The organism is Janthinobacterium sp. 67 (assembly GCF_002797895.1).
Taxonomy (GTDB): domain Bacteria; phylum Pseudomonadota; class Gammaproteobacteria; order Burkholderiales; family Burkholderiaceae_D; genus Janthinobacterium.
Genome location: NZ_PGES01000001.1, coordinates 679,688 through 909,348 on the forward strand (window position 1 = coordinate 679,688; position 229,661 = coordinate 909,348).

A 229,661-nucleotide genomic window follows, 5' to 3' on the forward strand; every position below is an offset into this window, starting at 1 on the left:
ATACGGACCAGCAAAGGCAGGTCACGGCCGATATCGGCATCGCCATCGTCGATCACGCATTCGGTCAGCACTTTTGTGAGCTGGCGCTTGCGCATCCACGACAAGGGCCATGCACTGCGTTCTGCTTCCACCCAGCCACGTTGTAGTTGGTGCACGTTCAGTGCGTCCACTTGTTCGCCATACTGCACGGACAGGTTGCTTACACTCGCGGCCAGGATGTCGAGCAGTTGCAATCCTTTCTCGAACTCGGCCTGAATATCGTCAGACCAGGGTTGGCCCAGCAGCGACATCACGCGGTCACGCTCTTCGAGCAGCGCCAGTGCTTTTTTGCATCGGGCGACGACGGACTCGGTCCATGCAGGATGGATGTGCGCACTCAGATCACGATGCTGGAGCAGTAGTTGGTATCCATCACGCAGATGAGTTAGTAGCTCGCGCGCGTCAGACCGGAACACGAAGCCCCATTGACGGCCAAAGGCATTGGGCAGTGCTTGCGTTAGATCGGCCACTGCCAGGCGCGCGCGCCGGCCAGTCGGCAAGCCCGCAAGATTGGTTGCGTTCTCAAAACTGGTGATGGCCAATTGTAGCTCTTCAACTGCCGGTACCACTGTCCTCGTAGCACTGATGAATGCTTGCTGCCAAGAAGGAGTCCACTCCGCTTGTCCGACTACCATCAGCGGACCCTTGAGTAATTCCTGGGCACCAACTGCCCCGGCGTTGACTTCCAGACGGGTAGTCAAGTCGCGCATGGCGTCAAGCTGCGTATGGTCGTGTACATCGGCCGAGTTCCAAGAAAGATCGAGTTTAGGCACATCTTCGCCATCGACCACGATACCGATCGCTTTGTAAATTGTCAGACCATTACGATGCCGATGGTGCAGTCGAGCGACATACTGGTTCAATTCGTCGCGCAGCCGCTTCAATTTGGCTGCCTGCGCTTGCCATTCCTCTGGATCAACAGCGCCCTGGGCTTCCCAAGCTCTTTGCAGCTGGTTGATCACATCGAGCTTGCGTGCCTTGCTCGAGTGCAGTTCGAGACAGAATTCGCCCAGGCCCACCTCGCGCAAGCGCCGATACACCACATCGAGCGCTGCGATCTTCTCCGACACAAACAACACCCGCTTTCCTTCGGCCAGGCACTGTGCGATCAGGTTGGCAATGGTCTGGCTCTTGCCCGTTCCTGGTGGCCCGATCAGTACAAAATTTTTACCCTTGGCACCGGCCATGACCGCTGACAGTTGCGATGAATCGGCAGGAAGTGGACAGAAAGTCTTGTCAGGAGAAAATTGCGCATCGAGTTCTTTCGCCAGCGGAAACGCTACCGTGGATGGATAGGGGTCGCGCGGACTGTCGATCAGGTGGCGCACGACCGGACTCTGACGCAACTGATCCGTGCGTTGCGTCAGATCGACCCACATCAGGTATTTGGCGAACGAGAACGAAGCTAGCACCACTTCGTCTGATACTTCCCAGCCCTTGATGTCCCGCACGGCATGCGAGACGGTACGCCATATCAGCGCGACGTCAAGTCCTGCGGCATCCTGCGGTAACTTGCCATCCATGACGCCCAGGTTGAGATTGAAGTCTTGCCGCAGCATCTCAATCAGCGTGGGATTGAAGCGTGGTTCGTCTTCATGCAGGCACAAGGTAAAGCCGGAGCGCGCACTCTTGCGCTGAAGCGAAACTGGAATCAGGATCAACGGCGCTTTACACTTCTGTCCCACTTTGTCGTCGCGCGTCCAGTTCAAAAAGCCTAGTGCCAGAAATAGCGTGTTGGCTCCGCCTTCCTGTAATACCGTGCGGGCACTACGGTAAAGATCGACTAGCCGGGTTTCCAGCTCCTGCTCGTTGACGCTGACGAATACCTCGCGCCGTTTCAGTGCATCGAGGGCATGCTCGCGACGTACGTCTTCACGTGCGCGCTGTTCGTGTATTGCCTGGTTGCGTGGGTCGTGCCCATCCATCAGATCTGGTCTTGGCAACAGTCGTATCGGTGCACCGTCGGACAGCACATCTTCCAGTATGCCAGGTTCCGGTGCATCGATTCTGAGAGACTTCTTGCCGCTCTTGAAATTGAGGAGATTGTTACGCAGCGATAGGTCAAGCAGCTTGCGTTGCCATCGGGCCAGTCTGTCCATCGGATCGAACCCGGGCGCCTCGCTCGTCGTTCCGTAGTCTGGCAAATCAGGTGCGCCGTCGTCAAATGTGGCGGCGGTTGCTTTCATCGCGCTGTCGGCGGGGGCGAGGATATCCTGGCTTGCACCACTGGCAAGCGGTTTGATCCGTTGCATGCGGGCACGCCGGATATCAACCACCAACTCGAATTGCTCTTCGACCTGTTCGGCGACCTGACTGGCGGCCAGATCGGTGGCATACGTAAAGGATGGCGCCGGCCGCGAGGTAATCAGTGTCGTTTCGAACAGGGTTAATTCCTTTAACCTGATGCGTTTGCGGATGGCTGTCACGTCATCGATAACCACTGTGGAAAATTCTTCCTGGTGTAGCCATACGCCAGCGAACGCGTGACCCTTCGTGAATACCACAATGGGATTCAAGCCCGCCTGTTCCAGCGCCGAGCAAAACATCAGCGTCAGGTCAAGGCAGGTGGCGATGCGGGCGTCCATCACCTGTGCCGCACTGCGTACCTTCTGGCCCCGGTGCTCGAAACTGGCTGGTGGAAGAGCGTAGTCCAACCCTAGTCCTGCCACGGCTGTCCACAAAGCCGAGGTAAGCTCCCATGCACGTTTTGCACCACCCTGATAACCGTCCAGCGCGGGGCTTTTCCCCGCCTGTCGCAATACGTCGGCGACTTGTTTGAGCAACCGGTCGATTGCCGGCTCATTTGGCTGCACGAATGCAGCAACGAGATCGGGCAGGTGGGAAAGTCCTCCCCACTGGTTGCGCGGCAACAGCTCTACCTTGCGCTCCTCTGTCGCAAGCACGCGTTCTGTGGACGCGTCTGTCTTGCCAAGCAATGTCAATGTAATTGTCGAGGTCTCGGCCTCGGTCAGTTTGCCGAGTACTATGCCGTCCAGTTGCACATCGCAATCCTTGATGTCGTAGTTGGACTTTCCCTGGCATGCATCGATCAGCCAGGTTTTCGATTTTAAAAACGGAGGAAACGATTCTAGGCGTAGCCGCAAATCGGTGATCTCGCCATTACCGTCATTGACAATGGTCAGTTCACGCAGCAGAGGAATGGAGTTCTGAAAGTCTGCCAGGTTCAGCTTGCTGGCATTGGAGATTCGAATTGCGTACTCAGGTGTTGCTTTGACGGGTTGTTCCGCCTGGTCTTCTACTTGTTCCACGTACTTCCCCGTTAATGAATTCGATGAATTTCGTGTCTATTTTGAAACTAATTTGCTATAGAAACATTCATTGAACCACATTAACACATTGGAAAGAGGCAATTACTCACCAAATCTCACATCAATGATATTCAGTGACGTTCTTGCTGCGAAGCGGTTGCGTTGCTTGGCCGGGCTAATATGACGGGGCATGGACGAGCCGCAATGAAAAAAGCGGATGCCGGTGAGGGCATCCGCTTTTCAGGCACAGGCGAAGCGCTTACGCCAGCTCGGTGATGAATTGCTCGCGCGCGGGGCGCACTTTTTTCAGGTCCACCAGCCAGTCGCCTTCGTCGGCGCGGTAGCCGAGCGGCAGCATGACGACGGAGCGCAGGCCTTTTTCGCGCAAGCCCAGGATCTCGTCGACCTTGGCCGGATCAAAACCTTCCATCGGCGTCGAATCGACTTTTTCCTGCGCCGCGGCGATCAGGGCCGTGCCCACGCCGATGTAGGCCTGGCGTGCCGCGTGCTGGTAGTTGGTTTCCGCATCGCGCTGCGGATACGTGGCCAGGATTTGCTGGCGGTACGCTTCCCAGCCTTCGTTCTTGAAACCGCGCACTTCGTTGACCAGGTCAAAACGTGCGTTGATGCGCTCTACCGTGTAATTGTCCCAGGCGGCAAACACCAGCAAATGCGAGGCGTCCGTCACTTGCGACTGGTTCCATGCGTGCGGCTTGATCTGCTCGCGCAGGGCCGGATTCGTCACCACGAACACTTCGTACGGGTGCAGACCGCTGGAGCTGGCCGTCAGGCGCACGGCTTCCAGGATGCGCTCGACCTTGTCTTGCGGCACCGTTTTCGTCGGGTCCATCTTCTTGGTGGCGTAGCGCCATTGCAGTGTTTCGAGCAGTGCGGACATGTAAATCCCTTTCATAATGAATAGTTCAGATTGGAAATGATAGCGGATTCGGGCATTTCAAGTGCGCTGGACAAAAAAGTACCGGTATAGCGCACGCATGCACGGTTGTCTACAGGCCAAGCATGGCAAGTTCCACCGCCGGGTAGCGCGCGCCCTGCACGGCAGCGGGCGCGATGGCGGCACCGATGGCGGCCAGCTCGGTCTCGTTGAGGAGGACCTGCGTGGCGGAGACGTTCTCTTCCAGGTGCGCCAGGCTGCGGGCGCCGGGAATCGGCACGATGTCGTCGCCTTGCGCCAGCAGCCAGGCCAGGGCCAGCTGGGCCGCCGTGGCGCCGCGCGCGGCCGACAGGCGCTGCAATTGGGCAACGAGGTGGGCGTTGGCCGCCATCGCGGGCGGCTGGAAGCGGGGCAGGCTGTGGCGGTAGTCGTCTGGCGCCAGGTTGGCGCTGGATGCGAGCTGGCCCGTCAGAAATCCCCGGCCCAGCGGGCTGTAGGGCACGAAACCGACGCCGAGCGCGCGGCAGGCGGGCAGCACTTCCGCTTCCACGTCGCGGCTCCACAGCGAGTATTCGGACTGCACGGCCGCGATCGGATGCACGGCGTGGGCGCGGCGCAGGGTGGCGGCCGACACTTCCGACAGCCCCAGATGGCGCACCTTGCCCGCCTGCACCAGACCGGCCATGGCGCCGACCACGTCTTCGATGGGCACGGCGGGATCCACGCGGTGCTGGTACAGCAAGTCGATGCACTCGATTCCCAGCCGGGACAGCGACGCTTCCACCGCCTGGCGAATGTGTTCGGGATGGCTGTCCACGCCCGCCATGCGTTCCACGCCCTGGCCGTGGGGCAATATCTTGAAGCCGAACTTGGTGGCGATCTGGACCTTGCCGCGCAGCTGCTTCAGGGCGCGGCCTACTAATTCCTCGTTGGCGTAGGGGCCGTAGACTTCCGCCGTATCGATCAGGGTCACGCCCAGTTCCACGGCGCGGTGCAGCACGCGCAGCGAGGTGGCCTCGTCCGCGCCGCCGTAGGCAAAGCTCATGCCCATGCAGCCCAGGCCGATGGGAGCGACGCGCAAGCCGGAGTTACCCAGTGTTCTGTGTTCCATTGTCATTCCTTTTCAAAAAAAGATGCCAGGAGTATGGACGAAGGAACTGCATGCGATAAGATGCCTTATCCTGCATGTATTACTGAATGAAACTCATGAATAATGGCTGATCTCAATGAATTGACGGCCTTTGCGGCCGTCGCCCGCCTGCGCAGCTTTCGCAAGGCGGCCCTCGAACGGGGCGTGTCCGCCTCCGCCCTCAGCCATGCGCTGCGCGCGCTGGAAGAGCGCCTGGGCGTGCGCCTGCTGAACCGCACCACGCGCAGCGTCACGCCGACGGAGGCGGGACAGCTGCTGCTGGCGCGGCTGGCGCCGGCCATGCGCGAAATCGATGATGCCTTGCTGGACCTGAGCGCCTTGCAGGATGTACCCACAGGCAAGCTGCGCCTGAACGTGCCCCGTCCGGCCGCGCGCCTGCTGCTGGCGCCCATGCTGGCCAGTTTTGTCGCGCGCTATCCGCGCGTGCAGGTCGAAGTGGTCACCGACGACGGCATGATCGACATCGTGCGCGACGGTTTTGACGCGGGCATCCGCTTCGGCGAGCAGGTGGCGGCCGACATGATCGCCGTGCCCGTGGGCTTGCCGCAGCCGTTCGTGGTGGTGGGTTCGCCCGCCTACCTGGCCGCGCATGGCGCGCCGACCACGCCGCGCGCGCTGCTGAACCACGCCTGCATCGGCCGGCGTTTTCCCAGCGGACGCCAGTACGCGTGGGAGTTTGAACAGGCGGGGGAAGCCGTCAGCATCGCCGTCGGCGGGCCGCTCGTGTTCGACGACGATGAACTGATGCTGCGCGCGGCGCGCGATGGCGCGGGGCTGGCATACGTGTACGAGGCCGATGCGCGCGCCGATATCGCGGCCGGGCGCCTCGTGTGCGTGCTGGAGAACTGCCTGCCGCCGCCGTCGCGCTATTTCCTGTACTACCCGGGCCGGCGGCAGATGCCGGCCGTCCTGCGCGCCCTTGTCGACATGCTGCGCGTGCCGGGGGCCTAGTCATTCAGCCGGCGGGCGGCGGCGCCACATGTTCGACCGGCCACTTGATGGTAAACAGGCTGCCGCCCGCCTTGCCACGCGTGCAGACGGCGCTGCCGCCGTGGGCACGGGCGATGGCTTCGACCACGGCCAGGCCCAGGCCGCTGCCCGCGTTCAGGTCGCCGCCGTCGCTGTCGCCGCGACGGAACGCTTCGAACACGTGCGGCGCCAGGTCTTCCGCGATGCCGGGGCCCGCATCCTCGACGCTCAGGTAGTACTGGCCCGCCAGCACGCGGGTGCGCACACGCAGCAGGCCCGGATGCGCATAGCGGCGCGCATTGTCGAGCAGGGCCAGCACGATTTGACGGATGCGCGCCGCGTCGCAGCAGACGGGATGGTCGGACAGGTGCAGCTGCAGGGTAAAGCCTGCCGCCGCCATGTCCGGCGCCAGCAGGCGGCGCACTTCCTCGATTTCCAGGGTCAGGTCCGTCCACGCCATGCGCAGCTGCATGTGGCCGCTGTCGGCCAGGCTCAGGGTGCGCAAGTCCTCGATCAGGCGGCCTAGGTCTTCCACTTGCGCCAGCAGGCTGGAAAACGGCACTTCCTCGGGCTTGAAGACGCCGTCGACGACGCCTTGCAAGGTGCCGCGCAGGACGGTCACGGGCGTGCGCAGTTCGTGCGCGATGGCCGCGTTCCACGTTTCGCTTTCCTTGGCCGCCCGCTGCAGGCGTTCGGCCATGCTGTTGAAATCGTCGACCAGCATGGCCGTCTCGCCCAGGCTGCGGTCGCCGGCGAAGGCGCGCGCAGACAGGTCGCCATGGGCCACGCGGCGCACGCTGTCCATCACGGAATTGATCGGCTTGAGGATGCGCGAAGCGAGCTTGAGGGCGAAAAACGCGGCCAGGCCCAGGCCGAAGATGGTGATGGCGAAGATCCACAGCCACTCGACGGTGCTGGGCGACCAGTCGTCCGGCTCGGACAGCATGCCGGGATCGATCTTGAAGGCGATGGCAAAGAAGGTCCAGGAACCGATCCAGATGATCAGGATGCTGCTGACCATCAGCACGGACATCGACAGGATGATTTGCCGGTTCAGGCCCGTGAAGCGCATCAGAGTTCGCTTTCCAGGCGGTAGCCCACGCCGCGCAGGCTGGCCGGCATGTTCATCACGCCCGCTTCTTCCAGCTTCTTGCGCAGCTTGCTGACGTGGCTGTCCACCGTGCGTTCCATCGAATTGCTCTCGGGCATGCACGACTCGAGCAATTCGAGGCGGCTGCAGACGCGGCGCGGCGTGCGCGCCAGGTGGGCCAGCAGGCGGAACTCCGTCAACGTCAGGCTGAGCGCCACGGCCATGCCATCGTGCAGCACGCTGGCCACATACGTTTCCTGGTCGATCTCGATGGGGCCGCAGCGCAGGCGCTGGCCGCCCACCGGGTGGTGGCGCACGCGCGAGCGGCGCAGCACGGCCGCCACGCGGGCCACCACTTCGGCCGGATTGAAGGGCTTGATGATGTAGTCGTCGGCACCCACGCGCAGGGCGGCCAGCTTGTCCGCATCCTGGTCGCGCGCCGTCAGCATGATGACGGGCGTCTCGCCGCGCCGCCGCACCTCGGCCAGCACGCCCCAGCCATCGACCCTGGGCATCTGCACGTCGAGCAGCAGCAGGTCCGGTGCCAGCGCCAGGTGCTGGTTCAGCGCTTCCTGGCCATCGTGCGCGAAGGCCGTGCGGTAGCCGTCGCGCTCGAGGTAGCCGGCGAGGATGCGGGCGATTTGCGGTTCATCTTCGGCGATCAGGACGAGGGCGGAAGGCGGCGTGGTGGCAAGGAAGGAGGGCTGGCTGGCGCTGTGATGATAGTTCATGCAAATAGTCTAGCATTCTTCGCTGTCTCCATCGAATCTCCACATTTCTTTGACGGAACATCCACGCAAGACTTTTATGCTGCGGCCTATCTGTCGACCGGACCGCCGGTTGGGATCAGCCATAGAGAAAAGTCATGCCAGTACAGTACCTCACCAGGAAAAACATGTTGATCGCCGCGGCACTGCTCAGCCTTGCCGCCTGTTCCAAACCCGCGCCGGAAGAAGGCGCCGCGCCGCCCGCCGCCGTCACCGTGCTCAAGCTGCAAGCGGCGCCCGTTGTCCTCAGCGATGAATTGCCGGGCAGGGTGGCCGCCTTCCGCACGGCCGATATCCGCCCGCAGGTGGGCGGCATCGTGCTGCGCCGCCAGTTCGAGCAGGGCGCCGAAGTGAAAGCGGGACAGAAGCTGTTCCAGCTGAACCCGGCGCCATTCCAGGCGGACGTCGATTCGGCCGCCGCCGCCCTGCAGCATGCGGTGGCCACGGCGAAGCGCGCCAGCAGCCAGGCAGACCGCTTGAAACCGCTGGTGGAGGCGGACGCCATCAGCCGCCAGGCGTATGACGACGCCGTGGCCCAGCGCGAGCAGGCCGTGGCCACCGTGGCGCAGGCACGCGCGGCCCTGGCGCGGCGCCGCCTGGACCTCGCTTTTGCCAGCATCGAGGCGCCGATTGCCGGGCGCATCGGCTCCGAACTGGTGACGGAAGGCGCGCTCGTGGGCCTGGCCGATGCGACGCCGATGGCGCGCATCCAGCAGATCGACAAGGTGTACGTCGACGTGCGCCAGCCGGCCGCCGCGCTGGCCGCCTTGCAAGCCTCGGGCAACGGGGGCGCGGACAAGCTGCCCGTGACCATTTTGGGCGCGGATGGCCAGCCGCATCCCGTCACGGGACGCATCCTGTTCTCCGGCATCAGCGTCGATGCGGGCACGGGCGACGCCGTCATCCGCGTGCTGGTCGACAATCCGCAGCGCCAGCTGTTGCCGGGGATGTTCGTGCGCGCCCGCATCGCCCGCGCCGTGCAGGAAAATGGCGTGCTGCTGCCGCAGCAGGCCGTCTTGCGCAGCAGCGGCGGCCAGGCGCAGGCCTGGGTGCTCGATGGCACGAACAAAGCCAGCCTGAAAACGATCGCCGTGGGCGATGTGATCGACCATCAGTACGTGGTCAACGGCGGCCTGAAGGCGGGCGAAACCGTCGTCATCGAAGGCCAGGAACGCCTGCAGCCGGGCGTCACCGCCGCGCCGCAACCGTGGAAGCGCGCCGCCGCCGTGGCCACCGCACCTGTCGTCAGTGCCGTGCGCTGACTCGTACATATTGAAAGTTTAACGACATGCCTCAATTTTTCATCAACCGCCCCGTCTTTGCGTGGGTGGTGGCGGTCTTTATCGTCCTGTTCGGACTGATCGCCATACCGCAATTGCCGATTGCGCGATTCCCCTCGGTGGCGCCGCCCAGCGTCAGCATCAGCGCCAACTACCCTGGCGCCACGCCGCAAACCATGAACGATTCCGTGGTCGGCCTGATCGAACGCGAACTGTCGGGCGTCAAGCACCTGCTGTATTTCGAGTCGTCCACCGATACGTCGGGTTCGGCCTCGATCACCGTCACCTTCCAGCCCGGCACCGATCCGGAAATGGCCCAGGTGGACGTGCAGAACCGCCTGAAAGCCATCGAACCGCGCCTGCCGCAAGCCGTGCGGCAAAACGGCTTGACGGTGGAATCGGCGTCGTCGGGCTTCCTGATGATCGTCAGCCTGATTTCCGACAATGGCCAGCACGATGAAGTGGCGCTGGGCGACTACCTGGCGCGCAACGTGACGGAAGAACTGCGCCGCATTCCCGGCGTGGGCAAGGTGCAGCTGTTCGGCTCCGAGCGCGCCATGCGCATCTGGGTCGATCCGGCCAAGCTCGTGTCGTACAACATCGCCATGGGCGAGCTGACGGCCGCCATCGCGCAGCAAAATGCGCAGATCGCCCCGGGCCGCCTCGGTGATTCGCCCGCCGTGCACGGCCAGCGCGTGACCATTCCGCTGACGGTGCAGGGCCAGCTGCAAACGCCGGCCGAATTTGCCGCCATCGTCCTGCGCGCGAATGCGGACGGCTCGAAAGTGACCATCGGCGACGTGGCGAAAGTGTCGCTGGGCGCGCAAAGCTTCAACTTCAGCATCCGCGAAAACGGGCAAGCCGCGTCGGGCGCCGCCGTCATGCTGTCGCCGGGCGCCAACGCCGTGCAGACGGCCAGCGCCGTGCGTGCGCGCATGGCCGAACTGGCGCACACCATGCCGGCCGGGATCAAGTATTCGGTGCCGTTCGACACGGCGCCGTTCGTGAAGATCTCGATCGAGAAGGTCGTCGTCACCCTGCTCGAAGCGATGGTGCTGGTCTTCCTCGTCATGTATCTGTTCCTGCAAAAGATACGCTATACCCTGATTCCCGCCATCGTCGCGCCGATCGCGCTGATGGGCACTTTTACGGTCATGCTGATGGCCGGCTATTCCGTCAACGTGCTGACCATGTTCGGCATGGTGCTGGCCATCGGCATTATCGTCGATGACGCCATCGTCGTGGTGGAAGCCGTCGAGCGCCTGATGGCCACCGAAGGCTTGTCGCCGAAGGAGGCGACGTCGAAGGCCATGCGCGAAATCACGGGGGCGGTGGTGGGCATCACCCTGGTGCTGACGGCCGTGTTCATCCCGATGGCGCTGGCCAGCGGTTCCGTCGGCGCGATCTACCGCCAGTTCACCCTGGCCATGGCCGTGTCGATCCTGTTCTCGGCGTTTCTGGCTTTGAGCCTGACGCCGGCCCTGTGCGCCACCATGTTGAAACCGATCGGCCCGCACGACCACGACAAGAAGGGTTTCTTCCTGTGGTTCGACCGCCATTTTGAACGCATGACGGCGCGTTATGAAAAGGGCGTGGTGGCGATGGTGAAGCGCGCGGGCCGCTCGATGGTGCTGTATGGCGCCATCGTCGCGGCGCTGGGCGTGGCTTTCATGCAGCTGCCGTCGGCCTTCTTGCCGGAAGAAGACCAGGGATATTTCATCACCTCGATCCAGCTGCCGTCCGACGCGACGATGGAGCGCACGCTCGACGTCGTCAAGCTGTACGAGCAGCACGTGGCCACGCGGCCCGGCATCGAAGTGAACCAGTCTATTCTCGGCTTCAGTTTTTCCGGCGCGGGGCCGAATGCGGGCCTGGCGTTCACCATGCTGAAGGACTGGAAACAGCGCAACGGCGCCACGGCGCAGGAAGAAGTGGCGCTGGCGCAGGCGGCCATGTCGCAGGCGAAGGAGGGCGTCATCATGAGTTTGATGCCGCCCGCCATCGATGAACTGGGCAACTCGTCCGGCTTTTCCCTGCGCCTGCAAGACCGCGCCAACCAGGGCATCGCTGCCCTGCAGGCGGCGCAGAACCAGTTGCTGGGACTGGCCGCGCAAAGCGGCAAGGTGGCCGGCGTGTATCCGGACGGCTTGCCACCCGGCGCCAGCGTGCGCCTCGATATCGACCGCACCAAGGCCGAAGCGCTGGGCGTGTCGTTTACGGCCATTGCCGACATGCTGACGGCGGCCATGGGCTCGACCTATGTCAACGATTTCCCGAATGCCGGCCGCATGCAGCAGGTGATCATCCAGGCCGATGCGCCGTCGCGCATGCAGCTGAACGACGTGCTGGCCCTGCGCATCCGCAATAACGCGGGCGGCATGGTGGCGCTGGGCGAACTGGTGCGCCCCGTATGGAGCGAGTCGCCGCTGCAGCTGGTGCGCTACCAGGGTTATCCTGCGGCGCGCATTTCGGGCAGCGCGGCACCGGGTGTGTCGAGCGGCGACGCCATGCTGGAAATGGAGCGGCTCGTGAAGCAGCTGCCACCCGGTTTCGCGCTCGCGTGGACGGGCCAGTCGCTGCAAGAGAAGGAATCGGCCTCGCAGGCGCCCATGCTGATGGCGCTGTCGATGCTGGTGGTCTTCCTCGTGCTGGCTGCCCTGTATGAAAGCTGGTCGATTCCCGTCTCCGTGATGCTGGTCGTGCCTTTGGGATTGCTGGGCGCTGTGCTGGCCGTGATGTTGCGCGGCATGCCGAACGACGTGTTCTTCAAGGTGGGCATGATCACGATCATCGGCCTGTCGGCGAAGAACGCGATCCTGATCGTCGAATATGCGCGCCAGCTGCAGGCGCAAGGACGTGGACTGGTCGAAGCGACGGTGGAGGCGGCTAGATTGCGCTTGCGCCCGATCTTGATGACGTCGCTGGCGTTCGCGCTGGGCGTCGTGCCGCTGATGCTGGCCACGGGCGCCAGCGCCGAGACGCAGCACGCGATCGGCACGGGCGTGTTCGGCGGCATGATCACCGCCACCGTGCTGGCCGTGTTTTTCGTGCCCGTGTTCTTTGTCGTGGTGCTGGGCGCCGTCGACAAGATGAGCAAGTACTTCAACAAACGCAGTCATCGCATCGCCGTCAAGGCGGTGGAAGGAGAATTGTAATGCGTTTATTCTTTATGACGCCCCTGGCCGCGCTGGCTTTGTCGGCGTGTTCCTTGACGCCGCCGCTGGTCAAGCCGGCGGCGCCGATACCGGCCAGCTATGGGGAAGTCTCCGCGTCAGATAGCGCCGCGGACCTGGGCTGGCGCCAGATGCTGCTCGATGCGCGCCTGCAGCGCCTGGTCGACATCGCGCTGGAAAACAACCGCGACTTGCGCGTGGCGTCCCTCAACGTGGAAGCCGTGCGGGCCCAGTACCAGATCCAGGATGCGGGCCGCACTCCGGCCATCGGCGCGAATGCGGGCGGCGTGCGCCAACGCGGCGCCGATGCGGTGACACAGAATCAGTTCACTGCCGGCATCGCCATGAGCGCGTTCGAGATCGACCTGTTCGGCCGCCTGCGTTCCCTGTCGGACGCCGCGTTTGCCCGCTACCTGGCCACGCAGCAGGGCCAGCGCGCCGCGCACATGGCCCTGATCGGCGCCGTGGCCGACGCCTACCTGGAACAGCGGCTGGCCGAGGAACAGCTGGCGCTGGCCCGCCAAACCCTGCTTGACTGGCGCCAGGCGCTGGTCCTGACGCAGCGCCTGCACGGCGCGCAGCAGGGAAGTGGCCTGGACGTGGCGCAGGCGCAAGGGCAGGTCGCCACGGCGGAAGCGGACGTGCAGGCGCGCGAACGGGCCAGTGCCCTGGCGCGCAACAACCTGGAATTGCTGCTGGGCGCGCCGCTGCCAACGGACCTGCCGCCCGGCCGCGCACTTGATGGCCAGCCCGTGCTGACGCAGCTGCCGCCCGGCCTGCCGTCGGACTTGCTGGCGCGCCGCCCGGACATCCTGCAGGCGGAATACGCGCTGGTGGCGGCGAACGCGGAAATCGGCGCCGCGCGCGCCGCCTTCTTCCCGCGTTTGTCGCTGACGGCGTCGCTGGGTTTTGCCAGCCCGGAGCTCGGTGACCTGTTCCGCGGCAGCGCGCGCAGCTGGTCGTTCGCGCCGCAAGTGACGCAGCCGCTGTTCCAGGGCGGCCAGCTGCGCGCGGAACTGCAACTGTCGCGCTTGCGCAAGGACGTCGCCGTGCTGCAGTACGAGCAGGCCATCCAGATGGCGTTTCGTGAAGTGCGCGACGGTCTGGCCGGCAGCGCCACGTACGCGCAGCAGATCGATGCCCAGCAGCGCGTGGTCGCGGCGGCGCAGCAGCGCCTGCGCCTGTCGCAGCTGCGCTACGACGCGGGCCAGGACAGCCGCCTGGAATTGCTCGACGCGCAGCGCCAGTCGTATGCGGCCCAGCAAGCCTTGCTCGACGTCCGGCGCGACCAGTTCAAGTCGGCCGTGGCCTTGTACAAGGCGCTGGGGGGAGGGCTGGAAGAGTAGGGGCCTTGCTTAGCCTGTGAAGGCGCCGATCGGCCGGTTGCGCGCCAGGCTCCAGCCTGTCGTGTGCTGGGAGGCAGGCTTGCCGTCGGCCTGCTGCACGCTGTGGCTCCAGAGGATTTCCGTGAAATTCAGCTTGAACTGCTCGGTCGGCATGTCATCGGGATGGGTTTGCAGCTGGATTTCGCTGATGATGGCGTCGCGCAGCCAAATGGTCATGATGTTGGCCGTCCTGTCGCCCGAGTTGCGTGCGATGTACAGCTTGGTCGGCTGGGCCGCACCCCTGCCCAGTGGTTCGGCGCGCAGGCACAGGTCGTACAAGTTGACCGAGGTCCGGTCGACATATTTGACGCAGGTAAATTCCGTGATCACGGGCCGCCCCGACGTGCGTGCCGAATTGCTGACGTCCGTCGTGATTTGCTGCTTCATGCCCTGGTGCAACGAGACCAGCTCGATGCAGCGGCCGAGGTCCCGCAGGGCGGGGTTGTCGCGCCAGCCGGCGTCCACAAGGCTGCCGCCAATGCTGCCGCTGCCATCGTCCGGCGTCTTGCCAAACACGAGTTCCCCGTTGCCGGGTTCCAGCAAAATCAAATCCATGGTGATCACTCCTGTCATCGGGAAAACAGCATTGCATTCTTATAGCCGGCCATGCAAAGGATGTGGTTTTGTCCAGCCTGCTTCACCACGGTTGTCGACAAAACACACTCTCAGCTCTGCCATGCCTTGCGACGTGAAGTACACGTGGACATTCGCGTTCTGGGGCTCGCGCGTGATGAACCACAGGGCGTCGCCCTGCGCCAGACCCCGGCTGCCCACGCGGTGGACGAGCAGGTCGGCGCCGTCTCGGTCCACCAGGGCGATGCGCACGCGCGCCTCGCCCATCGTTGATGTCTGATATACGGTTGTCACCGGCGCCTCTTTTCACGGATCGTGTTGTCGTTGGACTATACACTGAATTAGTTGCCTAAAGATAATGATGAGGCTGGAAGGCTGGAGTATTTTTGCACCAGCGTACAGGCCAGGAGATTTTGCATTAATTCAATAATTCCACTATCATTGAAGTATTGAATGTCCAAGGCTGCGGCGCATGGTGCCCGCGATGCCGCATCGAACGGAACCACGCCCCATGCTGACCGCTTTCCTCATCTTTCTCGCCACCCTGGTCCTTGTCATCTGGCAACCGCGCGGCCTGGGCATCGGCTGGAGCGCCGTTATCGGCGCCTGTGTCGCCTTGCTGGCCGGCGTGATCCATTGGGGCGACATTCCCGTCGTCTGGCATATCGTGTGGAACGCCACGGGCACCTTCGTTGCCGTGATCATCATCAGCCTGCTGCTGGACGCGGCCGGCTTCTTCGAGTGGGCCGCGCTGCACGTGGCGCGCTGGGGCGGGGGCAGCGGCAGAAAACTGTTCGTGCTGCTGGTCCTGCTGGGCGCGCTCGTCTCCGCCGTGTTCGCCAATGACGGCGCCGCGCTGATCCTGACGCCCATCGTCATCGCCATGCTGCGGGCGCTGAAGTTTTCCGCGAAAGCCACCCTGGCCTACGTGATGGCGGCCGGCTTCATCGCCGACACGGCCAGCCTGCCGCTCGTGGTGTCGAACCTGGTCAATATCGTTTCGGCCGATTTCTTCAAGATCGGCTTTGCCGAGTACGCTGCCGTGATGGTGCCCGTCAACGTCGTCGCCGTGCTGGCGACCCTGGCCGCCTTGCTGCTCTTTTTCCGCCAGGATATTCCCCGCGACTATGAAATCGACCAGCTGAAACGCCCTGACGCCGCCATCCGCGACCTTGCTACCTTCCGCGCCGGCTGGCTGGTGCTGGCGCTGCTGCTGGTGGGCTTTTTCTCGCAGGAGCACCTGGGCGTGCCCATCAGCCTGATCGCCGCCGTGGGCGCCGCGCTGCTGCTGGTGGTGGCCGGCAGGGGCCACGTGATTTCCACGCGCCACGTGCTGCGCCATGCGCCGTGGCAGATCGTCGTCTTTTCGCTGGGCATGTATCTGGTCGTGTACGGCTTGCGCAATGCGGGCCTGACGGCTTACCTGACGGGCATGCTGAACCACTTCGCGCAGTACGGCGTGTGGGGCGCGGCCATGGGGACGGGCGTGCTGACGGCCTTGCTGTCGTCCGTGATGAACAACCTGCCGACGGTGCTGGTGGGCGCGCTGGCCATCGACCCGACGACGGTGCAGGGGGCCGTGCGCGAAGCGATGATCTACGCGAACGTCATCGGCAGCGACCTGGGACCGAAGATCACGCCAATTGGCAGCCTGGCCACCTTGCTGTGGCTGCATGTGCTCGACAGCAAGAACATCCACATTTCCTGGGGCTACTATTTCCGCGTCGGCATCGTGCTGACCGTGCCCGTGCTGCTCGTGACCCTGGCGGCGCTGGCCCTGCGCCTGGGGTGATGGCGGAGCAGGCAATGGCTTACTAGACGACCGGTCAGATTTTTTGCTATACTGGCCGCATGAGCAAAAAATCTTCCGCCGACATGCGTCAGCACCTGATCGACATCGCCAAGGCCCTGATGGCTGAGAAGGGCTATACGGCCGTGGGCCTGGCCGAACTGGTGGCGGCGGCCGGCGTGCCGAAAGGCTCGTTCTACTATTACTTCAAGTCGAAGGAAGAGTTTGGCCAGGCCTTGCTCGACGATTACTTCACCACCTATCTGCAGACGGTCGACGCCTTGCTGGCGGGGCCTGGCATTGCCCGCGAGCGCCTGCTGGCCTATTTTGACTACTGGAGCACGACCCAGGCCGACAGCGCCCCGGAAGGCAAATGTCTGGTGGTCAAGCTGGGTGCCGAAGTGTGCGACCTGTCCGTGGACATGGGCGCCGTGCTGCAGCAGGGCACGGGCGCCATCCTGGACCGCCTGACGCAGTGCATCGAATCGGGCCGCCTCGACGGTTCCGTGGCGGCGGCGACGCCGGCGCGCGTGCTGGCCGAATCGCTGTACCAGCTGTGGCTGGGCGCTTCGCTGATGGTCAAGGTGGCCCGGAACGGCGGACCGTTCGACGCCGCCATGTCGACCACGCAACGGCTGCTGTCCTAGCCGTTTTTTTTAATCATATACTAGACGACCGGTCAGTTATTGCCGGTTTTTCTCACAGAATACGAAAGCAATACGATGAGCGAACAACATGAAAGCGATTTATTTTCTCCAGTCGATCTGGGCGCGCTGGCCCTGGCCAACCGCATCGTCATGGCGCCGCTCACGCGCAGCCGCATGGGCGACGATGGCGTGCCGAACGCCATGCACGCCGAGTACTACGCCCAGCGGGCCAGCGCCGGCCTGATCATCAGCGAGGCGACGAACATCTCGCCCCAGGCACGCGGCTATGCCCTGACGCCGGGGATCTGGTCCGACGCGCAGGTGGCGGGCTGGAAGCTGGTCACCGATGCCGTGCATGCGGCCGGCGGCAAGATCGTCTGCCAGCTGTGGCATGTGGGACGCTTTTCGCACACGAGCCTGCAGCCAGATGGCGCCGCGCCCGTCGCGCCTTCCGCCATCCGGGCCGAGGGCAGCACTTACACGGCCAGCGGCATGCAAGCTGTCTCCATGCCGCGCGCGCTGGAAACTGGGGAAATCGCCGGCATCGTCGCCCAGTATGCGCATGCGGCCGCATGCGCGCTGCGCGCCGGTTTCGACGGCGTCGAGGTGCATTCGGCCAATAGCTACCTGCTCGACCAGTTCCTGCGCGATTCCACCAACCGGCGCACGGACGCTTATGGCGGCAGCATCGACAACCGCGCGCGCCTGACCCTGGAAGTGACGCAGGCCGTGGTGAACATCTGGGGCGCGGCGAAGGTAGGCATCCGTTTGTCGCCCGTCACGCCCGACGCGGGCAACACGCCCGTCGACAGCGACGTGATGGCCACCTATGGCTATTTGATCGGACAGTTGAACCGGCACGGACTGGCCTATCTGCACTTCGTCGAGGGCGCGACGGCCACCTCGCGCGACGTGCCCGATGGCGTCGACCTCGACGCGCTGCGGGCGCTGTTCCACGGCCCCTACATCGGCAACAACCATTACGACCTGCCGCTGGCGCTGGCGCGCCGCGCCGAAGGCAAGGTCGATGCCGTGGCGTTTGGCCGTCCCTTCATCGCCAACCCGGACCTCGTGGCCCGCCTGCGCCATGGGGTGGCGCTGGCCGTGGCGCCGCGCGCGGCGTATTACGGCGGCGGCGCCAGCGGCTACACCGACTGGCCCGCAAGCCAGTACTGATTTTTCTTTTCACCCAACCAAGGAGCGCAACATGAACACCACCACTTATGTGCAGGAATACCAGGCCATCGTCGCCGTGCTGAATCAATACAATGCGGGCGGCGCGCAGGCCGACAGCAGCATCATGCGCCCGGCCTTCAGCAGCGAGGCCACCATTTTCGGCGTCGACGGCGACGATCAACTGACGGGCGGTCCCATCGAAGGCCTGTTTGAAATCATCGACAGCGCGTTCCGGCCGTCGCCGCAGGCCAGGGCGGCCATCGCGCGGATCGATATCGTGGGCACGGCGGCCAGCGCGCGCGTCGATACGGACGACATCTCGGGCTTCCGCTTCACCGATTTTTTCAATCTGCTCAAGGTACAGGGCGAATGGACCATCGTGAACAAGATCTATCACACGCACGCGGGCGCCTGATACTGTATCGTGTGGCGTCCAGTGCTTGCGGGGGGAAGGAATGAAACTGATACTGATGGGCGCCACGGGCCTGGTGGGCCGCGAAGTGCTGCGCCTGGCGTTGATGGATGCGCGCGTCACGGCCATCGTCGCGCCCGTGCGCAAATCGTTGCCCGGCCATCCCAAGCTCGAGGCGCCGCGCGTTGACTTTGACCGCTTGCCGTTGGACGCCCCTTGGTGGCAGGCGGATGCCGTCATCTGCACCCTGGGCACGACGATGAAGGTGGCCGGTACGCGGCAGGCGTTCTGGCGGGTCGACCATGACTATCCGCTTGCCGCGGCGCGGCTGGCGCTGGCGGCCGGCACGCGCACGTATGCGCTCAATTCCGCCGCCGGCGCCAACGCGGCTTCGCGCTTTTTCTACAACCGCGTCAAGGGCGAGCTGGAACGCGACCTCGAAGCGCTGGGTTTTAGATCGCTTACCCACGTGCGGCCGGGCCTGATCGGCGGCGAGCGCGACGAGGCGCGGGCGGGCGAGGGCGCTGCCTTGCGCCTGCTGCGCGTGCTGGGCCCCGTGCTGCCGCGCCGCTGGCGCATCAATCCCGCGCCACGTATCGCCAGCGCCTTGCTGGAAGCGGCGCTGGCTGGCGCGCCGGGCGTGCACGTCGTCGGGCCGGAACAACTGGCTTGACCGCGCGCCCCTTATAATTGCCATTCATGTTTTTTTAAGTACAACAAATGCAAACAGTGCGTCCTTACCAGGCCGGCGACCGCGATGCCTGCCTCGCCCTTTTCGACGGCAATACGCCGCGCTTTTTCGACCCGTCCGAGCGCGCGGACTTTGCCGCCTGGCTGGAAAATTCGACCCATCCCTACCTGGTCATCGAACGCGACGGGAACATCGTCGCCTGCGGCGGCCATGCGCTGGAGGCGGGCGGCACCGTCGCCAGCCTGTGCTGGGGCATGGTGGCGCAGGACTTGCATGGGCAAGGACTGGGCCGGGCGCTGACGCAGGCGCGCCTGGACGCCATCCGCGCCGTGCCGGGTGTCGTCAAGGTGAGCATGAACACCAGCCAGCATACGCAGGCCTTTTATGCGCGCTTCGGCTTTGAACCGGTCAAGGTGACGCCGGACGGTTTCGGACCCGGCATGGACCAGTGGGACATGCTGCTGCCGCTGAATGAACGGGACGATGCGCACGGCCACGTCGCCGCCGTGCCGCTGGAAAAAGCCTATCGTTTGCTCAATCACGGCCCCTCCATCCTCGTCTCGGCCCGCCATGGCGGTATCGACAACGTGATGGCCGCCGCCTGGGCCTGCGCCCTCGATTTCGCGCCGCCGAAACTGACCGTGGTGCTGGACAAGGCGACGCGCACGCGCGCGCTCGTCGAAGGCAGCGGCACGTTCGTCATCCAGGTGCCGACGGCGGCGCAGCTGCAGCTGACCCACGCCGTCGGCACGCACGGCCTCGATGCGCAGCCCGACAAACTGGCGCGCGCCGGCGTGCGGCTTTTGCACATGGACGGATACGATTTGCCGTTCGTGGCCGGCTGTTCCGCCTGGCTGGCTTGCCGTCTGATCCCCGAGCCCCACAACCAGGCCGCGTATGACCTGTTCATCGGCGAAGTGGTGGGCGCCTGGGCCGACACGCGCGTGTTCCGTGACGGGCACTGGCATTTCGAGGACGCCGATCCATCGTGGCGCAGCCTGCATTACATCGCCGACGGGCGATTCTATGCGATCGGCGAGGCGCTCGATGCTGTCCCGGGCTGACGCATCGGCGGGCCAGGCGGCCACCGCGCCGCTCGTCATTGTCGCCAGCAGCGGCACGGGCGGCGACATGCAGCCGTTTATCGCGCTGGCGCAGGGCTTGCAACAGCGGGGCCGGCGCGTGTTGCTGCTCGTGCCGGGCTGGCAGGAAGCGGCCGCGCAGGCGTCCAGGCTGCCATATCACACCTTTGGCAGCGCGGCAGAGGGCCAGGCCATGCTCGGGGACTCCGGCCTGTGGGATGAGCGCAAGGGCTGGGGCGTGATATGGAAAGGCCTCGTGCCGCATCTGGGCGCCGTGCGCGGCGTCGTGCAAGGCTTGCCGGACGGTGAAGATTGCGTGGTGCTGTGCCACCCCATCCTCGTGCCGATGGCGGCCCTGGCCAGGTCGGCGCGGCCAGACCTGCGCATCGTCGCGGCGTATCTGGCGCCATCGAATGTGTGCAGCAGCCATGACTTGCTGACGACGGGTTCCCTGCGCATTCCCGCCTGGGTGCCGCTGGCCTGGCGCCAGGCCCTGTGGCGGATGATCCACCGCACGATGATCGACCCGCTGATGCTGCCTGGCCTGAACGCCGCGCGCGCGCAGCACGGCTTGCCGCCGGAATCGCATTTTTTTGCGCACATGCTGGCCGCGCCGGATGCTTCGCTGGGGCTGTTTCCCGCCTGGTTCGCCGCCCCGCAGGCGGACTGGCCGCCGCATTTCGTGCAAACTGGTTTCGCCGGCGCCGCCACGCATGGCGCCGCGGCCCTGCCACCGGAGCTCGAACGCTTTCTGGGCGAGGGCGCGCCGCCCATCGTCTTTACGCCCGGTACCGGCCACCAGCACGCGCAGCGCTATTTCAGCATCGCGCTGGACGTCTTGCGGCGGCTGGGGCGGCGCGGCCTGTTCATGACGCCGCATGCGGCGCAAGTGCCGCAGGATTTGCCCCCTGGCGTGATGTGGCAGGCGCACGCGCCGTTCGCGGCCCTGTTGCCGCGCGTGGCGGCCGTCGTGCACCACGGCGGCATCGGCACGAGCGCGGACGCGTTCCGCGCGGGCATCCCGCAACTGGTCGTGCCGTTCGCGTACGACCAGTTCGACAATGGCTGGAGGGTCAAACGGCTCGGCGTGGGGGATGTCCTGCTGGCCAAACGCCTGTCGGCGGGGCGCATGCGGCGGCAGCTGGCGCGCCTGCTGGCCGCGCCCGAGGTCCAGCTGGCGTGCGTCGAGGTGGCCCGCCGGATGGGGCAGGGGTTGCAGCCGGCGCGCCTGTTCGAGCAAGTCGAAGCGGCGCTGGCCGCTGCTTAGGGACTGTCGTCAGGGAGTGCTGTGCGGCGTATCGTCGAGGGCGATGACCCGGTCGTTCGCGCCGGGCACGCAGCCGTCGGCGATCGCATCCCAGCCCCGGTGCACCACCACTTGCTTGCCGTCGTGGCAGATTTCCACGCGCTCGCTGGCGGGCAGGCGCTGGCGCGCGAACGCTTCCAGGCTGGCCGGCAAGCTCACTTCCAGCTGCATCGTGCCGATGGCTTCCTGCGGGTGGTCGTCCATGTGCACGAGGGGCACGAAGATCGATCCCAGCATCAGCCAGCGCGCACCCACGTCGACGGGGGCGGGCGCATAGGGCGCGGCGCGCAGCCAGTCCTGGGCGCGCGCGCGCAAGTCGCCACCCGTGGCCAGTTCGCCCCAGGCGGCGGCCAGCATTTCCGCCACCCACTGATTGCAATTCTGGTATTTAAGGCTGTAGGCATAGGCATTGGCGCTGTAGCGGCCCGCCAGCAATTGCTGCACGCGCACGGGGTCGAGCAGGGCGCGGCGCAGAGGCGGTACGGTTTCGGCGGGCAGTTTGACGAGCGAGATGTAGCCGAGCGCGGGGTTTTCCGTGCCCATGGCGAAACCGGCCGTGCCCTGGTCGAAGATGCGCGGGCGGCCTTCGTCGCAGGCGTAGTACAGCTGGCGCGCGGACCAGCCGCTGTCATTGTCGTGGCGCCAGGCCAGCGCCGCATGCGAATAGCGGATGCCGAAGCGGGCCAGGTCCAGGCCGGAGCGGCTGATCAGGGCCACGCTGCCTTCACTGGCGGCCAGTTCCTCGCGCACGACGGCGGCAAAACGCAAGAGCCGGTCCTGTTCCGTGGCCGTGAGTTCCTGCGCGCGGTCGCAAAAGCGCGAGGAGGCGAGCGAAGCGCCCGCCTGCGCGGCGCCGGCGCCGAAGATGGCGCAAACGCCCAGCAGCAGTGCCGGGCGGCGCGGGAAAAAACGAATCAAAGGCTGACGGGACGCGTGGCCAGTTCGCCGTACCAGTCGTCGGCCAGCACGAGGAAGACGGCGGCGCGCGTGTCGTTGCGCGAAAATTCGATGCCGTAGGCGCGGTTTTGCGCATACACCATGTCGCCTTGCGCCAGTTGCTGCTTGTCGAGCGCCGCTTGCGGCAAGTCGAGCACCAGCGGCGTTGCCGTGGCGTCGGCCTGCATGGTCAGACGCGTCATGCCGTCACGCCCTGGCGTGCCTGCCACGTCGATGATGCGGTAGGGACCATTGGCCACCTTGTTGTCGCGCGAGGAGCTGTTGCTCGAACCGTTGAGCGAATCGGAAATGCTGCCGCTCGACTGGGAGCCGGCGCTGGAGGCCGACGAAACGAAGCTGTCGGCGTTGGCGTTGCACGCCATGGTCAGGGCTGCGGCCAGGCCGAGCATGCGTAAGGAGGTAGTCAAGGCAGTTTTCCAGTCAACATCAATGAAAGCGGACCGGGTCCATCCCGGCCTGCGCCATCATAGCAGATCGGCCATCAGCTGAGCAGTACCTCGATCAGGCCTTTCGCTTCGGCCGATGGCTGCGTGCGCAGCGCCTGCAGCACGGGATCGTGTTCCAGGTACTCTTGCAGCGGCGTGCTGACGGTGATGCCGGCCTGCGGCAGCGGCGAAGGCACGGGCGCCAGCGCCTTGGCCAGCAGCAGGGTGTCGCGCAAGCCTTCGGGCGGCAGCATGATGGTCGAGCCGGGCAAGGCATTGACGGCATCGGCCACCGGCTGCGGCACGCCCAGCTGGCGCATCAGTGCGCGGCCGATCACTTCCAGAGTGGAGGCCATCTGCGTTTCCAGGTGGTCGTACAGCCCCGGGGTCTTGTCCGCCTGGGCCAGCAGATAAAAGCCGGCCACTTCATGCACGATGCCGGCGAACAGCGCCGTATCGGCGTCCGTCCGCGTGACCGTGCCTGCCAGACCATGCGCCAGCACCGCCACGTGCACGGTGTGCGCCCACAGCTGGGTGGCGCGGGCGCGCAAGGCTTCGTCGCGGATGCCCGCGTTCAGCTGGCGGATGACGGCCGCCGTCGCCAGCGCATACAGGTTGCGGTGGCCCAGCCGCTCGACGGCGGCGCGCACGCTGGTGATGGCGGGCGTGTGGCCGGACGCGAACATGGCCGAATTGGCCAGCGCCACGGCGCGCGCCGACAAGGTCGGTTCGCACAGCAGCAGCCGGCTGATGTCGGTCGAGTGGCAATCGGGGTTGGCCAGTTCCTTTTGCAGGAGCAGGGCCGTATTGATGCTGGTGGGAAAGGCCAGGGTTTCCGTTTCGGCGCTGGCCAAAAGTTGCGCCAGGCTGCTGAGGGTGTTGACGTGCATGGGTGGGAGAGCGAAAAGTAGCAATGCCTCATAGTATCAGGCAATACAGTCCGCATGGCGTCCGCCAGCCTTTGCCTGGAACACGGACGCAACACCTTGATCTCTGATGCGCCGTCAGCGTGCCTCGCCGTGCGCCAGGATGTCGAGGAAAGCCGACACCAGGCGGCTTTTTTCATCGGCCCGCGTGACGGCCACCACGGTGGTGCTGGTAGCGATGTCGTCCACGGGCAGGAAGACGACGTCGGTGCGGTTGTTTTCCGCGATCGAGCGGGCTACCAAGGTGGCGCCCAGGCCGGCGGCCACCAGTGACAGGGCCGTGTAGATTTCCACAGCGGAATACGCGACGGCCGGCTCGGCGCCCGCCGCCTTCAGCGCGGCGACGATCTGCTGGCCAAACGGGCTGATCGGGTCTTTCGGATACAGGATGAAAGGGATGTCCGCCAGCTCGGCCGCGCGCAGCGACGTGCGTCCCGCCAATGGATGGCGCAGGGGCAGGGCGGCCACCAGCGGGTCGTCCAGCGTGACCGCGTGGCGCAGGTCGGGCGGCGCTTCGCAGGGGCCGATGAAACGCGACAGGCCGATATCGATGCGGCCCTGGCGCAGCTGCGCCGGCTGGTATTCGGACAGGGCCTCGACCAGGTCCAGCTGCACCTGCGGATAGGCGGCGCGAAACTGGCGGATGGCCCGCGGCAGCACGGAAAACGTGGCCGAGCGGGTAAACGCGATGCCCAGCCAGCCGTGGCTGCCCGTCGCCAGGCCCTTGGCCTCGTCGTCCAGCCGCGCCGCCTGCAGCAGCAGCTCCTTGGCGCGCGGATAGAAAAACCGGCCCAGCGGCGTCGGCTCCATGGGGCGGCGCGAACGGTCGAACAGCTCGCCGCCCAGGTGGGCTTCCAGCTGCCCCAGCTGCATGCTGATGGCCGTCGGTGCCACGTGCAGGCGCTCGGCCGCGTGCGTGGCGCTGCCCGCTTCTACTACTTCACAAAAATACCGCAACTGTCTTAGGTTCATTTTTATTGATCCAAGAGTCAATAATCGATGTTTGATATTGAAAACACTTTATATGAAACTGGGCTCCACGACAACAAGATCAGGAGACGTTTCATGGAAGACAGTGTATTCACGCAGGCGCAGGGCCTGAGCAGCGCGGAAGTGTCGGACGCGCTCGACTATTTCGGCTTGCCCGGCAGCGTGCCCGGCCTCGTCCCCGTGGCCGGGCCGCGGCGCCTGTTCGGCCCCGCCTTCACCGTGCGCTTCGCCCCCGTCGACAGCCAGTCGCCCGGTACGGTGGGCGATTACCTCGACGATATTCCGACGGGTGCCATTGCCGTGCTCGACAACGCCGGCCGCAGCGATTGCACGGTATGGGGCGGCATCATGAGCCAGCTGGCGGCCCACCGGGGCGTGGCCGGCACCGTCATCGGCGGCGTGTGCCGCGACACGGCCGAAGCGGACGCCGCCGGCTACCCGCTGTTTGCGCTGGGGCGCTTCATGCGCACCGGCAAGGACCGGGTGCAGGTGGACGCCGTCGGCGCACCTGTCACCTTGGCCGGCGTGCGCGTGGCGCCAGGCGACATCGTCGTGGCCGACCAGGATGGCGTCGTCATCGTGCCGGCGGGTCGGGCGCATGCCGTGTTCGAGCGCGCCCTGGCCATGCAGGCCGTGGAATTGCGCATCGTTGCCGCCGCGCTGGATGGCATGTCCCTGCGCGACGCGCGGCGCCAGTTCGGCTACCACACCTTGCAGCGCAAGCCTGCGGCCGCCTGAGCTCCCTCTTTATTTACTTCTCAGAAAGCACACCATGGACCAGCATGTTTCCATTGCCACCTTGCACGCCCTGCGCCAGCTGGGTGCGGCCACCATCTATGAAGCACAGGGCGCGAAAGGCGCGCTCGACAGCGGCATCAAGCCGATTGCGCCCGGCATGCGCCTGGCCGGCCCCGCCCTGACCGTCGATACGCGCCCGGCCGACAACCTGATGCTGCACTACGCCATGCTCAAGGCCCGGCCCGGCGACGTGCTGGTGGTCGACGCCAAGGGTTTCCTCGAAGCGGGCGTGTGGGGCGACGTGTTTACCGAGCAGGCGCAGCGGATCGGCCTTGCCGGCCTGGTGATCCACGGCGCCGTGCGCGACGCGGCCGCCATGACCGAGGCCGGCTTTCCCGTCTTCAGCCGGGGCTTGTCGATCAAGGGCACGGGCAAGCACCAGCCGGGGCGCCTGAACGTGACCGTCACCATCGGCGACGTCGCCATCGATCCCGGCGACGTCATCGTCGGCGACCAGGACGGCGTGGTGGTGGTGAAGCGCCACGAGGTGGACGCGGTGCTGCGGAAAAGCCGCCAGCGCGAAGAAAAGGAAGCGCAATTTCGCCAGCAGATCCGAGACGGCGCCACGACCGTCGACCTGCTGGGCCTGGAAGAGACCTTGCGCCGGCTGGAACTGCGCTGACATCCGCCATCACTAGAAAAAAATCAGGAGACATCTCATGCATACCATTACCACCGCCCCGGCTGCGGCGCCGGCCGCACCGCTGGCCGCCCGCCGTCCCACGCGCTACCGCTGGGTCGTCGCGGCCCTGTTTTTCATCGTCTACACGATTGCCGCCGCCGACCGCGCCAACCTGGGCGTGGTCTTGCCATTCCTGCGCAAGGAGTTCGAAATGAGCAATACCGACGCGGGCGGGCTCGTCAGCCTGTTCCTCGTCGCCTATGCGCTGGCCCAACTGCCTTCCGCCTGGCTGCTGTCGAAGTTCGGCGTGCGCAGGGTGTTTACCATTTCCATGATCCTCACCTCGATTGCCACCGGGCTGACGGGGCTCGTGGGTTCATTGCTGTCATTAAAGCTGTGCCGCATCGGCCTGGGCCTGGCGGAAGGACCGTTGCCGATCGGCGTGACGACGACCATCAATCACTGGTTTCCCTCGCGCGAGAAGGGCACGGCTTCGGGCCTGTTCTTGTCCGCCGTCAAGTTCGGTCCCGTCATCACGCCCATCCTGGGCGCGGCCATCATCGCCGCCTGGGGCTGGCGCGAAGTGTTCATCTGGTTTTCCGTGCCCGGCGTGATCCTGGCCATCTTCTGGTATTTCCTCGTCACCAACAAGCCGGGCGAAAGCCGCTTCGTCAACGCCGAAGAACTGGCCGTCATCGAGGAAAAGGCGCCGGATGGCAGCAGCACCGGCACGGCGGCCACGTCGCGGCCCATGCCCTGGCTCGACAAGCTGATCCGCGTGCGCGAGGTGCCAGCTGTTACCACCAGCCGTGGCGTGTTTGCCTCGTGGAATATCCTTGGCTGCGCGCTCGGCTATTGCTGCCAGCTGGGCATTTCCAGCGTGCTGCTGGCCTGGATCCCCACGTATTTGCTGACCGTCAAACAATTTTCCATCATGAACATGGGCATGGTGGCGGCCGCGCCGTGGGTGGGCGCCGTCTTCGGCAATATCCTCGGTGGCTTGCTGGCCGACCGCGTGCTCGACAAGCGCAGGAAGCCCGGCATGCTCATTTCCGCCCTGTCGACGGCCGTCATGATGTATTTGCTGATCCATGCGCCGGCCGACCCGCTGCAATACGGTGCGCTGTTATTCCTCACGGGCGTGCTGCTGAGCATAGGTTTTTCCGCCTACATGGTGTATCCGATGCAATTCGTCTCGAAGGAAAAATTCCCCGTGGCGAACGCCGTCGTCAACATGGGCGGCCAATTGGGCGGCGCGGCCACGCCGTGGATCGTCGGCATGCTGTTGGATCATTACGGCTGGGATTATGTGTTCGGCTTCATGGCAGCCATTTCCTGCCTGACTTTCCTCGTGGTGTTGACGATCGCCGAACCGCTGAAGCTGCGGCCGTCAGGGCAGCAGCAATGAATGCTGGCTGGCCGTATGAAAGTCGCGCCAGACGCGGTTGATGGTGCTGTCTTCGCGGGCCGCGTACAGGCCGCAGTACGGGTACAGGCCATCGACTGCCGTGCGGCAGGCGGCGACCAGGTCCAGTGAACTCGTCTGTACGGCCTGCATGCCGTCCGCGTCGAGCGCCGCGCCGCCCGCTACCTGGGCCCAGCTGTCGTCCAGCACGGCATAGAAGCGGGCGCGGGCGGCCGTGCAGGCATCTTTTTTCCCTTGCAGCATGGCGGCTACTTCCGGCACGTCCAGCAACGGCAAGCCGGCGCGCGCGTGGCGGCGGTGGCGCATGCACTCCTCGGCCAATTGCATGAAATGCGCGGCCATGCCGGCCACGTTGGCGGCCAGGGTCACGTAGGCGAGCGAGTAGAACGGGTAGCGGTACAGGGGGCCATCGGCCGTCGCGGTGTCGGCGCTGATCGTGAAGCCATGTTCTTTGCCGAGCCACTGGCCATCGATGCGGTAACTGTGCGAGGCGCTGGCGCGCATGCCGATGCTGTTCCACGAGGGTACCAGCTGCACCAGCGCGGCGGGGACGAGAAAGGCGCGGATGCGCGGCTTGCCGTCCGCATCGAGCAGGGGCTGGCCATCGCGCCGCAGCAGGGCGTTCAGGGTAAAGTGCGTGGCCATCGGCGCGCCGCTGGCGTAGTCCCAGCTGCCCGTGATGCGGTAGCCGTCGCCTTCTTCGTCCGCGTAACCAGTCGCCGCGCCGCTGCCGCCCAGGCAGACGCGGGGCGTGCCGATGATGGCCCGCGCCATGTCCGGCGCCAGAAAGCCCGCGAACCAGCCCGCGCCCGCGCACAGGGTCAGCACCCAGCCCATGCTGCCATCGACGGCGGCCACCGCTTCTTCCAGACGCACCACTTGCGGCAGGGGCAGCTCGGCGCCACCCGCGCCGCGCGGCGCCAGCATCGTCAGCCAGCCGCGCCGGTGCAGCAAGGCTTGCTGCACCGGATGCAAAAAGCGGGCCGCATCGGCCGCCTGGGCGTGGCGGGCGATGCGGCGCGCGTCGCGTTCGGTAAGGGTAGCAAGGGTAGCAATGGCAGCGTGCGGCATGGGCAAAGTCCGGCTATGGCAAAGGCGGGCATTTTCGCACAGCGCGGCGGCGCCGTTGCCGTCAGCCGTGCGGCAAGGCGATTTTTTCCATCACGGCGCGCAGCAGCATGGCGTCCGGTACTGCCGCCGGGGCCGAGCGCCAGGCGATGATGCCGTCCGGCCGGACGATCACGGCGCCGTCATCGCCTGTGCCGAAAGTGTCGCCGAACGCCTGGTCGGCGGGGAAAATCACGTCGGCGCCGGCCAGCAAGGTCTTCAACGACAGGTGCGCGGCGGCGGCGGACCAGCGGGGATCGGCTGTCAGCAGCACGAAATCCTCGGTCAACAGGTCGATGCTGGAGACGCTGTTGCCGCGATGCCGTACCCATACGTGGCGCGCGCGCGTGCCTGGCTGGCCGTTCCAGTCGCGCGGGTGGGCGGCCGGCGGCAGTACCGCGTCCGCGCCGAGGATGGCGCTGGAGCGTGTCAGCTGGCCCAGTTCCATCGCAAGGTTGCCATACAGTGGCGCGTCCTGGTAGCCGTCGCCGACCCATTTCGCGTAGTCCGGCCGGGCGAAGGTTTGCTGGTGCCGCAGCCAGGCGATGGGCCGGCGCTCATCCGTATAGGTGTCGAGCAGGGCAGGGCGCGATTGTTGCCGCACCACCCTTTGCAGCTTCCATGCCAGGTTGTAGACGTCGTCGATGCCCGTGTTGGCGCCGTAGCCGCCGCGCGTGGGCGGCAATTGATGGGCAGAATCGCCGGCCAGGAAAATGCGCCCCTCGCTGAACCTGTCCGCGATCAGGCCGGCCAGCTCCCAGCGCCCCGTCGTGATCAGCTCGAACGCCATGTCCTTGCCCAGGGCCTGGCGGACCAGCGCCCGCAATTGCGCGTCGGTGCTCTCGCTTTGTTCTTCAAACATGAGGAACCAGCGTCCATCGGAATACGTGCCCAGGAAACCCTTGAAGCCTGGCTGGTCAATGTCGAACTGGCGGATGCCCCGTTCCAGAAAGGCGTCCGCCTCCGCGCAGCGGAACAGCACGCTGCGCAGCACGCGCAGGGGACCGGCGCCCTGGCGCGCGATGCCCAGCTGTTCGCGGATGGGGCTGGCCGCGCCATCGGCGGCGATCAGGTAATCGGCCGTGACGGCATAGCATGCGCCCGTGTCGCGCTGGCGCAGCTGGGCCGTGACGCGCTGCGCATCCTGCTGCACGGACAGCAGTTCCACGCCTGTGCGCAGGTCCGCGCCCCGTGCGCGGGCGGCCTCGCGCAGTATCGGTTCCAGCAAATCCTGCGCGATGGCGGCGCCGGCCATGGGCGAGGCCTTGCCGTCGCGCTCTTCCGGCTGGCCTGGCGTCCATGGCAATTCCTCGTAGTGCTGGCCCGCCAGGCTTTCCACGCGGGCGCGGCGCACGGTGGCGCCGGGCGGTACCTGGGGAATGCGCTCGGCGATGCCGGCGGCGCGGAAAAATTCCAGCGTGTGTTCCGTAAAGCCCGTGGCGCGGGGATGGGCGGCGCTGCCGTGGTGTTTTTCAACGAGGATATGCGGCACGCCCCGCCATGCAAGGAAGAGCGAGGCTGAAAGCCCGACGAGACTGCCGCCGATGATGAGTACAGGGGTGTGGATTGAAGCTGGTTTCATGATGTCGTCCTGGAGGTTGTGCAGAGCACACTCGGTCAAGGACGTGGTGATTTTTCGCGGCAGGCGGAACGCCGTTCAGGCAGCAGGGTGACGGAACGCACGCCGACGAAAAAACGGCGCACGTCCGCTTTTCGTCGTGGTCCGCGGCCCCCAGGGCTGGAATATGACCGTCCGCAGGCGGACGGCTGACCGGGGCTCACCACGCCGGTCCACCTTTTTCGACGCCACGATCTTAGCACGGGACTGTCGCGCGCCGCCAGCCCGGGGAAACCCCATGCAGCGGCGTTCAGGCGGCCTGGGCAAGTCCTTCCGCTTCCAGCGCCGCCTTGACGCTGTCGCGCTCGGTCATGCGGCCCAGGAATGCCTGCACATTGGCCAGCTGCGACAGGTCCACGCCCAGCTGCGGCGCCCAGCCAGTCACGGCGAACAGGTAGGGATCGGCCACGGTCATCGTGTCGCCGGTCAGGTAGGCCCGGCCTTCCAGGCGGCTGTCGATCCACGCATATTTCTTGCCCAGTTGCTCGATGAAGATGGCCTTGGTGGCGGCGTCGATGCGGGAATCGAACAGGGGACTGAACGACTTGTGCAGCTCGGACGTGATGTAATTCTGCCATTCCAGCACCTTGTAGCGGGCCAGGCTGCCCACGGGCGGCAATAAATCCTGCCTGCCCGCCAGTTCCGCGATGTACTGGGCGATGACCGGGCCTTCGCTCAAGGTCGTGCCATCGTCGAGCGCCAGCAGCGGGACCTGGCCTTTGGGGTTGAGTTCATAGTAACTGCCGCCTTCCGGCGTCCGGTGCTGGCCCAGGTCGACCTTGACGAGGGTGAACGGCGTGCCCGTTTCGCGCAGGATGATGTGCGGCGCCAGCGAGCAGGCGCCCGGCGAGTAAAAGAGTTTCATGGCGATCCTATCCTTGAACAGGTGGGGAAGATGCCACTATAGACCTGTGCCGCCGCGCGATCAACGCGCGCACGCGCAATCGGCTATTGGCGTGCGGTGGGCGATTGCGCTGGCTCAAGCGAGGCAACGGCGTCCGCGCCGAGACCCGGGGGCAGGGGAGGCTATAATCCGGGCATGTTGACAAGTCTTGCTCAACGTCATTACGAGGCCGCCCATGCACAAACTGATTTCCGAACTCACCCGTTTGTATCTGTTCGATGAACAGCAGCAATACGTCGATGCGGACGGCGGCGCGCAGCTGCTGACGCCGGCCGTGCTGGCGCGCCATCTGTCGGGCGAACAGACGGTGGCGGTGCAACTGGTGACCGGGAGCGGCCTGACGCGCGCGCTGGTACTGGAGTTCGGTGGCAAGGGCGGCGGCGAAGCGCACTGGAGCGCGCTGTGCACGATCGCCAATGCCGTACAGCACGAGCTGGACTTGCCGGCGCCCGCCGTCAGCATTTCGGGCACGGCGTTCCAGTTGTGGCTGTCCCTGGCCACGCCCGTGCCCGTCACCCAGGCGCGCCAGTTCGTGCAACTGCTGCGCTCCACCTTTTTACCCGTTTCGACGGACATCCTCGCCGCCGCGCCGCCAGACTACGTGGAACAGGCGGCGCTGCCGCCCGCGTTGCAGCCGTCGGGCAAATGGGCCGCCTTCATCCACCCCAGCATGGGCGCCGCTTTCGTCGACGAGCCTGGCCTGGACATGCCGCCGCCGCCGACGGCACAGCTGGGCTTCCTGGAAGGCTTGCGCAGCATCAATCCGGGACAATTCGCGCAGGCGCTGGCCAAGTTGCAGGGACATGCGGGGCTGGCAAATGCCGTGCCGGCTCCCGTCGCCGCTCCATTGCCAACGGTGGTGACCCAGTCACCGACGCAGCCGGGCTTGCTGCTGCAGGACGCCAGCCTGGAAGACATCGTGCGCTGGCTGCATGCGCGTAATATCGAGCCGACGTTCCGGCACCGGTTGCCGTAGCGGGGCGCTTGCAGCTGTCGGCCAGTAGCGGACGACAGATACGCTCCACAAACAATACAGCCCTTTATTCTTTAATACACTCCGTATAGTCGATATGAAGCCAGAAGTTCAGCCCAACAAGATCGTTGTTCTCTCAGGTTCGGGCATCAGCGCGGAAAGCGGTTTGCCAACCTTCCGCGATTCAAATGGCCTTTGGAAAACGTATTCGTGGGAAGAGGTAGCTAGTCCTGATGGCTGGAATTGTCGCCCTGAAGCTGTCTTGGAGTTTTATAACGAACGTAGACTTAAAGCATCGCAAGCATCTCCGAATGTGGGCCATCAAGCAATCGCTTCTCTTGAGGCGGCCTACGATGTGGTCGTAATTACCCAGAATGTGGACGAGTTGCATGAGCGCGCAGGGTCACGAAGAGTGATTCATCTGCATGGAGAACTTGTTTATGCACGTGGAACTTCGGAAGCACGCAACCGCTACCGAATTGACGCTGCACCCATTTTAATGGGGCAGGTTTGTGAAGATGGAACACAACTTCGGCCAGACATTGTTTGGTTCGGTGAAACTGTACAGTTTCTCGAAGAGGCACGCTACCATATCGCCACCGCGTCCCGAGTCCTTGTGGTCGGCACATCGTTATCTGTTTTCCCAGCTGCTTCTTTAGTCAAGGCTGCACGCGGCAGGGCCATGAAAGTGCTGGTTTCTCTCGCTATTGAAAAGCTACCGTATGGTTTCACATTCTTGCGAGGCAAGGCCTCTGAGATTCTTCCTACTTTGGCAGAAAAGTGGCTCAATGAGGCGCGTAAAAATACTGTGTGGTAACGACGCAGTATAAACGTCAGTTGAGCTCTGGTTTGGAAAGATCGCTTTGGCCACGGAATCTGTGCATGATGGCAACTGGCCAAAAGGGAACGTCCTTGAAATTTGCCAATTGACGAGAGCACATGATAGTCACTACCCATCTACACATGACCCATATTATTTCCTACGAAAGCATCAATAAAATAGCGTTCGGAGTCCAGGAGTCCTGCGTCATCGCCGTATTCGGCACTCCCGAAAGGCGAACCCATAATCGGGCAGGAGACCAGGAGTTACACTATCCGGGCATCATCTTGCGGCATGAAGCCCCGTCCGGCGCCCTTCGTGAAGTTACGTTACTGCCCGGATGCAATGGAACGATCAATGGCATTGCAATTCTATGGACGACTGAATTTCTTGACTGGTTAGCGGTAGAAGATACCGAACTTCAAGAATGCGTCGGTTTTGTTGTGTCGCTCAAGCTTGGGATCATGGTCTCCGGTTTCCATGATGACGATGAGTCCCAAAAAGCAATCCACGTTTTTCGCAAGGGTGACATGGATGTACTCGCCGATAAGATGCGCTCCTTTTTTTGGAAAGGTACGAAACTTTAACTCTACTTTACGCTCGTTAAGCGAGCGGCTCTTCGGGGCGGAAGTTGCCAATGGCAGCAAGCGGCCACAGGAAGACACCTAGAACCTCACTTCAACCGCATCAGATTTGTAATGACCTCAACGTTCGTATTCTCACCGGATTCATTTTGGTTACGTATTCCGGCACAAGTAGAAACTATTTCGATAAAGCCGTTTGTCACGCCCTTCGGAGAGACTGACGAATTGCTTTGCTATGTGGGCGAGACTTTGCTTGGCAAAATTATGGAGTGTGGCGACGCTGAGGGAAAAGTGATTGCTCTACTGCCTACACTTGACCGTAAGCGTGCATATCTCTGGCCAAGCGCGGATATGTTTTTGCAAGCGTTGTTGCACGTTCTGCGCTACGAATCCAACGCGGTCTTGTCTTGTGAGCGTGATACCGATCAAGACAAGGTTTTGCCGCTGACCGAGTATCATGACGTCACCACTGTGCTGACTCAGGTGGTTAAATTTAGCAAAGATGGGACGGGAACGTGTCCAACATTTCTGTATCAGAAACTGTGATGCCGGTTCCGGCCAGAAGCAGTCATTCACCATGCGAAAAAATTGAAGCGATTAGACGAGTTAGTCAGCTGAGCGTGGATGACGGTTGAGGTTTCTTTCTTGAAGACGCCTCCCGCGCAGATTAAATGTAAGCGTCTTCCCAGCGCCGTCTGGACTGCGTGACCAACGTCATCCATGATCGAATTTCGGCACAATTTTGTGCCCACAATTTTCGATTATGGACACAAATTTTCAACCGATCATTTCCACGAATTCACGCGGCCATTACCGCCAGCACCCTTTGGAGTTCAAGCGAGCCCTGGTGGCGCTGTCGCTGGAGCCTGGCGCTTCGGTCGCGCGCATCGCGCGTGAGCACGGCGTCAATGCCAACCAAGTCTTCAGCTGGCGCCGGCTGTATCAACAAGGACGCCTTGGCGTACCTGCATTGTTGCGAGAAGATGGCCTTTTGCCGGTGGTGCTGGCGCCAACGGCGCCTGCGCCGAGCAACACCAGCTCCCATGCCAACGGCACTATCGTGCTTGAAATGGGCGAGGTCCGCGTGCGGATTGAAGGCGAGCCCAATGCGGCCACGCTGGCGCAAGTGTTGGATCGGGTGCTACGATGATCGGTCTGCCTGCTGGCACCAAGGTATGGCTGGCTGCCGGCACTACGGACATGCGCTCCGGCTTTAATGGCCTTGCTGCAAAAGTGCAGTCGGCGCTGGAGGAAGATCCGTTCAGTGGTCATGTGTTTGTGTTCCGTGGCCGGCGCGGCGACCTCATCAAATTACTTTGGTGGACTGGTGATGGCCTGTGCCTGTTGGCCAAGCGCCTTGAGCGTGGTCGCTTCATCTGGCCGCAGGCGACTAGTGGCTCGGTAGCGCTGTCGCAGGCGCAGTTGTCGATGCTACTGGAGGGTATCGATTGGCGGCGGCCAGAACGCACTTGGAAGCCAACGTCGGCCTTGTAAACGTAAGGCACCTCGCGTAAACTTGGCGCATGCTCAGCCCAGCCGACCTCCCCAACGATATCGATGCCTTGAAGGCGTTGCTGTTGGCCAGTGAGCGCATGCTGCAAGAGCGCGATGCGCAGTTGGCGGGACTGGCGGAACAACTCAACACACGCGCCGTCGAGATCGAACACCTCAAGCTGCAGATTGCCAAATTGCGGCGCATGCAGTTCGGCCGCAAGTCGGAAAAGCTGGACCACCAGATCGAGCAGCTGGAGCTACAACTGGAAGACCTGCAGGCCGACGAGGCCGAGGCTGCGCGTGAGATGCCGGCCGCCGATCAGGCGCCGCGCAAGAAGTCAGTGCGTCAGCCTTTGCCCGAACACTTGCCACGTGACGAGAAAGTGTATGCGCCCACAGCCGCAGACTGCCCGGCCTGTGGTGGCGGCCTGCGGCCGCTGGGCGAGGACGTCGCTGAGCAACTGGAATTCGTACCGGCCAGCTTCCGTGTGATCCGCCATGTGCGTCCCAAGCTGGCATGCGCCTGCTGCGATGCCATCGTCCAGTCGCCAGCACCAAGCCGGCCCATTGAGCGCGGTATCGCCGGTCCTGGCTTGCTCGCGCACATTCTGGTGGCGAAGTTCGCCGATCATCTGCCGCTGTACCGGCAGTCCGTGATCTATGCTCGCGAAGGCGTTGATCTTGATCGCGCCTTGCTGGCCAGCTGGGTCGGTGCAGCCAGCGCGTTGCTGCGTCCGTTGGTTGACGCCATTCGACGCCATGTGCTGGCGGCATCGAAACTGCATGCTGATGACACCCCGATTCCGGTGCTGGCACCGGGTAATGGCAAGACCAAAACCGCGCGCCTGTGGACCTATGTGCGTGATGACCGGCCAGCTGGCGACACGACGCCAGCAGCCGTCTGGTTTGCCTACACGCCCGACCGTAAAGGCATCCATCCACAAACGCACCTGGCCAAGTTTGAAGGCGTACTGCAAGCCGATGCCTATGCCGGCTTCAACGCCTTGTTCGACGACGGCACGGTCCGCGAAGCGGCCTGCTGGGCGCACGCCCGTCGTAAGTTCTACGATCTGCATGCGGCGCGACCGACCGCGCTGACTACCGAAGCGCTACGCCGCATTGCCGAACTGTACGTGATCGAAGCGGAGATCCGAGGCCAGCCACCAGAGGAACGAAGGCAGGTTCGGCAAGCACGTGCGCGATCTTTGCTCGATGAGCTGGAACGCTGGCTGCGCACCACACTCGACACGTTGTCACGCAAATCCGACACTGCCGCTGCAATCCTGTACGCGCTCAAGCTGTGGCCGGCGCTGCTGCGTTACTGCGACGATGGCGCCATCGAGATTGATAACTCGGCGGCCGAACGCGCCTTGCGTGGCGTCGCCATTGGGCGTCGCAACTACCTGTTTGCTGGTGCCGACAGCGGCGGCGAACGCGCTGCCGCAATCTACTCGCTGATCGGCACGGCCAAGCTGAACGGTGTCGACCCCGAAGCCTGGTTGCGTCACGTGCTGACGCATATCGCCGATCATCCCGTCAACCGGGTTGATGATTTCTTGCCTTGGAACTGCAACCTACCGGCAGCCCTTTGAGATGACGCCGCTTCCCAGCGGTGTGATGCCATCATCGATTAAATTGCTGCGCCATTCAATACGTCGCTGACCAGACGCTTACGATTAAATTCGTCAAGGCGTCAATTTGACGTCCAGTTTACGTTAGACAGCCAGGAGGCAACATGACAGTCAAGCGCATGGACAACGTCGGCATCGTGGTAGCAGACATCGATGCCGCCATTGCGTTCTTTACCGAACTTGGTCTCGTACTCGAAGGGCGCGCCCCCATTGAAGGAGACTGGGCAGATGGCGTCACCGGCCTGCACGGCATGCGCGTCGAGATTGCCATGATGCGTACGCCGGACGGTCACAGCCGTCTCGAATTATCGCGCTTCCTGGCGCCGCCCGTGGTCGCCGATCACCGCAACGCCCCGGTGAACGCTCTCGGTTACCTGCGTGTCATGTTTACCGTCGAGGATATCGACGATACGCTCGTCCGGCTCGTCAAGCGCGGCGCGCAACTGGTCGGCGAAGTAGTCCAGTACGAAAACATGTATCGGCTCTGCTATATCCGTGGCCCCGAGGGAATCCTCATCGGGCTAGCCGAACAGCTCGTGCAGAAGACGTCCTGAGGGAATCCCACGGGATCGGCGTCCAGCCCGTTAGCGAAGCAGGCCTGCGCGAAAGCCGCGCAGGTACGATGAATTCATGCGTTGTAGGCGTCTGTTTTCCGGCGCAATCTGGTAACGCTGGCAAGCGGCCAGAAGCGGACATTCACGTTGACGTGACAATAGGTGACTTTTCTCGCGTGGCTTTTCGTTATGCTCTCGGGGCGCTGGCGACTACTTTCAGTCAGTCGAGCGGAGGCCAAATTCACTGACGCCGTGGCAATCTCCAGGGGAACCGTATTATGCAATCGAGTCTATGAGTATTAACTACACATCCGATCAGCCATGCGCCGAGGCGTTTAAGGCACTGTACGACACGACTGGCTGGGGGCCAATTTCACGTAAGACCGCGTTCTATCAAGATTCACTTGACGGCTCTTGGCGTTCGCGATCAGCCTATTTTGGCGGCCAACTTGTTGGTTTTGTGCGTGTCATTTCGGATGGTTGCTTGCACGCGTTTGTGACCGAGATGATTGTTCACCCCGAATTTCAGCATCGAGGAATCGGAGCAGCTTTGCTCAGTTCAATTCTTGACGATTGCCGCGACGCCGGCATTTCAGATGTTCAGCTTTTCAGCGCCAAAGGCAAGTCGATATTCTACGAAAAACTTGGATTTTCCTCACGACCTGAAGATTCGCCCGGCATGCAATTCAATGCCTTCGCCTGACTAGTCATTCAAGCGAACGCAGAACGTCGGTTGCGGAGCAAATCGTATGTCTCTTGTGGGCGGAACCTGCCAGCGACGGCAACCGGCCAGAAACTCCCGTTCACCAATGTAAGAATTGAAGCATCGCTTCTTTGAATTTCTGGAGCAACGATTGTGGACAAGATAATTGTTTTGCAAATTTTTGATAATGACGGCGTGGACTTGAATGGCGTAAAACTACGTTCAACAAGTGATGTTGCGGGAGCTCTTGACAAAATGTGTCCCGAAAAATCGGGTGTGATCGTTTCTATCGAGGCCAGCGATTCCATATATTATGAGTCTATCGGCACGGCTATTTACGGAAGTCACCTGGCTGGATTTTCAGGTGAACGATTACGCATACTGATCGAGGGCAAGCCTTTGGAAATCTGACCTCAATCGCCGTTGCACCAGTGCCTGCTGCAAGCGGCCAGAAGCGGGTGCTGCGTTAAAGCTACACCCGGCCATGATGGACTCGACAGATATGTGCAACAAGCAAGTAACGATAGATATTACCTACGCGAAGAATGCATTGTTCGTTCGTCAATCCGTTGCGGTCGCTTTTGGCGTGCCAATCGATAGGGAAATAACTTGGGTCTTCCTTCAAGATCTGCTCTGTAATTCCAGCGAGTTTGCATTAGCTGCGCGGGTGTTAGTGAGTGGCCTGCCAAGTGCCAGCGGCGCGATTGGAGATGAAGATGAGATTCGAATGCTCCGCACCTTTCTCCGCGCGCTTGCGACAACGCGAAGCATCGAAGTTCAGATTGTTTTGCACGATTAAACATGTAGCGCTCTTTCCTACTCTGGGGGCGACAGTTGCCGTACACTGTATGGCTGAGATTGGCCAGAAGCCGGCCTTCCTGGCGACAGTTTAAACTGTTGACTCATTCACTGACCTCCCTGATCGGCCCACACTACCATGTTCTTCCGTCTCGCCTTCCTTGCCGCCACCCTGACGCTCGGCTTCGCCGATACTGCCGTCGCCGATACCGCCGTCCTTGAAAAACTCACAGCCAGCCGGCTCGCTATCACCGTTGACAAAGGCACGTTATCGGGACCCGGTGCGGCACTGCTGCTGCAGGCTTCGCGCCAGGCGCAGTACGTCCTCCTCGGCGAGGATCATGGTGTCGCCGAGATCGCCCAGTTCTCATCCGCCTACTTCAATGCCTTGCCCGCTGCCGGCTTCACGACCTTGGTCACCGAAAATGGTCCAGCCGTGACGAGTGCGCTCGAAGGGATACTCAAGGGCGACGACGCGGTTGCTGCTATCGCCAGATTCGACGCCATCTACCCGGACTCCGTTGCTTTCTACACCATGCGCCAGGAAGCGGAGATGCTCGCCGGCTTTGCCCTGGCCGCAGGACCGCGCTTCCAGCACTGGGGCATCGATCAGGAATTCGTGGGTGCGGCCAAATACCTGATCACCCTGATGCTGGCCCAGCCGGTTAATCCGGCCGCCCGCGCGAAGCTGGAAGCCTTGCGTCAAATGGAAGCTGTCGCGTCTCGAAAGGCGGCAGCCACCGGCAATCCCTTAGAGTACTTTATGCTGTCGGCCTCAAGCGAGGAACTGAGCTCGTTGCGCCCGCTACTTGCCGGCCCCAAAGAGCAAACCGCGCTAGGCCTGCTCGATGCATTGCTGGCCACACGCGCCATCTATCAGAAAAGCGCCTCTCAAGTGCCCGGCGATCGCGACCTGTCCAACCGCTTACGTTTGACGCTGTTAAAGCGCACCCTGGAAACCCGACTCGGCATGCAAGAGCAAAAGCTGGTGGTCAAGGTCGGCGCAAATCACGCATACAAGGGCATTAATCCACTCAACAATCGTGACATTGGCAACTTTCTGGCTGAACGCGCCGAAGGCCAGGGCCATACCACGCTGCACCTGATCGTGATGGCGGCGAAGGGTACGCAACTGAGATTTGCGGGAGCGGGCAAGCCATATCAGCCGACGCCAATCAAACTTGACAGCTCGGCCTTCAAACTGCTGGCCAGTGCAGGCGCCACCGACGGCAGTTGGTCTCTATTTGATCTGCGGTCACTGCGGCCAGGCTCGCGCAAACTGGCGGGGGGCGACATTGAAATGTTCAACCTGATCAACGGCTACGATTTTGCCCTGATTATCCCCGAAGGCAGCGCTTCTGCGCAGCTCGTGACACCGTAGCAGGGGTGGCGGGCATTTCAATAATTGCAATTTTCAATGGTACTGATTCCCCGCTGCGAAACGGCCACGCATGCACGGAAATGCCGCCCTTTCGCTTCAGGGCGGCGCCAGCCTGGAAATCGAGGACCTAACCACAAAGAGCGCAGGCATGATTAAGTTTGAGGTTGAAAAAAAGCCCCCGATTCTGCAGCCCGGTGAAAAAAAAGATCAGAGATACGATTGCGCGCCTCCGGAGCTTCGGTCCAAGCTCATTTGCCGTATTGAGCGATGACAAAGGAAACTATGTGCAGGTCGCTGGCGGCGGAATCACGTGCATGCTGGAACGCCGAGAGGCGACCGGACGCCACTATAGAGGCTACAAGGAAAGCCCAAGCCTCAATTATCCAGATGGCACACGGCTCGCATTCGGAGCTGGTGAAGTCGTAATGCAATCAGACGAGTGGTTTCTCCAAACCGAGGTTGCAGAGGTATTTTGTGTGTTAAGTTGCACTGAAAATTGACCCACTTTCCCCACGAATTTGCAACGGAATCTGACCCACGTTAGTAGCACAATTCCACCTGTCTTATCGGCAGGAGATCGGAGTGATCAACGTGGCTCTACTCGGTATCATTCGACGCTGGCACCTTCGTGACCAGATCCCAATACCTGATGATCCGCAATAGTGGCCAGCGTCCGCATTGGGGCGGGATCGGCCCTCTGTGACAGTTCGTGAATTTTTCCGCCGAGCAACCTACTATACTGTGCCGGCCGGTCGAGTTCGGCCAATACCTGACCTTGGACCAATCGAAAAAACCGAGCATAGTCCATTTGTAGATGCAAGATGAGGAGTTTTCTGTGTTGAAACCAAATATGGTCACGCTGGCACGGTTCGGGATGGCGACCGCGTTGGCGAGTGCCGTGGCAGGAGCAACGGCCCAAAACCTCAAACGGTTCGAGTTTTCGACTAGCGACATGGCATCGGCGACGTGCGCGTTCACGTCGCCACTCCCGGCCGACTTTGCTGTTTTCGCTGCTGGCGAATACGGCGGTCGGCCTACCGATTTCCAGATCGATCAGTCCGGGCACGAAGCCACACGAATTGATGCCTTGGTCAACTCGAGCAACAAGCCCGTCATCCTGATGCTGGGGGCATACGAGCCTACCGTATGGAACATCGGGTGGACCCGCGGGACCGAAATTGTCGGCGTTCTCGTGAGCGGCTACCACCGGCAAGCGGTGGCTGGTCTGCCCAAGGACACGCCAATCATCAACAGCACCTACGACAACCGGGGTCCATGCGGTCATTTTTATATAAAAGCCGATCAATTGGACGGACTCAATCCACTGGCCCGACGCGTGTTCGGGCGGGCTGTCGACAAGGTATATTTGTCGAGAAAGGGCAAAGTCGTGATCGGCGAGCCCTTTGATCATCAAACTGCGCTCCTTACATCGGCCGATGTGACACCGGATTCGTTTCGCGATCAAAAGGCAGTTTTGGCCGGACCTGCCGGACTGGCGGATGCAGTACGCAAAAGCATCCTGCGGGTGGCGACAGCAGCCGATGTCCGTGCCTGGGACGCGGCCACCAGGAAGGCGGCGTCTGCCGACACTCCGCCAGTCGCGGGCGGAAACCCGCTCCCGACGCGCGAAATTCATAACGGTTACGTTGTGTTGAAAGGGTTTGAGCTGCCAGTCGGCTTATACGGTGCACACTCGGCGACTTTTATTGTGCCGAAGGGAGTGCCAGTTCCGGCGGGTAAACTGGGTCATTCCACGGTGCTTGACTACAATTCCATGCAGTGCACCGGCGCTCTCTGTCGTGCCGGCCGATAACTTCCGAGTTCAGCAGCGCGAATACGGTCAGTGAACCAGCATTCGGAGACCTTCACGATATTTCGGCCGTAGGCAAAGTGACGGCGGTCGACAGAATCGCCGATCACCTGATCCTCGCATGTCCGCTTCGGGGCCAAAAGCGGACACTGCATTGCGATCGCAGCGTCGAGTCAAGATCGCATGCGGCCAGGGGTTGCGTTGTCCTGGCCGCACGCATGTCAGCGGCATCCTGACATCAGCGCGCCATTTCCCTGGCCAGGGTCAACACCAGTTCCGCCGCCCCCATCTCCCGCGCCAGCGTCGCCCCCTGGCCGGCCCACTGTGCGGCAAATTCGCTGTTGCCGTGCTGGCTGGCCAGCGCGTTCAATTGTTTGGCGGCGTCGTAGGCGACCGGGTAGTCGGCTGGCGGCGGGCTGCCTGGCGCTTCGCCGTGTTCGATCAGACGGTTCACCATGCCGCGCGCCAGGCGGCCCGAGAGCACGCTGGTCAGGCGCGTGGCCGCCGCCCGTTCGCTTTTCAGGTTGGCGCGGTAGCCGGCGTTGGCCGACGATTCCGGGCACAGCAGGAACGCCGTGCCCAGCTGGGCGGCTGCGGCGCCCAGGTCCAGCGCGGCGCGGATGCCTTGTCCATCCATGATGCCGCCGGCGGCGATCAGGGGCAGGGCGGTGCGGCCCGCCAGCAGGCGCAGCAGCACGCTGGCGCTGTGGCGCTCGTCCGGCGCTTGCGGATCGAAAACCCCGCGATGGCCGCCCGCTTCCACGCCCTGCGCCACGATGGCGTCGACTCCCGCCTGTTCGATCAGCACCGCCTCGCGCAGATTCGTGGCCGTGGCCAGCGTGTAGATGCCGGCCTGGCGCAGGGCGGCAATCTGCGGTGGCGTCGGCAAGCCGAAATGGAAGCTGACGACGGCGGGACGCTGTTCCAGCAGCAGCTCGAATGCCGCCTCATTGCCGATGAACGTTTCGTAGATTTCGCCGAGCGCCGCGGGCGCGGTCGCGCCCAGCTCGGCAAACAGGGGCGCCAGGTGGGCCAGCCAGGCCGCTTCGCGCCGCGCATCCCGCACCGCCGGCGCATGGCAGAACACGTTCACATTGAAGGGACGGTCCGTCAGCGCGTACGTGTCGACGATCATCTGGCGCGCCTGCGCCACCGTGCCGGAGCCGATGGCCAGCGAACCGAGGCCGCCCGCGTTCGACACGGCGGCTGCCATGCGCGGCGTGGAGATACCGGCCATCGGCGCCTGGATGATGGGTAACTGCAAGCCGAGACGGTCGAGGAAGGGCTGGATTGAAGTCATGATGCTTCCTTCACAAGTTGAGGATATTGTGCAATGTTCGTATTTGAAGAATATAATAGCATAATCATTTTCAAATAGAGAACGCGATGGACATGGAATCCCTGACGATCTTTTGTGCCGTGGCCAGTGAACTGAGCGTCACCCAGGCCGCAGCCAGGCTGGGGCGCGCGCCGTCCAGCGTCACCACGCGCATCCAGCAGCTGGAAGCCGATATCGGCGCCGAGCTGTTCGTGCGCACGAATAAACGCATGGCGCTGACGGCGGCCGGCGAGCGCTTTCTCGAGTATGCGCAGCGTTTGCTGGCGCTGGCGGAAGAAGCGCGGCACGTCGTCACGGGCGGGCGCGAGGGTGGCACCTTGCGCGTGGGCAGCATGGAAAGCACGGCGGCCAGCCGACTGCCGGCCCTGCTGGCCGCGTATCACGCCCGCCATCCGGCGACGCGCCTGGCGCTGAGCACGGGGCCGTCGCGCCCCCTGATCGAGCAAGTGCGCACGGGCTTGCTCGACTGCGCTTTTGTCGCCTTGCCGCCAGCGTTCGGCGGCGCCGCCGCATTGGCGGAGCTGGGCCTGGCATCGACGCCCGTGTGGCGCGAGGAACTGTGCTTGCTGCTGCCAGCCAGCGAAGGGCAGGCGCGCAGCGCCATGGACGTGCGCACGCGTTCGCTGGCGGCCTTCCCGCAGGGCTGCACCTACCGCGGCATCGCCGAAGAGCTGCTGGGCGTGGCCGGCAGCACGCAGTGGCAGGTGCAGGAAATGAGTTCGTATCACACGATGATCGCCTGCGTGGCGGCCGGCGCCTGCGTGACCTTGCTGCCGGCCAGCGTGCTGGCGCTGTCGGACGCGCCGGCCACCTTGACAACCCTGCCCGCAGGGGAGATCGACACGGTGCTCGTGTGGCGCGCCGGGTTCGACGTGCCCGCCTTCCAGCATCTGCTGGCGCAGGTTGGCGAGGCGGCGCCATGAGCGCGGCGGCCAGGCTGCGCGCCGCCATCGCCGCGGCCGTCATCCTCGCCATCGGCATGGGTTTCGGCCGTTTCGCCTTTACGGCCATCTACCCGCACATGGTCGAGGAAGGCGTCTTGAGCTTGCACGACGGCAGCCTGGCGGCATCGGCCAATTACGCCGGCTATTTGCTGGGTGCCATCCTGTCCATGCGCGTGCGCGCCCACGGCGCGCACCGGCTGTGTCTGTGGTCGGTGGCCGGCACGGCGCTGTGCCTGGGCGTGCTGGCCTTGACTATGCCCGTCTGGCTCATCGTGACGGTGCGTGGCGTGGCGGGCGTCTTCAGTGCCCTGGCCATGGTGGCCGCGTCATTATGGCTGCTGGTGCAGCGCGGACATGGCCGCGGTGCGCCGCTGTTGTATGCGGGCGTGGGCGCCGGCATCGCCGTGTCGGCCGAATTGCTGGTGCTGGCCTCGCGCCTGGGCTGGCACAGCGCCGGTATGTGGCTGCTGCTGGCCGGCGTCACCGCGCTGGCGGGGCTGGCGGCCGCACCCGCCATTGCCGCCAGTGGCCAGGCAACCCTGGCCGCACCGGCGCAAGCCGCCGCATCATCGATCCTGGCGCCCGTCGCGCCGTGGCCGCTCGTGCTGATCTACGGGCTGGCGGGATTTGGTTATATCGTCACGGCCACGTACTTGCCCGTGCTGGTCGGCGCTGCCTTGCCCGGGCTGAACTCCGCCCACGTGTGGGCCGTGTTCGGCCTCGGGGCGGCGCCGTCGTGCTTCCTGTGGCACCGGCTGCACGAGCGACTTGGCACGCGCCAGGCGCTGAGGCTCAATTTGCTGCTGCAGGCGCAGGGCGTGGCCTTGCCCGTGCTGGCGCCCACGGCCGTCGGCTATCTGCTCAGCGCCATCCTCGTCGGCGGCACGTTTGTCGGCACGGTGACCATCGCCATGCCGGCCGCGCAGCGTGCCGCCGTCAAGGCAGCTAAGTTTGGCTCGAACATGATGGCCATCATGACGGTGGTGTATGGCATCGGACAGATCATCGGCCCCGTGCTGGCCGGCAGCCTGTATGCGCAGTCGCACAGCTTCAACAGCGCATTATTGGCGGCGGCTGGCGCGCTGCTGCTGGCGATGATCGTCAGCCTGCGGCTGTGAAAATCAGAGATCGAATGCGCAACGCATGAAGTCGCGGCGGATGTCGTTGATCCTGTCGAATTCGCGCGTGTAATACAGCTTGTTCGTCAGCAGCACGGCATAGCGGCCGCGCCGGGGGCTGAGCCACATGGCCGTGCCCGTGAAGCCCAGGTGGCACCAGATGTCGTCCTGCGGCCCGGTGGCCGCCGCCGGGTGCCAGAACAGGCCGCGCGAGGGCTGCAGCTCGCCCGTCTGTACCCTCAGCGATTCCCTCACCCAATCGGCATCGAACACCGCGGCATGCGGAATCAGCATCGCCCGCAGGAAACGCTGCAAGTCCGGCACATTGGAAAACAGGCCGGAAATGCCGCACACGCCGCCCAGCAGCCGGGTCGAAAAGTCATGCACCGTGCCGGCAAGGTGGGCGCCTGCCTCGTCGCAGTATTCGGTCGGCGCGACCCGCTGGCCGTGCCGTGGCGCCACCGGACCATATCCCGTGGCGGCCATGCCCAGCGGCTGCAGCACGTGCTCGGCAAGTGCCACGTCCAGCGGCATGCCCAGCAGCCGCTCGATGACCAGGCCGAGGATCAGGGCCGCGCGGTCCGTGTATTCGACGGCTCGACCTGGTATGCCTTCCAGCGGCTCGCGCAGCACGCCGTGCACGATATCGTCGTACACGTCGCCATAGCTGGCGCGCAGGCGGGCGCGCAGCGGCAAGCCGGCCGTGTGCGTGAGCAGCTGGAAAATCGTGATCGGCGCCAGCGCGTAGCCTGCCGTGCCGGGCAAGACGTCGGCCAGCCGGGTATCCAGGCCCAGGCGTTTCTGGCTTAGCAGCCTGCCGATGAGCGACCACACGCTGATGATCTTGGTCAGCGACGCGATGTCGAACAGGGTGTCGACCTGCATCGCGGCGCTGGACGGTTCGGGCGTGAGCCGCCCGGCCGCGCCCATTGCGTGGCCGTCCAGGGTGCCCACGACCCAGGCCGCGCCTGGAAAAATCTGTGCGCGGACGCCGGCTTCCACCAGCGCTGTCAGTTGCTCTGTATGGTTGCTTATCTGCATATTGATTGTGCCGTGTTTATCTTGTTATCGTCTGCCGTTGCCACGCCCAGCCACCTCGCCACCGATTGCGCCACCCATTGCCCCTCGTCGAGCGGCAGGTCGTGGCCGGCGTCGCCGTGGATCAGACAATCGGCCTGCCAGGCGCGCGCCAGGCGTTGCGAGCAGCGGTGGTCGACCAGTTGGTCTTGCGCGCCGGCCATCACCAGCACGGGCATGGCGGGGCGGCTGGCGGGCGCGCGGTAGCGGGCGGCCGACAGCAGCTGGCGCAGGGCGTTGCGGCGGCTGACCGGGTATTGCTGCTGGTAACTGAGCCAGTCGGCCAGCAGGGCGGGGTTGCCATGGGCATGCCTGCGGCTGGTCAGGCGCAGGATCAGGCTTTCCTGGCTGCGCCCGTCGCCCAGCAGCAGCTGGCGCAGCAGGGCGCCATAGTTCTGCCAGCGCAGGCGCCGGTAAAACGGATTGAACGGCCGCATGCTGGTGTTGATCAGCACGCAGCGGGCGATTTCCTGCGGGTAGCGGCTTGCCCATTCGACGGCCACCATGCCACCCAGGGACAGGGCCAGCAAGTGGTAGGGTGCGGGGATGCCCCGTGTCTGCAGCTCCTGGCGGCAGGCTTCCACCATGTCGGCCACGCGGGTGGCGCTGTCCTGCGCGTGGCGCATGCCGTTGCCGGGCAGGTCGGGCGTGACGATGCTGGCGCCGGGCAGGGCGCGCGCGAGGGTGGCGGGGAAGCTGCCCCAGTGGCGCTGTTCGCGCATCAGGCCGCGCAGCAGGACCCAGGTGGGCGATCCGCTCATGATTCATACCATTGCGCCAGGGCGCGCCGGCGCTGCGCCTTGCGCAGCAAGCCTTCCGGCATCCAGCGGCCATGACTGCTGGCGGCGCGCATGAGGAAATCGAACCACACCAGATGCCGGCGCAGCACGCGCTGCAGGCGGTGCGCGGCCGTGGGGTTGAAGAGGCTGACCCGGTTGAACAGCTGGCGCGGGTTTTTCTTGACCCAGCGCCACGAGCCCATTTCCAGGGTCAAGGGCAGGAACACACGCCCGCTGTAGCTGGTGCCGTTCAGGTAGAGATAGTCCCACAGGTCGCCATGCGTGCGGTATTGGCGGCTTTGCGGCTCGAACACATAGTTGTGGTTGGGGTAGCTCTGGCTGAACAGTTCTTCCAGCGCGCCGATCTCGGCCAGGTGGGCTATGGGCACCTTGGTATGCGCGTGGGGAAACCAGATGCGGTCGCGCAAGCCGAAACCGGAATGGCAATCGAGGGCGATGCTGAACTGGCGCGACAGCAGTTCGCGCTCGACGAGGTCGCACACGGCCTGGCTTTCCAGCTCCATCGGGGCGTCAAATGCGCCGCGGTACCAGGGCAGGCGGGCGCTGTAGCGCTGTCCGCCCAGCATGAACGGCACTTTTTCGCGCGCGCTCAAGGGCGCATTGCGCATCAGGTCCACGCCGCGCGGATTGCTGCGCGTGGCTTGCCACATGCCGCCGGGATTGACCAGCGGCATGAACACGAGGCGCATGGTTTCCAGCTGCTGGTGCAAGGTGGCATCCCAGCGCAGGCGCGCGATCAGGCTTTCCAGGAAAGACAGCAACACTTGCGTGCCGATGCGCTCCAAGCCGTGGATGCCGCCAAAGAAGCCCAGCACGGGCACGTCGGGGCTGGGATTGCCCAGCGCAATCGTGTAGACGGGAAATTCGCGCCCATCCATGGCGATGCTGCAGGGCGCGGCCACTTCCAGGTGGCTGCCGCCGTCGTCGATGAGGCGCTTGAGCATGACCAGTTCGGGCAGATTCTTTTCGATCATCAGGCATCTGAATGGGAGAGTAGCAGCCAGTGTAGCCGAAATCACAGCCGCGCCCGACGTCCCGCATGGCGAAATTTACTGATGGCAAGCATGTCACGAAGCCGTCATGTTTGCCATGTATTTTATTGCCGCCATACATCGCTGTTCGTGTCGACAGGGGGCTGAACGTTCGTTCGCGTACAGACTCTCAGGAATCCGGCTGCCAGACTGGTGCTTCGGGCCTGCATGCGCCCACCCAGCCAGTCCACAGCCAGGAGGAAGCGCGAGATGACGCAATCGAATCACATCAATGCCGGCAGGCGCGGCTTGCTGATCGCCGGCGTGCTGTCGGCCACGGCGGCGGCCGTGCCTGGCTTGCCGGGCGCGGCGCAGGCCGTCAGCACGAGCGGCCAGGCGCCACCCGTCCTGATGAAAGTCAGCCTCGACGTCAACGGCCGGCGCCACAGCCTGGAACTCGACACGCGCACCACCTTGCTCGACGCCTTGCGCGAACACCTGCAGCTGACGGGCACCAAGAAGGGCTGCGACCACGGCCAGTGCGGCGCCTGCACCGTCATGCTCGACGGCCAGCGCATCAATGCCTGCCTGACCCTGGCCGTGATGCATGACGGCGCCAGGGTCACCACCATCGAGGGCCTGGGCACGCCCGAGAAGCTGCATCCGATGCAGGCCGCCTTCATCGCGCACGACGGCTACCAGTGCGGCTACTGCACGCCGGGGCAGATATGCTCGGCCGTCGCCGCGCTGGGAGAGATACGCCAGGGCATCCCCAGCCACGTCAGCGCGGACTTGACCGCGATCCCGCAGGCGACGCCGGAAGAATTGCGCGAACGCATGAGCGGCAACATCTGCCGCTGCGGCGCCTATTCCAACATCATCGAGGCGATCACCGATGTGGCGGGGAGGCCGGCATGAAGGTATTCAGCTACCAGAAGGCCGCCTCGCCGGCCGAAGCGGCGGCGGCCGCCGTGAACACGCCGGGCGCCCGCTTCATCGCGGGCGGCACGAATCTGCTCGACCTGATGAAGCTGGAGATCGAAACGCCCGCGCACTTGATCGACGTCAATGGCCTTGCCTTGGATAAAGTGGAGGCAACAAAGGATGGCGGCTTGCGCATCGGCGCCCTCGTGCGCAACACGGCGCTGGCCGCGCATGCCACGGTGCGGCGCGACTATGGCGTGCTGTCGCGCGCCTTGCTGGCGGGCGCCTCGGCGCAATTGCGCAACAAGGCGACGACGGCCGGCAACCTGCTGCAGCGCACGCGCTGCCCTTACTTTTACGACACGAACCAGGCCTGCAACAAGCGCGTGCCGGGCAGCGGCTGCTCGGCCATAGTCGGTTTCAGCCGGCCGCTGGCCATCCTGGGCGGCAGCGATGCCTGCATCGCCACGCACCCGAGCGACATGGCCGTGGCCATGCGCGTGCTCGACGCCGCCATCGACACGGTGCGGGCCGACGGCAGCACGCGCAGCATCCCCATCGCCGACTTTTACTGCTTGCCGGGCAACACGCCGCACGTGGAAACCGTGCTGCAGCCGGGCGAACTGATCACCAGCGTCACCTTGCCCCCGCCCGCTGGCGGCACGCACGTCTACCGCAAGGTGCGCGACCGCGCCTCGTACGCGTTCGCGCTCGTATCCGTGGCGGCCATCATCTTGCCCAACGGCACGGGCAGGCTGGCCCTGGGCGGCGTCGCGCCGCAGCCTTGGCGAGTGCTTGCCGCCGAACAGGCGCTGCCCGAGGGCGCCGCCGCCGTCAGCGAACGCCTGCTGGCCGGCGCCAGGCCGACTGACGACAACGCCTTCAAGGCGACCCTGGCGCAGCGCACGATTGCCTCGGTGCTGGCGCAAGCACAAGCGAAGAAAGGCTAGGGCCATGAAATTTACGACACCGGCGACCACCAATCCCATCGACCAGCTGAAAATCGTGGGCCGGCCCACGGACCGCATCGACGGCCCCCTGAAAACCACGGGCACGGCGCCGTACGCATACGAGCGGAACAAGGCCGCGCCGCATGCGGCTTATGGCCATGTCGTCGGCGCGGCCATTGCCAAGGGGCGCATCGCCTCAATCGACACGAGCGCCGCGCGGCGCGCACCGGGTGTGCTGGCCGTCGTGACGGCGGAGTCGGCGGGGAAATTGGGCAAAGGCAAGATGAATACGGCCACCTTGCTGGGCGGGCCCGAGATCGAGCACTACCACCAGGCCATCGCCTTGGTGGTGGCGGAAACCTTCGAACAAGCCCGCTCGGCCGCGCAGCTGCTCGACGTGAAATATGTCGAGCAGCAGGGCGTGTTCGACCTGGCCAGGGCCAAGGGCGGCGCGATCAAACCGAAGGAGGGCAAGCCCGACAGCCGCGCGGGCAATTTCGCCGGCGCCTATGCCCATGCTCCCGTGCGCCTGGATGCCACCTACACGACACCTGACCAGTCGCACGCCATGATGGAGCCGCACGCCTCGATTGCCGCCTGGGAAGGCGACAAGGTGACGGTGTGGACGGCGAACCAGATGGTGGACTGGGGCCGTGGCGACCTGGCCCGCACCTTGGGAATACCGAAGGACAAGGTGCGCATCGTTTCGCCCTACATCGGCGGCGGTTTCGGCGGCAAGCTGTTCGTGCGCGCGGAAGCCTTGCTGGCGGCCCTCGGTGCGCGCGCGGCGCAGCGTCCCGTCAAGGTCGCCTTGACGCGTCCCTTGATGATCAACAACACGACGCACCGGCCCGCCACCATCCAGCGCCTGCGCATCGGCGCCACGCGCGACGGCAAGATCACGGCCATCGGCCATGAATCGTGGTCCGGCGACTTGAAAGGGGGCCAGCCGGAAACGGCCGTGATGCAGACGCGGCTGCTGTACGCGGGGGCGAACCGCATGACGGCCATGCGCCTGGCCGTGCTCGATTTGCCGGAAGGCAACGCGATGCGCGCGCCGGGCGAGGCGCCGGGGATGATGGCGCTGGAAATCGCCATGGACGAGATGGCGGAAAAACTGAAAATGGACCCCATCGTCTTTCGCATCCTGAACGACACGAAAGTGGACCCGGAAAAACCAAGCAGGCCGTTTTCCCAGCGCCGCCTGATCGATTGCCTGCGCACGGGCGCCGTGGAATTCGGCTGGAAAGAAAGGCAAAGCCAGCCCGGCATGCGGCGCGACGGCCGCTGGCTGGTGGGTATGGGCGTGGCGGCCGCCTTCCGCAACAACCTCGTCATGCGGTCCGCCGCCCGTGTGCGCCTGGACGGCAACGGCATCGTGACCGTGGAAACGGACATGACGGACATCGGCACGGGCAGCTACACCATCATCGCCCAGACGGCTGCGGAAATGCTGGGCGTGACCTTGAACAAGGTGCTCGTGCGCCTGGGCGATTCGGATTTCCCCGTCTCGGCCGGTTCGGGCGGACAGTGGGGCGGCAACAGCTCGACGGCCGGCGTGTACGCGGCCTGCGTGCGCCTGCGCCAGGCCATCGCCGGCAAGCTGGGCTTCGACGAGAAAGAGGCGCGCTTTTCCGATGGCCAGGTGAGCCAGGGCGAGCGCAGCGTGCCGCTCGCTGCCGCCGCCTACCATGGCGACGTCGTCGCGGAAGACCACATGGAATACGGCGACCTCGATAAAAAATTCCAGCAATCGACGTTCGGCGCCCATTTCGTCGAAGTGGGCGTGGACAGCGACACGGGCGAAGTGCGCGTGCGCCGCATGCTGGCCGTGTGTGCGGCCGGCCGCATCCTGAACCCGAAAGCGGCGCGCAGCCAGGTCATCGGCGCCATGACCATGGGCGTGGGCGCGGCCCTGATGGAAGAACTGGTGGTCGACCAGCGCCGCGGCTTTTTCGTCAACCACGACCTGGCCGGCTATGAAGTGCCCGTGCACGCCGACATCCCGCACCAGGAGGTCATCTTTCTCGATGAAACGGACCCCACGTCCTCGCCCATGAAAGCCAAGGGCGTGGGCGAACTGGGGATCTGCGGCGCGGCGGCCGCCGTCGCCAATGCCGTTTATAACGCGACGGGGGTGAGGGTGCGCGACTATCCGCTGACCCTGGACAAGCTGCTGCGGGGGCTGCCGCTCATGTGATGAGCTCGCACTCACGCCGCCGCGCGTGACAATGCGTGTATTTTTGGTAATTTTCAAGTGCTATGCTCGGAACGCATGTTGCGCGGCAAGTTTCCTGTCCGCAATGCCATGCCGCCAGGAGAATGCATGAACAGCTCACCAATGCCGCCGCGGATACTGATCGTCGATGACGAGCTGGCGCATGTGCGCGCGCTGTGCGACACCTTGCGCGGCCAGGCCTACGACACGACGGGGCTCGCTTCGGGCGAGGCGGCGCTGTCGCTGCTGGCCGTCGAGTCGTTCGACCTGCTGCTGGTGGACCTGATGATGCCGGGCATGAACGGCATCGCCGTCGTGGAAGCGGCGCGCAAGATCGACCCCGACCTGGCCTGCATCATCATGACGGGCGAAGGCACGATTGCTTCGGCCGTGCAGGCCATGCAGGCGGGCGCGCTCGATTACGTCGTCAAGCCGTTCAAGGTGTCGGGTATCCTGCTGATACTGGCGCGGGCGCTGGAAACGCGCCAGCTGCGCATCGCCAATGCGCGCCTGGAACTGCTGCTGCGCCAGCACACGGCCGAACTCGACGCCATGAACAAGGACTTGCGGCTGGCCCGCGAAGTGGCCGAGCGGGCGAACGAGGAAAAGACCAATTTTTTGTCCAGCATGAGCCACGAGCTGCGCACGCCGCTCAACGCCATCCTGGGCTTTTCGCAGATGCTGATGTCCGACTCCATCCCCTCGACGGCGCAGGAAAAGAAAACCTTTGCCTCGCACATCTTCGGCGCCGGCCGGCATTTGCTGACCCTGATCAACGATATCCTCGACATCGCCAGGATCGAGTCGGGCAATATGTCGCTGTCGATGGAATCCGTGGGCCTGGCCGATATCTACCACGAATGCTGGCAAATGATGGAACCGCTGGCCAGGAAGCGCGGCATCACCCTGACGTTCGTCGAGGCGGGCGGCGTGCACGTACTGGCCGACCGTACGCGCCTCAAGCAGGTGCTGATCAACCTGCTGTCGAACGCCGTCAAGTACAACCGCGAACAGGGCGAGATCCACGTCGATTGCCATCCCGTCGATGCGCGCCAGCTGCGCCTGTCCGTGCGCGACACGGGCGCCGGCATGAGCGCGGCGCAGCTCGAGGCGCTGTTCCAGCCCTTCAACCGCCTGGGACGCGATGCGCGCGACGAGGAGGGCACGGGCCTGGGACTGGTGGTCAGCAAGCGCCTGGCCGAAGCCATGCAGGCCAGGCTGGGCGTGGCCAGCACGCCCGGGCGCGGCAGCACCTTCTGGCTCGATATCGCCAGTTGCCCGGCGCGCCAGCCGCTGCTGGAAAGTCCGCGCCTGCCCGCCATCGTCCGGCCGGCCGAAGCGGTACGGCTGCCGGAGCGCAAGACGCTGCTGTACGTGGAAGACAATCCCCTGAACGTGACCCTGGTGGCGGGCCTGATCCATTTTCGCCCCGATCTCGACCTGCTGTCGGCCGGCGACGGGCAGGCGGGCCTGGACATGGCGCGCCGCCACCTGCCGCAGCTGATATTGATGGATTGCGACCTGCCCGACATCAGCGGCACGCAAGTCATGCAGCTGCTGCGCGCCGATGCCCGCACCGCGCATATCCCCGTCATCGCCCTGACGGCCGTGGCCGGGCCTGGCGACGTCCGCCAGGGGCTGGCGGCGGGCTTTTACCGCTATCTGACCAAGCCGGTCGACGTGGCCGCGTTTTCCGAGGCCATCAACAGCGCGCTGGAGTCGGTCACGGCGCAGTGCAGCGCATGAATGGCCGCACGCTCAGGCTGGCGGCCGCAGTGCTGCTGCCCATGCTGCTGGCACTGGCCGCCGTGGCCCTCTGGCGGCTTCATGGCCGTGCGGCGTCGCCGGCCGGCCCCGTGGAACCGTTGCGCCTGGCCGTGAATGCGGAATACGTGGGCAGCTGCCCCGTCCTGGCCGCGCACGGGCAGGGCTATTTCGCCCGCGAAGGCATCGAGGCGCTGCTGCAGCCGTATTCCTCGGGCAAGGCGTCGCTGGAAGCCGTGCAGCAAGGCAGGGCCGACCTGGGCACCGCGTCCGATATTCCCGTGGTGCTGGCCAGCCTGCGGAAGCAGTCCGTCGTCATCATCGCCAGCATCTTCGAGGCCGAACGCGACCACGGCATCGTGGGACGCCTGGACCGCGGCGTGTCCACGCCCGCCAGCCTGAACGGCAAGCGCATCGGCGTGACCGTGGGCACGTCCGGCCAGTTCACGCTGGACGCCTTTTTGAACCGCCAGAAGCTGCTGCCCGCCGAAGTCACCGTGCGCAACTACGCCCCCGAGCAGCTGGCCGGGGCGCTGGCGCGGGGCGAGGTCGACGCGGCGGCCGGCTGGGAGCCGTTTTTGACGGCCATGACGCATGCCATCGGGGGCAAGGCGGCCATCTTCTATGGCGAGGATGTGTATGCGGGCCTGTTCAACGTGGCCGGCACGGGCGAGTACGTGCGCGCCCACCCGGCCACGATGCGCAAGGTGCTGCGCGCGCTGATCGCGGGCGCGCGCTTTTGCAGCGACGAGCCCGACGCCGCACGCGCCCTGTTTGCCAGGGCGTCGGCCAGCGAAGCGGCGCGCCTGCGGGCGGCCTGGCACGATTACCGCTTCCGCGTCGTGCTCGACCAGGGCTTGCTGCTGGCGCTGGAAGACGAGGCGCGCTGGGCCATCAGGAAACAGCTGGCCGAAGGCGGCGACATGCCCAATTTCCTCGACACCGTCTACCTGGACGGCCTGGAAGCCGTGGCCCCATCGGCCGTGACGGTCATACACTGAGAAGACCACCGTGAAAATCGTAACGCGCTTCAAGCTGGCCGAACTGTTTTGCGTGGCGCTCGTGGCCATCATCGTCGCCGTGCTGTTTTCCACCACCATGGCGATGCAGCGCGAACTGGCGAAGAACAGGGCGGCGGCCGATATCCTGCAAGCCGTCACGTCGCTGCGCTATCTGTCGATCGAATATGCGCTGCACCATGGCGCTCGCACGCGTGCCCAGTGGCAGCTGCGCAGCGAGTCGCTGTCGACCGGCTTGCTGTCCACATCGGTCTTCAGCGCCGGCGAGGAAGGCGCGCTGCTGCGCGAATTGCGGGGCGACCTGGCTGGCGTGGGCGCCTTGTTCGAGCTGTTCGTCGCGAATCACCGCGAGCTGGGGCAGGACCCGCAGCGGCGCGAGGTGCTGGGCGAGCTCGAGTCGCGCCTGTCCGGCCAGATCATGGGCAAGGTGCAGGGCATGATCTCGGATGCGATGCGGCTGTCCGAATTGAGCCGGCAAGGCGTGCTGGAGGCGCAGCAGCGGGCCAACGTGGCCGTGATGCTGTTTGGCGGCACGATCATCGCGCTGGTGGCCGGCTTGATCTATTTCACCATGACCAGCGTCACGGGACCGCTGGAAAAGCTGCGCCAGGGGACCATGATCGTCGGCGCCGGCAAGCTCGATTTTGCGCTCGGCGTGCACACCAGGAATGAAATCGGCGACCTGGCGCGCGCCTTCGACGGCATGACGGAAAAGCTGCGCCGCACCACCGTCTCGCGCGACGAGCTGGCGCACACGAATGCCGCCCTGGAGACGCAGATCGCCGAGCGCCAGCTGGCCGAGCGCAAGGTGCATGAGCAGGTCGAGCGCCTGAACCTGCTGCAGCAGATCACGCGCTCGATCGGCGAGCGGCAGGACTTGCGCAGCATCTTCCAGGTGGTCGTGCGCAGCCTGGAAGACCAGCTGCCCATCGATTTCAGCTGCATCTGCCTGTACCATCGAGCCGAGCACGCGCTGCAGGTGACGTGCGTGGGCGTGCGCAGCGAGGCGCTGGCGCAGTCGTTCATGATGGGCGAGCAGGCGCACATTCCCATCGATGAAAATGGCTTGTCGAGCTGCGTGCGCGGCCAGCTCGTGTATGAAGCCGACATCGCGCAGGTGGCGTTTCCGTTTCCGCAGCGGCTGGCGCAAGGGGGGCTGCGCGCGCTCGTCATGGCGCCGCTGCTGGCCGAAAACACGGTCTTCGGCATCCTGATCGTGGCGCGCCGCGCCGCAAACAGTTTTACCAGCGGCGAGTGCGAATTCCTCAGCCAGCTGAGCGAACACGTGGCGCTGGCCGCCAACCAGGTGCAGCTCTACGGCGCGCTGCAGCGCGCGTATGACGATTTGCGCCAGACGCAGCAGTCGGTGATGCAGCAGGAACGCCTGCGCGCGCTGGGGCAGATGGCCAGCGGCATCGCGCACGACATCAACAACGCCATTTCCCCCGTGGCCCTGTACACCGAGTCCTTGCTGGAGACGGAAACCAGTCTCAGTCCCCAGGGCCGGCATTGCCTGGAAGTGATCGAACGGGCCATCGACGACGTGGCCGCCACCGTGGCGCGCATGCGCGAATTCTACCGCCAGCGCGAACCGCAGCTGTCGCTGTCGCCCATCGATGCCAACCTGGTGGTGCAGCAGGTGCTGGACCTGACGCGCGCGCGCTGGAGCGACATGCCGCAGCAGCGCGGCATTGTCATCGCCCTGCGCACGGAGCTGGCGGACGCGTTGCCCATGTTGCCCGGCAGCGCGGGCGAACTGCGCGAAGCACTGACGAACCTCGTCTTCAACGCCGTCGACGCCATGCCCGATGGCGGCACCCTGACCGTGCGCACGGCCGGCGTGGGCGCGCCCGGCCAGCTGACGCGGCAGGTGCTGATCGAAGTGGCCGATACGGGCGTCGGCATGGACGAGAACACGCGCCGCCGCTGCCTGGAACCGTTTTTCACCACCAAGGGCGAGCGCGGCACGGGCCTGGGCCTGGCCATGGTGTACGGCATGATGGAGCGCCATGGCGCCAGCATCGACATCGTCACGGCGCCGGGGCAGGGCACGGCGGTGCGCCTGGCGTTTCCCGCCTGCGCGGCGGACGCGGGGGAACCGGCGCCCGACGCGGCCTTCGCCGTGCCGCCGCGCCTGCGCATCCTCGTGGTGGACGACGACCCGATGGTGCTCAAGTCCCTGCGCGACATCCTGGAAATCGATGGCCACGACGTGGTGTCCGCCGATGGGGGGCAGGCCGGCATCGACTGCTTCCTCGCCGCGCGCGACCGGCACGAGGATTTTGCCGTGGTCATCACGGACCTGGGCATGCCGCACGTGGACGGACGCAAGGTGGCCAGCGCCGTGCGCCAGTGTTCGCCGGCCACGCCCATCATCATGCTCACGGGCTGGGGCCAGCGCCTGGAAGCCGACAGCGACTATCCCGAACACGTCAACTGCGTCCTGGGCAAGCCGCCCCGGCTGAAGGAATTGCGGCGCGCCTTGAACCAGGTGATTTCGACGGGCTAGCCGTGACAGCACCGGCAGCGGCATCAGGTATTCTCAAAGGCCAGCCAGGACCAGCCGACCCCAGCCTGGCGGTTCTGCCGCTGAACGGACGGCGCGTGTGCGCGCTCAAAACGACCTTGAGGTGGTGTGATGCCGCAAGGGCGATCGTTTCATGGGCAGAGACATCAAAGATGCGCCGGTTTGCCGGGGCGGGACCATGCCTGAGCGACATGACAAGCAACGCGCCCGGCTTGAGCAACTTGCTGATATTTCCCATCGCCTCGCTTCTTGTCAGCGGCTATGACGCTGTCATACCGGGCAATGAGCTGTTCGGCATTGTCGGCATAGCCTTCGGTACCGGGGATACTGGATGCATGCATGTGATCGTCAATTGTCAATGGTGCGGCGGCACCGTCTTGCCTGGCCCGCCTGGTGGCACTGTGAACAAGGCCTTTCCGCTATACTGGCCCCCGATATTGCCACCCTTAGCCGAAAACCACCATGGACTTGAGTACCCACGCCGCCGTCGTCAATTGCGAAGCGTATCGCGACGGCAGGAAGATCGCCCATTTCGACATCGACAAGGTGGGCGACTTTCTCGGCGATCCCGATTGTTTCGTGTGGATCGGCATGGCCAGCCCCGACGCCACGGCCATGCAGGCGCTGCAATCGGCGTTCGGCCTGCACGAACTGGCCGTCGAGGATGCGCAGGGCGCCCACGAGCGGCCCAAGCTGGAAGAATATGGCGACACCCTGTTCATGGTGATGCACACGGCCACCCTCGATGGCGAGGCCATCGTCTATGGCGAAACCCACGTCTTTCTCGGCCCCCGCTTCATCATCACGGTGCGCCACGGTCCCTCGGCCGGCTATGCGAAGCTGCGCGAGCGCAAGGAAAGCGTGCCCGGGAAACTGGCCAGCGGCCCCGGCTATGTGCTGTATTCCATCATCGATTTCATCGTCGACCAGTACCAGCCCTGCATCGACCATTTGCAGGCCCGCTTCCAGCACTACGAACTGCAGCTGTTCAAGCCCAGCCTCTCCGAAGACAAGCTGCAGGATTTCTACCAGCTCAAGACGGAGCTGCTCAAGCTCGACGCGGCCGTCAACCCCCTGCACGACATCTGCACCCAGCTGATCCGCTTCCATGGCGACATCGTGCCCAAGGAAAACCGCATCTATTACCGCGACATTCTCGACCACGTCAAACGGGTCACGCACACGGCGGGGCAGATGCGCGAGCTGGTCAATTCGGCCATGCAGGTGGCGCTGGGGCAAATCTCGATCCGCCAGAACGAGGTCGTCAAGCGCCTGGCCGCCTGGGCCGCCATCCTGGCCGTGCCCACCATGGTCTTCAGCCTGTACGGCATGAACTTCGAATTCATGCCGGAACTGAAGTGGCGCGGCAGCTATCCGGCCGTGATCGTCGTCATCATCGCCGGCTGCCTCTGGCTGCACCGGCGCCTGAAGCGCGAGGGCTGGCTGTAGCGGAGCACGCTTAGCCGCCTGCCACCGCGTTTGCCGCCTCGAGTATCAGCGCCGCCACTTCGACGGGGCGCGACGCCAGCGAGGCGTGGCTGGCATTCAAGGTGATGACTTTCCGCGCATTGAGCCGCGCCGCCATGCGGTCCTGGTTGACGGGGGAAATCATGCGGTCGGCGCTGGAAATCTGGTACCAGCTGGGCTTATGCTTCCAGGCCGGGTCGCTGACGGTGTCGCCAAAGGTGCTGGCCAGCGGCGCTTTCTGCACCACGCCCAGCACGGCGCCTTCTTCCGCGTCGAGGTCCTGGCAAAAGCTATCATGGTATTGCTCGGGTTTCACCCACAGATAGCCGTCGCTGTCGCCTTCCAGGCTGGCCGCGCCGATGGGCGGGTGTTCCTGCGTGATGCTGCCCGGGCTTTCGCCCGCGTCGGGCGCGAAGGCGGCGATGTAGACGAGGCCAGCGACATTGGGCGCATTGCCGGCCACGCTGATGACGGCGCCGCCGTAGGAGTGTCCTACCAGCAACACCGGACCGCTGACTTGCGCCACCATCTTGCGCGTGCGCTCGGCGTCGTCGGCCAGCGACGTCAACGGCAGTTCGACGGCGCGGATGGCCGTGTGGCCCTGGCGCCGCAATTCGACAATGACGCGGCTCCAGTGGGCGGCGCCGCCCCAGAAACCGTGGACGAGGACGATGGTGGCTTGCTTGCTCATGCGAGTACTCCTTGGGCGAGGGAAACGGCGAAGACCGCGCGGGGATAGACTGCTCACTGCGCGGCGGGCAGCTGCATGCCTATTGTAGACCTTCCCAGCGCATGGCCTCGATGGCATCGACCACGGTGCTTTCATGCTCGATGAAGAAATCGCCGTGGAAGCCGTTGTGGATGAGCAGATGCTTGCTGCCGGGCAGGGCGGCGGCCAGGCGCTCGCCGTCGGCCAGACGCAGCGGACGGAAAAAGTCCAGCTGTTCCTGCGCAGCGGCCAAGGTAGCGGGATCGGCTTGCAACAGCCAAGGAAACAGATTGCGCAAGCTACCGGGATCGACGGTGATGACCAGCGCTGGCGCGCGCACGCGGCGGTAGTCAGGCGAAAGATTGTGCGCGGCCATGTGCATGGCCGTGGCGATGGCGGGCGGGGCATTCGGCCGCACGGCGCCGCCGGGCAGCACGTCCAGGCTGTCGCGCCAGTTCGCTTCCAGCGCCGGCCACCATTGCTTGTTGAGGCGTTTGGCAAAGTTGATCGAGGCGGCCATCGACGCCAGGTCGGCGGGGCCGGGCTGCGGTTCGTCCAGGGAGGAAGGCGTGGGTTCTTCATGGCCGCCAAGGGCCAGGTAATCCCAGGTCGTGTCCAGGTAGGCAAGTCCCCGTACGCGCTGCGGGTGGCTGCCGGCGAACAGGGTCAGTTCGTTGCCGGCGATCGAGTGGCCGGCCAGGATGATGCGTTTGATGTGCAAGGCGTCGAGCACGGCCAGCAGGTCGGCCACCAGGGTGGTGGGGGCATAGGTGTCAGCGCCGGTGGGAAGCGGCTTGCCGGAACCCTTTGCCGATGGCCAGTCGCGCACATGCAGGCTGACGTCGGGGGCGGCGGCGACCTGCCGGTCCGTGACGCTGGCGGCGCCCGATCGCCCGCCACAGGCGGACAGCGCGGCCAGGGCCGTGATACCCAGCAGCACCTGCCTGCGGGTGTGGAAATGCGGTGTCCTGTCGTCGGGCTGGCGCATGGCGTGCTCCTCGTGGGAGCAGATCATGCGGCCAGCCGAATGGAAAGGCTTTATCGCGCAGTTTGCTCGATCTGACAGGCCTGGCCCTGCAAGACCTGACCGTTGCGCGCCTGGTCCATGGCCGGGCGGCGGCCGCCGGCATCGACATCGACATTTCCTGGCCGTGGTAGGGCCATTGCCCGCTTTTTGAAAGGTACACAGCATGCAGAACCCGACTCTTCCCACCTACGCCGACGTGGTGGCGGCCGCCGGCCGCATCGCGGGCCATGCCCACAGGACGCCCGTCATCACTTCGCGCACGGTCGACGCGGAGTTTGGCGCCGAAGTCTTTTTCAAGTGCGAGAACCTGCAGCGCATGGGCGCCTTCAAGTTTCGCGGCGCCTATAACGCGCTGTCGCAGTTCGACGCGCAGCAGCGCCGCGCCGGCGTCGTGGCTTTTTCTTCGGGCAACCACGCCCAGGCGATCGCCCTGTCGGCCCGGCTGCTCGATATTCCCGCCACCATCATCATGCCGCAGGATGCGCCGGCCGCGAAAATCGCCGCCACGCGCGGCTATGGCGGCAACGTGGTGCTGTACGACCGCTACACGCAGGACCGCGAGCAGATCGGCCGCGAACTGGCCGAGCAGCGGGGCATGACCCTGATTCCGCCGTACGACCATGCGCACGTGATCGCCGGCCAGGGCACGGCCGCCAGGGAACTGTTCGAGGAAACGGGACCGCTGGATGCCTTCTTCGTCTGCCTGGGCGGCGGCGGCTTGCTGGCCGGATCGGCCCTGGCCACGCGCGCGCTGGCGCCCGCCTGCAAGCTGTATGGGGTGGAACCGGAGGCGGGCAACGACGGCCAGCAATCGTTCCGCTCGGGGCGGATCGTGCACATCGACACGCCCAAGACCATCGCCGACGGCGCGCAGACGCAGCACCTGGGCAACATCACCTTCCCCATCATCCGGCGCGACGTCGACGACGTGCTGACGGTCAGCGATGCGCAGCTGGTCGAGCGCATGGGCTTTGCCGCCTCGCGCATGAAGCTGGTGATCGAGCCGACGGGCTGCCTCGGTTTCGCCGCCGCCCTGCAAATGAAAGAGCAGCTGCGCGGCAAGCGCGTGGGCATCTTGATCAGCGGCGGCAACGTCGACATGCAGCGTTTTTGCGAGCTGCTGGGCGGCGCGTGATGCGCAGGCCCGTGGCCGTGGCCGTTAGTGCGACACCAGTACCGGCACCGTCATGTCCTGCAGCACCGTGCGCGTGACGCCACCCAGCAGCGCTTCGCGCAGGCGCATGTGGCCGTAGCAGCCCATCACGACCAGGTCGCAGTGGCGCTGGGCCGCCATGGCCAGCAGGGCCGTGCCCACGTCCTGGCCCGGCGGCGTGTCGTGCTGCAGCACCTCGACGTTGACGCCATGGCGCGCCAGGTACAGTGCCAGGTCGGCCCCCGGCTGCTCGCCATGCGCGGCCGGCTGGGCGTGCGAATTGACGACGGCCAGCGTGACTTGCCGTGCCTGCTGCAGCAGCGGCAGCGCATCGGTGATGGCGCGCAGCGCTTCGGCGCTGCCGTTCCAGGCCAGCAGCGGATGCCGGGCGGCGCCCGCCGGCGTGGCGGAAGGCGCGTGCGGCACCATCAGCACGGGCCGTCCGCAATGGAGCATCAGGTATTCGGCCGTGCCGGCGATGACGCGCGACGGCGTATCCTGCGCGTCCGTCTGGCCCAGGATCAGCAAGTCGCAATAGCGTGCCTGCAGCAGCAGCGCGCCTTGCGCGTCGTCGTCGACGAAGCGCGTTTCGTAGGTGCCCAGTCCTTCCTCGCGGACGATGCGCTCGAAGTCGTGCAAGGCCTCACTGGCCTGGGTGCGCAGCGCCTGCATCTGCGCCGGCGCGAATTGCAGCGCGTTGACGCCGCCGCCATACGCGTAGCGCGAAATGCCGCTCATGGCCGAGCCGATCAGGTGCGCGCCTTCGGCGACGGCCAGGCGCACGGCCAGGCGGATACGCTGGGCGCAGTGGCGGGAATTGTCGACGTGGACCAGCAGGGTGGTGTAGGGCATGGCGTTTTCCTCGGTTGTCGGTGATCAGGTTTGCAGCACGTAGCGGCCCGGTGCGTCGCCCAGGTCGGGCACCATGGCCGGCGGCGCCGCTTGCGCGCCGGAGCGCTGCGCCAGCCAGGCTTGCCAGGCGGGCCACCACGAGCCGTCGCGGTGCGGCACGTCGCGCTGCCAGCTGTCCGCGTCGACGTAGGGCGCATCGTGGCCGTGCGTGGCCAGCTGGTAGCTGCGGCGCGGCTGGCCCGGCGGCGAGACCACGCCCGCGTTGTGGCCGCCCGAGGTGAGCAGGAAGGTGACGTCCGTATCGGTCAGCAGATGCAGCTTGTACACGGAACGCCACGGCGCCACGTGATCCGTCAAGGTGCCGACGGCGAAGATGGGCGCGGCTATGTCGGGCAGGGCGATGTGGCGGCCCGCCGTGCGGTAGCGGCCTTCGGCCAGGTCGTTGTGCAGGAACAATCGGCGCAGGTATTCCGAGTGCATGCGGCAGGGCATGCGCGTGGCGTCCGCATTCCACGCCATCAGGTCGCTGTCCTGCTCATCTTCGCCCAGCAGGTAATGGCGCAGCTGGCGTGACCAGATCAGGTCGTTCGAGCGCAGCAGCTGGAAGGCGCCCGCCATCTGCTTCGTATCGAGATAACCCTGCTTCCACATGGCCGCTTCCAGGAAGCTCACCTGGCTCTCGTCGATGAACAGCGACAATTCGCCCGGTTCCTTGAAGTCTACCTGCGAAGCCAGCATGGTGATACTGGCCAGGCGCGCATCGCCATCGCGCGCCATGGTCGCGGCGGCGATCGCCAGCAGGGTGCCGCCCAGGCAGTAGCCGGCAGCGTGCGCCTGCGGCGCGCCCGTGATGCGGCCAACGGCGTCGAGCGCGTCCATCACGCCCAGCTGGCGGTAGTCTTCCAGCGACAGTTCGCGGTCTTCTTCCGTGGGGTTTTTCCAGGAAATCATGAACACCGTATGACCCTGTCCCACGAGGTAGCGCACCAGCGAATTGTGCGGCGACAGGTCGAGGATATAGAACTTCATGATCCACGCGGGCACGAACAGCAGCGGCGTGGCATGCACCGTGGCGGTCGTGGGCGCGTACTGTATCAATTCGATCAAGTCATTGCGATAGACCACCTTGCCTGGCGTGACGGCCACGTTCTCGCCCACTTTGTAGCGGCGCGTGTTGGGCGCATACGGCCCCATGGCGGCGCGGCGCCAGTCCTCGCCCGCGTGGACGAGGCCGCGCGCCAGGTTGGCGCCGCCGCTTTCCATGGTGGCTTGCTGCACCACGGGATTGGTCAGCATGAAGTTCGACGGCGCCAGCATGTCGAGCCACTGGCGCACGGTGAACGTGACGACGTCCTCGTGGTGCGGCGCGACGCCGCGCACGCCCGTGGTGGCGCGGTGCCACCATTGCTGCTGCAGCAAAAATCCCTGGTAGACGAGGTTGTACGGCCAGCGCCGCCAGGCCGGGTCGTCGAAGCGCCGGTCCTGCGGCAGCGGCGCGATGCACGGCGTTTCCGAAGCCGCACCGGGCAGCGCCGATTGCAGGGCATATTGCTGCCAGCGGCCGATCTTCTTCCACGCTTCCTGCAGCAGCGCCTGCTGCTTCGACGGCGCCAGCGCCAGGTGGCTGAGCCAGTCGGCATAGGCGTTGCCCAGCGCGGCAGGCGAAATGCCGCCCGTAAACTTGCCCAGCCAGGCGTTCAGCAGCAAGTCCAGGGTGGCGCCTTCGGGCGCGCTTTCCGGATAGCCGGGCGCGGGCACCCCTTGCCAGGCGCTGCCCAGGCGCTCATGCTCCACTGTCTGCTGCGCATCGCTCGGCTGCGTCTTGCTCATCCGGTGCTCCCTGTCATTTTTTTACAGGATAGCAAGAGCTTGTTCAAAAAATTATGATCTACATCAAGTTTGGCCGGATGCGTGCAGCATGTCGCTGGCGGCCCGGATGGCCGCGTCCGTTTCCTGCACAAAGCCCCCCAACTGCTCTTCCAGCGCGGCGAGCCGCGCCAGCAGCGCATTCTGCGGCGCCTTTGCCGCTTCGCGCTCGATGGCGGCGGCGATGGCGACGGCCGGCGTCGCGCGGAAGTTGGCCAGCAAGCCGGCCAGGGTGTGGGCTTGCCGGCTGACGCTGGCCCGGTCGCCCGCCAGCAGGGCCGCGCGCAGGGCGTCCAGCTGCGCCGGCAAGCTGGCCAGGAACGATGCGCCGATGATGCCGACCACGTCGGCGTCGGCCAGTTCCAGCGCGGCGCCGTAGCCGAAGGGTGGCCGTGTCTGCCCGCTGATTTGCCGCGCGTGCCGCTCGATCAGGCTCTGGAAGGCGGCGGTGCTGAAAGGCTTGGACAGGTAGTCGTCCATGCCGCTGGCGAGGCAGCGTTCGCGGTCGCCTTCGAAGGCGCTGGCCGTCATGGCGACGATGACGCTCCTGGGCATGCCCTGCGCTTCGCGCGCGCGTATGTGCGCGGTGGCGTCGAAACCGCCCATTTCCGGCATCTGCAAGTCCATCAGTATCAGGTCGAAATGGCCGGTGGCATGGCGATCGAGGGCGATGCGGCCGTTTTCCGCATGCGTGACGCGGTGGCCCGCATTCGACAGCAGCACGGTGGCCAGTTCGCGGTTCATGGCGTTGTCCTCGACGAGCAGGATCTCCAGGCCGGGCATGCCTTCCTGCTCGCGGTGGCGGGCCGCCGCAGGCGCGGCGCCGGGCATGTCGCGGCAGGTGCCCAGCACGCTCATGGTGGTGGCCAGCAGTTCCTCGGGACTGGCGGGCTTGAGCAGGTAGCCGCCGATGCCCAGTTCGCGGCAGCGCGCCGCGTCGCCCAGGCTGCCGCAGGACGACAGCATGACGATGGGCACCTGGCTCCAGTGGGGCAGGGCGGCCAGCGCCGCTGCCGTGTCGAAGCCGTTCATGCCGGGCATGGCGAAGTCCATGATGATGCAGTCCGCCGGCAAGCCGCTCGCGCAGCTGTCCAGCGCCGCCTCGCCCGATTCGCAGGCGGTGACGGTGGCGCCGCTGTGCTCGAAGATGCGGCGCAGGATGGTCAGGCTGCCGGGGTTGTCGTCGACCAGCAGGATGCCGCGTCCCGCCAGCGAGGCGTCAAACGGCGCCAGCGGCGCTTGCTGCTCGCATGCCGGCAGGGCCAGGTCGACCGTGAAGCAGCTGCCTTTGCCCAGTTCGCTCGTCAGGCCGATGCTGCCTTGCATCATCGTCACCAGGCGGCGCGTGATCGACAGGCCCAGTCCCGTGCCGCCGAAGCGCCGCGTGGTCGACCCGTCTTCCTGCTGGAACGCGTCGAAGACGGCTTCCTGCATGTCGGCCGCGATGCCGATGCCCGTGTCGCGCACGCACAGGCGCAGCTGGGTCACGTCATCGCCGCTGGCACGCAGCCGGGCGCTGACGACGACTTCGCCATGCGGCGTGAACTTGATGGCGTTGCCGACCAGATTGGTCAGCACCTGGCGCAGCCGGCCCGGATCGCCGAGCAGGGTGTGCGGCAGCGCCGGGTCGCCGTCGAGCACCAGTTCCAGGCCGCCGGCCTGTGCCCGCATGGCGTGCGCGCGCATGCTTTCCTGCAGCAGCCGGCGCAGGTCGAAGGGGATGCTTTCCAGGGTCAGCATGCCCGCCTCGATCTTCGAGAAGTCGAGGATGTCGTTGATGATGCACAGCAGGGCGTCGGCCGAGGCCTTGACGATTTCCAGGTATTTGCGCTGGTGGGCGTCGAGCTCGGAATCGAGCACCAGGTCCGTCATGCCCAGGATGCCGTTCATCGGCGTGCGGATCTCGTGGCTCATGTTGGCCAGGAATTCGCTCTTCGAGCGGCTGGCCGATTCGGCCACTTCCTTGGCCAGCAGCAGGGCGCGCTCGGCCGCCTTTTGGCTGGAAATGTCGACGATGGTGCCCACCAGGCCGTGCAGGCTGCCGTCCGATTTCAGCAGGGCCGCCTTGCTGAACAGGACATCGACCTGGCGCGCGCCGATGCTCAGCCGGTCTTCATACGTCTGCTTGCCCCGGTCCTGCAGCAGGTCCAGGTCGTGCTGCCGCACATCCTGCGCTTCCTGCCGCGGCAGGATGTCGGCCACCGTCAGGCCCAGGATACGCGCCTGGTCGAGGTTGAATAAGGCGCAGAAGGCGCGGTTGGCGCGCAGGTAGCGGCCCTGCACATCCTTCAGGTACAAGGGAATCGGGATGGTTTCGATCAGCGCGTCGACGAAGTTGAGGTTGTGCCGCAGCTCGCGCGCCGCCTGGCGCCGCTCCGTGATGTCCGTCAGGCTGCCGGTGGTGCCGGCCAGCCGCCCCTGGCCATCGCGTTCGGCGCGCGCGCACACGTCGATCCAGCGCACCTGGCCGTCGCAGGTGACGTAGCGCGCCTCATGGCGCATGCTGTCCACCTGGCCGCCCAGCAGCTGGGACAGGCCGGCGTCGGCGCGGTCGCGGTCGCGCGGCTCGACGAATTGCAGGATGTTCTTGCCCAGGCTGTCGGCGATGGCAAAACCGGTGATGGTGTGCCAGGCGGGGTTGAGAAAGGTCCAGGCGCCGTGCAGGTCCGTGCGGAAGACCACTTCATTGAGGCTGTTGACGACGTTGCGGTATTCGCGCTCGCTTTTCGCGATGGTCTCGGCCATGCGCTTGCTGTCACTGATTTCCGTGCGGATGGCGATGTACTGATAGGGCTTGCCGGCCGCGTCGAGGAAGGGCACGATGGTGGCGTCGACCCAGTATTGCTGGCCATTCTTGGCGTGGTTGCAGATTTCGCCGTGCCAGACCTGGCCGGCCGTGATGGTTTGCCACATCTGCGCAAAGAAGGCGTCCGGATGCGCGCGCGAATTGATCAGGCGGTGCGTCTGGCCCACCAGTTCCTCGCGCGCGAAGCCGCTGATGGCGCAGAACTTGTCGTTGACGTAGATGATGACGCCGGCCGTGTTCGTGATGCTGACAATGGCGTGCTGGTCCATGGCAAAGCGCTGGTTCAGCAATTCGATGCGGCGCAGTTCCTGCTGCGCCACCAGCTCGGCCAGCAGCGCCGACAGGCCCTCGATATCGTCTTCCTGCGGCAGGCGCAGGCCGGAATCGTTGTTGTCGAGCAGGCGCACGGCCGCCACGCGCAGCGACTGGATCACGCGGTTGCGGCTGGCCAGCTCCGCGCGCAGCAGGTCATTCGTCATGCTCAGTTCAGTCGAACTCAGTTCCAGGCTGCGCGAGCGCAGCTCCAGGTCGCGTTCGGACTGTTCGTAGGCGCCGTCGATGCGCTGCAGCAGGGCGGGCAGGCCGGCCAGGAAACCGGCCAGTTCGGGCGGCGTGTCCGCGCGCCCGCACAGTGCTTGCGCCTGTTCCAGCAGGGCGGCGCAGGCGGCGTCCGAGTCGATGGCGCAGACGCGGTTCAATTGGCGTGCCAGCGTGCGATTCATGCTTCGCTCAATACAGTCACGGTCATCGTCTGGTTGTGCAGCTGGCATGCGCCATGCGGTTGCGTGATGCCGATTTCTCCGTTCGAGTAAAAACCGGCGATGCAGGGCGCGCCGGCCAGCAGGTCGGCCACGGCTTCGACCTCTTCCTCGACCCGGTCGCCCATTACCAGCTTGCGGCCCACGCAGCTGACCAGCAATGCCAGCTGGTCGCCCGCCGCATCGGCGTGGGGTTCGACGCCGCGCGCGGCCGTCTCGGCCCCGTCGATCAGCCGGTTGGTACTGGAGTGCATGAGTTTCAGGTAGCCGTCGGCGAGGATGTCGCCGGCCAGGGTCAGCGAACCCTGTTCCTCATCGACGGCGAGGATGGTGCGGAAGACATTGCTTTTTTCATGTGCGGCCGTGAGCATTTCAAACGGGAACAGCAGGCCCGAGCCGGGCAGGTCGCGCGCATGGTCGCCCAGGTACAGCTTGTAGATGTCGAGCGCCCGCGCGCCGTCGAGGCCATACAGCACGTTGCCGACGCTGCGCGTCACCTTGCGCGCGGGGCCGAACGCTTCCCAGCCCGCATGGCTGCCGTAGCCGAGGCGGATATGTTCGCCGTACAGGCCGATGGCGACGATGGTGTTGTCGGTCGCGCCGCGCGCACCGAGGGTCCACGTCTGGCGAAAGGCGCCGCCGTCCGCCGCCAGGCCGCCGGAGACCGTCACGCCCGGCGGCAGGTTCGCCTGCAGGCCGGCGATCAGGGCGCTGCCGTTGATGGCCACGCCCGTGCCCAGCATGAAGACAGCCGCCAGGCCGTCCTGCGGCAGGGCCTGCGCCAGGCGCTCGCCCGCGTCGCGCGAGTCGGCCATGTCGCAGATGATGGCGTCGGCAATGGCCACCGTGGTGTGCTCGAAGGCGATGGCCGTGACGACGCAGCTGTCGTCGTAGACGCGCTTGCCGGCGATCTCGCCCGCCGTGGAGCAGCCGGCGATGACGGCGCCGGGCAGCTGGCGGCGCAGCGCCGCGCTCAGTTCAGGCGCGGCAAAATAGGCGCAGGCGCCGAAGACCAGCACCAGCTCGGGCGCCATGGCGGCCAGCGGCGCCAGTGCCGCGTCGAAGTCGGCATAGCCGTTCAGGATCAGTTGTCGTACGCGCATGGCAGGCTCCTCGCCGAGAGTGGGTGGGCGTCGTGCTGGACGGGATCGGGCAGGCTGTCGCGGATGGCGAGCACCTCGTCCCAGGCGCCCAGGAAGGCATCGATGCACCGCGGGCAGAAATGGCTGCCCCGGTTCTGTTCCAGGTACTGGCGCGCCTGCGCCAGGGGCCAGGCCGGCTTGTACGGGCGCTCCGAACTGAGGGCGTCGAAGACGTCGGCCACGGCGACGATGCGCGCCGACAGCGGTATCTGTTCGCCCGCCAGCCCGTCCGGATAGCCGCTGCCGTCATATTTTTCGTGGTGGCCGCAGGCGATTTCCTCGGCCAGCCGGATCAGCGGCGAGTCGCTGCCGGCCAGGATGTGGCCGCCGATCTTCGCATGCTGGCGCATGATGGCCATTTCATCGGGGTCCAGCCGCCCCGGCTTGAGCAGGATATGGTCGGGCGTGGCCAGCTTGCCCACGTCGTGCATGGGGGCCGCCTTGAGCAGCAGGTCCTGCCATGGCGCATCCATGCCCAGGTTCCTGGCGATCAGGGCCGAGTAGCGGGCCATGCGCATGATGTGGGAGCCCGTTTCGGGATCGCGGAATTCGGCCGCCCGCGCCAGGCGCGTGACCAGCTCCATCTCCCGGGCCGTGACGTTGGCGATGGCCTGGGCCACTTCGTGTTCGAGCAGCTTGGCGCGGTCGGCCAGCATGGTTTGCGCCGCGCGCAGGGCCAGCAGGTTGCGTACGCGCAGGCTGAACTCGATGGTGTCGACGGGCTTGGTGAGAAACTCGGTGACGCCCAGCGAAAAGGCCTGTTTGCGCACGGCGCGGTCGTTCTCGGTCGTCACCATGATGATGGGGATGTCGGCCATGCCGCCCATCTTGCGGAAAATGCCGAGGAACTCGTTGCCCGACAGGCTGGGCATCCGGTAGTCGAGCAAGACGAGGTCCGGCACGTGCGATGCGCACCAGTACAGCGCATCGACGGGATCGCTCATGCAGACCGTCTCGATGCTGCTGGCCTTGCTCACCAGGGTCGCCAGCAGGCTCAGGTTGGTGTCGTTGTCATCGACGATCAAGATGCTCATGGTGCCTCCGGCGGGTGGCGGTCAGGTGTGGAACGGGATGGCAAGGGCGGGCTCAGGCGGCCAGCTTGCCCGTGGCGTGCATGCCCAGGCCCGTCAGCAGGCTGTCCATGTCGAGCACGATCAGCATGCGCTCGTCGAGGGCGCCGATGGCCGTCACGTGACCAGACATGGCCGAGCCGTGCAGCTGCTGCGGCGGCTTGATCTGTGCCGGCGCCAGCGGCACCACGTCGGCCACGCGGTCGACCACGATGCCGGTGGCGCCGTGCGCGAAGACGAGGATGATCACCACCGTCGAGGCGTCGTATGCGGGTGCGGCCTGGCCCAGCGCGATGCGCAGGTCGACCAGCGGCACGATGCTGCCGCGCAGGTGGATGAAACCCTTGAGGAAGGCGGGCGCATTGGCGATGCGGGTGACGGCGCCGTAGCCGCGGATTTCCTGCACCAGGCCGATGTCGACCGCGTATTCTTCCCTGCTGAGTCCAAAGACGAGCAATTCCCGCGCGCCCGCTTGCGCCGGTTGGCCCGCTGCCGCGGCATGTGTCGTGGTGGTTTCCATGTGCTTGCTCCTGTCAGGTGCTGCGTGTTGGATGAAACTGCGAGGGTGGCCGGGCGGCGTTCAAGCCTGCTCGACGCGGTTGCGGCCATTCTTTTTGGCCTGGTACAGGGCGGCGTCGGCTTGCGTGAAGCCGGTTTTCCAGTCGCCGTCCGCAGGCAGCGGCGCCAGGCCGATGCTGATCGTCGCCGCGATGGAGGCGTGCTCGACGTCGACCTGCGCCGCGGCCACGGCAAGGCGGATGCGCTCGGCCACCTGGCGCGCCTTGGCCAGGTCCGTATGGGGGAACAGCAAGCCGAATTCCTCGCCGCCCACGCGGCCGACGACATCGGCCGCCCGTGCCTGGGCGAGGATGATGGCGGCGATGGCTTGCAGTACGGCGTCGCCGGCCGCGTGGCCATGCTGGTCATTGACCCGCTTGAAGAAATCGATGTCGGCGATGCCGATGGTCATCGGGTGGCCCGAGCGCTTCGCGCGCGCCGCCGTGCGCACGGCGTCGATTTCGAAGGCGCGGCGGTTCGGCAACTGGGTCAGGGGATCGCTCAGGGCGATGCGCTGCAGCTGCTGCCAGCGGGCCGCGTTCTGCTGTTCCAGGGCCAGCTCGTGGCGCTGGTCGATGAAAAAGGCACCCATGAAGTTTTCGTCGTCCAGGGTACCCAGATCCATGGCCTTGAGCACGATGGGCAGTATCGTGCCATCGCGGTGGCGTATGGCGAAATGGCGCTTGTGGCCCAGCACCCGGGACTTTTTTTGGCCGGCCAGGTAGGCGCCGATCTGTGCGCCATGCTGCTCGCGCACGGCGTCGGGCAGCAGCGCTTCGATCTGCTGGCCCGACAGACTGCCCGCGGCATAGCCGCTCAGCGCATACATGGCGTCGTTCGCATAGCGGATGCGCGAGCCCGCATCGATGATGACGGCCGCGTCGTCGGCCGCGTCGAGCAGGCGCAAGGCCAGGATTTTGTTCATGTGCTTGTCCCCTATAACGAAGGCGGAGATACCGGGCTGCCGAGGGCATTGCCTTGCGTTCTCCTTTGGACTCATCATACACCAAATAAAAATGATTTCAACGATTATTGTGATTATCATGATTTTATTTTGATTTTTGAGATGGCGTGCTCAGGACGCGCAAAGCGGGAAGCCTGTTGTTTTCCCCTGTTCTCCTTTGGACGCCGCGTTTTTTTTCTCCATTTCGCGTGTCGCAAAAAAAGAAAAATGATTTTTCCGTGAATTTATTTATTGTATTTGGTAAATTTATGTAGCAAAATGCACTGAGGCAATACCCATAACGGTCGATAGAGGAGATGGCCATGCATACGAAGATGTCGGCAAGGAACAGCGTAGAGGCGGGCAAGGGAGATCCATGCTGGCCGGGCGCGGACATCGGCCATACGTCCGCGCGGCGCCTGAAAACGGTCGGCTACCTGACCCTGCTGCTGGCCGTGGTGCCGGCGGCAAGCTGCGTCGCCACGGGACGCGCCGGCGTGCCGGTGCCGTTTACCGCCATGTGCGGCGTCGTGTCGTGCGTGGCGCCGCCGGACAGCGGCCTCGGCAGGTAGGCGTTCTTACCAGGCCTGGCTGACGGCGTAAATGAGCAGACCGGCCAGGCCGCCCACGACGGTGCCGTTGATGCGGATGAATTGCAGGTCGCGTCCGATGGCCAGTTCGATGCGTTCGCTCATTTCCTCCTTGCTCCACAGGTCCAGGCGGGCGGCGATGAAGGCGCCCACTTCGCCCCGGTAGCGGCGCACCAGCGATCCGCTGCCGGCGACGATGGCGCCGTTCAGCCATGCACGTGCATGGTCGTCCTTGCCCAGAACCTGGCCCGTGTTGCGCGCCACGCTGGCGATGGCTTGCGCCAGCACGGGCCGGTCCGCGTGCAGGTCGGCCAGCACGCGCGCGCTGATATGCTTCCACAGGTCGCCCAGCATCGCTTGCACCGTATCGCTGGCGATCAGCTGCAACTGGTAGCGGCGCACCGTGTCCTGCCACTGCGGGTCGGCCTTCAGGTGCAGCGCGCTGTCGGCGATCCAGCCGGCGATGCGCTGGCGCAGCGGGTGCCCGGGATCGAGGCGCACGGCGAGGGCGAATTTTTGCAGCGAGGCGATCATGCGCGGCTCGTACGCTTTCACGGCTTTTTTGACCAGCGCGTTCTCGATCTGGAAGGCGCCCAGGACGAAGTCGCCGATGGCCGCGTGGTGCGCCTCGTCATCGAGGTAGGCGGCGCCGCGGTCGAGCAGAAAATCCAGCAACTGCTGCGGCTTGTCGTCGGCGATCAGCGCGTCGATGCAGTCGGCCGCCACGTCCGACAGGTTCAATTGTCCAAGATAGCTGCTGGCCTGCCGGCGCAGCAGGTCTCCCAGTTTGTCGTGGTCGGCCATGGCCAGCAGCTGTTTCGCCACGCCGGCGCTGGCCATGCCCAGCTGCCGCGCGTGCGCCTCGTCGGCCAGCCAGGCGCCCAGGCGCGCGGCGGGATCGGCTTGCGCGATGCGCTCGGCGATGCCTTGCTCGGTAATGAAATGGTTTTCCACGAAGGCGCCCAGGCTGCGGCCGATGTCGGCCTTGCTGTTCGGGATGATGGCCGTATGCCACAAGGGGATGCCGAGCGGGTGGCGGAACAGGGCGACGACGGCGAACCAGTCGGCGATCGCCCCCACCATGGACGCTTCGGCGAACGCTTCCACATAGCCCCAGGCCGGGTGGCCGCCGCGCTGCGAGCGGGCCACGGCAAACACCAGCGCGGCGAGCAGCAGCAAGCCGGCGGCCAGCCACTGCATGCTGCGCAGGCGCGCGCGCTTGAGCTGGTCCGTGCTGTGGTCCAGCTGTTTGATGAGGTCGGGGGAGCGTTGCATCGATGGCGGCCTGCAGGGTTGCGAGACCGCCATCTTACTGCGATGGCGCAGCGGGAGGATTACTGTTGCGGATGCAGCAGCGAACGGCGGCGCGCGTAGCCGAAGTAGATGACCAGGCCGATCACGAGCCAGATGGAAAAGGCCATCCAGGTCACCCAGCTGAGGAAGCTCATCAGGCCCACGCACAGGATCACGGCCAGCGCCGGCACGTACGGCACGCCGGGGCAGCGGAAGGCGCGCGGCAGATCGGGACGGCGCTTGCGCAGCACCACGACGGCGACGGAGACCATGGTGAAGGCGGCCAAGGTGCCGATGTTGATCAGCTCAGCGAGGATGTTGAGCGGGATCGTGGCGGCGATCAGGCCGAACACGATGCCGACCAGCCAGGTGGCGAAGAACGGCGTGTGGAAGCGCGGGTGCACGGTCGACAGGCGCTTGGGCAGCAGGCCGTCGCGCGACATGGCGAAGATGATGCGCGTCTGGCCGAAGGCCATCACGAGGATCACGGTGGTCATGCCGAGGATGGCGCCCAGGTCGACGAAGCCGGCGATCCAGTTTTCGCCCGCATATTGCAGGGCCAGCGAGACGGGATGGTCGACGCCGAGGAATTTTTGATACGGCACGATGCCCGTCATGATGGCCGACACGACGACGTACAGCACGGCGCACACGGCCAGCGAACCGATGATGCCGATCGGCAGGTCGCGCGACGGCTTCTTGACTTCCTCGGCGGCCGAGGTGACGGCGTCGAAGCCGATGAAGGCGAAGAAGACGAGGGCGGCGGCGCTCAGCATGCCGTGGTAGCCGAACGGCATGTAGGGCTGCCAGTTGGCGGGCTGCACGTGGCGCGCGCCGAAGATGATGAACAGCAGCACCACGCCCACCTTGATGGCGACCATGATGTTGTTCAGGCGCGCCGATTCGCGCACGCCCCAGCCCAGCATGGCCGTCAGCAGCAGCATGATGACGAGGGCGGGCAGGTTGATGAAGGTCGTCACGCCGGGCAGCGCGCCCGGCGCGGCCGTCAGGGCCACGGGCAGGGTGATGCCGAAGCCCGACAGCAGCGACTGGAAGTAGCCGGACCAGCCGACGGAGACGGCGGCCGCGGCCAGGCCGTACTCGAGCAGCAAGTCCCAGCCTATCATCCAGGCGGCCAGCTCGCCCAGGGTGGCATAGCTGTAGGTGTAGATGGAGCCGGCGACCGGCACGGTGGAAGCGAATTCCGCATAGCACAGGGCGGCGAAGCAGCAGGCGACGGCCGCCACGACGAACGACAGCGACAGGGCGGGGCCGGCCGTCAGCGCACCGGTGCCGGTCAGCACGAAAATGCCCGTGCCGACGATGGCGCCTATTCCCATGAGGACAAGGTCGAAGGGTCCCAGCACTTTCGCCAGACCTCCCGGTTTCTTGCTGTGGGCAATCATGTCATCCAAATTCTTGGTTCTAAATAAGCTCACTGTGTCTCCTGTTGGTTTTTGTCATGGCGCCATTGCCGCCTCGTGAGTAGCACGACGCAGCCAGATTCTAGCCCACGCACCCTTGATTCCAGAAGGAAAACCGTACAGTGCCGTGCGCGGCAGCCCTGTAAACTTGTCCGGCAGGCAAAAAAAAGCCCCGGGATGATGGACCGGGGCCGTAAAGGAGACTGCTACAGTTGGTTACTCTGGCTTACTTTGCAAAGTGCGCTTCGATCTCTTCCAGCGTCTTGCCCTTGGTTTCGGGCAGCAAAAACGCGGCCGCCAGGAAATACAGCACCGTGCAGCCGGCGCCGAAGAAGAACAGGGTCGAATAGCCGTGCAAGCCCACGGTGGGCAGGAAGATGGCGGCGATCACCGTCGAGACGAACTGGTTCACCAGCAGCGCGATGCTCATGCCGTTCGAGCGTATGCGCGTCGGCATCAGTTCGGACAGGGCCAGCCACACGCACACGCCCGGTCCCACGGCAAAGCTGGAGACGAACACGCAGATGGCAATGGCCACCAGCCAGCCGTGCGTGGACGATGGCACGGGACCCAGGCTGGCCTTCTCGATGCGCAAGGGCGCCTCGCGACCGGCGGCCGGGTCGGCGAACGGATTGAGGTGCAGCTTGCGGAAGAACACGCCGATCACGCTGTCAGGCTGCACGGCGTCGTCGCGGGCGATCGTCACCTGGCGCAGCACGGGGTCGTCGCTGCGCAGGCTTTTCACATTCGTGAACGGACCGTAGGCATAGGCGATGGTCAGCTGCTGCGGCGTGCCATCGGCCGCCGCGCCCAGGGCCGTCAAGGTGGCCGCATCGAGCTGCAAGGCCAGGCCGTCCGCCTGCACTTGCGCCGAGATGGCGGGGCGCACGTCGACCAGGTGGGCTTCGGCGCCGCGGAACAGCAGGCCGGCCGCCAGCAGCGAGACGACGATGCCGCCCGTGCCCAGCATCAGCAGGAACTTGCGGCCCTTGCGGTCCACCAGCAGCACGGCCACCACCGTCATCAAGGCGTTCAGCACTTTCAGCAGGACGTCCGCCATGTTGGCCGAGGCGCCCGACAGGCCCGCCTGGTTCAGGATATTGACGACATAGGCGAGGATGGAATTGATGCCCGTCGCCTGCGTGCAGGCGAGGATCAAACAGGCCAGCAGGAAGGGCAGCACGTAGCGGCGGCTCAGCAGCGGGTCTTTCGCCTTGCCGCCGGCCTTGGCGGCGTTTTCGGGGGTATCCTGCATCTCGCGCAGTTCGACGTCGGCGGCGGCGGGCAGGCGCGTGCGCAGCAGCGACTGGCGCGCCTGCTCGATGCGGCCGCGGCGGACCAGCCAGCGCGGCGACTCGGCCAGCAGCAGCGCGCCGACGGTAAATACGAGGCCCGGCGTCAAACAGACCCAGAAGATGCTGCGCCAGGCCTGGTCCTTGGCCGTGAAGATGGCGGCGGCGCGGCCCGCTTCGGGCAACGCTTGCGCGGCCTGCGTGGCCGTTTCCACCGTCTGCGCCTGCATCAGGCCGATCAGGGCCGCGGCCACGAGGCCGATGGTCAGCAGCAGCTGGAACAGGGCGGCGCCGCGTCCGCGCTGCTGCGCGGGCAGGCATTCGGCCAGGTACAGGGGCACGACGACGCCGATCAAGCCGCCGCTGATGCCTTGCAGCAGGCGGCCCAGCAGCAGCGGCGTGTAGCCGTCGGCCAGCGCGATCAGCGGGATGCTGGCGCTGAACAGAGCGCCGGCCAGGAACATCACCCAGCGCCGGCCCAGGATATCAGCCAGGGCGCCGGCGAACAGTGACGACAGGACGGAACCGAGCAGCACGGCGGCGACGATAAAGCTCAACTGCTGGGCCGTCAGTTTCCAGGCCACGGAGGCCGTCGATTCCAGGTAGGGCAGGGCGCCGGCGATGATGCCGATATCTATGCCGTACAGCAATCCCCCCATGCCGGCAATAAATAGCAGGTAGCGCATGGCCCACACGGGGGCCTTGTGTGACGTGTCGTGCATGGTAACTCCGGGACGGGGTTGAGGTTGTGGATGGTCTAGCGGGTGGAAAGATCGATGGCCGCGCCTTCGACGAAGACGGACACGGGCTGCAAGTTGGCATCGAGGACGACGATGTCGGCCCAGGCGCCCGCCGCCAATCGGCCCCGTTCGGACTCGCCCAGGTAATCGGCCGGGTACAGCGAGAGGCGGTTCGAGGCGTCGGCCAGGTCCAGGCCCAGGTCGACGAAATTGCGCAGGGCCTGGTCCATGGTCAGCACGCTGCCGGCCAGCGAGCCCGTGGCCAGGCGCACGCAGCCCAGGCATTTGTAGACGCGCTGCGTGCCCAGGCCGTACTCGCCATCGGGCATGCCGGTGGCCGAAGTGGCGTCCGTCACGCCGTACAGGCGCGGGATGGCGCGCAGGGCCGCGCGCAGGGCGCCCTTGGCCACGTGCTGCAGGTCGGGGATGATTTCCGCATATTCGGCGTGCGCGAGCGCCGCGCCCACCATGCCCGGGTCGTAATGCGTCATGCCCGTCATGCCGTTGTACAGGTGGGTAAAGCCGGAGACGCCGGCCTGCAGCGCCGCCACGCCTTCGTCATACGTGCCGGCGCTGTGGCCGATCTGCACGCGGATGCCCATGGCCGCCAGTTGCGGGATCAGTTCCAGATGGCCGGGGATTTCCGGCGCCATGGTCAGGACCTTGATGGGGGCGATGGCGTGAAAGCGCTGCACCAGCGCCAGGCTGGCCTGCACCACGTCGGGCGGCTGCGCGCCCAGGCGGTGCAGGTTCAAGAACGGTCCTTCCAGGTGCACGCCCAGCATGCGCGCGCCGTTGGCGGGACGCTCGGCGATGACGCCGGCCAGGCCTTGCAGGGCGCGCAAAATCGAGGGTTCCTTGGCCGTCAGGGTGGTGCCCAGCAGGGCCGTGGTGCCGTGGCGCGCGTGCACTTGCGCCACGGTGGCGCCCGCGTCCCCGCCTTCCATGATGTCGACGCCGGCCGCGCCATGCACGTGCAGGTCGATAAAGCCGGGCAGGATGGTCAGCGCGCTGTCGGCGGCAGGGTCTTCTTGTATCTGGACGATGCGCTGGTCAAAGGTGATGGTGCCCGTGATCCAGCCAGATGGGGTAAGGATTCTGCCGCTCAGCATGTGTTATTCCGCTATAAAAAGTTCGATGCCCAGCTTTTGCAGCCCTTCGCGGTACTCCTGGCTGATGCTGGCATCGGTGATGACGGTATCGACCCGGTCCAGCTGCACGATGCGGTGCAGGCTGACGCGGCCGAACTTCGAGGCGTCCGTGAGGACGATGATTTTCTTGGCCCGTTCCACCATCTTGTGGTTCAGGCTTGCTTCCGCTTCGTGGTGGGTGGTCACGCCAAACTGCAGGTCGAAGCCGTCCACGCCCAGGAACAGCTTGTCGAAGCTGTAGGCCTGCAAGCAGGTTTCCGCCTGGCTGCCCTGGATCGACAGCGACTGCTTGCGCAGCAGGCCGCCCGTGAGGATCAGGTCCACGCCGGGCGCGTCGGCCAGTTCCCATGCGATGTTCAGGCCATTCGTGGCCACCGTCACGCCGGTGGCGTCGCGCAGATGGCGCGCCAGCGAGATGGTCGTGGTGCCCGAATCGATGATGATGTTGTCGCCCGGTTCCACCAGCCGCGCCGCATAGGCGCCGATGCGCTCCTTCTGCTCGTGGTTGATGGCGTCCTTCTGGCGTATCGTGTGTTCAAGCGGGGGCGTGCGCGTGAGGGTCGCGCCGCCGTGGCTGCGCGTGGCCATGCCTTGCGCTTCCAGCGCATTCAGGTCGCTGCGGATGGTGACCGCGGACACGCCGAGCTTTTCCACCAAGTCGGTCACTTGCACCGAGCCCTGCTGGGCAAGCATTTGGAGGATGGATTCACGGCGTTGGCTGGTATTTCGCATGGTGGCGGGCTCGGTAAAAAGTGAAAATACCGAGCTTAACAGATTGCCGCTTCGGCAATGACGGGGACTGCCGCATTGCGGTTGCAGGCGCGCGCATATTGCGCCAGCAAGCTGCCGATCTTGTGCTCGATCAGGGCCGGCGCCTGCGCCGGCAGGCTGCCCTGCACCACGGCCAGGTACTGCTCCGGCAAATGCTGGCTCAGGAGCGGCAGCGGAATGGCGACCGTATCGAGGTTGGCCAGCAGCTTGGCGACGGCGGCCGCCACTTCCGGCTCGCCCCAGTAATAGCGGCAACGGTCGCTCAAGCCGTAGCGGCGCATCAAGCGCTGTTCTTCCGGCGTGCCCAGGTAATGCTTGATCCAGTTCTTCGGCTTGGCCACCATCACGTCGTCGAGCACCTGCATCAGCTGCGACGTGGCGTGCGCCGGCAGCAGTTCTTCCTCGATCTGGCACAGCGCGAACAGCGCCTCGCGCAAGGCGAAGGTGGCGGCCGGGCCCACTTTCAGGATGGCGAAATGGTCGCGCACCATGGCGTGCAGCGCCGTTTCGCGCTGGTAGTCGGTGGAATGGGCTTCGAACACGAGGCCGGGCTGTTCGGCGACGAAGGCCGACAGTTCGGCGGCGGCATCGGCGTCGTAATGCTGGATGCTGCTCTGGTCGAAATCGACACCCGGCTGCACCACCATGGCGATGACGCGGCGCCAGGCGCCATGCAATTCCTTGTCGAGGAAGGCGCGGCGGTGCACGTCGAGCGTGCGGCGCGCCGCCTGCGGGCTGGTGACGGCGCCTGCCTGTGCCAGCGATGCTTCGCCGCCGGGAACCGGTACTTCCGTGCCGATCACGTAGACGGGCGGCGCGAAGCCGGCGGCGGCCGCCGCTTCCTCGGCCACGATGCACAGGCGCGCCGAACGGGCGGCCACGGTTTCATCGTCGAGCTGCAAGGGATCGTCGGCACAGCGCATGCTGCAATCGAGGTGGATTTTATGGAAGCCGGCCGACGCATACGCGGCGATCAGGGTCTCGGCGTGGTCCATGGCGGTGGCCGCATCGAGGTGCTGCCAGGCGTTCGGACCCAGATGGTCGCCGCCCAGCACCAGGCGGCTGGCGGGGAAACCCTGTTCGCGGGCCAGGGCCAGCATGGTGTCGCGGAAAACGGCCGGCGTCATGCCCGTGTAGCCGCCGAACTGGTCGACCTGGTTCGACGTCGCCTCGACCAGCAGCACCGTGTCGTACTCGCTGGCCACGCGCATGGCGGCGCGCAGCACGCTCGGGTGGCTGCAGCAGACGGCGTACAGTCCCACGCGCTCGCCGCGGCGGTGCGCCTTGATCACTTGCTGGATCGGAGACAGGGTAAAAGTCGGGTTTTCCGCTTGTTTCATGATGGTTACGCCTTTATATGTTGTCGTATCAAGAGGGCCGCGCCGCGCGCGCCGCCGGCGTCGCCAAAGCGGGGCGGCAGGATCGGCGGCACGTGCACGCCTGGGAACAGATGGCGCTTCACGGCGGCCGGCAGCTTGTCGTACAGGTGCGGCAGTTTGGACAGGCCGCCGCCAAGCACGATGACGTGCGGGTCGTAGGCCAGCACGAGGCCGGCCAGCGCGTGGCCCAGCACGTCGAGGTGAACGGCCACCGTGCGCTGGGCCACGGCGTCGCCCATGTTGGCGCGGGCGACGATGGCCAGCGGCTCGGCGCCGTCGCCGCCGAAATGCGCGTGGAGCTTGCGCATGGCGGGGCCGGAGACATAGCGCTCCAGGCAGCCCGCCTTGCCGCACGGGCAGGCGTAATCGGCCAGGCCGTGCTGCGCCATCAGGGCGGCGGGCAGGCTCCAGTGACCCCATTCGCCGGCCACGCCGTTAAAGCCGCGCAGCAGCTGGCCGCCCACGCAATAGCCGCCGCCGGCGCCCGTGCCGAGGATGGCGCCGAACATGCTGGCGGCATTGTCTGCCGCGCCGCCCTGCGCTTCCGACAGGGCGAAGCACTGGCAATCGTTGCCGATGGCGACGGGGCGCCGCAAGGCTTGCTGCAGGGTTTGCGCCACGAGACGGCCGTTCAGGGCCGGCACGTTGGAGCTGAGCTGGCGTCCGCTGGCGCTGTCGATCACGCCGGGCAAGCCGATGCCGACGGGCGCCGTCGTGCTCAGGGCCGCGTCGCCGCGCGCCACCAGGTCGACGATGGCTTGCACGAAGGCGGCAAAATCGTCGCCGGGCGTGGCCACCCGTTCGCGGAACACTTCCGTCAGCGCGCCGTCGCGGTCGGCAAAGGCCACCAGCTCCATCTTGCTGCCGCCGATGTCGATGCCGTGGTAGCCGGCGGTGGGATTAGAATTGGTCATGGCCATAGATGGTGACGCCTTGCACGACACGATTGACGATGCCGCCGGCGAATGGATTGTCGGGGCGCAGTTGCAGCAGCGCGGACTGGTGCAGCGCATATTGCTGCGCCATCAGCAGCCACAATGGGGCCAACCAGGCGTCGGGCCAGGCCGGCGCGTCGGCAGACAGGTCGCCGCCGATGCCCACGGTCAGGCAGGTCTGCGCCACGCTGTCGCGCTGCAGTTCTTTCAATAGGTCGTCTTCGTACTGGCGTGCCAATGGCTTGCCGCTGCGCAGCAGGATCACCAGCGACTCCGTGGTGACGGCCGATTTCGGGCCATGGCGGAAACCCAGCGGCGTATTCGCCATCGCCATCACTCTGCCGCCCGTCAATTCCAGGATCTTCAATGCGGCCTCCTTGGCCAGCGCTTCCAGCGGTCCGCTGCCCAGGTAGACGACGCGCCGCACCGGTGTCGAACCGAGGTCCGCCACGGGCGCCGACCAGTCGCGCAAGGCTTGCTCGCCCAGCTGCGCCAGGGTGTCCAGGCGGGTCAGATCCGTGTCCTTGCCCAGCACCGACAGGGCCGCCAGCAGCATGCTGCTGAAACTGCTGGTCATGGCGAAGCCGCGGTCGCAGCTGCCTTCCGGCATCAGCAGGTTATAGGTATTGCTGTCGTTCGCGCCCTGGCGCGCCAGCTTGCCATCGGCGTTGCAGGTGATGTTCAGGAAACGCGCGCCGGGCACGACCTGGCGCAGCAGTTCCACGGCGGCCAGGCTTTCCGGGCTGTCGCCGCTGCGGGCAAACGAGACGAGCAGGGTGGGCGCGTCCGCTTCCAGGTACAGCTCATGGTGCGTCAGCAAAGTCGTGGTGGCGATGGCGCGGATCTGCGCGGGCCAGGCCGCATTCAAGGTATCGGCGACGATTTCGCCCACGTAGGCCGAGCTGCCGGCGCCCGTCAGGATGACGCGCTGCTGCGGATGGGACAGGGCGTTGCCCAGGAAGGCGGCCAGTGCTGCCTGCTCCTTGCGCAAGATGGTGGCCAGCGCGCGCCAGATGGCCGGCTGCTGCGCGATCTCCTCGGCCGTGTGCAAGCCGCCGATGTCGCGCCAGGTTTGAATGTCACGCTGAAGAAGGGTAGTCATGAGAGGTCAGTAAAGTGTTTGTTGTGAGAAAGCATAAATACTAAATTTCGAAAAGTCAAATACGAAAGTAAAACGAAAGTAAATAGTTTGCCGGCTTGCGAAATAATGTCGTTTTCACGGCGGTGAAGCATGCTGCGGTGCAGCGCAAAAGCCCGTGGCGGCGCGGCCTGTCGCTGAAATGCCACGATAACGAAAGTATGTTTTGTGACATTTTGGTGAAACGTAAGAAAATTGCGCCAATTCTGGGCATTTTATTAATGAATTGCCGCTTTAACTTTCTTTTGATTGACGATATTTATTTTTCTTCTTAAAGTATTTCCATCACTTTGATTTCCTGAAAGCCAGCAGATGAAACCTCTCCCGCTTCCCCGTCGCACCCTTGCCGCCTGTGTCCTGGCCGCCCTGGCCACCCTGGCTGCCCCTGGCTTGCAGGCCGCGCCCATCGGTAACCTGAGCAGCTTGAGTGCCGTGCACGCGGCCGACGTGGCCAAGGGCGAGGCGCTGGGCTGGGACGTGCGCAGCGACACGGGCATGCAGCTGCGTATCAGCCTGCCGCAGGCGGACGTGCTGCGTATCCAGGCGGGCGGCAAGGCCGGCTTGACGGGTCCCGGCGACAAGGCCGCGCCCATCGTCGTGGGCCAGCCGTCCGCGCAGGTGGCGTACCAGATCAAGGAACAGCCCGACCATATCCTGATCAGTACGTCCGCCCTGAGCCTGCGCATCGACCGCAAACCGCTGCGCTTTACCTTGCTGCGGGCAGGCGACACGGTGCCGTTGTGGCGCGAAGTGCAGCCGCTGTCGCTCGACGACAAGCAGGGTGTGCAGGTGCTATCGAGCTTGCCGGGCGAGCGTTATTTTGGCGGCGGCCAGCAAAACGGCCGCTTCGAATTCAAGGGCAAGCAGCTACCCGTGTCGTATTCGGGCGGCTGGGAAGAGGGCGACCGGCCGAATCCCGCGCCATTCCTCATGAGTTCACGCGGCTGGGGCATGTTGCGCAATACCTGGTCCGACGGCAATTACGACTTGCGCGACAAGGAGCAGATCTCGCTGCAGCACGCGGAAGGGCGCTTCGATGCGTATTTCTTTGTCGGCAAGGACTTGCGCGACGTCGTCGCGCGCTACACGGACTTGACGGGCCGCGCCCGCATGCTGCCCCGCTGGGCGCTGGAATACGGCGACGCCGATTGCTACAACGATGGCGACAACGTGAAAAAGCCCGGTTCCGTGCCGAAGGGCTGGAGCGATGGTCCCACGGGCAAGACGCCGGACGTGGTGGAAACCGTGGCGCGCCAGTACCGCGAACACGACATGCCGGGCGGCTGGATACTGCCCAACGACGGCTACGGCTGCGGCTACACGAATCTGCCGGAAACGGTGAAGGGCCTGGCCGGCTATGGCTTCCGCACGGGCCTGTGGACGGAAAACGGCGTCGACAAGATCGCCTGGGAAGTGGGCCAGGCGGGCAGCCGCGTGCAAAAGCTGGACGTGGCGTGGACGGGCAAGGGCTACCAGTTCGCCATGGACGCGAACAAGTCCGCCTACGACGGCATCCTGAACAACTCCGACAGCCGGCCGTTTTTATGGACGGTGATGGGCTGGGCCGGCATCCAGCGCTACGCCGTGGCGTGGACGGGTGACCAGAGCGCCAGCTGGGATTACATCCGCTGGCACATCCCGACCCTGATCGGCTCGGGCCTGTCCGGCCAGGCCTATGCATCGGGCGACGTGGACGCCATCTTCGGCGGCAGCCCGGAAACTTATCTGCGCGACCTGCAGTGGAAGAGTTTTACGCCCGTCCTGATGGGCATGTCCGGCTGGGCTGCGGCCGAGCGCAAGCATCCGTGGTGGTTCGATGAACCGTACCGCGACATCAACCGCCGCTACCTGAAACTGAAGATGCGCCTCACGCCGTATATGTATACCCTGGTGCGCGAAGCGGAGCAATCGGGCGCGCCGCTGGTGCGCGGCCTGATGTGGGATTACCCGCAAGACCCGGCCGCCTACACGGAAGCGTATAAATACCAGTTCCTCCTGGGCCGCGACGTGCTGGTGGCGCCCGTCTACCGCAGCCAGGCCGTCAGCGGCGGCTGGCGCAAGGGCATCCACCTGCCGCAAGGCACGTGGTACGACTACTGGGATGGCCGGCAGGCCACGGCCGACGCCAAGGGACGCGACCTCGATATGCGGGTGACGCTCGATAAGCTGCCCGTGTTCGTGCGCGCCGGGGCCATCCTGCCCATGTATCCGGAAATGCTGTACGACGGCCAGAAGCCGAAGGACCAGCTCACCCTCGACATTTACCCGCACGGCGATTCCCACTACACCCTGTATGAAGACGATGGCAGCACGCGCCAGTACCAAGGCGGCGCCTACAGCCAGCAAGTCATCCGCATGCGCCAGACGGGCGCCGACGTGCAGGTCGACATCGGCGCCGTCGATGGCCAGTATCAGGGCCAGGAAGCGCGCCGCGGCTATGCGCTGCGCATGCTGGCGGGCCAGGCGCCGGCCGCCGTGCGCGCCGGTGAACGCCTGATCGCGGCTGCCGCCGACCGTGCCGCCTACGACAAGGCGTTTGATGCCTGGTATTTCGACGCGGCGGACAGGCAAGGCACCCTGCACGTGAAAGTGGCGGCGCAGGATATCCGCCAGCCTTTAGCTTTGCAGGTCGCCGGCGCGCTGGCCGTGGCCAGAGTCGATGCCGACTTCCCGGCCGCTCCCGTGCCGGGCCGTGCCTTGCCGGCCGACGCCATGCAGGTGGTGGCGCGTCCTGCCGAGGAAAGCGGTTATCCGCTGGAAAACGCTTTCGACGGCAAGCCGGAGACATGGTTCCGCACCGTGCGCAGCCCGTCCGTGAAAAGCGGGCCGCATGAATGGGTGATCGGCTTCACGGAACGGCGCCTGGTGGACGGCATCGAACTGGCGCCGCGCAACGATCAGCACTGGAAGCATGGCCAGGTGCGCGACTATGAAATCTACATCGGCGACAACAATGGCGAGTGGGGCGCGCCGCTGCAGCGGGGCACCTTGAAGCTGCAGGAAGGCACGCAGACGATCAACTTCCCCGCGACGGCCGGGCGCTTGCTGCGCTTCCGGGTCATGAGCACGCAAAATCCGGAAGGCGATGGCGCGGCGTCCCTGGACCCGATGGTGACGGCGGCGCAAGCGGGTCCGGTGGCGCGCGCGTTCGACGCGGCGCTGGCGACCGACGTGGCACCCGTCACCTTGTCCGCATTCCGCGTGCTCGAGCACAGAGTGGCCGAAGGCGAGGAAGTGCAGCGCTACCTGTCGGACCTGGCGTTGCCGAAGACTATCGCGAAAGACCGGCCGGCCGGCAAGGCGGCCGAGATGCGCATGAACGGGCTGTGGTTCCGCAAGGGCCTCGGCGTGGGACCTGCCAGCCGCATCGACTTGCAACTGGCGGGCAACTGGAATCTGCTGCGCGCCGATCTGGGCGTGGACGATAGCTGCCGCAGCGCGGGCGGCTTGCAATTCCAGGTATGGAGCGGTGAGCGGCTGCTGTATGACAGCGGCCTGGTCACGGCTCCCGGGGTGGTCAAACCCGAAATCGACGTGCGCGGCCTGAGCCAGCTCAGTTTGCGCACCCTGGGCGCGCGCGGCGCCCACCCGGCCCAGGTCTGCGGCAACTGGGCCAACGCCGTACTCACCGGCACGGAAGGCGCGACAGTCAAGCCGCGCTAACTGCTTCAATCATTTCACTAAAAAAGAGCCCCTCTGCGGACCGGGGAGGGGCTCTTGCAACCTGACGAAAACAAATCACTTATAAAAAGGGAGTTGAGTATGCACTTGAAAAAACTGATGGCCGCGATGGTGGCGGTGGGGCTGGCGTCGACAGCGCTGGCGGCGGAGGAGGAGAAACTGGCGCGTGTCGAAGTGACGGGATCGAGCCTGAAGCGCATCAACGCGGAAACGGCGTCGCCCGTCCAGGTGATCAACGCCAAGCAGATCGAGAACATGGGCGCGCTCACCTTGCTGCAAGTGCTCGACAACCTGCCCGCAGCCCGCCCGGCGCAGCAGGACTTCCGCTCGATGTTCACGGGTTCCGATGGCGGCTCGCAGGCGAACTTGCGCGGCATGGGTGCGCAGGGCACCCTGGTGCTTTTGAATGGCCGCCGCCTGTCGTTCTACGGCGCGCCGGCCGGCTTCCAGACCATGTTCGTCAATATCGACGCCATCCCCGCCGCCGCCATCGAGCGCATGGAAATTTTGACGGACGGCGCGTCGGCCGTGTATGGCTCCGACGCCGTGGCCGGCGTCATCAACGTGATCACCAAGAAATCGTACCAGGGCCTGGAAGCGCGCGCCAACGGCGAGTTTTCGCCGAGCGTGAAAGCGTATGGCGAGCGCCAGGCCAGCGTACTGTATGGCCTGGGCGACCTGGCCAGCGACGGCTACAACATCTACGGTTCCGTGAACGTCTACCAGCGCGACCGCATCGCGCTGGCCGATACGTACCAGAAGCGTCCCTCGTATTTTTATGTGAACAATCCCAATTTCATCCCGAACATGCGCGTGGGCGTCGGCAGCGAGCCGGGCGTGATGAATCCCGGGACCTTCTTTGTCTTCGACAAGGCGAAGAACAATGCGCGCACCCAGCGTGCCGTCAATGGCTGCAACACCAGCATCACCGAAGCGTCGGGCACGCGCTGCGTGTGGAATGCGCTGCCGAACCAGCTCGACACGGGCCCGACTTCGGAGCGCGCCACGGCCTACGTGAGCGGCCGGCTGAAGCTCGGTGGCGACATGGAAGCGTTCGCGGAAGGCGCTTTCACCCACATCAAGATGCGCGGCGAGAACGGCCCGTCCACCTTCAACAGCGGCAGCACGAACAACTGGTTTGCGCGCAATACGGGCAATACCCTGAATACCTTCGCCACGCCTTTCCTGAGTCCCAACAACGTCTACCTGAAAGGCAAGCTCGATGCCGACATGGTGGCCAAGATGGGCGGCGCGGCCGGCTTGAACTATTTGCTGCAAGATGCGACGGGCCACTTCGGCCAGAAGAACGTCGATGAAAACTACCGCGCGCTCGTCGGCCTGCGCGGCAGCATCGGCGGCGGCTGGGATTTTGAAACGGCGCTCAGCGTGGCGGGCAGCCATTCGACCCTGTTCCAGACGGCGAACATCAACATCAAGGGCTTCGAGCAGGCATTCGGCCCGTTCACGAAGGACCCCGTCAGCGGCCGCACATATATCTCCGACAATCCCGCCTACCAGTTCGGCGAAATCAGCGAAGCGAATGCGGCGCTCCTGCGTGCCGCCTATCCGACGTTTGCCATCGAATCGTGGACCAAGCTGATGACGTGGGATGCGAAGCTGGAAGGTACCCTGTTCAAGCTGGGCGAGCGCGAAGTGCGCGCCGCCGTGGGTACCAACATCATGCGCGAGAGTTTTCTCACGCCCGGCAACGCGGATGCGGCCAATGGCCTGATCACGCAGCAGGGCGGTTCCTGGTTCGACGGCCGGCGCACCATCGCCGCCGTGTTTGGCGAAGTGGTGGTGCCGCTCAGCGACACCCTGGAAGTCAATGCGGCCGCGCGGCTGGACAAGTATCCGCATTTCTCGGCCAACTTGGCGCCCAAGCTGGGCGTGATCTGGCGCGCGCGGCCCGACCTGATGCTGCGCGGGACGTATTCGGAAGGCTTCCGCGCGCCCAACCTGGCCGAATCGGGCACGGGCGGCGTCTTTGCGCAGGTGGGCGGCATCCGCGACACGGTGCGCTGCGATGAAACGAACGCCATGGCGCGCGCGCTGATGAAGTCGAAGGTGGCGACGGATGCGGACCTGGGCAAGAGTTTGCTGAACTCGAACTGCTCGACGACGGTGGGCGGCCTGACGCCGCCGAACCAGAACCTGCGCCCGGAAAAGGCCAAGATTTCCACCGTGGGCCTGGTGCTGCAGCCGGCCAAGGACGTGAGCATCTCCATCGATTACTGGTTCATCAACCGCCGCGATGAAATCGTGCGGCAGGACTTCAACGAGCTGTTTACGGAAGTGGTGGACAAGTACGGCCCGACCCTGGCCGGCACGCCCAGCGCCATCCGCAATGGCTTGACCGATGCGGACCGGGGCAACGTGGCGGCGGTGGCGGCCATGTGCGCCAATCCCGCCAACGCGGGCGTGTGCGCGGGCGGCGTGCCCGGCTACTCGGTGGGCAACCTGGGCGGCTTGATCAACTCGTATTCGAACCGGGGCCGCACGCTGATGGACGGCGTGGACATCGACGCGCGCACGCGCTTCGGGCTCGGTGACTGGGGCAAGCTGAGCACGGGCATCGCGGCCACCATCCGCAAGCGCGACACCCACGACAGCGAAGACGGCAGCGACATCAAGGGCAACACCGTCGGCTACTACGATTCGCCGCGCTACCGCGCGACGGTCAACGCCGACTGGAGCTACCGCAACTTCGTCAGCAGCGTCTTCATCAACTATTCGGGCAAGACGCGCTGGGCCTATGGTCCCTGGGACAAGGACAACACGCCGGAAAACTGCACCGCCGCCTCGGTGGCGTTGCCGGCCGGCCAGTGCAAGGGCGCGCCGTCGTACACGACGGTGAATCTGGCCTTCAGCTGGAAGCCGATGAAGAACCTCGACGTGGGCCTGAACGTGAAAAATGCGTTCAACAAGCAGCCTTACTATGACCCGAACGGCTGGGAAGGCTACAACCATAGCCAGGACCTGTTCGGCCGCCAGTTCGCCCTGTCGGCCAGCTACAAGTTCTTTTAATCCGTGACGATGCCCCGGCCCGCCAGCTGGCCGGGGTATTGTCGTGGAAAAGAAAAGACAATATTCCGAAATGCGCAATACGAAAGATAAACGTAAGTGAAAGCAGATAGTCAGGCCTGCTTTCGCGTTTTTCTCCCCAATTTTTTGCACTGATTCGCCGTTTCTTTGCACGTCAATACAGCCGCGTGTATCTGTTACGCCACGATAACGAAAGTTATTTTCCGCGAACTGGATCGAAGCGAAAGATAAAAAGCCTGAATTCGCTGAATATAGCGATAAATTGCCGTTGTAACTTTCTTTTTGTTGACGATACTTATTTTTCTTTTTAAAGTAATCCCAAGAAAAGAAAATCAGCCGATACGGACTGGTTCCCGGAAGGTGCAACTGCCTGGCGCTACCTTCCGACGACCACCATAAAAATTGCATCCCCCCGACTTCGCCCTGGAGCGGGGAGGGCGCGCATAACCCTCGATATAGACGGAGAGACACCATGCATACCACCCGACTCAAATTGCGCGACATCAGCCGCGCCGCCGCGATCGTGATCGCCCTGGCGGCCGGCGTGCCAGGCCAGGCCTGGGCACAGTCGAACGCCACCAGCACCATTTTCGGCGAAGTGAGCGCGCCGGCCGGCGCCACCGTGGTGCTGGAAAACCTGGCGACGGGCGTGCAGCGCACCTTGACGCCGGATACGTCGGGCCGCTATGTGGCCAACTCCATGCCGCCAGGCCGCTATGCGGTGCGCGTGCTGCGTGCCGGTTCGGTGGAAGCGTCGCAGGAAGTCGAAGCCCTGATCGGCGCGGGCGCGGAAGCGAACTTCGGCCCGGCCAGCGCGGCTGGCGCCGTGGGCCAGGAGCAGACCGTCGTGGTGAAGGCGTCACGCAATCCGATCGACGTGTCGAACACGAACAATGGCGTGATCTTCACGGCCAAGGAATTGAAGGCGCTGCCGGTCGGCAATGACGTGGCGTCCATCGTGCAGCTGACGCCGGGCGTTTCGCGCGGCACCAACAGCGTGTATGGCAATGCGCCATCGATCGGCGGCTCGGGCCAGTCGGAAAACGCGTTCTACGTCAACGGCTTCCCCATCACGAACATCCTGACCCAGGTGGGCGCGTCGGAGCTGCCGTTTGGCGCGATCTCGAACCTGCAGGTGCTGTCGGGCGGCTACGGTTCGGAATTTGGCCGTTCCACGGGCGGCGTGATCAACATCACCACCAAGAGCGGCGGCAACAAGGTCGAATTCGGCGGCAAGGTCTCCATCATCCCCCGTTCGCTGAAGGGCGAGCCGGAAAACACCTATTACCCGAACACGGGCGCCAATCCCAAGACGGACGGCAATCTGCTGTACTGGAACCGCGACAATGGCAGCACCAGCAAGGTGGTGGGCCTGTACGGCAGCGGTCCGCTGATCAAGAACAAGCTGTTCGCCTTCGTGGCGCTGGAACAGACGCGCACGGACAGCCAGTCCGTTGCCGCCGCCGCCGATTCCGGCACGGCCCTGGCGCGCGGCTGGAGCACGAGCCAGAGCAAGGTGGACCGCATGATGGCCAAGCTGGACTACAACCTGACGGACGACCATCACTTCGAATACACCAAGCTGTATGACCGCACGAAAACGGACAGCCAGGCGTATGGCTACAGCTACGCCACGCATGCGAGCAACGGCGTACAGGCAGGCAAGGGCGAGACGACGGTCAACTGCTGCGGTTCCTCGGCCGCGCCGGGCGCCAACATCGACATCTTCAAATACACGGGCTACCTGACGGACAACCTGACCGTAACGGCCATGATGGGCGAATCGCGCACCTCGCACACCCGCACGCCGAACGGCTACAACCCGCTGCTGGCGCAAACGTCGTCGAATACGTCGACGCAGGTGCCCGGCCTGACGTACGCCAATCCGCAAACGGTGACGGGCACCCTGGTCGACCCATCGTCGGAAGACCGCCAGAAAGCCAAGCGCCTGGATCTCGAATACAAGCTGGGCAAGCACTCGCTGCGCGGCGGCATCGACCGCATCGACGTGGAATCGAAAGTGGGCCTGAGCCTGGCCGGCGGCTACCGCTGGAGCTACCAGCGCGCGACCGATCCTAACCGGGCCATCAACGGCGCCTTTGAAACGCCGGCCCAGGGCGGCGGCTACGGCGCGCAGGGCTATTACGTCAGCAAGGACTTGAACGCCAACCTGGCGCGTCCGACCAGCGTGCAATCGGCGCAATACATCCAGGACCATTACCAGGTCACGGAACGGGTGCTGCTGGACCTGGGCCTGCGCCGCGAACAGTTCACCAACTACAGCACCGATGGCGTGGCCTTCATTTCCCAGCGCAACATGATCGCCCCGCGCGTGGGCGCCACCTGGGATTACCTGGGCGACGGCACCCTGAAGTTCTTCGCCAACGGCGGCCGCTACCACCTGCCGGTGCCATCGAATTTGTCGAGCAATATGGCCAGCCCCTTCCTGGCCACCAGCGAGATGTACACGTACACGGGCGTCGATCCCGTCACGGGCGCGCCGACGGGCCTGCATGCGATCAGCAAGCCATATTCGGCCAACAATGCGTATGGCCAGAGCCGCGACGCGCGCGAAGTGACGGCCATCGGCCTGAAACCGCTGTCGCAGGACGAATTCTCGCTCGGTTTCGAGCGCGCCCTGAGCAAGAAGCTGGTGGTGGGCGCCAGTGTCCTGTACCGCAAGCTGAACGACACCAACGACGACGTTTGCGACGCGCGTCCGCTGCAAGCCTGGGCCACGCGCAACGGCGTCGACACGAGCAACTGGGGCGGCTTCCAGTGCGCCATCATCAACCCGGGCCGCGACAACAGCCTGATGGTGGACTTCGACGACGGCAAGGGCTTGCGCCGCGTGGATATTTCGGCGGCGGAGTGGGGCAACCCGCTGCCATCGCGCACCTACCGCGCCCTGAACATGTTCGTCGAGCACCCGTACACGAATGGCTGGTACGGCAAGCTGACCTACACCCTGTCTGCGCTGAAGGGCAATATGGAAGGCCAGACGGACAGCATCGGCGGCGGCGACGTGGGCCTGACGGTCAGCGACGACCACAAGGAACTGATGTACAACGCGTATGGCTACCTTCCGGGCGACCACCGCCACGCCTTCAAGGCCTACGGCTTCATGCAGCTCATCCCGGACGTGATGGTCGGCGCCAACCTGTCGCTGACCTCGGGCGCGCCGCGCAACTGCATCGGCGCGCTGCCCGACAACCTGAAGTTCGAGAACGACTACGGCGATTCCTACTTCTATTGCGATGGCAAGCCGGCGCCGCGCGGCAGCCAGGGCCGCCTGCCATGGCAAGCCCAGCTGGACATGAATGTGGCCTATACTCCCAGCGCCATCAAGGGCCTGAGCCTGAAAGTGGACGTCTTCAACGTGTTCAACAGCCAGACCGTGACCCGCTACAACGAGACGCGCGAAGACCATGGCGCCATCGCCCGCAGCTATCTGCAGGTGGCCGGCCGCACGGCGCCGCGTTCCGTGCGCTTCACGGCGGAATACACCTATTAAACTGCAGCCGGCCTGCCGCGCGGCGGGCCGGCGACGATCATTACCAATGGAAGCGAGAAGAGACCAATGACGACACAATTCAATCGACGCAATTTCCTGTCCGCCAGCGCCGCGCTGGCCGGTGGCGCCATGGCCGGCAGCACTTTGCTGCCTGGCGAGGCCAACGCCGCACCCGCCGCCGGCCGCGACAAGGTCCGCCTGGGCCTGATCGGCACGGGCATGCGGGGACAGGTACTGCTGGCCGAACTGGTGCGCCGCGACGACGTGGAAGTGGTGGCCCTGTGCGACATCGAACCGATCATGCTGAAGCACGCGCTGGGCCAGGTGGCCAAGGCCGGCAAGCCGCGTCCGCGCACGTACGGCGAAGACCGCGACCAGAAAGCGTACAAGCGCATGCTGGACGCGGGCGGCCTCGATGGCGTGATCATCGCCACGCCGTGGGAATTCCATGCGCCGATGGCGATCGCCGCCATGCAGGCGAAGATCGCCGTCGGCTGCGAAGTGGTGGCCGGCATCACCCTGCAAGACCACTGGGACGTCCTGAACACCCAGCTGAAGACGGGCACGCCGTACATGTTGCTGGAAAACGTGTGCTACCGCCGCGATGTGATGGCCGCGCTGCAGATGGTGCGCGCGGGCCTGTTTGGCGAACTGCTGCACCTGCAGGGCGGCTACCAGCATGATTTGCGCGCCGTGAAATTCAACAGCGGCAATCCGGCCAAGCCGTATGGCGGCGGCGTGGAATTCGGCGAGAAGGGCTGGTCGGAAGCCCATTGGCGCACGCAGCACTCGGTCGAGCGCAATGGCGAGCTGTATCCTAGCCACGGCATCGGCCCGTGCGCCATGTACACCAACATCAACCGCGGCAACCGTTTTACGCGCATCAACGCCTTCGCCACCAAGGCGCGCGGCTTGCACGACTACATCGTCAAGCAGCCGGGCGGCGCGCAGCATGCGAACGCCAAGGTGAAATTCAAGCTGGGCGACGTGGTCACCACCACCCTGGCGTGCGAGAACGGCGAAACCATCATCCTGCAGCACGATACGAGCCTGCCGCGCCCGTACTCGCTGGGCTTCCGCGTGCAGGGCACGGACGGCCTGTGGATGGACTTGAACAATTCGATCCACATCGAAGGCGTCAGCAAACCGCACCAGTGGGATGACTTCAAGACCTACCAGGACAAATATGACCACCCGGTGTGGCGCAAATACGCGGCGCAGGCGGAAGGCGCGGGCCACGGCGGCATGGACTTTTTCGTCATCCACGCCTTTGTCGAAGCGCTCAAGGCGAATGCGCCTATGCCGATCGATATCTACGATGCCGTGACGTGGAGCGCCATCACGCCGCTGTCCGAACAGTCGATCGCGGCCAACTTCCAGACCCTGGACTTCCCGGACTTCACGGGCGGGCAGTGGAAATCGCGCAAGCCGATCTTCGCGCTCGACGGCAAGTACTAAGCCTGCACAACCCGCTACCGCAGCAGTTGCCGTAGCGGGTTTTTTCTATCCACCCAGTTTTTCAACCGCGGCGCAGGCGCGCAGGCCCGTGTTCGCCCGCCGCAAAGCTGTACCACCAGGAGACGTCGATGAAACACAGAAGTTCATTACTCTATGCCATCCTTCCCGCCATGCCCTTGCTGCTGGCAGCCTGCGGCGGCGCCACCGCCACGGGCAACGGCAATACGGCCTTGCTGGCGGCCAGCGTGGCGGCGCCCGCCACGACGGCGACCGTGGAACTGGCCGGCAACGCCTTCATCACCAGCGGGGATGCAGGCGCCGTCATCAACGAGCGCGGCCTGGCCGGCTGGAGCAGCCCCGATGCCGTCGCCAGCACGTATTTCCGCGTGGCCGAGGCGGGACCCGTGCAGGTGGCGCTCGACGCCAGCCTGGCCGATGGCGGCAACAGCACCATCCGCGTGAAGATCAACGGCACGCCGTTCGACGTCAAGCTGGCCGGCAAGGAGCGCAAGACCTATGCCGTCGGCACGGTCAATGTGCCGGCCGCCGGCTATGTGAAGGTCGACATGCAGGGCTTGACACGCGTGAAGGGCACGTTCGGCGACGTGGCGGCGCTGAAGGTGACGTCGAACGCCGCGCTCACCTACGCGAATGATCCCGCCAATTACTACTGGTCGCGGCGCGGCCCGTCCGTGCACATGGGCTATACGGTGCCGGCCAATACCGAGTATTTCTATAACGAGATGACGATTCCCAAGGGCCAGGACGCCATCGGCTCCTACTTCATGGCCAATGGCTTCAGCCAGGGCTACATGGGCATCCAGGTGAAGTCGCCGAGCGAGCGCTGGATCTTGTTTTCCGTGTGGGACGCCGACAATGGCGCCAAGACCACCCTGGTCAGCAAGGGCGCCGGCGTGGTCGACAACGCCTTTGGCGGCGAGGGCACGGGCGGGCAGACCTATCTGTCGTATAACTGGGCGGCCGGCACGACGTACCGCTTCATCACGCGCGCGCGGCCCGACGGCAATGGCGGCAGCGATTACTCGGCCTGGTTCTTCGCGCCCGAGACGGGCAAGTGGCGCTACATCGCCACGTGGAAGCGGCCCGCGATCTCCACGTACCTGACGGGCGTGCATTCCTTCCTCGAGAACTTCATCGATACCCTGGGCTACACGGAGCGCCGCGTCCAGTTCGGCAACCAGTGGGCGAGGAAAGTTTCCGGTACCTGGTCGGAAGTGACGGCCGGGAGGTTCACGGGCGACGCCACGGCCACGAATGCACAGCGCATGGATTATGCGGGCGGGCTGGAAAACGGCAAGTTCTACCTGCGTAACGGCGGCTTCTTCGCCGACTACGTGAAGACCAGCCAGAACTTCACGCGCCCAGCCACGGGCCAGGCGCCTGCCGTCGACGTGAGCGCCTTGCCGATGCAGTAAGTCTTACCCTGGCCGCTTGCCCGCCATCGCATCGATGCCGCGATAGTAGGCGAGCGGCCGGCCTATCGTCACGCCCATCAATGCCGCCGCCTGGATGATGTCGTTTGTATCGCGCCGGTACACGACCAGCGCATCCATTTCGTCGGAGCCGTTGCCGTCGATCTGGATCAGGTCATAGCCGCCTTCGTCCACGGCGCGCTGCGCCAGTTCCGTGTCCAGCCACTCGAAATAGGGCAGCACGCTGCCGCCGCTTTCCTTGAGCAGTGCGTAAGGGAAGTCGGGGAATTCGTCGAACATGTCCTGTATCTGTTCGTGCAGTTCGTCGATCTTGTCGCTCGACGCCATGTAGCCACCCAGCTGCGAGAGGAGTTCCAGCGCGTAGGCTTGCACATCGCTGTCGACCCATGCCTCGCGCGGCGCGGAGGGCGCCTCGGTGATGGCGGCGACGGCGTCGTCGAGTTCCTCGCCTTCCAGGTCGCCGCAGGTCAGCTTGGTCAGCAATTCGGATAGCTGCATGTTTGCCTTTCAGGTATGGCTGCGGGGCCAGGGTGGCCCGCTTGTCGATGAAGTTGTAAATATTATCATTGCCCTTCACTTGGGCGGGCCGCAATCGCTCAGAGCGGCCAGGCCTGCTTGGTGACGGCCACGCCGACGATGTAGGCGAAGACCAGCACGGCGAGCGCGAAGGCGGTGCCGCGCACGGCTGGCGTCTTGCCCCGTTTCAGGGCGATGGTGCCCAGCACGATGTAGGCCACCAGCGCGCACAGCTTGGCGGCCAGCCAGGGCTGGCTGCCGGGCGACTGGCCGCTCCATACGGCCAGGGTGATGGCGCTGGCCAGCAAGGCCGTGTCGACCAGGTGCGGCAGCACTTTGACCCAGCGCTGCTGCAGGGCGGGCGAGGCGCGCAGCATCCACGCGCCGCGCAAGAGGAAAAGGCAACCGCTGGCGGCGGCGCAGCCCATGTGGAAATGCTTGAGGCTCAGATAGTCCATATGTCCCTGCGGTCGTTAGTCAAAGTGGCGCCAGCATAGCCGCCTTTGGCGCGCCGCGCCATACGCCGTCGGAAGGACGCGCAATCAGCGGCACCATTTCATGTACACGAGCTCCGGGTCTCCCTCGTCGAGATGGTCGATCTGGCCGCTGCGCATGAAACCCGCGCTGGCGAACAGCCGTTGCGCGGCGCCGTTGGACTGGTTCGTCGAGGTGAATATTTTGTCTGTCTGGCACACGGCTGCGGCGGCGGCCAGCAGGCGCACGCCCACGCCGCAGCGCTGATGCGCGGGCGAGACCACCACCAGCGAGACAAAGCCGTAATCGAAAAAATCGTCGCGCGTGAGGACATAGCCTGCCACCTGGCCGGCCCGGATGGCCACCTGGCAGTGCCCCTGGCCGACGGCGGCGCGCACGGCCTCGCCCCGGCTGGGGTGCGCCTGCGCATACGCATCGCAGGCCAGCATGGCGTCCACGTCGCCCGGCAGCGCCGCGCGCGTGATGATCCCGTCTGCTTCGTGAATGTCTTGCATGCCGCTCCTTTTCTCCAGGCGCCGAGTGTGCCAAAAATACATGCGTTTGTAAAACACCCGCCATCCAGGCTAGGCATATGCCACGTCATCTAGTCACTTTTGCCGATGCGGCTATCCAGATTGCCTTTCCAGAATCACCCTGTGGCCGATAGTGCCTTTCGACTCCGCCACGTAAGCTGGTCGGGACGGCTGGCCAGACGGCCAGTGCATTCATGGAGAAACATCGTGGCTACCCTAGATGGCACTAAGAACAACAGTAGTAACAAGGCAGTCGAACCCGGCATGCGGCGCAAGCAGGCGTCCGTGCTGATCAGCAGCACCTTCGCATTTACCATCTGCTTCGCCGTATGGATGATGTTTGCCGTACTGGGCATCCCCATCAAGAGCAGCCTGGGCTTGACTGAAACACAATTCGGCCTGCTGGCCGCCATGCCCGTGCTGACGGGTTCCCTCGTGCGCGTGCCCTTGGGCATCTGGACGGACAAATACGGCGGACGCCGCGTCTTCTTCTGGCTGATGCTGGCCAGCGTGCTGCCGATCTACCTGATCTCCTACGCCACCGCCTACTGGCACTTCCTCGTGCTGGGCATGTTCGTGGGCCTGGCGGGCGGCTCGTTTTCCGTCGGCACGCCCTACGTGGCGCGCTGGTATGAAAAGGAGCGCCGCGGCCTGGCCATGGGCATCTTCGGCGCCGGCAACTCCGGTTCCGCGCTGACCAAGTTCGTCGCCCCCGGCATCGTCGCCGCCTTCGGCTGGCAGATGCTGCCCAAGGTGTATGCGGTAGCCATGCTGGCCACGGCCATCATCTTCTGGCTGTTTTCGTACACGGACAAATCGCACCTGGCGCCATCGGGCGAAAGCTTCAGCGCGCAGATGAAGGTGCTGAAGGACCCGCGCGTATGGCGCTACTGCCAGTACTACTCGGTGGTGTTCGGCGGCTACGTGGCGCTGGCGCTGTGGATGACGAAGTATTACGTGGCCGAATACGGTTTTGATTTGAAACACGCGGCGCTGCTGGCCGCCTGCTTCTCGCTGCCGGGCGGCGTGCTGCGCGCCATGGGCGGCTGGATCTCCGACAAATACGGCGCGGCGAAAGTCACCTGGGCCGTGATGTGGGTGTGCTGGGTGTGCTTCTTCCTGCTGTCGTATCCGCAAACACAGATGGTCGTGGAAACCGTCACCGGTCCGCTGGCCTTCCATATCGGCCTGTCGCCGCTGTGGTTCACCGTGCTGCTGTTCATCGTCGGCATCGCCATGGCCGTGGGCAAGGCGTCCGTCTTCAAGTTCATCGGTGATGATTTTTCCGACAACATCGGCGCCGTCTCGGGCGTGGTCGGCCTGGCCGGCGGCTTGGGCGGCTTCATCCTGCCCGTGATGTTCGGCGCCCTGGTGGACTTCACGGGCGTGCGATCGAGCTCCTTCATGCTCCTGTACGGCACCGTCTGCGTCTCCCTCGTCTGGATGTATTTCTCGTTCAAGCCGCTGCGCGCGGCACCTACCAACCAACTCGCAGGAGCTAAAGCATGAGCCGCTACATGATCAATACGTGGGAGCCGGAAACCCCGAGCTTCTGGCAAAACACGGGCAAGGCCACGGCCGCGCGCAATCTGTGGATCTCGATCCCCGCGCTGCTGCTGGCATTCGCCGTGTGGATGGTGTGGAGCGTGGTGGTGGTCAACCTGCCCAACATCGGCTTCACCTACAGTAACAACCAGCTGTTCTGGCTGACGGCCTTGCCGGGCCTGTCCGGCGCCACCTTGCGCATCTTTTATTCATTCATGGTGCCGATCTTCGGCGGGCGCCGCTGGACGGCCATTTCCACGGGTTCGCTCCTGATTCCCGCCATCGGCATCGGCCTGGCCGTGCAGGATGTGAACACGGGCTACCCGACCATGCTGATCCTGGCCCTGCTGTGCGGCTTCGGCGGCGGCAATTTCGCTTCGTCGATGGCCAACATCAGCTTTTTCTATCCGAAGGCAAGCAAGGGTTTCGCGCTGGGCATGAATGCGGGCCTGGGCAACTTGGGCGTGTCGGTGGTGCAGTTCGTCGTGCCGCTGGTGATCACGTTTGCCGTCTTCGGCGCCTGGGGTGGCGATTCGCTCACCTGGGTCAAGAATGGCGTGAGCAAGGAGATGTGGCTGCAAAACGCGGGCTTCATCTGGGTGCCGTTCATCGCGCTGTCGACCTTGCTGGCCTGGTTCGGCATGAATGACCTGGCATCGGCCAAGGCGTCGTTTTCCGAGCAGGCCGTGATCTTCAAGCGCAAGCACAACTGGCTCATGTGCTGGCTGTACACGGGCACCTTCGGCTCCTTCATCGGTTATTCGGCCGCGTTTCCGCTGCTGATCAAGATCCAGTTCCCCGACGTGAACCCGCTCGATTACGCCTTCCTCGGCCCCCTCGTCGGTGCCCTGGCGCGCGTCGCCGGCGGCGTGATTTCCGACAAACTGGGCGGCGCCAGAGTCACCCTGTGGTCCTTCCTGCTGATGATAGCCGCCGTGCTGGGCGTGCTGTACTTCATGCCGCAAGGCGGAGTGGGTGGCAGTTTCAATGGCTTCTTCTGGATGTTCATGCTGCTGTTCGCCGGCACGGGCATCGGCAACGCGTCGACCTTCCGCATGATCCCCGTGATCTTTTTGACCGAACACCAGCGCGCTGCGGCCGGCAAGGGCAAGGCGGCGCAGGAGCAAGCCATCGTCGACGCCAACAAGGAAGGCGCCGCCGTCCTGGGCTTCACGTCGGCCGTGGCGGCCTACGGCGCCTTCTTCATCCCGAAAAGCTATGGCACCTCGATTGCGCTGACGGGCAGCCCCGACGCGGCCCTGTGGTGCTTCATCGGCTTTTATGTCAGCTGCATCGCGATCACCTGGTGGTGCTATGCGCGCAAGAACGCGCCTATGCCTTGCTAGTCAGCGTCAGAACGCCGGGCGAGTCCTGCTTGCCCGGCGTTGAACACAGTAAGAGGTAGTCATGGAAGAACTGGAAAAATTCGTCAACGGCTTCAGCCTGTTTCAACAGCAGTATTTCAGCGAGCCGCAAACCTTGTACGACAGCCTGCGCGACGGGCAGCGGCCCTCGACCCTGCTCATCGGCTGCTGCGATTCAAGGGTCGACCCCATGCTGCTGACGGGCAGCGACCCGGGCGACATGTTCGTCGTGCGCAATATCGCCAACCTCGTGCCGCCGTGCACGCCCGAGGCGCCACCCGGCGTCAGTTCGGCCATCGAGTTCGCCGTCTGCAAGCTCGAAGTGGCGAGGGTCATCGTGCTCGGACATGCGCGCTGCGGCGGCATCCGCGCGCTGCTGGAACCGCAGCCGCGCGCGGAGGGGCAGGAAACGGACTTCGTGGGACAGTGGATGCGCATCGCCGAACCGGTGGCGCAAAGAGTGCGGCGCGAGCTGGCGCACCGCTCGTCGGCGGAACAGCACCACGCGTGCGAACTGGCCAGCATATTGCAGTCGCTGGACAATCTGCTCACCTACCCGTGGCTCAAGCGCCGGGTGGAGCAGGGTGTGTTGAAATTGCATGGATGGTATTTCGACATCGACAGCGGGGCGCTGATGGCGTATTCGGCGCGCCAGCAGCAGTTCTTGCCCCTCGTGTGTCCAATAGAAAGGGCGCGTCATTTGCACGAGCGCCCTTGGCCCGATGCGGGCAGGTAATCCGAAACGTGCCGCCAACAAGGTGTCGGATTACGCTACGCTAATCCGACCTACCTTGCTCTACATCAATCACGTAGGTCGGATTAGGCCGCAGGCCGTCATCCGACAAGTTCCGTCAGCTAAAACGTAACAAATCCCCGCTGCGGTCAAACGCCAGCAGGCTGTCGATGCGGCCTTGCTCGATGGCCGTCACCATGGCGCGCAGCGGTGCTTCGCATTCCTGCGCGGCGGGCGGCTGGCCCTCGCGCCCCGCCAGTCCCGCCACGAAGACCACGTCCCAGTGCGTCTGCATCTGTTTCGACTCTTCCTTCAACGTCTCGAAGCTGTCCAGTTCCTCGGGCAGTTTGTCGGCGCACATCACGGGCGTGAGGGACTTGCCCTGGCCGCCAGGCTGGGCCTGCGCCTGGGTAAAGGTGAACAGCAGGCGTTGCGGCTGCTCCTGGTTGCGGGCGCTGCGCAGCAGGCTGGCGTAATCGGTAATGCTCATGGTTTTCTCCTGATTGAACGATGGCGACAGGTATACCGTAGCTCCGCCTTGCCGCCCATAGGCAATAGTGACTATCCGGGTGACTACGCGCCTATGCATTCCTGGTGCCGGAAACCGACTTCTTGCCAATACCGCCGGGCGCGGCGCATCGATAGACTGTTTGTATCGACGCTTGAGCCAATCTGCTTGCAGCGTTTTTTAAGACCTGGCGCCGCTGTCGGCGGCGCACTGTGGAGGTAGCATGAGTCACTTTCTGGACCGCCTGAAATTTTTTAGCAAGCCCGCCGAGCCGTTTTCAAACGGCCATGGCACCGTGGTCGATGAAGACCGTACCTGGGAAAACGCCTATCGCCAGCGCTGGCAGCACGACAAGATCGTGCGTTCCACGCATGGCGTGAACTGTACCGGCTCGTGCAGCTGGAAGGTGTATGTCAAGAACGGCCTGATCACCTGGGAAACCCAGCAAACCGATTACCCGCGCACGCGGCCCGACCTGCCCAATCACGAACCGCGCGGCTGCCCGCGCGGCGCCAGCTATTCCTGGTACGTGTATTCGGCCCAGCGCGTGAAATACCCGATGGTGCGCGGCCGCCTGATGGAAATGTGGCGCGAAGCGCGCAAGACCATGGACCCCGTCACGGCCTGGGACTGGATCAGCCAGGACCCCGTGCGCTCGCAGCAGTACAAATCCATCCGCGGCCTGGGCGGCTTCGTGCGCGCCACGTGGGAAGAATCGAATGAAATCATCGCCGCCGCAAATGCGCTGACGATCAAGAAATACGGCCCGGACCGCATCGTCGGCTTCTCGCCGATTCCCGCCATGTCCATGGTCAGCTATGCTTCCGGCACGCGCTACCTGTCGCTGATCGGCGGCGTGGCCCTGAGCTTCTACGACTGGTACTGCGACTTGCCGCCAGCCAGCCCGCAAGTGTGGGGCGAGCAGACGGACGTGCCGGAATCGGCCGACTGGTACAACTCGACCTATCTGATGGTGTGGGGCTCGAACGTGCCCATGACGCGCACGCCGGACGCCCACTTCTACACGGAAGTGCGCTACAAGGGCACGAAAACCGTCGCCATCTCGCCCGATTACGGCGAAATGGTGAAGTTCGGCGACATCTGGCTGGCGCCGAAGCAGGGCACGGACGCCGCGCTGGCGCTGGCCATGGGCCACGTCATCCTCAAGGAATTCCACTCGGAGGGGCAGAGCGCCTACTTCCGCGACTATGCGCGCCAGTACACGGACTTCCCCATGCTGGTGCTGCTCAAGGAGCATAACGGTACCCTCGTGCCCGACTACTTCCTGCGCGCTTCGCACCTGGACAACAACCTCGACGAAACCAACAACCCGGAATGGAAGACCCTCGTCATCGACGAGACCACGGGTGCGATTACCGCGCCGGCCGGCTCCATCGGCTTCCGCTGGGGCGAGTCGGGCAAGTGGAACCTGGAGCAAAAGGCGGGCGGCAGCGGCGAACCCATCGTGCCGATGCTCTCCATGATCAACGACAGCGACGCCGTCACGGAAGTGGGCTTTGCCTACTTCGGCGGCAAGGACGCGTCCGACATGCTGCTGCGCAAGGTGCCGGTGAAAACCATCCGCCTGGCCGACGGCACGACGGGCCTCGTGACCACCGTGTTCGACCTGACCCTGGCCAACTACGGCATCGACCGCGGCCTGGGCGGCGAGAACGTGGCGGAAAGCTATGACGACGACGTGCCGTACACTCCCGCATGGCAGGAAAAGCACACGGGCGTCAAGCGCGCCGACGTCATCACCGTGGCGCGCCAGTTCGCGGAAAACGCGGACCAGACGCGCGGCAAGAGCATGGTCATCGTGGGCGCCGGCCTGAATCACTGGTACCACATGGACATGACCTACCGCGGCATCATCAACATGCTGATGATGTGCGGCTGTATCGGCCAGTCCGGCGGCGGCTGGGCCCATTACGTGGGCCAGGAAAAACTGCGTCCGCAAACGGGCTGGACGCCATTGGCCTTCGCCCAGGACTGGGTACGTCCGATGCGCCAGATGAACGGCACCTCGTTCTTCTATGCCCACACGAGCCAGTGGCGCCACGAAAAGCTGGAAACGGGCGACATCGCTTCGCCATCGGCGGCCGGCGGCACGGGCGACCTGACCCTGCTCGACTACAACGCCAAGGCCGAGCGCATGGGCTGGCTGCCATCGGCGCCGCAGCTGCAAACGAATCCGCTGGAAGTGGCCAAGGCCGCCGCCGCCGCAGGCCAGAAGCCGGCCGCGTATGCACTCGACCAGATCAAGGCGGGCCAGCTGCAGTTCTCGTGCGACGATCCGGACAATCCGGCCAACTTCCCGCGCAATATGTTCGTCTGGCGCTCGAATATCCTGGGTAGCTCGGGCAAGGGCCACGAGTACTTCCTGAAATACCTGCTGGGCACGCAAAACGGCTTGCTCAGCGACGAAGAAGACTGCCTCACGCCGAAACAGGTGAAAGTGCGCCCGGCCGTCGAAGGCAAGCTCGATTTGCTCGTGGTGCTGGACTTCCGCATGTCGACCACCTGCCTGTACGGCGACGTGGTGCTGCCGACGGCCACCTGGTATGAAAAAGACGATCTGAATACGTCGGACATGCATCCGTTCATCCACCCGCTGTCCGAAGCCGTGCAGCCGCTGTGGCAATCGAAGTCGGACTGGGAAATCTACAAGGGCCTGGCCGAGAAATTCTCGGAAATCGGCGGCGAGCTGCTGGGCACCCAGCAAGACATCATCCTCACGCCGCTGATGCACGACACGCCGGGCGAACTGGGCCAGCCTTTCGATCCCAAGGATTGGCGCGCCGGCGAATGCGAAGCCATTCCCGGCAAGACCATGCCGAACATGACGGTGGTCGAGCGCAATTACCGCGACGTCTACAAGAAGTTCACCTCGATCGGCCCGCTGCTGGAAACCATCGGCAATGGCGGCAAGGGCATTTCCTGGAAAACGGGCCATGAAGTCGACGTCCTGCGCGGCATCAACCGCACGGTACTGGACGAAGGCGTGTCGCAGGGCCAGCCGCGCCTCGACACGGCCATCGATGCGGCCGAGATGATTTTGTCGCTGGCGCCGGAAACGAATGGCCACGTGGCCGTGAAAGCCTGGGCCGCGCTGTCCTCCATCACGGGACGCGACCATACGCACCTGGCGCTGCCGCGCGAGCATGACAGCATCCGCTTCCGCGACGTGCAGGCGCAGCCACGCAAGATCATTTCCTCGCCCACCTGGTCTGGCCTGGAAAGCGAAGAAGTCAGCTACACGGCCGGCTATACCAACGTGCATGAACTGATCCCCTGGCGCACCCTGACGGGCCGCCAGCAGTTCTACCAGGATCACCTGTGGATGCGCGATTTCGGCGAGGGACTGTGCGTCTACAAGCCGGCGATTAACACGAAGACGACGGAAGCGCTGCTGGGCACCAAGCCGAACGGCAACAAGGAACTGGCGCTGAACTTTTTGACGCCGCACCAGAAGTGGGGCATCCACTCCACGTATTCGGACAACCTGCGCATGCTGACATTGTCGCGCGGCGGACCGCACGTGTGGCTGTCGGAGACGGACGCGCAAGCTGCCGGCATCGTCGACAACGACTGGATCGAAGTCTTCAACGTGAACGGCAGCCTGACGGCGCGCGCCATCGTCAGCCAGCGCATCCCGGCCGGCATGACGATGATGTACCACGCCCAGGAAAAGATCATCAACGTGCCCGGCGCGGAGATGACGGGCAAGCGGGGCGGCATCCATAACTCGGTGACGCGGGCCGTGCCCAAGCCGACGCACATGATCGGCGGCTACGCCCAGCTGGCGTACGGCTTCAATTACTACGGCACGGTGGGCTCCAACCGCGATGAATTCGTATTGGTGCGCAAGATGAACAAGGTCGACTGGCTCGAAGGGCCGTTGCAGGAACAAGGAGCATAGTATGAAAATCAGAGCGCAAATCGGCATGGTGCTGAACCTGGACAAGTGCATCGGCTGCCACACCTGTTCCGTCACCTGCAAGAACGTATGGACCAGCCGCGACGGCGTCGAGTACGCATGGTTCAACAACGTGGAAACCAAGCCCGGCATCGGCTATCCGAAACAGTGGGAAAACCAGGACAAGTGGAATGGCGGCTGGCGCCGCACGGATGCGGGCAAGATCGAGCCGCGCCAGGGCAGCCGTTTGAAGATCCTGGCGAATATCTTCGCCAACCCGAACCTGCCCGCCATCGACGAGTACTACGAGCCGTTCACCTACGACTACGAGCACCTGCAAAGCGCGCCGCTGTCGCAGACGCCGCCGACGGCCCGTCCGATCTCCGTGCTGACGGGGAAAAAGATGGAAAAAATCGAGTGGGGTCCGAACTGGGAAGATGACCTGGGCGGCGAGTTTGCACAGCGCAGCAAGGATAAACTGTTCGACAACATGCAGAAGGAGATGTACGGCACCTTTGAAAATACCTTCATGATGTACTTGCCGCGCCTGTGCGAGCATTGCCTCAACCCGACGTGCGTGGCGTCTTGCCCATCGGGCTCCGTGTACAAGCGCGAAGACGACGGCATCGTGCTGATCGACCAGGACAAGTGCCGCGGCTGGCGCATGTGCATCTCCGGCTGCCCGTACAAGAAGATTTACTACAATTGGTCGTCCGGCAAGGCGGAGAAGTGCACGTTCTGCTTCCCCCGCATCGAAGCTGGCCAGCCTACCGTGTGCTCGGAAACGTGCGTGGGACGTATCCGCTACCTGGGCGTGCTGCTGTACGACGCCGACAAGATCGAAGCCGCCGCCTCCGTGCCGCAAGAGCAGGACCTGTACCAGGCGCAGCTCGACCTGTTCCTCGATCCGCACGACCCGGCCATCATCGCCGAGGCGCGCCGTCAGGGCATCCCCGACCTTTGGCTGGAAGCGGCCGTCAAGTCGCCCGTCTACAAGATGGCCGTCGAGTGGAAAGTGGCGTTCCCGCTGCATCCCGAATACCGCACCTTGCCGATGGTGTGGTACGTGCCGCCGCTGTCGCCGATCCAGGCGGCTGCCGAATCGGGCAAGCTGGGCGTGAACGGCATGCTGCCGGACACCCAAAGCCTGCGCATTCCCGTGCAGTACCTGGCCAATCTGCTGACGGCCGGCGACCAGCCGCCCATCGTCACGGCGCTGGACCGCATGCTGGCCATGCGTGCCTACATGCGCAGCAAGACCGTCGAGAAGGTGGAAAACCTCACGGTCCTGAAACAGGTGGGCTTGAGCAAGGCGCAGGTGGAGGACATGTACCACATCATGGCCATCGCCAATTACGAAGACCGCTTCGTCATCCCCAGCAGTCACAAGGAAATGGCCGAGGACAGCTTCAACGAGAAGGGTTCATGCGGCTTCAGCTTCGGCAACGGCTGCTCGGACGGCACCAGCGAACCGACCTTGTTCGGCAAGAAAAAACACGGTTCGGCCATCTTCATGCAGATGCCGAAGTCGCGCAAAACGGCGCCTGGCGCTTAAGGAGCTGATATGGAATACGCTATGCATCACTACCAAGTCCTTTCGCGCCTGCTGCTGTATCCGGAGCCCGAGCTGATCGCGCATCTGCCGCAGCTCGATGCCGCGCTGGCGGCCGTGCCGGAGCAGCACGCGCTGCTGCGGCCCTTGCTGGCGCACCTGGAAAGCAGCAGCCTGATCGACCTGCAGCAGCAGTACGTGGCCACGTTCGACCGCAATCCGTCGCACTCGCTGCATCTGTTCGAGCATATCCACGGCGAATCGCGCGACCGGGGCCAGGCCATGGTTGACCTGATGGAGGAATACAAGCGCCATGGCCTGCAAATGGTGGGCGACGACTTGCCCGACTTCGTGCCGCTGTTCCTGGAATTTCTCGCACAGCTCGACGAGGAAGCTTCGGCACCGCTGCTGGGCGACGCCGTCCACGTGCTGGCGCACATCGGCCGCAAGCTGACGGCCAACGGCAGCCCGTACGCGCCCGTCTTCACCTTGCTCGAACGCCTGAGCCCCGTGGCGGCGGAAATGCTGGCCGAACCGCCGGTGCGCGACATGGATGAAGCGCTGGAAACCTTCGGTCCCGGTGCGGACGGCGTCGAACCGCTGCTGCGCCAAGGTCCGGCCCAGGTTCCGGGCGGCGTCCATCCCGTGCATTTTCACCCGCAGCCGCGGCGCGCCGCTTGAAGCGCGTCCGCATGAGGAGAGTACATCATGAGTAATTACTTGCATCAATTTGTGTATGGCATTTATCCATACATCGCGTTGGCCATCTTTTTCCTCGGTAGCCTGATCCGTTTCGACCGCGAGCAATACACGTGGAAGTCCGATTCCAGCCAGCTGCTGCACCGCGGCAGCCTGCGCCTGGGCAATATCCTGTTCCACATCGGCATCATCGGCCTGCTGTTCGGCCATGCGGCCGGCTTGCTCACCCCCGTCTGGGTGTGGGATACCCTGGGCGTGTCGCACAGCCTGAAGCAGGGCGTGGCCATGGCGGCCGGCGGCGTGATGGGCGGCCTGTGCCTGGTTGGCCTGCTGATCCTGCTGGTGCGCCGCTTCAGTAACGACCGGCTGCGCGCCGTCACCACGGCCGGCGACAAGCTGGTGATGCTGTGGATCCTGCTGACCTTGCTGCTGGGCCTGTCCTCGATCTTCGTCTCGGCTTCGCACATGGATGGCCACATGATGGTCTTGCTGATGAACTGGGCGCAGCACATCGTGACCTTCCGCGGCGACGCCGCCAGCTTCATCGTCGATGCGCCGCTGGTGTTCAAGCTGCACCTGTTCATGGGCATGTCGCTGTTCGTCATCTTCCCGTTCACCCGCCTGGTGCACGTGTGGAGCGGTTTCGGCGCCATCGGCTATCTGGGCCGCGCCTATCAACTGGTGCGCCGCCGCTAAGAAAGGAGTCACATCATGGGAATCTCCGTCAATGGCATCGATATCGACGATGCCGACATCGCGCAGGAACTGCCGCATCACGACGGCGCCGGCAATCCTTTGAAGCAGGCCGTGCATGAACTGGTGCTGCGCCGGCTGCTGCTGGACGAAGCGGAACGCCTCGGCGTGCAGGGCGACAGTATTGATGACCGCATCGAAGCGCTGTTTGCGCAGGAAGTGCGCGTGCCGCCCGCCGACGATGCGGCCTGCCGCACCTTTTATGCGCAGCGCCCGCAGCTGTTTTGCAGCGGGGCGCTGGTCGAGGCGCGCCACATCCTGTTCCAGGTGACGCCGGAAGCGCCTTTGGCGCTGCTGCGCACGACGGCGCAAGCCGTGCTCGACGCTTTGAAGCTGGCGCCCGAGCGCTTCGGCGAACTGGCGGCGCAGTATTCAAACTGTCCGTCGGGCGCTCTGGGGGGGAATCTGGGCCAGCTGTCGCCGGGCCAGAGCGTGCCGGAGTTCGACGCGCTGCTGTTCCGCCTGGAAGCGGGCGCGCTGGCCGGGCATTTGCTGGAAACGCGCTTCGGCTACCACATCGTGCAAGTGCTGCGCCGGGTCGAAGGCCAGCCCATCGCCTACGAGGCCGTGCAGGCGCAGATCGCCGACCGCCTGTCGCGGGCCGCGTGGCAGCGGGCCGTGCACCAGTATCTGCACTTGCTGGTGGGGCGCGCCGAGATCGCGGGCATCAAACTGGAAGGTGCAAGCGTCGAAGGCACGGCCAGCCCGCTGGTTCAGTAAGTAGGAATGCGTAGGCCGAAAGGCGTAGGCCGCTAGGCCTTCTGGGGCACAGCCAGATCGTGCCCCAGCCTTTACAATCAAGGAAGAAACAGGAGTAGCGTCATGGGTAGCGTCAAGTTGCAGGACCGTTTTGGCCGTTCGATCGATTATGTGCGGCTGTCCGTCACCGACCGCTGCGACTTGCGCTGCAGTTATTGCATGCCCAAGGGCTTTCGCGGTTTCGAAGAGCCGAAGGACTGGCTGACGTTCGACGAGATCGAGCGCCTGATGGGCATCTTCGTTCGGCTCGGCACGCGCCGCGTGCGCCTGACGGGCGGCGAACCGCTGTTGCGCCGTAATCTGCCGGAACTGGCGCAGCGGCTGACGGCATTGCCCGGCCTGCAGGATTTGTCGCTGTCGACCAACGCCACCCAGCTGGGCAAGCATGCCGTGGTCTTGCGCGCGGCGGGCGTGGACCGCATCAACGTCAGCCTCGATTCGCTCGACCGCGCCTGCATGCAGCAGATCACGGGGCGCGACAGCCTGCAGCCTATTTTGGACGGCCTGATGGCGGGCAAGGCGGCCGGTTTCGACCCGATCAAGATCAATATGGTGGCCATGCGCGGCGTCAATGACGGCCAGATCGAGGCCATGGCGGCGTTTTGCATCGAGCAGCAGTTCATCCTGCGCCTGATCGAAGCCATGCCCATGGGCAGTACGGGCCGCAATGCCAGCTACATGCCGCTCGGTCCCGTGCGCGAGCGCCTGGCGGCCCGCTTTGGCCTGGTGCCGCAGGCGCAGGAACTCGGTGGCGGGCCGGCACGCTACATGGCGACAGCCGATGGCCGCTCGAGCATCGGCTTCATTACGCCCATGTCGCAGCATTTTTGCGCCACCTGCAACCGCGTGCGCCTGTCCGTCGATGGTACCCTGTATTTGTGCCTGGGCCAGGAAGAGAAATTCGCCCTCGGCCCCCTGCTGCGCGGCGGGGCCACGGATGCGGAGATCGAGGCGGCGATCCGCGCCGCCATCGAACTGAAGCCGCAGCAGCATGATTTCAATACGCAGCCCGATAAAATTATCAGGTTCATGGCGCAGACGGGCGGCTGAGGCAGTTTGCATTTACATTCAAGGGCGGTATGAAATTCAAGGCGATGTTTTCCTCCTGGCAGAAGCTGTCGACCAAGATCGTCGGCGCGCTGCTGCTCATGCTGGTGCTGGCCTTGAGTGCCATCGGCTGCACCCTGTTTTTGTCGTGGCAGCTTGAAGGCAGTTCGGCCGCCATCAACGAGACGGGCCGGCTGCGCATGCAGACCTACCGCCTGACCCTGCTGCTTGCCAGCGACGCGCGCGAACAGGCGCGCCAGCAAGTGCTGCTGATCGACGAGACCCTGGCCAAGATCGGCCATGGCGACCCGCAGCGCCCCCTGTTCCTGCCGCCCAGCACGGCCATCAAATCCGAATTCGAACGCATCGGCACGGCCTGGCGCGGCGCCTTGCGCCCGTCCGCCCTGGCCGCCGATACCACCGCGCGCGCGCGCCAGTTCGAGCGCGACGCCGACTCCTTCGTGGGGCAGGTCGATCAACTGGTGCGCCTGATCGAGCACGATAGCGAACAGCGCACCTTCTGGCTGCGCGCCTCGCAGCTGATCCTCGTCGGCATGGCCGTCATCGGCACGGTCAGCATGATTTACCTGATGTTCATGCTCATCATCGAACCCGTCACGCGGCTGCGCCTGGGCATGCAGCGCATGAAGGAGCGCGATTTCAGCGTGCGCCTGGCTGTCGAGAGCAATGACGAATTCGGCCAGCTGGCCAGCGGCTTCAACCAGATGGCCGACCGCCTGCAGGCGCTGTACGGCAACCTGGAAGAGGGCGTGCGCAGCAAGACGGCCACGCTCGAGTACCGCAACCGCGAACTGGCGCTGCTGTACGAAAGCGCCGCTTTCCTGCAGCGCCCGCAGCCCCTGGAAGACATTTGCGGCGGCTTCATGCAGCGCATCGTCGATTATTTCGAGGCCGACGGCTCCACCGTGCGCGTGCTCGATGCCGAGCGGGGCAACCTGCACATGGTCGTGCATACGGGCCTGTCCGAGGAACTGGTGGCGTCGGAACACTGCCTGAAGGTGGGCGACTGCCTGTGCGGCACGGCCGTCGAGATGAAGGTGGCGAAGGTGCACGACATGCGCCGCATCGACAAGGCGCACGAACTGCGCTGCCACCGCGAGGGCTTTGCCACCGTCTCCGTCTTCCATATCCATGCGCACGAACAGCACCTGGGCTTCTTCAACCTGCATTTCCGCCATGCGCGCGTGTTTTCCGCGCGCGAGCTGGCCTTGCTGGAAACCCTGGGCCAGCTGCTGGGCATCGCGCTGGAAAACCTGCGCCTGGCCGCGCGCGAGCGCGAAATGGCCATTTCCGAAGAGCGCAACCTGGTGGCGCAGGGACTGCACGACAGCATCGCGCAAAGCCTCAATTTCCTCAACCTGCAAGTGCAGATGCTCGACGACTCCGTGCGCAACGCCCGTTTCGACGAGGTGGCGGGCATCGTGCCGGCTCTGCATGCGGGCGTGAAGGAAAGCTACGAAGACGTGCGCGAACTGCTGGCCAACTTCCGCAGCCGCCTGATGGAGGACGATTTGATCGGTTCCCTGCGCGCGGCCGTGGACAAATTCCGCCGCCAGACGGGCATCGACGCCGAACTGCTGGCCGACGTCGATGGCGCGCCATTCCCCCGCGAGCAGCAATTGCAGCTATTATTCATCGTGCAGGAAGCGCTGTCGAACATCCGCAAGCACGCCCAGGCCAGCCACGTCGAAGTGCGCCTCGCCGATCACCAGGATTTTACGCTGACGATCAGCGATAATGGCGTCGGCTTCGACGCTTGCGCCGTGCTGGAAAAAGGCGACAGCCATGTCGGCATCCACATCATGCGCGAGCGCGCGCAGCGCATCGACGCCACGTTCGACGTGCATGCCTGCCAGGGCGGCGGCACGACGGTCGAACTGCATTTGTCGCGCGAGCAGCGCCGCGCCGCCTGAGTAACTACCTGAAAGTAAAAAATGGAGACACCCGATAAACCGATTACCGTCATGCTGGTGGACGACCACGCGCTGTTCCGCAGCGGCATACGCTCGCTGCTGCAGCGGCATACGGAGTTTTCCGTCGTGGGCGAGGCGGCCGATGGCGTGGAAGGCATCAAGCGTGCCATCCAGCTGCAGCCCGACGTGGTGCTGCTGGACCTGAACATGGCCGGCATGTCCGGCGTGGAAGCGCTGCAGCTGATGCAGCACGACTGCCCCGATACGGCCATCGTCATGCTGACCGTCTCCGAAGACGCGGAAGACCTGGCGACGGCACTGCGCGCGGGCGCCTGCGGCTACCTGATCAAGAATATCGACGCCGACTACCTGGTGCGCGCCATCCGCCGCGCCGCCGCCGGCGAAGTCGTCATCGCCGAAGCGATGACGGGCAAGCTGGTGGCCCAGCTGCAGGCGGGCACGCGGCGCGAGGAACCCGTGTCGGAACTCGACAAGCTCACGCCCCGTGAAAAGGAAATCATCGATTGCCTGTCGCGCGGCGAGAGCAACAAGGGCATCGCCCGCACCCTGGACCTGGCCGAAAGCACGGTCAAGATCCACGTGCAGAACGTGCTGAAAAAACTCAACCTCACGAGCCGCGTGCAGGCGGCCGTGTACGCGGTCGAACACCGGCAGGGCAAGTAGCCGAGTAGTCGGGGTCTGACCCGCCGGGTCAGACCCCATGGCGAATATCTCCCTCTAGTCCTTTTTGCCGATGGCTGTCCTTGCGCTTTTAAAGTAGTATATTGAATATATCTTTAAAAGCGAGCCCATCATGGCCATTACCCCGATCAGCGAACCTTCCCCACCTTCCACGACGGCAGGCGCGGCGCCCTGGCAGGCCGGCCACGCCGTCTGGCAACTGGGCTTTCGCCCGTTCTACCTGCTGGCGGCCGTGTTTGCGGCCATCGGCATTCCCCTGTGGCTGGCCAGCTATGCGGGCCTGCTGGCGGGCGGCTTGCAGGTGGGGCTGGGCTGGCACATGCACGAGATGGTGTTCGGCTTCGCCGTGGCCGTCGTCGTGGGTTTTTTGTACACGGCCGGGCGCAACTGGACGGGCTTGCCCACGCCGCACGGCGTCCAGCTGATGGCGCTGGTGGCGTTGTGGCTGGCGGGGCGCGTGGCCATGCTGTGCTTTCCTGGCGTGGCGGCGGCCCTGGTGGACTGGGTCTTCCTGCCGCTGGCCGCCTGGCCTTTGTACCTGGTGCTGCGCCGCTCGGGCAATACGCGCAACCTGTTCCTCGTCGGCTTGCTGGCCCTGCTGGCGCTGGCCAATGGCCTGTTCCACGCGTCCGTGCTGGGCGCTCTGCCGCTGTCGCTGTTTGTGCCGGTGCAGGCGGCCATCTTCATCATCGTGCTGATCGAATCGGTGATCGGCGCGCGCGTGATCCCCATGTTTACGCGCAACGGGGCGCCGGGCAGCACGCCCGTGGCCAGCCCCAAGCGGGCCCTGGTGGCGGTGGCCTGCATGGCGGCCGCCGCGATCGCGTGGCTGGCCGACGCGCCGGCCTGGCTGACGGCGCCGCTGGCCTTGGGGGCCGCCGGCGTGTCGCTGGCCAATCTGCTGGCCTGGCAGCCGCAGCGCACGGTGCGCGTGCCGCTGCTGTGGATTTTGCACCTGTCGTATGCGTGGATAGGCATCGGCTTCGCGCTGCTGGCGGGCGCCAGCATGGGTCTGCTGCCGGCCAGCGCCGCGTTTCACGCGCTGACGGTGGGCTCGATGGCGGGATTAATCATCGGCATGATGACGCGCACCACCCTGGGCCATACGGGGCGTGCGCTCAAGGGCGGCAGGGCGGAAGCGGCCATGTACTGGCTGATCCAGCTGGGTGCGCTGGCACGCCTGCTGGCCGCCATCGGTCCCGTCTCGCTGGCCATGCCGTTGCTGCTGGCGGCCGGCGCTTGCTGGTCGCTGGCCTTTGGCCTGTATGCGTGCGTGTATGCGCCCTATCTGTGGCGCGCCAGGGTCGATGGCCGCGAAGGGTAGACTGGGGTCAGGAAGGGCGCCAGGCCAGCAGTTTTTTGATTTCCGGCGCCCAGTAGGACAGCGATTCGCCCACGACGAATAGCAGCATGCCCAGCATGAAAGCTCTCAGCAGCAAATCCCTGCACCAGATCATGGCGTCTCCTTAATTTTCATCTTGGCAAGTTTATCATTGGCATGCACGGCCATGTTGAGTTTCTGGCATGACCGCCTGGCCGGACGGTGTCGTCTGTGCCGTGAATGCGGCGGCGGCAGCGATGGCGTGCGCCAGCGCCTGTTCCAGCGCATCGAGCGCGGCCGACGCATCGTCGCCCGCGTGCAGCCGCTGTTCCGCTTGCTGGGCCGCATGCAGGGTGGCGGGCAGGGCCAGGCTGCCGGCCACGCCGGCCAGCTTGTGCGCCAGCGCCGCGGCGTCGCCGCGTGCATCGGCCGCCAGCAGCGCGCGCATGGCGCTCACCGTGTCGCGGTAGGTGTTGCCGAAGTGCGACAGGTGCTGGCGGTAGGGCGCTTCATCGCGCCACTGCGCCATGCCTTGCACCAGGTCGATCACGGGCGCCGCGCCGCTCTCCCGTACCGGCATTGCCGCTTCGGCCACGACCGGCGGCAGGGCCGGCAACCCTTGCGCATGGCGCCGGTGCGCGCGCGCGATCAGGGCGATGGTCTGCGGCACGTCGAACGGTTTGCTGATGAAATGGTTCACGCCCGCGTCCAGCGCCGCCGTGCGCTGCGTCTGGAAGGCCCCGGCCGTCAGCGCCACCACGGGCAGGTCCTGGAATTGCGGCAGCTGGCGCAGCGCGCGCGTGGCCTGCAAGCCATCCATGACGGGCATCTGCACATCCATCAGCACGATGTCGACGTCGGCCGGGTGGGCCAGCAGCCAGTCCAGCGCCTGCCGGCCGTCGCAGGCAAACGAGGGCAGGGCGCCCTGGTCGCACAGGATGTGGTTGACCACGTCGCGGTTGATGTCGCTGTCGTCGACCACCAGCACGCGCACGCCGGCCAGCACGCGTGCGCCCAGCGCTGCATGGCCGGCGTCCAGGCCGGCATCCAGGCCGGCCGCTTCGGCGCGCCGCTGGCGCGCTTCCATCGCCGCGTTGTACAGGCTGGAAGCCGTCACCGGTTCGTTGAGGATGGCGTCGGCAGGATTGGCCGGGTCCGTATGGCGGCGCGCGGGCGCTGTCGCCGGCGCGCCAGTGGCCGCCAGGATGACGATGGGGCAGTCCTGCGGCGGCAGATGCTCGCGCAGCGCGCGCGCCGTCGCGTCCCCGTCCATGTCCGGCATGCGCGCGGCCAGCAGGACGACGCCGGGGCGCGCATCCTCGGCGCAGGCCAGCGCGTGCTCGAGCGCCGCCTGGCCGCCGGACACGGCATGTACGCTCCAGCCCAGCCCCTGCGCCACGGCGGCCACGGCGGCGCGCGTGTCGGCCTTGCCATCGGCCAGCAAGACGCGCAGGCCCTGCATGTCGGGCGAGGGCAGGGCGCTGGCGGGCAACAGTTGCAGCGGCACCGTGAAACTGAAGGCGCTGCCCTGGCCCGGCTCGCTTTGCAGGCGCAGCGAGCCGCCCATCAGGCGCACCAGCTGGCGGCAGATGGTCAGCCCCAGGCCCGTGCCGCCGAAGCGGCGGGTGGTGGACGTGTCGGCCTGGGCGAAGGCGGAAAAGATCGCTTCCTGCACTTCGGCGGCGATGCCGATGCCCGTGTCGCGTACGCAAAAGCACAGCACGGCGGCGTCGCCGTCGCGGCTTTCCAGCGCGGCCGACAGTTCGACCGTGCCTTGCGCGGTAAACTTGATGGCATTGCTGGTCAGGTTGACCAGCACCTGTTCCAGCCGCAGCGCGTCGCCCACCACCAGGTCGACGCCGTCGGGCAGCGGCCCGATCCGCACCTCGATCGGCTTGTCGTGCGCGGCCACGCCCATGCTGGCGGCGATCTTCTCGATCACCTCGGCCAGGCGGAACGGCGCCTGTTCGATCGTCATGTGGCCCGCCTCGATTTTCGACACGTCGAGCACGTCGTTGATGATGCCCAGCAGCGACTGGCCGGCGGCGCGGATCTTGTGCGCCATCTGCAGCGCTTCGCCATCGAGGCCGCCCCGTTCCAGCAGCCAGGCCATGCCGAGGATGGCGTTGAGCGGCGAGCGGATTTCATGGCTCATGTTGGCGAGGAATTCCGCCTTGCTGCGGTTGGCCGCTTCGGCCGCGTCGCGCGCCAGCAGCATGGCTTCGTCGGCCTGCTTTTGCGCGGAAATATCCTGCGCAAAGATCAAAGTGGCCGGCCCGTCCTTGAGCATCACGCGCGTGGTGGTCTTGAACATGGGGACGAAAAGCCCCTGCTTGCCCAGGCCGACGGTCTCGAACACTTGCTCGCTGGGCGAATCGGCCTCGATCAGCGCTTCGTTGGCGGCCAGCGCCGCCTGCGATGGCGCGGCTATCATGGCGGACCAGGGCAGGCCGTTCAAGTCGTCTTCCGCCGTGTAGCCGTGCAGCCTGCGGTAGCGGGGATTCGAATAGATGAAGCGGCCGTGGCGCAGGATGGCGATGGCCACGGGCGCATCTTCGATCAGGGTGCGAAAGCGCGTTTCGCTGTCGGATACGGCTTGCATGGCCTGGCGCTCCCTTTCCTGTTCCGCATGCCAGGCGGCCTGCTGCCGGCGCCGACGCTGGCTCCAGAACAGCAGGCAGGAGGCGGCCAGCGCCAGCATGGCAAAGGAGAGCAGGTAGCTTAGCGCCTGGCGCCGCAGCGGGGCGGCGACGGCCGCTTCTTCGCGGCTCAGGCCGATGATCAGAGCGCGGTCCATGTGCAGGGCTGCGGGGACGATGGTGGCCATCGCCATGATGCGGGGCGCGGCGACGCCGTCGCCGGCAATCTCGACGCCGCTCAGCACGCCCGCCTGGTAGCCGCTGTCGCGAAAGCGCCGCAGGAAGCCGCCGGGGACGTCCATATCGCCGCCGTTGGCATTCCTGGGCGGATAGTTGAGAAATTGCCGGCCGTCGCCATGCAGCACCACGGCCCAGACGTCGGGCGCGTACATGGCGGTGCGGAACTTGGCCGTGAAGTATTCGGGATCGAAGGTGGCGACCACGACGCCGGCAAAGCGGCCCTGCTTGTCCTGCACCATGCGCGAGGCCGTGATGACCAGGTCTCCCTTGAAGGAATGAAAGGGGGGCGAGATGTACAGCATGCGGGCATCGGGAGCGTCGCGCGCCGTCTGGAAGTAGGCGCGGCGGGAAAAATCCTGGTCCGCCAGTTCCGGGATGTTGGTGGCGACGAGCTTGCCGCCGGCGTCGATGACCAGCATGGTGCGCACGCCCGGCATGGCGTCGACCAGCGCGGACAGGCGCCGAGGCAGCGCTTGCCCCGCGTCGGGCGCGGCGCCGGCCGCAAGGTAGTCGCGGATCACGCCGCCGAGCACGAGGTTGGTCGCTGCCAGGTCGACTTCGATATTTTTCGCCAGCAGCGCCGTCAGCACGCTGAGGCGCTCGCGTTCGGCCGCGTCATGGCGCGCCGCTTCCGCCAGATGTGCGTAGGCGAGGGCGGCAGCGACGATGAGCAGCCCGAGGAGCAAAAACAGCCATTCGATCCAGGGTCTGCGCACTGCCGCCGCATCTGTGTGATAGGTCATGCGACGATGCTATACCCGATATGGCTGGAGAACAACTTTTGCGCGCGACTATGCATGCGATAGTGTGGTCAATTTGCCGCCCAGCGGCAGGTGCAGGCGGAAGACGGCGCCTTCGCCCGGCGCGGACGTCACGCCGATGCGCCCGCCCATCAGGGTGACGAGCTGGCGCGCGATGGCCAGGCCCATGCCGGCGCCGTCATGGGCGCGGCTGGGCGAATCGTCCGCCTGCGAGAATTTGTCGAAGATGCCGCCCTGCTGCGCCTGCGCGATGCCGATGCCCGTATCGCGCACCTCGATCTGCAGGTCGGCGCCGCTGTGCATGACGTGCACGTCGACCCGTCCCGCGGCCGTGTAGCGCACGGCGTTATCGAGCAGGATATCGAGTACGCGCACGAGACGCACGCGGTCGCAATCGATGCTGGGCGGCGTGGCCGGCGCCACCTGCGCGGCCAGCAGCAGGCCCTTGTGCTCCGCGCGCGCGCGGTGCGGCGCCAGCGCCAGTTCCAGCAGCTGGTCCAGTGGCGCGGCGCTTGACTCCAGCCGTACCTGCTTGTGTTCGAGCGCGCTCAATTCCATCGCCGCCTCGACCATGGACAGCAGCTGGCGGCCGCTGTCCTGTATCGTTTGCGCATAGGCGGCCTGTTCCGGTTCGCGCAGCTGCTCGAGCAGCAGCTCGGAGAAGCCGAGGATGCCATTGAGCGGCGTGCGCAATTCATGCGACATGTTCGACAGGAAGCGCGACTTGGCTACGCTGGCGGCGATGGCCCTGGCGCGGCTGTCGACCAGGCGCCCGATCAGCAGCACCAGCGCGGCCCACGACAGCACGATCAGCGCGCTCGTGATGGCCGCCATCAGCAGGGCCTGGTCGCGGCGCGAGACGTAGTCGGCCAATACGGTGTCGCGGTCCAGCCCGACCAGCATGTAAAGCGGGTAGCCGGCCAGTTTTTCGAATGCGTACAAGCGCAGGATGCCGTCGACGGGACTGCGTTCCGTGAAGCTGCCCCGCGTTTTACCTTGCATCAAGGAAAACACTTGGCTGCCGCCGATATCCTGGCCGATGGTGTCGACGTCGCCGACGCGGCGCGCGCGCACTACGCCATCACTGCCGACCAGTTCGATGGAGCTGTTCTCGCCCAGGTCGACTTCGTCGTACAGGCGCGTAAAGTAATACGGGTCCATCGACACCACCACCACGCCCTTGTAGCTGCCATCGGCATGGTTGATGCGGCGCGTCATCTGGATCGACCATTTTTTCGACACGCGGCCCAGCACCGGCTTGCTGATGAACAGTTCGCCGCTGTCGCGCTGCACGTGTACCCGGATGTGCTCGCGGTCGGCCAGATTGGTCGGCTGGAAGGGGCGGCTCGACAGTACCATGTCGCCCTGTTCGTCGACGATGGTAAACAGGTTGTACAGGGGGCCGGGATTGAGGCCTTGCCGCAGGTCCGACCCGATGTCGAGGCGGCTGCCCAGCGCCTGGTAGCGGCTGCGCAGGTAGGTGACGGCCTGGTCCGCTCCCTCGATCGTGCGGATCGCGTGCTCGTCGAAGATGCGCGCCATGCTGCGCGCATCGCGCACGGCGTCGGCGATGGCGGCGTTATGGGCGTGCCGCAGTTGCAGCACCGTGATGCTCCACAGCCCCGCCAGCAGCACGGCCATGAAGAGCGACAGCAGGGTACGCGCATCCCAGCGCTCCCAGGCCTTGGCCTTCCCGTATCTGTGCTGTTGCATGCCGCCTCCGCAAGGTAGATCATTCTGTGCGTGATGTATCAATTATAGCGAATATAATTGAATTTATCGAATAAAATGATTTTTATGCGGGGAGTGTTGTATTGAGCGCCGACCCCTGCGGCTAGGGCGTCGCGGTCTGGCGCGCCAGCCAGCGCTCGACCGTCTCGCGCAGCTGGGCGGCCGTGAAGGGTTTGGACAGGTAGTCGTCCATGCCGGCCGTCACGCAGCGCTGCCGGTCGTCTTCGGTGACGCCGGCCGTGAGGGCGATGACGGGCAGGCGCGCGGTGCCGCTGGCCGCTTCGCGGGCGCGCAGGGCCTGGCACGCCTGGTAGCCGTCCATGACGGGCATCATGCAATCCATCAGCACCAGGTCGTATCGCTGTTCGGCCAGCGCCTGCAGGCCCAGCGCGCCGTTTTCCGCCGTGTCGATGGTATAGCCGCGGCCGCCCAGTTGCAGGCACACGAGCTGGCGGTTCAGCGCCGTGTCCTCGACCAGCAGGATGCGCGCGCCCGCTTCCGATGCGGGCGCAGGTGCGGCAGGCGCGGATGCGGGCAGCGGCGCGATCTCCGGCTCCGGCGGCCCGGCTGCGGGCGCCGTTTCCGCGTGTGCCTGCTGAGCCAGCACCATGGCCGCGTCGCGCTCCTGGCGCCGCAGCAGGGACATGATCAGCGCGATGGCCCCGGCCAGCACGAGCAGGCCGACGACGGCCGCGCCGCCCATGGTGCGCAGCATGCGCCGCCAGCCTGCCAGGTAGACCTCGTCCGTGACGGTGACGTTGATGGCCAGCGGATAGTCGCGCACCAGCCGTACGCCGGCCATGCGGTCGACCGCGCGCCCCTGCTCGGCCGTGCGCGGCGAGTCCACCTGCAGCACGCCGTCCGTCTTGCCCTGTTCCAGCAGGCGGTAGGTGCTGCCCGTCAGGTTACGCTTGCCCATCATGTCGGGCACGGCCGGCCAGCGGGCCAGCAGCGTGTAGTCGCTGCGGTACAGGGAAAAGGCCGTGTGCTCGCCGATGCTGGTGCTCTGGAAGAATTTGCTGAAGAAGTCGCACGACAGGCCGACCAGCACCACGCCCAGGAAGCGGCCGTCCGGCGCGCTGATGCGCCGGCTGATATAGAAGGTCCAGGCGCCATTGCCCTTGTTTTGCACGGGCGCGCTCACGTGCATGCCGCCGTCCGGGTGGCGCCGGTGATAGTCAAAGTAGTCGCGCTCGCCGAGGTGGATGGGCGGCGCGGGAAAGGCGCGGCTGAAGACCAGCACGCCGCCGTCGCCGCCGACGATGGATACGACGTCCACTTGCGGCACGCCGCCGATCTTGTGCCGCAGCATCTGGTGCGTGGCCGGGGTGCCGACGGCGGCCGCCAGCGCTTGTGCGTCCGCTGGGGCGGCGGCCTCGATGTCGTTGCTGACGCTGTCGAGCACGAGCCTGGCGGCCGTCATGCTCTGGGCCGTGTTTTCCGCCAGCAGCAGCGACAAGTTGGACAGATCCTGTTTCCAGTCGTCGATGGCTTCGCGGTGCAGCAGCACGCCGGAGACGACGATGCGCAGCGCCAGCAGGACCAGCAATACCAGTCCCACGATGGCCGCCGTGGTGCGCGGCCGGTAGCGGTGCACCAGGCGCAGGGCGGCCTGGCGCGCGTTCATGCCTGCGCGCCCGTGTATTCGAGCATGCTGCGGCGTACCTCCCGCTCCACTTCGCCGATCAGCGCCGCCGTTTCCGCCAGCCAGTCCGATGCGGTCACGCCCTGGTGGCGCACCTGCTGCTCGAGGTCCGCCAGGCGCGCCACGAGGGCGCTGGCGCCCAGCAGGGCGACGGTGCCGCGCAAGGTGTGGCAGCTATGCACGATGGCTTGCGCCGCACCGCCGCGCACGGCCTGCTCGACGCGGGCAAACATGGCCGGCGACGTGTCGAGGTAGGTCTGGGACAGGGCGCGGAACATCTCCAGGTCGTCGCCGGTGGCCCGGAACAGCACGGCAGGATCGATGTGGCGATAGGCTGGCATGGCGGCTCCGTGGCGAAGGAAAGCGGTGGCGGGTCAGGCGGCCAGGCTGTGGCGCCGCGCATGGCCGGCGCAGCAGGCGCGCAGGTAGCCGCGCAACTCGTCGTAATTGACGGGCTTGGCAAAGAACACGACGCCGGGCGGCACGCCGCCCCGTTCTTCCAGCTCTTCCTGCGTCAGGCTCGACAGCATGGCGATGTGCATGTCCGCCAGCAGCGGGTCGGCCAGGATGGTGCGGATGACCTCGTAGCCGTCGATGCCTTCCATGACGATGTCGGCCAGCAGGATGTCGGGCTGATCGCGGGCGATTTCCATCAGCGCCTGGTAACCGTTCTCGCAAAAGCGCAAGTCCGCCTGCAAGCCCCATGAACCGATCTGCTTTTCATACAGCGCGCGCTCGATCGGATTGTCTTCGATCACGAGGATGGAGGGCGGACGGCCCGACGGGGCGGGGCGGCTGGCCCGTGCCGCGCGCTGGTCCTGGCCCGGCTGGCCGGGATTGCCCTTGTAGGCTTCGACGGCCGCAAGGGGAATGCGCCGGTGGCCGCCCTTGGTCTTCCAGGCTTCGATCACGCCTGCCTCGACCAGTTGCTGCACCGATGTGACCGAAATGCCGAGGATTTCGGCAGCCTTTTGGGTAGTGCAAACGTCTGCGGTGTGCATGATGGGCTTTATGGTCGCGATGTAGTTGAAGGGAATGATACGCAATCGGGCTCAAAAAATCAATTTCAACGAATTAGATGAATTCACTAAAAACCAGGGCCGCGGCGGGCCGGACCCGCGTGCGCGCGCGGCAGGGGGCGGGATGGGCGTGCGGCTCCAGGATATCGTTCCATTCGCTCCACTCGGCGTTGCTGTGGCGTAGCAGGGTTTCCATGTGTTCCCCGTCCAGGCCCAGTACCCGCGCGGCGGCCAGGGCCGGCCCGCGCGGCCCCGCGCCATTGAGCAGTATCAGGTCGGCGAAGCCGCTGGCCAGCTTCAGCAGCCAGGCCAGGTCCGTCATGCGTCCGGCCCGTCCGAAGCCGGGCGGCGCCGCGTGGCAGCGCACGGCGTCGCACAGGATGTCCGGCATGCCCCAGTCCCGCATGAGGATGGCCGACAGCGCCAGCTGGTGGTGGCCGAAGCGCTGCGACTCCGCGCACAGCAGCCGGGTCCTGGCGGCATCGCCGTACTGGCCCAGCAGTTCGCCATATTCCTGCGGATGCAAGGTGGCCAGGGCCAGCTGGCCGCAATTGGCCAGCAAGCCGCAGCTGTACAGCGTGTCGGCCGGCGCCAGCTGGAGCGCGTGGCCCGCCACGCGGGCGGCGCACGCCATGGCCAGCGAGTGCGACCAGAAGCGCTGCGCATCGAAGCGGGCGCAGGTGGGCGCCGGCAGGGCCGGGGCGGCGAACGCCTGGCGCAAGGCCGGCAAGCCGATGGCCGCCAGCATCGCGGCGTTGACGGCCGCATGCAGGCGCTCGCCCGGCGGCACGCCCGCATTCGCCAGGCCGATGATCTTGCCGGTCAGGGCCGGATCGCAGCCCAGTTGTTCCGCCAGCTCATCGAGCGGCACCTGCTGCCGGCTCAATGCCGCCTGCCAGTGGCGCCGCCAGGCTGGCGAAGGCAGGAGGGCGCCGCCCAGCAGGCGCGCCAGGTCGATGTGCGCGCTCATGGCCGGCTTCCTACGCCATTGCAGCCATCGGCCTGCGCCGCCCCCGCCGTCTGCAGGACCGTGACGGCTTGCGACAGCGCGTCGAGCGCCATCAGCAGTTCCGCGTGCAGGCGGCGCAGGGCGCCGATATCGTTGGAAAAGCCCGCATGCACGGCCTGGCGCGCCAGCGCCTGCAGGGCGAGCAAGCCCATGGACTGGCTGCCGTCGAGGATTTCCTGCGCCAGCACGCGCGCCGGCGCGGCCCGCTCGCAGCGCAGCGCGTGGGCGATGCCGGCCAGGCGGTCGCGCGTCTCGGCCACGAACAGGGCCAGAATCTCGCCCTGCAGGCGGCGGTCGTAGCCGAACATGGCGTCCAGGCGGGCCGCATCGAACGGCGGCATGTCCGGCGCCACTGGCGCTGGCGGCGCCATCTCCGCCTCCTTGGCCTGCTGGCTGGCCTTGCGCATTTGCAGCAGCGCATGCAGATCGGCCGGCGCCGTGCCGGTGGCTGGCGCGCGGCCGGCCTGGTGCCAGCGGGTGCGGCGCCAGAGCAGGGCGGCCAGCAGCAACAGCAAGGCCGCCAGCGCCATCGCCGGGCGCATCAGCGACAGGTCTTCGCAGCGAAGGAAGGGATGAAAGGCAAGGAAGGCGTTCATGGCGGTGCTCCAGTGCGGTCTATGCAAGTGATCCTGCGTGATGGCGGACCTAAAATACTTCCCAGTCGCCCGAATCGTCGGCGGCCGGCGCCGCATTCCTGGCCTGGCCTGCGGGACGGGTGGCGACCAGCTTGAGCGTCGCCTTGTGCCGAGGCGGCTGCGCGGGACGCGGGGCGGCAGGCGCGCGCGGTGCCGCGCCGGCCTGTCCGGCCGCCAGCGTGAAGGCGCCCACCACGCCGGCCAGCCTGGCCGCCTGCTCCTGCAGCGATTGCGATGCCGCCGCCGCTTCCTCGACCAGGGCCGCATTCTGCTGCGTGACTTCATCCATCTGCGTGATGGCGCGGTTGATTTCCTCGATGCCCGTGCTTTGCTCCGCGCTGGCGGCCGAAATTTCGCTGACGATATCGGTAACGCCGCGTACCGTGTCGACCACTTCCGTCATGGCCGCGCCGGCCTGCCGGACCAGCTTGCCGCCTTGTCCCACCTGTTCCACGGAGTCGGTGATGAGTACCTTGATTTCCTTCGCGGCGGCCGCCGAACGGTGCGCCAGGCTGCGCACTTCGGTGGCGACGACGGCAAAGCCGCGCCCCTGTTCGCCGGCGCGGGCCGCTTCCACGGCCGCATTCAGGGCCAGGATATTGGTCTGGAAGGCGATGCCGTCGATGACGCCGATGATGTCGGCGATCTTGCCGGACGAGTTGTCGATCGCTTCCATCGTGCGTATCACGTCGCCCATCACCTGGCCGCCCCGCTGCGCCTTGTCCGAGGCGCTGACGGCCATTTGCTTGGCCTGGCGGGCATTGTCCGCGTTCTGCCGCACGGTGGCCGTCAGTTCTTCCATGGCCGATGCGGTTTCTTCCAGCGAGCCCGCCTGCTGTTCCGTGCGCGCCGACAGGTCCAGGTTGCCGGCCGCGATCTGGCCCGAGGCCGTGCCGATGCTGTCCGTGCCGGAACGCACTTCGGCCACGATGCGCACCAGGCTGGCGTTCATGTCCGCCATGGCCTGCATCAGTTGGCCCACCTCGTCGTTCGATGTGGCGCGGACCTGCACGCTGAGGTCGCCGTCCGCGATGGTGCGGGCCACACCGATGGCGTCGGCCAGCGAGGCGGCGATGCGCCGCGCCAGCAGCAGGCCCATGCCGGCCACGAGCACCGTCACGGCCAGGGCCAGGCCGATGGCAATCCAGCGTGCGCTGGCCGCTGCGGCGGCGCCATCGGCCGCGCCTTTGACGGACAGGTTTTCGTTGTAGCGGTGGTGGGCGGCCAGTGCGTCGACCAGTTCCCTGATGACGGGCTGGCTCTCCATCAGCAAGTCGCGCGCCGCGTCCAGCTGGCCCGCCTTCGACAGGGCCAGCACCTTGTCGCGCACCGTGTCGTAGCGTGCCAGCACGGCACGGTCGGCGGCCAGCAGCGCGCGGTCCTGTTCATCGGTGATATCTTCTTTTTCATACTGGTCGAGGGCCTTGCCCACCGCCGCGCGCGCTTCGCCGATGCCCGTTTCCAGCGCAGCGCGCCTGGCCGCATCCTTGCTGGCCATGTGCTGCCAGACGGCCGTGCGCATCTGCGCGAACGGCACGAAAGCCTGGTTCAAGGTGAGCAGGCTGGGTACCGTGTTGACAGTGGCGTAGCTGGCCGCCGTGTACACGCGGTCCATCTGGTAGATGCCAAAGCCTGCCAGGGCGGCCAGCCCCAGGACGACGGAGAGTATCAAGGCGTACAGCCGTTTTGCGATGGTCATGATGGGCGCCGCTCCAAAAAGTGAAATTCTAGAAAAATGCCTGGATTGGATGAGTTTTTTCATTTTACGATAAAAATTCGTTTTATTCGAGAAATTTGTTGTTGAATTATTTTATTTAATTATTTCTATCGAAATCGTGTAGCTGTGGCGGGCTGGACGGTAGGAGCGTGTATAAAAAGCCACACGGCGCGTACCTGGCCTTCTGGCGTGTGGCACGCTTTGCCGATTAGTGAAAAAATGAATTTCCTTGATCGCCCTCAAATACGGTGCGCAGGCGCGTGCCGCCGACTGACTCTTGTAAAGGAGCATCATGACTGCCTCTGCCCGGCCTGGACCCTTGCTTGTCATCACCGCACTCATCTTCTTCTTGCTGGGCCTGGCGCTCGCGGGCGGCGGCGCCTGGCTCGTCAGCCTGGGCGGTTCCTGGTATTACGTCGTGGCCGGCATCGGCATGCTGATCGCGGGCGCGCTCGTGTGGAAGGGGCGGCGCAGCGCCCAGCTGTTTCTCGCGCTGCTGCTGTTCGCCACCCTGATCTGGTCCGTGATCGAAGTGAAATTCGACTGGTGGCAATTGCTGCCGCGCCTCGATATCTGGTTCGCCGCCGCCGTCTGGCTGCTGCTGCCCTTCGTCGACCGCCGGCTTGATCCGCCATTGGCGGCCGGGGCGAAACCGCGCGATGCGGGCAAGAGCGCGCTGACGGCCGCCGTGGTGCTCACGGCCGCCGTGGGCGTGTTCTCGCTGTTCCAGGACTATTACACTGTGCATGGCGAAGTGCCGGCCGAAAACATGGCGGCCACGCCGCAAGGCGATGTCGCGCCCGGCGTGGCGCCCAACGACTGGGCCGCCTATGGCCGCTCCGGTTATGGCGACCGCTATGCGCCGGCCGCGCAGATCACGCCGGCCAACGCGTCGCAGCTGCAACAGGCGTGGGTCTACAACACGGGCGACTTCAAGGGGCCGAACGACCCGGGCGAGATCGCCAACGAAGTCACGCCCCTGAAAGTGAACGGCAAGCTGTACCTGTGCACGCCGCACAACATCGTCATCGCGCTCGATCCGGACACGGGCAAGGAGCTGTGGCGCCACGATCCGAAGATCAACCGCGACGCATCGAGCTACCAGCACATGATCTGCCGCGGCGTGGCCTACTGGGACGTCAATGCGGGCCGGGCCAAGGATGACCCTGCGCCGCAGGCGGCCGGCATGGAGTGCCCGCGCCGCATCTTCGCGCCCACGATGGATGCCACCCTGATCGCCGTGAATGCCGATACGGGCGAGGCGTGCAAAAGCTTTGGCGAAAACGGCGTGATCGGCCTGTACCACGGCATGGGCATGAAGAAGCGGGGCTTCCTGATGCCGACGTCGCCGCCGGCCGTGGCGCAAAACGTGGTGGTGATGGCCGCCAGCGTCACCGACAATTTTTCCACGGAAGAGCCGTCAGGCGTGATCCGCGGCTACGATCCCGTTACGGGCAAGCTGATGTGGAACTGGGATGCGTCGAATCCCGACGACACGGCGCCGATCGCCGATGGAAAAACGTACACGAACAATTCGCCCAATTCCTGGGGCGTGTCCAGCGTCGACGAAAAGCTGGGCATGGTCTACATCCCGATGGGCAATGAAACGCCGGACACCTGGGGCGGCAACCGCAATCCCCATGGCGAGAAATACAATAGCGCCATCGTCGCGCTGGACCTGGCGACCGGCAAGGTACGCTGGGTCTACCAGACCGTGCATCACGATATCTGGGACATGGATATCGGCGGCCAGCCCACCCTGGTCGACATCGATACGCCCAAAGGCAAGGTGCCATCGGTTGTTGCCACCACCAAGCGGGGCGACATCTACGTGATCGACCGGCGCGACGGCAGCCTGGTCGTGCCGGCGCCGGAAAAACCCGTGCCGACCGCCAACGCCGCCGCTGGCGACCGCCTGTCGCCCACGCAGCCATTCTCGGCCCTCACTTTCCTGCCCGAGAAAAACATCAGCGAAACGGATATGTGGGGCACGACGCCGTTCGACCAGCTGGCCTGCCGCATCATTTTCCGCCAGCACCGCTACGAAGGGCCATTCACGCCGCAAACGGTGGCCGAAGGCAAGATCAAGGGCGCCATCATCTCGCCGGGCCCGCTCGGCATCTTCGAGTGGGGCGGGGCGGCCGTCGATCCCGTGCGCCAGTTACTGCTGGTCAATCCCGACTACATGGGTTTCCTGGAACGCCTGGTGCCGCGCGCGCAAGCGAACGCGAAGGGCGGCACGGGCACGGAAATGGGCTTGCAGCCGCAGACGGGCGTGCCGTTTGCCGTGGAAATCAAGCCTTTTCTTTCGCCGCTGGGCTTCCCATGCCAGGCGCCGCCGTGGGGCTATATCGCCGCCGTCGACCTGCGCACGATGAAAAAAGTATGGATGCACAAGAACGGCACCACGCGCGACAGCGCGCCCGTGCCCATCGCCTTGCCGCTGGGCGTGCCCAGCCTGGGCGGCATGTCCACCACGGGCGGCGGCGTGGCCTTCCTCAGCAGCACGCTCGACTACTACATCCGCGGCTACGACGTGCGCAACGGCAAGACCGTCTGGAAAGCCCGCCTGCCGGCCGGCGGCCAGGCCACGCCGATGAGCTATGTGTCCGATAAAACGGGCAAGCAATATGTCGTCGTCATGGCCGGCGGCCACGGTTCGCTGGGCACGAAGATGGGCGATAGCCTGGTGGCGTTTGCCTTGCCGGATGCGGCGGTGGAGAAGAAAAAGTAGAAAGCGGAGGGCAAGCACCTGGAAAGAGCTGGGGGCAGTCGCTTCGCGATCGGAATGCGCCCCATTGGTACGCATTCCCCCGACGGGTCCGACCCCAGATTTTATTGCGCCGCCAATCCCAGCTTCAAGCCCACCAGCTTGCCCGGTGCGGCCTCCGTTTTTTCCGGCGCGCCGGCGCTGACCCTGGCTACCGGCGTGCCGTCCTGCTGCAACGCCGCCAGGATGGCCGCGCTGCGCTGGGTGCCCAGCTTGCTCAAGGCGTCGGCTGGCAAGGGCTGCTTGGCTTCCAGCTGCTCGCGCAAGCCCTTGTAGAAGGCGCCCGTGTCGGCCACTTGCGGCTCGCCTTCGATCAGCTTGCCCAGGCGCTGGAATACGGGGATTTTTGCCGGGGCCGGCGCGGAGGCGCTGGCGGATGCCGCCGCTGGGGCAGGCGCGGCCGATTCCGCCGCCTTTTTCTGCTTGTCCAGCTCTGCCTTGCCGAAGCGCTCGCCGTACAGGTCGCGCAGGGCGCCCCGTATCTTGCGTTCACCCAGGTTCAGCGGCCCCGGCTCTTCGCCCGCTTCCAGCTTGATGCCGGCCTTGGCGGCGACGGCGCGGCGCACGGCCTGGGCGCGCAGGGCAGCCGCGTCCGTGTCGCTGTACTGGCCTGGCACGGCCAGCTTCAGCTGTTCGCGCTTGGCGAGGATTTGCGCCACCTGCTTGATTTTTTCCCGCTCGGGCGGCAGCAGTACGGCGCTGCCCGCGTCGAAATCGATGGATTCGAGCTTGTCGGCGCTGATGCCCAGCAAGTTGCCCAGCGCGCGGAACGGCGCCGTGACGATTTTCGTCAGCACATTGCCCACGGCTTTCCAGATCAGCGCGCCATAGCTGAATTGCGGGTCGTTCATGTCCCCCGACACGGGCAAGCCCAGGTCGATGCGTCCGTCCGAGTCCTTCAGGATGGCCAGCGCCAGTTCCAGCGGCAGCTTCAGGGCGTCCGGGCTGTCGATGCGCTCGCCCAGGGTCAGCTTGTCGAGCACGATCTGGTTGGTGCCGTCGAGCTGGCGGTTGCGCACCTTGTATTGCAAGTCCAGCGAAATCTTGCCTTCGGCCACCTTGTAGCCGGCGAACTTCATCGTGTACGGCGAGGCGGACACCATGTCGACATTCTTGAAGACCACGTTCAAGTCCGTGTTGTCGGTCGGGGCGAAGGGATTGAGCTGGCCACGCACGCGGGCCAGGCCGAATTCGTCGATGCGGCCGTCCAGTTCGATCTGGCTGCGCGCATCGCGCTTGGTCGACAGGCCCGTGACGACGCCATTGAGTTCATAGATCTTGGCGGCGAACTGGGGGCGCAGGCTGAGGTCGGCAAAGTCCAGCTTGGCGTTTTGCAGGCGCACGCGGCGCACGCGCACGGGGAAGGCGGCGTCGGCTGCCGGTGTTGCGGCGGCGGCAGGTGCTGTGGCCGTGGCAGGCTCGGGCGCCTTGACCAGCAGGCGCTGCGCGTTCAGGCTGCGGTCGTTTTCGATGATCAGCTGGGCGTTCGGTTCCACCACGCGCAGTTCGGGGATGTCGACGAAGTCGGGCCCCACGCTGGCCGTCAGCTTGTCGGCGCGCACGCTTTTCCACGAGGCAAAGCGCTTGCCATCCGTTTCATTGAGCACGAGGCCGGCGATATCGACGCCGCCCTCATAGCGGACCTTCGGCGCTTTCGGCGCGCCGCCACCCGTCGTCAGGCGGCCGCTGCCGGACACCGCACCGCCCGCCAGCTTCAGTTTTACGTGCTGCGCCAGCAAGGGCTGCACGGGGGCCAGGGCCAGCTGTTTCACATTCAGCTGCGCATCGACGGCGCCCGTGCCCGGCACGAACTTGCCGTTGGCCGTAAGCAAGCCGCCTTCGCGCAGGCCCACGCCCAGCTCGAACGGTAGCGCCTGTTTCATATCGTTGCTGACGTTGTGCAAGGACAGGCGGGCATCCTGCACATTGACCTTGATGCCCGTGCCCGCGTCATCGAAACGGGCGCCGAACTTGCTCAGGTCCACCTTGTCCACCTTGGCGGACCACGGTGTGGACGGGGTGTCCTTGGCAGTGTCGGCTTTGCCGGAAGTAAACACGGGCAGCTTTTGCGCAATGGCAAATTCTCCCTGCCGGTTGCGCGCCAGGTCGATCTGCGCGCCGCCGGCCGTCACGGCGCCCACGTGCACCGTGTGTGCGGCCAGGTCGATCTTGCCTTCTGTAAAGCCCAGTTGGGCCAGCTTGAACGGCGTTTGCGCGCCCCGTTGCATGGTGAGGTCGGCCAGCGCGAAAGTGGCGCCGTCGATGACGGTGGCCATGCCCGATGGCCCTTGCTGCAAGGCCAGCTGCAAGTTCAGCTGCAGCTGTCTGGCGCTCAGTTGCAAAGCTGGCGAGACGGTTTCATCGATGGCGGACACGTCCACGTTGGCCAGCGCCAGCTGTTTCAAGTCCACCTTCCATTTGCCAGGTTTGGCTGGTGCGGCGGGCGTCGTTGCTGCCGGTGCGGGATTACCCGGCAGCATCAGGTTCGCCACGTCGATCTCTCCCCGGCTGTCGCGGCGCACGGCCACCTTGCCGCCATACAGGTTGACCTTGTCGAGCGTGACCTTCTGGCCTGCCAGGTCCACGTTCACGCCGGCGATGCCCAGGGTATCGAGCGAGGTAAACGGCGCACCCCTGCCATCTTGCGCCAGCGCCAGGTCGCGCAAGGCCAGGCCCGCGCCTTTGACGGTCGCTTCCAGCTTGCCGTCCGCATAGGAAAAGGCGTAGGGCAGGCGCGCCGACAGCTTGCCGCTGGTCACTTGCGCGCGTGTATAAGCTTTCAGGTACGCGGCCAGGCCGGGCAGGGAAGCGTCGTTCAGTATCAGTTCACCTTCGCCACGGATGGGACTCAGCGATGCCGTGCCGCGCCAGTGCAGCTTGCCGCCACGCGCCGCATCGGCGCTGAGGCTGTAGCTGCCGTTGGCGTCGGGCAGGGTGGAAATATTATCGAGCGTAAAGTTGATCGGCGTGAAGTTGTCCGCATAGCCGGCCTTCTGGTCTTGCCAGTCGACTTTGCCTTGCTCGAGCGCAAAGTGGGCGATGACGAGGCGCGGCATGCCGCCTTCGCTCTTTTCCGGGTGCTTGCGTTGCCAGGTGGCCAGCACTTCGGCCAGGTTGAACTTGCCGTCCGGCGTGATCGTCAGCTGCGCCTGCGGCGCCGTGATGCGGATTTCCGCCAGGCTCCACGCGCGGCGCACGATGGATTTCCATTCCAGCTGCACGGCCAGGGCGCCGATGGACAGCAGCGGCGCATTGTTTGCGCTGGCCGCTTCCGTGAAAGCGATCTTGTCCGCTTCCAGGCGCAGGGTAAACGGGTTGAAGCGCACGTCGGCGATGCTGGCCTGGCGCGCGAGTTCTTTTTCTGCAAATTTGGGCAACTGGTTTTTGATGACGTAGGGCACCAGCCAGAAGCCGGCCGCGCTGTAGGCGGCCAGGGCGCAGCCAGTGCCCAGGGCCCAGCGCTGCCAGCGTTTCCAGCGAAATGTTTTCGTCTGCACGCTTTTTTTGTCGATTGTGTTCACGAACTTACCTTTTGATCTTGTTGGGCGGCACATCTTGCACGCCGTGACTGTCAGTATGCCTCTTTGCGGCCTCGTCTGCAAAATCCAAACGTGTTCAAGTGATAACAGGCGCCTGAGGGAACTAATTTCTTCTGTAAAACTAACACAAACTCACCCTTACTTGATAATGATTCTCATTATCGGTATCATGTTCGCTAACCGTAAGTTCCCACTTGCACCTATTTTCTAATTGAAAGCCCGATGTCATGCCTGTCGTCTCTCCCCGCACCCGTTTACTTCCAGTGGCCGCAGCCCTGTCGCTGGCCTTCGCTTCCCACGCAGCGTTGGCGGCCCCAGCGGCCGGCGGCCAGGACGACCCGACGGCTGGCGATGAGAAAGTCATGCAGGCAGTACAAGTGACGGGCGCCCGCGCGCAAGGCCTGGTGCCGCTGACCACGGAGGCGGGCAGCTTTCGGGGCGCCAGCATCATGGACGTGCCGTCCACCGTCAATGTGATCACGCGCGAATTGCTGGAGCAGCAAGCCGTGTCCGGCCTGTACGACGCGGTGCGCAACACGGCTGGCGTGACGCGCCAGCAAAACGGGGGCGAGACGTGGGATCAGCTGGTGATACGCGGCATCGCCGTGGAAAACCGCACGAATTATCGCCTCAACGGCTCCATGCCCATCATGAACTTCTCGCAAGTGCCCATGGAAAACAAGGAGCGGGTGGAAGTGCTGAAGGGCGCCTCGGCCCTGTACTACGGTTTTACGTCGCCGTCCGGCGTCGTCAACTTCGTCACCAAGCGGGCCGGCAGCCAGCCCGTCACCAGCATGGGCTTGAGCGTCGATGACCGCGGCAGTGCCGTGGCGAATGTCGACGTGGCCCGCCGTTTTGGCGCGCAGCGGGAATTCGGCGTGCGCGTCAATGCGGCTGGCGGCACCCTCGGTTCCTACCTGGACCATGTCGGCAATGGCAAGCGCCGCTTCCTTTCCACGGCGCTCGACTGGAGAGTGACGAACAAACTGCTGCTCAAGGCCGACCTCGAGTACGAGCGCCGCAGGGTGACGGAACAGGCTGGCGTGGCCTTGCCTGCGGCCGTGAAAGGCGTGATCAGCTTGCCGCGCGCCGTTGATCCGCGCAAGCTGATCGGCCCCGACTGGTCGGCGTTCGAAGCGCAAACGAAAAACGCGCAATTGCGCGCCGACTACGCCATCGCCGATGGCTGGGCCTTGACGGTGGAGGCGGGCCACTCGGAAACGGCGCGCGACCGTCGCCTGGCGATCTTCCGCCTGAACAACGCGGCCGCGCTGGCCACGGGCGCGGGGCGCATCACGGGCAATATCCAGCACAGTGTGATGGCATCGGACTTGCTGCGCGCGGAACTGGCCGGCAATTTCAACACGGGTTCCATTGCCCACGAACTGACCCTGGGTGCCTCGCGCACGGACAAGTCGCAAGATCCGATTTATCAGAGCAATTACACGATCGCCTCGCAAAACCTGTACAAGCCGGTGCCCGTGACGAATGTCGTGTTCGGCCCCAAGCCGACGTCGCCGACGACGGCCGGGCTCGACACGCGCGACACGGGCCTGTATGCGCTCGACCGCATGGTCTTCAGCCCGCAATGGCAAAGCGTCATCGGCGTGCGCCGCAGCAGCTATCAAAGCGACCAGGGCGCCAGCCATTACGACGTCAGCAAGACGACGCCGATGGCGTCATTGATCTACAAGGCCACGCCCGAGCTGTCGTTCTACGCGTCCACGGCGCGGGGGCTGGAAGAGGGCGAAACGGGTCCGACGGGCACCGCCAATCAGGGCGTCAAGATGGCGCCCGGCGTGAGCAAACAGAAAGAGCTGGGCGCGCGCTGGCTGACGCCTGGCGGCACCTTGCTCTCCGCCGCCTTGTTCGACATCACGCGCCCGGGCTACTACACGAATGCCAGCAATGTATTCACGTCGGACGGCGAACAGCGCTATCGTGGCCTGGAACTGTCGACCCAGGGCAAGCTGACGCGCCAGTTGTCGTGGCAGACGTCGGCCCAGTTCCTCGATCCCAGCTTTGCGCACATCAACGCCGACTACAACGGCAAGGCGCCGGAAAACGCATCGAAACGCACGGCCAGCGCCTTCCTCGCTTATGCGTTTGACGCCGTGCCGGGCCTGTCCGTCAACGGCGGCGCATATTACTACAGCGCCCGTCCCGTCAACGACCTGAACCAGGCCTTCCTCGGCGGCGTCAGCCTGTTCAGCGCGGGCGCCCGCTATGCGAGCCGCGTCATGGACAAGGCCGTCGTGTGGCAGTTGAACGTGGAAAACGCCGCCGACAAACGCTACTGGGCCGGCGCCGGCACGCGCCTGGCGTCCGGTGCGCCGCGCGCCATCAAGCTGTCGATGAAGGTGGATTTGTAAGAATGGTTTGACCTGCGCGCTGTCCACAGAGTGACCTGCGCTGATACAATGTTGCCATGTTCATCAGCAAAGGCAAGGCCGGCATCGTCCTGTGGATCGCGTGTATCGCCATCTTCCTGGCCGCGCTCGCCCCTACGGTATCGCGCGCGCTGACGGTGGCCAGCGGCCAGGCCGTGCCCAGCCTGGAGATCTGCTCGGTGGCGGGCGGCATGAACATGCTGCCCGCGACACTGTCGACGGACGCGCCCGATACCTCGAAGGGCGGCATGCGCATGGGCGATTGCCCCTGCTGCAGCATGCATGCGGCCACCCTGGACGTGCCGCCCACGACTCTCGTGCTTGCTTCCGGCGAGCTCATCACGGGCTTGCTGCCCACGCTGTTCTACCAATCCGCCACGCCGCTGTTCGCCTGGACGCCCGTCCAGCCCCGCGGACCGCCTGCCGCTTTCTGATCTGTCCTTTTCCTGAACTGCCTTGCGCCGCGCGTGTCGTGCGCTTGCGTCTGTTCGTCTTGCCTATACAGAATCTGAAAGCAGCACCATGAAACATTTTCCTTTATTGATTTCCCTTGCCATCGCCATGCCCGCCGTGGCGCAAACGCGCACCGAAGAGGTCCTGCCTGAAATGAAAGTCATCGTCACGGCCATAGGCGACGGCTACCGTCCGGCCGCCGACACGGCGCTCATGTTGTCGAGCACGCCCGGCTACAGCGTGGCGGCCGGCGGCGGCGTGTCCGGCTTGCCGGTAGTGAATGGCTTTGCCGATGACCGCATCAAGATCCGCATCGACGGCATGGAACTGACGTCGGCCTGCGCCAACCACATGAATGCGCCGCTGTCCTACATCGACCCGCAGCAAGTGCAGCGCATCCGCCTGATCGCGGGCGTGACACCCGTCAGCGCGGGCGGCGACAGCATCGGCGGCACCATCGAAGTGCAGTCGAACGCGCCCGTGTTTGCCCAGCCCGGCGCGCCGCTGCTGACGCAAGGCAGCTTTGCCGTATCGGGACGCAGCGTCAACAACAGCGTGGCGACCAGCGTGAATGCGTCGGCCGCCAGCGACAGCCTGAGCGTCGGCTACAGCGGCGCCTACACGCGCGGCCACAGCTATGAAGATGGCCATGGCAACAAAGTGCTGGCCAGCATGCTTGAAAGCATCAACCAGTCCATCGTGCTGGCGGCGAAACGCGATGGCCAGCAGCTGACCCTGCGCGCCGGCGTGCAGCACATCCCGTACCAGGGTTTCCCGAACCAGTACATGGACATGACGGACAACCACGGCCAGTTCGCCAACCTGGCCTACCAGGGCACATTTGCCTGGGGCGTGCTGGACGCGCGCGCCTACTGGCAGCAGACGGACCATGAAATGGGCTTTTTTACCCCCGAGCGCAAGGGCACGATGCCGATGATCACGCACGGGCGCAACACGGGTTACGCGCTGATGGCCAGCTTGCCAATGGCTGCGGGCGAGTTGCGCCTGGGCCAGGAGTGGCACGGCTTCCGCCTTGACGATTACTGGCCGGCCGTGCCCGGTTCCATGATGATGGGACCGCGCACCTATCTGAACATCAACGACGGCAAGCGCGACCGCACCGTGCTGTTCGGCGAACTGGAAACGCGCCACGATGCGCGCTGGACGAGCGTGCTGGGCGTGCGCGGCGAATCCGTGCGCATGGACACGGGCGATGTGCAATCGTACGGCACCAATATGATGAACATGCCGGACGTGATGGCCGCCAGGGCCTTCAATGCGCGCAGCCGCAGCCAGCGCGACACGAATATCGATGCTTCGGCGCAAACCACCTTCACGCCAGACGCGGCCAGCAGCTATGAATTCGCGCTGGCGCGCAAGGTGCGCTCGCCCAACCTGTACGAGCGCTACTCGTGGGGCCGGGGCTCGATGGCGATGACCATGACCAACTGGTTTGGCGATGGCAATGGCTATGTGGGCGATATCGACCTCAAGCCCGAGACGGCTACCACGGCGGCGTTCACGGCCGACTGGCATGGCGGCGGCGAGGAGAGCTGGTTCCTGCGCGTCAACCCCTATTACAGCAAGGTCGACAATTACATCGACGTCGACGTGCTGGCGTCTTTCCACCCGTATATGAAAATGGGCGCGAATGGCAATCTGCTGCGCTTTGCCAACCACGACGCCAGGCTGTACGGCGCGAATCTGGCGTGGCAGCTGCCGTTGACGCGCAGCGCGCGCTGGGGCAGCTTCATGGCGACGGGCAACGCCGCATACACACGGGGCAAGCGCAGCGATGGCGGCGACCTGTACCGCATGATGCCATTCAATGCCTTGCTGGCCGTCGAGCACAAGCTGGGTGCCTGGAGCAACCGCATCGAAACGAAGATCGTGGCCCGCAAGGACAAGGTCGACGCGCGCCGCTTCGAACCGGAAACAGGCGGCTACGCGCTCGTCAACCTGCGCAGCAGCGTAGCGCTGGGCAAGATGGCCAGCCTGAGCGCGGGAGTGAGCAACCTGTTCAACCGCGCGTATGCGGATCCGCTGGGCGGCGTGTATTTGTCGGGCTTGAAGGCAAACGGCGGGGCGTTGCAAGCCTTGCCGGCCGAGGGCAGGTCGATTGATCTGGGACTGCAGCTCAAGTTCTAAAGCGGAAATAACGCGCCTTCGTCCTGCTCATCAAACGGAGGACGGGGCGTGTTATCGGGAATGAAAGTAATGGATGGACTTTCCATGAGTTTAATCATGGGCTATCAACAACCGCCATCCGCAAAAAGAAAAATGAGAAGATCCACATGCCTTGCCGCCATGCTGTTTAGTCTTTGCTCCATCGTCTCGGCCCAGGACGTCCTGCTTGCCGGACACGTGCAGCGGGTCGTGTTGCAACCGTCAGGCACCGAGCCTTGCCCTCCGCCTTGTCCGCCCGCCTTACCAGCCGTTGCCGGCAAGCCGCAGGCGGTCTGCATATCGAACACCGGCGGCTGCCAGATGATGGAGGTCAAAGTGGACCACGTCTATCGCGGCGTGGTGCAGTCGCAGACACGCCAATTCTCGTCGCGCATCGGTGAATTTGGCCCCAGTTTCCCCGTGAGCGAGAAACAAATCGTGGTCAACGAAGAAGGCGGCAAGGTCTCCTGGTCATTTGTAGACAATCGGAATGGGAAGATTTTCATCGATCCGAAACGCCTGCGCAGTGTCGCTGGCGTTGCCTCCGCCACGCAAGACGATGGCGAATGGGTGGCGCTGGACGAGGTGCTGGCGCGTAAGCACGGCCATTAACTATCATGGCAATCGCTGTGTCCCGAGCAAGACGTCTTGACCTGTTCAAGCAGGCTACACAAGCTGATCCGACGCAGGGCCATCAATTCCCGCCGCCGCTCTTTTTCCGCCGCGACCCGGTCAGGACGCGCAGCGCGGTGGCGATCGGTACCTTGTTCTTGGCGAGGTAGGCGGCGGCCGTGGCCGTATCGAGCATTTCCTGGAAAATAATGCCGACTTCGACTTTTTGGGCCGTCAAATCGTCCTGCCTTGCGCAGTCGAGGATATCCATATTCGTAGCAGTGACCTTGTCATTCTTGGAGCGCATTTTTGCCTCGGTAGAAAAGAGAAAAAATGTCTCCTTTTATTTGCCTTTAAGATAACTTATTTTTGTGCCTTTGTGGTAATTTTTCTTTAATCGATAGTGCATTCAGGAATTAAATTTAGCTATCGTAAGAGATAGGGCATCGGTTCTGGTATTGCTTGACGGAACATTTGGCTGCATAGTGGGAACTGCAATCAAACGGCGGTTAGCTGATGAGGCCCAAAAAATTATGACAAGTAATGCCAAACTGGCCGTCCTGATCGATGCGGACAATGCCCAGGCGTCGATCATCAAGGAATTGCTGACAGAGGTATCGACTTTTGGTACCGCATCGGTGAAGCGTGCTTATGGAGACTGGACGACGCCCAATTTGAAGGGCTGGAAGGAAATCCTGCATTTGATGGCCATTCAGCCGATCCAGCAATTCAGCTATACGACAGGAAAAAATTCGACGGATTCATCGCTGATCATCGACGCCATGGATTTGCTGCACTCTGAAAAGCTGGACGGCTTTTGCCTGGTATCGTCCGACAGTGATTTCACGCGCCTTGCAACACGGATTCGCGAATCAGGACTGGCCGTGTATGGTTTTGGTGAAAGAAAGACGCCGCCAGCCTTTGTCGCCGCCTGCGACAAGTTTGTTTATACGGAGATCTTGCGGCCGGTCACATTGCCTCCATCGGCAGAAAAGCAGCAAAAACCGTTACATGCGCTGGCGCCTGTCTCCCTCGACGCGGATACGCGGGAAGTGCTGCGCAAGGCCATCATTGCCGCAGCGCGTGATGATGGTTTTGCCTCCTTGAGTGGCGTCGGCAGTCTGATCTTGAAGAATAATCCAGCCTTCGACCCGCGCCACTATGGCTGCCAGAAATTGAGTGAGCTGGTGCGTCGCCTTCCTTTCGTTGAAGTCAAAGAAGTTCAAAGCGAAAAAAATCCTGCCATGCATCTGTACATCAAATTGAAGTAGGGAAGAAGCCGGGCCATCATGACAGATGACCTCCCGTCACCCATTGCCTGATCAACCGTCGTTTGCCAGCGGCGCCCGGATGCGGTCTAATCATGGCTTGTCCCTTTACGAGCTTGCCATGCTGCCCACTTCCGCCATCGCCGCGCTGCGCGAAAAATTTCCCCTGATTACAGAATTGATGGCCTTGCAGCCCTTGAACTGGTTCAATCCCCGCATTGCGCCGGCGGCCGAGGGCCTGAAAGACGTAGGCTTGACTGCCGATGACGTGGCCCAGGCCAGCGCGCGCCTGGCCCGTTTTGCGCCGTATCTGGCCAAGGCGTTTCCGGAAACGCAGGCCAGCGGCGGCATCATCGAGTCGCCCGTCGTGCCGCTACCCGCCATGCAGGCGGCACTTGACATGACGAGCGGTCAGCTGTGGCTCAAGCAGGATAGCCATCTGCCCATTTCCGGCTCGATCAAGGCGCGCGGCGGCATCTATGAAGTGCTGAAACACGCGGAAATGCTGGCGCTGGACGCCGGTCTGCTGAAGGAGGGCGATGATTACGGCCTGCTGGCCAGCGACGCCGTGCGCGCCTTCTTTGGCCAGTACGCGATCGCCGTCGGTTCCACGGGCAACCTCGGCTTGTCGATCGGCATCATGAGCGCGCGCCTGGGCTTTCGCGCCACGGTGCACATGTCGGCCGACGCGCGGCAATGGAAGAAGGACAAGTTGCGCAGCCACGGCGTGACCGTCGTCGAGTACGCGACCGACTACAGCGTGGCCGTGGAAGCGGGGCGCAAGCAGGCGGAGAACGACCCCACCTGCCACTTCGTCGACGATGAAAACTCGCACGATCTGTTCCTCGGCTACGCGGTGGCGGGCCAGCGCCTGAAAGCCCAGTTCGCTACAAACGGCGTGACGGTCGATGCGGACCACCCCTTGTTCGTGTACCTGCCGTGCGGCGTGGGCGGCGGCCCCGGCGGCGTGGCCTTCGGCTTGAAGCTGGCCTTTGGCGATGCCGTCCACTGCGTCTTCGTCGAGCCGACACATTCGCCATGCATGCTGCTGGGCGTGCATACGGGCTTGCATGAAGGGATCAGCGTGCAGGAGATCGGCATCGACAACCTCACGGCCGCCGACGGCCTGGCCGTGGGACGCCCGTCCGGCTTCGTCGGGCGCGCCATGCAGCGGCTGATCGATGGCTACGCCACCGTCACGGATGAAGAACTGTACCGCTTGCTGGCCCTGCTGGAGCAGACGGAGCAGCTGCGCCTGGAACCGTCCGCCGTGGCCGGTTTCGCGGGCATTCCCGCCGTGCTGGCCGCGCCGCAGTATCAGCCGCACCTGGAAACGGCCACGCACCTGGTGTGGGGCACGGGCGGCAGCATGGTTCCCGAGGCGGAAATGGCGGCCTACGTGGCGCGCGGCCGCGCGCTGCTGGCGTCCGGGGCCGTTTGATGCCGCCCGGCGCGCCGCGCATGGCCACGCTGACGGCCAGCCAGTTCGCCAACCTGCACACCTTTCTCGTGGCGGCGCGCCATGCCAGTTTCGCGCTGGCCGCGCAGGAACTGGCGCTCACGCCCAGCGCCGTCAGCCACCGCATCGCGCGGCTGGAAGCGGGTCTGGGCCTGCGCCTGTTCGAGCGCCTGACACGGCAGGTAAAGCTGACGGCCGACGGCGAGCGCATCTTCGCCGCGCTGCAAATCGGCTGGGATGGCTTGCATGCGGCGCTGGCCGGCGGCGATGCGCTCACGGGCAGCATCACCGTGCATGCGCGCCCGTCCATCGCCCAATGCTGGCTGGTGCCGCGCCTGGCAGGTTTTACGGCGCAGTATCCGGACGTGTCGATCGATTTGCGCGTGGGCAATGATAGCGTGGACTTTCGCGCCGGCCAGGCCGACCTGGCCTTGCATTACGGCGACGGCAGCTTTCCCGGCCTGGCATCGCGCAAGCTGATGGGCGAATGGCTGGCGCCCGTGTGCAGTCCCGATTATGCGCGCGATCACGGCTTGCTGGATATGCCGCACGACTTGCGCGATGCGACGGTGCTGCACGACACCCTGGCCTGGCCCGCCTGCGCGCCCGATGCCGAGTGGCGGCTGTGGCTGGACGGGCAGGCGGCGGAGGCGAGTTTGCCCGCGCGCAGCCTGCGTTTCGACCGCGCCGACCTGTGCGCGCAGGCGGCCATCCACCACGCGGGCGTGGCCATGGGCCGGCGCCAGCTGGTGCAGCCGTGGCTGGACAGCGGCCAGCTGATCCTGCCGTTTGGCGGCTTTGCCTTGGCCAGCCCGCAGGCGTATTACCTCGTGCACAGCGGGCGTGCCGCGCTGCCGGCAAGAGTGCAAGCCTTGTTCGACTGGCTGCTGGGGCAGGCAATTTGATACACTGCGCCCCTCATTGAAAAAACGCGCCAGAAAGCAGTCCCATGCATCCACCTCCACTGACCTCCACGCCGCCACGAGAGCTGCGCGCATATGCGCTGGCCTGCCTGCTCGAACCGGACCCGGCAACCAAGGTGGCGATGGTGGCGGCCATGGCCGAAGCGCAGCTTGCGCTCGATGCGCAAGCGCCTTTGGCGCCGACCGGCCCCGTGCCGGGCCGTCCCGAGCGGCCGGAACTGGTGCCGCCGCGCCTGGTCGGGCGGCGCTCGATGATCACGCCGGAAGGGCGCGCCATGCTCGTGCACGCGCTCGCGCACATCGAATTCAATGCGATGAATCTGGCGCTCGACGCGCTGTGGCGCTTCCCGGACTTGCCGTTTGACTACTACACGGACTGGCTGCGCGTGGCCAAGGAGGAAGCGACGCACTTTGCCATGCTGCAGGCGCACCTGCAGGTGCTGGGCCACACGTATGGCGACTTCCCCGGCCACGACAGCCTGTGGGAAATGGTCGACAAGACGCGCGGCGACGTGCTGGCGCGCATGGCGCTCGTGCCGCGCACCCTGGAAGCGCGGGGCCTCGACGCGATTCCGCCGCTGCGCGCCAAGCTGGCGCAGGCGGGCGACATGGCCGCCGCCGCCATCCTCGACATCATCTTGCGCGATGAAGTGGGGCACGTGGAAATCGGCAACCGCTGGTATGGCTACCTGTGCGATCAACGGGGACTGGAATTGCGCGCCACCTATGCCGAGCTGGCGCTGCGCTACGAAGCGCCCACTTTGCGCGGCCCGTTCAATCTGGAAGCGCGGCGGCGGGCGGGGTTTTCGGAGCTGGAACTGTCCGATCTGCCCGCCTGACCCTGCTTAAGGATGGGCCGTGAGGCTGATGTGCCAGTGGCTCAGGTGTCCCGCCTCGATGTGCACTTTGGCCGGCTTGGTCCAGGCGCCGGCGCCGGGTATCTTGTCGGCCGGCGCGGCGGAAAAACGCCCGTCGACGAGGGCCAGCTTGACGAAGCTGGGGCCGATGTAGATGACGCGCGTGCCGGCTTGTGCCGCCTCCTGGGCCAGCATGGCCCGGTTCGCCGCTATCCACGCCTGCAGGCTTGCCAGCTTCGGCTTTTGCGCGGCATTGGCCGCCACTTCCGCCTTCGCGTCGCTGATCAGCTTGTGAATGGCGGCGCCATCGTTCTGGCCGCCCAGCGCGTCCGTGTAGCCGCCCGCGCCGTCCGCGTAGCGCAAGTCGATCTGCTGACCGTCGCTGTGGCCGCTGTGGCCGAGGATGGAGCGGCCCGTTGCCGTCTGCGTCACGTGCTGGCCGCTGATGTCGTCGAAACGGTAAGCCTTGCCCGCCAGCCAGGCGATGGCCAGGCGCGTGGCCCACGAATCGCCGCCAGGGTCGCGCGTGCCGTAGCGCCGCGCCGCCAGCGCCGCCTCGTCATTGGCCAGGTACAGGGGAATGTGGGCCGTGTCGCCCTTGAATTCCACTTGCCCCCCTTCGGCCGGGTCGGAGCTGGCGTCGACATTGTCGACGCTGCCCTTCAGGCGCACCGTGACGACGGCCTTCTTGTCGAGCTTGGCGCCGGCAAAGGCGGGCAGCACCAGGCCGGGAAATTTCACCGCGCCGGCAGTCTTGGTATTGGTCTGGGACAATAAATTCTCCGTGCTGAAGGCGGGATCGCCGCCGCCCGACGAGATGCCGATATTGACTTCCGTAATCGTTGCCGTTGCCGGGGTATAGTGCAATTCCAGCGGCACGGTGTGCGTGGCCGTCGCCGTTCCTTGCGACACGGATACATACGGCCCCGCCAAATTGCCCGTCAGCTTGATCGGCTGCAGCACGGGGTGGGCGGCCTGGTTCGGCGAGCTGAACTTCGCCAGCGTCACCTTCAATCCCTTGCACGCGAGGCTCAGTTCCACCGTCGTCACGGTGGCCAGGGCGCTGTCGCCGATATTCGTGGCGCTGACGTTGCCGCCCAGGTTCAAAGCCCCGTCCTTGGTTTGCTTGCTGACGTCGACGCACTCCGTCCTGACGATGCTGCCTTGCGTGTAATGCGTCTGGTTGACGGCGCCCGCGGCGGCCAGGCTGACGCCAGGCAACCCGGTCACGGCGTACGACCACGTATCGTTGTACTGGCTTTGCGCCGTCGTGTAGGTGGGATACTCGGCCGTGCTGACGGTGATTTTGACGCCCACGTTTTTCGTGCCCTTGGGCACGGTGAAGGCGATGGGCGAGGTGATGGTCTGGTTTTGCGCCGCCGCCGTGGCCGTGAAGGTCTTGCTGTCCACGTCATCCTGCGGCGTGGCCTCGCCTGCGGCGCGGGGGCTGGCGGCCACCGCGCGCGCGGGCGGCCCGGCGCCATCCTGGGTGACGCTGCCGGCCGCATAGGTCTGCGCGCCGGCGCGCAGGGTCAGGCTTGCCGCATACGGATAGACGATGTCGACATTGACGTTGCTGCTGTTCTCGAAGACGACGGCGCTGACGCTGACCACGTTCGGGTGGACCAGGTCGTTCAAGGTCAGCTGGTAGGTATCGGGCAGCACGCCATCGAAGTGGAAGGCGCCCGTGGCATCGACCACGGCCACCTGGCGCTGGTGGTGGTTGTAGCCGGCCAATAACATCTTCTTGCCGGCCAGCCCCGTGGCATTGCCGCCCGCCGGCGTGCGCAGCTGCCCTTGCAGCACGATGCCGGACTTGATGACGATCAAGGCATAGCTGGCCGTGAATTCGCCATCCTGCGAGACGAAATTGAGGTTCAGCTCATAGCTGCCGTTGGGCAAGGGTGCCAGCAGTTGCTGCATGGACACGGGACTGATGCTGAAAGTGCCGCTGGCCGCATCGAACGTCCAGTAGGACTTCAGGCTGATGGCCACGCCATTCGGGGCGGACAGCAAGCCGTCGCTGTCGTCCTGCAAGGCCATGGGGGCGGCATCGACGAGGCGGAAGCCCAGGGCGCCCGGCTGCAGGCGGTTGTTCGGCCCCAGTCCCGTGATGGCCAGCACGGGCGCCGTGGTCGGCACGCTGCCGTCGTCGTTCGGTTCCACATAGGTTTCCACGGCCGTGGGCAATTCCGTCTGGATCAGCAGGTCCAGGGTCGTGATCTTGCCGCCCTTGCTGAGGGAAAATTGCGCGTGCTGGTCCACGCCCGTGTCGCCGGGCGTGGAAAAGCGCAGGCTGCCGTCCTGCAGCAGCACGTCCGTGACGGCGCCGCTGGCCTTGACGCTGTCGGCGCCGTCGGGAAAGCCCAGTCCGGCGAGCGGCAGCACGACCACTTGCGCGGGCCGCACGGGGTCGAGGGCGATGCCGGTACTGGTGCTGAAGGTCCACATCAGACCTGCGCTCTGGAAGGCGACGCTGCGCTCGATGCGCAGGGTGATGGTATCGGTGGGCGTGACGGTGGCGCCCGCGCCGATGCTGCCGGCCAGCACCTCGCCATCGATGATGGTGCTGCCAGCTGGCACGCTGGCCAGCACGGCTTGCACATTGCCGGCCGTGTCGCTGCCATTGTTGCGGATGTGCACGCGGTAGGTGTAGTCCCAGGCCGTGCGGTTGACGCGCTGCTCGGCCACTTTTTCCAGCGAGGTGACTTCGAGATCGCCGGCGGCCTGCGTGGCGGTCACTGCGGCGGCCAGCATGACCTTCGGCGCGGCCGGCTGCATGGGATCGTCCGGTCCGCCGCAGGCGCACAGGCTCAGTGCCAGCCCTGTGGCCAGCGCGGCGCCCGCCAGCTGCCGGCGCCGCAGGCAGGCCATGGCCAGCACGCCCGCCAGCAGCAGCCATGGGGTGGAGGGCAGGGCGACGGCGGACGGCTGCGTGATGCCCGCTTCAATTTCGATGAAGGAGACGGGGTCGATAATGGAAAACGGCTGGGCGCCGGGGCTGCCCGCGCCCAGGTAATCGAAGGTGAGGGAAAAGGCCGTGGCCGTACCGCCGGGGCCGATGCCGCCGACCAGCGCCAACGCGTCGAGGTAGCCGCTGGCGGGAATGGCGGGGTCGGGCTGCACCAGCAGCACGTCCCAGTCCGGTAGCGTGGAGACGCTGTGCAGATTGGCGTACTGGCCCACGCTGAAGAACACGGTGAATTCCTCGATGGGCATGGCCAGCGTGGTGTTGCTGACCGTATAGTCGTAGCGCCACTGCGTGCCGCCCAGCGATGTTGCCGTGTAGCCGATGCTGGCGGCGTGCGCGGCGGACGTGGCGCACAGCAGCAGCGCCAGCAGCGCTCGTTTGATAAAACTCATGATCGTTCCCCCATAGACTGACGCCAAGCGTGCCCAGGCAAGGGGGCAAGCAGGAAACGTTCCTGTATAATTTATTCTTCAAAAACAAGGGCTTGGCGGACGCGGGCAGGAGCCGGTGTCAAATTTTCCGACACAGGGGCGTATGGCTGAGGTTGTCAGCGCTGTCCTACCCGTCTTGTCGAAACTGTCTGATTGTATGCCTTGCGGAAACACGTGATGATGGTGTCCATGCTGCAACAGCCAACCAGTCCGACGGAGTATGCGATGTCCAAGCAAGCCAAGCCCAGCCATTTGAACAAGCCGTTCCTGCTGATCTGCCTGTTTACGTTCTCGACCCTGGCGGCCACCTTGATCAATACGGGCGAGGCGCAGACGGACGATGCGGCGCCGGCGCCCGTGGCGCGCGAAGTGGGCCATGGCGCCTTGCCCGTCTGCGGCAGCGATGCCCTCACGCTGTCGGCACACTGCCAGCCGGAACGCCGGGCTTGACCGCACCCTGCAGCCGCTGCTGCAGCAAGGCCAGCACGGCCGCTTCCTCCGGCGCCAGCGCCTGCAAATCGTCCTGCATCTGCTGCCGCGCCCGCTCGCGCATGCCTTCCAATAAACTGCCATCGAGATACGATTCCAGCACGGCCGGGTGCACATAGCACTTGCGGCAGATCGTCGGCGTGTTGCCCAGCTTCTTGGCCACGGACTCGATCGCCTGCACGATGTTTTTCTTCGCTTGCGCATCGGAATCGACCTGTTCGAACGCCTGCAAGGCCAGCGCGGCCAGCAAGGTGCCGGACCAGGTGCGGAAATCCTTGGCCGTGTAGTCTTCCCCCGTCACTTCGCGCAGGTAATCGTTGACGTCGCCCGAATCGACGCCGTGGCGCGCGCCATCCGCATCGACATATTGAAACAGTTCCTGGCCCGGCAGTTCGCGCATGCGCTGCAGCACCCTGGCCAGGCGCCGGTCGCTCAGGCGGATATCGTGGCGCACGCCGCTCTTGCCCTTGAAGTGGAAAGCGACGGCGCTGCCGTCAACCTGTACGTGACGCGTGCGCAGGGTGGTCAGGCCGAACGATTTGTTCGTGCGCGCGTATTCTTCGTTGCCGATGCGCATCATCGTCAATTCCAGCAGGTGCACGATGGTGGCCAGCACTTTTTCACGGGGCAAGCCGGGCAGCTGCATGCCGCGCGCGACGGCGGCGCGGATGGCGGGCAGGGCGCGGCCAAAGCTGAGCATGCGCTCATATTTCACTTCGTCGCGCACCTGGCGCCAGCGCGCATGGTAGCGGTATTGCTTGCGGCCCCGCGCGTCGCGTCCCGTCGCCTGCAAATGGCCGTTCGCGTGCGGGCAGATCCACACGTCCGTCCAGGCCGGCGGTATGGCCAGCGCCTTGATGCGCGCCAGGGTGGCGGCGTCGCGCAGGACTTGGCCGTCCCCGTCGCGGTAGCGGAACTTGCCGGGCTTGCCCGATCGGGCGATGCCGCTCTGATGGTCGCCCGTGTAGCGCAGGCCGGCGGCGCGGGCCGTGGTGGTGGCGGATATTTCCATGGATATAAGGTACCTTGCACGCCGCGCACCTGCCGCGCCGTTATGCTAAGGTGCGCATTCGTAACGCCGTGCGCGGCAGACAGGAGCAGCAGATGTTTGGCAGAAAAAAGAATCTGGAAGAAGACCACGCCCCCCAGGCCGACAAGCAGTATGAAAAGAAATACACGGATGACAGCTTCTGGGACAAGGTCGTCAAGTTCGCCAAGACGGCGGGACGCGAAGTCATCGAGAAAGCCCTGTGGCTGTACTACGCGGCGCAGCAGCCGAATACGCCGCTGTGGGCCAAGACGGCCATCTATGGCGCGCTCGGCTATTTCATTTCGCCCATCGATGCGATTCCCGACATCACGCCCGTGGTCGGCTATGCGGATGACCTGGCCGTGCTGGCGGCGGCCGTCGCCACGGTCGCCACCTACATCACGGCCGAGGTCAAGGAACGGGCCGCCGAGAAACTGCGCGGCTGGTTCGGCGCCTAGCTTGCTGGCGTGGGCTGACCCGGCTGACCCGGCTGGCCCTTGATGGCATTGCGGTACTTGGCCCTGGCCTCGGCCCGCTTGACCGCCTCATTGGCGATGTTCTGTGCCTTGATGCGGGCTTTTTCACTCTTGCTGCGCTGCTGCGCCACGTCCTTGTTGCCGATGCGGTTCGTCATGCCGGTCTCCTCGTTGAGCGTCAAATCTGACTAGCACAGCATACTTTCTTGCCTGGGCGCCACCGTGCGCCCGCTCACACAAGGCGCATGCCTAGCGCGCTTGCGCGCCGCTGCCGCCATGGGCCAGCAGGCGCAGCACGACTTCTTTCTGGAATGAACGAAACTCCTTGTCGGCGCTGACGTTGGCAAAGGCCAGCACGGCCGTCTTGCTGGCGCGGTCGACGCAGACGACGGATGCGGCGCCCGGGTCGCCGCCGCTGTGCGTGGCCAGCGCCTTGCCGTCGACGTCGCGCAGCAGCCACACGAGGGCCTGGCGCACGGACGAATCGGCAGGCACGACGGGGGCCGCTTGCGGGGCGAAAAATGACTGCAGGGTGGAGTCTTGCAGGTAGCGGTGGCCGTCGACCCGGCCGCCATTGCTGAAGATGGCGAGGAAGCGGGCGAAATCATGCGCCGAGCTGCGCAGCAGGCCGGCCGGCCAGTCCGGATAGCCGACGGACGGCAGCACCTGCAGGCCCGGCTCCTTGTGCGCATATGGCTGGGCGACGACGGCGCGGCGCGGCAGGCCGGCCAGCTTCCAGGCCGTATTGTCCATGCCCAGCGGTTCGAACAGGTGTTCCTGGGTGTAGGCGTCCAGGCCATCGGGGTTCAAGCGGCCCACCAGATAGCCGAGCAGGGCGATGCCGACATTGCTGTAGCGCCATTCCGTGCCGGGCCGGGCCGCAAATGACACGTCCGCGTCGTACCAGGCGCCGCCGCGCGACAGATAGCCCTTGACGAAGTCGCGCAGCGGCAATCGCGGGTCGCCTTGCACGGCAAATGTCGTCGTCTTGTCGTACACGGCGTCGGAAATACCCGAAGTGTGATTGAGCAAATGGCGAAAGGTGATGGGCACGTCGGGAAACTTCGGATGCATGAACGGGAAGTCCAGGTAGGCCGCCACCTTGTCGTCGAGCTGGAAAGCGCCCTGTTCCAGCAGCATCATGACGGCCGTGGCGGTGACGAGCTTGCTGACGGAGGCGACATGGAACACCGTGTCGGCATCGGCCTTCTTGCCGGCCTGGATGTCGGCCCAGCCATAGCCGCGCGCGAAAATCGTTTGCTCGCCGCGCACCACGGCCACGCTCATGCCCGGCGTTTCCGTACGCGCAAGGCCATCGCGCATGAAGCCGTCAAATGTCGTTTCCCACGCCAGCCTGGCCGGATCGGTGGCGCAGCCCGTTTGCAGCAGGGCCATCGAGACGCCCAGTCCCAGCACGCTTCTTCGTTTCATTGATTCTCTCTTTTGCCATTTTTAATTATCTTAACAATATTTCCGCCCGCCATAGGGGCGATTGACAAAACTTTGCTGCTAAGCAATGACAATGGATGATCGCCTGTGCTATTTGCGCCAGTAGCGTTCCAGCAGCGGTTTGACCGTCAGGCCGTGCGCGACGATGGAGAGGATGACGACGACGAGGGTGATGTCGGCCAGTTCGCGCGCCAGCCCGCGCGGCAAGCCATGGGCGATGGCATAGCTGAGGTAGTACAGCGAGCCGATGCCGCGCACGCCGAACCACGCGGCCAGCCCCCGCAGGGGCACGCTGGTGCCGGAAGCCAGCAAGCCGAACATCACGCTGGCCGGACGCGCCACCAGCAGCAGGAACAGCGCCACGCTCCACGCCTGCCAGCTCCAAGCGGCGGCCGTGACGGCGCCGCCCAGCAGCAGCACGAGGGTCAGTTCGGACAGCCGTTCCAGGTGTTCCTTGAAGACGAGCGATTCGCCGCTGACGGTCAGCGGCACGTCGCTGTCGTGCGGCTTGGCGGCGGACACGGCATGGGTGTCGTCGGCCTGCAGCAAGCCTTGCCGGTCTTTCGGCGCGCCGGCCAGCCGCAGTTCCGTCTGGCGCAAGGCCACGCCGGCGAAGAACACGGCCAGAAACCCCCACGCGTGCAGCCACGTGGCCACGCCATACACGAGGGCGATCAAGCCCAGGGCCGCCAGGTCGTCCAGCATCGCGTGTTTCGGTTCCTTCGCGCGCACCTGCCAGCCCAGCCAGGCCAGCAGCGCGCCGCCAGCCACACCGAGGGCGATGGCGCCCGCGCTGGCCCAGACCAGATCGCGCCACAGCCAGGTGGCGCCATGCGGCCCCAGCTCGTGCAGGCCCAGCAAGCCCAGGCCCAGCATGACGAAAGGAAAGCCGCTGCCATCGTTCATGCCCGCCTCGCTGGTCAGGGTGAAGCGCAATTGCTCGCTGTCGCCCGCATGGCGCAGCTGCACGTCGGTGGCCAGCACGGGGTCGGTGGGGGCGAGGATGGCGCCCAGCAGTATGCCCGCGCCCAGGGGCAAACCCAGCACCAGGCACGCAAAGGCCGCCACCAGGGCCACGGAGATGGCCATCGACAGCCACGCCAGGCGCAGCGGCGGCAGCCAGCGGGCCAGGCTGAAGGGCACGGGCATCTTGACGCCGGCGGAAAACAGGGAGATGAGGACGGCGATTTCCGTCAGGGTTTCCAGCAGGGGCGCCTGCTGCACCAGGTCGAACGAAAACAGGCCGAGGAACATGGGGCCCAGCAGCAGGCCCACGCCCAGGTAAGCCATGGCCGAAGTCAAGGGCAGGCGCGCGATGCCGTCGGCGCCCAGGCCGCGCGCCAGCATCAGGCAGCCGATCAGGATGAACCAGGCGGTGGTGTTCATCCGCCTTATTCTAGCGGCGCGCGAGCCAGGGCAGCGCGCCGCAGGGCTTTTTACGCCTTGTTCGCGGCCTTGTACAGCGACACACTGTCGTTCTGCGCCTGCATCGCATGCAGCTCGATCGGGTCGTGCGTGGAGCGCAGGCGGGGCAGACCGTGCGGATAGTGGGCCGTAATAAAGGCCAGCATCTGTTCGCGCACGAGGCAGCGCAGCTCGAAGGCCAGGCCCGAATCTGCCGCGCTGATCAGGAAGCGCACGCGCACGGCCCGCTCGTTCGAATCCGTCGCCTGCACCGTGCAGACGCGGCCATCCCATTGGGGCGCCGCCTCGCAGATGCGCGTCAGTTCCGCGCGCAGGGGCTCGAGCGGAATGCTGAAATCGAGCCACAGGAACACCGTGCCCAGCAGGGTCGAGGAACTGTGGGTCCAGTTTTCGAACGGGTTTTCAATGAACCACTGCAGCGGCACGATCAGGCGGCGCTCGTCCCACACGCGCACGACCACGTACGTGCCCTTGATTTCCTCGACCTTGCCCCATTCGCCATTGACGATCAGCACGTCGTCGATGCGGATCGGTTGGGAGAACGCGATTTGCAGGCCCGCGATGAAATTGCCGAGCACGGGACGGGCGGCGATACCGGCCACGAGACCGGCCACGCCGGCCGAGGCCAGCAGGCTGGCGCCGATCTGCCGCGCGCCGGGCAGGGTCAGCAGCACGAAGGCCAGTCCCAGGACGACGACGATGGCGTGCGCGCTGCGCGTGAGCACGCGGGCCTGGGTGATCAGGCGGCGCGCGCGGAGGTTGTCGGCCACGTCGACGGGATTGATTTCGGAAATCGTGATGGATAAGGCCTGGATGCACTGCATGGCCAGCCAGGTCAGCGCGATGATCAGCGCCACGCTGGCCAGGTGCGACATGGCCAGCAAGCCCGGCGTGTCGTCGGGCGCGCCGGCCAGCACCATGCGCAAGCCGAAGACGACCACGCACAGCTGGCTGGCGCGAAAGGCCACGCGCGTGGCGTTGGTGGTGAACGGGCGGCCATTGGCCAGTCTTTTGAGCAGGCTGATGCCGGCCCGGTGCACGCCGATGGCGACCACGCTGACGAGCAGGGCGGAAACGAGCACGGTCAGCGCCGAGCGCAGCGGGCCTCCCATCAGCGAGTGGAACGTGCTGAGATCCATAGGCGAAAACTCCTTGAGATTGGTGAGATGGATGTCGGAAGCGGGTATTTTACGGGCAGATGACGTAACGGGGGCGTGCGTTGCCGAACGGATAAGACCTGCGTCAAGGTGGATACTCGATGAAATTGCTGCGCTGCGCCATGTCACGTTGACGTTTCAATATGGAAATCAAACGGGCGTCGCCGCAGTGGAAACATAGTCATACTTGCCATGCTTTTTGTTTTTGCAAAGGAAAACGATGATAGTACGATCACTCCGAATGTCCTTGCGCTTCATCCTGCCGCTGGCCCTGGTGCTGGGATTGTTTGCCTATATTGTGGTACCCCTGCTCGACAACATCACCCTGCGCTGGTACGTGCGCGACCTCGACAGCCGGGCTGAATTGCTCGCTGGCACTCTCCGACCCTCGCTGACCGAATATCTGCCCGCCCAGGACGCCACGCGCATCGGCGAACTGTTCCAGGGCGCGACGCGCGACGAACGCCTGATCGCCATCGGCTTTTGCGACAACGCGGGCCATTTGCTGTACCACTCGCTCGAGTACCCGGCCTCGATCGGCTGCTGGAGCACGCCTCCCACGGGCGGCCTGTACAAATCCCTGGCGCAATTGCCGCAAGGGCAAGTCCACATCAGTGAAACGCCCGTGATGCAGGATGCGTCCCAGCTGGGCCGTCTGGTGCTGGTGCAGGACATGAGCTTTGTCGAACGCCGCAATACCGATACCAAGCGCTTCATCTTTGCCTTCCTGGCCGTGCTGGCCGTACTGATTTCCCTGATGACCGTGTTCGTGGCCCACCTGAGCTGGCGCGGCTGGCTGGCGGCCGTCAAGGACATCCTGCGCGGTGAATTGCTGTCGAAGAACAATCCCGCCGTTGCCGCCGCCGCACCGGCCGCCGCGCCCGCGCCGCCGCCGGAAATGCAGCCGCTGATCGGCGACTTGCGCGAATTGCTGCAGGAATACCATCTGGAACGCCAGGGCGATAACGGCTGGTCGGCCGACTGGACGCCGGACAAGCTGCGCGCCCTGCTGGAAGCGGACCTGTCCGGCGACCAGGTGCTCGTGGTGTCGAACCGCGAGCCGTACATCCACACCAAAACGGAGACCGGTGTTGCGGTGCTGCGTCCCGCCAGCGGCCTGGTGACGGCCGTGGAAGCGGTGATGCGGGCGTGCTCCGGCACGTGGATCGCGCATGGGGCCGGTTCCGCCGACCGCGAGACGGTGGATAAATTCGACCACGTGCCCGTGCCGCCGGACAATCCCAGCTATACCTTGCGCCGCGTGTGGCTGACGGAAGAGGAAGAGCAGGGCTATTATTATGGCTTCGCCAATGAAGGCATGTGGCCGCTGTGCCATATCGCCCACGTGCGCCCCGTGTTCCGCTCGTCCGACTGGGAACAGTATGTGAAAGTCAACCGCCGCTTTGCCGATGCCGTGATCGCCGAGGCGAAGACGGACAACCCCGTCGTGCTGGTGCAGGATTACCATTTCGCCTTGCTGCCGCGCATGGTGCGCGAAGCCTTGCCGAAGGCGACGATTATTACTTTCTGGCATATCCCCTGGCCGAATTCCGAATCGTTCGGCATTTGCCCCTGGCGCGAAGAAATCCTCGACGGCTTGCTGGGCAGTACGATCCTCGGCTTCCACACGCCGTTCCACCGCAAGAATTTCCTCGAAACGGTGGATCGCTACCTGGAAACGCGCATCGAACCGGAAGCGTCGACCATTTCCTATGGCGGCGAGATGACGCAGGTCGAGGATTATCCGATTTCCATCGCCTGGCCGGAAGACAAGCCGGACCAGCCCGACGTGGCCACGTGCCGCGCGCAAATCCGCAGCGAGCTGGGCGTGGCGCCCGACCACTTGCTGGGCATCGGCGTGGACCGCCTCGACTACACGAAAGGCATCGTCGAACGCTTCCAGGCCGTCGAGCGCATGCTGGAACAGCAGCCCGGCATGGTCGGCAACTTTACCTTTGTGCAAATCGCCGCCCCCAGCCGCGCCTCGCTCGACGAATACCAGAGTTTCGACGCCAGGGTGCGCAAGATGGTCGAGCGCATCAACCGCCGCTTCGGTGGCGGCAACTACGTGCCCATCCTGCTCAAAGCCGAGCACCATGGCCAGGACGATTTGCAGCGCTATTTCCGCGCCTCCGAAGTGTGCATGGTGACGAGCTTGCATGACGGCATGAACCTGGTGGCCAAGGAATTCATCGCCGCGCGCGACGACGAGCTGGGCGTGCTGGTGCTGAGTCAGTTCACGGGCGCCGCGCGCGAGCTGCACGAAGCGCTGATCATCAATCCGTATCACATCGAGCAGGGCGCCGAGGCCCTGTACCGCGCCCTCGTGATGCCGCCCGTGGAACAGCGCGAGCGCATGAAGAGCATGCGGGCCCGCGTGAAACATTTCAATGTCTACCGCTGGGCCGGGCGCATGCTGCTCGATGCGGCCCGTCTGCGCCAGCGCGACAAGGTCATGACCAAGATCGACGCGCACAGCCGCATCAAGCGGCGCAAGGGGATCTGATGGCGGAGATTCCTGACGATAGCGCAGCCTTGCTGCAACTGCTGAGTACGCCCGGCAACGCCGTCTTCTTCGACTTCGACGGCACCCTCGTCGACCTGGCGCCCACGCCCGACGGCGTGCGCCTGGAAGCGGGCGTGGTCGACGCGCTGATGCTGCTGGCGCGCTGGCATGGCGGCGCATTGGCCCTCGTTTCCGGCCGCCCCGTGGCGCAGATCGACGCCATGTTGGCGCCCCTGATCCTGCCCGTGGCCGGCGTGCATGGCGTGGAGCGGCGCGGCGCCGATGGCACGCGGCATGTGGCGGCCACGCCCGACGTATCGCTCGTGCTGGCCCATGCCCGCGCGCTGGCGGCGAGGTACCCCGGCTTGCTGGTGGAACACAAGCGCGGCGCCGTGGCCCTGCATTACCGTCTCGCGCCGGAACTGGAGCAGCTGTGCCTGCAGGAAATGACGGTGGCCGTGCAAGCGTGCCCCGGTCTTTTGCTGTTGCATGGCAAAATGGTTCTGGAAGCCAAGCCGGCCGCCACGGACAAGGGCGGCGCCATCGCCGCCTTCATGGCCGAGGCGCCGTTCAAGGGACGCCGGCCCGTGTTCGCGGGCGACGATACCACCGACGAGGCAGGCTTTGTCTATGTTCAACAAATTGGGGGGCGGGGCGTGAAAGTGGGCAGCGGCCCCAGCGCCGCCAGCCTGCGCCTGGCCAGCCCGGACGTCTTGCGCACCGTATTGCTGGCCGCGTCCGTATCCCCGTTCAAGGAGTAGCCGATGACGACATCGTATGACACCCCCAGCGGCGCCAACGCGCCCGCCGCCAGTGCGCCACCGGCGCAAGCGTCGCTCAATTGCGGCGTGGTGGGCAATTGCGCCTTCAGCGCCCTGATCGACCAGGCGGGGCAGGTCGTCTGGTCCTGCCTGCCCCGTTTCGATGGCGACCCCGTCTTCAATACCTTGCTGGACGACACGGAAAACGGCAGCGTGTGGGCCATCGACATCGAGAATTTTGCCCGCAGCGAACAGTTCTATGAACCGAACACGGCCGTGCTGCGCACGCGGCTGTACGACAAGGATGGGCGCGGCGTGGAAATCACGGACTTCGCGCCCCGCTTCCTCAGCCGCGACCGCATGTTCCGCCCGCTGATGCTGATCCGCCGCGTGCGTCCGCTCGACCACGCCGTGCGCATCCGCGTGCGCCTGCGCCCCCGCTACGACTGGGGCAAGCTGGCGCCGCAGGTCACGCAGGGCAGCCACCACATCCGCTACGTGGGGCCGGAACAGACCTTGCGCCTGAATACCGATGTTTCGCTCAACTATGTGCTGAGCGAAACGTATTTCGTGCTGGGCGGCACGGCCAACTTCCTGCTGGGTCCCGATGAAACCTTGGCCGGCGGCATCGACGAGACGGCGCGCATCTTCGAAAAGGAAACCATCAACTACTGGCGCACCTACACGCGCCGCCTGGCCGTGCCGCTGGAATGGCAGGACGTGGTCATCCGCGCGGCCATTACATTAAAACTGTCTTTATATGAGGATACGGGCGCCATCATCGCCGCCATGACGACGAGCATCCCGGAAGCGCCCGGCAGCAGCCGCAACTGGGATTACCGCTACTGCTGGCTGCGCGACGCCTTCTTTGTCGTGCGCGCACTCAATAGTTTGTCCGAAGTGGGCACGATGGAAGAATATTTGCGCTGGCTGACGAATATCGTCGCCCGCTCGAAAGGCGGCCACATCCAGCCCCTGTACGGCATCGGCCTGGAAGAGCAGTTGCCCGAATCCATGCTCGAGCACTTGCCCGGCTACCGCGGCAATGGCCCCGTGCGCGTGGGCAACCAGGCGCAGGAACATTTCCAGCACGACGTCTATGGCAACATCGTCCTGGGTGCGGCGCAGGCTTTCCTCGACCATCGATTGTTCCACCGGGGCGGAAAAGCCGAGTTCGCCGCACTGGAAGCCGTGGGCGACCAGGCTTTCAAATTGCACGCGGAACCGGACGCGGGCATGTGGGAGCTGCGCACGCGGGCCAGGGTCCACACCTCGTCCATGCTGATGAGCTGGGCCGCCTGCGACCGCCTGGCCAAGGTCGCCCATACACTGGGCTTGCCGGACCGCGCCGAGCATTGGAACAGCCGCGCCGTGCTGATCCGTGAACGCCTGCTGCGCGAAGCGTGGAGCGAGGAACGCCAGGCCTTCGCGGAAAGCCTGGGCGGGCGCGACCTCGACGCCTCCGTGCTGCTGATGGCGGAAGTCAACTTCATCGACCCCATGGACCCCCGTTTCATCGCCACCGTCGACGCGCTGGAAGCCTCGCTGTGCGACGGCCCCTACATGCGCCGCTACGAAGCGCCCGACGACTTCGGCAAACCGGAAACGGCCTTCAACATCTGCACCTTCTGGCGCATCGACGCCCTGGCCCGCATCGGCAGGAAGGACGAAGCGCGCAAGATCTTCGAAACCATGCTGCTGGCGCGCAACCACCTGGGTTTGCTGTCGGAGGATACGCATCCCGTGACGGGCGAGATGTGGGGCAATTTTCCGCAGACGTATTCGATGGTGGGCCTCATCAACTGCGCCGTGCGCTTGTCGGCGCCTTGGGATAGCGCGGTGTAAGCTCACCCCAAAAGCAAGTTCCGGGGTCGGACCCTCAGGGTCCGACCCCAGTCCTTTCAGGGTTAAGGGTAATCATGCGCCAGCAGGTTCGCGCCGTCCATACAACCGGCACTCCGCCGCCAGCGCCAGCAAATTCGCATCGCGCTCGCGGCTGCTCAGCATCAGCAGGGTGATTTGCTGGTGCGAGCCGTAGCGCGCGTCCAGCGGCAGCAGTTCGATGCGCGAGCTGAAGGCGCGCACGCGGCCCGGCAGCAGACTGTAGCCGATGCCGCCGCTGACCAGGTTGATCAGCGAGAAGATGTCGCCCACGCGCATGGCCGTGTCGGGCACGAATCCCGCCAGGTCGAACGCGTGGTTGAAGCTTTGCGAGGTGACGAAGCCTTCGTTCAGCGTGACGAATTTGTCGTCGCGCAGCAGCTGCAAGTCCACCGAGGCGGCGCCCGCATAGGGCGAGGCTAGCGGCGCGGCCAGGTAGACGTCGTCCTGGAACAGGGGCACGGCCACCAATCCCGGGTGCTGTTCTTCTTCCTGCACGCCGACGATGATGGCGTCCAGCCTGCCGTCGGCCAGGCTTTGCAGCAGTTCGCGGTTCGAGCCCAGGGTCAGGTCGATGTCGAGGCCGGGCCGGCGCAGCTTCAGGGCGATCACCAGTTGCGGGATGCAGTGCAGGGTCAAGGAATACAGCGAGCCGATCTTCAGGCGCACGGGGTTGATGCCCGACATTTCGCGCACCTTGCGCACGCCTTCCTCGCACTCGGCCAGCGCGCGCCGCGCCGATTCGGCAAAGGTGTAGGCCGCATGCAGGGGGATCAGGCTGCGGCCCTCGCGCTTGAACAGGGGGCAGCGCAAGCCGTCTTCCAGCGAGTGCAGGGCGCGGTGCACGCTGACCGTGCTCTGGCCCAGCGCGTCGGCCACCCGCGCCAGATTGTTCAATTCCATAAAGCTGAGAAAAACCTCGAGTTTTTTCAAGGTGATTTCTTCATTGATGGCCATGGTTAGCCTCTTTCAAGGGAGTTCATTAACTTCAGGGTAATGAACATGGTAACAGGTTGATTGTCGCGTCTCCGTTTTGGCTCTATCGTCAGGGTTCGATAGCTCAATTCGGAGGCAAGATGTCAACCGCCACAGCAGCGCCAGCGCAGCGGCAAAAACAATGGGACACGCGGCGCACCGAGAAGCGCCGCCGCCTGGAAGCCGTGCGCCAGTACGCGAGCGGCCCCGTGCTGCAGCAGGGCGACATGGTCGCCGTGCTCGAAGCCCTGCTGGCGCCGGGCGACCGCGTCGTCCTCGAAGGCAATAACCAGAAGCAGGCCGACTTCCTCGCCCGCATGCTGACCCAGGTCAACCCTGACAAGATCCACCGTCTGCACCTGATCATGCCCAGCGTCAGCCTGCCCGAACACCTGGACCTGTTCGAGCGGGGCATCGCCCGCAAGCTCGATTTCTCGTTTGCCGGCACGCAAAGCCTGCGCATCGCCCAGTTCCTGCAGGACGGCTTGCTCGAGGTGGGCGCCATCCACACCTATATCGAACTGTATGCGCGCCTGTTCGTCGACCTCACGCCCAACGTCGTCATGGTGGCCGGCTACATGGCCGACCGCCAGGGCAATCTGTACACGGGCCCCAGCACCGAGGACACGCCCACTTTGGTGGAATCGGCCGCCTTCCGCGACGGCATCGTCATCGCCCAGGTCAACCAGATCGTCGACGACGTCAGCGACCTGCCACGCGTCGACGTGCCCGGCTCGTGGATCGATTTCGTCGTGCAGTCCGACAAACCATTTTTCATCGAACCGCTGTTTACCCGCGACCCGCGCGTGATCAAGCCCGTGCACGTGCTGATGGCCATGATGGCGATCCGCGGCGTGTATGAAAAACACCAGGTGCAGTCGCTCAATCACGGCATCGGTTTCAATACGGCCGCCATCGAGCTGATTCTGCCCACGTATGGTGAGCAATTGGGCTTGAAGGGCAAGATCTGCCGCAACTGGGTGCTCAATCCCCACCCGACCCTGATACCCGCCATCGAGACGGGCTGGGTCGAAAGCGTGCACTGCTTCGGCGCGGAGCTGGGCATGGAAGGTTATGCGGCTGCGCGGCCCGACGTGTTCTTTACGGGCCGCGACGGCTCCATGCGCTCGAACCGCGCCCTGTGCCAGCTGGCCGGCCAGTACGCGGTCGACCTGTTCATCGGCGCCACCTTGCAGATGGATGGCGTAGGTAACTCGTCCACCGTGACGAATGGCCGGCTGGCCGGCTTTGGCGGCGCGCCGAACATGGGGCACGACCCGCATGGCCGGCGCCATCCGACGCCGGCCTGGCTGGACCTGATCGAGACGGACGATCCGCTCGCGCGCGGCAAGAAGCTGGTGGTGCAGATGGTCGAAACGTTCCAGGATGGCGGCCAGCCGACGATCGTCGAATCGCTCGATGCCGTGGCCGTGGGGCAGGCCAGCGGCATGCCGCTGGCGCCCGTGATGATCTATGGCGACGACGTCACCCACGTGCTGACGGAAGAGGGCATCGCCTACCTGTACAAGGCCCGGTCGCTCGACGAGCGCAAGGCCATGCTGGCGGCGGTCGCCGGCGTGACGCCCATCGGCCTGCGCCACGACCCGAAGACGACGGCCAAATTGCGCGCCGACGGCCTGATCGCGCTGCCCGAGGACATCGGCGTGCAGCGCGGCGCGGCGAACCGCTCGCTGCTGGCCGCGAAAAGCATCGCCGACCTGGTCGAATGGTCGGACGGCCTGTATCAACCACCCGCCAAATTCAGGAGCTGGTAATGATTGCAATAAGCACAATGATGACGATGACACCGGTGCGGGAACGCTGCGCCACGTTGGGACGGCAAGTGCTGCAGGCGCTGCTCGATGAAGTGACCTTGACGCCGAAACCGGGCCTGGTCGATTTGCGCAGCCGTGGCGCGCATACGGACTTGAACTGGGCCCTGATGTGCCATTCGGCCTGCGTGCTGGAGCCCGTGTTTGCCGCCATGGCCGACGCCGGCGCGCGCAGTGAAGACGACGACCTGCTGCGCCAGCGCATCGGCGCCATCGGCCGCGACGGCGAGGCGCTGATGCTGGCAGCGACGGGCGGCGTGAACACGCACCGGGGCGCCATCTGGGCGCTGGGCCTCCTGGTGACGGCGGCGGCGCAGCAGGGCGCGCGCGGCGCGTCGCTGGCACCAACAGCCGTGGCGGCGCGGGCCGGCGCGCTGGCCCGTTTGCACGACCGCGGCGCGCCTGGCGCCACCGGCAACAAGGGCGAGCTGGCCTGCCGCCAGTATCAGGTCGACGGCGCGCGGGGCCAGGCCCGCGCCGGCTTTCCCCTGGTGACGGGTGCCGGATTGCCCGCCTTGCACGCCTCGCGGGCACGCGGCGACAACGAAACGACGGCGCGCCTGAACGCCTTGCTGGCGATAGTCAGCCAGCTCGACGACACCTGCGTGCTGTCGCGCGGCGGCGAGCCGGCTTTGCTGGCACTGCAAACGGGTGCGGCGCGGGTGCTGGCGGCCGGCGGCGCGGCCACGGCCGCCGGTACCGAAGCGCTGCTGGCCCTGGAAGCGGTGGCGCTGGCGCGGGGCGTGTCGCCGGGCGGCGCGGCCGATCTGCTGGCGGCCACTCTGTTCCTTGACCGATTGACACAAGGAGAAGCGCATGGAAACGCGTGACTATATATTCCCGGCCGGGCCGTCGGCGTCTAGCCGCGCCCTGGCCGGCGTCGTCGGCTCGGGCGACCTGGAAGTGCTGCTGCAGCCCGGCGACGATGGCGTGACCCGCATCGTCGTCAACACCTCCGTCGATGGCAAGGGCGCCGTGTGGGATGCGCTGTTGCAGCGGTTATTCGGCGGCGAGCCGCTGCCGGCGACGCACATCGTCATCAACGATTGCGGCGCCACGCCGGGCGTGGTGCGCATGCGCATCGAACAAGCGTACGAAGAATTGCAAGCGGGGAGGGCGGCATGAGCACATTGCAGCAATTACTCGAACGCGACAGCTTCATCGAACGGGGTGCGCGCAGCCGGGCCAAGGCCCTGCTGGATGCGGGCAGCATGCGCGAACTGCTCGACCCGTTCTGCGGCATCGTTTCGCCCTGGCTGCCGCAACAAGGCGTAACGGCCCAGGCGGACGATGGCGTGGTGGTGGCCAAGGGCCTGTTCGGCGGCCAGCCGGCCGTGGTGCTGGCCATCGAGGGCGCCTACCAGGGCGGCAGCATGGGGGAAGTGGGCGGTGCGAAAATCGCCGGCGCGCTGGAACTGGCGGCGCGCGACAACCGCGACGGCATACCGATGCGCGCCGTGATCCTGTTCGAAACGGGCGGCGTACGCCTGCAGGAAGCCAACCTGGGCCTCGCTGCCATTGCCGATATCCATGCGGCCATCGTCGACCTGCGCCGCTACCAGCCCGTGATCGGGATTACGGCCGGCACGGTGGGCTGCTACGGGGGCATGTCGATCGCGGCGGGCTTGTGCAGTTACTTGATCGTCACGCGCGAGGCGCGCCTGGGCCTCAACGGCCCGGCCGTCATCGAGCAGGAGGCGGGCGTGGACGAATTCGACTCGCGCAACAAACCGTTCATCTGGAGCCTGACGGGCGGCGAGCAGCGCTTCCACAGCGGCCTGGCCGACGCCTACGTGGAAGACGACACGGCGCAGATGCGCGCCACCGTCGCCGAATTGTTCGCGCGCGGCGTGCCGGAACAGCACCGCAGCAGCCAGGCCGAGGTCTTCCTGGCACGCCTGGCGCAAGTGGACGCCGGCCCGCAAGCCACGCCGCAAGCCGTGCGCGCCATCTACAGCAAAGGAGTTGCAGCATGAACGCCATCACCGATACGAGCCGGGGCGCCGTCTGGCTCGCGGCCCTGACGCAGCATGCCGCGCCGCTGCCTGATTACCCGTCTGCCGTGCGCGTGGTCGACGCGCCGCTGGCGGGAGAAACTGCGCGCTACCTTGCCGTGCTGCCCGACCCGGACAACCGTTTTACGCGAGCACGCACGGGCGAAATCGGCCTGGTCGAGGCATGGCAGCTGGCGCGCGCCGTGCAGCAGGTGGTGCTTGAAGACCACTCGCTGGCCGTGAAACGGCCCATCGTCGCCGTCATCGACGTGGCCAGCCAGGCCTACGGCCGGCGCGAAGAAGCGTACGGCATCCACCAGGCGCTGGCCGGCGCGGCAGGCGCTTACGCCGAGGCGCGCCTGGCCGGCCACCCCGTCATCGGCCTGATCGTCGGCAAGGCCATGTCGGGCGCCTTCCTTGCGCACGGCTACCAGGCCAACCGCCTGATCGCGCTCGACGATCCGCACGTGATGGTGCATGCGATGGGCAAGGCGTCGGCCGCGCGCATCACCCTGCGCACGGTGGAAGCGCTGGAAGCGCTGGCCGCCAGCATCGCGCCGATGGCCTACGACATTGGCAACTACGCCACCCTGGGCCTGCTGTGGCAAACCTTGCAAGTGGCGCAGCCTGACGCGCCATCGGCGCAGGACACGGCCGCCGTCGCGGCCAGCCTGCGGGCGGCCCTGGCCGACATCCGCGCCGATCCGGAGCGCGGCCTGTCCAGCCGCCTGGGCGCGCCGCATCGCCAGGCGTCGGCAAAAGTCAGGGAGGTGCTGGGGCAGCAGTGGTAGGTGAAACGAAAGAGAAGACTTCAAGTCATTCCATTCCTATAACGGAGACAAATCATGATCATTTACGGAACCGCACTGCTGGCCCTGTGCCATTTGCTCGGCATCTTCCTGGGCGACCTGCTCGGGCAGCTGATGGGCGTCAAGACCAACGTGGGCGGCGTGGGCATCGCCATGCTGCTGCTGATTTGCGCCCGGCTCTACATGCAGCGGCGCGCCTGGCTGCCGCCGATGACGGAGCGGGGCGTCGAATACTGGGGCGCCATGTATATTCCCGTAGTGGTGGCGATGGCCGCGCAGCAGGACGTGGTGGCGGCCCTGCGTGGCGGGCCGGTGGCCGTGCTGGCCGCCATCGGTTCCGTGCTTGTCTGCGGCGCCGTGATTTCCGCCATTAATCGCATGGAAAGCCCGGCTGCCGTCGCCGCCGCCGAAGCCGACCCGATGCTGATCAAGGAGCACCGTCATGCTTGAGATATTTGAAAAAGCCGCCATCCACAATGGCCTCGTGACGGCATTCGCCTTTGTCGGCCTGATCATGCTGCTGTCCGTGGCGCTGTCGAAGTATCTGACCCTGGGCCGCGTGCACGGCTCGGCCATCGCCATCGTCATCGGCCTGGGGCTTGCTTACTGGGGCGGCGTGCATAGCGGCGGCCACAAGGGACTGGCCGATCTGTCGCTGTTCGGCGGCATCGGCCTGATGGGCGGCGCCATGCTGCGCGACTTTGCCATCGTCGCCACGGCCTTCGAAGTGCAGGCGACGGAGGCACGCAAGGCTGGCCTGATCGGCGTCGTGGCGCTGATGCTGGGCGTCGTGCTGCCGTTTCTCGTCGGCGCGGGCATCGCGTATGCATTTGGCTATTCGGATGCCGTCAGCATGACCACCATCGGCGCCGGCGCCGTCACCTACATCGTCGGCCCCGTCACGGGCGCGGCCATCGGCGCCAGTTCCGATGTCATGGCCCTGAGCATTGCGGCGGGCCTCATCAAGGCCATCCTGGTGATGGTGGGCACGCCCGCCGCGGCGCGCTTTCTGCGCCTGAAAACGCCGCGCTCGGCGATGGTCTTCGGCGGCCTGGCCGGCACCGTCAGCGGCGTATCGGCCGGCCTTGCCGCCACCGACCGCAAACTGGTGCCGTATGGCGCGCTGGTGGCCACGTTTCACACGGGCCTGGGCTGTTTGCTGGGGCCATCGTTGTTGTTCTTCGCCGTCAAGGCGGTGGTGGCCTGATGGAAGCCTGGCGCGCGCATGATTTGCTGTGGGTGTCCGGCCTGCCGGACGGCGCATCCTTGCCCGCCTGGGCCGACTCTGCGTGGCTGCAGGATGCACCCCTGGTGGTGCGGCGCGCCAGCACCGCGCCCGGGCGCATCCCCGTTGGCCTGCGGGGCATGCTGCGCAGCGAGCGGCATGCGTGCGAAGTGGATGCCGCCGCCGTCGTGCGCCACGTGACGCCGGAAATGCTGGTGCACGCGCCGGGGCCTGGTTTTGCCTGCGCAGCACTGGACGCGCTGCGGCAAGTGGCGCCGCTGCTCGACGCCACGGGCTGGGCCTGGGGGCCGACCGGCGGCGTGGGTTTCGCGCTGGCGAGCGGATTGCCCGTGCTGCGCGCCGACAGCGACCTCGATCTCGTGCTGCGCATCGGCGCGCCGCCGGACGCCGCCCAGGCCGAAGCCCTGCGCGCCATCTCGGCGCCCGTCACGGCGTGCCGGCTGGACCTGCAGATCGACACGGGCCTGGGCGGCTTTGCGTATGCCGAGTGGGCGGCGGGGCGGGGCCGGGTCCTGCTGAAAACGGATCGCGGACCCGTGCTGACGGCCACGCCTTGGGAGCTGGCATGAGCGTGTTATTTACCTTTCCGGGCCAAGGCGCCCAGACGCCGGGCATGCTGCATGCGTTGCCCGATGATGCTGCCGTGGCGGCGGCCCTGGCCGAAGCGGCTGAAGTGCTGGGCCACGATCCCTTGGCGCTGGACACGGCTGACGCGCTGGCCTCGACGCGGGCCGTGCAACTGTGTCTGCTGATCGCGGGCGTGGCCATGGCCCGTTCGCTGGCCGCGCGCGGCGCGCGGCCCGACATGGTGGCCGGTTTTTCCATCGGCGAGTATGCGGCGGCCGTCGTCGCCGGCGCGCTCGATTTTTCCGACGCCGTGCGCCTCGTGGCGCGGCGCGGCCAGTTGATGGAAGAGGCGTATCCGGCCGGCTACGGCATGGCGGCCATCATCGGCCTGGACCTGGCGCAGCTGGAACCCTTGCTGGCCCGGGTGCATGGCGCTGCCACGCCCGTGTATATCGCCAACCTGAACGCGCCGCGCCAGATCGCCATCGCCGGCAGCGAGCCCGCCTTGCACGCCGTGATGGCGCTGGCCCTCGCACATGGCGCCAGCAAGGCCAAGCGCCTGGCCGTCAGCGTGCCGTCGCATTGTCCGTTGATGGAGGCCCCGGCGGACGACATGGCCGCCGCTTTTGCTGGCGTGGCCGTGCGCCGCCCATCGCTCGTCTACCTGAGCAGCAGCGCGGCGCGCGCGCTGTTCGACCCTGCCCGCATCCGCGACAGCCTGGCCGCCAACATGGCGCAGCGCGTGCAGTGGAGCAGTACCGTGCGCCTGGCGTGGGAACGGGGCGCCAGGCTGGCGCTGGAAATGCCACCCGGCAGCGTCCTGACGCGCTTGACGGCGCTAGACTTCACGGACGGCGTGGCCGTCTGTTGCGACGGCAGCCGGGGCGACAGCTTGCTGGCGCTGGTGAGGCGGGAGCGGGACGGGCCGTGATGCAGGGCAATATGGCGCAGCGCTTTACGGTAGAATCGGCTCACACACATCCTTCGGAGCTGCCATGCCACTGTCCCGTCCAGCCGCAGCAGCCTTGCTCGCTTTTGCCATGTCATGCGGGACTGTGCAGGCGGAAGCGCCCGTTCTCGATGCCGCGTTGCGGGGGCAACTGGTTGACACCTTGCGCCAACATCTTACTGATTACTATGTGTTTCCAGAGGTGGCAGTGAGGATCAATGCGGCGCTGCGCGCCAGGCAGCGCGATGGCGGCTATGACGGCATCACCGATGCGAAGGTCTTTGCCAACGTGTTGACTGCCGACTTGCACACGTTCGGCCAAGACAAGCACTTGCGCGTGACTGCCAGCGATACCCTGCTGCCGCACAACACGGCCACGTCGCCGGAACAACAGGACGAGATGCGCCGGCAGATGGCCGCGCGCGGCTATGGCGTCGCCAGGGTCGAGACCCTCGCTGGCAATGTCGGCTACCTGGACTTGCAAGGATTCTTCCGCCTCAAGGACGCGGCGCCCGCGATTGCCGAGGCGATGACCCGGCTGGTAGACAGCGATGCGCTGATTTTCGATATGCGATCTAACGGCGGTGGCGACCCGGCCGGCGTTGCCTTCCTGAGCAGCTATCTGTTCGATCAGCGTACCCATTTGAATGATCTGTATTGGCGTGAAGGCAAGCGCACGGAGCAGTTTTGGACCGATACCGGTGTGCCGGGCAAGCGCTACGGCCAGCACAAGCCCGTCTACGTGTTGACGGGGCCGCGTACTTTCTCCGGCGCGGAAGAATTCAGCTACAACCTGCAGCAGCTTAAGCGCGCGACCTTGGTGGGCGAGACGACTGGCGGCGGCGCCAATCCCGGCCGCATGCGTGAACTGGGGCCGCATTTTGCCGTCTTCATCCCGAACGGGCGCGCCATCAATCCGATCAGCAAAAGCAATTGGGAAGGCATTGGCGTGACGCCCGATATCGGGGTGCCGGCCAGCGAGGCGCTGGAAAAGGCCCATCAATTGGCACTGGAACGATTGGCGGCGGCACGCGCCAGTCTGCGGCAGGGGGCAAAGCCGGGGAATTAACGCCGTAGCGTTATGATTGGGTGCCCACGGTCTTCAATTTATGCGCCTGCAGCCGGCGCGCACGACGTTTTCTTTCCCAGATAACGATACCCGTCACCGACAGCATCGCCACCATCACGCCCATGAAGGACATCAGAATGCGCCCCGGCAGGCCGAGGATGCGGCCCGAGTGCAAGGGGAACTGCAGTTGCACGAAGACGTCGGCCGCCGTGCCTTCCCACGGCTTGTGCTGGCCGATGATGCTGCCGTCCATGCCGTCGACGTAGAGGTTCGACAAGCCCATGCCGGCCGCGCCGAATTCATCGGCCGGATCAAAAAACGAGACGTTATAAAACGAGTAATTTCCGCCATAATAAATGCCGCCGATGGGGGCCGTGATGCCACGCTGCTGGGCCTGCTCTTTGGCGATGGCCGCGGCTTGCTCGAAGCCGATCACGGGCGTGATGTAGCTGCCGTACGGCGCCGGCGTCTGCGTTTCGTACGGACCCGGCGTCGTGGTGGAGACGAGCGACATGACGGGATAAAACACTTCGCGGTACAGGTTCAGCGAAAACGACGTGAACGCGACGACGATGATCACGCCCCACACCCACAGTCCGCCTGCGCGGTGCAAATCGAAATTGAGCTTGTAGCCACCGGCCGCCCAGCGCACGACCCACGACGGTTTCCACCGCTGCCACCAGCTGGCGGCGTCGCGGTGGCGCGGCGCCTCGTCATGCGCGCGCGGGCGCAAACGGCGCGGCGTGGTCAGATAAAACGCTACCATGCTGTCGAGCAGCCAGATGAGGGCGACCGTGCCCATCAGCCAGTAGCCCCAGCGGTCCGTGCCCCAGAAGGCGGGCACGTGCAGGCTGTAGTGCAGGTGGCGCAGGAACGGCATCAGGCTGCGGCGCGACAGGGAAATGGCCGTCGAATCGCGCGTGCCCGTGATCTGCGCCGTGACGGGGTCAATGTAGACGGTGTTGTAGTCGAGTACGAACGGCTTGTTCGTGGCCGGATCGGTGAGCGGACGCACCATGAAGGCGGCCGCATGGCCTTCTTCCAGGCCCAGGGTCATGTAATTGACTTCCACGCGCGGATCGGCGGCGGCGACTTTTTGCGCCAGCACGAACGGCGGCTGCAGGGCACCGCGGCCCGGCGTTTCCATGATATCGGCGTTGAGCCACTCGTCCAGTTCATGGTCCCACGACGTGACGGCGCCCGTCAGGCCAGCAACGATGAGGAAGAGGGCGATGGTGAGGCCGGCCCAGCGGTGTATGACAGTCCAGAAAGCGCGCATGCGGTACAAACCTTCAACATGAAACCGGCTTGTTGCCGCCAGCGTACGCCCTGTCGGCGCACAGTAAGAACCAGGCACAAGCCTGGTATTGTGATAATGGGAATCGTTCTCATTATCCGCCGTGACGTGGCGTTTGTCCAGCGCCATTGGTGTTGTCCAGAGTCAAATAGCGCATGTTAAGATGCTAGCAAGAAGTTAATTTACATTCCACATGGAAATATTCAAGGCTGAAGCAGTATGCACATAGAAGATCGGAACAATGTCCGCGTGAGCGAACGCAGCGGTGCGTCGACGGCGGACGCGGCAGCCACCATGGTGTTCATGCATGGCTTTGGCTGCGATCAAACCATGTGGCGCTATCTGGAGCCGCTGTTTCGTCCCCACTATCGCACCGTGCTGTTCGACCTGGTCGGCAGCGGCGCTTCCGACCTCGGCGCCTATGATTTCGATCGCTATGCGCGGCTTGATGCGCATGGCGCCGATTTGTGCCGGGTCATCCATGCCGTCGGTGGCGGTCCCGTCATTTGCGTCGGCCATTCCGTCAGCGCCATGAGCGCCTTGCTGGCCACGATCGCCGAGCCGGACTTGTTCGCCGCGCAAGTCATGCTGGCGCCGTCGCCGTGCTATGTCGACGATGCGGCGGCCGGCTACCGGGGCGGCTTCAGCCGTGCCGATATCGACGACTTGCTCGATGCCATGGACGCCAATTACCTGGGCTGGTCCGCCGGCATGGCGCCTGCCATCATGGGGGCGCCCGGGCAGCCGGCGCTGGGAGACGAGCTGGTGAACAGTTTTTGCCGCACGGATCCGGCCATCGCCCGGCATTTCGCGCAAGCCACGTTCTTATCCGATCACCGCGCCGTCTTGCCGCGCAACAGCACGCCAGCCCTGATCGTGCAATGCAGCGACGACTTCATCGCGCCGCCGTCCGTGGGCGAGTACTTGCGCGAGATGCTGCCGCGCAGCAGCCTGCACGTGGTCGAGAATGTCGGCCATTGCCCGCACATGAGTGTGCCCGACGCCAGCTACCGCGCCATCCGCCGCTTTCTCGACGGCTTGCACCTGTAATGCGCGACACGATGCCTTCCTTGCCTGATACCAATACCTTGTTCCAGTACGCGGCCTGCGGCTTGCTGCTGTGCACGGCCGACGGCACCATCGTGCAGGCGAACGCCACCTTTTGCGGCTGGCTCGGCTATGCTGCCGCGGAAGTGCTGGGGAAAAAGAAACTGCAGGACTTGCTGACCATCGGCGGTCGCGTATTCCACCAGACGCACTGGCTGCCCTTGATGCAGGTGCAGGGCAATGTGTCGGAAATCCTGCTCGACATGCGCCAGCGCCAGGGGCAGTCCATTCCCATGCTGTTCAACGCCGTGCGCCGCGTGCACGAGGGCGTGCGTTATGACGAGATCGCCGTCTTTGTCGCCAGCGACCGGCGCAAATACGAGCAGCAGCTGCAACTGGCGCGCAAGGAAGCGGGCGAGCTCAACGAGCAGCTGGCGGCCGCCGACCGGCGCAAGGACGCGTTCCTGGCCACCCTGGCGCACGAGTTGCGCAATCCGCTGGCGCCCATGCGCAATGTGCTGGAAGTGCTGCGCCTGGCGCAGCTGGACGACCCGCAGCTGCGCTGGGCGCGCGACGTGCTGGGCCGGCAAGTGGCGCACATGACGCACCTGGTCGACGATTTGATGGAAGTGTCGCGCATCACGCAGGGACGCCTGGAACTGCGCCGCGCCAGCGTGGAGCTGGCGCCCGTGGTGGAAGCGGCCCTGCACAGCGTGGCGGAACTGGCCGCGCAATCGGGCCACGCGGTGCACGTGGAGCAATGGCCGCAAGCCATCTGGCTCGACGCCGATGCCACGCGCCTGGGGCAAATGATCGCCAACCTGCTGACCAACGCCGTCAAGTACACGCCCGCCAACGGCGTCGTCGGGCTGGAAGTGGCATGCACGACAAACGACGTGCACATTACCGTGCGCGATTCCGGCATCGGCATCGCGCCCGAGCACCTGGAAACCGTCTTCGACATGTTTTCGCAGCTGGAACCGGCCCTGTCGCGGGCACAGGGAGGCCTGGGCATCGGCCTGTCGCTGGTGCGCGGCCTGGCTGAATTGCATGGCGGCAGCATCAGCGCGCACAGCGATGGCGTAGGGCTGGGCAGCACCTTCATTCTGCGCCTGCCGCTGCCGGCCGTGCCGCTGCAAGCGCCGCCCGAGCCCAACCGCCGCCTGCTGGCCGGCACGCGCGAGGGCAAGGTGCTGGTCATCGACGACAGCGCCGACGCGGCCGAAAGCCTGGCACTGGCGCTCGACATCCTCGGCTATGAAGTGCGTACGGCCTACGACGGCCCGGCCGGCATGGCGGCGGCAAAAAGTTTCATGCCACGAGTCATCTTGCTCGACATCGGCTTGCCGGACATGAATGGCTACGACGTGGCGCGGCTGTTGCGTAGTGAACCCTGCGGCCAGGACGCCATCCTCGTGGCCGTCACGGGCTGGGGCCAGGACAAGGACCGCCAGATGGCATCCGATGCGGGCTTCGATCTGCACCTGACCAAGCCCGTGGATTTTTACGAGCTTGATGCGGTGCTGCAAAAGATGCTGCAGGCGGAGTGAGGATGGCATCAGCAAAATGAAAGACATGGAACTACTGACAGAATTGGAACTCGCTGTTTTCCAGCTGCAGATGGGTTTCGCCCCGGCGGACCGCTGCGTGGATTGGGCCGTGGAGCGCTTGCGCCTGGACCAGGAAGGTGACGACCTCGAGGTCGTGCTGCTGGCCAGCGCCCGTGGTATTGATGAGGTGCTGCCGCTGGCCGACGTGATCATCGAGCGCTACGGGGGCGCGCAGCGGCTTGATCAGCAATTTCTGGCTGGCAAATACATTGTCGAGTTGCGCGCAGCTTATCTGGCAGGGCGCGAAAGCGTGGCGTCGCTCGATGCCATCTTGACCCGCTTGTACCCGGCGCTAGCCTATCCCGGCTGGCTGACGATGCTGAGCCGCAATTGCGAATACGCGATGGACGTGGCCGATTTCGAACAGCCGTTCGAGGATGAATTCCACTATGTCGCCAGCCTGTGGGCGCAGGCGGAGAGCCTGGCCGCGTTCGAGAGCGCCTACAGCCGCGAGACGTCGAACCGGCATGATGCGACCGGCGCGTCAGGAGGGCATCTGACAGTCCCATGAAGAAGATCGATATTTTTGTCTGTGCCGAATCCGAGATGCGCGCATGTGCCAGCTGGCAGGATGCCTTCGACTCCTTTCCCGTCACCGGCATCACCTTGCCAGGGGAACTGGATTTTGCGTCGCTGGGGCAATTGCTGACGCACTCGACGGCGCCTTTCCTCAGGCCCGTGCCTATTCATGGTCGCTATATGTACGTGTTCAGTACTGCAATAGGGCCGGCGCTCGACCGGATAGCGGCCGATGACCTGGCCGATATCGCGGTGGCGTGGGCGCAAACCGCGCCATGGGCTGGGCTGGACGTCAATCCCGTCGATCTGGCAGGATTCCTGATGGAGTTGAAAGCGAACTGGCATCGGTCCGCCACGCCGGATAAGGTCTTGTTTCTGTGGCTGGACGCTTGATGGCAAGTGCATGGCCGGGCTTGGCCATCGTATAATTTACGCAACTCATTTCGCCGGGCATAACGTACAACATAAAACCATAGGGCTCCTCGGCGGCATCGGCTGGGCGTCCACCCTGGAATACTATCGCTTGCTCAATGAGATGCTGGTGGCGCGCCTCGGCCCCGCGCATAGCGCACGCATCATGCTGGTCAGCATGGATCAGGCCGATTTCGTTGCGCACGCGGCGCAAGCCGATTCCCACGCCATCGAGCAATTTCTTGTCCAGGAAGGGCGGCGCCTGCAAGGCATGGGCGCGGATTTTTTCCTGCTGTGCGCGAATGGCGCGCACCGTTTCGCACCGGCCGTCGTGCCGCGGATCGGCTTGCCTTTCATCAGCATCGTCGAGGAAACGGCGAAGCGGGTGCGGCAGTCCGGCGTACGCAAGGTCGGCTTGCTGGGCGTTAAGCAAACGATGACGGGACGCTTTTATCACGATGCGCTGGAGCAGCGCGGCATCGCCACGGTGACGCCCGATGCGGCGGACCAGGAAGTCGTCCACGACATTATCTACACGGAACTGGTACAGAATATTGTTACCGATGCCAGCCGGAACATCTTCCTGGGCATCATCGAGAAACTGCGGCTGCAAGGTGTGCAGGGCGTGATTCTGGGCTGCACGGAGATACCGCTGCTGATCCAGCAGGGCGATGTGGACTTGCCGCTGTTTAATACCACGGCCATTCATTGCGAGGCGGCGGTGGCGTTTGCCATCGCAGAGTAGGGCGCCTGTCAATCTGTATGCTATGGATAGTGACCCTGGCCATTCACGGGCACTTTGAACGGTACTCCCACCTTCAAGATCGCTACTATGATCAGATATAGTCAGTTTCTGTCCATAGCGAACTTGAGAATTTGGCGTTCATCGTCCGCCGCCACTACCTGTACATTTTCCGCCAGCAAATCTTGCATAATTTCTTGGAATGCATGATAGGGCTTGGTGTTGGCTGCCGGTTGAGTGACCGGGAACAACACTTTTGGTGGTAATGCATTGCGTTTGCGTAGGCGCCGGACTTTGTCAACCCATTGACCGCCATGTGTAAGGATCTTGGTGCTATCGCCTTGGGCAAGATAGAGCGGCTTGATCACTCGTTCAGCTTTGCCTTCAACCATGTCGACAAAGGGGAAGTTTACGGCGAAATCTTCCGTACCAACCTTTTCACGTTGATATCGTGCTCCGACTTGCGCGTTGAAGAGGAGCTTGCGAACATTGTTTTCCAATAAGCGCTCTTGATATTCTTTGGTGACAAAGTTGCGTTCGACATAGTGATCAAATAGCTGCAGAAGTTTGGCTTTTGGATCCTCCGCCATAACGACGCGTTGATCGGCAAACTGCAGCATGGCTTCCCGTGGGCGAACCACTTCAGCAAACAGATTTCTTGCGAGCACTACGTCAGGCTGTGTTTTTCGTCCATCCAATGCCAGACGCCGAAGCTCGAGAGCGAAGCGATCCATCTCCTCTTTAAAAAGTTGGCGGCCATCCAAGTAGATTTGACGGTCAAGCTGATGAAAAAACTGTGTGATACGGGCATACCGTTTTAGTATGCGGAAGCCAAAGAAGCGCGCTTCGGGTGCGATCAGCGCAATGCCGACGTTGGCGAACTCTCCGGTTTCGACAAACGGGCGAAATCGCAAAAGAGCGTATTGGCAGGCGAACTTTTTCATGGGGTATTCCAAAAATCTTCTCGGCGGCACCGTTGCAGACATGCTTCGATTTCATCCCACGTCACATTTGCCGGGACGCCCTCATCAACATACCACCAAGAGTCAGGTATGTTAGCACGGATATCCGCTAATTTTGGCAAAATTGCCTCTAACTTCCTTGCGTAGTGTTCGCGTTGAAAATGGTCGCTAAAAATGTTATTCCACCTGCTCGAAAACACATGCGTTTTCAGGAAGTTGCGCGGGTCGAAGTACCGGTCAAAGGCTTGGTTATGGTCGATCACGACCAGTGCTGAATTCTGCATGTCCCACAGCAGGTTAGGATTGCCGCCGCGTGTAGTTAAATGACGATCTTCGTTATGCAACCACCAGTCGAAAACCAACACATCGCTTGCCACTTGATCTGGCACAAGGTCTCGTGTGATCGCTGTCAGCTCTTGTGGATGAGGAAGCTCTTTCGACGCAAAGACTATTCCACTACCGAGTTGGCTAATATTTGGAAATGCATTTGCCTCAATGAGCTCCTCAGCTACTTCGGCCAATGCATATTCCGCGATTGGAAGGCCAAATTCCGTCGCCAGCTGCGCCGAAACCCACTCACAAATCTGGCTACGCCGACCAGCTCCCTTGCCTTTGATAAAGTAAATTGCTCCGTCGTCGCCTCGGCAAATAAACGGCTCGGTTATGCCTTGCTGTGCTCGTCCGAGAACCTCGTCAATGAAGATGGTAGCTGCCTTCACAGATGACAGCTTTCAGATTTGTACCAGGCGATGATTGCTTTGTTCATGGCTTGCACGCTTCATCATGTAAAGAAATCGGATACACAGGAATTGCGGGATCTGATCTTTATCCATGATATAGGAAATGATAACTATGCAAAGAAAATTATCATCCCTATGACGCAAGCATCAAGCCGGCTGCGCGCCGCCCAGATTCCGGCTGCGGTTTTCCACCAGCACAGATATACCGAGCACGACGATGCCGCCGCAGGCCAGCATGGCGCCGACCCAGCCCGTCGAGCGCAAGCCCATGCCCATGGCGATGGCGATGCCGCCGGCCCAGGCGCCCAGGGCGTTGGCGATGTTGAAGGCGGAATGGTTGAGGGCGGCGGCCACGGTTTGCGCGTCGCCGGCCACGTCCATCAAACGCGTCTGCACGGCGGGAGCGACGGCGATGCCGGCGCCGATGGCGAACAGGTTGATGGCCGTCAGCCAGACATTGCTGCTGGTATAGGTAAACGCGGCCAGGGCGGCCACGTTCCACAGCAGCACGCCGAAGATCGTCCACAGGCGCGAACGGTCGGCCAGCCAGCCGCCGATCAGGTTACCCACGGTCATGCCGACGCCGATGATGGCCAGCAGGATGGAAATGACGAGGGGCGACACTTTCGTGATTTCCAGCAAGGTTGGCGTAATAAACGTGTAGACGGCGAACATGCCGCCGAAGCCGATGGCCACCATCAGCAGGGTCAGCCACACTTGCAGGCGGCGGAACACGCCCAGTTCGCGGCGTGGACTCGAGTCGCCGGCGGCGACCATGGGCACGAAGATGCGCACCATCAGCATGGTCAGCAAGCCCAGCGCGGCGACGAGCAAAAAGGCCGAGCGCCAGCCCAGGGTCTGGCCGATATACGTGGCCAGCGGCACGCCGAAGATATTGGCCACCGTCAAGCCCATCAGGACGCGGGCCACGGCCTGGCCCCGCTTGTCCGGTTCGGCCAGGGCGGCCGCCACCAGCGCTGCCACGCCGAAATAGGCGCCGTGCGGAATGCCGGCGATGAAGCGGGCGACGACCAGCAAGCCATAGTTGGGGGCGATGGCGCTGAGCAGGTTACCGCCCGCGAACATCAGCATCAGGCACATCAGCATCAGCCGGCGCGGCATGCGGGCCAGGAAGATCGTGATCAGGGGCGCGCCGATGACCACGCCCAGCGCGTAGGCGCTGATCATGTGGCTCATCTGCGGCAAGGTCGTGCCCAGGTCGTCGGCCACCACGGGCAGGATGCTCATGGAGGCGAATTCGCCCGTGCCGATGGCGAGGCCGCCGATGGCCAGGGCCAGGTCGGCATAACCAGCGCCAAAAGGCGCGGTGACGCGCGGAATCAATGGGTCTATGGATGCGTGCATGTTCTTGTTAGCTGGGTAAGGAATGACAGGGTGGTGAGGCGTGCTGTGGCCCGGCCGGAAGCGGCAATGCGCCGCCAGAGTCGACGGCTGGCCCGTATTTTCGGGCTATAAGAGCTGCCCAAAGACAACATTGTAAAAGATTCGGGCAAGCTCTGCTGGGCGATAGCTGAAATCTGCTGCACTGCACACAACCGCGATTGCTCTTGTTGTTAACGATAACACGGAATCTGCGCGATTCCGCCACAGAGCAGGCGAAGAAACGCTGGCTGTGGCGGAAATGGTCTTCGCGGCTTATTACTTCGTCAATGATTGCTGCAGCGCTTCCAGTCCAGCCACGTAGATGCCGTGGAACAGCTCCGTCACTTCCTGCTCGCTCACGCCCACCGGCGTGAAGCGGCCCGACCAGGTGACGCGGGCCCCATCGCTGCCGGGAATCGCGCTCACTTGCAGGGTGGACAAATAATCGGTGGCGGGAAATTGCGCCAGCAGAATGGAATAGCTGTAGCTGCGCGCCGCATTGTCGTACGCTTCCAGTTGCTCGACGATGACGTCGCCGGCCGGGTTGGCCAGGTGGCGGATGCGGCCCCCGTCGCTTAACGTGCTGCTGGGAATATAGGGCAGCCAGTCGGGCAGCGAGTTGAAGCCGCCGATCAGTTGCCACACTTGCGCCGGGGTGGCGGCGATGTCGATCGAGGTAGTGGTACGGGCCATGGTGAATTCCTTGTGTCTATATTAGAGAGTGCTGCCGGGCAGCGGAGCGAATGGCGACACCAGCTGCCCGGCGCGCATGTCTTGCCAGAAGGCGGCGGGGATGACGCTGTTCAATGCTTGCTGGTCTTCGGCCAGGCGTTCCGGACGGCTGGCGCCGGGGATCACGGCAGCCACGGCAGGGTTGGCCAGCGAGAATTGCAGGGCGGCCGCCTTCACGCTGACGCCGTGGCGCGCGGCAATCGCCTTGATGCGTTCCACCTTGGCAATGATCTCGGGCGAGGCTTTCTGGTATTCGAAATGCGCGCCGCCGGCCAGGATGCCCGAGCTGTAGGGACCGCCCACGACGATGTCGACGTTCTGTTTCGCCGCAGCAGGCATCAATCGCTGCAGCGCCCGTTCATGGTCGAGCAGGGTGTAGCGGCCCGCCAGCAGGAAGGCGTCGGGCTGGGTTTCGGCCAGTTCCAGGGTCAGTTCCAGCGGTTCCACCTTGTTCACGCCCACACCCCAGGCCTTGATCACGCCTTCTTCGCGCAAGCGGGTCAGCACGCGGAAGGCGCCTGTGCGGGCCGTTTCAAATTGGGCCAGCCAGTTGTCGCCATGGAAATCCTGGGCGATGTCGTGTACCCAGACGATGTCGAGGCGGTCCGTATCCAGGCGTTTCAAACTGTCTTCGACCGAGCGCAGGGTGGCGTCGGCCGAGTAGTCATCGACGATTTTGTTCTTGCGGCCAAATTCGAACAAGCCCCCTTTTTCGCCCAGTTCGCGGCTTGCCGGATCTTCCAGTGCGTCGAGGATCAGGCGGCCGACCTTGGTGCTCAGCACGTAATCGTCGCGGCGGCGCCGCTTCAGGGCAGCGCCCAGGCGCAGCTCGGCCAGACCGGCGCCGTAGAACGGGGCCGTATCGAAATAGCGGATGCCCGATTCCCAGGCTGCGTCGACGGTCGCCAGCGCTTCGCCTTCGGGAATGTTGCGGAACATATTGCCCAGCGGCGCCGTACCGAAACCCAGTTTGCCTGTCAGTAAGTGTTTGATACTCATGATGTTTTCCTTCAATGTGTGGATCAGTGAAGACAGAATAGCTGGACAAGTTAAGCCTGTCCAAGACATAATTTGCGCAACTTGAGTCCTGAAAGGTCTGATATGCTGGACATGCGCCAATTGCAATACTTCATCGCCGTCGCCGAGGAAGAACACGTGGGGCGGGCCGCCGAGCGCCTGCACATTTCCCAATCGCCGCTGAGCCGGCAAATCGCCCAGCTTGAAGACAGGCTGGGCCTGACATTGTTCGAGCGCAGCGCCCAGCGCATCCGTCTCACGCGCGACGGCCACACTTTCCTCGCCGAAGCGCGCGCTTTTATCACGCACGGGAATCGCCTGGAAGCGCTGGCGAAACGCCTGGGGCGCGGCGACGAAGGGGGCTTGTGCATCGGCTATATCGAGAACGCCATGCATGCGGGCGTCTTGCCCGATGGCTTGCGCGCCTTGCGCGCCACGCGGCCGCAGGTGCACATCGCCCTGTACCACCTGCATTCGGCCGAGCAAATCGAGGGCTTGCGCCAGCGCAGCCTCGATATCGCGCTGCTGTGCGAACCGCCGCTGCCGGACGACCCGGACCTCGATTGCGCGCAAGTGCTGAGCGACCCCATGCTGCTGGCCTTGCCGGAGACGCACCCGCTGGCGGCCAAGGCCGACCTCACGCCCGAGGACCTGGCAGGCGAAGAGTGGATAGCCGTGCTGCACAAGGAAAGCGTGCTGAAGCACGATAACTTCATCGCCGCCTGCGCGCGCGCCGGTTTTACGCCCGATATCCGCATGGAAGCGACGGAGCCTTTGACGGCGCTGGGCCTGGTGGCGGCCGGGCTGGGCATGGCCATGATACAGCGCAGCCTGCGCCAGCACGCGCCGGCCGGCGTGGTGGTGCGCACACTGCCGTGGTTCAGCTATCGCACGCCCTTGTGGCTGGCCTGGCACAAGGTCAACCTGCGTCCGCTGGTGGGGATTTTCCGTGTAACCTTGCTGGAGCAGGCCAGCGGTGTGGCCATGCCGGAGCAAAAAGACGTATAAATAAGGCAATCACCTGTCGGGAGGATGGCCATGTTCGATATGGATGTCCCGGTATGGGAACTGGTGGCGCGCGCCGTCGTCATCTACCTTGCCTTGCTGCTGATGGTGCGCATGACGGGCAAGCGGACGGTGGGGCAATTCACGCCGTTCGACTTGCTGGTCGTCATGCTGCTGAGCGAGGCCGTATCGAATTCCCTGTCCGGCGGCGACGACTCCGTACCCGCCGGCCTGATACTGGCATTGACCCTGATTTGCCTCAACATGCTGATCGCATGGCTGAGTTCGCGCAGCCGCAAGTTCGCCGAGCTGGTCGACGGCACGCCCGTGCTGCTGGGCCGCGATGGCCAGATTTTCGATGATGTCGTCAAAAAATGCCGGGTGGCCGGCGGCGACGTGGAGCAGGCGCTGCGCGAGGCCGATTGTCCCTTGCAGGACATGAAATGCGCGTTCTTGGAAGCGGACGGCAAGATCACCATTTTGCAAAAGTAAGCGCAAAAAGAAGTGCAAAAGCATGCGGCCTGGTCAAATCTTCTTCCTGCGCTTCCAATGCAGGGGCAGCCACCACCACATGCAAATGACGAGTGCACCGATCAGCGCGCAGGCGACGATGCCGGCGGCCTGGCCGAACACTTCCGATATCACGAGGTTGGTACCGAGGATAAACGCCATTGCCAACGACAGGGCGCCCGCCATCATGATGCGGTCGGCATTGCGCTTGAAGCGTTCGCGGTCTTGCAGGGGGCGCATGACGCGGTGCTGGATGGCCGGGGCGCTGAGCAGCACCAGGCTCGCCATGGAAAAGAAGAAGGTGGCCAGGAAGACGATCTTTTCCGCCTGCACGATTTTCGCGAAGCCGCCATTGAAGGGCAGCAGGAAGAGAAAGGCCGTCAAGGTCTGTGCGCCGGGCAAGAGGATGCGCAATTCGCTGAGCAGGTCGGACAAGTCGCCGTCCTCGCCTGGCTGGCCATCTTCATCCTGGTGTGGCGTGTGTGGCATGGGAGCGTCCTCGTGGTGGTGATGGCGCCAGTCTACGCACAAGCGACCAGGCCGACTGTGGGCGGGCGCACCTTCAGAAGTATTGTGTCAGAACCATTGCGCGTAGCGTTGGTGCAAGCGCCACAGCGGTGTCGAGACGATGGGCGTGGCGCTGTGCGAGGCGTCGTGGCCGCAATGGCCGCAACTATGGCGGCGGTGCGGCGCCAGCGCAAAGCTGCCCAGGTCCAGGTGCGGATGGCCGCAGCGGGCGCAGTCGCTGCAGTCCAGCGGCGTGCCCGCCTGCAAGGCGGCGGTGAACGCCTGGACGGCGGGCGGCGTGATGTTCAGTTGCACGACGTCGGTGGGGAACAGGCCGGGCAGGGCGCGGCAATCGATGGCCAGCGCGGCCGTGTCGCGCGCCAGCAGGGCGCCGCCGTCATTGGCCTTGGCGCGCAGTTGCAGCAAGCCATCCGTGCCAAGGCGCAAGGTCGTGGCGTGAAACTGGCTGGGGTCGAACAGCGTTGGATACAGCACATAGCCCATGGGGCTGGCGTGCTGGCGGCAACGCATCTGCCCCGTTGCCTGTCGGTCGGCCACGTCGGCCAGGGTGCCCCAGTAGCACTGGTGCGTGCGGCACCAGTGGCGCGCCGCGCCATTGCGAAATTTTCCAGCTGGCAGCAGATCGCACGCGACGATGGCGTCTTCGCCTGCGCCGGCGCGAAAGTGGCCCGTGATGTGCTGTGTGGTGACGGCAAGGTGGCCCATGCTCGCTTGCAGGGGCCAGCAGATGCCTGGCAGGGTCAGCGGCGTGGCCAATGGCGCCTCCGCGCCGCTATCGGCTTGCGAGCCGATAGCGGGCCGGAATGAAAAAGCCCGCCGACTGGGGCGGGCTGTGCTGACGGGAATGCCTGAGGCATGGCCCGGATTATTCTTCCGTATCGGCCAGGGTGACGATGGCCCGCGCCCACTTCGAGTATTTCAGGTTTGCCAGATCGCGCACGGTCTTGATATTGAACGCTTGCTTGAGCAGCTCCGCATCCTTCTCGCTCACGCCTTGCAGCGCATCGACGGGCGCATCAGCGATTTCCTTGAACGTCTTTTTTTCGTAAGCCTTGTCTACCGCTTTATTGATGTTCATGTGTTGATACTCCTCAGTAAGTGGAAAATTAATTCTACACGTTTTTGCAAACTGTCAATTTACGCTTGCAAGTTGGGCCGAACTAAATATGATGGAGGTGGATGCCTCGACAGTGGGGTTATCCATGCGTTCGCCTCGAGATTGTAATTATAGCATTTTTATTATTCATAGTATAATGATTTCCATGGCGCAGAATGGTCTGCGTTCATGCCGGACGCCGCAGTCATGCGGCACCAATCGATAGCGTTCAGGAGAATACGATGAGTTTGCTAGATCAACTTGCAGGACAGGCGATGAGCGCTTTGGGCAACAAGAGTGCTGACGGGGAAGCCCCATCGGGATTGATGGCCAGTGTGATGGACCTGGTCAACCAGCATGGCGGCTTGCCCGGCTTGCTGCAGAAATTCCAGGAAAGCGGCCTGGGCGACCAGGTGGCCAGCTGGATCGGCACGGGCGCCAATGCGCCCGTCTCCGGCGAACAGATCAAGGATGCGCTCGGTAGCGACACGATCAGCCAGATCGCGGAAAAAGCGGGCGTCGCACCGGACGCGGCCTCGGGCGGCCTGGCTGCCTTGCTGCCCCAACTGATCGACAAGCTGACCCCCGACGGTCAGGTGCCGGAAGGCAATGACCTCGTCAGCCAGGGTTTGAATATGCTCAAGGGCAAGATCTTCGGTTGATCAGACAATGCCACAACCAAAAACCTCGCAGCGATGCGAGGTTTTTTTTGTTTTAAGCGGCGGCCATCATGCCGAGACGTTGCGCCATATACGCCGGTTCACTGGTCAGCCTGGCCGTACTTCCCTCCACCAGATACGAGCAATAGCGGCGCCGTTCGGCGATGCCGCCGCGCCGTTCCATCAGTTCGCCCAGCATGGCGACGGCGTCCGTAGCCATCTTTTGCACTGGCTGGCGCAGGGTGGTGATGTCGTAGCTGAGCCAGCCCGATGCTTCCAGCGCGTCGAAACCGGCCACCGACATTTGCAGCGGCACTTCGATGCCCATCTGATGCCGCGCCGTGTCCAGGCAGCCGATGGCCATGATGTCGTTGCCGCAAATGACGGCGTCCGGCACGCGGCCCAGGCGGTCGATGACCTTGCGCAAGCCGCGTCCGCCGCTGGCGTAATCGTAGTTGCCGCTGACGACGATGGGCGCGGGCAAGCCCAGGCTCAGCAGACGGTCCAGCATGCCGGCCTTGCGCTCCTGCGCGACGGCCGAGTCGCCGGGACCGTCGATGATGGCGAACTGGCGGTGGCCCGCCTCGGCCAGGCGCGAGACGAGCAGGCGCGCCGCTTCGGCCTGGTCGCACAGCACGGCATGCACGGCGTGCTCGCGCGGGCTGCGGTTGAACAGCACCAGCGGCACGTCGCGCCGGCCGAATTCAGCCATCTGCTCGTCCGACAGGCAGGCGGCCACGACGGCGCCATCGACCTGGTATTGCCACACATCGCCCAAGACCTTGCCGATGTCCGCTTCGCGCTCGAGGGTAAACAACAGGAGACGCTTGCCCTGGCGGGCGATTTGCTGGCTCAGGTCGGACAATACTTGCGGATAGTACAGATTGGCCAGGTTGGAAATGATGACGGCCACCAGGTTCGAGCGGCGCGTGATCAGGCTGCGCGCGGCTGCATTGGGGATGTAGTCGAGGCTGATGGCCGCCTGCATGACCTTGGCGTGGGTGGCTGGCGAAACGCTGGCGCCCGGCTTGAAGCAGCGCGACACGGCCGATTGCGACACGCCGGCCAGCAGGGCCACGTCATACGAGGTCACGCGCCGATCGGCACCGGGTATGGCGCGGGTGGTGGTGCTGGATGTCCTGGCTACAGTATTCTTTTTTCGCATAGTGGTCTGGCAAGCAACCTGTCTCAAAGTATTCCTGCAGGCCCGGCCGCTTGTGGCGGCCTGGGCGGGAAAAATGAGCATAGCGAAAATATTTCCATGTGGCAAGACTGTTTTCTTATCCATGTTGCAAATAATTTGATTTAATGGCAAGTGGTATGCTTGCTCCTCAATCTGGACTGTCGCAGGGGCCGCTGCCATAAGGGCTGATGCGTCCCGGCGGGTCCACGCGGCGGGCGCTGAAATCGCTGGCCAGGGTGGGTAAGGGGAAGTCCGCCGTGGCGCTCGCTTCCGTGCCGCTCACCGTACCCCGCACAGTCAATGCGATGCGCACCCAGGAACCGAAGTTGCGCGGATAGCTGACGGTGACGGTGGCCATGCCCAGCGCGTCGCTCAGGCCGCTGGCGCTGACGGTCAGGGGAATGCCCGGGTCGAGCACGCCATTGCCGTTGCCATCGTAGGCGGCATCAAAAATACCATTGCGCAAGACGTCCTCGTTGGCGCAGCTGTAATTGGGCAGGGCCAGGCGCCAGACGCCCGTGTCGGGGAACTCGGGCTTGTCCGCTTGCCACACATAGTATCCCTTGGCATAGCGGCTGGGCCAGGCGGCGGCCGTGATGGCGACGCCGGGCACGGCGTTGCCGGCGCTGTCGGATACGAATACGGCAAAGTCCTTTTGCAGCACGCTGGCTGAATACTCGCGCAGCAGGCTGCCCGTGCCCAGCTTGATCGACAGCGCTTGCCGCGCCACCGTCAGGCGCACGAGGGCCGTGGCCGCCGCTTGCGCAGCGCCCTCGATGCGGGCCTGGATCAGTACGCCATCGCGGCCGCTGTCGGCTGCTCCCGCCACGTACTCGGCACGCGCCAGGCCGTCGCTGCCCGTCAGCACGCGGCCCGCCTGCCGCAGGTAGCCGCCGCTGGGGTCGCTCAAGATGGTAAACAGCACGGGCGCGTTCTTGACCAGGTTGTTGGCCGTGCCATCGCGCACGGCGGCGCCGATGATGCTGATACTGGCGCTGCCGGCCGATGGCGTCATATTGGCGCGCAGCACGGCCGGCTCCGCTTGCACGGCCAATTTGCTGGCGGCGCTCAGGGGCGCGACGAATTCCAGCCGCGTCTGCGCCGAGGGGCCGCCGGCCACGGCCGCCGTGATGGTGGCCACGCCCGCGTTGGCCGATTGCACATAGCTGCGCGGCAAGTTGCCATTGCTGAACATCAAGCTGACAGGCAAGGCCTGGCTGCAGGCGCTGTCCGCAAACAGGCTGCCGCGCGAGGTCGACAGGCTGGCGCTACCCGTTTGCGCCACGCCCGCCTTGTCGTAGCGCACGTCGATGGGCTGGCACGCCAGGGTGACCACTTCCGGCAACACGTCGGCGCCGCCGGCATCCTGGCTTACGGCCGGGCTCAGGCGCAGGTCGCTGCCCGCCACGGCATACGCCTGTGTGGCGGCCGCGCCCAGCGCATTGACGGACACGGCATCCTTGCCCAGGCTGCCTGCCGTCAGGCGCAGCACCAGCTGGCCTTGCGCATTGCTGAGCGCTGCGCCGCCATCCTTGACACGCACGCCGTTGCCGGCGCCCGTGCTGTAGGCGATGGCGGCGCCGGAAACGGGTTTGCGCGCCGAGTCGCGCACGGTGACGGTGAGGTCGGCGCCCTGGCCCAGCATCAAGGCGGCGGGCCCCAGCACTTCCACGGTGCTGCCCGTGACGGCCACCGTACCCTTGCCGCTGCGCATGCCCACATTGGCCGTCACGGTGATGCTGCGGTTGCTGTTGGCGCCTCCCGTGCCCAGCAGGGCGCGCGCCTGGCCATTCTTGTCCGTCACGGCATCGACGCTGCCGAGGATGCCGGAATCGGTAGCAAAGGAAATCTTCGCGTTGGGCAAGGCGAGGTTGGCGTCATCCTTGACGAGGGCCGTGACGGCCACTTCACTGCCGGCCAGGCCCGCCGAAGCCAGTTCCGTGCTGGAAAACACGAGGTTGACGGCGCTGGCCAGGGTGGCCGGCTCGGGCGGCGTGACTGGCGGTATCACGGGCGGCGTCACCGGTGGCGTGACGGGCGGATTGAGGGGTGGCGGGCTGCCGCCGCAGCCTGCCGTGCCGTGCAGCCCGCAACCGGCGCCGGCCTGGGTATCGGCCGAACCGCCGCCGCAGCCGGCCAGGGAAACGAGGAAAGCCGCCAGCAAGGCAGCGGACAGGTGGCGCAGGGGAGCATGGGGCACGACGGGTCTCCGGGAGCTGGCCGAGTTGCTCGGCGTTAATTTCCCAAGAGTATCTTTTGCGGGCGGCTGGTACTTGATGCAAAGCAAGCTTATGCTGTTGAGCTCGTCGGACGGGTTTTGCTGGTGCAAAGCCCTGCCTTCTGATAACATAACGCCCCTTTATTCAGGGAAGGGTCGACATGGCCAATGCTTGCGGCGTCGATTTCGGCACGTCAAATTCCACGGTAGGCTGGGCGCGTCCCGGGCAGAGCACCATGCTCGGCCTGGAAGATGGCAAGACGACCTTACCGTCCGTCGTCTTCTTCAATGCGGAAGACGAGGAAGTCAGTTTTGGCCGCGCGGCGCTGGCCGGCTATCTGGCCGGTTACGAGGGGCGCTTGATGCGCTCGCTGAAAAGCTTGCTGGGTACCAGTCTCATCGATGGCCAGACGGAAGTGGGCGGCCGCGCGCTGCCGTTCCGTATGCTGTTGGCGCAATTCATTGGCGAAGTGAAACGCCGCGCCGAGCAGTCCGCCGGCCGCGAATTCTCGTCCGCCGTGTTCGGCCGTCCCGTCTTCTTTATCGATGACAATGTGCAAGCCGACCAGCTGGCGCAAGACACGTTGGCCGAAGTGGCCCGTTCCGTCGGCTTCAAGGACGTCGCCTTCCAGTTCGAGCCGATCGCCGCCGCCTTCGACTACGAGTCGCAGATAACCAAGGAAGAGCTGGTGCTGATCGCCGACATCGGCGGCGGCACCTCCGACTTTTCGCTGGTGCGCTTGTCGCCGGAACGGGCGAAAAAGGCCGAGCGCCGTGACGATATCCTCGCCACCGGCGGCGTGCACATCGGTGGCACGGACTTCGATAAATACCTGAGCCTGTCTTCCGTCATGCCGCTGCTCGGCTATGGCAGCCGCCTGCACAATAATAGCGAAGTGCCGTCCAGCTATTATTTCAACCTGGCGACCTGGCATACCATCAACCTGGCCTACACGAAGAAGATCTGGGTGCAACTGGCCGACGTGTGCCGCGATGCGCGTGAGCAAGACAAGATGGGGCGTCTGCAAAAGCTGATCGACGAGCGCGCCGGCCACTGGCTGGCCATGAAAGTGGAAGAGGGCAAGATCGCCCTGTCCGATGCGGCCGAAGTGCAGCTGGAACTGGACCGCTTGTCGCCCGCGCAAAGCCTGCTGCTCAAACGCGCGCAGTTCGACGAGGCCATTGGCCACCTGTGCGGTTCCGTGGAAGACACCGTGTTGCGTTTGCTGCGCGACGCGGGCGTGGCGCCGGAAGCCGTCGACACCGTCTTCTTTACGGGCGGCTCCAGCGGCGTGCGCTTGCTGCGTGAAAAGATCGCGGCCCTGGTGCCGGCCGCGCGCAAGGTCGAAGGCGACTTGTTCGGCAGTATTGGTGCCGGCTTGGCGCTGGACGCCGTGCGCAAGTTCGGCTAAGCTGGCCCACCGCAGCATCGCAGAAAGAGCCTGACTTCATGAATGTGTTTGACAAACCGATCGTCATGATCGACTTCGAGACGACCGGATTGTCGCCCGACATGGGCGACCGCATCACGGAAGTGGCGGCGCTGCGTATCGAGGGCGGGCGGATCACGGACCGCTACGTGACCCTGATCAATTGCAATGCGCGCATTCCCTCGTTCATCACGGGCTTGACGGGCATTACGCAGGCGATGGTCGACAAGGCGCCGCCCGTGGCCGAGGTGGTGCCGCAGTTGCTCGACTTTATCGGCAGCGATGCCTTGTCGGCGCACAATGCCAGCTTCGATGAAAAATTCCTGCGCGCGGAAAGCGCCAGGCTGAACCTGACACCGGCGCACCAGTCGCTCGTGTGTTCATTAAAACTGTCGCGCCGCGTGTTTCCCGGCATGGCCAGCTACAAGCTGGGCCAGCTGTCGAGCCAGCTGGGCATCGCCTTCAAGAGCGCCGCCCACAGGGCCGAATCCGATGCGGAAGTGGCGGCGCAAGTGCTGATCCATATCGGCCGCCATTTGCGCAGCAGCTACGGCATCGCCGACGTCGACGCGGACTTGCTCGTGTCGCTGAACAAGCTGGCCGCCGCCAAGGTGCCGCAATTCCTGCAAAAGCATCCATCGCGCCGCTGAGCGCCGATTCCTCTCTAAGCGGGCTCATCAAAACGATATGATTTTGTTATTTCGTTTGAGCCTGCTCAAGCCCTTCCCCCGCATCGAATTTAAAATTTAGGCAACACACGATTCGCCGCCCTGGGCCGCCGTTTTGCGCGTGCTGTCGGCAAGCGCGATGTGGATGGGGGCGCACATGGACAAGCACCATACTGCCAGAGATAGCCACCAGGCGTATATCTGGTTCCGCACGGCTGCCGAGCAGGGCAATGCCTACGCCCAGTTCAACCTGGGATTGATGTACAAAAAGGGCGAAGGCGTGGCGCAGGACGATGCGCGCGCCTTTGTCTGGCTGCGCCTGGCCGCGCTGCAGGGGCTGGCGTTCGCGCAGAATCACCTGGGTGCCATGTATTACCATTGCCGCGGCGTGGAGCAGAGCGATGAAGACGCCGTGCTGTGGTTTCGCCGCGCAGCCGCCCAGGGTGACGCCTCGGCCCAGCAAAACCTGGGACAGATGTACCGCAGGGGACGCGGTGTTCCGCAGAGCGACGAGCTGGCCCTGGCGTGGTTTTACCGCGCTTCAGAACAGGGCGTGGCCAGCGCGCAATCCTTGCTGGGCGAAGCGTATGCCCAGGGTCTCGGCGCGAAAAAGAACGATGCGCTGGCCCTGGCCTGGTTCCGCAAGGCAGCCTTGCAGGGCGATGCGCAGGCGCAGCTGAACCTGGGGCTCGTCTACAAGCGGGGCCAGGGCGTGGTGCAGAGCGATGCGCAGGCGCTGGCCTGGTTCCGCCAGGCCGCCGCCCAGGGACTGGCCGTGGCGCAGCGGCAACTTGGCGTGGCGTATGCGGAAGGTTTGGGCGTGGCGCCCGACCAGCTGCGCGCCTATGCCTGGCTGCAGCGGGCAGCCGAGCAGGATGACGCCGACGCCCAGTTCAACCTGGGCCTGATGCTGGCGCGCGGGCAGGGCGTGGACAAGGACGAGGCGCGCGCCGTCGCCTGGTACCGGCGTGCCGCCCTGCAAGGTCATTGCATGGCGCAATACAATCTGGGCGGCATGTTTGCGGGCGGGCGCGGCGTCACCCGCGATTTGCGCCAGGCGCTGGACTGGTATGCGAGGGCGGCGGCCCAGGGTGCGTCGAATGCGCAGTTCAACCTGGGCGTGATGTATGCCAATGGCCAGGGCGTGGAGCGCGACGAGGTGTGCGCCGTGCGCTGGTACCGCACGGCTGCCGACCAGGGCGACGCCAGCGCGCAGAACAACCTGGGCGTCATGTATGCGAACGGCCATGGCGTGCCGCAAGACGACGGCCTGGCCGTGCAATGGTATGCGCGCGCGGCCGGCCAGGGCCATGCGCTGGCCCAGTACAATCTGGGCGGCATGTACAACAGCGGTCGCGGCGTGGAGAGGGATCGCGTCTGCGGCTACGTGTGGCTGGCGCTGGCGGCCGAGGGCGGCGATAGCGGGGCGGCCAGGGCCCGGGAAGCGGCGGCGTCCAGGCTGGAACCGGCGCAGCTGCAGGAGGCGCAGCAGCGCATGCGGCAATGGCACCAGCTGCGCTTTCCACAACTGCCGCCGCGCGACTGAGACTGTGCGCGCATGGGCTGGCGCTGCATGCGATAATTGCCGACAGGCATGTCGCGAAGGCGGCGTCGTTCTTGGCACAGTGAAAGGTGGAACATGGTAAGGCAGGCAGGCGAGGACGCATCCGAGCAAAAAGTCATCGACGACATCGCCACGCATGGCTGGCATGGCGTGCATATCGGTGCCGATGAAGAAGGTCCCGGCTATGCTTTTACCATAGGCGCTGGCCACAGCTTCGGCCAGCCTGAATTTCTCATCATGGGCTTGCCGCGACACATGGCCCACCAGATACTCGACGTGGCGCTGGATGCCGCGCGCAGCGGCGCCATCACGGATTTCACGGCCACCACGGACGTCTTGCTGGAAGGCCATCAGTGCGCCTTCGTGCGTGTGCCGGTCGAGCAATACCGCGACTACGTCGGCTATGCGCGCTGGTATTACCAGGGCGATGACTTTACTTTGTACCAGATCGTCTGGCCGTCGCGCGATGGGCATTTTCCATGGCAGGCGCAAGCGAGCGCGCAGTATGTGGCGAGCCAGCCCCTGCTGGGACCGGCGCCGCTGGCCGCATGACGCGCATCGTCACGGGTACGGCTACCGTGTGCGTGTTCGACCCGGCCCTCTTGCGCCACAGGCTGGAAGACGACTGCGACTGGTGGAGCATCCCCAGCGCGGAACTGGCGGCCGTGAATGCGGGGCAAGCGGCGTTTTTCAACGTGGGCGGCGACGGCGCGTATGAACTCGCCTTGCATGCCGAACTTGCCGAGCCGCAGGTGATCGTGCACCTGGCCGTCGTCTCGGGCCGCGTCTTCATCGGCGCCGGAGAGGACGTCACGGGCGGCGGCCTGGAACCGGACACGGCCTATGGCGGCCTGTTCGTGGACCTGCCCGCAGGCAGCTACCGTGTGCAGGCGCGCCGCGATGGCGCCCACATCAGCCTGGCATTCGTGCCCGATGCGCGCAGCGGCAATGCGTTTGGCGACCTTGTGCGTATTTGATCTTGCGTACCCGTATTGCCCCGGGCTAGGCATCCATGCGCGCCGCGCCCGTGCCTTGCCGCCGGTCCAGGAACAGGCTGTTGCCGTGGATTTTCTTTGCCTGCTTCTTTGCTTCGGCCGCCTGCGTGGCGATCTGGTGGTGCGTGTAGTACTGGTGCGCCTCGACCTTGATGACGCCCAGCGACAAGCTGATCAACGAGTAAAACACTTTCTTGCCTTGCCGGTCTTCGCTGATGTAGCCGCCCCGTTCGCAGTCGCCCGTGCTGTAGTAGGCGAGGATGGCGGCCGCGAAGTCGTCCAGCATGGCCTGGCAGCGCGTTTCCCAGTCTTCGCTCTGGAACAGAATCATGAAATCGTCGCCGCCGATGTGGCCGATGAAGTCGCGGTTCGGGTCGCAATGGCTGCTGAGGATTTCTCCCGTCAGCTGGATTACGTCGTCGCCCTTGCGGTAGCCGTACACATCGTTGAAGGGCTTGAAGTGGTCGAGGTCGCAATAGCAGACCCAGAAGCGGCTGCCGCTGTGCAATAAGCGGTCGATATGTTCGTTGATGGGCACGTTGCCGGGCAATTGTGTCAGCGGGTTGGCGTAGCGGGCCGCGTTGATCTGCATCTGCGTGATTTCGCGCATCAGGTCGTGGCCCGTGCCCATGCCCAGGTAACGGCCGTGCTCGGTGATGATGAAGCCGTTGAACAGGTGGTGGGCATCGGATTGCACCATCGTGTAGCTGAGTTCCTGCAAGCTCGTCTCGTGGTCGGCAATCAGGGGCGTGGCATCCATGAACAGGCTGCATGATTTCCTACCATACAGTTCGCGCTGGTAAGGGCGGGCGAAGTGGTCGATCATGTCGAAGCGGCTGATCAGGCCCAGCGGCACGCCGTCGTCGACGACGGGAATGATCATCAGCTTCGGTTCCTTCAGGAAGATATCGTACACCTCGTTATTGTTGAGCTGCGGCGACACGGCCGCCACCTTGTGCAGCAGCTTGCGGATGCTGGCGCCATTTTTTTCCAGGCTGCTGCGCTGCGGATACACGGCCACGCCATTGCGCCCCAGCGCCTGCACCACTTCGGCCGGCAGGGCGCGCGCCGGCACGGCGTTGGGCCGGCCCAAATGATAGCCTTGCCCGAACGCCACGCCCAGGTCGCGCAAGACCAGCAATTCCGTCTGCGCCTCGATGCCTTCGGCGATGACCAGGGTGCCCGATTTCTCCGCGATTTCCTGGATCGAGCGCACGAACTGCAGTTTCACGGGATCGTTGTTGATGCCCTGGATGAAATGCATGTCGATCTTCACGTATTCCGGGCGCAGTTCCGACCACAGGCGCAGGCTGGAAAAACCTTCACCGAGGTCGTCAATGGCGATCTGGAAACCCATGTTACGGCAATGCAGCACCGCCTCGCGCATCAGCTCGTAATCGTAGGTGGGCTGGTTTTCCGTCAGCTCGATGATGACACGGTCCGGATTGATGCCGATGTGCTCGATGTATTCCAGGGTTTCGCCATGGCGGGCATTGCGCAGCAGCAGGCATTCGGGGCTGACGTTGAGAAACAGTTTTCCCGGCAACTGCAGTTCGGCGAAGCGTTCAAGCACCACTTGCCGGCACAGGTGTTCCACTTCCAGGGTCAGATCGTGCGCGCGCGCCACCTTGAACAGATTCATCGGCGCGTGCAGGGGGCTGTCGGACGGCCCCCGTATCAAGCCTTCGTAACCGATGATGTCGCCGCTGTGCATGTGGATGATGGGCTGGAACAGCGCGCTGAGCTTGCGGCCCGCGAGGATCTCGTGCAAGGCGTCCGTCCCTTCGATGGTCATGGGAAGCGATGGCGGTTTCAGGTAAGCCACGTTCGATGGCATCACGCCGGGCGGCGCGGCGGTGGTGGAAGGGAGGGCGAGAGTGTGCATAGGAGGCTGTGGCGGCACGGCCTCTGGACGGGCCATGAACATGTTGCCGATAGTAAAGAAGATTTATGACAGCTTGATGAAACGACTTTGCTTTTGATAATGTTTCTTGTATGAACGTCAGCTTGTCGATTTCGCGGAAAGCGAGATTTATCATGGCGATCCATGTGAATTTGCCAAACAAAAGACGGCAAATTCCTCAGATAACTGTGCTTTAAAAGTGGCAATCCGCGCTATGATTTCTCTTGGCGAAAGTCAACATGGGCAGCCGCGGCGTATGCCTGGCCTGCTTTCCTCGACATCCAACAATGAGACAAACAACCCATGCAATTACGTAGTGCAACCCTCATATTCAGCTTGCTGGCCGCTTTCGGTGGCAATGCCCTGGCGCAAAGCGCCGCGACGCCATCGTGCCCGGCCGGCGACGGCGCTCCGGTGACGTATCCTGTCAGCAAAAAAGTCGACCAGCAAGACAGCTATTTCGGCACCACCATTGCCGATCCGTACCGTTGGCTGGAAGATGCCAACAGCGCGGAAACGGGCGAGTGGGTCACGGCGCAAAACAAGCTGACGCAGTCGTACCTGGGCACCATCCCCGAGCGCGCCGCGATCAAGCAGCGCCTGACCAAGCTGTGGAACTATGAGCGTTTCTCTACACCAACGAAGCAGGGCGGCCGCTACTTCTACAGCCGCAATGACGGCTTGCAAAACCAGGCCGTGCTGTACACGGTGAAAAAACTGACGGACGAGCCACGCCTGCTGCTGGATCCGAACACCCTGTCCACGGATGGCACGGTGGCGCTGGCCGGCACCTCGATCAGCCCGAACGGCAAGTACCTGGCGTACGCCACGGCCGCTTCCGGTTCCGACTGGAACGAGTGGAAAGTGCGCGACATCGAGACGGGCAAGGATTTGACGGACCACATCCAGTGGGCCAAGTTCTCGGGCGCCTCGTGGACCAAGGACAACACCGGTTTCTTCTACAGCCGCTATGACGCGCCGAACGAAGCCACCAAGCTGGCCGATATCAATTACTTCCAGAAATTGTATTTCCACAAGATCGGCACGCCGCAAAGCGACGACGTACTGGTCTTCGACCGTCCCGACCAGAAGGAATGGGCGTTCGGCGGCAGCACCGTCAGCGACGACGGCAATTATCTGATCATCACGGCCACGCAAGGCACGGAACGCAAGAACCGCATCTTCTACAAGGACTTGCGCCAGAAGAACGCCAAGGTCGTGGGCTTGCTGGAAGAGTTCGATGCTTCGTACTCGTTCATCGACAATGACGGTCCCGTGTTCTTCTTCAAGACGGACAACAAGGCGCCAAAATCGCGCGTGATCGCCATCGATACGCGCAAACCGCAGCCATCCGACTGGAAGGAAATCGTGCCGGAAGCGGCGGAAACCCTCGTCGCCGTCAACCTGATCAACAACCAGTTGGTGCTCGACTACTTGAAAGATGCGCAAACGCAAATCAAGATCGTCGGCCTGAACGGCAAGCTGGTGCGCGAAGTGGCCTTGCCGGGCATCGGTTCGGCCGGCGGCTTTGCGGGCAAGCGCGGCGATACGGAAACGTTTTACTCGTTTACCAGCTTCACGACGCCAGCGACCATCTACCGCTACGACATGAAGTCGGGCAAGAGCACGGTATACCGCCAGCCGAAGGTCGATTTCGACCCGAACGCCTTTGAAACACGCCAGCAATTCTTCACCAGCCGCGACGGCACCAAGGTGCCGATGTTCATCGTCTCGAAAAAAGGCATGAAGCTCGACGGTTCCAACCCGACCTATCTGTACGGCTATGGCGGCTTCAATATTTCGCTCACGCCAAGCTTCTCCGTGGCGAATCTTGCCTGGGTGGAAATGGGCGGCGTCTACGTGATGGCCAACCTGCGCGGCGGCGGCGAGTACGGCGAAGCCTGGCACCAGGCTGGCACCAAGCTGAACAAGCAAAACGTGTTCGACGACTTTATCGGCGCGGCGCAATGGCTGGTGGACAACAAGGTTACTTCGCCATCGAAGCTGGCGATCGGCGGCGGCAGCAATGGCGGCCTGCTGGTGGGCGCGGCCATGACGCAGCGTCCCGACTTGTTCGCGGCGGCCATCCCGCAAGTGGGCGTGCTCGACATGTTGCGCTTCCACAAGTTTACAGTGGGCTGGGGCTGGGTGCCTGACTACGGTTCGTCGGACGACGCCGAACAGTTCAAGGCGCTGGTGAAGTACTCGCCGCTGCACAACCTGAAGGCGGGCGGCTGCTATCCGGCCACCATGATCACGACGGCCGACCACGACGACCGCGTCGTGCCTGCCCACAGCTTCAAGTTCGCCGCCGCCGCCCAGGCAGCGCAAGGCGGTGCCGCGCCCGTGCTGATCCGCATCGATAGCAAGGCGGGCCATGGCGCCGGCAAGCCGACGACCAAGCAGATCGAAGAAGTGGCGGACCGCTGGGGCTTCCTCAGCCGTTCCTTGAAGATGACGCCGGTAGTGGCGGAGCCGGCCAAGGTGGCTGCGCAGTAAAATACGGCAGGTCGGATTGGCGCGGCATCGCCGCGCGTGATCCGACAACATCCGTCATGCCAGCAAGATGTCGGATTACGCGGGGCTTTTCGCCCCGCTAATCCGACTTACGGTCACAATCCTCGCCAATACTCCCTCCCCGAACACCGTTTGAAACGGCAAATCCTTGCGCTGTGCATAGCCGATATAGCAATCGCACTTGAAGCGCGGGCAGCGGCGTTCCTGTAGCATGTCTGCCAAGTCATCCACGTACAGATTCCCCAAGCGCTCCGGCACGAAATGGCAGCGTGTCAGTTCGCCATCGCCATCGACGGACAGCGACGCTTCGCCCGCCAGGCATGGCTTGCCGCGCGAGGGCGACGGGCGGCGGTTTTGCGCAAACCACGGGTCGACGGCATCGAGCCAGGCCAGGTCTTCCCCGCTGTAGTAGCCGGGGCCACGGCGGTCGTAGGCGTTCAGCCACAGATAGACGTGCTCCGGCAGGGCCGCGCGCAGGGCGCGGATGGCGTCCAGGTGCTCGTTCATGGCGACGACGCCGACGCAATAGCGCACGCCCATCGCGTCCAGCCTCGCGCAGCGTTCGAGAAAGCGGGCCACGGTCGTCTGGCCCGGGTGGTAGGTGCACCACAGGCCGATTTTTTCCAGCCCTGGCATGTCACGCAACCAGCTCAGGGGGCCGGACAGATTCGTCTGCAGCGCCACTTGGCGCACGTGGGGCAAGGCAGCCAGCGTCTGCATGGCCGCGCGGTACTGGCGCCGCACCAGCGCTTCGCCCCACGGCGTGAACAGGACGCCGATGTCCCGTTTTTGTGCCGCCACCCAGCCGGTAAAACGCGCCACTTCACGCGCATCGCGGGCCAGGGTGGCATGGCTGTCGCGCTTCTTGGCGAACGGGCAGTAGCCGCAGGCGTAATTACAGCTCGAAAGCGTGCCGCGATACAGCAGGGACAGCGTTGGCGCTTGCGTTGTCAGCACGCCTGGCCGCCTTCGGCCATCAGCGCGCGCACCGTCTCGGACGCCAGCCACGGGCCGATGGTGTCGGCGTAGCTGTAGCCGCGGTCATTCAGGCGCAGCAGCGGGCCATCTTCTTCCACCAGGGCCAAGGAGTGCAGCTCGGCCAGCTGCGGCAGATCAAGCTCGCAGCGGCTGCCGAAGCGCGTCGCGTAGGCGTCGCGGTCCAGGCCCGGTTCCGTCAGCAGCGACTGGATCACGTAGCGGCGGCGCTGTTCCGCATCATCGAGGACGTAGCCGTGCTCCGCCTGCCCGAAGCGTGCCTCGTCCAGCGCCAGATACTGTTCGATGATGCCGATGGTCTGTGTGCGCGCCACCGCGTATTCGCTCGAATAATGCAGGCGCGAAGTGTAGGAACGGGCGCCCGCGCCCAGGCCCACCATGCCGTCGTTCTGGCAGCAGTACGAGGGCCCGTTCTGCTCGGGCGCATGCGGTGCGCGGAACATGCGCATCGACACCTGCTCATAGCCCTGGGCGCGCAAATGGTCGCGCGCGGCCGCGTACAGGGCCAGACGGCTGTCGCCATCGCGGGCCAGCATGATGGGGTTGAGCGACGCGGCCCCCTGGCGGCGCGCCACTTTTCCAAGACCCGTTTGTTCCCGTACATACAGCGGATACAGATAGATTTCCTCTGGCCGGAAGGCCAATGCGCTATCGATGGAAGCGAGCAGGCTGGCCACGGTTTGCCCGGCGATGCCATAGATCAGGTCCAGGTTCAGGGTGGGAAATCCTGCCGCGCGTATCAGGCCGATGGCGTGATGGACGGTGGCGTTTTGCTGGGGCCGGGCCAGCGCGCGCATCTCGCCGGCGGCAAAGCTCTGGATGCCGAGGCTGACCCGGTCGATGCCATGCGCGCGGCACACGGCAAGCCGCTCGGCCGTGACGGTTTCGGGCGACGCTTCGATGCCGGCCGGCGTCGCCTGCAAATCGATGCCGAGGATGTCGCGCGCGCCGCACAGCAAGGTGTCGAGCTGCGTGGGCGACAGATAGGTGGGCGTGCCGCCACCGAGCGCGAAGCGGGCAAAGCGCCGTTCACCGAGCGCGCCATCGAGGGCGCGCATCTGCACCAGCACCTGCCGCACGTAACGCTCGACCATGTCGGCGCCGGGGCGCGCCATGGCGAACAGGTTGCAAAAGCCGCAGCGCATCTCGCAAAACGGGATGTGGATGTAGGCGAAGAGGGCGGAGCGGTCCTGCTGCGCCCACAGGGGCGCCAGCGGCGCGGCCTGCGGCAAGGCGCGGTAGGCCGCCTTGTGCGGATACGAGTACGAGTACGCCTGGTAGGGCGTGTGGCGCATGCGCTGCGCCAGGGTGCCCGGTTGTTCGGATGGGTTCACGGTGGGGACTCCTGGGAAATGGTATCTGGCGCGACGACGAAGTGTGCGTATGGCACAGTCCACACGCTGTCATGGGCGACCCTGTGGCCACGGTAGCCGTCTTCGCCATAGGCGCTGCCATGGTCCGAGCAGACGATGGCGAACGTGGGCGCGCGCGCGGCGCAGGCGGCAAACAGGGGCGCCAGCGCGCTGTCGACATAGCGCAGGGCGGCCGCATGGCTATCGAGGTTATCGCTGCGGCAGCCAGGCAGGTAGGCGCGGTTCGGCGTGTGCAGGGCGGCCACGTTGATGAACAAGAAGGTGCGCTGGTCGTTTTGCGCCAGCAGCCGGGTCGCCAGCGCCACCTGCTTTTGCGTCGAATGGCGGCTGGACACGCCCATGCCCGCGCTCCAGTGGCTTTCCTGGAACAGCGACGGCAGCACGGTGCCCAAGGCGGTCTGTTTATTGAAGAAACCCACGCCGCCGATGCAGATGGTGCGGTAGCCGCGCGCGGCCAGTGCGGCGGGCAGGTCCGCTTCCTTGAAGGCAAACGTGTGCGGCGAGGTGGTTTCGCTGCCAGAAAAAGCGGAGGCGAACAGGCGCGGATGGCGGCCCGGCGCGGCCGGCGTGGGCAAGAAACCTGCAAAGAAGGCCTGGTGCGCCGCGTAGGTAAACGTGGCGGGCGAGTGGCGCTTGTCCCAGCCGCCCGGCGGCAGCAAGCGCCCCAGCACGGGCAGTTCGCCCGCCTCATACAGGGCTTGCGCCACGTCATAGCGCAAAGTGTCGAGCGTGATGAAGACGATGTCGTGGCTGCCGACGACGGCGTGCATGTCGGGGATGGCTGCTGTATCTTTAAACATGATTCAGTTGCGCTGCGTAGGTGTCCGCGCCTTGCCACAACAGGCCTGGCAGCAGGTCGCCGAAGGCGTTCGCTTCGAGCACGCGGGCCTGGCCGTGGCGCACGACGAGGTCGTAGCCCGTCACGTGGCTGTGCGGGAAGGCGCGTGCGGCCAGGGTGGCGGTCGTTTCCAGCGCCGCCAGGTCGTCTGCGTGCAGGAGGACTGCCGCGTCGCCACGCCGGTTGTCGAGGTGCAGATTGGTCATCATCTGCTGTCCGATGCGCGCCACGCGGTGCGCGGGCCGGCCCGCCACAGTGACGATGCGCAGGTCGTAATGGCCGTCGCCGCAGCGCGGCTTGTTCAACCACGCTTCCGCATACAGCTGTTGCGCGGCCAAGGCGTCCACGAGGGCGGCGATGTCGCGCCGGGTCTCGTAGCGGGCCATGCGCTTGACGTTGAACAGACGCGCCGCGCCGCCTCCCAGCTGCAAGGCGGCCGAGGTCGTGGCTTGCTGCCGCCCCGCCTTGTTCCTGCGGTAGGCGACGACACCGGACGCGGACGAGCCGTAGCGAGGCTTTAAATAGACGCGGTCAAGCTGGTGTTCGTGCAGCAGCGATTGCAGGTGGTCGTAACCATGCACGGGTCCCAGCAGGGCGGGAATGGCGATGCCGTGCGCGGCCAGGTGGCGCTGGCAGGCCAGCTTGTCCGTCATGAGACAGATTTCGGCTGGCACATTGAAGACGCGTATGTGCGGCATGGCCACCAGTTGCCTCTCCAGGTCCTGCATGGCCTTGGAAAAGCCGGCAAACCACGCATCCATGGCCAGCAATTCGCCATGCGCGGGCCCCTCGACCGGAGGACGGTCCAGCAGCCGGCAGCCCGCGTCCAGCAACAGCCCATGGGCGGCGGGATCGTCGCCGGGCGGCTCGATCTTCAGCCGGCCGGCCTGGCGCAAAGCGCCTTCCAGCAGCGCCGGCTGCGCCAGCCAGTCGCGCCATTCCAGCACTTGCGCGGGCGGCAGGCGCAGCTGTGCGCGCGCCGCCTGCATCAGCCGCACGCGCTTGCTGCCCTGTGTCGCCAGTAAAAGCATCGGTATTTATTCGCCGACGGCGACATAACGATAGCTTTCGCCGTCGTCTTCATCGGCTTCCTGCGGATCGTCCAGCACCACCTCGAACGGCAGCGCCTTCAATTTCGCCTGGTTTTCTTCCGAGATGTAGTGGTGCGACAGGTCCAGGCGTTTCAGCTTGCCCAGTTGCGTATGATTGAGCACGGCCACGGCGCCCAGGTCGCCGATTGTGCCCAGCGACAGGTCCAGGGTGTCGAGTTGCGCCACCAGCGGTTCTTCCGCCAGCCAGACGGCCAGGTCGTCGGCGATTTCGGCGTCGCGCAGGCCCAGGTAGCGCAAGGTCGGCACGATCAGCTTCGCCAGCACCTTGCGGTACAGGTCGACGTCGCCGGAAAAGCCGTAGTCGTCCGTACCCAGCCACAGTTCCAGATGTTCCAGCTGCGGCATGCTCGATTGCGCCAGTGCTTCGGCGATCTTTTGATCGAGGCCGCCCGCTTCGATGGTGAAGCGGCGCAGGTGCTGGTGGGCGAACGGTTCGATGACGAGTTCATTGCCGCCGCGGATGCGCAATTCCTGCAGCAGCGGGAAAGCGTCCAGCAGGGGCTTGTAGCTGCCTTGCACGATCCACGAGATTTCGCATTCCTCGTACGTCATGTCGCCGATGAACAGGGCGCGCAAGTTGGGCAGCTGCGGCGCGTGGGCGATCAGCGCGGCCATCACCTCGTCGGCGCCCGATTCGTAGGGGTCGCCCCACATGCCGATGATCAGCGCTTCCAGCGCGTGCTTGTCGGCCTTGGCGAGAAAGCCGGAGATCAGCTCGTCCATCTTGCGCTCGTCGTCGTATTCGAGCGACAGGCGGTAGACGATGCCGGGCGAGGCGTCGAACGGCAAGTCAGGGTCGTACTGGACGACTTTCTTGTTGTGGAAGGTGGTGGTGCTGTCGGAAATGGTCATCGCGTGGGCTCCGTGTTGGCGTTGGAGGCCTGGATGCCGCGCGGTGGCAGCGGTGCTGGATGAGCCGGGATGTGCCGCGACGCTCTGCGAAGACATCCAGGCCTGGAAATCTTGTCTATTCTAAAATCTTAGCATAGACATTCAGGCATATTGCGCACCGCAGGAGCTGCTTATCTGTGGATGACCACGAGTAGCGCCTTGCCCTCGGTCTTGCCCAAATTCCGGATGGTATGCGGCTGGTCGGCCGGATAGCGGGCCGTGCCGCCATTCTTGACCTTTTTCTTCGCCGCGCCCACTTCCAGCTCCAGGTTGCCGTGGATGACCGTCAAATGCTCGGTCGTGCCCGGGTCGTGCGGCTGCGACGCCAGTTCGCCGCCCGGCGCCAGGGTCACTTCATACCATTCATATTTGCCCGCCAGTTCCATCGGCCCCAGGATGCGCAGCACGTAGCCCGCGTGGTCGCCGGGCAGGGTGGGGGTTTCGTGGGCGTCCGTGATGCGGATGGTTTCCACGGCTTTTTCCGCGCTGGACAGCAATTCGCCGATCTGCACGCCCAGGGCGTTCGCCAGGCGCCACGTGATGGCGATGGTGGGATTGGCTTTTTCGCGCTCGATTTGCGACAGCATGGACTTCGATACGCCGGCGATGCGCGACAAATCCTCGAGTGTCAGGCCGCGCGCCAGGCGCAGCCGTTGCAGGGTGGCGCCCACTTCGGGCGGAGAATTGGTCGAAACGCTGGTTTTCATCGGCAGGTAGCTTGCAAAGTTCAAAAGGCTTGGGTAATATCCACTATATTGAATTTCAGTTCGAAATAGTGGATTTTGAGGAAAAACACGGAAACGTGTAGACTTCAAACAGCGCTTCACGGTACAGCATAGTGCGCGCACCGGTCAAGCGGCCGCTTTTCCCTATGGCGGCTGAGGTCACACGGATACCACAAACGCAGGGACACACAAGGATCATCATGAGCGAGCAAGCGAAGAACACCTTTTTCAGCGGTCTGCAACAGAACCTCGATCAACTGCGCCAGCAGGGCTTGTACAAGCCAGAGCGCGTGATCGCCTCGCGCCAGGGCGCCGAAGTGGTGTGCGACGATGGCCGTACCCTGATCAATATGTGTGCGAACAATTACCTGGGCCTGTCCGGCGACCTGCAGACGCAGGAAGCATCCATTGCCGCCACGCAAAAGTACGGCTACGGCCTGTCGTCAGTCCGCTTCATCTGCGGCACGCAAACCGTGCACAAGGAACTGGAACAGGCGATCTCCGCTTTTCTGGGTACGGAAGACACGATTTTGTACGCGGCGGCATTCGACGCCAACGGCGGCGTGTTTGAACCGCTGTTCGATGAGAACGACGCCATCATCTCGGACGCGCTGAACCACGCTTCCATCATCGACGGCATCCGCCTGTGCAAGGCTGGCCGCTATCGCCACCTGCATAACGACATGGCTGACCTGGAAGTGCAGCTGAAAGCGGCGATTGCCGCCGGCAAGCGCCACAAGGTCATCGTCACGGACGGCGTGTTCTCGATGGACGGCACGATCGCGCAGCTGGACAAGATCTGCGACCTGGCCGACCAGTACGGCGCGCTGGTGATGATCGACGAATGCCACGCGTCCGGCTTCATGGGCGCGACGGGCCGCGGCACGCACGAACACCACAACGTGATGGGGCGCATCGACATCATCACCGGTACCCTGGGCAAGGCCCTGGGTGGCGCCATGGGCGGCTTCACGTCGGCCCGCAAGGAAGTCATCGACACCCTGCGCCAGAAATCGCGTCCTTATCTGTTCTCGAACACCCTGGCGCCATCGATTGCCGGCGCGTCGCTGTCGGTACTGGAACGGTTGGCCAAGTCGACGGAACTGCGCGACCGCCTGCATGACAACACGGCCTTCTTCCGCAGCGAAATCGAGCGCATCGGCTTCACCATCAAGCCGGGCACGCACCCGGTCGTGCCGGTGATGCTGTTCGACGCCCCCGTGGCGCAAAAGTTTGCCGCCCGCCTGTATGAACTGGGCGTGCTGGTGACGGGCTTCTTTTACCCTGTCGTGCCGATGGGCCAGGCCAGGGTGCGCGTGCAGCTGTCGGCCGCCCATACGCGTGAACAGCTGGTGCAAGTGCTGGCCGCTTTCGAACAGGCTGGCAAGGAACTTGGTTTGCTGACCACGACCACTACTAATTAATACGAATTCAGGAAAATAGCATGGAACGCATCTTAGTCATCGGCGCAAACGGCCAAATCGGTAGTGAGTTGGTGGGCGCGCTGGCGCTGCAGCACGGCGCGGACAACGTCATCGCCAGCGACATCGGCACGAATAATCTGTACCAGGCCAAGCGCTACGCCCAGCTCAATGTGCTGGACAAGGACGGCCTGGCGAGCATCATCGCCGATGAAGGCATCACCCAGGTGTACCAGCTGGCGGCGATGCTGTCGGCCACGGGCGAAGCGGCGCCGTTGAAGGCGTGGAGCCTGAACATGGATGGCTTGTTGAATATCCTGGAACTGGCGCGCGAACGGGGCGAGGCGGGCAAACCCTTGCGCATCTTCTGGCCTTCGTCGATCGCCGCCTTCGGCCCGAACACGCCGCAAGTGAACACGCCGCAAATGGCGGTGATGGACCCGACGTCGATGTACGGCATCAGCAAGCTGGCCGGCGAGCGCCTGTGCGAGTATTACTTCAACAAGTATGGCGTGGACGTGCGCAGCATCCGCTACCCGGGCATCATCAGCTACAAATCGCCTCCGGGCGGCGGCACCACCGATTACGCCATCGCCATTTTCCACGCGGCCTTGCGCGGCGAGCGCTATGACTGCTTCCTCGATGCGAACACCACCTTGCCGATGATTTACATGCCCGACGCCATTCGCGCCACCATCGAATTGATGGATGCGCCAGCGGAGTCCATCAAGATCCGTTCCTCGTACAACGTGGCCGGCGTGTCGTTCAACCCCGAGCAACTGGCCAAGGCCATCGTGCGCATGGTGCCGGACTTCAAGATCAGCTACAAGCCGGACAGCCGCCAGGCCATCGCCGACAGCTGGCCGCAAAGCCTGGACGACAGCAAGGCCAGCGCCGACTGGGGCTGGAAGGCGCAGATCGGCGTCGAACAGATGGTCACGGACATGCTGGCCAATGTCGACGTGGGCCATGCCGCCAAGGCGGCTTGAGTCCAGTCCCGGCATTCATAAAACATACAAATATAAAGAGACACTACATGGATATGAGCGTATTTGACCTGTTCAAGATCGGCATCGGGCCGTCGAGTTCCCACACGGTGGGGCCGATGGTGGCGGCGCGGCGTTTTCTGGTCGAATACGGTCCGCTGGACCAGGTGGTGGGCGTCGAGGCGGCCCTGTATGGCTCGCTGGCGCTGACGGGCGTGGGCCATGCCACGGACAAGGCCGTCATTCTTGGCCTGATGGGCGAAACGCCGCAAGACGTGGCGCCCGATGAAGTCGACAGCAAGCTGGCCGCCATCGAGGCGGCCGGCGAAATCGCCTTGCTGGGCACGCACGTGGTGCCATTCACGGCCGCCACGGGCCTGGTCTGGCACAAGAGCGAATCCCTGCCCGAACACCCGAACGGCATGCGCTTTACCTTGAAACTGGCGGACGGCAGCCGGGTCGACAAGGTGTATTACTCGATCGGCGGCGGTTTTATCCGCGAGGCAGGCGAGGCGCAAGCGGAAGCGGCCGTGGAATCGGCCGCCAGCGCGCGAGTCGTCTTCCCCTTCGATACCATGGCGCAATTGCTGGCGCACGGCGTGGAAAGCGGTTTGTCGATTCCTGAAATGCTGCGTGCGAACGAGTGCGTCAAGCGCAGCGAAGAGGAATTGAACGCAGGCCTGGACCGCATCTGGCACGTCATGCGCGACTGCATCGCGCACGGCCTGGAAACGACGGGCAACCTGCCGGGCGGCTTGAACGTGAAGCGCCGCGCCGCCAAATTATGGCGCTTGGCGCAGGAGGCGAAGGCGTCCGACAACCGCGCCAACGACTTGCCGCACGACGCCGTGCACCTGGTCAGCCTGTACGCGATGGCCGTCAACGAGGAAAACGCGGCCGGCGGCAGGGTCGTGACGGCGCCGACCAATGGCGCGGCCGGCATCATCCCGGCCGTGCTGCGCTACTACGCGCAGGATTGCCGCCCCAGCGATCCGGTCGGCGGCGTGCGCCGCTTCATGCTGACGGCGGCGGCCATCGGCATGCTGTGCAAGCGCAATGCCTCGATCTCGGGCGCCGAAGTGGGCTGCCAGGGGGAAGTGGGCGTCGCTTGCGCCATGGCGGCGGCCGGGCTGGTGGCGGCCCTGGGCGGCACGAACGAGCAGATCGAAAACGCTGCCGAAATCGGCATCGAGCACCACCTGGGCATGACGTGCGACCCCATCGGCGGCCTGGTGCAGATTCCCTGCATCGAGCGCAACGGCATGGGCGCCGTGAAAGCCATTACGGCCGCCTCGCTGGCGCTGAAGGGCGACGGCACGCATTTCGTCAGCCTCGACGAAGTCATCGAAACCATGCGCCAGACGGGCGCGGACATGCAGGACAAGTACAAGGAAACGTCGCTGGGCGGCTTGGCCGTGCATGTGATTACGGTCAATCACGCTGCTTGTTGAGGCGCCGGTGGTGTTGTCGGATTACGCGCTCACGCGCTAATCCGACCTACGGTAAGTGGCAATGTCGCAGGTCGGCGTTGGTGGGCGTTGGTGGGCGTAGGTCGGCGTAGGTCGGCTTAGCGCAAAGCGCGTAAGCCGACAAGCACCATCCAATACCTCACTCCTCCTCAAACAACTGCTCCAGCCTCCTCGGGTAGTTATTCAAGAAATCGCGCGTCACGGCATAGTGTTCCGTGTCTTCATACGCCACTTCGTGGATGCCGCCACCCGTGAACATCAAAATCTTTGCGTTCGGGTAGGCGAGCAGAATCGGCGAATGGGTGGCGATGATCAGCTGGGAGTCGTCCTGCACCAGCTGGTGGATCACGGACAATGCCGCCATCTGGCGGCTCGGCGACAGCGCCGCCTCGGGTTCGTCCAGCAAATATAAACCCTTGCCCCGCAGCTTGTTGATCAGGGTCGCCATGAACGCTTCGCCGTGCGATTGCGCATGCAGCGACTTGCCGCCGTAGCTGCCCAGGTACTCGGGCATCCCGTCCATGTAGGTGGCGACGTTGAAAAAGCTCTCGGCGCGCAGGAAATAGCTGTCTTCGGGCTTCTTGTAGCTCTTGCTCAGGCGCAGATGCGCGTGCAAGCCCGATTCCTCGTCCGACGGCAGGGCGATGCGCACGTTGCGCGTGCCGCCATCCTTGCCGAAGCCCAGCCCCACGGCCAGCGCTTCGAGCATGGTCGATTTGCCGCTGCCATTCTCGCCCACGAAAAACGTCACGTCCCGGTGGAAGTCCATGTGCACGAAGTCGCGGATGGCGGGGATGGTGAATGGATAGTGATCGAGGTCGACGACGGCGTCGTGGCGCAGCGCGGCGCTTTGCAGATACGGTTTTTTACTCAGCGACATGGCCGGTTTTCGACTCCAATATTGATCATGGCAAGGGACACTCAGCACAGTGTGGCGCAAATCGGCGTCGCGCGCCAGTGGGTACGCCAGCCATCTTCGCCTGGCTTGATCTCATGCATTATGGATGGTTTGGCAACACACGGACTCTCCAATTGTCGCATCTTGACCTGGCTGACGCCACGCGATTCGCCTTGGACGGCGGCTGGCACTATAATATCCGCTGCCATTCATGATCAACCGCACTCAGCTCAACTGGACTCTTCAAATTTATGCATTACGTGTCTACCCGCGCTGATAAAGCGCCATCGAATCTGCAGCAATTCTCCGACATCCTCCTGGGCGGCCTGGCCCCCGATGGCGGACTGTATCTCCCTGAACACTATCCGCAAGTCACTGGTGCCGAGCTCAACGCCTGGCGCACATTGTCGTATGCCGACCTGGCATTCGAAATCCTGAAGAAGTTCGCCACCGATATCCCGGCCGCGGACCTGAAGGCACTGACGGCGAAAACCTATACCAAGGCAGTCTACAAGAACGCCCGCGCCGGCGAAAACGCGGCCGACATCACGCCGCTGCGCGTGCTCGAAGAAAACATCGTCAAGGGCGGATCGACCACCCTGATGCTGCAAGCGCTGTCGAACGGCCCGACCCTGGCCTTCAAGGACATGGCCATGCAGCTGCTGGGCAACCTGTTCGAATACACCTTGGCCAAGCACGACGCCGAGCTCAATATCTTCGGCGCCACCTCGGGCGACACGGGCAGCGCGGCCGAATACGCGATGCGCGGCAAGACGGGCATCCGCGTCTTCATGCTGTCGCCGCACAAGAAAATGAGCGCCTTCCAGACGGCGCAGATGTTCAGCCTGCAAGACCCGAACATTGTCAACATCGCCGTCGAAGGCGTATTCGACGATTGCCAGGACATGGTCAAGGCCGTGTCGAACGACTTGCCGTTCAAGGCCAAGCAGAAGATCGGCACCGTCAATTCCATCAACTGGGCGAGGGTCGTGGCGCAAGTCGTCTACTACTTCCGCGGCTATCTGGCGGCCACCACCAGCAACGAGCAAAAAGTGTCGTTCACGGTGCCATCGGGCAACTTCGGCAATATCTGCGCCGGCCATATCGCCCGCATGATGGGGCTGCCGATCTCGAAACTGGTGGCGGCGACGAATGAAAACGACGTGCTCGACGAATTTTTCCGCACGGGCGTCTACCGCGTGCGCAAGTCGGCCGAAACGTATCACACGAGCAGCCCGTCGATGGATATCTCGAAAGCGTCGAACTTCGAGCGCTTCGTCTACGACCTGGTGGGCCGCGACAGCGAGCGCGTGCGTGCCCTGTTTACGAAAGTGGAAACGCACGGCGGCTTCGACTTGTCGGGCAAGCCCGGCAGCGACGGCGACGAATTCAAGCTGGTGGCCAAATACGGCTTCAAGTCGGGCAAGTCCACGCACCAGGACCGCCTCGACACCATCCGCGACGTGGCCGACGACTACGGCATCACCATCGACACGCACACGGCCGACGGCATCAAGGTGGCGCGCGAGCACCTGGAGCCCAACGTGCCGATGATCGTGCTGGAAACGGCGCTGGCGGCCAAGTTCAACGAAACCATCCTCGAAGCGCTGGGCGTGGACGCGGAACGCCCGGCCGGCTTCGAGAACATCGAAGACTTGCCGCAAAAGTTCGTCGTGATGGATACCGACGTGGAAAAGATGAAGGCGTATATCGCCGCCAATACGGGTTTGTGATGACAGACGCCAGCACTGTACGCAAGCCGATGCTGTCGGTGGCCGAGGCGCAAGCCTTCATGCTGGGCGCGGCGCGCCCGGTGGCCGAGGTGGAACTGGTCGACACCATGCGCGCCAACGGCCGCGTGCTGGCGGCCGCGCAGACGTCGACCCTGAACGTGCCCGAGCGCGACAACACGCAGATGGATGGCTATTGCGTGCGCGCGCAGGATTGCGCCAGCGGCGCGGCCAGCTTGCCCGTGTCGCAGCGCATCGCGGCCGGCCACGTGGGCCAGCCGCTGCAACCGGGGACGGCGGCGCGCATCTTCACGGGCGCCCTGATCCCGGAAGGCGCCGACTGCGTCGTGATGCAGGAGCAGTGCACCGTGCTTGATGGCGTGGTGACGGTCAATCACGTGCCGAAAGCGGGCGAATGGGTGCGCCGCCAGGGCGAGGATATCCGCGCCGGCGGCGTGATCCTCGGCGCGGGGCGCCGCCTGCGCAGCCAGGAAATGGGCCTGGCCGCCTCGGTGGGACTGGCCCAAGTCCCCGTGCTGCGCAAGCTGCGCGTCGCCGTGTTTTTTACGGGCGACGAGCTGGCCATGCCGGGCCAACCGCTGGCGCCGGGCGCCGTCTACAACTCGAACCGTTTTACCTTGCGCGGCTTGCTGGAAAACCTGGGCTGCGAGATCACGGACCTGGGCATCGTGCCCGACAGCCTGGAGGCGACGAAGGCCGTGCTGCGCCAGGCGGCACAGGGCAATGATCTGATCATCACCTCGGGCGGCGTGTCCGTGGGCGAGGAAGACCATATCAAGCCGGCCGTCGAAGCGGAAGGGCGGCTGAACATGTGGCAGATCGCCGTCAAGCCGGGCAAGCCGCTGGCGTTTGGCGAAGTGCGGGATGCGTTCTTTGTCGGCTTGCCCGGCAATCCGGTGTCGAGCTTTGTCACATTTTTGCTGTTCGTGCGCCCGTTCATCCTGCGCCTGCAAGGCGTGGCGGGGAATCTGGCGCCGCGCAGCTACAAGCTGCCCGCCGCTTTCGAGCGCCTGAAGGCGGACAAGCGCAACGAGTTCTTGCGTGCCAAGGTCAATGACGAGGGCGAGCTGGAACTGTTTGCCAACCAGAGTTCGGGCGTGCTGACCTCCACCGTGTGGGGCGACGGCTTGATCGATTGCCCGCCGGGGCTGTCGATCGCGCGCGGCGACATGCTGCGTTTCATCCCGTTTAATGAATTGCTGTACTGAGGAAGCATCGATGAAGATCAATCTGCGTTTTTTTGCCAGCGTGCGCGAGCTGGTGGGCACCGGCCATGAAGTGCTGGAAGTAGCCGAGCCGCTGACGGTGGGCGCGGTGAGGGCGCTGCTGATCGCCCGCGGCGGCAACTGGGAATACGCGCTGGCGCAGGGCCGCGCGCTGCGCATGGCGCATAACCAGGTGATGTGCGATGCCGATACCGTGACGGGCGATGGCGACGAGGTGGCGTTTTTCCCGCCCGTGACGGGCGGTTAAGAATACCCACTGAGGAAAATGGCCGCTGATGCGGCCATTTTTTATCGCGGCTTGACCTTGGGCTTGTCCCCGCTGCACGTGGCGCAAGCGACGGCTTTCCGGTAGCGCCAGTATTTCGAGCCGATGAAGATGGCGGACGCCACCAGTGCCCAGGCCAGCGCGCTGAGGATGTCGGCCTGGTTGGGCGTGCCCTTGCTGTACTCGACCACCGTCAGGATGATGAATAGAATCGAACTGGCCAGCAAATAGCGTGAAATCCAGAATCCTGCGCCCATGTGTATCTCCTCTTGTCGTCTCGTTGTCTCGTGAAGTCCAGGTGCCGATCATTGCGGCATGTCCGCGCAGTATGCATCATTTTTCGGCATTCTTGCCATCCATCGGCCGTATCTCGACTAAAATGCCGGGGTTTTCACCGTCTTCCAGCTTGCCATGACCAACTCCAGTTCCCCCCCGTTTCACATCGCCGTCATCGGCGGCGGCCCCGCCGGCCTGATGGCCGCCCAGGCGGCCACCGACCAGGGGGCAAAGGTGGAACTGTTCGACGCCATGCCGTCCGTCGGCCGCAAATTCCTGCTGGCGGGGCGGGGCGGCATGAACATCACGCACGCGGAAGGCTACCAGGCCTTCGTCTCGCGCTACGGCAGGCAGGCGGGCCGGGTGAAGCCGGCGCTGGACCAGTTCGGCCCGCAAAAAGTGCGCGACTGGGTGCACGGCCTGGGCGTGGAGACCTTTGTCGGCTCCTCGAACCGCGTCTTCCCGACGGACATGAAGGCGGCGCCCCTGCTGCGCGCCTGGCTGCACCGCCTGCGCGAAGCGGGCGTGCAATTTCACATGCGCCACCGCTGGACGGGCTGGCAAGATGAGGATGGCCAGCTGGCCTTTGCCACGCCGGACGGCGAATGCCTGCGCTCCTTCGACGCCGTGATCCTGGCGCTGGGCGGCGGCAGCTGGGCGCGGCTCGGTTCCGATGGCGCGTGGGTGCCGCTGCTGCAAGGGCAGGGCGTGGCCGTGCAAGCGCTGGCGCCGGCCAATTGCGGCTTCGATGTGGACTGGAGCGAGTATTTCAGCAGCCGCCATGCGGGCGAGCCGCTGACGACCGTGGCCATCACGGCGCACGACATCGACGGCTTGCGGATCAAGCGCCAGGGCCAGTTCGTCATCACGGCGGGCGGCGTGGAAGGCAGCCTGATTTATGCCTTGTCGGCCGCGCTGCGCGAGCAGATCGCGCGCGACGGCAGCACCACCATCTGGCTCGACCTGGCGCCCGACCACAGCCATGAACGCGTGTTCGAGGAAGTGACGCGCCCCCGTGGCGCCCGTTCCATGTCCAGCCACCTGAATAGCCGGCTGGGCATCAAGGGCGTGAAATCGGGCTTGCTGCGCGAATGCCTGAGCGCCGCCGACTTTGCCGACGAGGCGAAGTTGGCGGCCGCCATCAAGCTGCTGCCCGTCACACTCGTACGCCCGCGCCCCATCGATGAAGCCATCAGCAGCGCCGGCGGCGTGCATTTCGATGGCGTCGACGGCAGCATGCTGCGCGCCATGCCGGGCGTCTTCGTGGCGGGCGAAATGCTGGACTGGGAAGCGCCGACGGGCGGCTACCTGCTGACGGCCTGCCTGGCGCAAGGCAAGGCGGCCGGCGAGCAGGCCGTCAGTTGGCTGGAAGAGAAGGTCAATGCCAGGTAATTTCGCCTGATCCGCTCTTTTGCGCTTCGCGCTGGCGCGGGTTGCCGTGGACGTGGATGTCGCCGCTGCCGCGCAAGGTCAGGTTGGCGGCGTCGCGCACGAAGACGGTGCTCTGGCCCGAGCCTTGCAGGCTGACGCTGGCCTTGTCGGCGGCCAGGTGCTCGGCATCGATGTCGCCCGAACCGCTCAGGTCGGCACGGAGGAATTTCGAGTTGCCGCTGGCGGCGATGCGCCCGGAGCCCACCATTTCCAGCACCACGCTGTCGCTGTTGCCGGCATTGATGTCGAGGTCGCCGCTGCCGTTGACGGTCGCTTGCACCTGCTTGTAGCGGCCCGTGAAGCTGACATTGCCAGATCCCATCAATTCCAGGATAAAGCTGTCGCCGCTAAATCCCGTGATCTTGCTGTCGCCATTGCCGTGCACGTCCAGGCGCACGAGGGCCGGCAACACCAGTTCCACCTGCAGCGGCTGGCGGTGGTGGAACAGCATGCCTTTCGGGCCGATATGCAGGGTCGTGCCATCGGCCGTCGTGTCGACGTTCGACAGCAAACGCTGCTCGCCGCTCACTTTCAGCGATGGCGTGGCGCCGCGGCGCAGCACCAGGTCGATGGGGCCGGCCAGGTCGATGCTGTTGATGGTGGCGGCAATCGGGCGCGTTTCGCTGCGCACGGCGCGGCCGGCAGCGCTGCTGGGATTGCTGATTCCCTTGGCGCGCAGCGCCGCATACGACATGGCGATCAGGACCAGCGCCAGCAAGAGCATGGACAGGCCAACTTTGAGCAAGCGTTTCATGGCAGCCTTTCTAGTGACCTTTGAGCAGGGAAACATTCATGGCGATGTAGCGCTTGATACCGATCAAGGTATAGCGCGTGACCACCAGACTGAGCAGGAAGATGGCGATGCCGCCGAGCAGCATGCCCATGCCGAAGACGGTTTGCGTGGTGCGCGCATCGCGGTCCATGTCGGTGGAGATGCGGATGCCGCCGCCGGCCAGCGCTTCGGCCCGCTCCATCACGCGCGATGACGCGCCCGGCGTCGCCGGTTCGGCTTTGACGGGGCCGGGCAGGTGATCGACTTCGATGCCCGCGTCGCCGATGGTGATGCGCGTTTCGCGCCGTTCGTCGCCATCGTCGTCCTGGATGAAAACGTGGCGCAGCGGGCCATCGAGCACCAGTTCGTTGGCGCCGGACAATCCGCTGGCCGTGATGGCGATGCCGGCCAGGTAAAAGCTCAGGCCGACGGCATACAGGGTGGCTAGCAGGGCCGCGTACACGGCGGCAGGCACGACCATGAACAGGTTGAAGATGGCCAGGCCCACGAGCGAGACGAGCAGGCGCAGCAGGTTAACGGGCGTTTTCTTGTGTTCGAACGCCTGGCGGTGGGTGCTGCCGCGCAAGGTGAGGGCGATCTTTTTCGGGTCGCCCAGGTCGTCGGCGATTTCGTGCTCGCTGCGGCCGGCCGCAGCGCCTTCGATGAAGGTCTGTTCGTAGTAATCGAGGGTCTTGGCCACCAGGTCCGGTGGCAAGCCTGTCAGCGCGCGCCGCAGTGCGTCGAGATAATCTTGCTTGTTCATCCTATTCTTTCTGTCCGCCGCTTCAGCCCATGGCCGGCTGCAGCATGCTTGCCTGGCTCAGCAGCAATGGCGGTTGTGGCGTCTGCTGTGCGTGAATGACGATCAAGGTGGCCATCACCACACAAGCGAGCAGCGCCAAGGCTTTCAAGCTATTTTTCAAGTGCAAGGTGGTGTGCATGGTATTCCCCGTGGCATGGCCGTTGTCGATGATCAGACTGTACCCAAGCGCACGCGGGCGCACCAGCGCGGTGCGACAGAATGCAATTTCGCGGGGGCGAGCGACACCAGGGCAGGATGCACCGTCAAGTCTACTTTGCAGTCTTGCCCGTGGTGATGGCCCTGGCCGCCGCCACGCCGCTGCGCACGGCCGCCTCGATGGTGGCCGGATAGTCTTGCGTCCGGTCATCATTGGCCGTGTAGTCGCCGGCCAGCAGCAAGCCCGGCACGCCGCTGGCGTTGCCGGGACGCGCCAGGTCCGGCGTGCAGGCAAAGGTGGCGCGCTTTTCCGTGATCAGTTGCGTCCAGGCAGGTTGCGCCAGTTCCGGGCGCTGCAGCATCTGCGCCAACTGCGTGGCGATCGCTTGCGCCAGCGGACCATGGCCTTGCTCGGCGGCGGGGCCGGAGGCGCTGATGACGACGGCCAGCAAGCCTGGCTGGCTGGCGTCGAGCTGGCCCCGGTCAAAGACGAACTGGCCCCAGTGCTGCTGTGCCGGCGTATCGACGAGGGCGTAGAACGGCAAGTCCAGGCGCACCGAGGCGTCGTACCGCAGGTAGCAGGTGCTGATGGCTTCCGGCGTGAAGGCTTGCATTTTGGTAATAACGTCGTCGAGGCGTGTGTCGTGCAAGCCTTGCAGCAGCGTGGCCGCCTGCACGGACGAAGTGGCGACGATGACCGCATCATAGTGTTCGCCGTCATCGAGTTGCCAGCGGCCATCGGGCAGCGCTTGCAAGGCGGAAACCTTGGCGCCCGTGCGGACTTCGCCGCCATGCCGTGTCACATGGCGGGCGGCCGCGTCGGGCAGCAGGCTACTCAAATCCGCTTTCGGGATCAGCATGTCGGATGCGCGGCGGCGCGATGCGCCCAGGCTGTCGCGCAGCACGTTGATGAAGACGCGGGCCGAGGCCCGCTCGGGCGGGGTATTGAGCGCGGCCAGGCACAGCGGGTGCCACATCAGGCGGTTCAAGTTGTCCGTCTGGTCGAAGCGCTGCAGCAATTCGCTGACCGTGCAATCGTTGTACAGCTGCCAGCCCATCGTCCGCATGGCCGTGGAAAAACGCATCAGGGCCAGCTTGTCGGCGCGCAATAATCCTTTGGCGCGCAGCAAGGCCCAGGCCAGGTGCAGCGGCGCGGGCAGGCGGGGCGCGATGAAATCCATGCCTTTGGCACCGGCCGGATAGCGCATCTGCAGGGGCAGGGTGAGGATCAGTTCGGCAGGGTCTTGGCCCGCGAGCTTGATCAGCCGCAGGGTTTCCGTGTACGCGCCCAGCAGGATGTGCTGGCCGTTGTCGAGCACCATGCTTTCGCGTTCGACCCGGCGCGCCCGCCCGCCCAGGGTGCGCGCCGCTTCGTAGACGGTGACGGCGTGGCCGGCGCGCGCCAGTTCCATGGCCGCCGCGCAGCCGGCCCAGCCGGCGCCGATGACGGCGTAGCGCTGCTTCACGCCACTCTTAGCCACGAACCCAGGTCTTCCAGGCCAGCCACAGTTTGCGGATCGGCGTGAGCGAAATGCGCTGTTTCAGCACGTGGTAGCCGTCGCGCTCGACTTCGTTGAGCAGGGTGCGGTAGATGGCGGCCATGATCAGGCCAGGGCGCTGGGCGCGGCGGTCCTCGGCGGGCAAGAGCGCGAACGCTTCGTCGTAGGCCTGTTGCGCGCGCGCCACCTGGAAACGCATGAGGTTTTCAAAGTTTTCGCTGTGGCGTGCGTTCAGCAAGTCGGCGGCGGTCACATTGAACTGCTGCAATTCGCTGATCGGCAGATAGATGCGCCCCTTGCGCGCATCTTCGCCCACGTCGCGGATGATGTTGGTCAGCTGGAAAGCATGACCGAGTTTTTCCGCGTACAGCAGGGTTTCCGGGCGGGTCGCGCCAAAGATGCTGGCCGACAAGATGCCCACCACGCTGGCCACGTGCCAGCAATAGCGGCTCATGGCCTGGTAATCGAGGTAGCGGGTCTGGTTCAAGTCCATTTCCATGCCGTCGATGATGGCCTGCAAATGCTTTTCTTCCAGTTTATAGATGTTCAGGTGCGGCTGCAGCGCGCGCATCACGGGATGCGTGGGGTTGCCCTCGTACATGGCCTTGACTTCCTTGCGCCACCAGACCAGCTTGGTGCGTGCCACGGCTTCGTCCGTGCATTCGTCGACCGTGTCATCGACTTCGCGGCAGAAGGCGTACAGGGCCGTGATGGCCTTGCGGCGCTCGGCCGGCAGGAACAGGAAGCTGTAGTAGAAGCTGGAGCCGCTCTGGGCGGCCTTTTGTTGGCAGTATTCGTCGGGAGACATAGTCAAAAGAGCAAGGGTTGCAGATCGAAGCCGCTATTCTATCGTCTTACAGAGTGGGCGACGGGGGAAAAGCCGTTTTTACTTGTGTCTCTTGATGCAGGCTTTTGCGCGACATGCGCAGGGCGCGCCAGAAAATGATCAGCCAGTCGCGTTTCTCCAGCTTGGGGCGGCGCCGGAACACGTCGTAATTGACGGCTTCGATGCATTCGAGGATGCGCAATCCCCCTTGCACCACCAGGCGCAGTTCCCAGCCGATGCGCCCGCGCAAACGCAGGGCCAGCGGCGCGCCGGACAGCATCAGGGCGCGCGTGCGGGCCACTTCGAAGCGCATCAGGGCACTCCACTTGCCATGCGCCTCGGGCCGCTCGAAGGCGGCGGCGGAAACGGCAAAGCGGCTCAAGTCTTCCATCGGCAGGTAGATGCGCTCTTTTTGCTGGTCGATGGCGACGTCTTGCAAGAAATTAATTAGTTGCAAAGCTGAGCATATGGCATCGGAATCGCGTACATTCTGTTCATCGGCCGCACCGTACAGGTGCAGCATCAGCAGCCCCACGGGGTTGGCCGAGCGGGCGCAGTAATCGAGCACGTCGTCAAAGCTGGCGTAGCGCGTCGTTTCCACATCCTGCTTGAAGGCGGACAACAGGTCGTAAAACGGCTTCAGCGGCAGTTCGTGTTTGGCGATGACGCCAGCCAGGCGCTCGAACATGGCGGCGTTCTCGCCAGCATGGCCTTCATGGCGGGCGATGCGGCCCAGCGCCTCTTCGTAGGCGTGCAGGGCGGACAGGCGCTCGGCCGGCCTGGCGTCGCCTTCATCGGCCAGGTCGTCGGCGCTGCGGGCGAAGGCATAGATGGCTTCGACGGCCGGCACCAGGCGGCGCGGCAGTAAAAATGATGCAACAGGAAAATTTTCGTAATGGTCTACAGGCATGAACACACTTCTCTAGTCTTGCGTTTGTCCGGCCCCCTCCAACGCTGGAGTGTGGCCGGACGTTGTACGGCTGAAGATTAATGACGCATAAGTCACTAAAAACTTTTACGCACGATTATAATTAATAACCAGAAAGTCATTAGCGGTAAATCACTCGCCGCCATGACCAAGCTGATATTGTCACAAATTTAAGGATATCGCGTGCGAAAAAGTTTGGCTTAACCCAAAGGGCAAGCAAAAAGTTTCTCCGCATAAAAATATTACAGCCCGCATAGTAAAGGAAAATACCTTGTTTGCCCTGAAAACCCTGCGCCTCGAGACCGGCGCATCCGCACTTCCCGCCCTGCGGCTGATCGCCGCCGCGGCCCTCGCGCTGACCCTGGCCGCCTGTTCCAAGCCTGCCGTCAAAGTGGAAGACGTGCGCCCCGTGCGCGCCATCGTGTTGTCTAGCAGTAATGTTGACGTCAGTGCCGAGCTGTCGGGCGAAGTCGTGCCCCGCGTCGTGTCGCAGCTGGGTTTCCGCGTGGGCGGCAAGATCGTCGCGCGCAAGGTCGACGTGGGCGCCACCGTCAAGAAGGGGCAGGTGCTGATGCAGCTCGACCCCGTCGACTTGCAGCTATCGCAGGCGCAAGCCAAGGCTAGTCTGGTGAGTTCGGAGACCAGCCGCGACCTGGCGCGCGCGGAATTGAAGCGCTACCAGGATTTGCGCGAGAAAAATTTCGTCAGCCAGGCCGTGCTCGATGGCAAGGACGCCACCTACAAGGCGGCGCAGGCGAACGTGGAAGCGGCCCAGGCCCTGTACCGGGGCCAGGCGAACCAGTCCGGCTACGCCAGCCTGCTGGCCGACGTCGATGGCGTCGTCACGCGCATCGAGGCTGAAGTGGGGCAGGTGGTGGCGCCCGGCGCGCCCGTCGTGCAAGTGGCCAGGAGCGGCGAAAAGGAAGTCGTGATCGGCATTCCCGAAGACAAGGTCGAGACCTTGCGCGGCGTCAAGGATGTGGTCGTGCGCCTGTGGGCCGACCCGAAGCAGGGCTTGCCCGGCAAGATACGCGAGGTGTCGCCCGTGGCCGATGCCGCCACGCGCACCTATATCGCCAAGGTCAGCATCCCGGACGCGCCGCACGTGCGCCTGGGCATGACGGCCGTGGTGCAGTTCGCCTCGCAAACGGCCACGCCGCAGATCAAGGTGCCATTGACGGCCCTGTTCAATGAAAAATCGCAAAGTTCCGTGTGGGTGGTGGAAAACGGCGCCGTGAAGCTCGTGCCCGTGACGGTGGGCGGCGTGGCGGGCAATGAGTTGCTGCTGGCCTCTGGCGTGAAAGCGGGGCAGACGGTGGTCACGGCCGGCGTCAACCTGCTCAAGCCGGGCCAGAAAGTGACCATCCTCGGCGCTGAACTGGCCAGCAAGCCCGATGTGGCCGCTGCCGCCGTTACCGTGGGTGCGGCCAAATGAAGGGCGGCTTCAATCTGTCGCGCTGGGCCCTTGAGCACATCCCGCTGACGCGCTACCTGATGGCCGTGCTGCTGATCGGCGGCATGCTCAGCTACGCCAACCTAGGCCAGGATGAAGATCCCCCGTTCACTTTCCGCGCCATGGTCTTGCAAGCGTACTGGCCCGGCGCCACGGCCCTGCAGATGGCCGAGCAGGTGACGGACAAGCTGGAAAAGAAACTGCAGGAAACGCCGTACATCGACGAGATCACCAGCTATTCGAAGCCGGGCGAAACCCTGATCCTGCTGGAGCTGCGCGAATCGGCGCCGCCCAAGGAAACAGCGGCCGCCTGGTACCAGGTGCGCAAGAAGATCGGCGACATCAAGGGCACTTTGCCGTCCGGCGTCGTGGGACCGTTCTTCAACGACGAGTTCGGCGACACGTACGGTTCCATCTTCGCCCTGTCCGCCGACGGTTTTACGTACGCGGAAATGAAGGATTACGCGGACAAGGTGCGCCAGGAACTGCTGGCCGTGGGACAGGTATCGAAAGTGGAACTGTTCGGCGTGCAAGATGAAAAGATCAATATCATCTTTTCGCACAAGAAATTTGCCCAGCTGGGCATTCCATTCGACGCCATCGTGCAGCAATTGTCCGAGCAAAACAGCATCAACGCCACGGGCGTGTTGGTGACGCCAACCGATAATCTGCAAGTGCGGGTGACGGGCGCCATGGTCACCGTCAAGGACCTGGAAAACCTGGAACTGCGCGCCAACGGCACCACTTTCCGCCTCGGCGACTTTGCCACCGTGAAACGCGAATTCATCGATCCGCCAAAGGACAAGATGCGTTTCAACGGCAAGGAAGTGATCGGCCTGGGCGTATCGATGGAAAAGGGCGGCAACATCATCGACATGGGCAAGGCCTTGCAGGCCACCGTCACGCGCATGAAGCGCGAATTGCCGGTCGGCATAGAATTGCAGCGCGTGTCGAACCAGCCGGAAGCCGTGTCCGCTTCCGTGGGCGAATTCGTGCATACCCTGATCGAAGCCATTCTGATCGTGCTGGCCGTCAGCTTCGTCGCGCTGGGCTTGCACACGAAGCCGCTGCGCATCGACGTTCGGCCGGGCCTGGTGGTGGCGCTGACCATCCCGCTGGTGCTGGCCGTTACCTTCCTGTTCATGCGCCTGCTCGACATCGACTTGCACAAGATTTCCCTGGGTGCCCTGATCATCGCGCTGGGCTTGCTGGTCGACGACGCCATCATCGCCGTCGAGATGATGGTGCGCAAGATGGAAGAGGGCATGTCGCGCTTCGACGCGGCCACGTTCGCCTACACGTCGACGGCCATGCCCATGCTGACGGGTACCCTGATCACGGTGGCGGGCTTCCTGCCCATCGGCCTGGCCAAGTCGGCCGCCGGCGAATACACGTTCTCGCTGTTCTCCGTCAATGCGCTGGCCCTGATCATTTCGTGGGTGGTCGCCGTCGTTTTCACGCCCTACATCGGCTACATCTTGCTGAAAGTGAAACCGCACGCGCATAACGACCATGAATTGTTCGATACGCCGAACTTCCGCCGCTTCCGCCGCGCCGTCACCTGGTGCGTGGAATGGCGCAAGACCACGATCGCCGCCACCCTGGCCATCTTTGCGCTGGGGATTTACGGCTTTAACTTTATCGAAAAGCAATTCTTTCCCGATTCCAGCCGTCCGGAACTGATGGTGGAACTGTGGTCGCCCGAAGGCACGACGTTTGCCGCAAATGAAAAGCAGGTCAAGAAATTCGAGGCGTTCGTCAGCAAGCTCGACGGCGTGGAAAGCGTGACCAGCTACGTGGGCACGGGCAGTCCCCGTTTCTATTTGCCGCTGGACCAGATTTTCCCGCAGACCAATGTGTCGCAAGTGGTGGTCTTGCCGAAGAGCCTGGCTGAACGCGAACGCTTGCGCCAGCAAATCGTCGATGTCTTCAAGAAGGATTTCCCGGAAGTGCGGGGCCGGGTCAAGCTGTTGCCGAATGGACCGCCGGTGCCGTATCCCGTGCAATTTCGCGTCATGGGGCCGGAAGTGGCTGGCGTGCGGGCCATCGCCGACCAGGTCAAGGACGTCATGCGCGCCAATCCGAACACGCTGGGCGTGAACGACAACTGGAATGAATCGGTGAAAGTACTGCGCCTGGACCTGGACCAGGACAAGATGCGCGCGCTGGGTGTCACCTCGAAAACGGTGATGCAGGCGGCCAATACGATTCTGTCGGGCACGGTCATCGGCCAGTTCCGCGAAGACAACAAGCTGATCGACATCCAGGTGCGCCAGCCGTTGGAAGAACGGGCGACGATTTCCGTGTTGAATGACACGAATATCCCGACGGCAACGGGCAAGTCCGTGCCGATCTCGCAGCTGGCCCGCGCGCATTTCGTGTGGGAGCCCGGTGTCGTCTGGCGCGACAAGCGCGAATGGGCCATCACCGTGCAGTCGGACGTGATCGATGGCATCCAGGGTGCCACCGTGTCGACGCAACTGGCGCCGCAGCTGGACGCCTTGCGCGCCAAGTTGCCGGCCGGCTACCGCATCGTCGTGAAAGGCGTGGCGGCCGACAGCGGCGAGGCGGAAGCGTCGATCTCGGCCAATTTGCCGCTGGCCATCTTCATCATCTTCACCTTGCTGATGCTGCAGCTGCACAGTTTTTCCCGTGCACTGCTCGTTTTCCTGACGGGGCCGCTGGGCGTGGCGGGTGCCGCCTTTGCCTTGCTGGCGCTGGGCCGGCCACTGGGTTTCGTGGCCAACCTGGGCATCATCGCGCTGTTCGGCATGATCATCCGCAACTCGGTGATCCTCGTCGACCAGATCGAGCAAGACATCAATGACGGTTCGGCGCCCTGGGACGCCATCATCGACTCGGCCGTGCGCCGCTGCCGTCCCATCGTGCTGACGGCTGCTGCCGCCGCGCTGGCCATGATCCCCTTGTCGCGTTCCGTGTTCTGGGGACCGATGGCCGTGGCCATCATGGGCGGCCTGATCCTGGCGACGGCCTTGACCTTGCTGTTCCTGCCGGCCTTGTATGCGGCCTGGTTCCGGGTCAAGAGGCCGGAGCCGGTGACCGCAAAAGAAGGCTAGGAGCCAGCGCCAGGGTGCTGGCATAAAAAAGGCGGCATTCCTCTGGGAAATCCAGTAGAATGCCGCCTTTGCTTTACCGAGGGCTTGCTCTATCAGTCCACGGTAGCCAGATCGCTCCCGAGTTGTTAAAATCAGGAGCAGCCTGTGGCAAGCAATGCAAAATGCGGATGTGGTGGAATTGGTAGACACGCTGGTCTTAGAAGCCAGTGCTTCGGCTTGGGAGTTCGAGTCTCCCCATCCGCACCAATCCGGGTTGTTCCAGCCCGGACGTGCAGCACCATCAAGATATTCTCCAAGGCATACAATTAGCCGAGTGCGCCCAGTGCGCCCAGTTGCCGGCTCGACTGCTGCACCATCTGTGCAATCAGTGTCTGCGCCTGCGGGTAGCCGCTTCTTTCCATCAAATTATCATCTTCAGCCAACGGCCACAGCGCCTGCAAGACGCGTTGCCGTGCCTGCGGCCAGTTGTGTTCCTGCTCCTGTGCTGCTGGCGGCAGTTCCCTGTCCAGCATGTGCAGGGCCTCGCGCGTCTGCGCCAGCTCTCGCTCTGCCTGCGCGGCCAGCGTATCGCTGCGGGGCGGTGGCTGCTGCGCCAGATAAGTGTCGAGCTTGCGGCTCTGGCGCTCGTACAGGTCGAGCAGCAAATGCACGGTGGCGCCGCCTGGCCGCCGTCGCGTGTCGAGTGCGTTGAGCACATCGAGCAGCCAGTCCGTCATCTGCCGCCCGGCCAGTCCCAGTTCCGGCCAGGCCGTGCCGTGCAATTGCTCGCCCAGGTAGCGGGCACGGTCGATGGCGCGCCGGCTGCCGCTCATGTGCTGGCCGATGGGGCCGTACTGTGACGCGAGCGCCGCTTCCTGCCGCTCGGCCAGCAGGCACAGCAAGGCCAAGTGGACATACACATGAAAGGCGGCCAGGGTGCGGTGGGCATCCCAATAGTGATTGCCCTCAATATCAGGCGCATTCCACAGCGAGCAGACCCTGGCGCCATCCTCGCGCGCATAGTCGGGCGCCAGCAGGCTGTGGCCGTGGCGGAAATCGTACAGTTTCTGGTGCGGCGATTCGTGCAGCAAATGCTCGGCCAGCCACCAGGGATTGCCGATCAGTTCCTGGTTCAGGAGGACGCTGCCGTTGACGCGAAATTGCGAACTGGACGCCTTGCCGCGCCACGTGTCCAGCTTGGGAAACAGGGCGATCAATTGCACTTGAGAAAGCGCGCTGGCCGTCAAACGGGGCAGCAAGGTTTCCAGCAAGCCTAGCCCGCGGCGCGCCGTAGGCACTGCCGCCTCAGGCGACGGTGGGGTGGTCGTGGTGGCCGTCGCCCTTCATGCGCAATTCCATTTCATCGACTTCCGTCTGGATTTTTTGCAGATCGTCGTCGCTGACGCCCTCGAGCAGGCGGCTGAGGACCATTTGCAGCTTGGCTTTGGCGTTGCTGGAACTGCCGGATGTGCTGTCACTCATGATGTTTTCTCCACTAAATTCACTTGGAGACGGAAGAAAAGGCTTAGGTTTGCCTGAAAAATGGCCAAATTGAGGTAAATCAAAGGTTTTTTGCCTGAAATCTTCGCTGTGAGCGCATTTCTTTGTTTCGGACGGAGCGCCAGTTCGCATATACTAATGAACGAAGCAGGCTGGAAAGCCTGTCTCTGGCGAAATAAAGAATGCCGGGGCAAGAGTAAAGACAGGGCACCCCCAGGCTGTGGCGACTCGTTCGCCGCCGCTGGTATCCTCTGTGGCCGGGCTGCAAAGCCAGCCACTTTCCCGAAGTCCTTTGTTATAATGCCACGCTTTACCGAATGATGGCCGGCCCTGCATATACTTAGACGCATGGCTGGACGCTCGGAGCCCTGTCGCAGTACTGGAAGCGGCGGATTGTTTGGTGCCTGGTGCGGGTTTTTCCTCAGCCGGGTAGACCAGGTCCATCGTCCTGTTTCCCGTACTTTTACAGATGAATATGCGAGCGAGTGAAGCTGGACCCATGTCTTGCCGCCAGTGATGGCGCAAGGGGTCGGGTCTTCTTTTCTCGCACCAACAGTGTTTATTTTTTGGACGATTTTTTACATGGCAACTGCAGTCGAAACCTTGGGCAAACTCGAACGTCGTATCACGATCTCCTTCCCGCTGACGGACGTCCGCACGGAAGTTGAGAAGCGCCTGAAAGTGCAAGCCCGTACGGCTAAGGCACCGGGCTTCCGTCCGGGCAAAGTGCCGTTGAAAATGGTCGCAGCACAATACGGCTACCAAATTGAATCGGAAGTGCTGAATGACAAAGTCGGCCGCGCGTTCAACGACGCCGCCAACGAAAACAATCTGCGCGTGGCCGGTTTCCCGAACATCGTGCCGAAAGAAGAAGCCGCCGAAGGCCAGCTGGCTTTCGACGCCACGTTCGAAGTGTATCCGGAAGTCGCCATCGGCGACCTGACGGCCGTTGAAATCGAAACCGTGCAAGCCGACGTGTCGGAAGCCGAAATCGACAAGACCATCGACATCCTGCGCAAGCAGCGCGTGCACTTCCACACCAAGGGCGAAGCTGGCGAACACGGCGACGGCGGCGAAGCTGTCGCTGCCAACGGCGACCGCGTGACCGTCGACTTCGTCGGCTCGATCGACGGCGTTGAATTCCCAGGCGGCAAAGCTGAAGGCTACGCTTTCGTGCTGGGCGAAGGCCGCATGCTGCCAGAATTCGAAGCAGCGACCCTGGGCCTGAAAGTGGGCGAGTCCAAGACGTTCCCATTGTCGTTCCCAGAGGACTACCATGGCAAGGACGTTGCCGGCAAAACCGCATCGTTCACCATCACCCTGCAAAAGCTGGAATGGGCGCACCTGCCGGAAGTCGATGCCGAATTCGCCAAATCGCTGGGCGTTGCCGATGGCGACCTGGCCAAAATGCGCGAAGACATCAAAGTCAACCTGCAACGCGAAGTCGCTGGCCGCGTGAAAGCACGCAACAAGGAAGCCGTCATGGACGCGCTGATCAAAGTTGCTGAGCTGGAAGTGCCAAAAACGCTGATCGCTCAAGATTCCGAGCGCCTGGCCGAAATGACCCGTCAAGACATGGCGCAGCGCGGCATGAACGTCAAGGACGTGCCTTTCCCAGCAGAACTGTTCGCGGAAAAAGCCGAGCGTCGCGTACGCCTGGGCCTGATCCTGTCGCAACTGGTGGGCGACAACAACCTGCAGGCAACGCCTGAGCAAGTCAAGGCGCAAATCGAAGATTTCGCCCAAAGCTACGAAGATCCACGCGAAGTGCTGAAGTACTACTACAGCGACCGTCGTCGCCTGGGTGAGATCGAAGCCCTTGTATTGGAAGAAAACGTCGTCACTTACGTGTTGGGCCTGTCGAAAGTCACGACGAAAGCAGTTGCTTTCGACGAACTGATGGGAAGCAACGCACAAGCGTAAACCAGTTGGTATTGGGATGCCGGCTCTCGCCGAAAGGTGAGGGCGGCATCCCCTAACTGCTTCACAAGGAAATGAAATGACAGGTATGAACCGTAATCCGGCGCTGGACACAGAGATGCTCGGCCTGGTGCCGATGGTGGTGGAACAAAGCGGTCGCGGCGAGCGCTCGTATGATATTTACTCGCGCCTGCTGAAGGAACGCTTGATTTTCATGGTCGGCCCGGTCAATGACCAGATGGCCAACCTGGTTGTCGCCCAGCTGCTGTTCCTGGAAAGCGAAAATCCGGAAAAGGAAATCTCGCTCTACATCAACTCGCCAGGTGGTTCGGTTTCGGCCGGCATGGCCATCTACGACACCATGCAGTTCATCAAACCGGACGTCTCGACCCTGTGCACGGGCATGGCTGCCTCGATGGGCGCTTTCCTGCTGGCCGCTGGCGCCAAGGGCAAGCGTTTCTCGCTGCCGAACTCGCGCATCATGATTCACCAGCCGTCCGGTGGTTCGCAAGGCATGGCGTCCGACATCGAGATCCAGGCAAAGGAAATCCTTTACCTGCGCACCCGCTTGAACGGCATCATGGCCGAGCGCACGGGCCAGTCGATCGAACAGATCGCCAAGGACACCGACCGCGACCGTTTCATGTCCGCCGACGAGGCCGTTGAGTATGGTTTGATCGACAAAGTGTTGACCAGCCGCGCTTGATGAGCCCCTACCGGTATTGCTAAGTACGTAAGTAAACGCCCGGGCGATCAAACGTTCGGGCGTTTCGCTTTTATTTCGGGTAGCATGGAGCTTGTGCACGTTGTTGACTTGCGCCATGGGTAGCGGCCTTTCCGGGCAGCAACCATCATCCGGCTTGCGATTTTGCAATATTGTTAATGCAGTTCCAACCAAAATGCCTTATGTCAGACAAAAAATCCTCTAGCGGCGAAAAATTACTGTATTGCTCGTTCTGCGGCAAAAGCCAGCACGAGGTGAAGAAACTCATCGCCGGCCCGTCCGTCTTCATTTGCGACGAGTGCATCGACCTGTGCAACGACATCATCCGTGATGAAACGTCGAGCATCGAGACGGTGACCGGTACCAAATCCGACCTGCCGACGCCGCAAGAAATCGCCGCCTTGCTCGATCAGTACGTGATCGGCCAGCAGACTGCCAAGCGCATCCTGTCGGTGGCGGTGTACAACCATTACAAGCGCCTCAAGCACCTGGGCAAGAAAGACGACATCGAACTGGCCAAGAGCAACATCTTGCTGGTCGGTCCTACCGGCTCGGGCAAGACCCTGCTGGCACAGACCCTGGCGCGCATGCTCAACGTACCGTTCGTGATCGCCGACGCCACCACCCTGACCGAAGCCGGTTACGTGGGCGAGGACGTGGAAAACATCATCCAGAAGTTGCTGCAAAGCTGCAACTACGACGTCGAGAAAGCCCAGCGCGGCATCGTCTACATCGATGAGATCGACAAGATTTCGCGCAAGTCCGACAATCCGTCCATCACGCGCGACGTGTCGGGCGAGGGCGTGCAGCAAGCCTTGCTGAAATTGATCGAAGGCACGATGGCTTCCGTGCCGCCACAAGGCGGCCGCAAGCACCCGAACCAGGATTTCGTGCAGATCGACACGACCAACATCATGTTCATCTGCGGCGGCGCCTTTGACGGCCTGTCGAAAGTGATCGCCAACCGTTCCGAGAAGAGCGGCATCGGCTTCTCGGCCACGGTGCGCAGCAAGTCGCAAAGCTCGGCCAGCGAACTGATGCTGCAAGCGGAACCGGAAGATCTGGTCAAGTTCGGTCTGATCCCGGAACTGGTGGGACGTCTGCCCGTCATCGCCACCCTGGCGGAGTTGACGGAAGAGGCGCTGATCCAGATCCTCGTCGAGCCGAAGAATGCGCTGATCAAGCAGTATTCGAAGTTGCTCGACATGGAAGGCGCGGAACTGGAGATTCGTCCGGCCGCCCTGCATGCGATCGCCAAGAAGGCGCTGGCGCGCAAGACCGGTGCCCGTGGCCTGCGTTCCATCCTGGAACATGCTTTGCTGGACGTGATGTACGAACTGCCGAGCGAACAAAATGTGGTGAAGGTCGTCATCGACGAAAATACCATCACCAGCGGCGCCAAACCTTTGTTGATTTATCAAGAGACTGCCAAGGCCTCCGGAGAAAATTGAAAACTGCCGAGACAAATGCATAAAAAGGGTTTTGATTCCTTAATGCATGGCAGTACAATTTAAATCAATGAGTGCAGGCTTCAATCGTAAAGCCACTCGCGGCGCTTAGCTGCGCGTGGCTTTTTTACTGTGAAAACTGCATTTGTTGCCGTCATGCGGGTGTGTTTTGCGAAATAGACTTTATGTTTGTTTCACAGAATTATTTATTCTCGCCGGTCTTGTGTTTTGGCAGCGAGCGCCAACATCGTAAACACGCTTTCTATAAGGTACGCCATGACAACTTCCAAATTAACTGAGCAAACTCAACTGCCGTTATTGCCGTTGCGGGATGTCGTCGTTTTCCCGCATATGGTGATACCGCTGTTCGTTGGCCGTCCAAAGTCGATCAAGGCGCTGGAAGCTGCGATGGAGCAGGGCAAGAGCATCATGCTTGCCGCTCAAAAAGCAGCCGCGAAGGACGAGCCGTCTCCTTCGGATATCTATGAAATTGGCTGCGTCGCCAATATTCTGCAAATGCTGAAGCTGCCCGATGGCACCGTCAAGGTGCTGGTCGAAGGCGCGCAGCGTGCCCGTATCAACCACATCAGCGATGCGCCGACGCATTTCATCGCCGACCTGACGCCGCTCGAGTCCGAGCCGGGCGACGAGTCGGAAGTCGAAGCCATGCGCCGCGCGATCGTGCAGCAGTTCGACCAGTACGTCAAACTGAACAAAAAGATTCCGCCGGAAATCCTCGCTTCGCTGTCGGGCATCGACGATGCCGGCCGCCTGGCCGACACGGTGGCCGCACACCTGCCGCTGAAACTCGAGCAAAAACAAGTCATCCTGGAAATTTTCAGCGTGGCCAAGCGCCTCGAGCACCTGCTGGGCCAGCTCGAAGGCGAGCTCGATATCCTGCAGGTGGAAAAGCGCATCCGCGGCCGCGTCAAGCGTCAGATGGAAAAATCGCAGCGCGAGTACTACCTGAACGAGCAAGTCAAGGCGATCCAGAAAGAACTGGGCGAGGGCGAGGATGGCGCCGACCTCGACGAGCTGGAGAAAAAAGTCGCTTCGGCAAAAATGCCGAAGGAAGCGCTCGACAAGGCCACCAACGAGCTGAAAAAACTCAAGCTGATGTCGCCGATGTCGGCCGAAGCCACCGTTGTGCGCAACTACATCGACACCCTGGTCAACTTGCCTTGGAAAAAGAAATCCAAGGTCAATAACGACCTGTCGAATGCGGAAAAAGTGCTCGAGGGCGACCACTACGGCCTCGACAAGGTCAAGGAACGCATCCTGGAGTACCTCGCGGTGCAACAGCGCGTCGACAAGCTCAAGGCGCCTATCCTGTGCTTCGTCGGTCCTCCTGGTGTCGGCAAGACCTCGCTGGGCCAGTCCATCGCCCGCGCGACGAACCGCAAGTTCGTGCGCATGGCCCTGGGCGGCGTGCGCGACGAAGCCGAGATCCGCGGCCATCGCCGCACTTACATCGGCTCGATGCCGGGCAAGATCTTGCAATCGCTGTCGAAAGTCGGCGTGCGCAATCCCTTGTTCCTGCTCGATGAAGTCGACAAGATGGGCGCCGATTTCCGTGGCGATCCCTCGTCGGCCCTGCTGGAAGTGCTCGATCCGGAACAGAACCACACGTTCTCCGACCATTACATCGAAGTCGATTTCGACTTGTCCGACGTGATGTTCGTGGCTACGTCGAACTCGTACAATATTCCGCCAGCCTTGCTTGACCGCATGGAAGTGATCCGTCTGTCCGGTTACACGGAAGATGAAAAGACCAGCATCGCGCAGCGTTATCTGCTGCCGAAGCAGATCAAGAACAATGGCTTGAAGGAAGAGGAAATCTCGGTGGCCGAGTCGGCCTTGCGCGACATCATCCGCTACTACACGCGGGAAGCCGGTGTGCGTTCGCTCGAGCGTGAAGTGTCGAAGATCTGCCGCAAGGTGGTCAAGATGCTGCTGCTGAAGAAATCCGACAAGAAAGTCATCGTCAATTCGAAGAACCTGGATAAATTCCTCGGCGTGCGCCGCTATGATTTCGGTGTCGCGGAGAAAGAAAACCAGGTGGGCCAGGTGGTCGGTCTGGCATGGACGGAAGTGGGCGGCGATCTGCTGACCATCGAAGCCGTGTCGATGCCGGGCAAGGGTGGCGTCATCCGCACGGGTACCCTGGGCGACGTCATGAAGGAGTCGATCGAGGCAGCCCGCACGGTGGTGCGCAGCCGCGCGCAGCGCCTGGGCATCAAGGCGGACGTGTTCGAGAAGAGCGACATCCACATCCACGTGCCGGAAGGCGCGACACCGAAGGACGGTCCTTCGGCTGGCGCGGCCATGACGGTGGCGATGGTGTCGGTCTTCACGGGCATCCCCGTGCGCGCCGACGTGGCGATGACGGGCGAGATCACCTTGCGCGGCGAAGTGTTGCCGATCGGCGGCCTGAAAGAAAAGCTGCTGGCGGCCCATCGCGGCGGCATCAAGACGGTGCTGATTCCCGAGCAGAATGTGAAAGACTTGGCCGACATTCCGGACAACGTCAAGAACAAGCTCGAGATCGTGCCGGTGCGCTGGATCGACAAAGTGCTGGAAATCGCCCTCGAACGCATGCCTGAAGCGTTGGCGGACGTCGCTGCGGTGGAGGCTGTCACGGCCGCCGCGGCCAAGCCCGATGCAGCCGGCGAGGTAGTAAAACACTAACGTTTTACCCCTGTTTTCCCCAAACAAGCGCTTTTAGAGCGCTTGTTTTATATTGAAACGTGAATTGCGCCCCCAAAGCGCTTGACACATATACAGTGTGGCTTGTTTAATACGCCTGCACATTTTTTTCGCCGGACAGCTGTGGTGCCAAAAGTGCCGCAACGATACGGTAAACGTTTTATACCTTTGTAATTGGGGATGCTAGTGAACAAGACTGAATTGATCGACCACATTGCTGAAAAAGCTGACATTTCCAAAGCCGCCGCTGCGCGCGCACTCGACGCTGTTATCGGCGGCGTGACGGAAACTTTGAAAAACAACGACAGCGTGACGCTGGTTGGTTTTGGTACTTTCTCGGTCAGCGAACGCGCTGAGCGTACCGGCCGCAATCCGCGTACCAAAGAAGCGATCACGATCGAAGCTGCAAAAGTCCCGAAATTTAAAGCTGGTAAAGCTTTGAAGGATGCTGTAAACTAACGGACTTCGGTGAGGTGACAATCACCGGAAACATTTGGCGGCGCCTCCGGGTGCCGCGATTTCAGGGTTGAAGTTCTTTGAATCGCAACCCTGGATGCAAATGCAAGTAGTACTGTGTATTTTTCGGAGTGGTAGTTCAGTTGGTTAGAATGCCGGCCTGTCACGTCGGAGGTCGCGGGTTCGAGTCCCGTCCGCTCCGCCAAAAAAATACGCTCTCAAGGAGTGGTAGTTCAGTTGGTTAGAATACCGGCCTGTCACGTCGGGGGTCGCGGGTTCGAGTCCCGTCCGCTCCGCCAGAATATAGAAGCCCGCGCTGCTGAATAAGTAGCGCGGGTTTTTCTTTTCCAGCGCCAGATTATCTCGGCGCGCCTGTTTTTAAAATCCCGTCCTGCCGTTTTGAATAAAAAAATGCCCGCATTTAAATCCGCTTTAAGCTGCGCCGGGTTAAATGCCCGGGTCCGCGCCTTGCCGGCCATGCGGCGCCGGGGCAGGGCGCGCGGCCTGATTTACTCTTGCTATAGCGCTATGGGCATTGTAGAATCAGGAGATAATGGCTTGGGCGTCAGAATCCTGCTTTAGTTCCAGCGCCAAGTTGTTGAATCTAAAGGGGAAGTGGACATCTGTCCCGTCCATTCCGCCGAAGAAATCAAGGCGAACGCATGTTCGCCTTTTTTTATAGTGATCCACTCATCCCGAATTGGCTGACCATGTTTGAATTTATTCGTACCCATCGACGCTTGATGCAGTTTCTCCTGATGCTGGTCATCGTCCCGTCTTTTGCACTGGTCGGTATCAGCGGCTACCAAAGCTTCGGCGATGGCGCGAACACCATCGCCAAGGTCGGCGACCAGGTCGTTACGCAGCAGCAATATGAAGAAGCGCAACGCCAGCAGATCGACCGCTACCGCCAGATGATGGGCGAGCAGTTCGACCAGAAAATGTTCGATACGCCGGAAGCGCGCAAGAGCATCCTCGACAACCTGATCGCCGAGCGCGCCGTGGCCGCCGAAGTGGGTCGTAGCCACCTGGTCATCAGCGATGCCGTGCTGCAAAAGGAAGTGCTGGACATCCCGGGCTTGACCTTGCCGGACGGTAAATTCGACCTGGAACGCTACAAGGCCATGCTGGCCGCCCAGGGCATGACGCCGCAGATGTACGATGCGCGCCGCCGCAGCGACCTGGCCCTGCAGCAACTGGCCGGCGCCGTGCAAGGCACGGCCTTCGCTCCGAACACCGTGTCCAAGCGCCTGTCCGACATTACCTCGGAAGAGCGCGAAGTGCAGGAACTGCTGTTGCCGATCGCCCAGTACGTGCCGGAAGTCAAAGTGACGGACGCCATGATCAAGGCCTTCTATGACAAGAACAGCAAGTTCTTTGAAATCCCTGAACAGGCGAAGATCGAGTACGTCGTGCTGGACGACAGCGCCGCCGGCGAGCAGGTCGACGTCACCGACGCCGACGTGACCAGCTACTACGCGAAAAACCAGAAAGCCTACACGACGGAAGAAGCGCGCCAGGCCAGCCACATCCTGGTAGCCGTCAAGAAAGATGCATCGGCCGCCGACAAGGCAGCCGCCAAGGCCAAGGCCGAAGCCATCCTGGCCGACGTGCGCAAGGCGCCAGCCAGCTTTGCCGCCGTGGCGAAAGCCAAGTCGGAAGATCCGGCGTCCGCGGAACAGGGCGGCGACCTGGGCGTGATCGGCAAGGATGGTTTGCCAGCTCCGCTGCTGAGCGCTGTGAGCAAGCTCAAGCAAGGCGAAATCAGCGACGTCGTCGCTTCCGATTTCGGCTACCACATCCTGACGGTCACCTCGCTCAAGCCACAGCACGTGCGTACGCTGGATGAAGTGCGCGGCGAAATCACGGCCGACCTGCGCAAGCAGTTCGCCGCCAAGAAATACTCGGAAATGGCCGAAACGTTCACCAACACGGTCTACGAGCAATCGGACAGCCTGAAGCCGGTGGCCGACAAGCTGAAACTGAAAGTGGAAACGGCCGCCAACCTGTCGCGCACGCCGTCGCCGGCACTGGGCAAGGCGCCATTTAACAACGCCAAGTTCCTCGCCGCCATCTTCTCGAACGACTCGCTGAAAGACAAGCGCAACACGGAAGCCGTCACCGTCGCACCTAACGTGCTGATCGCCGGCCGCGTGGTGGAATTCAAGCCTGCCTCGAAGCGTCCGCTGGCCGAAGTCGAAGCGATGATCCGTCAGCGCGTGACCCTGGAAGAAGCGGAAAAGCTGGCCAAGAAAGCGGGCGAGACCAAGCTGGCCGCCTTGAAGGCTTCGGGTGACGCCACCGGTTTCGGCGCGGCGCAATGGGTGTCGCGCAGCAAGCTCGACGGCATCAACCGTGCCGCCATCGCGCAAGTCATGAAAGCGGACACGAGCAAGCTGCCAGCCTACGTCGGCGTGGACTTGCCAGCCCTGGGCTACGGCATCTACCGCATCGCCAAGGTGCAGCAGCCGGCGCAAGTGGACGCGGCGCGCCGCCAGCAAGAGAAAGATCAGATCAGCGGCATCCTGGCACAACAGGAAATGTTCGATTACGTCGAATACCTGAAAGCCAAGGCCAAGGTGAAGATCGTCAAGCCGGTGACCGCGCCGGTTGCAGCAGCGCCGGAAGCGCCGTAAGTTTTAGTTTCTACGCATAAAAATAGCCGCTCTTGAGCGGCTATTTTTTTGTTTGCGAGTCGGGAATTTTATTTAACCCAACGGCGTAAGACTGG

At 64.3% G+C, this 229,661-nt stretch carries 194 protein-coding genes, 3 tRNA genes and 1 pseudogene (1 of these 198 cut by a window edge); 112 read left to right on the forward strand and 86 right to left on the reverse strand.

Translation table 11 applies throughout. From position 1 onward, the window contains the following. From CLU90_RS03065 to CLU90_RS03075, 3 genes are all read right to left on the reverse strand, one after another. Positions 1–3,308 carry the 5' portion of a DUF3320 domain-containing protein gene (locus CLU90_RS03065; protein WP_198511133.1) on the reverse strand. It extends 3,250 nt beyond the left edge of the window, so the window shows 3,308 of its 6,558 coding nt (coding positions 1–3,308); the start codon lies at positions 3,306–3,308; its stop codon lies beyond the left edge, outside the window. 259 nt (positions 3,309–3,567) lie between these two features. Next, a complete protein-coding gene (locus tag CLU90_RS03070; RefSeq protein WP_092719352.1) occupies positions 3,568–4,206 on the reverse strand; it encodes an NAD(P)H-dependent oxidoreductase in 639 nt (212 codons plus the stop codon). 109 nt (positions 4,207–4,315) lie between these two features. Then, on the reverse strand, positions 4,316–5,314 hold the full coding sequence (locus tag CLU90_RS03075; protein ID WP_100427139.1) for an aldo/keto reductase: 999 nt from the start codon (positions 5,312–5,314) through the stop codon (positions 4,316–4,318). Positions 5,315–5,416: 102 nt separating this feature from the next. On the opposite strand from CLU90_RS03075, the gene CLU90_RS03080 reads away from it, so the two are divergent. Then, the gene (locus CLU90_RS03080; RefSeq protein WP_100427140.1) at positions 5,417–6,304 is read left to right on the forward strand and encodes a LysR family transcriptional regulator; all 888 of its coding nucleotides are present in this window, start codon (positions 5,417–5,419) and stop codon (positions 6,302–6,304) included. A 4-nt stretch (positions 6,305–6,308) separates the two neighbouring features. On the opposite strand, the gene CLU90_RS03085 is transcribed toward CLU90_RS03080, so the two are convergent. Both CLU90_RS03085 and CLU90_RS03090 read right to left on the reverse strand, forming a co-directional pair. Then, positions 6,309–7,394, reverse strand: a complete 1,086-nt coding sequence (locus tag CLU90_RS03085; protein WP_092719359.1) for an ATP-binding protein — start codon at positions 7,392–7,394, stop codon at positions 6,309–6,311. Beyond that, the gene (locus CLU90_RS03090) at positions 7,394–8,143 is read right to left on the reverse strand and encodes a response regulator (protein WP_100427141.1); all 750 of its coding nucleotides are present in this window, start codon (positions 8,141–8,143) and stop codon (positions 7,394–7,396) included. The genes CLU90_RS03085 and CLU90_RS03090 overlap by 1 nt, the downstream gene beginning before the upstream one ends. Positions 8,144–8,307: 164 nt before the next feature. Between CLU90_RS03090 and CLU90_RS03095 the strand changes: the two genes are divergently transcribed. From CLU90_RS03095 to CLU90_RS03105, 3 genes are read left to right on the forward strand one after another with little or no spacing between them, the layout of a single operon-like run. Further along, a complete protein-coding gene (locus CLU90_RS03095; protein ID WP_232731053.1) occupies positions 8,308–9,441 on the forward strand; it encodes an efflux RND transporter periplasmic adaptor subunit in 1,134 nt (377 codons plus the stop codon). Between the two features lie 26 nt (positions 9,442–9,467). Beyond that, the gene (locus CLU90_RS03100) at positions 9,468–12,614 is read left to right on the forward strand and encodes an efflux RND transporter permease subunit (RefSeq protein WP_092719368.1); all 3,147 of its coding nucleotides are present in this window, start codon (positions 9,468–9,470) and stop codon (positions 12,612–12,614) included. After that, positions 12,614–13,978, forward strand: a complete 1,365-nt coding sequence (locus CLU90_RS03105; protein WP_100427143.1) for an efflux transporter outer membrane subunit — start codon at positions 12,614–12,616, stop codon at positions 13,976–13,978. The genes CLU90_RS03100 and CLU90_RS03105 overlap by 1 nt, the downstream gene beginning before the upstream one ends. A 9-nt stretch (positions 13,979–13,987) precedes the next feature. Here the strand turns inward: CLU90_RS03105 and CLU90_RS03110 are convergent, their stop codons facing one another. Together CLU90_RS03110 and CLU90_RS03115 are read right to left on the reverse strand one after the other, a co-directional pair. Then, the gene (locus tag CLU90_RS03110) at positions 13,988–14,572 is read right to left on the reverse strand and encodes an Hcp family type VI secretion system effector (protein ID WP_100427144.1); all 585 of its coding nucleotides are present in this window, start codon (positions 14,570–14,572) and stop codon (positions 13,988–13,990) included. A 39-nt stretch (positions 14,573–14,611) separates the two neighbouring features. Continuing rightward, entirely contained in the window at positions 14,612–14,884 is a 273-nt protein-coding gene (locus tag CLU90_RS03115) for a DUF6150 family protein (RefSeq protein WP_100427145.1), read from the reverse strand. Positions 14,885–15,101: 217 nt separating this feature from the next. Here CLU90_RS03115 and CLU90_RS03120 point away from each other — a divergent pair, with 217 nt between their 5' ends. From CLU90_RS03120 to CLU90_RS03150, 8 genes and pseudogenes are all read left to right on the forward strand, one after another. Then, positions 15,102–16,382, forward strand: a complete 1,281-nt coding sequence (locus tag CLU90_RS03120) for an arsenic transporter (RefSeq protein ID WP_100427146.1) — start codon at positions 15,102–15,104, stop codon at positions 16,380–16,382. Positions 16,383–16,441: 59 nt separating this feature from the next. Next, positions 16,442–17,026: a TetR/AcrR family transcriptional regulator gene (locus CLU90_RS03125; RefSeq protein ID WP_198511134.1), complete on the forward strand. Its 585-nt coding sequence runs from the start codon at positions 16,442–16,444 to the stop codon at positions 17,024–17,026. 75 nt (positions 17,027–17,101) lie between these two features. Continuing rightward, positions 17,102–18,202: an alkene reductase gene (locus tag CLU90_RS03130; protein ID WP_100427147.1), complete on the forward strand. Its 1,101-nt coding sequence runs from the start codon at positions 17,102–17,104 to the stop codon at positions 18,200–18,202. 31 nt (positions 18,203–18,233) lie between these two features. Then, positions 18,234–18,617, forward strand: coding sequence for a nuclear transport factor 2 family protein (locus CLU90_RS03135; RefSeq protein ID WP_092719385.1), 384 nt, complete (start codon positions 18,234–18,236; stop codon positions 18,615–18,617). 40 nt (positions 18,618–18,657) lie between these two features. Continuing rightward, positions 18,658–19,287, forward strand: a complete 630-nt coding sequence (locus tag CLU90_RS03140; RefSeq protein WP_100427148.1) for an NAD(P)H-binding protein — start codon at positions 18,658–18,660, stop codon at positions 19,285–19,287. Positions 19,288–19,334: 47 nt separating this feature from the next. Continuing rightward, a pseudogene (locus CLU90_RS29805) lies at positions 19,335–19,706 on the forward strand (GNAT family N-acetyltransferase); the annotation flags it as partial. A 54-nt stretch (positions 19,707–19,760) separates the two neighbouring features. After that, a complete protein-coding gene (locus CLU90_RS29810) occupies positions 19,761–20,369 on the forward strand; it encodes a flavin reductase family protein (RefSeq protein ID WP_232731367.1) in 609 nt (202 codons plus the stop codon). After that, the gene (locus tag CLU90_RS03150) at positions 20,353–21,654 is read left to right on the forward strand and encodes a glycosyltransferase (RefSeq protein WP_100427150.1); all 1,302 of its coding nucleotides are present in this window, start codon (positions 20,353–20,355) and stop codon (positions 21,652–21,654) included. Before CLU90_RS29810 ends, CLU90_RS03150 begins: the two co-directional genes overlap by 17 nt. A gap of 9 nt (positions 21,655–21,663) precedes the next feature. Here the strand turns inward: CLU90_RS03150 and CLU90_RS03155 are convergent, their stop codons facing one another. The 4 genes from CLU90_RS03155 to CLU90_RS03170 form a co-directional block, all read right to left on the reverse strand. Next, positions 21,664–22,611, reverse strand: coding sequence for a DUF2145 domain-containing protein (locus CLU90_RS03155; RefSeq protein ID WP_442906657.1), 948 nt, complete (start codon positions 22,609–22,611; stop codon positions 21,664–21,666). Then, entirely contained in the window at positions 22,608–23,039 is a 432-nt protein-coding gene (locus tag CLU90_RS03160; RefSeq protein ID WP_100427151.1) for a hypothetical protein, read from the reverse strand. Before CLU90_RS03160 ends, CLU90_RS03155 begins: the two co-directional genes overlap by 4 nt. Before the next feature lie 92 nt (positions 23,040–23,131). Continuing rightward, positions 23,132–23,965 carry an HDOD domain-containing protein gene (locus CLU90_RS03165; protein WP_232731054.1) on the reverse strand — a complete coding sequence of 278 codons (834 nt, stop codon included), beginning with the start codon at positions 23,963–23,965 and terminating at the stop codon, positions 23,132–23,134. A gap of 114 nt (positions 23,966–24,079) precedes the next feature. Continuing rightward, the gene (locus tag CLU90_RS03170) at positions 24,080–24,973 is read right to left on the reverse strand and encodes a LysR family transcriptional regulator (protein WP_100427152.1); all 894 of its coding nucleotides are present in this window, start codon (positions 24,971–24,973) and stop codon (positions 24,080–24,082) included. A 93-nt stretch (positions 24,974–25,066) separates the two neighbouring features. Here CLU90_RS03170 and CLU90_RS03175 point away from each other — a divergent pair, with 93 nt between their 5' ends. The 3 genes from CLU90_RS03175 to CLU90_RS03185 are packed head-to-tail and all read left to right on the forward strand — an operon-like array spanning position 25,067 to position 27,819. Continuing rightward, on the forward strand, positions 25,067–25,729 hold the full coding sequence (locus CLU90_RS03175) for an RraA family protein (protein ID WP_100427153.1): 663 nt from the start codon (positions 25,067–25,069) through the stop codon (positions 25,727–25,729). 34 nt (positions 25,730–25,763) lie between these two features. Beyond that, a complete protein-coding gene (locus tag CLU90_RS03180) occupies positions 25,764–26,411 on the forward strand; it encodes a 4-carboxy-4-hydroxy-2-oxoadipate aldolase/oxaloacetate decarboxylase (protein WP_100427154.1) in 648 nt (215 codons plus the stop codon). Positions 26,412–26,448: 37 nt separating this feature from the next. Then, entirely contained in the window at positions 26,449–27,819 is a 1,371-nt protein-coding gene (locus tag CLU90_RS03185) for an MFS transporter (protein WP_100427155.1), read from the forward strand. On the opposite strand, the gene CLU90_RS03190 is transcribed toward CLU90_RS03185, so the two are convergent. From CLU90_RS03190 to gstA, 3 genes are all read right to left on the reverse strand, one after another. Beyond that, a complete protein-coding gene (locus CLU90_RS03190; RefSeq protein ID WP_100427156.1) occupies positions 27,802–28,908 on the reverse strand; it encodes an acyl-CoA dehydrogenase in 1,107 nt (368 codons plus the stop codon). The genes CLU90_RS03185 and CLU90_RS03190 overlap by 18 nt on opposite strands. Positions 28,909–28,969: 61 nt before the next feature. After that, the gene (locus tag CLU90_RS03195) at positions 28,970–30,526 is read right to left on the reverse strand and encodes an FAD-dependent monooxygenase (RefSeq protein WP_100427157.1); all 1,557 of its coding nucleotides are present in this window, start codon (positions 30,524–30,526) and stop codon (positions 28,970–28,972) included. A gap of 286 nt (positions 30,527–30,812) precedes the next feature. Further along, a complete protein-coding gene (gene gstA, locus CLU90_RS03200; RefSeq protein WP_100427158.1) occupies positions 30,813–31,427 on the reverse strand; it encodes a glutathione transferase GstA in 615 nt (204 codons plus the stop codon). Between the two features lie 214 nt (positions 31,428–31,641). Between gstA and CLU90_RS03205 the strand changes: the two genes are divergently transcribed. From CLU90_RS03205 to CLU90_RS03265, 13 genes are all read left to right on the forward strand, one after another. Next, the gene (locus CLU90_RS03205; RefSeq protein ID WP_100427159.1) at positions 31,642–32,442 is read left to right on the forward strand and encodes a TOTE conflict system archaeo-eukaryotic primase domain-containing protein; all 801 of its coding nucleotides are present in this window, start codon (positions 31,642–31,644) and stop codon (positions 32,440–32,442) included. 94 nt (positions 32,443–32,536) lie between these two features. Then, the gene (locus tag CLU90_RS03210) at positions 32,537–33,256 is read left to right on the forward strand and encodes an SIR2 family NAD-dependent protein deacylase (protein ID WP_100427160.1); all 720 of its coding nucleotides are present in this window, start codon (positions 32,537–32,539) and stop codon (positions 33,254–33,256) included. Between the two features lie 122 nt (positions 33,257–33,378). Then, a complete protein-coding gene (locus tag CLU90_RS03215; RefSeq protein ID WP_100427161.1) occupies positions 33,379–33,846 on the forward strand; it encodes a hypothetical protein in 468 nt (155 codons plus the stop codon). A 111-nt stretch (positions 33,847–33,957) separates the two neighbouring features. Further along, positions 33,958–34,389 carry a hypothetical protein gene (locus CLU90_RS03220; RefSeq protein WP_100427162.1) on the forward strand — a complete coding sequence of 144 codons (432 nt, stop codon included), beginning with the start codon at positions 33,958–33,960 and terminating at the stop codon, positions 34,387–34,389. A 238-nt stretch (positions 34,390–34,627) separates the two neighbouring features. Continuing rightward, positions 34,628–34,993 carry an IS66-like element accessory protein TnpA gene (gene tnpA / locus CLU90_RS30200; RefSeq protein ID WP_442906730.1) on the forward strand — a complete coding sequence of 122 codons (366 nt, stop codon included), beginning with the start codon at positions 34,628–34,630 and terminating at the stop codon, positions 34,991–34,993. Next, positions 34,990–35,337 (forward strand): IS66 family insertion sequence element accessory protein TnpB, encoded by a 348-nt coding sequence (tnpB, locus tag CLU90_RS03230; RefSeq protein WP_100427164.1) that lies wholly within the window; start codon positions 34,990–34,992, stop codon positions 35,335–35,337. The genes tnpA and tnpB overlap by 4 nt, the downstream gene beginning before the upstream one ends. A gap of 29 nt (positions 35,338–35,366) precedes the next feature. After that, positions 35,367–36,929, forward strand: a complete 1,563-nt coding sequence (gene tnpC / locus CLU90_RS03235; RefSeq protein WP_100427165.1) for an IS66 family transposase — start codon at positions 35,367–35,369, stop codon at positions 36,927–36,929. A 143-nt stretch (positions 36,930–37,072) separates the two neighbouring features. Next, positions 37,073–37,522, forward strand: coding sequence for a VOC family protein (locus CLU90_RS03240; protein ID WP_100427166.1), 450 nt, complete (start codon positions 37,073–37,075; stop codon positions 37,520–37,522). Between the two features lie 292 nt (positions 37,523–37,814). After that, positions 37,815–38,225: a GNAT family N-acetyltransferase gene (locus CLU90_RS03245; protein WP_092716228.1), complete on the forward strand. Its 411-nt coding sequence runs from the start codon at positions 37,815–37,817 to the stop codon at positions 38,223–38,225. Positions 38,226–38,378: 153 nt separating this feature from the next. Then, a complete protein-coding gene (locus CLU90_RS29070) occupies positions 38,379–38,636 on the forward strand; it encodes a hypothetical protein (RefSeq protein WP_139178402.1) in 258 nt (85 codons plus the stop codon). 73 nt (positions 38,637–38,709) lie between these two features. Further along, positions 38,710–39,024 (forward strand): hypothetical protein, encoded by a 315-nt coding sequence (locus CLU90_RS03250; protein ID WP_092716230.1) that lies wholly within the window; start codon positions 38,710–38,712, stop codon positions 39,022–39,024. Between the two features lie 138 nt (positions 39,025–39,162). Next, positions 39,163–40,404 carry a hypothetical protein gene (locus CLU90_RS03255; protein ID WP_100427167.1) on the forward strand — a complete coding sequence of 414 codons (1,242 nt, stop codon included), beginning with the start codon at positions 39,163–39,165 and terminating at the stop codon, positions 40,402–40,404. Between the two features lie 835 nt (positions 40,405–41,239). After that, positions 41,240–42,217: a hypothetical protein gene (locus CLU90_RS03265; protein WP_232731055.1), complete on the forward strand. Its 978-nt coding sequence runs from the start codon at positions 41,240–41,242 to the stop codon at positions 42,215–42,217. Between the two features lie 235 nt (positions 42,218–42,452). Here CLU90_RS03265 and CLU90_RS03270 read toward each other — a convergent pair whose 3' ends face one another. After that, on the reverse strand, positions 42,453–43,514 hold the full coding sequence (locus tag CLU90_RS03270; protein ID WP_100427170.1) for an NAD(P)H-dependent flavin oxidoreductase: 1,062 nt from the start codon (positions 43,512–43,514) through the stop codon (positions 42,453–42,455). A gap of 86 nt (positions 43,515–43,600) precedes the next feature. On the opposite strand from CLU90_RS03270, the gene CLU90_RS03275 reads away from it, so the two are divergent. Then, positions 43,601–44,476 (forward strand): LysR family transcriptional regulator, encoded by an 876-nt coding sequence (locus tag CLU90_RS03275; protein ID WP_100427171.1) that lies wholly within the window; start codon positions 43,601–43,603, stop codon positions 44,474–44,476. After that, the gene (locus CLU90_RS03280; protein ID WP_100427172.1) at positions 44,473–45,615 is read left to right on the forward strand and encodes a YbfB/YjiJ family MFS transporter; all 1,143 of its coding nucleotides are present in this window, start codon (positions 44,473–44,475) and stop codon (positions 45,613–45,615) included. Before CLU90_RS03275 ends, CLU90_RS03280 begins: the two co-directional genes overlap by 4 nt. A 3-nt stretch (positions 45,616–45,618) precedes the next feature. Here the strand turns inward: CLU90_RS03280 and CLU90_RS03285 are convergent, their stop codons facing one another. Genes CLU90_RS03285 through CLU90_RS03295 form a run of 3 tightly spaced genes read right to left on the reverse strand, consistent with a single transcriptional unit; the run spans position 45,619 to position 48,466 of the window. Next, entirely contained in the window at positions 45,619–46,656 is a 1,038-nt protein-coding gene (locus CLU90_RS03285) for a serine hydrolase domain-containing protein (protein ID WP_100427173.1), read from the reverse strand. Further along, positions 46,647–47,453, reverse strand: a complete 807-nt coding sequence (locus CLU90_RS03290; protein ID WP_100427174.1) for an alpha/beta fold hydrolase — start codon at positions 47,451–47,453, stop codon at positions 46,647–46,649. The genes CLU90_RS03285 and CLU90_RS03290 overlap by 10 nt, the downstream gene beginning before the upstream one ends. Then, positions 47,450–48,466 carry a M14 family zinc carboxypeptidase gene (locus tag CLU90_RS03295; RefSeq protein ID WP_092716252.1) on the reverse strand — a complete coding sequence of 339 codons (1,017 nt, stop codon included), beginning with the start codon at positions 48,464–48,466 and terminating at the stop codon, positions 47,450–47,452. The genes CLU90_RS03290 and CLU90_RS03295 overlap by 4 nt, the downstream gene beginning before the upstream one ends. A 267-nt stretch (positions 48,467–48,733) precedes the next feature. Between CLU90_RS03295 and paoA the strand changes: the two genes are divergently transcribed. The 6 genes from paoA (at position 48,734) to CLU90_RS03325 (ending at position 57,847) form a co-directional block, all read left to right on the forward strand. Then, on the forward strand, positions 48,734–49,381 hold the full coding sequence (gene paoA, locus CLU90_RS03300; RefSeq protein ID WP_100427175.1) for an aldehyde dehydrogenase iron-sulfur subunit PaoA: 648 nt from the start codon (positions 48,734–48,736) through the stop codon (positions 49,379–49,381). Continuing rightward, on the forward strand, positions 49,378–50,337 hold the full coding sequence (locus tag CLU90_RS03305; RefSeq protein ID WP_100427176.1) for an FAD binding domain-containing protein: 960 nt from the start codon (positions 49,378–49,380) through the stop codon (positions 50,335–50,337). The genes paoA and CLU90_RS03305 overlap by 4 nt, the downstream gene beginning before the upstream one ends. 4 nt (positions 50,338–50,341) lie before the next feature. Then, positions 50,342–52,537: an aldehyde oxidoreductase molybdenum-binding subunit PaoC gene (paoC, locus tag CLU90_RS03310; RefSeq protein ID WP_100427177.1), complete on the forward strand. Its 2,196-nt coding sequence runs from the start codon at positions 50,342–50,344 to the stop codon at positions 52,535–52,537. Positions 52,538–52,663: 126 nt separating this feature from the next. After that, complete coding sequence (locus CLU90_RS03315) at positions 52,664–54,301, forward strand: ATP-binding response regulator (protein ID WP_232731056.1); 1,638 nt, start codon at positions 52,664–52,666, stop codon at positions 54,299–54,301. Further along, the gene (locus CLU90_RS03320) at positions 54,298–55,320 is read left to right on the forward strand and encodes an ABC transporter substrate-binding protein (RefSeq protein WP_100427179.1); all 1,023 of its coding nucleotides are present in this window, start codon (positions 54,298–54,300) and stop codon (positions 55,318–55,320) included. Before CLU90_RS03315 ends, CLU90_RS03320 begins: the two co-directional genes overlap by 4 nt. A 10-nt stretch (positions 55,321–55,330) precedes the next feature. After that, positions 55,331–57,847, forward strand: coding sequence for an ATP-binding protein (locus CLU90_RS03325; RefSeq protein WP_100427180.1), 2,517 nt, complete (start codon positions 55,331–55,333; stop codon positions 57,845–57,847). Between the two features lie 164 nt (positions 57,848–58,011). Here the strand turns inward: CLU90_RS03325 and CLU90_RS29075 are convergent, their stop codons facing one another. Next, entirely contained in the window at positions 58,012–58,206 is a 195-nt protein-coding gene (locus tag CLU90_RS29075; protein ID WP_157808719.1) for a hypothetical protein, read from the reverse strand. Positions 58,207–58,327: 121 nt separating this feature from the next. Between CLU90_RS29075 and corA the strand changes: the two genes are divergently transcribed. Further along, entirely contained in the window at positions 58,328–59,314 is a 987-nt protein-coding gene (gene corA, locus CLU90_RS03330; RefSeq protein WP_092716270.1) for a magnesium/cobalt transporter CorA, read from the forward strand. Between the two features lie 10 nt (positions 59,315–59,324). On the opposite strand, the gene CLU90_RS03335 is transcribed toward corA, so the two are convergent. Both CLU90_RS03335 and CLU90_RS03340 read right to left on the reverse strand, forming a co-directional pair. Next, positions 59,325–60,023: an alpha/beta hydrolase gene (locus tag CLU90_RS03335; protein WP_100427181.1), complete on the reverse strand. Its 699-nt coding sequence runs from the start codon at positions 60,021–60,023 to the stop codon at positions 59,325–59,327. Between the two features lie 79 nt (positions 60,024–60,102). Then, positions 60,103–61,056: an alpha/beta hydrolase gene (locus CLU90_RS03340; protein WP_157808720.1), complete on the reverse strand. Its 954-nt coding sequence runs from the start codon at positions 61,054–61,056 to the stop codon at positions 60,103–60,105. 175 nt (positions 61,057–61,231) lie between these two features. On the opposite strand from CLU90_RS03340, the gene CLU90_RS03345 reads away from it, so the two are divergent. Continuing rightward, positions 61,232–62,203, forward strand: a complete 972-nt coding sequence (locus CLU90_RS03345; protein ID WP_100427183.1) for a threo-3-hydroxy-L-aspartate ammonia-lyase — start codon at positions 61,232–61,234, stop codon at positions 62,201–62,203. A 24-nt stretch (positions 62,204–62,227) separates the two neighbouring features. Here CLU90_RS03345 and CLU90_RS03350 read toward each other — a convergent pair whose 3' ends face one another. The 7 genes from CLU90_RS03350 to CLU90_RS03380 form a co-directional block, all read right to left on the reverse strand. Then, positions 62,228–63,073, reverse strand: a complete 846-nt coding sequence (locus tag CLU90_RS03350; protein ID WP_092716278.1) for a universal stress protein — start codon at positions 63,071–63,073, stop codon at positions 62,228–62,230. 24 nt (positions 63,074–63,097) lie between these two features. Further along, the gene (locus CLU90_RS03355; RefSeq protein WP_100427184.1) at positions 63,098–64,903 is read right to left on the reverse strand and encodes a PHA/PHB synthase family protein; all 1,806 of its coding nucleotides are present in this window, start codon (positions 64,901–64,903) and stop codon (positions 63,098–63,100) included. A gap of 63 nt (positions 64,904–64,966) precedes the next feature. After that, complete coding sequence (locus CLU90_RS03360) at positions 64,967–68,467, reverse strand: PAS domain S-box protein (protein WP_198511135.1); 3,501 nt, start codon at positions 68,465–68,467, stop codon at positions 64,967–64,969. After that, positions 68,464–69,606: an FIST signal transduction protein gene (locus CLU90_RS03365; protein ID WP_100427186.1), complete on the reverse strand. Its 1,143-nt coding sequence runs from the start codon at positions 69,604–69,606 to the stop codon at positions 68,464–68,466. Before CLU90_RS03365 ends, CLU90_RS03360 begins: the two co-directional genes overlap by 4 nt. After that, positions 69,588–70,679 (reverse strand): HD domain-containing phosphohydrolase, encoded by a 1,092-nt coding sequence (locus tag CLU90_RS03370; RefSeq protein WP_100427187.1) that lies wholly within the window; start codon positions 70,677–70,679, stop codon positions 69,588–69,590. Before CLU90_RS03370 ends, CLU90_RS03365 begins: the two co-directional genes overlap by 19 nt. Positions 70,680–70,731: 52 nt before the next feature. Then, positions 70,732–71,235 (reverse strand): chemotaxis protein CheW, encoded by a 504-nt coding sequence (locus CLU90_RS03375; RefSeq protein ID WP_100427188.1) that lies wholly within the window; start codon positions 71,233–71,235, stop codon positions 70,732–70,734. Between the two features lie 60 nt (positions 71,236–71,295). Next, positions 71,296–72,198, reverse strand: coding sequence for a GGDEF domain-containing protein (locus CLU90_RS03380; protein WP_198511136.1), 903 nt, complete (start codon positions 72,196–72,198; stop codon positions 71,296–71,298). A gap of 341 nt (positions 72,199–72,539) precedes the next feature. Between CLU90_RS03380 and CLU90_RS03385 the strand changes: the two genes are divergently transcribed. Then, positions 72,540–72,788: a hypothetical protein gene (locus CLU90_RS03385; RefSeq protein WP_157808721.1), complete on the forward strand. Its 249-nt coding sequence runs from the start codon at positions 72,540–72,542 to the stop codon at positions 72,786–72,788. A gap of 6 nt (positions 72,789–72,794) precedes the next feature. Here the strand turns inward: CLU90_RS03385 and CLU90_RS03390 are convergent, their stop codons facing one another. The 8 genes from CLU90_RS03390 to CLU90_RS03425 form a co-directional block, all read right to left on the reverse strand. Then, a complete protein-coding gene (locus CLU90_RS03390) occupies positions 72,795–74,081 on the reverse strand; it encodes a DUF445 domain-containing protein (RefSeq protein ID WP_100427191.1) in 1,287 nt (428 codons plus the stop codon). 59 nt (positions 74,082–74,140) lie between these two features. After that, a complete protein-coding gene (locus CLU90_RS03395) occupies positions 74,141–75,538 on the reverse strand; it encodes an amino acid permease (protein WP_092716297.1) in 1,398 nt (465 codons plus the stop codon). A gap of 211 nt (positions 75,539–75,749) precedes the next feature. Further along, on the reverse strand, positions 75,750–77,537 hold the full coding sequence (locus CLU90_RS03400; RefSeq protein WP_092716299.1) for an MFS transporter: 1,788 nt from the start codon (positions 77,535–77,537) through the stop codon (positions 75,750–75,752). Between the two features lie 35 nt (positions 77,538–77,572). Further along, positions 77,573–78,667: an N-acetylglucosamine-6-phosphate deacetylase gene (locus CLU90_RS03405; protein ID WP_092716301.1), complete on the reverse strand. Its 1,095-nt coding sequence runs from the start codon at positions 78,665–78,667 to the stop codon at positions 77,573–77,575. 3 nt (positions 78,668–78,670) lie between these two features. Continuing rightward, complete coding sequence (locus tag CLU90_RS03410; RefSeq protein WP_034751280.1) at positions 78,671–79,438, reverse strand: DeoR family transcriptional regulator; 768 nt, start codon at positions 79,436–79,438, stop codon at positions 78,671–78,673. 35 nt (positions 79,439–79,473) lie between these two features. Further along, the gene (locus CLU90_RS03415) at positions 79,474–80,817 is read right to left on the reverse strand and encodes a D-tagatose-bisphosphate aldolase, class II, non-catalytic subunit (RefSeq protein ID WP_198511137.1); all 1,344 of its coding nucleotides are present in this window, start codon (positions 80,815–80,817) and stop codon (positions 79,474–79,476) included. Positions 80,818–80,822: 5 nt separating this feature from the next. Then, positions 80,823–81,770: an ROK family protein gene (locus tag CLU90_RS03420; protein ID WP_100429365.1), complete on the reverse strand. Its 948-nt coding sequence runs from the start codon at positions 81,768–81,770 to the stop codon at positions 80,823–80,825. Further along, on the reverse strand, positions 81,757–82,893 hold the full coding sequence (locus tag CLU90_RS03425; RefSeq protein WP_100427192.1) for an SIS domain-containing protein: 1,137 nt from the start codon (positions 82,891–82,893) through the stop codon (positions 81,757–81,759). The genes CLU90_RS03420 and CLU90_RS03425 overlap by 14 nt, the downstream gene beginning before the upstream one ends. Before the next feature lie 348 nt (positions 82,894–83,241). On the opposite strand from CLU90_RS03425, the gene CLU90_RS03430 reads away from it, so the two are divergent. The 5 genes from CLU90_RS03430 (at position 83,242) to CLU90_RS03450 (ending at position 96,063) form a co-directional block, all read left to right on the forward strand. Continuing rightward, positions 83,242–86,592: a TIM-barrel domain-containing protein gene (locus tag CLU90_RS03430; protein ID WP_100427193.1), complete on the forward strand. Its 3,351-nt coding sequence runs from the start codon at positions 83,242–83,244 to the stop codon at positions 86,590–86,592. A 99-nt stretch (positions 86,593–86,691) separates the two neighbouring features. Beyond that, positions 86,692–89,637, forward strand: a complete 2,946-nt coding sequence (locus tag CLU90_RS03435) for a TonB-dependent receptor plug domain-containing protein (RefSeq protein WP_100427194.1) — start codon at positions 86,692–86,694, stop codon at positions 89,635–89,637. Between the two features lie 490 nt (positions 89,638–90,127). Next, on the forward strand, positions 90,128–93,169 hold the full coding sequence (locus CLU90_RS03440; protein ID WP_100427195.1) for a TonB-dependent receptor: 3,042 nt from the start codon (positions 90,128–90,130) through the stop codon (positions 93,167–93,169). Between the two features lie 66 nt (positions 93,170–93,235). Next, the gene (locus CLU90_RS03445; RefSeq protein WP_100427196.1) at positions 93,236–94,627 is read left to right on the forward strand and encodes a Gfo/Idh/MocA family protein; all 1,392 of its coding nucleotides are present in this window, start codon (positions 93,236–93,238) and stop codon (positions 94,625–94,627) included. A 128-nt stretch (positions 94,628–94,755) separates the two neighbouring features. Then, positions 94,756–96,063 (forward strand): DUF3472 domain-containing protein, encoded by a 1,308-nt coding sequence (locus CLU90_RS03450; protein ID WP_232731058.1) that lies wholly within the window; start codon positions 94,756–94,758, stop codon positions 96,061–96,063. A 3-nt stretch (positions 96,064–96,066) separates the two neighbouring features. On the opposite strand, the gene CLU90_RS03455 is transcribed toward CLU90_RS03450, so the two are convergent. The 3 genes from CLU90_RS03455 to CLU90_RS03465 form a co-directional block, all read right to left on the reverse strand. Further along, entirely contained in the window at positions 96,067–96,579 is a 513-nt protein-coding gene (locus CLU90_RS03455) for a hypothetical protein (protein ID WP_100427198.1), read from the reverse strand. A gap of 98 nt (positions 96,580–96,677) precedes the next feature. After that, positions 96,678–97,055, reverse strand: coding sequence for a SirB2 family protein (locus tag CLU90_RS03460; RefSeq protein WP_100427199.1), 378 nt, complete (start codon positions 97,053–97,055; stop codon positions 96,678–96,680). A gap of 84 nt (positions 97,056–97,139) precedes the next feature. Next, a complete protein-coding gene (locus CLU90_RS03465; RefSeq protein WP_100427200.1) occupies positions 97,140–97,586 on the reverse strand; it encodes a GNAT family N-acetyltransferase in 447 nt (148 codons plus the stop codon). A 282-nt stretch (positions 97,587–97,868) separates the two neighbouring features. Between CLU90_RS03465 and CLU90_RS03470 the strand changes: the two genes are divergently transcribed. The 3 genes from CLU90_RS03470 to CLU90_RS03480 all read left to right on the forward strand — a co-directional run bounded on the left by CLU90_RS03470 (position 97,869) and on the right by CLU90_RS03480 (position 101,249). After that, positions 97,869–99,113 carry an MFS transporter gene (locus CLU90_RS03470; protein WP_100427201.1) on the forward strand — a complete coding sequence of 415 codons (1,245 nt, stop codon included), beginning with the start codon at positions 97,869–97,871 and terminating at the stop codon, positions 99,111–99,113. Next, positions 99,110–100,495 carry a NarK family nitrate/nitrite MFS transporter gene (locus CLU90_RS03475; protein ID WP_092716320.1) on the forward strand — a complete coding sequence of 462 codons (1,386 nt, stop codon included), beginning with the start codon at positions 99,110–99,112 and terminating at the stop codon, positions 100,493–100,495. Before CLU90_RS03470 ends, CLU90_RS03475 begins: the two co-directional genes overlap by 4 nt. Before the next feature lie 61 nt (positions 100,496–100,556). Then, complete coding sequence (locus CLU90_RS03480; protein ID WP_100427202.1) at positions 100,557–101,249, forward strand: carbonic anhydrase; 693 nt, start codon at positions 100,557–100,559, stop codon at positions 101,247–101,249. 115 nt (positions 101,250–101,364) lie between these two features. On the opposite strand, the gene CLU90_RS03485 is transcribed toward CLU90_RS03480, so the two are convergent. Beyond that, a complete protein-coding gene (locus CLU90_RS03485; RefSeq protein WP_092716324.1) occupies positions 101,365–101,736 on the reverse strand; it encodes a ribonucleotide reductase subunit alpha in 372 nt (123 codons plus the stop codon). Positions 101,737–101,977: 241 nt separating this feature from the next. On the opposite strand from CLU90_RS03485, the gene CLU90_RS03490 reads away from it, so the two are divergent. From CLU90_RS03490 to CLU90_RS03530, 9 genes are all read left to right on the forward strand, one after another. Further along, on the forward strand, positions 101,978–105,676 hold the full coding sequence (locus tag CLU90_RS03490) for a nitrate reductase subunit alpha (RefSeq protein WP_100427203.1): 3,699 nt from the start codon (positions 101,978–101,980) through the stop codon (positions 105,674–105,676). Between the two features lies 1 nt (position 105,677). Continuing rightward, positions 105,678–107,228, forward strand: coding sequence for a nitrate reductase subunit beta (gene narH / locus CLU90_RS03495; protein ID WP_034751243.1), 1,551 nt, complete (start codon positions 105,678–105,680; stop codon positions 107,226–107,228). Between the two features lie 9 nt (positions 107,229–107,237). Further along, complete coding sequence (narJ, locus tag CLU90_RS03500) at positions 107,238–107,906, forward strand: nitrate reductase molybdenum cofactor assembly chaperone (protein ID WP_232731059.1); 669 nt, start codon at positions 107,238–107,240, stop codon at positions 107,904–107,906. Between the two features lie 27 nt (positions 107,907–107,933). Further along, positions 107,934–108,620, forward strand: a complete 687-nt coding sequence (gene narI, locus CLU90_RS03505; protein WP_100427205.1) for a respiratory nitrate reductase subunit gamma — start codon at positions 107,934–107,936, stop codon at positions 108,618–108,620. A gap of 15 nt (positions 108,621–108,635) precedes the next feature. Beyond that, complete coding sequence (locus tag CLU90_RS03510; RefSeq protein ID WP_092716332.1) at positions 108,636–109,397, forward strand: peptidylprolyl isomerase; 762 nt, start codon at positions 108,636–108,638, stop codon at positions 109,395–109,397. Positions 109,398–109,499: 102 nt separating this feature from the next. Then, positions 109,500–110,486, forward strand: coding sequence for a GTP 3',8-cyclase MoaA (gene moaA, locus CLU90_RS03515; RefSeq protein WP_100427206.1), 987 nt, complete (start codon positions 109,500–109,502; stop codon positions 110,484–110,486). Positions 110,487–110,530: 44 nt separating this feature from the next. After that, positions 110,531–112,417: a type IV pili methyl-accepting chemotaxis transducer N-terminal domain-containing protein gene (locus CLU90_RS03520; RefSeq protein ID WP_232731060.1), complete on the forward strand. Its 1,887-nt coding sequence runs from the start codon at positions 110,531–110,533 to the stop codon at positions 112,415–112,417. 21 nt (positions 112,418–112,438) lie between these two features. Next, positions 112,439–113,101 (forward strand): response regulator, encoded by a 663-nt coding sequence (locus tag CLU90_RS03525; protein WP_086147379.1) that lies wholly within the window; start codon positions 112,439–112,441, stop codon positions 113,099–113,101. Positions 113,102–113,231: 130 nt separating this feature from the next. Continuing rightward, on the forward strand, positions 113,232–114,443 hold the full coding sequence (locus CLU90_RS03530; RefSeq protein WP_092716338.1) for an NnrS family protein: 1,212 nt from the start codon (positions 113,232–113,234) through the stop codon (positions 114,441–114,443). 7 nt (positions 114,444–114,450) lie between these two features. On the opposite strand, the gene CLU90_RS30070 is transcribed toward CLU90_RS03530, so the two are convergent. The 9 genes from CLU90_RS30070 to CLU90_RS03570 all read right to left on the reverse strand — a co-directional run bounded on the left by CLU90_RS30070 (position 114,451) and on the right by CLU90_RS03570 (position 125,818). Beyond that, entirely contained in the window at positions 114,451–114,576 is a 126-nt protein-coding gene (locus CLU90_RS30070) for a hypothetical protein (protein WP_269799988.1), read from the reverse strand. 33 nt (positions 114,577–114,609) lie between these two features. Continuing rightward, a complete protein-coding gene (locus tag CLU90_RS03535; RefSeq protein WP_092716340.1) occupies positions 114,610–118,062 on the reverse strand; it encodes a response regulator in 3,453 nt (1,150 codons plus the stop codon). A 48-nt stretch (positions 118,063–118,110) separates the two neighbouring features. Next, positions 118,111–119,793, reverse strand: a complete 1,683-nt coding sequence (locus CLU90_RS03540) for a sensor histidine kinase (protein WP_100427207.1) — start codon at positions 119,791–119,793, stop codon at positions 118,111–118,113. 121 nt (positions 119,794–119,914) lie between these two features. After that, positions 119,915–121,438: a response regulator gene (locus tag CLU90_RS03545; protein ID WP_100427208.1), complete on the reverse strand. Its 1,524-nt coding sequence runs from the start codon at positions 121,436–121,438 to the stop codon at positions 119,915–119,917. Continuing rightward, positions 121,435–121,797, reverse strand: a complete 363-nt coding sequence (locus tag CLU90_RS03550) for an Hpt domain-containing protein (RefSeq protein ID WP_100427209.1) — start codon at positions 121,795–121,797, stop codon at positions 121,435–121,437. Before CLU90_RS03550 ends, CLU90_RS03545 begins: the two co-directional genes overlap by 4 nt. Positions 121,798–121,830: 33 nt before the next feature. Beyond that, complete coding sequence (locus CLU90_RS03555) at positions 121,831–122,457, reverse strand: response regulator (RefSeq protein ID WP_092716653.1); 627 nt, start codon at positions 122,455–122,457, stop codon at positions 121,831–121,833. Between the two features lie 73 nt (positions 122,458–122,530). Next, on the reverse strand, positions 122,531–123,445 hold the full coding sequence (locus tag CLU90_RS03560) for an HDOD domain-containing protein (RefSeq protein ID WP_100427210.1): 915 nt from the start codon (positions 123,443–123,445) through the stop codon (positions 122,531–122,533). Continuing rightward, positions 123,442–124,080 (reverse strand): hypothetical protein, encoded by a 639-nt coding sequence (locus CLU90_RS03565; RefSeq protein ID WP_092716350.1) that lies wholly within the window; start codon positions 124,078–124,080, stop codon positions 123,442–123,444. The genes CLU90_RS03560 and CLU90_RS03565 overlap by 4 nt, the downstream gene beginning before the upstream one ends. A gap of 49 nt (positions 124,081–124,129) precedes the next feature. Beyond that, complete coding sequence (locus CLU90_RS03570; RefSeq protein WP_100427211.1) at positions 124,130–125,818, reverse strand: methyl-accepting chemotaxis protein; 1,689 nt, start codon at positions 125,816–125,818, stop codon at positions 124,130–124,132. Between the two features lie 310 nt (positions 125,819–126,128). Here CLU90_RS03570 and CLU90_RS03575 point away from each other — a divergent pair, with 310 nt between their 5' ends. Next, on the forward strand, positions 126,129–128,570 hold the full coding sequence (locus tag CLU90_RS03575) for a membrane-bound PQQ-dependent dehydrogenase, glucose/quinate/shikimate family (protein WP_100427212.1): 2,442 nt from the start codon (positions 126,129–126,131) through the stop codon (positions 128,568–128,570). A gap of 101 nt (positions 128,571–128,671) precedes the next feature. Here the strand turns inward: CLU90_RS03575 and CLU90_RS03580 are convergent, their stop codons facing one another. Next, positions 128,672–132,127 (reverse strand): DUF748 domain-containing protein, encoded by a 3,456-nt coding sequence (locus CLU90_RS03580; RefSeq protein WP_232731061.1) that lies wholly within the window; start codon positions 132,125–132,127, stop codon positions 128,672–128,674. Between the two features lie 245 nt (positions 132,128–132,372). Between CLU90_RS03580 and CLU90_RS03585 the strand changes: the two genes are divergently transcribed. The 4 genes from CLU90_RS03585 to CLU90_RS29080 all read left to right on the forward strand — a co-directional run bounded on the left by CLU90_RS03585 (position 132,373) and on the right by CLU90_RS29080 (position 137,766). Then, the gene (locus tag CLU90_RS03585) at positions 132,373–134,517 is read left to right on the forward strand and encodes a TonB-dependent siderophore receptor (protein WP_100427214.1); all 2,145 of its coding nucleotides are present in this window, start codon (positions 132,373–132,375) and stop codon (positions 134,515–134,517) included. 56 nt (positions 134,518–134,573) lie between these two features. Next, on the forward strand, positions 134,574–134,969 hold the full coding sequence (locus tag CLU90_RS03590) for a DUF2946 domain-containing protein (RefSeq protein WP_100427215.1): 396 nt from the start codon (positions 134,574–134,576) through the stop codon (positions 134,967–134,969). 88 nt (positions 134,970–135,057) lie between these two features. Further along, a complete protein-coding gene (locus CLU90_RS03595; protein ID WP_100427216.1) occupies positions 135,058–137,136 on the forward strand; it encodes a TonB-dependent receptor in 2,079 nt (692 codons plus the stop codon). Positions 137,137–137,220: 84 nt separating this feature from the next. Continuing rightward, positions 137,221–137,766, forward strand: a complete 546-nt coding sequence (locus CLU90_RS29080; RefSeq protein WP_157808722.1) for a hypothetical protein — start codon at positions 137,221–137,223, stop codon at positions 137,764–137,766. A gap of 82 nt (positions 137,767–137,848) precedes the next feature. On the opposite strand, the gene CLU90_RS03605 is transcribed toward CLU90_RS29080, so the two are convergent. Then, positions 137,849–138,073, reverse strand: coding sequence for a hypothetical protein (locus tag CLU90_RS03605; RefSeq protein WP_092716366.1), 225 nt, complete (start codon positions 138,071–138,073; stop codon positions 137,849–137,851). 178 nt (positions 138,074–138,251) lie between these two features. On the opposite strand from CLU90_RS03605, the gene CLU90_RS03610 reads away from it, so the two are divergent. The 4 genes from CLU90_RS03610 to CLU90_RS03625 all read left to right on the forward strand — a co-directional run bounded on the left by CLU90_RS03610 (position 138,252) and on the right by CLU90_RS03625 (position 142,255). Further along, positions 138,252–139,037: an NYN domain-containing protein gene (locus tag CLU90_RS03610; protein ID WP_232731062.1), complete on the forward strand. Its 786-nt coding sequence runs from the start codon at positions 138,252–138,254 to the stop codon at positions 139,035–139,037. Between the two features lie 118 nt (positions 139,038–139,155). Further along, positions 139,156–140,475, forward strand: a complete 1,320-nt coding sequence (locus CLU90_RS03615; RefSeq protein ID WP_092716370.1) for a D-serine ammonia-lyase — start codon at positions 139,156–139,158, stop codon at positions 140,473–140,475. 20 nt (positions 140,476–140,495) lie between these two features. Continuing rightward, positions 140,496–141,398, forward strand: coding sequence for a DNA-binding transcriptional regulator DsdC (gene dsdC, locus CLU90_RS03620; RefSeq protein ID WP_092716655.1), 903 nt, complete (start codon positions 140,496–140,498; stop codon positions 141,396–141,398). 44 nt (positions 141,399–141,442) lie between these two features. Continuing rightward, positions 141,443–142,255 carry a ferritin-like domain-containing protein gene (locus CLU90_RS03625; RefSeq protein WP_092716372.1) on the forward strand — a complete coding sequence of 271 codons (813 nt, stop codon included), beginning with the start codon at positions 141,443–141,445 and terminating at the stop codon, positions 142,253–142,255. Positions 142,256–142,261: 6 nt separating this feature from the next. Here CLU90_RS03625 and CLU90_RS03630 read toward each other — a convergent pair whose 3' ends face one another. Next, a complete protein-coding gene (locus tag CLU90_RS03630; protein ID WP_100427217.1) occupies positions 142,262–145,636 on the reverse strand; it encodes a hypothetical protein in 3,375 nt (1,124 codons plus the stop codon). A 264-nt stretch (positions 145,637–145,900) separates the two neighbouring features. On the opposite strand from CLU90_RS03630, the gene CLU90_RS03635 reads away from it, so the two are divergent. Continuing rightward, complete coding sequence (locus CLU90_RS03635; RefSeq protein ID WP_139178414.1) at positions 145,901–146,125, forward strand: hypothetical protein; 225 nt, start codon at positions 145,901–145,903, stop codon at positions 146,123–146,125. Here the strand turns inward: CLU90_RS03635 and CLU90_RS03640 are convergent. Continuing rightward, complete coding sequence (locus tag CLU90_RS03640; protein WP_100427218.1) at positions 146,085–147,176, reverse strand: DNA topoisomerase IB; 1,092 nt, start codon at positions 147,174–147,176, stop codon at positions 146,085–146,087. The two genes, CLU90_RS03635 and CLU90_RS03640, sit on opposite strands and share 41 nt — an antisense overlap. 92 nt (positions 147,177–147,268) lie before the next feature. On the opposite strand from CLU90_RS03640, the gene CLU90_RS03645 reads away from it, so the two are divergent. After that, entirely contained in the window at positions 147,269–147,652 is a 384-nt protein-coding gene (locus tag CLU90_RS03645; protein WP_046685558.1) for a YkvA family protein, read from the forward strand. Here CLU90_RS03645 and CLU90_RS03650 read toward each other — a convergent pair. The 4 genes from CLU90_RS03650 to CLU90_RS03665 form a co-directional block, all read right to left on the reverse strand. Further along, a complete protein-coding gene (locus CLU90_RS03650; RefSeq protein WP_092716659.1) occupies positions 147,649–147,828 on the reverse strand; it encodes a hypothetical protein in 180 nt (59 codons plus the stop codon). The two genes, CLU90_RS03645 and CLU90_RS03650, sit on opposite strands and share 4 nt — an antisense overlap. Positions 147,829–147,919: 91 nt before the next feature. Continuing rightward, positions 147,920–149,101 (reverse strand): serine hydrolase domain-containing protein, encoded by a 1,182-nt coding sequence (locus CLU90_RS03655; protein WP_092716381.1) that lies wholly within the window; start codon positions 149,099–149,101, stop codon positions 147,920–147,922. A gap of 108 nt (positions 149,102–149,209) precedes the next feature. Beyond that, positions 149,210–150,505, reverse strand: a complete 1,296-nt coding sequence (locus CLU90_RS03660; RefSeq protein WP_100427219.1) for a cation:proton antiporter — start codon at positions 150,503–150,505, stop codon at positions 149,210–149,212. Positions 150,506–150,555: 50 nt separating this feature from the next. Next, positions 150,556–151,683 (reverse strand): mechanosensitive ion channel family protein, encoded by a 1,128-nt coding sequence (locus CLU90_RS03665; RefSeq protein WP_092716385.1) that lies wholly within the window; start codon positions 151,681–151,683, stop codon positions 150,556–150,558. Positions 151,684–151,921: 238 nt separating this feature from the next. Between CLU90_RS03665 and CLU90_RS03670 the strand changes: the two genes are divergently transcribed. The 3 genes from CLU90_RS03670 to CLU90_RS03680 are packed head-to-tail and all read left to right on the forward strand — an operon-like array spanning position 151,922 to position 156,813. Beyond that, positions 151,922–154,207, forward strand: a complete 2,286-nt coding sequence (locus tag CLU90_RS03670) for an alpha,alpha-trehalose-phosphate synthase (UDP-forming) (protein WP_198511138.1) — start codon at positions 151,922–151,924, stop codon at positions 154,205–154,207. Then, positions 154,207–154,968: a trehalose-phosphatase gene (gene otsB, locus CLU90_RS03675; RefSeq protein WP_100427221.1), complete on the forward strand. Its 762-nt coding sequence runs from the start codon at positions 154,207–154,209 to the stop codon at positions 154,966–154,968. Before CLU90_RS03670 ends, otsB begins: the two co-directional genes overlap by 1 nt. 3 nt (positions 154,969–154,971) lie before the next feature. Further along, the gene (locus tag CLU90_RS03680) at positions 154,972–156,813 is read left to right on the forward strand and encodes a glycoside hydrolase family 15 protein (protein ID WP_092716391.1); all 1,842 of its coding nucleotides are present in this window, start codon (positions 154,972–154,974) and stop codon (positions 156,811–156,813) included. A 72-nt stretch (positions 156,814–156,885) separates the two neighbouring features. Here the strand turns inward: CLU90_RS03680 and CLU90_RS03685 are convergent, their stop codons facing one another. Beyond that, positions 156,886–157,806, reverse strand: coding sequence for a LysR family transcriptional regulator (locus CLU90_RS03685; RefSeq protein WP_100427222.1), 921 nt, complete (start codon positions 157,804–157,806; stop codon positions 156,886–156,888). 119 nt (positions 157,807–157,925) lie between these two features. On the opposite strand from CLU90_RS03685, the gene mdcA reads away from it, so the two are divergent. From mdcA to CLU90_RS03735, 10 genes are all read left to right on the forward strand, one after another. Further along, on the forward strand, positions 157,926–159,599 hold the full coding sequence (gene mdcA, locus CLU90_RS03690) for a malonate decarboxylase subunit alpha (protein WP_100427223.1): 1,674 nt from the start codon (positions 157,926–157,928) through the stop codon (positions 159,597–159,599). Next, positions 159,599–160,486, forward strand: coding sequence for a triphosphoribosyl-dephospho-CoA synthase (locus CLU90_RS03695; protein WP_442906659.1), 888 nt, complete (start codon positions 159,599–159,601; stop codon positions 160,484–160,486). Before mdcA ends, CLU90_RS03695 begins: the two co-directional genes overlap by 1 nt. Further along, positions 160,473–160,781, forward strand: coding sequence for a malonate decarboxylase subunit delta (locus CLU90_RS03700; RefSeq protein ID WP_100427225.1), 309 nt, complete (start codon positions 160,473–160,475; stop codon positions 160,779–160,781). Before CLU90_RS03695 ends, CLU90_RS03700 begins: the two co-directional genes overlap by 14 nt. Beyond that, entirely contained in the window at positions 160,778–161,632 is an 855-nt protein-coding gene (locus CLU90_RS03705; RefSeq protein ID WP_100427226.1) for a biotin-independent malonate decarboxylase subunit beta, read from the forward strand. The genes CLU90_RS03700 and CLU90_RS03705 overlap by 4 nt, the downstream gene beginning before the upstream one ends. Next, entirely contained in the window at positions 161,629–162,441 is an 813-nt protein-coding gene (gene mdcE / locus CLU90_RS03710) for a biotin-independent malonate decarboxylase subunit gamma (protein ID WP_100427227.1), read from the forward strand. The genes CLU90_RS03705 and mdcE overlap by 4 nt, the downstream gene beginning before the upstream one ends. A gap of 54 nt (positions 162,442–162,495) precedes the next feature. Then, positions 162,496–162,909: a malonate transporter subunit MadL gene (madL, locus tag CLU90_RS03715; protein WP_092716405.1), complete on the forward strand. Its 414-nt coding sequence runs from the start codon at positions 162,496–162,498 to the stop codon at positions 162,907–162,909. Then, positions 162,902–163,666, forward strand: coding sequence for a malonate transporter subunit MadM (madM, locus tag CLU90_RS03720; protein ID WP_034751139.1), 765 nt, complete (start codon positions 162,902–162,904; stop codon positions 163,664–163,666). The genes madL and madM overlap by 8 nt, the downstream gene beginning before the upstream one ends. Next, positions 163,666–164,274 (forward strand): malonate decarboxylase holo-ACP synthase, encoded by a 609-nt coding sequence (locus tag CLU90_RS03725; RefSeq protein ID WP_100427228.1) that lies wholly within the window; start codon positions 163,666–163,668, stop codon positions 164,272–164,274. The genes madM and CLU90_RS03725 overlap by 1 nt, the downstream gene beginning before the upstream one ends. Continuing rightward, complete coding sequence (gene mdcH / locus CLU90_RS03730) at positions 164,271–165,203, forward strand: malonate decarboxylase subunit epsilon (protein WP_100427229.1); 933 nt, start codon at positions 164,271–164,273, stop codon at positions 165,201–165,203. The genes CLU90_RS03725 and mdcH overlap by 4 nt, the downstream gene beginning before the upstream one ends. A gap of 94 nt (positions 165,204–165,297) precedes the next feature. Next, a complete protein-coding gene (locus CLU90_RS03735; protein ID WP_198511139.1) occupies positions 165,298–166,290 on the forward strand; it encodes a S41 family peptidase in 993 nt (330 codons plus the stop codon). Between the two features lie 10 nt (positions 166,291–166,300). Here CLU90_RS03735 and CLU90_RS03740 read toward each other — a convergent pair whose 3' ends face one another. Next, positions 166,301–167,569 carry a PepSY-associated TM helix domain-containing protein gene (locus tag CLU90_RS03740; RefSeq protein ID WP_100429366.1) on the reverse strand — a complete coding sequence of 423 codons (1,269 nt, stop codon included), beginning with the start codon at positions 167,567–167,569 and terminating at the stop codon, positions 166,301–166,303. A gap of 237 nt (positions 167,570–167,806) precedes the next feature. On the opposite strand from CLU90_RS03740, the gene CLU90_RS03745 reads away from it, so the two are divergent. The 5 genes from CLU90_RS03745 to CLU90_RS03765 are packed head-to-tail and all read left to right on the forward strand — an operon-like array spanning position 167,807 to position 171,919. Beyond that, entirely contained in the window at positions 167,807–168,637 is an 831-nt protein-coding gene (locus tag CLU90_RS03745) for an alpha/beta fold hydrolase (protein WP_100427231.1), read from the forward strand. Between the two features lie 11 nt (positions 168,638–168,648). Continuing rightward, complete coding sequence (locus CLU90_RS03750) at positions 168,649–170,184, forward strand: hybrid sensor histidine kinase/response regulator (protein ID WP_232731063.1); 1,536 nt, start codon at positions 168,649–168,651, stop codon at positions 170,182–170,184. Positions 170,185–170,209: 25 nt separating this feature from the next. Continuing rightward, positions 170,210–170,755, forward strand: coding sequence for a hypothetical protein (locus tag CLU90_RS03755; protein ID WP_100427233.1), 546 nt, complete (start codon positions 170,210–170,212; stop codon positions 170,753–170,755). Beyond that, on the forward strand, positions 170,752–171,156 hold the full coding sequence (locus CLU90_RS03760) for a hypothetical protein (protein WP_100427234.1): 405 nt from the start codon (positions 170,752–170,754) through the stop codon (positions 171,154–171,156). Before CLU90_RS03755 ends, CLU90_RS03760 begins: the two co-directional genes overlap by 4 nt. A 10-nt stretch (positions 171,157–171,166) precedes the next feature. Further along, positions 171,167–171,919, forward strand: a complete 753-nt coding sequence (locus CLU90_RS03765) for an aspartate/glutamate racemase family protein (protein ID WP_100427235.1) — start codon at positions 171,167–171,169, stop codon at positions 171,917–171,919. 101 nt (positions 171,920–172,020) lie between these two features. Here the strand turns inward: CLU90_RS03765 and CLU90_RS03770 are convergent, their stop codons facing one another. The 5 genes from CLU90_RS03770 to CLU90_RS03785 all read right to left on the reverse strand — a co-directional run bounded on the left by CLU90_RS03770 (position 172,021) and on the right by CLU90_RS03785 (position 176,732). Continuing rightward, a complete protein-coding gene (locus tag CLU90_RS03770) occupies positions 172,021–172,860 on the reverse strand; it encodes a DUF3037 domain-containing protein (RefSeq protein ID WP_157808723.1) in 840 nt (279 codons plus the stop codon). Next, on the reverse strand, positions 172,857–173,597 hold the full coding sequence (locus CLU90_RS29085) for a HipA family kinase (RefSeq protein ID WP_139178416.1): 741 nt from the start codon (positions 173,595–173,597) through the stop codon (positions 172,857–172,859). The genes CLU90_RS03770 and CLU90_RS29085 overlap by 4 nt, the downstream gene beginning before the upstream one ends. A gap of 168 nt (positions 173,598–173,765) precedes the next feature. After that, positions 173,766–174,983 carry an MFS transporter gene (locus CLU90_RS03775; protein WP_092716427.1) on the reverse strand — a complete coding sequence of 406 codons (1,218 nt, stop codon included), beginning with the start codon at positions 174,981–174,983 and terminating at the stop codon, positions 173,766–173,768. 294 nt (positions 174,984–175,277) lie between these two features. Then, a complete protein-coding gene (locus CLU90_RS03780; RefSeq protein WP_100427237.1) occupies positions 175,278–175,694 on the reverse strand; it encodes an SRPBCC family protein in 417 nt (138 codons plus the stop codon). Positions 175,695–175,715: 21 nt separating this feature from the next. Next, a complete protein-coding gene (locus CLU90_RS03785; protein WP_092716432.1) occupies positions 175,716–176,732 on the reverse strand; it encodes an aldo/keto reductase in 1,017 nt (338 codons plus the stop codon). 102 nt (positions 176,733–176,834) lie between these two features. On the opposite strand from CLU90_RS03785, the gene CLU90_RS03790 reads away from it, so the two are divergent. Next, complete coding sequence (locus tag CLU90_RS03790; protein WP_092716434.1) at positions 176,835–177,758, forward strand: LysR substrate-binding domain-containing protein; 924 nt, start codon at positions 176,835–176,837, stop codon at positions 177,756–177,758. A gap of 30 nt (positions 177,759–177,788) precedes the next feature. Further along, a complete protein-coding gene (locus CLU90_RS03795; protein ID WP_092716663.1) occupies positions 177,789–178,247 on the forward strand; it encodes a DUF421 domain-containing protein in 459 nt (152 codons plus the stop codon). A gap of 33 nt (positions 178,248–178,280) precedes the next feature. Here CLU90_RS03795 and CLU90_RS03800 read toward each other — a convergent pair whose 3' ends face one another. From CLU90_RS03800 to CLU90_RS03810, 3 genes are all read right to left on the reverse strand, one after another. After that, on the reverse strand, positions 178,281–178,754 hold the full coding sequence (locus tag CLU90_RS03800; RefSeq protein WP_092716436.1) for a DUF6328 family protein: 474 nt from the start codon (positions 178,752–178,754) through the stop codon (positions 178,281–178,283). Positions 178,755–178,841: 87 nt separating this feature from the next. Beyond that, entirely contained in the window at positions 178,842–179,549 is a 708-nt protein-coding gene (locus CLU90_RS03805) for a hypothetical protein (protein ID WP_092716438.1), read from the reverse strand. A 109-nt stretch (positions 179,550–179,658) separates the two neighbouring features. Beyond that, positions 179,659–179,871, reverse strand: coding sequence for a hypothetical protein (locus tag CLU90_RS03810; protein ID WP_034751103.1), 213 nt, complete (start codon positions 179,869–179,871; stop codon positions 179,659–179,661). A 293-nt stretch (positions 179,872–180,164) separates the two neighbouring features. Here CLU90_RS03810 and CLU90_RS03815 point away from each other — a divergent pair, with 293 nt between their 5' ends. Continuing rightward, the gene (locus CLU90_RS03815) at positions 180,165–180,551 is read left to right on the forward strand and encodes a YidB family protein (protein ID WP_058050394.1); all 387 of its coding nucleotides are present in this window, start codon (positions 180,165–180,167) and stop codon (positions 180,549–180,551) included. Positions 180,552–180,603: 52 nt separating this feature from the next. On the opposite strand, the gene CLU90_RS03820 is transcribed toward CLU90_RS03815, so the two are convergent. Beyond that, on the reverse strand, positions 180,604–181,641 hold the full coding sequence (locus CLU90_RS03820) for a LacI family DNA-binding transcriptional regulator (RefSeq protein ID WP_232731065.1): 1,038 nt from the start codon (positions 181,639–181,641) through the stop codon (positions 180,604–180,606). A 238-nt stretch (positions 181,642–181,879) separates the two neighbouring features. Further along, on the reverse strand, positions 181,880–183,931 hold the full coding sequence (locus CLU90_RS03825) for an Ig-like domain-containing protein (protein WP_100427238.1): 2,052 nt from the start codon (positions 183,929–183,931) through the stop codon (positions 181,880–181,882). Between the two features lie 179 nt (positions 183,932–184,110). Between CLU90_RS03825 and CLU90_RS03830 the strand changes: the two genes are divergently transcribed. From CLU90_RS03830 to CLU90_RS03850, 5 genes are all read left to right on the forward strand, one after another. Continuing rightward, complete coding sequence (locus tag CLU90_RS03830; protein ID WP_092716447.1) at positions 184,111–185,361, forward strand: Hsp70 family protein; 1,251 nt, start codon at positions 184,111–184,113, stop codon at positions 185,359–185,361. A gap of 38 nt (positions 185,362–185,399) precedes the next feature. After that, positions 185,400–186,029 (forward strand): 3'-5' exonuclease, encoded by a 630-nt coding sequence (locus CLU90_RS03835; protein WP_175539376.1) that lies wholly within the window; start codon positions 185,400–185,402, stop codon positions 186,027–186,029. A 175-nt stretch (positions 186,030–186,204) separates the two neighbouring features. Continuing rightward, a complete protein-coding gene (locus CLU90_RS30075) occupies positions 186,205–187,593 on the forward strand; it encodes a tetratricopeptide repeat protein (RefSeq protein WP_092716667.1) in 1,389 nt (462 codons plus the stop codon). A 93-nt stretch (positions 187,594–187,686) separates the two neighbouring features. Beyond that, entirely contained in the window at positions 187,687–188,163 is a 477-nt protein-coding gene (locus tag CLU90_RS03845; RefSeq protein WP_092716449.1) for a DUF4262 domain-containing protein, read from the forward strand. Then, positions 188,160–188,588, forward strand: coding sequence for a DUF6386 family protein (locus CLU90_RS03850; RefSeq protein WP_092716451.1), 429 nt, complete (start codon positions 188,160–188,162; stop codon positions 188,586–188,588). Before CLU90_RS03845 ends, CLU90_RS03850 begins: the two co-directional genes overlap by 4 nt. 25 nt (positions 188,589–188,613) lie before the next feature. Here the strand turns inward: CLU90_RS03850 and CLU90_RS03855 are convergent, their stop codons facing one another. Further along, entirely contained in the window at positions 188,614–190,401 is a 1,788-nt protein-coding gene (locus CLU90_RS03855) for a GGDEF domain-containing protein (protein WP_100427239.1), read from the reverse strand. A gap of 411 nt (positions 190,402–190,812) precedes the next feature. On the opposite strand from CLU90_RS03855, the gene CLU90_RS03860 reads away from it, so the two are divergent. Next, positions 190,813–193,008, forward strand: coding sequence for a prolyl oligopeptidase family serine peptidase (locus CLU90_RS03860; RefSeq protein WP_092716455.1), 2,196 nt, complete (start codon positions 190,813–190,815; stop codon positions 193,006–193,008). 75 nt (positions 193,009–193,083) lie between these two features. Here the strand turns inward: CLU90_RS03860 and CLU90_RS03865 are convergent, their stop codons facing one another. The 6 genes from CLU90_RS03865 to CLU90_RS03890 all read right to left on the reverse strand — a co-directional run bounded on the left by CLU90_RS03865 (position 193,084) and on the right by CLU90_RS03890 (position 198,943). Continuing rightward, positions 193,084–193,983: an STM4011 family radical SAM protein gene (locus tag CLU90_RS03865; RefSeq protein ID WP_198511140.1), complete on the reverse strand. Its 900-nt coding sequence runs from the start codon at positions 193,981–193,983 to the stop codon at positions 193,084–193,086. Next, positions 193,977–195,356, reverse strand: coding sequence for an STM4012 family radical SAM protein (locus tag CLU90_RS03870; RefSeq protein WP_198511141.1), 1,380 nt, complete (start codon positions 195,354–195,356; stop codon positions 193,977–193,979). Before CLU90_RS03870 ends, CLU90_RS03865 begins: the two co-directional genes overlap by 7 nt. Beyond that, entirely contained in the window at positions 195,353–196,195 is an 843-nt protein-coding gene (locus tag CLU90_RS03875) for an STM4013/SEN3800 family hydrolase (RefSeq protein WP_100427240.1), read from the reverse strand. The genes CLU90_RS03870 and CLU90_RS03875 overlap by 4 nt, the downstream gene beginning before the upstream one ends. Further along, positions 196,188–197,264: an STM4014 family protein gene (locus CLU90_RS03880; RefSeq protein ID WP_100427241.1), complete on the reverse strand. Its 1,077-nt coding sequence runs from the start codon at positions 197,262–197,264 to the stop codon at positions 196,188–196,190. Before CLU90_RS03880 ends, CLU90_RS03875 begins: the two co-directional genes overlap by 8 nt. 6 nt (positions 197,265–197,270) lie before the next feature. Next, positions 197,271–198,197: an STM4015 family protein gene (locus CLU90_RS03885; RefSeq protein ID WP_100427242.1), complete on the reverse strand. Its 927-nt coding sequence runs from the start codon at positions 198,195–198,197 to the stop codon at positions 197,271–197,273. A gap of 170 nt (positions 198,198–198,367) precedes the next feature. Further along, on the reverse strand, positions 198,368–198,943 hold the full coding sequence (locus tag CLU90_RS03890) for a helix-turn-helix domain-containing protein (protein WP_070218654.1): 576 nt from the start codon (positions 198,941–198,943) through the stop codon (positions 198,368–198,370). Between the two features lie 218 nt (positions 198,944–199,161). Between CLU90_RS03890 and kbl the strand changes: the two genes are divergently transcribed. The 3 genes from kbl to CLU90_RS03905 are packed head-to-tail and all read left to right on the forward strand — an operon-like array spanning position 199,162 to position 202,819. Next, complete coding sequence (kbl, locus tag CLU90_RS03895) at positions 199,162–200,385, forward strand: glycine C-acetyltransferase (RefSeq protein ID WP_100427243.1); 1,224 nt, start codon at positions 199,162–199,164, stop codon at positions 200,383–200,385. A 20-nt stretch (positions 200,386–200,405) separates the two neighbouring features. Next, positions 200,406–201,371, forward strand: a complete 966-nt coding sequence (locus CLU90_RS03900) for an NAD-dependent epimerase/dehydratase family protein (RefSeq protein WP_100427244.1) — start codon at positions 200,406–200,408, stop codon at positions 201,369–201,371. 47 nt (positions 201,372–201,418) lie between these two features. Next, positions 201,419–202,819 (forward strand): L-serine ammonia-lyase, encoded by a 1,401-nt coding sequence (locus CLU90_RS03905; protein ID WP_092716467.1) that lies wholly within the window; start codon positions 201,419–201,421, stop codon positions 202,817–202,819. A 157-nt stretch (positions 202,820–202,976) separates the two neighbouring features. Here the strand turns inward: CLU90_RS03905 and CLU90_RS03910 are convergent, their stop codons facing one another. After that, positions 202,977–203,717 (reverse strand): AAA family ATPase, encoded by a 741-nt coding sequence (locus CLU90_RS03910; RefSeq protein ID WP_092716470.1) that lies wholly within the window; start codon positions 203,715–203,717, stop codon positions 202,977–202,979. A gap of 269 nt (positions 203,718–203,986) precedes the next feature. Between CLU90_RS03910 and thrC the strand changes: the two genes are divergently transcribed. Genes thrC through moaD form a run of 3 tightly spaced genes read left to right on the forward strand, consistent with a single transcriptional unit; the run spans position 203,987 to position 206,959 of the window. Further along, entirely contained in the window at positions 203,987–205,468 is a 1,482-nt protein-coding gene (gene thrC / locus CLU90_RS03915; RefSeq protein ID WP_100427245.1) for a threonine synthase, read from the forward strand. Further along, positions 205,468–206,694 (forward strand): molybdopterin molybdotransferase MoeA, encoded by a 1,227-nt coding sequence (locus tag CLU90_RS03920; RefSeq protein WP_100427246.1) that lies wholly within the window; start codon positions 205,468–205,470, stop codon positions 206,692–206,694. The genes thrC and CLU90_RS03920 overlap by 1 nt, the downstream gene beginning before the upstream one ends. A gap of 10 nt (positions 206,695–206,704) precedes the next feature. Continuing rightward, a complete protein-coding gene (moaD, locus tag CLU90_RS03925) occupies positions 206,705–206,959 on the forward strand; it encodes a molybdopterin converting factor subunit 1 (RefSeq protein ID WP_092716476.1) in 255 nt (84 codons plus the stop codon). A gap of 41 nt (positions 206,960–207,000) precedes the next feature. Here moaD and CLU90_RS03930 read toward each other — a convergent pair whose 3' ends face one another. Beyond that, the gene (locus CLU90_RS03930; protein ID WP_100427247.1) at positions 207,001–207,234 is read right to left on the reverse strand and encodes a hypothetical protein; all 234 of its coding nucleotides are present in this window, start codon (positions 207,232–207,234) and stop codon (positions 207,001–207,003) included. A 154-nt stretch (positions 207,235–207,388) separates the two neighbouring features. On the opposite strand from CLU90_RS03930, the gene CLU90_RS03935 reads away from it, so the two are divergent. Continuing rightward, entirely contained in the window at positions 207,389–208,645 is a 1,257-nt protein-coding gene (locus CLU90_RS03935) for a TIGR03862 family flavoprotein (protein WP_092716480.1), read from the forward strand. On the opposite strand, the gene CLU90_RS03940 is transcribed toward CLU90_RS03935, so the two are convergent. The 6 genes from CLU90_RS03940 to hpnC all read right to left on the reverse strand — a co-directional run bounded on the left by CLU90_RS03940 (position 208,632) and on the right by hpnC (position 213,649). Further along, positions 208,632–209,438: a head GIN domain-containing protein gene (locus CLU90_RS03940; RefSeq protein WP_092716482.1), complete on the reverse strand. Its 807-nt coding sequence runs from the start codon at positions 209,436–209,438 to the stop codon at positions 208,632–208,634. The two genes, CLU90_RS03935 and CLU90_RS03940, sit on opposite strands and share 14 nt — an antisense overlap. A gap of 10 nt (positions 209,439–209,448) precedes the next feature. Then, positions 209,449–210,219 (reverse strand): DUF1700 domain-containing protein, encoded by a 771-nt coding sequence (locus CLU90_RS03945; RefSeq protein ID WP_100427248.1) that lies wholly within the window; start codon positions 210,217–210,219, stop codon positions 209,449–209,451. A 22-nt stretch (positions 210,220–210,241) separates the two neighbouring features. After that, positions 210,242–210,397 carry a hypothetical protein gene (locus CLU90_RS03950; RefSeq protein ID WP_157808724.1) on the reverse strand — a complete coding sequence of 52 codons (156 nt, stop codon included), beginning with the start codon at positions 210,395–210,397 and terminating at the stop codon, positions 210,242–210,244. A gap of 130 nt (positions 210,398–210,527) precedes the next feature. Next, positions 210,528–211,895: a hydroxysqualene dehydroxylase HpnE gene (gene hpnE, locus CLU90_RS03955; protein WP_100427250.1), complete on the reverse strand. Its 1,368-nt coding sequence runs from the start codon at positions 211,893–211,895 to the stop codon at positions 210,528–210,530. Next, positions 211,888–212,721: a presqualene diphosphate synthase HpnD gene (gene hpnD, locus CLU90_RS03960; RefSeq protein WP_100427251.1), complete on the reverse strand. Its 834-nt coding sequence runs from the start codon at positions 212,719–212,721 to the stop codon at positions 211,888–211,890. The genes hpnE and hpnD overlap by 8 nt, the downstream gene beginning before the upstream one ends. A gap of 46 nt (positions 212,722–212,767) precedes the next feature. After that, positions 212,768–213,649: a squalene synthase HpnC gene (gene hpnC, locus CLU90_RS03965; protein WP_092716494.1), complete on the reverse strand. Its 882-nt coding sequence runs from the start codon at positions 213,647–213,649 to the stop codon at positions 212,768–212,770. Between the two features lie 289 nt (positions 213,650–213,938). On the opposite strand from hpnC, the gene CLU90_RS03970 reads away from it, so the two are divergent. The 3 genes from CLU90_RS03970 to CLU90_RS03980 all read left to right on the forward strand — a co-directional run bounded on the left by CLU90_RS03970 (position 213,939) and on the right by CLU90_RS03980 (position 218,443). Further along, on the forward strand, positions 213,939–215,102 hold the full coding sequence (locus CLU90_RS03970) for an efflux RND transporter periplasmic adaptor subunit (RefSeq protein WP_100427252.1): 1,164 nt from the start codon (positions 213,939–213,941) through the stop codon (positions 215,100–215,102). Beyond that, on the forward strand, positions 215,099–218,197 hold the full coding sequence (locus CLU90_RS03975) for an efflux RND transporter permease subunit (RefSeq protein ID WP_100427253.1): 3,099 nt from the start codon (positions 215,099–215,101) through the stop codon (positions 218,195–218,197). The genes CLU90_RS03970 and CLU90_RS03975 overlap by 4 nt, the downstream gene beginning before the upstream one ends. Before the next feature lie 163 nt (positions 218,198–218,360). Beyond that, positions 218,361–218,443 (forward strand) — tRNA-Leu (locus CLU90_RS03980). Positions 218,444–218,502: 59 nt separating this feature from the next. Here the strand turns inward: CLU90_RS03980 and CLU90_RS03985 are convergent. Next, positions 218,503–219,474 carry a hypothetical protein gene (locus CLU90_RS03985; RefSeq protein WP_157808725.1) on the reverse strand — a complete coding sequence of 324 codons (972 nt, stop codon included), beginning with the start codon at positions 219,472–219,474 and terminating at the stop codon, positions 218,503–218,505. Between the two features lie 7 nt (positions 219,475–219,481). Beyond that, the gene (locus CLU90_RS29090; protein ID WP_157808726.1) at positions 219,482–219,658 is read right to left on the reverse strand and encodes a hypothetical protein; all 177 of its coding nucleotides are present in this window, start codon (positions 219,656–219,658) and stop codon (positions 219,482–219,484) included. Positions 219,659–220,258: 600 nt separating this feature from the next. On the opposite strand from CLU90_RS29090, the gene tig reads away from it, so the two are divergent. The 8 genes from tig to CLU90_RS04025 all read left to right on the forward strand — a co-directional run bounded on the left by tig (position 220,259) and on the right by CLU90_RS04025 (position 229,566). Next, a complete protein-coding gene (gene tig / locus CLU90_RS03990; protein WP_058050489.1) occupies positions 220,259–221,599 on the forward strand; it encodes a trigger factor in 1,341 nt (446 codons plus the stop codon). A gap of 85 nt (positions 221,600–221,684) precedes the next feature. Then, complete coding sequence (gene clpP, locus CLU90_RS03995; protein ID WP_374106865.1) at positions 221,685–222,302, forward strand: ATP-dependent Clp endopeptidase proteolytic subunit ClpP; 618 nt, start codon at positions 221,685–221,687, stop codon at positions 222,300–222,302. Positions 222,303–222,502: 200 nt separating this feature from the next. Further along, positions 222,503–223,771: an ATP-dependent Clp protease ATP-binding subunit ClpX gene (gene clpX / locus CLU90_RS04000; RefSeq protein WP_034751010.1), complete on the forward strand. Its 1,269-nt coding sequence runs from the start codon at positions 222,503–222,505 to the stop codon at positions 223,769–223,771. A gap of 273 nt (positions 223,772–224,044) precedes the next feature. Beyond that, complete coding sequence (gene lon / locus CLU90_RS04005) at positions 224,045–226,456, forward strand: endopeptidase La (RefSeq protein WP_086138046.1); 2,412 nt, start codon at positions 224,045–224,047, stop codon at positions 226,454–226,456. Between the two features lie 204 nt (positions 226,457–226,660). Next, positions 226,661–226,933, forward strand: a complete 273-nt coding sequence (locus CLU90_RS04010) for an HU family DNA-binding protein (protein WP_010398442.1) — start codon at positions 226,661–226,663, stop codon at positions 226,931–226,933. A gap of 125 nt (positions 226,934–227,058) precedes the next feature. After that, positions 227,059–227,135: transfer RNA gene (locus tag CLU90_RS04015), tRNA-Asp, on the forward strand. A gap of 17 nt (positions 227,136–227,152) precedes the next feature. After that, positions 227,153–227,229: transfer RNA gene (locus CLU90_RS04020), tRNA-Asp, on the forward strand. Between the two features lie 411 nt (positions 227,230–227,640). Continuing rightward, positions 227,641–229,566, forward strand: a complete 1,926-nt coding sequence (locus CLU90_RS04025) for a SurA N-terminal domain-containing protein (protein WP_175539378.1) — start codon at positions 227,641–227,643, stop codon at positions 229,564–229,566. Positions 229,567–229,661 lie beyond the last annotated feature (95 nt).

What these genes read in the sequence shown, in the direction of transcription:
- CLU90_RS03070 (WP_092719352.1), bottom strand. Translation starts at nt 4,206, where the DNA reads ATGTCCGCACTGCTCGAAACACTGCAATGGCGCTACGCCACCAAGAAG.
- CLU90_RS03075 (WP_100427139.1), bottom strand. Translation starts at nt 5,314, where the DNA reads ATGGAACACAGAACACTGGGTAACTCCGGCTTGCGCGTCGCTCCCATC.
- CLU90_RS03080 (WP_100427140.1), top strand. Translation starts at nt 5,417, where the DNA reads ATGGCTGATCTCAATGAATTGACGGCCTTTGCGGCCGTCGCCCGCCTG.
- CLU90_RS03085 (WP_092719359.1), bottom strand. Translation starts at nt 7,394, where the DNA reads ATGCGCTTCACGGGCCTGAACCGGCAAATCATCCTGTCGATGTCCGTG.
- CLU90_RS03090 (WP_100427141.1), bottom strand. Translation starts at nt 8,143, where the DNA reads ATGAACTATCATCACAGCGCCAGCCAGCCCTCCTTCCTTGCCACCACG.
- CLU90_RS03095 (WP_232731053.1), top strand. Translation starts at nt 8,308, where the DNA reads ATGTTGATCGCCGCGGCACTGCTCAGCCTTGCCGCCTGTTCCAAACCC.
- CLU90_RS03100 (WP_092719368.1), top strand. Translation starts at nt 9,468, where the DNA reads ATGCCTCAATTTTTCATCAACCGCCCCGTCTTTGCGTGGGTGGTGGCG.
- CLU90_RS03105 (WP_100427143.1), top strand. Translation starts at nt 12,614, where the DNA reads ATGCGTTTATTCTTTATGACGCCCCTGGCCGCGCTGGCTTTGTCGGCG.
- CLU90_RS03110 (WP_100427144.1), bottom strand. Translation starts at nt 14,572, where the DNA reads ATGGATTTGATTTTGCTGGAACCCGGCAACGGGGAACTCGTGTTTGGC.
- CLU90_RS03120 (WP_100427146.1), top strand. Translation starts at nt 15,102, where the DNA reads ATGCTGACCGCTTTCCTCATCTTTCTCGCCACCCTGGTCCTTGTCATC.
- CLU90_RS03125 (WP_198511134.1), top strand. Translation starts at nt 16,442, where the DNA reads ATGAGCAAAAAATCTTCCGCCGACATGCGTCAGCACCTGATCGACATC.
- CLU90_RS03130 (WP_100427147.1), top strand. Translation starts at nt 17,102, where the DNA reads ATGAGCGAACAACATGAAAGCGATTTATTTTCTCCAGTCGATCTGGGC.
- CLU90_RS03135 (WP_092719385.1), top strand. Translation starts at nt 18,234, where the DNA reads ATGAACACCACCACTTATGTGCAGGAATACCAGGCCATCGTCGCCGTG.
- CLU90_RS03140 (WP_100427148.1), top strand. Translation starts at nt 18,658, where the DNA reads ATGAAACTGATACTGATGGGCGCCACGGGCCTGGTGGGCCGCGAAGTG.
- CLU90_RS29810 (WP_232731367.1), top strand. Translation starts at nt 19,761, where the DNA reads ATGCTGCTGCCGCTGAATGAACGGGACGATGCGCACGGCCACGTCGCC.
- CLU90_RS03150 (WP_100427150.1), top strand. Translation starts at nt 20,353, where the DNA reads ATGCTGTCCCGGGCTGACGCATCGGCGGGCCAGGCGGCCACCGCGCCG.
- CLU90_RS03160 (WP_100427151.1), bottom strand. Translation starts at nt 23,039, where the DNA reads ATGCTCGGCCTGGCCGCAGCCCTGACCATGGCGTGCAACGCCAACGCC.
- CLU90_RS03165 (WP_232731054.1), bottom strand. Translation starts at nt 23,965, where the DNA reads ATGCACGTCAACACCCTCAGCAGCCTGGCGCAACTTTTGGCCAGCGCC.
- CLU90_RS03170 (WP_100427152.1), bottom strand. Translation starts at nt 24,973, where the DNA reads ATGAACCTAAGACAGTTGCGGTATTTTTGTGAAGTAGTAGAAGCGGGC.
- CLU90_RS03175 (WP_100427153.1), top strand. Translation starts at nt 25,067, where the DNA reads ATGGAAGACAGTGTATTCACGCAGGCGCAGGGCCTGAGCAGCGCGGAA.
- CLU90_RS03180 (WP_100427154.1), top strand. Translation starts at nt 25,764, where the DNA reads ATGGACCAGCATGTTTCCATTGCCACCTTGCACGCCCTGCGCCAGCTG.
- CLU90_RS03185 (WP_100427155.1), top strand. Translation starts at nt 26,449, where the DNA reads ATGCATACCATTACCACCGCCCCGGCTGCGGCGCCGGCCGCACCGCTG.
- CLU90_RS03190 (WP_100427156.1), bottom strand. Translation starts at nt 28,908, where the DNA reads ATGCCGCACGCTGCCATTGCTACCCTTGCTACCCTTACCGAACGCGAC.
- CLU90_RS03195 (WP_100427157.1), bottom strand. Translation starts at nt 30,526, where the DNA reads ATGAAACCAGCTTCAATCCACACCCCTGTACTCATCATCGGCGGCAGT.
- gstA (WP_100427158.1), bottom strand. Translation starts at nt 31,427, where the DNA reads ATGAAACTCTTTTACTCGCCGGGCGCCTGCTCGCTGGCGCCGCACATC.
- CLU90_RS03205 (WP_100427159.1), top strand. Translation starts at nt 31,642, where the DNA reads ATGCACAAACTGATTTCCGAACTCACCCGTTTGTATCTGTTCGATGAA.
- CLU90_RS03210 (WP_100427160.1), top strand. Translation starts at nt 32,537, where the DNA reads ATGAAGCCAGAAGTTCAGCCCAACAAGATCGTTGTTCTCTCAGGTTCG.
- CLU90_RS03215 (WP_100427161.1), top strand. Translation starts at nt 33,379, where the DNA reads ATGATAGTCACTACCCATCTACACATGACCCATATTATTTCCTACGAA.
- CLU90_RS03220 (WP_100427162.1), top strand. Translation starts at nt 33,958, where the DNA reads ATGACCTCAACGTTCGTATTCTCACCGGATTCATTTTGGTTACGTATT.
- tnpB (WP_100427164.1), top strand. Translation starts at nt 34,990, where the DNA reads ATGATCGGTCTGCCTGCTGGCACCAAGGTATGGCTGGCTGCCGGCACT.
- tnpC (WP_100427165.1), top strand. Translation starts at nt 35,367, where the DNA reads ATGCTCAGCCCAGCCGACCTCCCCAACGATATCGATGCCTTGAAGGCG.
- CLU90_RS03240 (WP_100427166.1), top strand. Translation starts at nt 37,073, where the DNA reads ATGACAGTCAAGCGCATGGACAACGTCGGCATCGTGGTAGCAGACATC.
- CLU90_RS03245 (WP_092716228.1), top strand. Translation starts at nt 37,815, where the DNA reads ATGAGTATTAACTACACATCCGATCAGCCATGCGCCGAGGCGTTTAAG.
- CLU90_RS03250 (WP_092716230.1), top strand. Translation starts at nt 38,710, where the DNA reads ATGATGGACTCGACAGATATGTGCAACAAGCAAGTAACGATAGATATT.
- CLU90_RS03255 (WP_100427167.1), top strand. Translation starts at nt 39,163, where the DNA reads ATGTTCTTCCGTCTCGCCTTCCTTGCCGCCACCCTGACGCTCGGCTTC.
- CLU90_RS03270 (WP_100427170.1), bottom strand. Translation starts at nt 43,514, where the DNA reads ATGACTTCAATCCAGCCCTTCCTCGACCGTCTCGGCTTGCAGTTACCC.
- CLU90_RS03275 (WP_100427171.1), top strand. Translation starts at nt 43,601, where the DNA reads ATGGACATGGAATCCCTGACGATCTTTTGTGCCGTGGCCAGTGAACTG.
- CLU90_RS03280 (WP_100427172.1), top strand. Translation starts at nt 44,473, where the DNA reads ATGAGCGCGGCGGCCAGGCTGCGCGCCGCCATCGCCGCGGCCGTCATC.
- CLU90_RS03285 (WP_100427173.1), bottom strand. Translation starts at nt 46,656, where the DNA reads ATGCAGATAAGCAACCATACAGAGCAACTGACAGCGCTGGTGGAAGCC.
- CLU90_RS03290 (WP_100427174.1), bottom strand. Translation starts at nt 47,453, where the DNA reads ATGAGCGGATCGCCCACCTGGGTCCTGCTGCGCGGCCTGATGCGCGAA.
- CLU90_RS03295 (WP_092716252.1), bottom strand. Translation starts at nt 48,466, where the DNA reads ATGATCGAAAAGAATCTGCCCGAACTGGTCATGCTCAAGCGCCTCATC.
- paoA (WP_100427175.1), top strand. Translation starts at nt 48,734, where the DNA reads ATGACGCAATCGAATCACATCAATGCCGGCAGGCGCGGCTTGCTGATC.
- CLU90_RS03305 (WP_100427176.1), top strand. Translation starts at nt 49,378, where the DNA reads ATGAAGGTATTCAGCTACCAGAAGGCCGCCTCGCCGGCCGAAGCGGCG.
- paoC (WP_100427177.1), top strand. Translation starts at nt 50,342, where the DNA reads ATGAAATTTACGACACCGGCGACCACCAATCCCATCGACCAGCTGAAA.
- CLU90_RS03315 (WP_232731056.1), top strand. Translation starts at nt 52,664, where the DNA reads ATGAACAGCTCACCAATGCCGCCGCGGATACTGATCGTCGATGACGAG.
- CLU90_RS03320 (WP_100427179.1), top strand. Translation starts at nt 54,298, where the DNA reads ATGAATGGCCGCACGCTCAGGCTGGCGGCCGCAGTGCTGCTGCCCATG.
- CLU90_RS29075 (WP_157808719.1), bottom strand. Translation starts at nt 58,206, where the DNA reads ATGCATGCATCCAGTATCCCCGGTACCGAAGGCTATGCCGACAATGCC.
- corA (WP_092716270.1), top strand. Translation starts at nt 58,328, where the DNA reads ATGGACTTGAGTACCCACGCCGCCGTCGTCAATTGCGAAGCGTATCGC.
- CLU90_RS03335 (WP_100427181.1), bottom strand. Translation starts at nt 60,023, where the DNA reads ATGAGCAAGCAAGCCACCATCGTCCTCGTCCACGGTTTCTGGGGCGGC.
- CLU90_RS03340 (WP_157808720.1), bottom strand. Translation starts at nt 61,056, where the DNA reads ATGATCTGCTCCCACGAGGAGCACGCCATGCGCCAGCCCGACGACAGG.
- CLU90_RS03345 (WP_100427183.1), top strand. Translation starts at nt 61,232, where the DNA reads ATGCAGAACCCGACTCTTCCCACCTACGCCGACGTGGTGGCGGCCGCC.
- CLU90_RS03350 (WP_092716278.1), bottom strand. Translation starts at nt 63,073, where the DNA reads ATGCCCTACACCACCCTGCTGGTCCACGTCGACAATTCCCGCCACTGC.
- CLU90_RS03355 (WP_100427184.1), bottom strand. Translation starts at nt 64,903, where the DNA reads ATGAGCAAGACGCAGCCGAGCGATGCGCAGCAGACAGTGGAGCATGAG.
- CLU90_RS03360 (WP_198511135.1), bottom strand. Translation starts at nt 68,467, where the DNA reads ATGAATCGCACGCTGGCACGCCAATTGAACCGCGTCTGCGCCATCGAC.
- CLU90_RS03365 (WP_100427186.1), bottom strand. Translation starts at nt 69,606, where the DNA reads ATGCGCGTACGACAACTGATCCTGAACGGCTATGCCGACTTCGACGCG.
- CLU90_RS03370 (WP_100427187.1), bottom strand. Translation starts at nt 70,679, where the DNA reads ATGAGCATCTTGATCGTCGATGACAACGACACCAACCTGAGCCTGCTG.
- CLU90_RS03375 (WP_100427188.1), bottom strand. Translation starts at nt 71,235, where the DNA reads ATGGAAACCACCACGACACATGCCGCGGCAGCGGGCCAACCGGCGCAA.
- CLU90_RS03380 (WP_198511136.1), bottom strand. Translation starts at nt 72,198, where the DNA reads ATGAACAAAATCCTGGCCTTGCGCCTGCTCGACGCGGCCGACGACGCG.
- CLU90_RS03385 (WP_157808721.1), top strand. Translation starts at nt 72,540, where the DNA reads ATGCATACGAAGATGTCGGCAAGGAACAGCGTAGAGGCGGGCAAGGGA.
- CLU90_RS03390 (WP_100427191.1), bottom strand. Translation starts at nt 74,081, where the DNA reads ATGCAACGCTCCCCCGACCTCATCAAACAGCTGGACCACAGCACGGAC.
- CLU90_RS03400 (WP_092716299.1), bottom strand. Translation starts at nt 77,537, where the DNA reads ATGCACGACACGTCACACAAGGCCCCCGTGTGGGCCATGCGCTACCTG.
- CLU90_RS03405 (WP_092716301.1), bottom strand. Translation starts at nt 78,667, where the DNA reads ATGCTGAGCGGCAGAATCCTTACCCCATCTGGCTGGATCACGGGCACC.
- CLU90_RS03410 (WP_034751280.1), bottom strand. Translation starts at nt 79,438, where the DNA reads ATGCGAAATACCAGCCAACGCCGTGAATCCATCCTCCAAATGCTTGCC.
- CLU90_RS03415 (WP_198511137.1), bottom strand. Translation starts at nt 80,817, where the DNA reads ATGAAACAAGCGGAAAACCCGACTTTTACCCTGTCTCCGATCCAGCAA.
- CLU90_RS03420 (WP_100429365.1), bottom strand. Translation starts at nt 81,770, where the DNA reads ATGACCAATTCTAATCCCACCGCCGGCTACCACGGCATCGACATCGGC.
- CLU90_RS03425 (WP_100427192.1), bottom strand. Translation starts at nt 82,893, where the DNA reads ATGACTACCCTTCTTCAGCGTGACATTCAAACCTGGCGCGACATCGGC.
- CLU90_RS03430 (WP_100427193.1), top strand. Translation starts at nt 83,242, where the DNA reads ATGAAACCTCTCCCGCTTCCCCGTCGCACCCTTGCCGCCTGTGTCCTG.
- CLU90_RS03435 (WP_100427194.1), top strand. Translation starts at nt 86,692, where the DNA reads ATGCACTTGAAAAAACTGATGGCCGCGATGGTGGCGGTGGGGCTGGCG.
- CLU90_RS03440 (WP_100427195.1), top strand. Translation starts at nt 90,128, where the DNA reads ATGCATACCACCCGACTCAAATTGCGCGACATCAGCCGCGCCGCCGCG.
- CLU90_RS03445 (WP_100427196.1), top strand. Translation starts at nt 93,236, where the DNA reads ATGACGACACAATTCAATCGACGCAATTTCCTGTCCGCCAGCGCCGCG.
- CLU90_RS03450 (WP_232731058.1), top strand. Translation starts at nt 94,756, where the DNA reads ATGAAACACAGAAGTTCATTACTCTATGCCATCCTTCCCGCCATGCCC.
- CLU90_RS03455 (WP_100427198.1), bottom strand. Translation starts at nt 96,579, where the DNA reads ATGCAGCTATCCGAATTGCTGACCAAGCTGACCTGCGGCGACCTGGAA.
- CLU90_RS03460 (WP_100427199.1), bottom strand. Translation starts at nt 97,055, where the DNA reads ATGGACTATCTGAGCCTCAAGCATTTCCACATGGGCTGCGCCGCCGCC.
- CLU90_RS03465 (WP_100427200.1), bottom strand. Translation starts at nt 97,586, where the DNA reads ATGCAAGACATTCACGAAGCAGACGGGATCATCACGCGCGCGGCGCTG.
- CLU90_RS03470 (WP_100427201.1), top strand. Translation starts at nt 97,869, where the DNA reads ATGCGGCGCAAGCAGGCGTCCGTGCTGATCAGCAGCACCTTCGCATTT.
- CLU90_RS03475 (WP_092716320.1), top strand. Translation starts at nt 99,110, where the DNA reads ATGAGCCGCTACATGATCAATACGTGGGAGCCGGAAACCCCGAGCTTC.
- CLU90_RS03480 (WP_100427202.1), top strand. Translation starts at nt 100,557, where the DNA reads ATGGAAGAACTGGAAAAATTCGTCAACGGCTTCAGCCTGTTTCAACAG.
- CLU90_RS03485 (WP_092716324.1), bottom strand. Translation starts at nt 101,736, where the DNA reads ATGAGCATTACCGATTACGCCAGCCTGCTGCGCAGCGCCCGCAACCAG.
- CLU90_RS03490 (WP_100427203.1), top strand. Translation starts at nt 101,978, where the DNA reads ATGAGTCACTTTCTGGACCGCCTGAAATTTTTTAGCAAGCCCGCCGAG.
- narH (WP_034751243.1), top strand. Translation starts at nt 105,678, where the DNA reads ATGAAAATCAGAGCGCAAATCGGCATGGTGCTGAACCTGGACAAGTGC.
- narJ (WP_232731059.1), top strand. Translation starts at nt 107,238, where the DNA reads ATGGAATACGCTATGCATCACTACCAAGTCCTTTCGCGCCTGCTGCTG.
- narI (WP_100427205.1), top strand. Translation starts at nt 107,934, where the DNA reads ATGAGTAATTACTTGCATCAATTTGTGTATGGCATTTATCCATACATC.
- CLU90_RS03510 (WP_092716332.1), top strand. Translation starts at nt 108,636, where the DNA reads ATGGGAATCTCCGTCAATGGCATCGATATCGACGATGCCGACATCGCG.
- moaA (WP_100427206.1), top strand. Translation starts at nt 109,500, where the DNA reads ATGGGTAGCGTCAAGTTGCAGGACCGTTTTGGCCGTTCGATCGATTAT.
- CLU90_RS03520 (WP_232731060.1), top strand. Translation starts at nt 110,531, where the DNA reads ATGTTTTCCTCCTGGCAGAAGCTGTCGACCAAGATCGTCGGCGCGCTG.
- CLU90_RS03525 (WP_086147379.1), top strand. Translation starts at nt 112,439, where the DNA reads ATGGAGACACCCGATAAACCGATTACCGTCATGCTGGTGGACGACCAC.
- CLU90_RS03530 (WP_092716338.1), top strand. Translation starts at nt 113,232, where the DNA reads ATGGCCATTACCCCGATCAGCGAACCTTCCCCACCTTCCACGACGGCA.
- CLU90_RS30070 (WP_269799988.1), bottom strand. Translation starts at nt 114,576, where the DNA reads ATGATCTGGTGCAGGGATTTGCTGCTGAGAGCTTTCATGCTGGGCATG.
- CLU90_RS03535 (WP_092716340.1), bottom strand. Translation starts at nt 118,062, where the DNA reads ATGACCTATCACACAGATGCGGCGGCAGTGCGCAGACCCTGGATCGAA.
- CLU90_RS03540 (WP_100427207.1), bottom strand. Translation starts at nt 119,793, where the DNA reads ATGCAACAGCACAGATACGGGAAGGCCAAGGCCTGGGAGCGCTGGGAT.
- CLU90_RS03545 (WP_100427208.1), bottom strand. Translation starts at nt 121,438, where the DNA reads ATGAACGCGCGCCAGGCCGCCCTGCGCCTGGTGCACCGCTACCGGCCG.
- CLU90_RS03550 (WP_100427209.1), bottom strand. Translation starts at nt 121,797, where the DNA reads ATGCCAGCCTATCGCCACATCGATCCTGCCGTGCTGTTCCGGGCCACC.
- CLU90_RS03555 (WP_092716653.1), bottom strand. Translation starts at nt 122,457, where the DNA reads ATGCACACCGCAGACGTTTGCACTACCCAAAAGGCTGCCGAAATCCTC.
- CLU90_RS03560 (WP_100427210.1), bottom strand. Translation starts at nt 123,445, where the DNA reads ATGAGCGCGCACATCGACCTGGCGCGCCTGCTGGGCGGCGCCCTCCTG.
- CLU90_RS03565 (WP_092716350.1), bottom strand. Translation starts at nt 124,080, where the DNA reads ATGAACGCCTTCCTTGCCTTTCATCCCTTCCTTCGCTGCGAAGACCTG.
- CLU90_RS03570 (WP_100427211.1), bottom strand. Translation starts at nt 125,818, where the DNA reads ATGACCATCGCAAAACGGCTGTACGCCTTGATACTCTCCGTCGTCCTG.
- CLU90_RS03575 (WP_100427212.1), top strand. Translation starts at nt 126,129, where the DNA reads ATGACTGCCTCTGCCCGGCCTGGACCCTTGCTTGTCATCACCGCACTC.
- CLU90_RS03585 (WP_100427214.1), top strand. Translation starts at nt 132,373, where the DNA reads ATGCCTGTCGTCTCTCCCCGCACCCGTTTACTTCCAGTGGCCGCAGCC.
- CLU90_RS03590 (WP_100427215.1), top strand. Translation starts at nt 134,574, where the DNA reads ATGTTCATCAGCAAAGGCAAGGCCGGCATCGTCCTGTGGATCGCGTGT.
- CLU90_RS03595 (WP_100427216.1), top strand. Translation starts at nt 135,058, where the DNA reads ATGAAACATTTTCCTTTATTGATTTCCCTTGCCATCGCCATGCCCGCC.
- CLU90_RS29080 (WP_157808722.1), top strand. Translation starts at nt 137,221, where the DNA reads ATGAGTTTAATCATGGGCTATCAACAACCGCCATCCGCAAAAAGAAAA.
- CLU90_RS03605 (WP_092716366.1), bottom strand. Translation starts at nt 138,073, where the DNA reads ATGCGCTCCAAGAATGACAAGGTCACTGCTACGAATATGGATATCCTC.
- CLU90_RS03615 (WP_092716370.1), top strand. Translation starts at nt 139,156, where the DNA reads ATGCTGCCCACTTCCGCCATCGCCGCGCTGCGCGAAAAATTTCCCCTG.
- dsdC (WP_092716655.1), top strand. Translation starts at nt 140,496, where the DNA reads ATGGCCACGCTGACGGCCAGCCAGTTCGCCAACCTGCACACCTTTCTC.
- CLU90_RS03625 (WP_092716372.1), top strand. Translation starts at nt 141,443, where the DNA reads ATGCATCCACCTCCACTGACCTCCACGCCGCCACGAGAGCTGCGCGCA.
- CLU90_RS03630 (WP_100427217.1), bottom strand. Translation starts at nt 145,636, where the DNA reads ATGAGTTTTATCAAACGAGCGCTGCTGGCGCTGCTGCTGTGCGCCACG.
- CLU90_RS03635 (WP_139178414.1), top strand. Translation starts at nt 145,901, where the DNA reads ATGTCCAAGCAAGCCAAGCCCAGCCATTTGAACAAGCCGTTCCTGCTG.
- CLU90_RS03640 (WP_100427218.1), bottom strand. Translation starts at nt 147,176, where the DNA reads ATGGAAATATCCGCCACCACCACGGCCCGCGCCGCCGGCCTGCGCTAC.
- CLU90_RS03645 (WP_046685558.1), top strand. Translation starts at nt 147,269, where the DNA reads ATGTTTGGCAGAAAAAAGAATCTGGAAGAAGACCACGCCCCCCAGGCC.
- CLU90_RS03650 (WP_092716659.1), bottom strand. Translation starts at nt 147,828, where the DNA reads ATGACGAACCGCATCGGCAACAAGGACGTGGCGCAGCAGCGCAGCAAG.
- CLU90_RS03655 (WP_092716381.1), bottom strand. Translation starts at nt 149,101, where the DNA reads ATGAAACGAAGAAGCGTGCTGGGACTGGGCGTCTCGATGGCCCTGCTG.
- CLU90_RS03660 (WP_100427219.1), bottom strand. Translation starts at nt 150,505, where the DNA reads ATGAACACCACCGCCTGGTTCATCCTGATCGGCTGCCTGATGCTGGCG.
- CLU90_RS03665 (WP_092716385.1), bottom strand. Translation starts at nt 151,683, where the DNA reads ATGGATCTCAGCACGTTCCACTCGCTGATGGGAGGCCCGCTGCGCTCG.
- CLU90_RS03670 (WP_198511138.1), top strand. Translation starts at nt 151,922, where the DNA reads ATGATAGTACGATCACTCCGAATGTCCTTGCGCTTCATCCTGCCGCTG.
- otsB (WP_100427221.1), top strand. Translation starts at nt 154,207, where the DNA reads ATGGCGGAGATTCCTGACGATAGCGCAGCCTTGCTGCAACTGCTGAGT.
- CLU90_RS03680 (WP_092716391.1), top strand. Translation starts at nt 154,972, where the DNA reads ATGACGACATCGTATGACACCCCCAGCGGCGCCAACGCGCCCGCCGCC.
- CLU90_RS03685 (WP_100427222.1), bottom strand. Translation starts at nt 157,806, where the DNA reads ATGGCCATCAATGAAGAAATCACCTTGAAAAAACTCGAGGTTTTTCTC.
- mdcA (WP_100427223.1), top strand. Translation starts at nt 157,926, where the DNA reads ATGTCAACCGCCACAGCAGCGCCAGCGCAGCGGCAAAAACAATGGGAC.
- CLU90_RS03695 (WP_442906659.1), top strand. Translation starts at nt 159,599, where the DNA reads ATGATTGCAATAAGCACAATGATGACGATGACACCGGTGCGGGAACGC.
- CLU90_RS03700 (WP_100427225.1), top strand. Translation starts at nt 160,473, where the DNA reads ATGGAAACGCGTGACTATATATTCCCGGCCGGGCCGTCGGCGTCTAGC.
- CLU90_RS03705 (WP_100427226.1), top strand. Translation starts at nt 160,778, where the DNA reads ATGAGCACATTGCAGCAATTACTCGAACGCGACAGCTTCATCGAACGG.
- mdcE (WP_100427227.1), top strand. Translation starts at nt 161,629, where the DNA reads ATGAACGCCATCACCGATACGAGCCGGGGCGCCGTCTGGCTCGCGGCC.
- madL (WP_092716405.1), top strand. Translation starts at nt 162,496, where the DNA reads ATGATCATTTACGGAACCGCACTGCTGGCCCTGTGCCATTTGCTCGGC.
- madM (WP_034751139.1), top strand. Translation starts at nt 162,902, where the DNA reads ATGCTTGAGATATTTGAAAAAGCCGCCATCCACAATGGCCTCGTGACG.
- CLU90_RS03725 (WP_100427228.1), top strand. Translation starts at nt 163,666, where the DNA reads ATGGAAGCCTGGCGCGCGCATGATTTGCTGTGGGTGTCCGGCCTGCCG.
- mdcH (WP_100427229.1), top strand. Translation starts at nt 164,271, where the DNA reads ATGAGCGTGTTATTTACCTTTCCGGGCCAAGGCGCCCAGACGCCGGGC.
- CLU90_RS03740 (WP_100429366.1), bottom strand. Translation starts at nt 167,569, where the DNA reads ATGCGCGCTTTCTGGACTGTCATACACCGCTGGGCCGGCCTCACCATC.
- CLU90_RS03745 (WP_100427231.1), top strand. Translation starts at nt 167,807, where the DNA reads ATGCACATAGAAGATCGGAACAATGTCCGCGTGAGCGAACGCAGCGGT.
- CLU90_RS03750 (WP_232731063.1), top strand. Translation starts at nt 168,649, where the DNA reads ATGCCTTCCTTGCCTGATACCAATACCTTGTTCCAGTACGCGGCCTGC.
- CLU90_RS03755 (WP_100427233.1), top strand. Translation starts at nt 170,210, where the DNA reads ATGGAACTACTGACAGAATTGGAACTCGCTGTTTTCCAGCTGCAGATG.
- CLU90_RS03760 (WP_100427234.1), top strand. Translation starts at nt 170,752, where the DNA reads ATGAAGAAGATCGATATTTTTGTCTGTGCCGAATCCGAGATGCGCGCA.
- CLU90_RS03765 (WP_100427235.1), top strand. Translation starts at nt 171,167, where the DNA reads ATGGCCGGGCTTGGCCATCGTATAATTTACGCAACTCATTTCGCCGGG.
- CLU90_RS03770 (WP_157808723.1), bottom strand. Translation starts at nt 172,860, where the DNA reads ATGAAAAAGTTCGCCTGCCAATACGCTCTTTTGCGATTTCGCCCGTTT.
- CLU90_RS03775 (WP_092716427.1), bottom strand. Translation starts at nt 174,983, where the DNA reads ATGCACGCATCCATAGACCCATTGATTCCGCGCGTCACCGCGCCTTTT.
- CLU90_RS03780 (WP_100427237.1), bottom strand. Translation starts at nt 175,694, where the DNA reads ATGGCCCGTACCACTACCTCGATCGACATCGCCGCCACCCCGGCGCAA.
- CLU90_RS03785 (WP_092716432.1), bottom strand. Translation starts at nt 176,732, where the DNA reads ATGAGTATCAAACACTTACTGACAGGCAAACTGGGTTTCGGTACGGCG.
- CLU90_RS03790 (WP_092716434.1), top strand. Translation starts at nt 176,835, where the DNA reads ATGCTGGACATGCGCCAATTGCAATACTTCATCGCCGTCGCCGAGGAA.
- CLU90_RS03795 (WP_092716663.1), top strand. Translation starts at nt 177,789, where the DNA reads ATGTTCGATATGGATGTCCCGGTATGGGAACTGGTGGCGCGCGCCGTC.
- CLU90_RS03800 (WP_092716436.1), bottom strand. Translation starts at nt 178,754, where the DNA reads ATGCCACACACGCCACACCAGGATGAAGATGGCCAGCCAGGCGAGGAC.
- CLU90_RS03810 (WP_034751103.1), bottom strand. Translation starts at nt 179,871, where the DNA reads ATGAACATCAATAAAGCGGTAGACAAGGCTTACGAAAAAAAGACGTTC.
- CLU90_RS03815 (WP_058050394.1), top strand. Translation starts at nt 180,165, where the DNA reads ATGAGCGCTTTGGGCAACAAGAGTGCTGACGGGGAAGCCCCATCGGGA.
- CLU90_RS03830 (WP_092716447.1), top strand. Translation starts at nt 184,111, where the DNA reads ATGGCCAATGCTTGCGGCGTCGATTTCGGCACGTCAAATTCCACGGTA.
- CLU90_RS03835 (WP_175539376.1), top strand. Translation starts at nt 185,400, where the DNA reads ATGAATGTGTTTGACAAACCGATCGTCATGATCGACTTCGAGACGACC.
- CLU90_RS30075 (WP_092716667.1), top strand. Translation starts at nt 186,205, where the DNA reads ATGGACAAGCACCATACTGCCAGAGATAGCCACCAGGCGTATATCTGG.
- CLU90_RS03845 (WP_092716449.1), top strand. Translation starts at nt 187,687, where the DNA reads ATGGTAAGGCAGGCAGGCGAGGACGCATCCGAGCAAAAAGTCATCGAC.
- CLU90_RS03850 (WP_092716451.1), top strand. Translation starts at nt 188,160, where the DNA reads ATGACGCGCATCGTCACGGGTACGGCTACCGTGTGCGTGTTCGACCCG.
- CLU90_RS03855 (WP_100427239.1), bottom strand. Translation starts at nt 190,401, where the DNA reads ATGACCATCGAAGGGACGGACGCCTTGCACGAGATCCTCGCGGGCCGC.
- CLU90_RS03860 (WP_092716455.1), top strand. Translation starts at nt 190,813, where the DNA reads ATGCAATTACGTAGTGCAACCCTCATATTCAGCTTGCTGGCCGCTTTC.
- CLU90_RS03875 (WP_100427240.1), bottom strand. Translation starts at nt 196,195, where the DNA reads ATGTTTAAAGATACAGCAGCCATCCCCGACATGCACGCCGTCGTCGGC.
- CLU90_RS03880 (WP_100427241.1), bottom strand. Translation starts at nt 197,264, where the DNA reads ATGCTTTTACTGGCGACACAGGGCAGCAAGCGCGTGCGGCTGATGCAG.
- CLU90_RS03885 (WP_100427242.1), bottom strand. Translation starts at nt 198,197, where the DNA reads ATGACCATTTCCGACAGCACCACCACCTTCCACAACAAGAAAGTCGTC.
- CLU90_RS03890 (WP_070218654.1), bottom strand. Translation starts at nt 198,943, where the DNA reads ATGAAAACCAGCGTTTCGACCAATTCTCCGCCCGAAGTGGGCGCCACC.
- kbl (WP_100427243.1), top strand. Translation starts at nt 199,162, where the DNA reads ATGAGCGAGCAAGCGAAGAACACCTTTTTCAGCGGTCTGCAACAGAAC.
- CLU90_RS03900 (WP_100427244.1), top strand. Translation starts at nt 200,406, where the DNA reads ATGGAACGCATCTTAGTCATCGGCGCAAACGGCCAAATCGGTAGTGAG.
- CLU90_RS03905 (WP_092716467.1), top strand. Translation starts at nt 201,419, where the DNA reads ATGGATATGAGCGTATTTGACCTGTTCAAGATCGGCATCGGGCCGTCG.
- CLU90_RS03910 (WP_092716470.1), bottom strand. Translation starts at nt 203,717, where the DNA reads ATGTCGCTGAGTAAAAAACCGTATCTGCAAAGCGCCGCGCTGCGCCAC.
- thrC (WP_100427245.1), top strand. Translation starts at nt 203,987, where the DNA reads ATGCATTACGTGTCTACCCGCGCTGATAAAGCGCCATCGAATCTGCAG.
- CLU90_RS03920 (WP_100427246.1), top strand. Translation starts at nt 205,468, where the DNA reads ATGACAGACGCCAGCACTGTACGCAAGCCGATGCTGTCGGTGGCCGAG.
- moaD (WP_092716476.1), top strand. Translation starts at nt 206,705, where the DNA reads ATGAAGATCAATCTGCGTTTTTTTGCCAGCGTGCGCGAGCTGGTGGGC.
- CLU90_RS03930 (WP_100427247.1), bottom strand. Translation starts at nt 207,234, where the DNA reads ATGGGCGCAGGATTCTGGATTTCACGCTATTTGCTGGCCAGTTCGATT.
- CLU90_RS03935 (WP_092716480.1), top strand. Translation starts at nt 207,389, where the DNA reads ATGACCAACTCCAGTTCCCCCCCGTTTCACATCGCCGTCATCGGCGGC.
- CLU90_RS03940 (WP_092716482.1), bottom strand. Translation starts at nt 209,438, where the DNA reads ATGAAACGCTTGCTCAAAGTTGGCCTGTCCATGCTCTTGCTGGCGCTG.
- CLU90_RS03945 (WP_100427248.1), bottom strand. Translation starts at nt 210,219, where the DNA reads ATGAACAAGCAAGATTATCTCGACGCACTGCGGCGCGCGCTGACAGGC.
- CLU90_RS03950 (WP_157808724.1), bottom strand. Translation starts at nt 210,397, where the DNA reads ATGCACACCACCTTGCACTTGAAAAATAGCTTGAAAGCCTTGGCGCTG.
- hpnD (WP_100427251.1), bottom strand. Translation starts at nt 212,721, where the DNA reads ATGTCTCCCGACGAATACTGCCAACAAAAGGCCGCCCAGAGCGGCTCC.
- hpnC (WP_092716494.1), bottom strand. Translation starts at nt 213,649, where the DNA reads ATGCCTGTAGACCATTACGAAAATTTTCCTGTTGCATCATTTTTACTG.
- CLU90_RS03975 (WP_100427253.1), top strand. Translation starts at nt 215,099, where the DNA reads ATGAAGGGCGGCTTCAATCTGTCGCGCTGGGCCCTTGAGCACATCCCG.
- CLU90_RS29090 (WP_157808726.1), bottom strand. Translation starts at nt 219,658, where the DNA reads ATGAGTGACAGCACATCCGGCAGTTCCAGCAACGCCAAAGCCAAGCTG.
- tig (WP_058050489.1), top strand. Translation starts at nt 220,259, where the DNA reads ATGGCAACTGCAGTCGAAACCTTGGGCAAACTCGAACGTCGTATCACG.
- clpP (WP_374106865.1), top strand. Translation starts at nt 221,685, where the DNA reads ATGAACCGTAATCCGGCGCTGGACACAGAGATGCTCGGCCTGGTGCCG.
- clpX (WP_034751010.1), top strand. Translation starts at nt 222,503, where the DNA reads ATGTCAGACAAAAAATCCTCTAGCGGCGAAAAATTACTGTATTGCTCG.
- lon (WP_086138046.1), top strand. Translation starts at nt 224,045, where the DNA reads ATGACAACTTCCAAATTAACTGAGCAAACTCAACTGCCGTTATTGCCG.
- CLU90_RS04025 (WP_175539378.1), top strand. Translation starts at nt 227,641, where the DNA reads ATGTTTGAATTTATTCGTACCCATCGACGCTTGATGCAGTTTCTCCTG.